The sequence below is a fragment of the Pseudomonas sp. NY15463 genome, assembly GCF_048068415.1.
Lineage (GTDB): Bacteria > Pseudomonadota > Gammaproteobacteria > Pseudomonadales > Pseudomonadaceae > Aquipseudomonas > Aquipseudomonas mosselii_C.
In genome coordinates this window covers 1-226,290 of record NZ_JBLUQD010000002.1, presented here as the reverse complement: position 1 = coordinate 226,290, position 226,290 = coordinate 1, and the positions used below count along the sequence as shown (strand labels likewise).

The window sequence follows — 226,290 nt, the reverse complement described above, 5'->3', positions numbered from 1 at the left end:
CCGCCGGCTATTCGCTGGATGGCCTGCGCGCGGCGTTCAAGGGCGAAGCGGCGTTCCGCCAACTGGTGCTGGTCAATGTGCTGCTGATTCCCACGGCCTTCTGGCTGCCGGTCAGCCGTGGCGAGCGCGCCATCCTGATCGCGGTCTGCCTGCTGGGGCTGATCGTCGAACTGCTCAACTCGGCGGTGGAGGCGGCCATCGACCGTATCTCGCTGGACCGCCACCCGCTGTCGAAGAATGCCAAGGACATGGGGAGCGCCGCACAGCTGGTCGCCATGACCATGGTGGGCCTGGTCTGGGGTGTGATCTTGCTCGGTTGACGTTCAGGCAATCGGCGGCAGCACGATCTCGTCGCTGCGCCGAACGCCTGCGGTGAAGCTGCGGCACAGTTCGAGGAACTCACGCATGGCGGAGGTCTGGTACTTCTGTTTGTGCCAGATGAAGTAGAACTGCCGCGCCAAATCCAGCGCGGGGGTTTCCACCGGCACCAAGCTACCGCGACGGAACGCATCACGCAGGGCCAGGCGTGAGATGCAGCCAATCCCCAGGCCTGATTCGACAGCGCGCTTGATTGCCTCGGTGTGTTCGAGTTCCAGGCGGATATTGAGGTTAGCGCGGTGATGACGCATGGCCTGGTCGAAGGTCAGTCGCGTGCCTGAGCCCTGTTCACGTAAAATCCACGCTTCCTGGGCCAATTGCTCGATGTCGGCGTGCCCGGTTTGGGCGAGCGGATGTTGCGGCGCGCAGAACACCACAAGCTCGTCTTCGACCCACGGTTGCACGTCCAGGTCGGGGTGATTGCAGTCACCCTCGATCAGACCCAAGTCAATTTCGTAATGCGCAACCTGCTGCACAATATGCGCAGTGTTCTGCACATGCAGCTTCACCTGGCTTTCCGGGTGTACCTGCATGAAGCTGCCGATCAGCAAGGTCGCCAGGTAGTTGCCGATGGTCAAGGTGGCGCCCACCGCCAGAGAGCCGAAGCCGGACTTGCCGTTGAGCAAATCCTCGATTTCCTTGGCTTGGTCGAGTAGCGCCACCGCCTGTGGTAACAGCTGATGGCCGAGGGCATTGAGGCTCAGGCGCTTGCCGGCGCGATCGAACAGCTGGCAACTGGACTGGCGCTCAAGTTCGGTGATCGAGGTGCTCGCGGCAGATTGCGACAACGCCAGCACGCCAGCTGCGCGAGAGACGCTCTGGTGCTGGGCGACGGCAACGAATACTTGAAGCTGACGAAGTGTGAATCGCATATCGATATAACCGATAACACATATCTTGATAATTCAGTTAACAGATATTGTCGCTGCCCCTAAACTATCGCGCAACTGCGCGTTTTGCGCGCTGCGTTTTTCTTCAGGAGCCCCTAGATGAGCAACATGAACCACGAACGTGTCCTCAGTGTGCACCACTGGAACGACACCCTGTTCAGCTTCAAGTGCACCCGCGACCCGGGCCTGCGCTTCGAGAACGGTCAGTTCGTGATGATCGGCCTGCAGCAGGAAAGCGGCCGTCCGCTCATGCGCGCCTATTCCATCGCCTCGCCGAACTGGGAAGAGCACCTGGAGTTCTTCAGCATCAAGGTGCCGGACGGTCCGCTGACCTCCCAACTGCAGCATCTGAAAGAAGGCGACGAGATCATCATCAGCAAGAAGCCTACCGGCACGCTGGTACTCGACGACCTGAACCCAGGCAAGCATCTGTACCTGCTCAGCACCGGCACTGGCCTGGCGCCGTTCATGAGCGTCATCCAGGACCCCGAAACCTATGAGCGTTTCGAGAAGGTGATCCTGGTTCATGGTGTGCGCTACGTGAACGAAGTCGCCTACCGCGAGTTCATCACCGAGCACCTGCCGCAGAACGAGTTCTTCGGTGAGGCAGTGCGCGAGAAACTGATCTACTACCCCACCGTCACTCGCGAGCCTTTCGAGAACCAAGGGCGCCTGACCGACCTGATGCGCAGCGGCAAGCTGTTTAGCGACATCGGCCTGCCACCGATCAACCCACAGGACGACCGTGCGATGATCTGCGGTAGCCCAAGCATGCTCGACGAGACCAGCGAAGTGCTCGACAGCTTCGGCCTGAAGGTTTCGGCGCGTATGCGCGAGCCAGGCGATTACCTGATCGAACGTGCTTTCGTCGAGAAGTAAGGCGAGCGCGGCAATGAAAAAACGCAGACCTGGGTCTGCGTTTTTTTATGTCTGCGATATTTCGCTTGGCAGGTCTGGCGCCAAACCTCAGGCCTCGCGCACCACTTCCAGCACCCGGATCACATCCGGCTGCGGATACTGCCACCTGACCTGCACGTCCCAGAACTTCACGCCGTACACCCGCTCCGGTGGCGGTATCTGGTAGGCCGGGCGCGGGTCCTGTGCCAGGCACTGCTCGATCAGCGCCACCAGCGGCTCGCCCAGGCGAAGGCCATGCTCATGCGCCTGGGGCAGGGCGCTCTCGTGCCATTGCACGGCGATCGACTCGGGCGCTGTACCGGCCATGTGGTTGGTCGCGCTCGGTACACTGTCGGCATAGGGTACGTAGGGCTTAATATCCAGCACCGGGGTGCCATCGAGCAGGTCGATGCCTGACAGCAGCAGGCGCTTTGGCTCGACACCATCCAGGCGTACCACCGACTGGCCGATGCCGTTTGGGCGGTGCGTGGCGCGAGTCGCGAAAACGCCCATGCTCTTGTTGCCACCCAGGCGCGGGGGGCGCACCTTCAGCCGCGGTTTGTCCTCAAGTGCCTGGTGGAAGAGAAACAGCAGCCATACATGGCTGACCTGCTCAAGGCCTTCGACCGCATCGCCTTGGTCGAACGGTGGCAGCAGCTCCAGCACGCCACGGGCAGCGGGCGCCAGATGCGGCTGGCGCGGAATGGCGAACTTCTCCTTGAAGCAGGAGCGCACGATGCCGACCGGCGAGACCGTATGCTGCATCAGGGCTAGCCGCGCACGCGAAGGGTGAGACCCTTGAGGAAATTGCGCAGCAGCTGGTCGCCGCAAGGACGGTAGTTGTCGTGGCCGACCTTGCGGAACAAGGCGCTCAGCTCAGGCTTGGAGACCGGGAAGTTGACCGACTTGAGTACCGCGTGCAGGTCATCCTCCTTGAGTTCGAAGGCGACACGCAGTTTCTTGAGCACGGTGTTGTTGGTCACCGGGACTTCGATCGGTTGTGGCGCACGGCTTTCGTCACGGCCGCGACGGTGGATCACCAAACCATCGAGAAAGTGCGCCATGACCTTCTCGGGGCAGCGCACGAAGCCGGGCTCTTCTTCTTTCTTCACATAGCCGGCGATGGCCTCGGCGGAGACTTGCAGACCACTCAGACCAATGATTTCGGCCATCTTCTGATCGTTGGCCTTGAGCATGTAGCGCAGGCTGCGCAGTACATCGTTATGGTTCATTGACGCCAATCCTGTTCAGGTGCCGCGCGATCCTACGCGGCGGTATCGCTTAGAAACGTTCGGTGGTTGCCAAGTAGCGCCATTGGCCCTGGACCAGCTTGCCCATGGACACGCCGCCCAGGCGGATACGGCGCATGCCGAGCACCTTGAGCCCAGCGGTCTCGCACAGGTGTTCGATCTGCCCTGGCAGCGGGTTCTTCAAGACCATGCGCAGGTGCTGCTCGTTCTGCCAGCTGGCCTTAGCCTTGGGCAACTCGACCCCCTTGCGCTCCACGCCACGGGCCAGGCGCTCCAGCGCGCCAGGTTTGGCTTCGCCGCTGACCTGGACGATGTACTCCTGTTCCATGCGGCGCAGGTCGGCGTCCAGCTTGCGGGTCACCCGCCAGTCCTGGGTGAATACCTGCAAGCCGCTGCTACCTGGCAGCAGCGGGGCGATGCAGGCCTGACGGACGAAGTGGCCATGCAAGGCCCGTACACCTTCGCGGTGAGCTTCGCTGAGGCTTTCCATGGTCATGCTGGCCTGGGCGCTGGCGGTGTCTTGTCCGGGCCGTTGGTGCAATAGCAGGGTGACCGGTTCGAGGGCTTCGGCGCGGGCGCCAGGCAGCAACTCGACGCGCTGTTGGTCAACCTTGAACTGCGGCTGCTCGACCACGACGCCATCGACCGTGACCCAGCCTCCTTCGATATACAGTTCTGCCTCTCGGCGCGAGCAGCCGAGCTGTTCGATGAGGCGTTTGGACAGGCGGATGGGGTCGGACATGGACAATGTATTCGCAGGGCAGGAAAAGCACTCATTGTACCTGCCCTGGCGGGGTTGCGGCTGCAAATCGGTGTCATTCACGTCAATTCGGCAGAAGACTACGCTGTCCTCGGCAGTGGTCTCAGGAAGCGGTAGGAACACGTCGCATATGCAGCAAAGGGTAAGGCTGCCCCAGCCCATCGGTTTCCGATCGGCCCACCACCTCGAAACCTTCATGCAGATAGAAGCCCAGCGCTTGCGGGTTCTGTTCGTTGACATCCAGCCGTTCGGCATTGAGTTCAGCCACGGCATGGCGCAGCAGGCGCTGGCCGACGCCACGGCCACGGTGCTCGGGCGCGACGAACAGCATGTCGATCCGGCCATTGGCAACGCCGGCAAAGCCCAGAATGCGGCGTTTGCTGTCTTTGCAGCACACCAGCATCACGGCATCCAGATAGCGACGCAGCACGTGGTCGCGCAGCAGCAGGATGTAGGTTTCGGGCAGGAAGTCATGGGTCGCACGTACCGAGGCTTCCCAGAGCGCCACCAGTTCCGGGTAGTCGCTGTAGCGGGGGGTGTGCAATGTCAGTGGCGACTTCATCGAGGCTGGCTCCTGCGCGGCTGTGGCCCAATGAAGCAAACATAGATGCAAAAAAATACCCCGCCAGTGGCGGGGTATCTTGACCTGCGGTGCGCTTCAGAGAGGCTCGGCCCACATGTCGTATTCGTCGGCATCGACCACACGGCAGCGTACCTTGTCGCCGGGCTTGAAGCCGTGATCGCCGTCGATGAACACGCTACCGTCGATTTCCGGGGCGTCGAAGAAGCTGCGGCCTACCGAGCCTTGCTCTTCGACCTCATCGATCAGCACTTCGATCTCCTTGCCGATGCGCAGTTGCAGGCGTGCGGCGCTGATGGCCTGCTGGTGCGCCATGAAACGGTCCCAGCGCTCCTGCTTGATGTCATCGGGGACTTCTTCCAGGCCCAGGTCGTTGGCCGGAGCGCCTTCGACCGGGGAGTACTGGAAGCAGCCGACGCGGTCGAGCTGGGCTTCGGTGAGCCAGTCCAGCAGGTACTGGAAGTCTTCTTCGGTCTCGCCGGGGAAGCCGACGATGAACGTGGAGCGAATTACCAGCTCAGGGCACTGCTCGCGCCAGTTCTTGATGCGCGCCAGGGTGCGGTCTTCGAAGGCCGGGCGCTTCATTGCCTTGAGTACCTTGGGGCTGGCGTGCTGGAACGGAATGTCCAGGTACGGCAGGATCTTGCCAGCGGCCATCAACGGGATCACGTCGTCGACGTTCGGGTACGGGTAGACGTAGTGCAGGCGCACCCACGCCCCCAGGCTGCTCAGCGCCTCGCACAGTTCGAGCATGCGGGTCTTGACCGGGCGGCCGTTCCAGAAGTCGGTCTTGTACTTGACGTCCACGCCATAGGCACTGGTGTCCTGGGAGATCACCAGGATCTCCTTGACGCCGGCCTTGACCAGGCGCTCGGCTTCGCTCAGCACCTCGCCCACCGGGCGGCTGACCAGCTTGCCGCGCATCGATGGGATGATGCAGAAGCTGCAACTGTGGTTGCAGCCTTCGGAAATCTTCAGGTAGGCGTAGTGGCGCGGGGTGAGCTTGACGCCCTGCGGCGGCACCAGGTCGATCAGCGGGTTGTGGTCCTGGCGTGGCGGCACTACCTCATGCACGGCGTTGACCACTTGCTCGTACTGCTGGGGGCCGGAAACCGACAGCACGCTGGGGTGCACGTCGCGGATGTTGCCTTCCTCGACACCCATGCAGCCGGTGACGATGACCTTGCCGTTTTCCTTGATCGCTTCACCGATCACTTCCAGGGACTCGGCCTTGGCGCTGTCGATGAAGCCGCAGGTGTTGACCACCACCACGTCGGCGTCCTCGTAGGTCGGCACGACTTCATAGCCTTCCATGCGCAGCTGAGTGAGGATGCGCTCGGAATCGACCAGGGCCTTGGGGCAACCCAGGGAAACGAAGCCGACCTTCGGGGTGGCGTTGGTGGTGGACATGACTAACCTCGGTATTGAATACGGGCCGCCCGACCGTTGACGGTGGCGTGCCTGACGGGCGCTTTGGGCGCCTCTGATCAAAAAGTGCGCAATTCTAGCGAGCGCACGTGCACTTGACCAGCAGAAATACGACGAACGCTGCGCTATGCTTCGCGCCGTTGTGTCAGGGCTAAAGCGTTGTCCTGCGCGAAGGTGAATTCAATGGGCCTGCAAAGGCCGTCTGCGGGAGTGGTCGATGGTTCAGGCAAGCAGTCACGCTCAAGGCGGGCAGGAGCAGCAGCACGGTGCCGCGCGTTCGCTGGGCCTGTTGGTGGCAGCTGTTGGGGTGGTTTACGGCGATATCGGTACCAGCCCGTTGTACACCCTCAAAGAGGTGTTCACCGGGGGTTATGGGGTGCCGGTGAATCACGATGGGGTACTGGGGATCCTGTCGTTGATCTTGTGGTCGCTGCTGTGGGTTGTGTCGTTCAAGTACGTCATGTTCATCCTGCGCGCCGACAACCAGGGCGAGGGCGGGACCATGGCGCTGACGGCGCTGGCACGGCGGGCCACGGCCAACTATCCGAAGCTGCGTACGTTGATGGTCATCTGTGGATTGGTCGGCGCCTCGCTGTTCTACGGCGACAGCATGATCACCCCGGCGGTGTCGGTGCTGTCGGCGGTGGAGGGGATGGGCCTGGCGTTCGAGGGCATCGACCACTGGGTTGTACCGATTTCGCTGGTGGTGCTGGTGGCGCTGTTCCTGGTGCAGAAGCATGGCACCGAGAAGATCGGCAAGCTGTTCGGCCCGGTCATGGTCACTTGGTTCGTGGTACTGGGTGCGCTGGGAGTGCATGGCATCGCGCAGAGCCCCGAGGTGCTCAAGGCGGTCAATCCGGGCTGGGCGTTGCATTTCTTCATTGTCCACCCCGGCATGGGCGTCGCTATCCTGGGGGCGGTGGTACTGGCGCTGACCGGTGCCGAAGCGCTTTACGCCGACATGGGGCATTTTGGCCGTAAGCCCATTGCACGAGCCTGGTTCATCCTGGTGCTGCCGGCGCTGCTGCTCAACTACTTTGGCCAGGGCGCGATGTTGCTGCAGAACCCCGAGGCTGCGCGTAACCCGTTCTACCTGTTGGCGCCGAGCTGGGCCTTGCTGCCGCTCGTAGGCCTTGCCACCCTGGCGACGGTCATCGCCTCGCAGGCGGTGATCTCGGGGGCGTTCTCCCTGACCCGCCAGGCCATCCAGTTGGGCTATATCCCGCGCATGCAGATCCAGCACACTTCCAGCGATGAGCAGGGGCAGATCTACATCGGGGCGGTGAACTGGACATTGATGGTCGGCGTGGTGCTGCTGGTCATTGGTTTCGAATCGTCCGGTGCGCTTGCGGCAGCCTACGGTGTCGCGGTGACTGGCACGATGCTGATGACCACCATTCTGGTGTCGGCGGTGATGCTGTTGCTGTGGAAGTGGCCGCCGCTGCTGGCGGTACCGATTTTGGTGGGCTTCCTGCTGGTCGATGGGCTGTTCTTTGCCGCGAACGTACCGAAGATCGTCCAGGGCGGGGCGTTCCCGGTACTGGCCGGTGGTGTGTTGTTCCTGTTGATGAGTACGTGGAAGCGCGGCAAGCAGATTCTGGTCGAACGCATCGACGAGGGCGCCTTGCCGCTGCCGGTGTTCATCGCCAGCATTCGCGTGCAGCCGCCGCACCGTGTCGAAGGGACAGCGGTGTTCCTCACTGCACGGGCAGACGCCGTGCCCCACGCATTGCTGCATAACATGCTGCACAACCAGGTGCTGCACAGCCAGGTGGTGTTGCTGACGGTGGTCAGCGAGGACCGGCCTCGGGTGCCGGAGCATGAGCGCTTCGAGGTTGAGGCGTATGGGGACGGGTTCTTCCGCGTGTTGCTGCACTTTGGCTTCATGGACGAGCCGGATGTGCCGGCAGCGCTCAAGTTGTGCCATCTGGATGCGTTGGACTTCAGTCCGATGCGCACGACCTATTTCCTCAGCCGTGAGACGGTGATCGCTTCGCGTTTGGAAGGTATGTCGCGCTGGCGAGGAAATCTGTTCGCGTTCCTGCTCAAGAACGCCAACGGCAACCTGCGGTTCTTCAACCTGCCGTTGAATCGGGTGATCGAGCTGGGCACCCAGGTCGAGATCTGATCGGGGTGGATGGGGCTGCCTGGCAGCCCCGTTCACTGTGAGAAGGGCCGCAGAGCGGCCCTTCTCAGGTTACTTCTCGGCGACGCTGGATTTGTCTTGGCGCGTCTCGATCTCATCGATCAGGCGCTTGGCCAGCGCTGGATAGTTCTCGTCGAAGTGGTGGCCGCCTGGCAGCTTCAGGCGCTCGCCCACTGCCGTCTTGTCAGTGCAGCCGCTTTCATCGGTTTCTTCCACGCCATAGATGCACACCACCTTCGCCGCCGGCAGCTTGGCCATTTCTGGGCCAGTAGGGGCTTCTTGGCCTTCCTTGCCCAGCCAGCCTTCGACCTGGATCTCGAAACTACCGCTGCGCGCGAAGGCCAGCAGCATGACCGCGTCGATACGTTTCTGGTCTTCTTCGGGCAGGCGGTTGTAGATCGCCGGAAGCACGTCGGCGCCGAACGAGTAACCGGTCAGTACGAAGCGTTTGGTGCCCCATTTCTGGCGGTAATGCTGCATCAGTTCGGACAGGTCGGCGGCGCTTTGCTCGGGGGTCTTATGCTGCCAGTAGTAGCGCAGGGTGTCGATGCCCACCACCGGGTAGCCCAGCTTGGCCATTTCACCGGCCACGTCGCGGTCCAGGTCGCGCCAGCCGCCATCCCCGGAAAGGAACAGGGTGACGGTATCGGTGGTCTGCCCGGCCGGCACCTCGACCACCGGAATGGCCAGGGCATTGCCGTTCTGGCCGACCAAGGCCTGGGTCAACTGAGCCTTGAGTACCTGAGGCAGATGGATGTCGTAGTCGGCGATGCTGGTTTCGGCATTGGCTTGGTCACGCACGAAGGCTGCGCTGGCGTCGTCCGGGTTGTCGTTCCAGGCCACGTTCCAGTGGCCGTGCGCCGCCGACTTGGGCAGGGCGAGTTGGCAGCCGGGCTGTTCGAGGTTGAAGTCCACCGAGATGGCGCGGGCTTTGTCGTCACTCTGGCTGGCCAGCCAGCGCCAAGCTTGTGCAGCACCTGGGCCGATACCGGCAACCAGGGTCGGTTTGTCGGCCAGTTGCGCGACGGCCTGGTCCATCGTCGCCTGCTGCTGGGTGCAATCGGTGGCAGGCAAGATCACCTGCACCAGTTGGGCTTCTCCGGCCTGGCTCAGGTCGAGCAGTTGCTTGTCGCTCAGCGCCTGCTCCTGAGGCACGCCGATGGCCACCCAGGCCTTGGCGCGTACGCCAGGGGTGGCACGGGTCAGGTCGCTGCCATTGCCCAGTGTCAGGTGTTCCAGGCGTGCTTCGGGAGCTGGGCGGGTCCACAGCCAGAAGGCCGTGCCGCCGGCCAGCGCGGCCAGCAGCAGGGGAATCAGTACGTACAGCCAATAGCGTCGGATCATCAGCGTTTCACCAATCCAGTCAGGCCACCCGCGATCAGGGCAGCAGTATCGGCCAGTGCCACCAGCGGGTCGAGCCCGGCCGGTACGGCCATGTAGCGAGGTTCCCAGTCCGGCTGGAACTTGTCCTTGAAGCGCCGCAGGCCCTGGAAGTTGTAAAGCTGTTCACCGCGCTGGAACACCATCGAGCCCAAGCGCTGGGTCAAAGGCGCCCCTCGGCGCGGTTGCAGCCCGGAAAGGGGGACCATTCCGAGGCTGAAGCGGCCATAGTCGTGGCTCTTGTAGTGAAGAATCAGGCCCACCATCATGAATTCCATGGTCAGCTTCGGCGCCTCGGGGTGGGCGCGCATTAGGTCCAGGCTGGCCAACTCGTTGCTGTGGGTCTCCAGCAGGTTGGCAAAGGCCACCGGCCGGCCCTGGAAGCGGATCAGGGCGATACGGAAGTGCTGCAGGTACTCGGGGCTGAAGCGACCGAGGGAGAAACCTTTCTCGCGCACGTTCTTGCCGGTCAGCCAAGCGTCGGAAATCTCCTTGAGTTCGGCCAGTGGGGCGTGGCCGGGTTCGTGGATTTCCAGGCTCAGACCGTCGCGACCACCCCGGTTCCAGGTGTAGCGCAGGTCCTTCATCTCCTTGCCTTTGGCCTCTATATCGAAGCGACGCAAGTCGACACGCGCTTCTTCACCGAGCTTGATCGCGGTCAGGCCGATGTCCATGTAGAACGGCAGGTTCTCCGCGCGCACCTGATAGAACACCGGGCGAGCATGGTGCAGGTCGCACAGGTCGCGGAACTGCCAGATCATCTCGGCGCGCTCCTGTGCCGGGCCGATCGGGTCATACAGTGCCACCAGGCTACGGCCGCGCCGGGCATACATGAGGAATGCGTTATCGTTGGGGTGGAACAGCAGCGCCTTGTCGCCGGTCAAGGCCAGGCCACCGTCGGGTTGGTCGGAGGCTAGCAGGATACGGTTGGCCCGTTGCAGCTCGTCGTCTGTGGGGAGGTGAATCACGGGGCGGGCGGTGCGCAGCAGCCAGGTCAGGGCGACGATCACCAGCAGCACGGCGCTGCCCAGTGCGGCGCGCAGGCCGCGGGGGGCGTCGGCATCAAGGGTGAATTGCCACCAGAGTTTGTGGGTGTAGGGCACGTCCTGGTAGGCGAACAGCAAAAGCCAGACCGATGCCCCGACCACACAGGCACTGGCGACCAGGTAGACCGGTGAGAACGGCAACTCCAGCAGGCGACTGGGGCGGTAGAACGAGCGGCGGAACAACGCCAGCAGGGCGGCTGTGAAGCACATCAGGGTCGCTTCTTCCCAGTCGAACCCCTTGAGCAGCGACAGCACAGCACCCACCAGCAGCAATACGGTGGTCAGCAGCCAGGCGGCTGATAGGCGTCGCCGCAGTCCTTGGGCCAGCAAAAGGCAGAGCACGCCAATCAGGCTGGCGCCAAAGTGCGAGGCATCGATCAACCGATGCGGTATCAGAAAGCCCATATGTTCCAGGCGGCTGTCGATCTCGGGTGTGGCGCCGGAGAACAGCAGTACTACACCGGACAGGAAGACCAGGATCGCCAATACCGGTGCAGCCAGCCCTGAGGCGGCGCGCAGGGCTTGTTGGGCGAATAGCAGGCGACGAGCCTCGTTGGCCAGCAGCAGGACGCAGGCCAGCAGCAGCGGTAGCACTACGTAGATCAGTCGGTACAGCAGCAGGGCTGCGGCCAAGGGGGCTGCGCCTAGCTGATTGGCGAACGCCGCCAGCAGGATCGCCTCGAATACACCGACCCCGCCGGGCACATGGCTCAACACGCCAGCGGCCAGTGCCAGCAGGTAGACCAGCACGAAGGCGCCGAACGGTGGAGCCTCGGGCAGCAGCATGTAGAGCACCGTGGCGGCAGCCGCCACGTCCAGTGCGGTGATCAGCAGTTGCAGTGCGGCCAGGCGCCCGCCAGGCAGGCGTAGGGTGCGCCGACCGAACTGCACCAGCAGACTGTCCTTGAGCGGTTGTTCCGGAAGGCGGCGACGGTGCAGGCCAATCACCAGGGCTACGCTCGCCACCAGCACCGCGACGGCGATACCACCGAGCAGGGGCGCCGGTAAGCGCAACGCAGTGGCGGCCGAGGGCAGATCGCTGAGGGTGGCCAGTGCTGCCAAGGGCGGGAGCGCGCAGCCCAGGGACAGGCTGGCGAACACGGTCATGCGTGCGACTTCGGCAGCCCCCAGCCCTTGGCGGGCGTACAGGCGATAGCGCACCGAGCCACCCGAGAGCATCGACAGGCCAATGGCATTGCCGATGGCGAAGGCGCTGAAGCCGCCCAATAGCAAGGTCCGCGTGGGCAGTTGCACCGCAGCGTAGCGGGTGGCTGACCATTCATAGCCGAGCAGGATCACGAACCCGACGACGCTGGCCAACAGCGCGCCAAGCAAGGACTTGGCCGGCACACTGAGCATGGCGTCGTGCAGGGCATAGATGTCCAGTTCGCTCAACAGGTGGCGACAGGCGATCAGACCCATGGCAAACAGCAGCAAGGTCACGGCCAAGCCCAGCGGTTGACGGTACTTGCTCAGGCGCTCCAGCCAGGGCAGGTGCTGGGCAGCCGTAGGCAATGCCGCTGTGAGCGGGGTCTGGGTTTCGGGAGTAGGGGCAGTCATGGTGTGCCTCGAGCGATCAGCGCGAGGAAGAGGCAAGGTACGGCCAAGTGAAAATCCCTTTGGAAAAACGTGTCCAGATATTACTCCGGGGCGCGTAGTTAATCTGTTTCAGGATAGTTAAACATAGTTCATTCAGCCATCGAGCCAAGGTATGGCACAGAGAAGGGAAGCGTTTTGCCGAAGCTGAATGCAACAAACCCCGCCATCTTTCGATAAGCGGGGTTCGTTCTGACGAATATGGTTGCGGGAGCCGGATTTGAACCGACGACCTTCGGGTTATGAGCCCGACGAGCTACCAGGCTGCTCCATCCCGCGTCAGTGGTGCGCATTCTACGGATTCCGAGCTGGGTGTCAAGCGTTAATGCTTGATTTCCCATAAGAATTTTTCAGCGACTATTTCTTGGCAATAAAAAAGGCCACTGTCGAAACAGTGGCCTTTTCTTTAATCTGGTTGCGGGAGCCGGATTTGAACCGACGACCTTCGGGTTATGAGCCCGACGAGCTACCAGGCTGCTCCATCCCGCGCCTGTGGAACCGAATTCTACGGATTTGCGTGCCTGTGTCAAGCATTCAGTCAAAAAAACCTTTTTTGTTCAATCTCTTAGCGCTTTCAAACGGTACGCGGCTCAGTGCTGGCGGGGCTTACAGGCCGATTCTCGTGGATGGACTGTCGTGCCCACGGGGCATGGGGTAGTATCTGTATGAATTTACAGTAGTGGCTGTCGTCCATGTCTCTGCGCAAGATCATCCACATTGATTGTGACTGTTTTTACGCCGCCATCGAGATGCGTGACGACCCGCGCCTGGTTGGCCGTCCGATGGCCGTGGGTGGGCAGCCGGGTCAGCGTGGGGTTATCGCCACCTGCAATTATGAGGCGCGCGCCTACGGTGTGCGTTCGGCGATGGCTTCGGGGCATGCGCTGAAACTGTGCCCTGACCTTGAGATCGTCAAGCCGCGTTTCGATGCTTATAAAGAGGCCTCGCGCGAGATCCACGCGATTTTTCGCGATTACACCGAACTGATCGAGCCGTTGTCGTTGGACGAGGCGTACCTGGACGTCTCAGACAGCACCTGGTTTGCCGGCAGTGCCACGCGGATCGCCGAAGATATTCGCCGGCGGGTCGCACGTCAGTTGCACATTACCGTGTCGGCCGGAGTAGCGCCGAACAAATTCCTGGCCAAGATCGCCAGTGACTGGCGCAAGCCCAATGGCCTGTTCGTGATTACCCCTGATCAGGTCGAAGCGTTCGTGGCCGCTTTGCCTGTCGCGCGCCTGCACGGGGTAGGCAAGGTGACGGCGGAGAAGCTCTCTCGGCTGGGGATCGATACATGCTTGTCACTGCGCGATTGGTCGCGCTTGGCGCTGGTGCGCGAGTTCGGCAGTTTCGGCGAGCGGTTGTGGGGGCTGGCGCGTGGGATCGATGAGCGTGCGGTGCACAACGACAGCCGGCGTCAGTCAGTGAGCGTGGAGAATACCTATGATCAGGACCTGCCGGATCTGTCCAGTTGTCTGGAGAAGCTGCCGGATCTGCTAGCCAGTCTGAACGAGCGGATTGCACGAATGGACAGCAGCTACCGCCCGGAGAAACCGTTCGTGAAGGTGAAGTTCCATGATTTCAGCCAGACCACGTTGGAACAGTCTGGCGCTGGGCGTGACCTGGAAAGTTACCGGCAGTTGCTTGGCCAGGCATTTGCCCGTGGTAACAAGCCTGTGCGGCTGTTGGGCGTTGGGGTGAGATTGCGCGACTTGCGCGGTGCGCATGAGCAGTTGGAACTGTTCGAGGGGATCTAGCGGTGATGGCCGGCAAACCCGCTCCGAGAGGAGCGGGGCTGCACGGTTTACTGCGCGCCAGGGTCGGCGACCAGCCGGCCGGTCGCCCTGGTCAGGCTTTTTACGAACTCCTGTTGCAGTTCCGGGTCGTTCCGGGTCAGCTCGATCAAGCTTTGTTCCAGCTCGCTGGCTTCTTCTTCAAGACCCAGCTCCGACAAGCGCTTGACCCGATGAACCCACTGGCTGACATCGTCGTCTTCGAGGTCGTCGAAGATCAGTTCGTGAGCTTCGAGCAGCTTGCCGCGCAGGCTGCCGCTGACCAACAGGCTGGCATCGCCACGCACCCCGTTGTCCTCGTCGGCGACGTGCAGGTGCAGTGTGCCGACATGGTTGAGGTTCTGCTCGGAGAATGGGCTATCGAGCAGGTTCAGGCGCAGCACGCCGTTCTTGTCGGTGGTCAGCTCGTGGGTCATCTTGCCGGCTTTGACTTCGACCAGTCGCTCATTCCAGGGCAGGCTGATGAACTCTTCGCGCTTGCCTTTCTCGACCTCGCTGATACCCGCCAGGTTCTGTTGTGCGCGTCCGTTGGACTGTACGTTCATGAACGGATTGATCCCGGCTACGCCGTAGCTGAGCCAGTCGTGGGTGACGCTGTCGGGCAGATTGCCCAAGGCGAATACGTTGACCACGTTGGCGCCGATGCCGGCGACCACCGCCACTGCGCCCAGCGGAATCTCGTAGATTTCGCGCCAAGGTTGGTAGGGGGTGTAACGGTCATAGTGGCGGGTCACTTCGAACTCGGTGACTTCGAAGCGCTTCTGCTCGTGGATACGCACGCGTCGTTGCGGCAGCTCCATCACCTTCGGCTCGCCGACGTCGATCTGCAGGGTGTGTTCGAGCAGCTTGCGCTCGACGCGCTCCTCATGGTCACTGCGCTGGGACATCTGGTTGGCGCAGCCGCTCAGGAGCAGGGCGCCGCACAAGGCGGCCCCCCCGAGAGTGTGGGTACTTCGCTTTGACATGATCACTCGCGTAACGGGTTATCAGCGGCGGACACGGGCCTGTAGGAAGGTCAGCACGTCGTTGACCGGCAGTGCCTGGGCCTCGGACTCCGTGCGGTGCTTGTACTCGAGGTTGCCTTCGGCAAGGCCGCGGTCGCTGACGACGATGCGGTGCGGGATACCGATCAGTTCCATGTCGGCGAACTTGATGCCAGGGCTGGTCTTCTTGTCGCGATCATCCAGCAGCACCTCGAAGCCTGCGGCGGTCAGCTCGGCGTAGAGCTTGTCGGTGGCTTCGCGGACCACGTCGGTTTCGTAACGCAGTGGCACCAGGGCGATCTGGAAGGGGGCCAGGGCGTCGTTCCAGATGATGCCTTTGTCGTCGTGGTTCTGCTCGATGGCGGCGGCGACCACGCGGGATACGCCGATACCGTAGCAGCCCATCGACAGCACCACCGGCTTGCCGTTTTCGCCCAGGACCTGGCACTTGAGCGCCTCGCTGTACTTGGTGCCGAGCTGGAAGATATGCCCCACCTCGATGCCGCGCTTGATCACCAGGGTGCCCTGGCCGTCCGGGCTTGGGTCGCCTGCGACCACGTTGCGCAGGTCGGCGACCTGTGGCACTGGCAAGTCGCGTTCCCAGTTCACGCCGAAGTAGTGTTTGTCGTCGATGTTGGCGCCGACGCCGAAGTCGCTCATCAGGGCAACCGAGCGGTCGATGATGCATTCGAGCGGCAGGTTCAGCGGGCCCAGGGAGCCAGCACCGGCGCCAATCGCGTCACGCAGTTCGGCGTCGGTGGCCATGACCAGTGGGTCGGCGACCTGCTCGAGCTTGGCAGCCTTGATCTCGTTCAGTTCGTGATCGCCACGCACCACCAGTGCGATCAGCTTGCCTTCTTCGGCGCCGCGCACGATCAGGGTCTTCACGGTTTTTTCGATCGGCAGGCCGAAGTTTTCCACCAGTTGCGCGATAGTCTTGGCGTTTGGCGTGTCGACCAGACGCAGTTCCTCGGTCGGTGCCGGGCGTACGGTTTCCCGTGGGACCGCTTCGGCTTTTTCGATATTGGCCGCGTAGTCGGAGGTGTCGCTGAAGATCACGTCGTCCTCGCCGGAGGAGGCCAGCACGTGGAATTCATGGGAGTAGCTGCCACCGATGGAGCCGGTGTCTGCCTGCACTGGGCGGAAGTCCAGGCCCAGGCGGGTGAATACATTGGTGTATGCCTGGTGCATGCGGTCGTAGGTTTCCTGCAGGGAAGCCTGGTCGGCATGGAAGGAGTAGGCATCCTTCATGATGAACTCGCGGCCGCGCATCAGGCCGAAGCGCGGACGGATCTCGTCACGGAACTTGGTCTGGATCTGGTACATGTTCAGCGGCAGCTGCTTGTAGCTCGACAGCTCGTTGCGGGCGAGGTCGGTGATGACTTCTTCGTGGGTCGGGCCTACGCAGAAGTCGCGGTCATGCCGGTCCTTCAGGCGCAGCAGTTCTGGGCCGTACTGTTCCCAGCGACCGGATTCCTGCCACAGCTCGGCGGGCTGGATGCTCGGCATCAGCACTTCGAGTGCGCCAGCGGCGTTCATTTCCTCGCGTACCACGTTCTCGACCTTGCGCATGACCCGCAGGCCCATCGGCAGCCAGGTGTACAGGCCGGAGGCCAGCTTGCGGATCATGCCGGCGCGCAGCATGAGCTGGTGGCTGATGACCACTGCATCGGCCGGGGTTTCTTTCTGGGTGGCGAGCAAATATTGACTGGTGCGCATGGTGAGCCGTGTCGATTGCCTGAATGTGAGATGACCCCGCATTGTACGGGGGTGAAACGAAAGCGTACAGAATGCAGCAGATATGCTGTTGTGTCAGCCAAGAAAAAGCCCGGCATCAGCCGGGCTTTCTCAGGTGCGAAGCGCTGAAGCCAGGGGCTTACAGGATGCTCAGCGGGTACTCGACGATCAGGCGCAGTTCGTCCAGCGAGTTGGAGTAGACCGCGTCGGAGGAGCGATAGGTGGCCTGACGGACACGGAAGCTCAGGTCCTTGGCAGGGCCTTCCTGAAGGACGTACTTGATGTCGACGTCGCGTTCCCATTCCTTGCCGTTGTTGGTGCCGGCCACGTTGGCATCGGTACCGCGCACGTAGCGGGTCATGAAGGTCAGGCCCGGTACGCCGAACTCGGCGAAGTTCAGGTCGTAACGCAGCTGCCAGGATTTCTCGTCTTCGGCGTTGAAGTCGGAACGAGCGACCGAGTTCGACAGGAAGATGGAGCCGCCACCGTCGACGCCATACTGATAGTCGCCGTCGCCGGTGATTTTCTGGTAGGCCACGGTGAAGGTGTGCGCGCCAATGTTGTAGGCGCCGGACAGGCTGTACGCACGGTTGTCGAGCTTGTCGCCGTCGAAGGCGCGTGCTTCGCTACCCTCGCTCTTGGTGTCGTAGACGTTGAAGTCGAACACCAGGCCTTGTTTGTCCGAGATCGGCAGCGCCCAGTTGACGTTGGCGTAATATTTGCGCCAGTAGTCTTCTACTTTCGAGTAGTAGAGGCTGGTGCTCAGGCCGTCGGTGATGGCGTAGGTGCCGCCGACGACGTTGGCCGACTTCAGGTGCAGGGAGTCGTGGTTGGTTTCAGCTTGGGCGTCGAGGCCGGTGAAGCGGCCTGCGTGCAGGGTCAGACCCTTGATTTCGTTGCTGGTGATCAATGCGCCCTGAGCGGTCTCAGGCAGCAGACGGCTGTCGTCGGTGGCGAAGACCGGCAGCGAGGTGAACTGGTCGCCGACTTTCAGGACCGTGTTCGATACGCGGAATTTGACGGCGGCGCCGCCTTTGGAGTACTCGTCCTGCGAGCGGTTGTCGCTGCCGGTAGGGAACAAGCCGGTGCCCGAGTAGCCGCGGCCACTGTCGAGTTTCAGGCCGAGCATGCCGATGGCATCGACACCGACACCGATGGTGCCTTGAGTGAAGCCCGACTCGAAGGTGCCGATGAAGCCTTGGCCCCATTCGCGCTGGTCGTGACGCAGGCCGGCAGCCTGGTTGGCAGCCGACTCGGTGTTGCGGTAGTCACGGCTGAAGTACAGGTTACGCATTTTAACGTTCAACTTGCTGTCTTCGAGGAAGCCCTGGGCTTCATCTTGCGAAGACGCGACAGCAAACTGCGAGGTCCCTGCCGAAACGGCCAGGGCGATCATGCTCCACTTCATCACGCGCATCGTGATTTGCTCCTTTGGTTTTAGGAAGAGTACCGCTGCGCCCAAGTGTTTTAGTTATCAGGGCCAGCTCTTTCTTGTTATGTCGGCGAAAATGTATATCACGCTGACTATTCTTGGCGATACGGATAAATACAACCTTTCGGTAACTTTATGGTCGTGTCGCTTACGGTTAATTCCATGTCGCAAACCACACCCGGTTTAGTGGGTGTACAACGCCAGCGCTGCCCATGACTCATCATTAGTGTGTAAACACAAAGTAGGGTCTGTAGGGCTCCCTGGTGACTCCGATGCTGCTGTTGTTGTTTGTCGCGCTCACCTGTTCTTTGCAGGTGTCGTGCCGACTTGGTGTCGAATGAATGCAACAAGCGTGCTCAAATTCACGAACGTTTGATGAAATTTTCACAAACGCTGCTGGCATTGGCGGGAATCCCAGTAAATACGGGCTTTGCAGTGTCTGATGGTGTGCCAGGAGTGCGCGACTGTGCCGGGATCGGAGCAGCCTTGAAAGTCAAGGTGTTACCGCGATTTGTTGATCCTGACTGTTTTGTGTGAGGTCTTTGGGGTGGTGCGGTTACGGGTCGCCTCATTGTGGTGCGAAAAGTAGCGCGGTGTTACCGCAATGGGGCGCCGGGTGCTCAGGCATGACCCAGTCGGGTGCAAGTGTGTGCTTTTGCAGGGGTGTGCCGTGTGGTGCCAGGCGAAGCAAGGTATCCTTCGCGTCCTGTTCCCGCCGTACGGGCGGGCATTGGTTTTCAGGAGGTTTGCCGTGTTCACCCTCGATTCACGCTTGCAGCAAGATACTCTGGTGCTGGGCGATCTGCCGCTGTGCCGCCTGCTGCTGAGCAAGGACGCCAACTATCCATGGTTCATTCTCGTGCCGCGCCGCGCCGGCGTCAGCGAGCTTTTCGATCTCGATGAAGCCGATCAGCGCCAATTGTGGGAAGAGACCAGTGCGCTGGCCGAAGTGCTCAAGCATCCGTTTGCGGCCGACAAGATGAACGTTGCCACGCTGGGTAATGTGGTCAGCCAGTTGCACATGCACGTGATTGTCCGTCGGCATGGCGACGCTGCTTGGCCCGCGCCGGTGTGGGGCAAGGTGCCGGCAATTGCCTACACCCCGGAGCAGGTCGAGGCCATTGGCCAACAGGTGCGTGCGCTGCTGGGCGCAAGTTTCAAGGAGGTCTGAGGTATGTCGCTGGAGTTGCGTATCGTCGAACTGGAAACCCGTCAGGCGTTCCAGGACGACACTATTCAGGCGCTCAATGATGTGGTGGTCGAGCAGAATCGGGTGATCGAGCGTTTGCAGTTGCAGATGGCCGAGCTGATCAAGCGCTACGAGGAGATGTCCGGCCAGTACGGTAGCGCCGCAGAGGAGGCTCCACCGCCTCATTATTGAGGGCGGTGGAGCGTGCGGTCAGCGGCGCGAGACCGCGACCACGTCTTCGGCTTGTAGGCCTTTGTCGCGGTGCATCACGGAAAACTCCACGCGCTGGCCCTCGACCAGAACGCGGTGGCCTTCGCCACGGATCGCGCGAAAGTGCACGAAGATATCGTCGCCGGAGTCCCTGGAGATGAAGCCGAAGCCCTTTGAGGTGTTGAACCACTTCACCGTGCCGGTATCGCGTTTGCCACCTTCGGGCGCGGTGCCTTGGCTGGTGCGTGGCTTGCGTGCGCTGCGGGCAAGGCCTGCGGCGATGTGCAGGGCAGTGGCGAGCGCTGCGCAGGCGAGCGCGGGCAGGTTGCCCAGCTCTGGGCGAGCCAGCAGGGTGATGGTCTGCAGGATCACTGCGGCGACCAGCAGGATGCTGGCAGCGCGTTGGAGTTGCTGGCGCATACCCTTGTAGTACAGCGGCAGGGCAGGGGCGAGCAGTAGGTTCAGCAGTCCGAGCAGGGTCAGGTAGACCGCTTCGGGTTGTTGCAGCAAGGGTGTCGCGTCGGTTCTGAGGCTGGGTATGAGCGAGAGCAGCAGCGCCGCCACGCCCGTCACCAGATGGACGATCTTGAACATATTGGTTTGGCTCGCATTGATAAGGCCGATCACAGGATGAGCTGGCTGCACGGTGCGCGGAAACGGTAGGCGCGAAAACGTGACAAGCCAGCCTATGCACCCAGCATTGACAATCTGACAATCCGCACGGGTGGCACGCTGCCTATTTAACCGCAAAGACGGGGGCTTCTCAAACCATTGGCGGTGGCAGTGGTGTGCGCCTTATGGTGTGGCATGCAGGGCGGGGAAACTCTTGATACAGTCACCTGCACCCGCTTGAGTGTTCAGGCGTTATGGAAAGGGGAGTTTTATGGCAATCGATATTGGTATCAGTGAAGAAGATCGCAAGTCTATCGTCGACGGACTGTCACGCCTTTTGTCCGACACCTATGTGCTGTATCTGAAAACCCACAACTTCCACTGGAACGTTACCGGGCCTTCGTTCCGTACGCTGCACCTGATGTTCGAAGAGCAGTACACCGAGCTGGCCCTGGCTGTCGACGCCATCGCCGAGCGCATCCGTGCCTTGGGCTTCCCGGCGCCGGGTGCCTACGCGTTCTATGCTCGACACTCTTCTATTAAGGAAGAGGAGGGGGTGCCAGTTGCCGACGAGATGATCCGTCAGTTGGTTCAAGGGCAGGAGGCGGTGGTGCGCACCGCGCGTAGCATTTTCCCGGTGGTGGACAAAGTCAGCGACGAGCCGACAGCTGACCTGCTCACCCAGCGTATGCAGGTTCACGAGAAAACTGCGTGGATGTTGCGGGTATTGCTCGACGGGAAATAGATACCGCTTGAATTGCGCGCAGTGCCCTTGGAATCGGGCCCGGCACCTTGGCAGGTGCCGGGCCCGATTGTTTGCGGGGAAGGCTTTGCCACTGGGAACCGCTCGTAGGGCGGCGCTTCATGGGGTTCTGGGTCTGTTCTTGGGATGGATGGACGGAGCGTGACATGGAGCGATTCGATGGGCGAGATGATACGAGGGGTATGTGGCGTCAACCGGAAGGTGCGGCGCTCGAACAGGCCAGGGTTGGATCCGTTCAGGGTGGATTTCGACATGGCCCAGGCGGGGCCAGTGTCGCGTTCGGTGCGTTTGAACGGTTTTGCCACCTGTTTGCGCCTGGAGGTCGTGTATTGGCGCATCCTTGAACGTATCGCCAGGGCCAACGAGTGTTCGGTCAGTGCGGTGCTGTCCTACGTTGATCGCGAGGTGCAACTGCGGCATGGTGGTGTGCGCAACTTCAGCGGGCTGGTGCGGGTCATCTGCGTGGCCTGGTTGCAGGATGCGCCAGATGCGGACTGAGTGCCGGGCGGGCTGCGCTGCGTCGGTTATCCATATATAATCGCGCTTTTTGCTGCCACGGGCAGCGTGCTATGCGGTTGACGAGAGACACCCATGCCCCTTTACGACTATCAATGTACCTCTTGCGATCACCGGCTCGAGGCGTTGCAAAAAATCAGCGCCGCGCCGCTGACCGATTGCCCGGCATGCCAGGCGCCGGCATTGAAGAAACTCCTGTCGGTCCCCGGCTTTCGCCTGAGCGGCAACGGCTGGTACGAGACCGACTTCAAAACCGGGGCAAAGAAAAATCTCGCAGGCGGCGACAAGGCCGACTGAGTTGAATTGCACCGACCAGGTCTTGCAGTATTAGCCCCTTGGGCAAGCCAGACCTCCACCGAACACACGAATCACGAGAAGCGAACCACCATCATGATGCGCAGCCACTATTGCGGCCAACTGAACGAGAGCCTGGACGGCCAGGAAGTCACCCTTTGCGGCTGGGTCCATCGTCGCCGGGACCACGGCGGGGTGATCTTCCTCGACATCCGTGATCGCGAAGGCATGGCCCAGGTCGTGTTCGACCCGGATCGCGCCGAAACCTTCGCCGCTGCTGACCGCGTGCGTAGCGAATACGTCGTGCAGATCACCGGTAAAGTGCGCAAGCGCCCGGATGGTGCGGTGAACGCCAACATGGCTTCCGGTGCCATCGAGATCCTCGGCTACCAGCTGACCGTGCTCAACGAAGCTGAAACCCCGCCGTTCCCGCTGAACGAATACTCCGACGTGGGCGAAGAAACCCGCCTGCGCTACCGATTCATCGACCTGCGTCGCCCTGAAATGGCCGACAAGCTGCGCCTGCGTTCGCGCATCACCAGCAGCATTCGCCGTTTCCTCGATGAAAATGGCTTCCTGGACGTTGAAACCCCGATCCTGACCCGTGCAACCCCTGAAGGCGCACGCGACTACCTGGTGCCAAGCCGCACCCATGCCGGCAGCTTCTTCGCCCTGCCGCAGTCGCCGCAGCTGTTCAAGCAGTTGCTGATGGTTGCCGGTTTCGACCGCTACTACCAGATCGCCAAGTGCTTCCGCGACGAAGACCTGCGTGCTGACCGCCAGCCAGAATTCACCCAGATCGACATCGAAACCAGCTTCCTGGACGAAGCCGAGATCATGGGTCTGACTGAAGGCATGATCCGCAAGCTGTTCAAGGAAGTCCTGGACCTGGAGTTCGGTGATTTCCCGCACATGACCTACGCAGAGGCCATGCGCCGCTACGGCTCCGACAAGCCAGACCTGCGTATCCCGCTGGAGCTGGTAGATGTCGCCGACCAGCTCAAGGATGTCGAATTCAAGGTCTTCGCCGGCCCGGCCAATGATCCGAAATGCCGTGTCACCGCCCTGCGTCTTCCAGGCGGCGCCAGCATGCCGCGTAGCAAGATCGACGAGTACACCAAGTTCGTCGGCATCTACGGTGCCAAGGGCCTGGCCTACATCAAGGTCAACGAGCGCGCCAAGGGTGTCGAAGGTCTGCAGTCGCCGATCGTCAAGAACATCCCCGAGGCCAACCTCAACAATATCCTCGACCGCGTCGGTGCGGTTGACGGTGATATCGTGTTCTTCGGTGCCGACAAGGCCAAGATCGTCAGCGAAGCCCTGGGCGCGCTGCGTATCCGCCTGGGCCACGATTTCGAACTGCTGACCTGCCAGTGGGCGCCAATGTGGGTCGTCGACTTCCCGATGTTCGAAGAGAACGAAGACGGCAGCTTCAGCGCGCTGCATCACCCGTTCACCGCGCCCAAGTGCACCCCTGAGGAACTTGAGGCCAATCCGGCCGGCGCCCTTTCCCGTGCCTACGACATGGTCCTCAACGGCACCGAGTTGGGTGGCGGTTCGATCCGTATCCACCGCAAGGAAATGCAGCAGGCGGTCTTCCGCCTGCTGGGTATCGACGCCGACGAGCAGCAGGAGAAGTTCGGCTTCCTGCTCGATGCCCTGAAGTTCGGTGCACCGCCCCATGGCGGCCTGGCCTTCGGTCTGGACCGTCTGGTCATGCTGATGACCGGCGCCCAGTCGATCCGTGAAGTCATTGCCTTCCCGAAAACCCAGAGTGCCGCCGATGTGATGACCCAGGCCCCAGGCCAGGTCGACGCTAAGGCCCTGCGCGAGCTGCACATCCGTCTGCGTGAGCAGACCAAGGTCGAGTGATCGACCGGGGTATCCCGGTGGCGGGGTGCCCCCGCGCAACTGCGCAGGTTTTTCACGTTCCGCCCTTCGGGGCGGAACCTGTTTCTGTTTCAAGGATTTGGAGTCGTTATGGCTGGTCATTCCAAGTGGGCGAACATCAAGCACCGCAAAGAGCGCCAGGATGCCAAGAGAGGCAAGATCTTTACCAAGTGGATTCGCGAGCTGACCGTCGCTGCCAAGCAGGGTGGCCCGGACGCTGCCTCTAACCCGCGTCTGCGCCTGGCGCTGGACAAGGCCTTGGGCGCCAACATGAGCCGCGACATCATCGATCGCGCTGTGGCCCGAGGTGCCGGCACCAACGAAAGCGATAACGTCGAGGAACTCAGCTACGAGGGTTACGGCCCGGGGGGCGTGGCGATCATGGTCGAGGCCATGACTGACAACCGCAACCGTACGGCGGCGGCCGTGCGCCACGCGTTCACCAAGTGCGGTGGCAACCTGGGGACCGACGGTTCGGTGGCCTACTTGTTCGAGCGCAAGGGGCAGATCAGCTTTGCCGCTGAGCTGAACGTGAACGAAGACGCGCTGATGGAAGCCGCCATGGAGGCCGATGCCGACGACGTCGTGGCCCATGACGATGGTTCGTTCGATGTATTCACCTCGTTCAACAGCTTCTACGCCGTGCGAAACGCCCTCGAAGAGGCCGGTTTCAAAGCGTCTGACGCTGAGATCGTGATGCAGCCGACCACCAGTGCCGAGTTGGATCAGGAAGGTGCGGAGAAGGTGCTCAAGCTGATCGACATGCTCGAGGACCTGGATGACGTGCAGAACGTCTACTCCAATGCACAGATCTCCGACGAGATCATGGAAGCGTTGGGCTGATGCTCAGGCTGGCGTGTGCCGGCCTGTTCGCGGGCAAGCCCGTTCCCACAGGGCTCGCATCATATTAAGAAACGGCGCGATGTGGGTGGGCGCGGGCTCGCCTGCGCAGGGTGCCTTGGCTGCTGCAACGATAAGACAGGTGTTATGACGCTGATTCTTGGTATCGACCCCGGTTCGCGCATCACCGGTTTCGGTGTGGTTCGCCAGACCGCGCGGGGCTGCGAGTACGTGGCCTCTGGCTGTATTCGCACTGGCGGGGGGGAGCTGCACGAGCGCCTGCAGATCGTGTTTCGTGGTGTCAGTGAAATCATTCGCCAGCACGGGCCGGTTACCATGGGTATCGAGCGGGTATTCATGGCGCGTAACGCCGATTCGGCGCTCAAGCTTGGTCAGGCCCGTGGTGCGGCCATCGTTGCCGCCGCCGAGGCCGGCCTCGAGATCGCCGAGTACACCGCCAGTCAGGTCAAGCAAGCTGTGGCCGGCACGGGTGGGGCCAATAAGGAACAGGTGATGATGATGGTCATGCACCTGCTCAAACTGACGCAAAAGCCGCAGATCGATGCCTCCGACGCCCTGGCGATCGCCCTGTGTCACGCGCACACCCGCTCCAGTCTCATTCCTCACGGTTTGAGTACGGCGCGGCGGCGTGGTGGGCGCTTGCGTCTGTAGCAGCTTCATGCGCTGATACACATTTTGTCCGGGGGAACCATTCACCCGGCGCATTTGCTGATAGGGTGGACCGGTTTTCGACCGGCGCCCCATAGGAAGGATCGGAACGTGATTGGACGTTTGCGCGGCACCCTGGCGGAAAAACAGCCGCCGCACCTGATTATCGACGTGGGCGGCTTGGGCTATGAGCTTGAGGTGCCGATGACCACGCTGTATCGACTGCCCAAGGTCGGTGAGGCCGTCACCCTGCACACGCACCTGGTCGTGCGCGAGGACGCCCATCTGCTCTACGGCTTCGCCGAAAAGCGCGAGCGCGAACTGTTCCGTGAGCTGATCCGGCTCAATGGCGTGGGGCCTAAGTTGGCGCTGGCGCTGATGTCTGGTCTTGAGGTCGATGAGCTGGTGCGTTGCGTGCAGGCTCAGGACGCTTCGGCCCTGGTGCGCGTGCCCGGTGTCGGCAAGAAGACTGCTGAACGCCTGTTGGTCGAACTCAAGGACCGTTTCAAGGCCTGGGAAACCTCGCCTGCTATGTTCACCTTGGTTTCCGACGGTCCGCTGCCGGTCGCCAGCGAGTCCACGGCCGAAGCCGATGCGGTCAGCGCGTTGGTGTCCCTGGGCTACAAGCCGCAGGAGGCGAGCAAGGCCATTTCGGCAATCAAGGACAAGGCCGGCATGAGCAGTGAAGAGCTGATCCGTCGTAGCCTCAAAGGGATGATTACCAAGTGATCGAGACCGACCGCCTGATCGCCGCCAGCGGGCGCGACCGCGAAGAGGTCCAGGACCGCGCGATCCGTCCGCTGAGCCTGGACGAGTACATCGGCCAGCCGGTGGTGCGCGAGCAGATGTCGCTGTTCATCCAGGCGGCGCGCGGGCGCAGCGAGTCCCTCGACCACACCTTGATATTCGGGCCGCCAGGCCTTGGCAAGACCACCCTGGCCAACATCATCGCGCACGAGATGGGCGTGTCGGTCAAGAGCACCTCCGGGCCGATCCTTGAGCGTCCCGGCGATCTTGCCGCGATGCTGACCAACCTCGAACCCCATGATGTGCTGTTCATCGACGAAATTCACAGGCTTTCGCCGGTGGTCGAAGAAGTGTTGTATCCGGCCATGGAAGATTTCCAGCTCGACATCATGATCGGTGAAGGCCCGGCAGCCCGGTCGATCAAGCTCGACCTGCCGCCATTTACCCTAGTGGGCGCAACGACCCGTGCCGGCATGCTGACCAATCCGTTGCGCGACCGTTTCGGTATCGTCCAGCGCCTTGAGTTCTATAGCGACCGGGACCTGGCGACCATCGTAAGTCGTTCGGCGAACATCCTCGGGCTGCCAATGGACGACAAGGGCGCTTTCGAGATCGCGCGCCGCGCGCGGGGCACGCCGCGGATCGCCAATCGCCTGCTGCGGCGGGTGCGTGACTACGCCGAGGTACGTGGCAAGGGCAAGATCACCAAGGCGGTGGCGGACATGGCGCTGAACCTGCTGGATGTCGATGAACGTGGCTTCGACCACTCCGACCGTCGTCTGCTGCTGACCATGATCGAGAAATTCGACGGCGGACCGGTGGGGCTCGACAACCTGGCGGCAGCGATCGGCGAGGAGCGTCATACGATCGAGGATGTGCTCGAACCCTACCTGATCCAGCAGGGCTACATCATGCGCACCCCGCGAGGCCGTGTGGTTACCCGCCACGCCTACCTGCACTTTGGCCTGAACATTCCCGGCCGTTTCTGCGAAGGTGGGGAATATTCGTCAGCGGACGATGAATGACAGATCGAATCGGCTTTTTCGTGGTCCTACCCCGGGCATGCCGACCAGGCAATGGCAATACGACATTGTCACTGCAAAAACAGTTGCTGGGGCGGATTGGCAAGTTCAGGAGTAAGCACTAGAGTATGCGCGCGCAAAATGGGCTGGAACCGTTCGCACACCGCTGTCGCGTCTATTACGAGGATACCGACGCGGGTGGGGTGGTGTACTACGTCAACTACCTCAAGTTCATGGAGCGTGCGCGTACCGAGCGCCTGCGTCACCTGGGGTTCTCCCAGTTGGAGCTGGCAGGTGACAATCTTCTGTTCGTGGTCCATTCCAGCGAAGCGCGTTACCACGCGCCGGCGCGGCTGGACGACGAGCTGCGGGTCACCGCCCAGGTAATCGAGTTGAACCGCGCCAGCCTGCGCTTTGTGCAGCAGGTGTGGCGTACAAAGGATGAAACGCTGCTCTGCGAAGGGCAGTTTCTGGTGGCCGCCGTGCGTGCCGACACTTTCAAACCCCGGGCCATTCCCCCAGCGCTGCGCGACGCTTTCCTGGCGGACGGCACGGGTACTCAATCCAACGCAGGAGAATAAGCGTGGAAGCAAACGTCGTCGACCATACCTCCATGTGGAGCCTGGTCGCCAATGCCAGTGTCGTGGTACAGCTGGTAATGCTGACTCTGGTGGCCGCCTCGGTTACATCGTGGATCATGATCTTCCAGCGCAGCACCATGCTGCGTGCCGGTCGTCGTGCGCTGGACGCTTTCGAAGAGCGCTTCTGGTCGGGTATCGACCTGTCCAAGTTGTACCGCCAGGCTGGCAGTAACCCGGACCCGGATTCGGGCGTCGAGCAGGTGTTCCGCGCCGGCTTCAAGGAGTTTTCGCGCCTGCGCCAGCAGCCGGGTGTCGATCCTGACGCGGTGATGGAAGGCGTCGGTCGTGCCATGCGCGTGGCCATCTCGCGCGAGGAAGAGAAGCTCGAACAGAGCCTGCCGTTCCTGGCCACCGTCGGTTCTACCAGCCCGTATATCGGCCTGTTCGGGACCGTGTGGGGCATCATGAACTCCTTCCGTGGCCTGGCCAGTGCCCAGCAGGCGACCCTTGCCACCGTGGCACCTGGCATCGCCGAGGCCCTGGTGGCCACCGCGATCGGCCTGTTCGCCGCGATTCCTGCGGTCATTGCCTACAACCGCTTCGCGGCGCGCAGTGAAGTGCTGATCGGCCGCTACTACACCTTCGCCGACGAGTTCCAGGCGATCCTGCACCGCAAAGTACACACCAGCGAAGAGTGATCAGGTAGAAACCCATGGCCCGAGTTCGCCACAAACGCAAGCCGGTCGCCGAGATGAACGTGGTGCCTTACATCGACGTGATGCTGGTACTGCTGGTCATCTTCATGGTGACCGCCCCCATGCTCAATCAGGGCGTGAAGGTGGACCTGCCCAAGGTTTCCAGCGAAGCCCTGCCGCAGGATAACAACGTGCAGATCCTGACCATCTCGATCAAGGCCGACAAGACTTACTACTGGAACCTCGGTAGCGAAGTCGACACCGACAAGCAGATGGACAAAGCCATGACCTTGCCGGAAATGACGGGGGCGGTGACCAAGATCATCGCCGCCGGTCGCGACCAGGGCAAACAGACCCAGGTCTTCATTCGTGGCGACAAGGCGGTCGACTACGGTGCGGTCATGGGCGCCATGGGCGGGTTGCAGAAGGCCGGTGTCGGTAACGTTGGCCTGATTACTGAGGCGCCCTGATGCAACAGCGAGAGCCATCCGCCTCGGAAAGCTACTTCTGGCCCAGTGTCTGGGCCATTGGCCTGCACGTGCTGGTCTTCGGCCTGCTGTTCGTCAGTTTCGCCATGACCCCGGAACTGCCACCGTCCAAGCCTATCGTTCAGGCTACGCTTTATCAGCTCAAGTCCAAGAGCCAGGCGACCACCCAGACCAATCAGAAGATTGCCGGGGAAGCGAAGAAAACCGCCTCGCGCCAGACCGAGGTTGAACAGCTGGAGCAGAAGAAGGTCGAGCAGGAGGCCGTGAAGGCCGCGGAACAAAAGAAAGCTGACGCGGCTCAAAAGGCTGAAGAAGCTCGCGAGGCCGCCGAGGCGAAGAAAGCTGAAGAAGCGGCCAAGGCCGCCGAGCAGAAAAAAGCTGCTGAGGCCAAGAAAGCCGAAGAGGCGAAGAAGGCGGCTGAAAAACAGCAGGCCGACATCGCCAAGAAGAAGGCCGAGGAAGAGGCCAAGAAGCAGGCTGAGGAAGAAGCCAAGAAACAAGCTGCGGAAGAGGCGAAGAAGAAAGCCGCCGAAGACGCGAAGAAAAAAGCAGCCGAGGACGCCAAGAAGAAAGCGGCGGCCGAGGATGCGAAGAAAAAGGCAGCTGAAGAGGCCAAGAAGAAGGCCGCTGCAGACGCCCAGAAGAAAAAGGCACAGGAAGCGGCCCGTAAGGCGGCGGAAGACAAGAAAGCCCAGGCCCTGGCCGAGCTGTTGTCCGACACCACCGAGCGGCAGCAGGCGCTGGCCGACGAGCAGGGTGACCAGGTGGCCGGCGACTTCGACGACCTGATCCGCATGCGCGCGGCTGAAGGTTGGGCGCGTCCGCCATCTGCGCGCAAGGGCATGACGGTAGTTCTGCAGATCAACATGTTGCCGGACGGTACGATCACCAACGTGAGCGTGGCCAAATCCAGCGGTGACGGTCCGTTCGACAGCTCGGCCGTGGCCGCGGTGAAGAACATTGGTCGGTTGACCGAGATGCAGGGCTTGAAGCCGAACGAATTCAATCCGTATCGTTCATTCAAGATGACATTTACACCTGAGGATCTAGCGTTGTGATTAAACGTCTGAGAGGACTCCTGGTCTTGCTCTGCTGCGTGGCAGGCATGGCCATGGCGGAAGAAAAGAACATCCTGGTCACCAGCGGCAGCGACCGGGCCACGCCCATCGCGGTAGTGCCGTTCGCTGTGCAGGGTGGCAGCGTGCTGCCGGAAGACATGGCCGACATCATCGGCAATGACCTGCGCAATTCCGGTTACTACGCGCCGATCCCCCGGCAGAACATGATCAGCCTGCCGAGCCAGGCCAGCGAAGTGATCTTCCGTGACTGGAAAGCCCTGGGCGCCCAGTACGTGATGGTCGGTAGCATCGTGCCGGCTGGCGGTCGCCTGCAGGTGAGCTACGCGCTGTTCAACGTCGCCACCGAGCAGCAAGTGCTGACCGGTAGCGTGGCCGGTGGCGTCGACCAATTGCGCGACATGTCCCACTACATCGCCGACCAGTCGTTCGAGAAGCTCACCGGTATCAAGGGTGCGTTCTCCACGCGCATGCTGTACGTGACCGCTGAGCGTTTCTCGGCCACCAACACCCGCTACACCCTGCAGCGTTCGGACTACGACGGCGCCCGCGCGGTGACCCTGCTGCAATCGCGCGAGCCGATCCTCTCGCCGCGTTTCGCACCGGATGGCAAGCGCATCGCCTATGTGTCGTTCGAACAGAAGCGTCCGCGCATCTTCGTACAGCACATCGATACCGGTCGCCGCGAGCAGATCACCAACTTCGAAGGCCTGAACGGCGCGCCAGCCTGGTCGCCAGACGGTTCTCGCCTGGCGTTCGTGCTGTCGAAGGACGGCAACCCGGACATCTACGTGATGAACGTTGCCTCGCGCCAGATCAGCCGTGTCACCGCCGGCCCCGGTATCAATACCGAGCCGTTCTGGGGCAAGGATGGCAACACGCTCTACTTCACTTCCGACCGTGGTGGCAAACCGCAGATCTATAAACAGTCGGTCAGTGGTGGCGGCGCCGAGCGCGTAACTTTCGTGGGCAACTACAACGCCAACCCGAAACTGTCGGCAGATGAAAAGACCCTGGTGATGATCCATCGCCAACAAGGGTTCACCAACTTCAAGGTGGCTGCTCAGGATTTGCAACGCGGAAGTGTAAAGATTCTCTCCGAGACCAGTCTTGATGAGTCTCCCACTGTTGCGCCAAACGGCACCATGCTAATCTACGCCACCCGCCAGCAGGGCCGGGGAGTCTTGATGCTCGTGTCGCTTAACGGCCGTGTGAGGCTCCCACTTCCTACCGCTCAAGGCGAAGTCAGAGAACCGTCCTGGTCCCCTTACCTGAACTGATTGCGGCGTAACATTTTTGCTTAACACACTGGGGTTTCATTAGGAGTTTCACGATGGAAATGCTGAAGTTTGGTAAATTCGCTGCGCTGGCTCTGGCCATGGCCGTAGCTGTAGGTTGCTCCTCGAAAGGCGGTGACAACGCTGGTGAAGGCGCTGTTGACCCGAACGCTGGCTACGGTGCCAACACTGGCGCTGTCGACGGCTCCCTGAGCGAAGAAGCCGCCCTGCGCGCAATCACCACCTTCTACTTCGAATACGACAGCTCGGATCTGAAGCCAGAAGCCATGCGCGCCCTGGACGTTCACGCCAAGGACCTGAAAGCCAACGGCAACCGTGTTGTCCTGGAAGGCAACACCGACGAGCGCGGCACCCGCGAGTACAACATGGCTCTGGGTGAGCGTCGTGCCAAGGCTGTTCAACGCTACCTGGTTCTGCAGGGCGTTTCCCCTGCTCAGCTGGAACTGGTTTCCTACGGCGAAGAGCGCCCAGTTGCTACCGGCAACGACGAGCAGTCCTGGGCTCAGAACCGTCGCGTAGAACTGCGTAAGTAAGTTCTCATGCGTATGTGCCGTCGTGCTGTAACCGTCCTCGCACTCAGCCTGCCGCTTTCAGCGTGGGCTGCGGTTCCCGTAGTAGATGACAACGCCGGTGGTTATCCACCAGCGGGTTATGGCACGAGCGGCGCCTCTGCCGGAGTAGGGGCTTCGGCCCCTGCTTCTGCAAACGGCCAGCTGTTCATGCAGCTGCAACAGATGCAGGACCAGATTTCCCGCCAGCAAGGCATCATCGAAGAGCTGCAGAACGATGTGTCGCGCATGAAGCAGGAAAACCTCGAGCGCTATCAGGACCTGGATCGCCGTATCGGCACCGGGGCACCTGCACCAGCAGCGCCTGAAAATTCTTCCACCGGTGGCGCGAACAACGCAGCCACGGGTGCCGCTGCCGGCGCCAACGCCGCGCAGCCACCGGCCGCCAATAGCGAGCCGGGCGATCCGGCGAAAGAAAAGTTGTATTACGACGCCGCTTTCGACCTGATCAGGCAAAAAGACTTCGACAAAGCCAGCCAGGCGTTCAATGCCTTCCTGCGCAAGTACCCCAACAGCCAGTATGCCGGCAATGCCCAGTACTGGCTTGGCGAGGTGAACTTGGCCAAGGGCGACCTGCAAGGCGCCGGCCAGGCTTTCGCCAAGGTCAGCCAGTTGTACCCGCAGCACAGCAAGGTGCCGGATTCGCTGTACAAGCTGGCCGACGTCGAGCGTCGCCTTGGCCACACCGACAAGGTCAAGGGCATCTTGCAGCAAGTCGTTACCCAGTATCCCGGCACTTCCGCCGCGCAACTGGCCCAGCGCGACCTGCAAAAGCTCTGAACTGCACCTTCATGAAGAAACCCGCACTTGTCGCGGGTTTTTTCGTTAGAATCTCTGCCCTTTTTTCGTAAACACGCTGCTGCGGATAACGCCATGTCGAGTCCGCGACAGTGCCTGACGGAGGCGGACAGCCTGTTTAGCTGTCACGCCCGTGGCGACCATGCAAGACACATTACGCATCACCGAAGTCTTTTACTCGTTGCAGGGTGAAACACGAACGGCTGGGCTGCCCACGGTATTCGTGCGCCTGACCGGTTGCCCTCTGCGCTGTCAGTACTGCGACAGTGCCTACGCCTTCACCGGTGGCACCCTGCGCACCCTCGATTCGATCCTGGAGCAGGTGGCTGGTTTCAAGCCGCGCTATGTCTGCGTGACTGGCGGCGAACCCTTGGCACAGCCCAACGCCTTGCCGCTGCTCAAGCGCCTGTGCGATGCCGGTTACGAAGTATCGCTGGAAACCAGCGGTGCACTGGATATCGCCGGCACCGATACGCGGGTCAGTCGCGTGGTGGATCTCAAGACCCCAGGCTCGCAAGAGTCGCACCGCAACCGCTACGAAAATATCGAGCTGCTGACGCGCAACGACCAGGTCAAGTTCGTCATTTGTTCGCGCGAAGACTATGACTGGGCGGTTTCCAAGCTGATCCAGTACAACCTGTCCGAGCGCGCTGGCGAGGTGTTGTTCTCGCCCAGCCACCATCAGGTGAGCGCATCCGACCTGGCCGACTGGATCGTTGCCGACAATCTGCCTGTGCGGTTCCAGTTGCAGTTGCACAAGCTGCTGTGGAACGACGAACCTGGACGCTGATGAGGAAAACACATGACTGACAAACGTGCGGTAATTCTGCTGTCTGGTGGACTGGATTCGGCCACCGTAGTGGCCATGGCCAAGGCCGAGGGCTACACCTGCTACACCATGAGTTTCGACTACGGCCAGCGCCACCGCGCCGAGCTTGACGCCGCAGCCCGTGTGGCCCGGGATCTGGGTGTGGTGGAGCATAAGGTGATCGGCCTGAACCTCGACGGTATCGGTGGTTCGGCGCTGACCGACACCAGCATCGATGTGCCGGAAACCCCGGGTGAAGGTATCCCGGTCACTTATGTGCCGGCGCGCAACACCGTGTTCCTGTCCCTGGCCCTGGGTTGGGCCGAGGTGCTCGAGGCCCGCGATATCTTCATCGGCGTGAACGCGGTCGACTATTCCGGCTACCCGGACTGCCGTCCCGAGTTCGTCGAGGCCTTCGAGCGCATGGCCAACCTGGCCACCAAGGCGGGTGTGGAGGGGGAGGGCTTCCGTATCCAGGCGCCGCTGCAAAACCTGAGCAAGGCGCAGATCGTGCAGGCCGGTGTGGCCCGTGGCGTGGACTACAGCCTGACGGTCTCGTGCTACCAGGCCGACGATGACGGCCGCGCCTGCGGCAAGTGCGACAGCTGCCGCCTGCGCGCCGAAGGCTTCAAGGCGGCCGGGGTCGCGGATCCCACCCGCTACGCCTGAAAAAATTCTGATGGGGTGTTGATTTCCTCTGAGAAATCAGTAATATACGCGCCATCCAACGGGTCGTTAGCTCAGTTGGTAGAGCAGTTGGCTTTTAACCAATTGGTCGTAGGTTCGAATCCTACACGACCCACCATTTTCACAGCGGTTCGTGATGTACTAGGAAGGAGGCTTTTAGCCAGTTTCTAGTCTCGCAGCTGTATGAAGCGAATCTTAAGCTCGCTTCAACGTGATGCTTATATCGAAAAGCCCGCCTTTAATGGTGGGCTTTTTCGTGTCTGGGTCAAAAAAACTCAAAGACTTTATCCCTGCTCTTTTGGCGCGCTCGCCGAATAGATCCAAAATCCCGCACAGCCAAAGACGCCGTACTCGATGCCATGGCCCTCTATCGTGCGTAGGTGAGACCGGCCACTTCACGTAGCCAACAGGGCTGCTGCCCTGTACTCATGGCAAAATGCCATTTAGCGCTAAAGTTTTCACCCCTAGTGCCGCTAACCATCTCAATTGGAAGGATTTATTTAGCTGGGCTTTGCGCAAGTCGAGCTAATCCACGGAAAGTGCCGATGCAAAGTGACCGGAAAGGATATGCAGCTGCGGTATCGCTGCAGGCCGGGCAAGACGGACTTCTGTTCGTCGTGCGACATACGAAAATGTCAACACATGGAAAATATGCAATGCAATTGAAGAAACGGATCTTCGCGGCCCTGGCCGTCACCTCCCTGTTCGCTGCCGGTGCAGCATACGCAGGCCCGCCCGTGCAAATCACCGTCAAGAACCTGGGTACGGCCGATGCCAAGTACTCGGTAATCGGCAATAACGAAGCGCTGACCAACTCTAGCGCAACGCCTAAGCCCAAGGACTCGATCGCGCCGAATCAGGCCTTTACCTTCGTCGTGACCGGTCCCCTGAGCCCGGATTTGACCAACGCTTTTGTGCGCTACGCGATCGGCGGCAAGACCTGTGTGTTCCGTACCGCGTTCGTCAAAACCATCGCGCCGGGTGGCCTGGGCGGCACCATCACCTACATCCCGAAATGGACCAAGGACGCCACTGCCAGCGGCGGTGCCAGCTGTAATGCAACCATCACTTCGGCCAACTTGTCGAACTACTCGTGGAACGTCGAGTTCACCATCAAGTAAGTGGTTGAATAGGTTGCTCCGCCGTTAGGGCGGGGCAACTTGGTCCTAAGTAGACGCAGCGTTTCTGCTGCCAAGAGAGATACGGAGACGATCATGGATGTTGTCAACAACCTGTCGGCGTCACAGGCCAAGCCAACCAGCGTGTCGCAGAGTACTGCGATACAGGACGAAGGGCTCGTCAGCAAGAACGTTGCTGCGTCGGCAAAGACAGCTGGTACTGCCGATAGCGCCAACATCTCGCCCCTGGCACAGTTGCTCAGTGACGCGGCAGCCCGCGCCGCAAAGCGCGACGCCAGCACCGACCGCAGTGGCCTGAAAGCTATCGCCGAGCAGGTGACGCGTGCAATTCACAGCCCGGCCTTCGAGCAATCCAAAACGGCCCGAGATGCGCAGATCCCTGCTTCGGACAACCCGCAACGCCTCGAGCAGGCCCAGCAGGCGACCTCGTTCCTCAACAACAAGGGGAGCAATCCGTTCACGGGTCTGTCGATGGAACAACTGTCGTTGATTGTGTATGACGACAGTGGTGCCTTCACCACCAACGAGCGGCGAGCAGCACTCCTGGAGACCGGTGCTCAGGAAGAGGCCTGGTCAAGAGCTGTGTCGCAGAAACTGATGGACGAATACAACCGTGACGGCCACATGTCGCCCGAGACCATCCAGGGCGTGTTGGATTACTACAAAGCGCTGCCGCCGATCATGGAAGCCCAGCTTCCTGATGAATACGAGCAGGATTTGAACAAGCTCATCGATTACGCCGAAAAACAGCAATCGAGCAGCAAGGACCAATTGCAGTCGCTGCTCGACCTGGTGTTGGCGCAACGGCTCGAGCGTAGCGATAAGACGGCGACAAAAGACGCCTGAACCTCTTCAGCCAAGCGCCCTCCGCCTTGAGGGGCGCGCTTGGACAGCCCGACAAAGGATTGTGGGCAGCGGATGCCTGATTTAACCAACTCAGCGTTGATTCGCCTGCACGGCGTGAGCCACGCCTATGACACCGACAGCGCCGCGCATCCTGTGCTGCGCGACGTTTCGCTGTCGGTGGAGGTAGGCCAGAGCTGCGCTATCGTGGGGACCTCGGGGTCAGGCAAGAGCACCTTGCTAAGCCTGATCGGCCTGCTCGATCAGCCCACCAGCGGGCAACTCTACCTTGCCGGTCGCGACATGACCCGGGCATCGGCCGAGATGCGCGCCAGGATGCGCAACCAGCACATCGGCTTCGTTTTCCAGAGTTTCAACTTACTGCCGCGCCTGGATGCTCTCGATAACGTCGCCTTGCCGCTCTTGTACCGCGGTGTGTCGCGTTCTTCGGCCCGTGTGGCAGCGCGCCAGGAATTGCTGCGGGTCGGTCTGGGCGAGCGCCTGCATCATCGCCCTTCAGAGCTTTCTGGGGGGCAACGCCAGCGGGTAGCGATTGCCCGTGCTCTGGTCGGCGAGCCGAAGCTGCTGCTTGCCGATGAGCCCACCGGAAACCTCGATAGTCAGACCGCGCAGGACATCCTCGCGCTGCTGCTGGCCCTCAACCGTGACCAGGGCGTTACGCTGGTCATCGTCACTCATGACCAAGGGATTGCCCGCCGCCTGCAACGCTGCTTGCAGGTTTGCGAAGGGGGCGTTCGGGAACTCAGGCATGCCTAGCAGACTCGTCTACGGCCCCTCCCTGACGCAGCGCCTCGCAGAACCGTTCGATAGCCTGCAACGCCTGGGGCGTCGTGCAGTGCTGGCGCTGCTTGGGATCGCCGTTGGCTGCGCAGCGGTGGTCGCGCTGTTGAACATTGGGCACAACGCCCAGCGCCAGGCGATGGCGGTGTTCAAGGGCATGGGCAGCGATCTGCTGGTTGCCGATGTGCATTTGCCTGCCGGCGTCGATCTGTCGGGACTGACCGCAGATCGTTTCGACAGCCGTGCCGTGCATGCAGCCGAGCCGGTGCTGCGCGCGGTCAGCCCGTTGAGCCTTACATCGGTGCGCATCAGTTTGCACGGACGAACAAGCGATGCGTTGCTCGCTGGAGTCGGTCCGGAACTGACAGAGGTGCTTGATCTGAGGATCGCAGAGGGGCGTTTCATCAGCCACTACGATAGCCGAAGCACACACGCTGTGTTGGGCGCGCGCCTTGCCGCCAATCTGGCTGCCGAGGGGATGCCGGTTACACCTGGCGCACAGCTCCAGGTGGCAGGCTACGTTTTTCGAGTGATCGGTGCGCTGCAAAGTGTAGGAGAGAATCCTCTGTTGCCACTCTCGATCGACGACAGCCTGCTGGTTCCGCTCGAAAGCGTACGGCGGTTGTTCAGCTCGCCGCAGATCGGTACCGTTCTGGCACGGGTCGTGGACGGTGCTGACTCACTGGTTCTCGCTCCTCGCCTGAAGGTGCAATTGCAGAGTAGCTTCCCCGGTCGCACGATCGAGGTCCAGGCTCCCTACCAACTGCTCGCGGGCATCGCCCAGCAGTCGCAGTTGTTCGCCTGGCTTTTGGCCGGTCTGGGCGGCATCGCCTTGCTAGTAGGCGGTGTGGGGGTCATGAACGTAATGCTGATGAACGTTGCCGAACGCCGCCGAGAGATCGGCGTGCGCCTTGCACTGGGCGCACGTCCTCAGGACATTGCCTGGCTATTTTTGCTTGAAGCGGTGCTGCTGGCGGGGGCTGGCGCCGCAGTCGGTGCCTTGTTGGGCGTGGCGGCGGCCTGGTTGTTCAACCTGGTGTCGGGCTGGGCCGAATTCAGCCTTGCGCCGCAGTCTTTGCCTTTGGGCATCGGCGGCGCGGTGCTTACAGGGCTGTTCTTCGGCTTGAGCCCAGCGCTGTCGGCCGCTCGTCTGCAACCGGTACAGGCGCTGCGGGATGATTAAACGCTGCTTGGCCTTGCTCCTAGTGATAGGGGGCGCTGTACCGGCACTGACGGCCGTGGCGCTTGCGTCTGTCGGTGCGCCGCGTGTTGGGGCCCTTTCCGCAGACGCATCCAGCCTTTCCTTGAGCGCGCAGCGCATCGACCTGAGCCTCAGCGACGCCATCTACCTCGGCCTGCGCGACAATCGCAGCATCCGTAGTGTTTATCTGGATCGAATTGCTCAGAAGTTCGACCTGCGCGTGGCCGAGGATCGTTTCACTCCCAAGCTGCTCATCCGCAGCAACTACCTGTCCAACCATAACCAGGCCGATCGTTATCGTCAGGGCGATATCACGCCCAGTGCAACGATGCTTACCCCCTACGGCACTCGTCTGAGCCTAGGCTGGACCTACCGCCACACCGCCGCCGACCTAGCTGGGCTGACCCGCAACGACGGAGCCAACATCACCGTCATCCAGCCTTTGCTGCGCGGCGCAGGTCGAGATGTTGCCACTGCCCCGGTGCAACTGGCGCGTCTAGGCGAGCAGGTCAACCGTCTGGTCTTGAAGGACACCGTGGCGCAGACCATCACTCAGATCATCAGTGGCTATCACGCACTCCTGCAGGCCCAGGAGAAACTGCAGATAGCCCGCGATGCATTAGAGCGTGCTCGTCAGTTGCTCGAAGTGAACCAGGCGATGATCGCGTCTGGGCGCATGGCAGCTTTCGAAATCGTCCAGACCGAGGCCGAAGTCGCCAGTCAGGAACTCGGGCTGGAAGAAGCCCGCAACCAGCAGCAAACCGCGCGTCTTGCCCTGTTGCAGATGCTGGCGCTTGACTTGGACACACCGATCGTCGCCACCGAGAGCACCCAGGCGAACGCCATCGACGTCGACATTTCCCAGGCCCTTGAACAAGCACAAGCTCTACAACCGACCTACCTCATTGAATTGATCGCTGGCCAACAAGCTGCGGTCAACCTGACTGTCGCGCGCAACGAGCGCCTGTGGGACGTTTCACTGGTTGGTGGCGGCGCGCAGGTCCGCGAGCGTAACAGCGTCAGCGGCGGGGTAAGTAGCTGGGAGAACTACGTGGGTGTGCAAGTCGAAATTCCCATTGGCGACCTGAGCACCCGGCAAGCCGAAGTGCACGCCCGCGTTGGCGTGGAAACCCAGGAAGTTCGTATACAGGAAGCGCGCCAGCAGCTACAGCGGGAAGTAACCAACGCTGTGCGCGACATCGGCGTGCGGTGGCGGCAATACCAGATTGCCCTGCGTGCGCAGGAGCTGTCGCAACGCAAGCTTACGGTTGAACGTGAAAAGCTTAGCGTCGGGCGCTCCAGCAACTTTCAGGTGCTCAGTTTCGAGAACGACTTGCGCAATGTGCAGAGCGCTCGACTGGGAGCGCTCATCAGCTACTTGAATGCCCAGGCGGATCTGGACCAGACCCTGGGAACCACATTGGACAGCTGGGACATTGTATTGAATGACTAGGTTTTCTTCGAACATCGGCCGCTGCATGCTGCTGGGATTGGCCCTTGCCAGCCTGCTCGGCTGTTCTGGTGACGCGGATGAACTGGGCAGCACTGTGCAAGGCTCGGATTGGGTGCAGGTAGCACCGCGTTTGTTGGAGCAGCGCCTGGGACTGGTGGGGCGACTGCAATCCGTTGAGCAGACCACCCTTGCCGCACCGTTCGACGGCTTGATCGCTGAAGTGCGTGTAGAGGAAGGCCAGTACGTCGAGAAAGGCCAGGTGCTGATCAGCCTCAACCCGGCACAACTACAGGTGCAACAGCGCCAGGCTCAGGTCGAACTACTCAAGGCTCGTAGAGAAGCGCAACGCTTGGAACATTGGCGCGATAGCCCTGAAGTGGCCCGCGCCCGGCGTGCTGTAGCCACGGCCAGGCAGACCCTTGCCAGTAGCGAAGGCAACCTGCGCGACACCCAGGCGCTGTTCGAGCGCGGCATTGTGGCGCGCATGGAAGTTCAGAGCCTGGCGCAGCAAGTCGATACGCAGCGCCAGGACTTGGCCGCCGCCAGTCAAGAGTTGGCCACCACGCTTGCCTACGGCCTGGGTGAAGAGCGCAGCATCGCTGCGATGGAACTGGCCAACGCCGAGGCACGTCACCAGGCACTCGAAGCGCTGTATGCCCGCCGTGAAATTTTCGCACCACTGGCTGGCCATGTCGTGCGGCCCAGGCTTCAGGACGGCGGCAAGCCCGTGCCATTGCAATCAGGTATCGCAGTCACTCAAGGGACACCGCTGATCGGAGTGATTGGCCAGGAGCGTTTCCAAGCCCTGACTCGGGTAGAAGAGACTGACTTGCACCTACTGCACGAAGGCATGGCGGTGCAAATTAGCGGTGACGGGTTCTCCGGTGAACTGAGTGGAAACATCAGCGCCCTTGGTATCCAGAGCGAAACGACTGAAACCCAAGGTGCTGGTGCGCAGTATGAGGTAAAGGTCAAGATCGACCCTCCCGCACAGCCGTTGCAGCAACCTATGCGGGCCGGTATGAGCGCACGTCTTTCTATCATTCTGCAACGCAATGAACAGGCTATCGCCTTACCGCCGCAAGCACTACGCGATGATGAGCGGGGAGGGCGTTATCTGGTGTATCGAGCAACGCCTCAAGCTGAGGTCGAGCGCATTACGGTGACGACGCTTGGTGTGGTGCCCGAAGGGGTTGTAGTGCAGGGACTTGGTGCTGGGTTTGTAGAGGTGCCGCGTTCGTAAACCATGAGGACTGTCCTCAGTCGTTGTGGGTGCGGACCGTCAGCTTCGTGAGTGCTGTTCATTCAAGATCGTCGGAGCCGCTTTGCGGCCCTTTCCGGCCGGTCCGACGCCCCGGCCGCGAAAGGGCTGAGAAGCAGCCCTAAGTGAAAGTATTACGTCTTCATGGCGGGCTTTTTCGTTTGCGCGGTTTTCCATTCCCAAGCTGTTTCACACCGGCGCAGGATGCTCTAGTCTGCTCGCTCATCGGTCTGGACCGACCCCTATTCAACGGAATGAGTGAACCGACATGGCGACCATCACCCTCTCGCGCACCTTCAGCTTTCTCGCCCCCCAAGACTGGGAGTGGGATGTCACCCGGGCGACCAGCAGCTCGATGGTCATCAGCGATGGCGTTCATACCCAGTCCTTTGGCGGCCGCTTCACGTACTTCGGCGACTATGCCAGCGGTGTGGTCACCTCCAGCACGTTCCGCCTGAATGGCGCCACGGTGTATTCGGTCACCGGCATGAACAAGGACTTGGCGGCCCTGGCCGAATTCGCAATCACCGAGGGTGATACCCTGGAGACCTACGCCTACGTGCTCGACGGCAATGACACCATTCGTGGCAGTGCCAGTAACGACACGTTGATGGGCTTCGCCGGCGATGACCTGATCGACGGGCGCGGCGGTGCCGACATCATGATCGGCGGCACCGGCAATGACACCTACGTGGTGGACAACGTCGGTGACCAGATCCATGAGCTGGCCGGTGAAGGCACGGACACCGTCAATGTGGCGATCGCCCAGAAGGGCGGTTCGTACACCCTGGGGGCGAACCTTGAGAACGCACGGCTGGTGAACAAGGTCGCCTTCGACCTGGTCGGCAATGTCGATAGCAACCACTTGATCGGCAACGCGGCTGCCAACCGCCTCGACGGCGGCTTGGGTGCCGATACCATGGAGGGCGGTGCCGGTAACGACACCTACGTGGTCGACAATGCCGGGGACATCATCATCGATACCGCCGGCATCGATACTGTCGAATCGTCGATCAGCTACGTGCTGGGTGCCAGTCTCGAAAACCTGGTGCTTACCGGAAGCGCGGCGATCAGTGGCACCGGCAACGACAAAGCCAACGTGCTCGATGGCTCGCAGAACACTGCGGCCAACCAGCTCGTCGGTGGCAAAGACAACGACACCTACATCGTCGGAGCCGGCGATACCGTCGTGGAGCAACTCAATGAAGGCATCGATCTGGTCCAGGCCCATGTCAGCTACGTGCTGGGCGCTAACCTCGAGAACCTCACGTTGCTCGGTAGCGCATCCATCGATGGCACCGGTAACGCGCTCAAGAACCTCATCATTGGCAACAGCGGCGATAACCGGCTCGATGGCGGCGATGGCGTCGACTCGCTGCGTGGCGGTGCCGGTAACGATACGTACCTGGTCGACTTGACTGCCGGCAACACGCTGCAAGACCAGATCATCGAGCGCGCTGGCGAGGGTATCGACAGCGTGCTGGTGCGCGGCGGTACGGCTGGGCTCGCCAGCAAGACCATCGTCCTGGGCGCTAACCTGGAAAACCTCGATGTCAGCGATACTGCTGCCGGGGTACGGCTCAACCTTAAGGGCAATGCGCTGGACAACGTACTGGTGGGTAACAGTGCGCAGAATGTCTTTACCGGTGGTGCGGGCAAGGATGTGTTTCGCTTCGACCAAGTCGATCAACTGGGTAATACCACTGACACCCGCGACACCATCACCGACTTCAAGTCCGGCCAGGACCTTATCGACCTCAGCCGCATTGGCGACTTCCACCTGATCGAACGGGATACTGCGTTCAGTAGCGCCTTCCAGGTCAAGCTAGTGGACGGTGTGCTCCACGGCACCCTGGACAACAACGCCGAGGCGGACTTCCAGATCGTTCTGACTGGCGTCAAGAGCCTGACCCAAGCTGACTTCTTGACGCTGCCCTGATGTTAAAGCCCTGCCCTTGGGCTGAATATCAGCTTGACCTGCGATCTCAACCTGGTCGCCTCAAGGCTCCACCAGCCAGTCATTGGCCCGGCGGATGTCGTTGTCGGTCAGTTGCCCACGCCAGCGGTGCAGGGTCAGCAGGCTGGTGATGAAGCGGTACTGGGCCTGTTGCAGGTCTCGGCGGGCGCGGAATTCTTCGCGGATGTTGTACAGCACGTCGGTGCTGGTGGTGATGCCGCGTTTGAACACTTCCTTGGACGACTGCGTCGCTGCGGCGGTCGAGGCCACCGCGACCCTTGATGCCTTGATGCGCTGTAGCTCGGCGTTCATGGTCAGGTAGGCAGTAGCGGTTTCGCGCTTGACCTGCCGGCGCAGGGCTTCGAGTTCCTGCTCGGCGGCGTCGCGGTCGCCCATCGAGCTGGCCACTCGGGCACTGGTGGAGCCACCGCTGTACAACGGCATCTGCATGTCCACAGAGGCGACGTAGTTGTCCGAGCGGGGCGTGAGGGTGCCTTCATAGCCGATGTCGCTGCGCAGCGCCGTCAGGCTCACTCCGAGCCGCGGCAAGTGGCCGGCCTTGGCTTCGGCAATGGCGACCTGGGCCGCCGCCAAGCTGCGTTCGCGTGCCTTGATGCCGGGGTTTTCCTGTAATGCCGCCTGCTCCCAGTAAGCCTGCGATTGCGCCGGCAGGGTGTAGCTGGCGTGCTTGGCGATACGTTTGAGCGGCTCTTGCACGTCGCGCCCGACCAGTTCCGAAATCGCCTCGCGGGCCACGGCCACGCGGTTGGCCGCTTCGATCTCGTCGGCTACCAGGTTGTCGGCGCGGGCCTGCATTGCCTGGGCGTCCTGCATCGTGGCCATGTGGTGATCGAGCAGGGCGTACAGGCGCTTGCTGTCCCTCTGGGTGGCATCGAGTTCTGCGCGCACCAGTTCCAGTTCGTCTTCGGCGGCGAGCGCGGCGAAGTAGCGTTCGGCCAGATCGATACTCGCCTGGATACGCGTGTCCTCGGCCTCGAAGTTGCGTTGGCGGGTCAGTTGCCGGAATTTTTGGTAGCTGCGCCATACCTGCGGGTCGTAGATCGCCTGGGTGACGCTCATGGCCACGCGTTTGCCGTTGTACTCCGTACGGCTCAGGTCGTCGTCGCGGCGGCTGCGGTTGACGCTCGCGCTGGCACTGATTTGCGGCAGCAACTGGCCAAGCGCTTCACGCTCGCGGCCTTCGCCACTGCGCATGACCGCCTCGGCATGTAGGACCCTAGGGTCGGCGCTGGCGGCCTCCTGTTGCAACTGCCACAGATCGACGGCCGCGGGGCTTGCCAGAAGCATGCTGGGCACGCCCATCAGGCAGAGGGTGATCAGATACCGCATGTCAGTCCTCGATCAGCGAGCGGGCGAACGCGTTGCTGGCCGGCTGGACCAGGTATTGCAGCAGCGTGCGTGCGCCGGTGTTGATCAGCACCTCGGCAGGCATGCCGGGCAGTAGTGCCAAGTGGCCAAGGGCTTTGCGGCCGTTGTCGGTCACTGCGACACGCGCCAGGTAGTAGGGCGCGCCGTTGTCCTTGTTCACCAGGCGGTCGGCTGAGACCTGTACCAGACGGCCTTCGATCACCGGTGTGGTACTGCTCTTGAACGCGCTGAAGCGGATGTTGGCCAGGCTCCCGACGCTGATGCGGTCGATGTCCATGGGCGAGATCTGCGCTTCGACGATCAGCTCTTCGTTGGCCGGCACGATGTCCATCAGCGGCGTCCCCGGACTGATGACCCCGCCCAAGGTATGCACGGTCATGCCCATGACCATTCCGGCCTCCGGGGCCTGCACCTCGGTGCGCTGGTCGCGGTCCTGCACGGCACTCAGGCGCTCGCTCAGGTCGTAGACCTTGTTGCGGGTCTCGCCCAACTGCGCGGCCACTTCACTGGCGAAGGTCTTGTTCAGTTGCAGGATCTTCAATTGGGCCTCGGCGATCTGTTGTTCGGCGCGGGCGGCGTCCGAGCGCAGTTCGGCCAGTTGTGCCTTCATGTTGCCCAGGTCGCGTTGGCGTTCTTGCAGGCGCTGGCTGTCGACATAGCCTTGCTTGAGCAGGTCATCGAGGCTGGCGATCTCGCTGTCGTAGCCTGGGATCAGGCGTTCCTTTTCGGCGCGGATGGCCTTGTTGCCTGCGATCTGTACGCGGATTTGCTGGATGGTCTTCTCTTGCAGGCTGATTTCACCGAGCAGGGCGGCGCGCCGGGCCTGGAAGATTCGCGCCTCGCTTTCCCGGGCCTCACGCACGCGCGGGTCGTCGGCGTTCAGGCGCGCCTGCGGTGCCGGGGCGGTCAGGCCATCACGCTCGGCTACCAGGCGTTCTTCCAGCGCTTGCGCGGCAATCAGCTGGCTGCGGATCATTTCGGCGTCGGCGCGGGCCTGGGTGTTGTCCAGCACCAGCAGCACGTCGCCGGCTTTGACCTGGTCGCCGTCATGCACGCGCAGCTCGCGCACGATGCCGCCTTCCAGGTGTTGCACGGTCTTACGGTAGCTCTTGACGGTGACCACGCCGGGTGCGAGCGCTGCGCTGTCGAGGGGGGCGAGGGCGGCCCAGCCGCCGAATAGGCCGAAGGTCACCAGTACGATCAGGTAGCCGATACGCCGGGTCGGGCGGTCATCGACAGGCAGTGGCGCGTCGGCCTGGGCTGGCGTGCCTGGGGTTTGCAGAGTCAGGTTCATGTCGGAGTACCGGTAGCCTGCGCGGCGGGCGCAGACGGGTTTGCAGCGTTTTGCAGATGGGCCAGCACCTTGTCGCGCGGTCCATACAGGCTCAATTCGCCCTGGTTGAGGACCAGCAGGCGATCGACGGCGGCCAATACACCGGAACGGTGGGTGATGACGAACACGGTGGCGCCGCTCTGCTTGAGCTTGAGCAGGGCTTCGGCCAGCAGTCGCTCGCCGGTTTCGTCGAGGTTGGAGTTGGGCTCGTCAAGCACCACCAGGCGCGGTGCCCGGTAGAGCGCGCGGGCCAGTCCCACGCGCTGGCGTTGCCCGCCGGAAAGACCGCCACCATTGACCCCGATCAGCGTGTCGTAGCCTTGCGGCAGTTGCAGGATCATCTCGTGCACCCCGGCCATGCGCGCGGCAGCCACCACGGCTGCGGCGTCCACCTGGGCAAAGCGGGCGATGTTCTCGCTGATGGTGCCTTCGAACAACTCGATGTCCTGGGGCAGGTAACCCAGGAAGGGGCCGAGTTCGTCGCGGCGCCACTGGCTGATATCGGCGCCGTCCAGGCGCACCGTACCCGCCAGGCTCGGCCAGATGCCCAGCAAGGCGCGGGCCAGGGTCGACTTGCCGGCGCCGCTGGGGCCGATGATGCCGACGGTTTCGCCCGCTGCGACCTTGAAGCTCAGGTTGCGTACCAGTGGCGTGCGGGTGCCGGGAGCGCCCACCGACAGCCCTTCGACGCTGATCGCCCCTTGTGGGGCTGGCAGCGACATGCGCGCAGGCTCTGCGGCGATTTTCTCCAGCAATTCGTGCAGGCGGGCGTACTGCCCGCGGGCGCCGACGAAGCCTTTCCAGACCCCGATCAACTGGTCGATCGGCGCCAGTGCGCGGCCCAGCAGGATCGAGCCTGCGATCATCAGGCCCGAGCTGATCTCGTGCTTGATGGTCAGGTAGGCGCCCAGGCCCAGCACCAGCGACTGTACGATCTGGCGGAAGGTGCGCGACACCGAACTGATGGCGCCGGCGCGATCACTGGCCACGCTCTGCAGGCTCAGTACCTTGTGCACCCGCGCGCTCCAGCGCTGGCGTAGATCGCTCAGCATGCCCATCGACTCCACCACTTCGGCGTTGCGCAGGCTCTTGTTGGTGAAGGCGGTCGCGGCCATGTGCTCGCGGTTGGCGTTGTGCAGCGGCGCTTTGGTCATGCGTTCGTTGAGCCAGGCCAGCAGGCCCAGCAGCAGCGCGCTGATCACGCCCATCCAGCCGTACCAAGGGTGGAACATGAACATCACCGCCAGGTAGATGGGGATCCATGGGGTGTCGAAGAAGGCGAACAGGCCATTGCCGGTGAGGAACTGGCGCAGGCTGCTCAGGTCGCTCAAGGGCTGCGCCGAGGCATTCATGCCACCGCTGTCCAGGGCCTGGCGAAAGCTTGCGTCGAACAGACGCTTGCCCAGCAGGGTTTCCAGCCGGGTGCTGATGCGCACCATGATGCGCGAGCGCACCCATTCCAGGGCGCCGAGGGTACCCATCAGCAAGAGCATGATCAGGGTCAGCATCAGCAGCGTCGATTCGCTGGCGCTGCCCACTGCACGGTCATAGACCTGCAGCATGTAGAAAGAGGGAACCAGCATCAGCAGGTTGACGAAGAAACTGAAGAAACCGACCGAAAGGAAGCTGTCCTTGCACGTGGCAAGCGCTTGTTCGAGTTCCGTTCGTGTAGGTGTTGCCATGTTTGCCTGCCTGAAGAACCGGGCGTCGCATCCCGGTCGTCGTTAAACGTGCCAATGCCCATGACTGCCGGCCGTGCGATGAACCGGCCGGCAGTCATGGGCATTGACGATGCCGCCCCGGTGGTCCGGGGCGGGGAGGGCAGCTTACAGCGTCAGCTGGTCGGCTTGCAGGTGGTCGATGACGCCCACGATCTTGATCGAGAAGTCCGGCGCGGTGTCGGCGTTGCTGTTGCCGTACACGGTGATGCCGTCGTCGTTGACCTCGTAGCGCAGTTGCTTGGCGCCGGTGAAGTCCTCGGTGCCCACGAAGGTGTAGCCCTTGAGCGCTGAGAAATCGAGCGTGTCACCGCTGCCGAAGTCGTGGATCACGTCCTGCTTGTCGCCCAGGCCCAGCTCCTTCAGGTTGGTGAACTTGAAGGTATCCTGGCCGGCGCCGCCGTACATGACGTCTGCCCCGAGACCACCGATCAATACGCTGCCGCCGTCGCCGGCGTGCAGGATGTCGTTACCGGCGCCACCATTGATCACGCCATTGCCATCGCTGCCCCAGATCTCGTTATCGGCAGCGTTGCCGGTAAGGTTAATCGACAGGTTGCCGAGCTGACGAGCGTCGAGGTTTTCCAGGTTGGCGCCCAGGGTGATCGAGGCGCTGCCCTGGAAGCCGTTGAAGGCGTCGGCATCGGCGCGCAGTTGCAGGGTGTCGGTGCCTTCGCCGGCCTTCTCGACGATCTTGTCTTCGAGGACCACGCTGGCTTTTGCCCCAGTGCCCTTGATCAGCAAATCGACGATGTAGGTGTCGTTGCCCTTGCCACCGGTGAGGGTATCGACACCCTTGCCGCCGTCGAGCACGTTGTCGGCATTGTTGCCGGTGATGATGTTGTTCAGGTCATTGCCGGTGCCCTTGAGCGCACCGTCGAGCAGCACCAGGTTCTCCAGGTTGTCGCCCAGGGTGTAGTCGATGGAGGCCTTGACCGTGTCGATACCTTCGTTGGCAAGCTCGACCACCACATCGCCAATGTTGTCGACGATGTAGGTGTCGTTGCCCTTGCCGCCGATCAGGGTGTCGGCACCAGCACCGCCATCGAGGACGTTGGCCGCGGCGTTGCCGGTCAGGGTGTTGTCCAGTTCGTTGCCGGTCAGGTTGAGCGCGGCCTTGGAGTCGACGATCGCGTTCTCGACGTTGGCCGCCAGGGTGTAGCCGGTCTTGCCAGCGCCCATCACATGCACGGTGTCGATGCCGCCGTTGATCTCTTCGACCACGACGTCCTTGTCGCTGTAGACGTAGTAGGTGTCGTTGCCGGCGCCACCGATCAGCAGGTCGCCGCCGCCCTTGCCGTCGAGGACGTCGTCGCCGTCGCCTGCGTCGATGATGTTGCGCGAAGCATTGCCGATCAGCACGTTGTCGCTGCTGTTGCCGGTGATGTCGAACAGGCCCGTCCCGGTGATGGTCACGTTCTCGACGTTGACCAGCGAGGCCTGGGTCAGGTCGACCTGCAGGGCTTCGGTCTTGGACAGGTTGCGGTAGGTGATCTGCAGGGTATCGGTGCCTTCGTCGGCGTTTTCCACCAGCAGGCCGAGTTCGCGGGCGTCGTCGATCACGTAGGTGTCGTTGCCCTTGCCGCCGATCAGGGTGTCGACGCCGCCCTTGCCATCCAGCACGTTGTCAGCGTCGTTGCCGATCAGCGTGTTGTTGGCGGTGTTGCCCACCAGGTTCAGCTTGAGCGCGCCGGTGAGGCTGGCGTCGAGGTTTTCCAGGTTGGCGGCCAGGGTGATGGCGGCGTTGCCCTGGAAGGCGGCGACGGTGTTGGCATCCATGCGCAGTTGCAGGGTGTCGTTGCCTTCGTTGGGCTTCTCGGTGACGGTATCTTCGAGGACCACAGTGGCCTTGGCGCCGACACCTTTGACCAGCAGGTCGACGATGTAGGTGTCGTCGCCGGTGCCGCCGATCAGGGTGTCCACGCCAGCGCCGCCGTCGAGGGTGTCGTTGCCGGCGCCACCGTTGAGCACGTTCTTGGCGCTGTTGCCGATCAGGACGTTGTCGGCGCTGTTGCCGGTGCCGTTGATCGCGGCGATACCGGTCAGGGTCAGGTTCTCGAGGTTGTCGCCGAGGGTCCAGGTGACCGACGACTGCACGGTGTCGATGCCTTCACCGGCATTTTCGATGATGACGTCCTTGAGGTTGTCGACGATGTAGGTGTCGTTGCCCGCGCCGCCCGCCAGGGTATCGGCGCCGGCACCGCCGTCGAGCAGGTCGTCGCCGGCACCGCCGAGCAGGGTGTCGTTGCCGTTGCCGCCAACCAGATGGTCGTTGCCTTCTTCGCCGCTCAGGATCACGGCGGTATCGCCGGTCCAGGTGATGGTGTTGTCGCCTGCGTCGCCGATCAGCTGGGTGGAGTTGCCATTGGCGTCGAAGCGCTGGCTGGTGATGTCGCCGGCGACATTGCGGCCGTTCACGTCACGCTCGCCGGACAGCGATTCCCAGGTGACGATGAAGCCGCCGTCATTGGTGGCCGCGACCACTGGGAAGAGGTCGTAGCTGTCGTCGGAGGCGATGCTCAGCTGGCTGCCGACCTTGACGCCGTTCTTGTCGTAGACCTGGGCATAGAGGTTGGCCGGGCCGCTGTGCGGCGCTTCGTCGGAAGTAGCCCAGGTGATCACGTAGCCACCGCCCTTGAGCGCGGTGATTGCCGGTTCGCCCTGGGTTTCGCTGCTCGATGCGTTGACCTTGGTCTCGCCGCCGAGCTTGGCGCCGGTCGCGCTGTAGCGCTGCATGTACACATCGCCGCTGGTGGCATTGCCGTTCTGGTCGAGCTTGATGCTGTTCCAGGTCACCACGAAGCTGCCGTCGTTGAGCACGGCTACTTCGGCGCCTGATTGATTGCCGGCGGTGGTGGTGTTGATGCGCACGTTGCCGCCGATGGCCTTGCCGGTCGCGTCATAACGTTGCATGTACACGTCTTCTTCGCCAGACGCCGCAGTCTCACGCTCCCAGACCACCACGAAGCCACCGTTGGGCAGGGCGGTGACGCTTGGCTCTTCGGCGAACAGGACGTCGTCCTTGGCCGCGGAGTCCACCGAGATCGGCTCGCCGATCAGCGCATGGGTTTGCGGATCGACCAACTGCACGAAGACCTCGCCACCTTCGTGGAGCTTGCCGTTCTGATCGTAGGCACGCAGTTCCTCGTTCCAGGCGACGACCCAGGTACCGTTGCTGAGCACGGTGATGGAGGCATCCTCCACACGCACGTTCAGGTTGTCGCTGTCCTGGGTGTGAATGGTGACCGGAGTGCCATTGGCCTGGCCTGCGTTGTCGTATGCCTGGATCACGAAGGTGTAGTCAGTGGCGGTCCAGCCCACCAGGTAGCCACCGTCCTTGTCGGCGGTGACGATCGGGTTGCTGCCGGCGGCGCCGTCGAGCAGCACGCTCTTCACCAGGTCCTGGTCCTTGTCGTACTGTTGCAGCCAGATGCCGCTGGGCTGGCCGGCGACTTCGGCGAGCTGCTCCCAGACGATCACGTAGCCGCCGTCGCTCAGGGCGGTGGAGGCCGGTTCCATGGTCACCTTGCTGCCGCTTTCGTTGGAGAAGCGGCCGGTATCCAGGGTCAGGGTGGCGTCGTCGAACTTGATCTGCTCGATGTTCTCCAGGCTGGTGGTCTGCTGGCCCTTGACCGCGACGTTGCCTTCCTTGTCGGTGCCGAAGGTGAAGTCCGCCAGGTTGCCATCCAGTTGCGCGGTGTCGGTGCCGGCGCCGCCGTCCAGGGTGACGTCCTCGCTGCCGACCCAGTGCAGGGTGTTGTCGCCGTCGTCGGCGATGATCTCGATGCTGGCGGCGCCGACCAGTTGGCCTTGGGCATTGACCTGCTGCACGTGCACGACCTGGTTGAACATCACGTCGCCATCATCGTTGATGACCGAGGTCTGGGTGCCGGTGGTCCAGCTCACGACCAGGCTGCCGTCGGCGCGCACCAGTACGGTCGGGGCATCCCACAGGCTTTCGTTGGTGGCCGAGCTGCCGACATGGATCGGCGATTCGTCGAAGGCGCTGCCGTCGGCGTTGAAGCGTTGTACGTAGACGCCCGCACCGTTCGGGTCGAAGATGTTCCACGCCAGCAGGTAGCCGCCATTGGGCAGGCTTTGCGCCGAGGAGCCGTTGACGCTGCCGTTGCCCGCCACTTCGGTGGCGCTGCCCACGGCCTGGAAGTTCTGGTCGTATTGCTGGATGTGGATGACCCGGGCTGGCGTGCTGACGCTCTGGTCGACCCAGGTCACCATGAAGCCGTTGGCAGTATCGATGACCTGGAAGTACTCGGCGTTGCTGTAGGCAGAGTTGACCTCGGCCACGGTCACGGTGCTGTTTGCCACGGGCTGGCCGTTGGCGTCGACCTTGGTGGCCAGCAGCGTGGTCGGGGTGATGCTGCCATCGGTGGTGAACTTGTGCTGGGTGTAGGTCAGCCAGTAGCTGCCGTCGCCCGTCGCGTGCAAGGCCATGTCGTCGGCCTCGCCAACGCTGGCGTTGCCGGTGACCATGGTCTGTACCGCACTCGCCTTGCCGGCGGTGTAGGCCACGGCCTTGACGTTGGAATAGTAGGTGCCCTGGCTCTCGTCACCGTGGGCTTCGCTCCACATGACGATGTACTTGTCATCGCCCAGCACGGTGACGGTCGCGTCTTCCAGTTCGAGCTTGGCGCTGGTGACCGTGACGGCGTTGCCGACCTTGCTGCCGTTGGCGGCGAACAGCTGGGTATAGATGGTGGAAACGTCGGTCTTGTCGTTTTCCGATGCCCAGGCAACGATGAACTGGCCGTTGGGCAGTACCGTCACCGACGGGTCGTCGACTTCGCCGCTGGCGATTTCGGTGCGCTGCAGCAGTTCGCCGCTGGCGCTGTAGCGAGCCACTACCACACCTTCGAAATCAGTGTTTTCGGCGCTCCAGACCAACACGTAGCCATCGTCCTGGCCGTTGGCGGTCATGGCCAGCATGGCTGGGCCATCGATGTTGCCCGAGGCGACTGTGTTGTCGGTCTGGCGAACCACTTGAACGCTGCCACCGTCGAGCGCGACGCTCTGGCTGGTGCTGCTGTCGAAGACCACGGTATCGCCGTTCTTGATCACGACGTTCGTGCCTTCGTTGCCGAAGGTGTACTGATCCAGGGTGCTCATGTCCATTTCCTTGCAGGATAGGCCCTGGCATTCGTGCCGGGGCGTGGTGGGCGTATTCGGCGGTGGTGGCGCAATGAAGCCACACAAGGTCGTGGCATTCTGCCAGCTTGTTAAGTTGTGTAAAGAGGGGGGGGGGGCGGCGACTTAGAGCCTTTCATGTTTCGCCGGCTGGGGCAGGTTGAGCGCGGGAGCGGCGCGTTGCCGTCCCACGAAAACCTTCTTTATCCATTGCCTGAGCGGTGCTTCAGACGCGGAACTGTTCCATCAGCGCCTGCTGCTGGTTGGCCAGGCGGTTGAGTGCCTGGCTGATGTGCGCCGATTCCTCGGCTTGGCCGGACAGCGACTCGGTCACGTCGCGAATGCCCGCCACGTTGCGGTTCACTTCCTCGGCCACGGCGGATTGTTCTTCGGCAGCGCTGGCGATTTGCAGATTCATGTCGCTGATCACCGCTACCGCTTCGCCGATGCGCTGCAAGGCGGGCAGGGTCTGCTCCATCTGCGCGGCGCTGTCCTGGGCCTGGCGCTGGCCCTGGTGCATGGCACCGACCACATCGACGGTGCCTTGTTGCAGGCCTTCGATCACCTGGCGGATCTCTTCCACCGACACTTGGGTGCGCTGGGCCAGGTTGCGTACTTCGTCGGCGACCACCGCGAAGCCACGTCCGGCTTCGCCTGCGCGGGCCGCTTCGATGGCAGCGTTGAGCGCCAGCAGGTTGGTCTGCTCGGCGATCGCGCGAATCACTTCGAGCACCGAGCCGATCTGCTCGCCGCGGCTTTCCAGGGCGCGGGCTTCGTCCATGGCAGTGTCCATGCCGCCGGCCAACTGGTCGATGGCCTGGCGGGTAGCGGCCACCAGTGCCAGCCCTTCACGGGTCGCCTGGTCGGCGCCACGCGCGGCTTGCGCGGCCTGGGAGGCGTTGCGCGCGACGTCCTGGGCGGTGGCACTCATCTCGTTGGCGGCGGTGGCGACCTGCTCGATCTCGCGCTGCTGCTGCTGCATGCCGGCGCTGGTCTGGCTGGCGATCAGTGCCGACTGGTCCGCGGTGCCACGGGCCTCGCTGAGCGAGCCTTTGACCTGGGCGATCACCGGTTGCAGCTTGTCGAGAAAGCGATTGAACCAGCCGCTGAGCTGGCCCAGTTCGTCATCGCGGGCGTAGTCCAGGCGCCGGGTCAGGTCGCCTTCGCCGCTGGCGATGTCCTTGAGCCGCTCGGCCACGGCCAGTATCGGGCGGGTTACACCGCGAGCCGTCAGCCACACCAGCAACAGGCCCAGCAGCGCAGCGCCCAGACCGATCAGCAGGCTGCTCAGGTTGGCGCTACGGTTGTGCGCGTCCAGGCGCTGGTTGAGGGCCACGGCGGGGGCTTGCAACACGGCTTCGGGCAGTTCCAGCAGCACCTGCCAGGGCGCGGTGTCAGGGATCGGTGAGAATGGCCGGGCCACTTGCAGTACACCGTCGGCAACCTCCTTGCCAAGCGCTTGGCCCAGTTGGCGGGCATCGCGGCTGTGTCCGGCCAGCAGGCCGTCGGGACTGACGATGCTTACCTGGCCCTGGCCTTCGAACAGCTCCTGGCGTCCGTCCAGGCTAAGTTGCTGAAGGTTGTCCAGGCCGATGTCCAAGCCGAGCACGCCCACTACCGTGCCATTTTCCAGCAACGGCAGGGCAATACTGGTCATCAGCACCTGCTTGCCGTTGACGTCGTCGAGGTAGGGTTCAAGCACGCAGGCCCTGGCGGTTTCCTGTGGGCAGGTCAACCAGCGGTTGCGGGCAAAACCGTTGCTGCCCAGGCTGCTGTCGCCGAGCATCGACTCGGGCATGGCCTCTTGCTCCAGGGTGCCAGGGCGTGGCTGCGACCAGTACAGCGAGAAGCGCCCGGTTTCGTTGCTGCCGTTGGTATCCTGGCCAATGAACTGGCTGTCCTGGTGATCCAGGGCGTTAGGTTGAAATACCACGTACAGGCCAATCACATCTGGATTGCCGGCAAGGCTGGCGCGGGCCTGTCGGATCAGTTCGCCGCGCAGGTCGCTGCCGCCCCGGTGCCTGAGCACCTGCACCAGGCGGGCAAAACCGTTGCCGTACTGGTAGGCGTCCATGAAGTAGCGTTGGATGCGTAGCGCCTGGGTCTCGGCGTAGGCCTGCAAGCGCAGGCGTGCGCTGTGGTCGAGCATTTCGGTGTTGGCCTGGTTGACCAGCGCAGCACTGCGACGGGCTTGGCTCAGCGCGGAGGTCACCAGCACGGCGACGATGGCCAGCAGGCACAGGCCCGCCAGCAGGGTGATCTTCCACTGGATGGAGAGGCGGCGCGGTAGCATGGGCTTTTCCTTCTCGATCGGCAAAAAGACGCCCGCTATCAGGCGGGCGTCCGGTGGTTCATTCGGCGAGGCAGTTCGGTGGTGCGACCCTGAAGGCCTTGGTCAGCCACGCCAGGTACAGCACGCCCAGCACCGCCCAGACCCCGCCGAACAGCAGCGAGTGCTCGTTCAGGTCCAGCCACAGCGAGACGATGATGCAAAAGCCGACGGTCGGCAGCACCAGGTACTTCAGCTGGTTGGCCAGACCTTGGCGCAGGCCCTCGCGCACGAAGCAGTGGTTGATCACCGACAGGTTGACGAAGCTGAAGGCCACCAGCGCGCCGAAGTTGATGATCGAGGTGGCGGTGACCAGATCGAAGAAGATCGCCGACAGCGACACCAGGCCGACCACCGCGATGTTGACCACCGGGGTCTTGTAGCGAGGGTGCAGGCGCGCGAACACCCCCGCCGGTAGCACGTTGTCGCGACCCATCACGTACAGCAGGCGTGAGACGCTGGTCTGCGAGGCCAGGCCGGAGGCGATGGTGTTGATCACCGTGCAGGCGATGAACACGGACTGGAACAGCTTGCCACCCACGTACAGGGCAATCTCCGGCAGGGCCGCTTCCTGGTCGTGGAAGCGCTGCATGGTTGGGAAGTAAGCCTGGATGAAGTACGACACGCCGATGAACACCACACCGCCGATCAGCGCGGTGAGAAAGATCGCCATCGGGATGGTCTTGCCGGGGTTGCGGGTTTCCTCGGACAGGCATGTCACCGCATCGAAGCCCAGGAACGAGAAGCACAGGATGGTCGCGCCGGCGGCCAGGGCGGCGAACTGGGTCTTGTCGTCCACGAACGGTGTCAGGCTCCATGCCGTGCCCAGGCCCTCTCCCTGATCCAGGCCACGTACGCAGAGGTAGACGAACACGCTCATGATCGCCACTTGTACGAGCACGAACAGCAAGTTGAAGTGCGCCACCAGGTTGATGCTGCGCATATTGATCAGGCTGATCAGGCTGACGAAGCCAGCCACCCAGGCCCACTCCGGCACTTCGGGGAACATCGCCGACAGGTACAGCTTGGCCAGTAACGCATTGACCATCGGCAGTAGCAGGTAGTCCAGCAGCGACGACCAGCCTACCAGGAAGCCCACGTGCGGGTTGATCGCGCGCTGGGTGTAGGTGTACGCCGAGCCCGACTGCGGGAAGCGGCGGACCAGGGTGCCATAGCTCACGGCGGTGAACAGAATGCCGGCCAGGGCCAATATGTAGGCGCTCGGCACGTGCCCTGCGGTGATGCCAGAGACGATGCCGAAGGTGTCGAACACGGTCATTGGGGTCAGGTAGGCCAGGCCGATGATCACTACATGCCAGAGGCGCAGTGATTTGCGGAACTGGGCGTTGTCGGCGGCGCTGTGGTCAGGCATGCGGGCGGCACTCCTGGTTCAGGGCGGCGGACGCGGATGACGTGCACGGCAAGGTCGAGCGGGTTGGCTCCATGTTGTTCACCTTTTATGGAGGAGCTGCGAAGTGCGCGGGGAGGGCGCTGGTGTCAGGGCTGGCAGGGCCGCAACGAGGACGGCGGCGCGTGGGGGCTGGGGCGTAGGGGCATGATGGCGGCGCGTTTTCTTCTACGTTGGAATCGGGCGCTTGCAAGGTGGGTGGAATAAAAAACGATGCCTAGGGAGGTGTCAAGTTAAACATGACAAGCTGACGATCTATTGGAAGGTTAATCGGTTAATTTGGCCGATATAAGCGGATAAAATTGGCATTGATGGCTTTTTTATCGATTGTTGTGTTCGTAAAATTTTACGAATCTTTTGGCGGTGGCGGTGCCGTTATACCTGGGAGGCTCAGGCCGGCAGCCTCCCAGTTGCACGACGGGTTCGTGCAGCGTCCATGCTCAATCGGCTATGCTTGCCCGGCCGCGCGGCACGCCTTGAGGCCTGCGCGTTCCTCCCCCTTATGGACAGCAATCGGTTTTATTCATGAAGAAATCAGTAGGCATCCTTTCTGGTCTGGCCGTCGCCATCGCCGTCGCAACCACTGCTGGCGCCTGGTACACCGGCAAGCAACTGCCCGCAGAGCTGGAGCGCTCCATCACCCAGGGTAACCAGGAGCTGAAAAAGGCCCTGGTGGGTACTGGCGGCAGCATGACCATCGAACTGGTCTCGCTGGAGCAGCATTTTTTCACCAGCACCGCGCATTACCGCCTCAAGGCCAAGGACATTCAGCTCGGTGAAGAGCAGAAGCTGAACTTCGATGTTGGTGTGGTCGATCAGATCGAGCACGGCCCGTTCCCTTGGTCGCGGGTCAAGGCATTCAAGCTGATGCCGGTGATGGCTACCAGCAACAGCGCGCTGCAAAAGGATGACTACACCGCTGACTGGTTCGCGGCTGCGGGTGACCAGTCACCGGTAACTGCGCAGGTGAGCCTGGGCTACAGCGGTCATGTCGAGAGCGATATTCGCCTGGCTCCGGTCAAGCTCGAGCAGGACGGCGACAAGGTGCTGGACTTCTCCGGCATGCAGTTGCGAGTGAGCGGCGACCGCGAAGGCAAAGCGGCCGAGGTGCACGGTAACGTCGGTAGCCTGGAACTGCACTTCGTCGATGCCCAGGAAACCCCGGTCAAGGTGCTGCTCAAGGGCTTCAAGGTCGGTGGCAAGCTCAGCCAGACCGACCACGACATGGTGTATGTCGGCAATGTCGACCTGGCCCTGGCCGATGCGCAGATCACCAGCGGGCCCAAGCAGGACGTACTGGTGCTGCGTGACCTGCAACAGAACAACCTGTACAGCGCCGATGGCGAGGCCAAGGACAAGCTGTCCGGGCGGCTTGAGTACAAGGTCGGCGACATCACCTATGCCGGGCGCGAGGTAGGCAGTGGCGAGATGGTCTTCACCATGCGCTCGATAGACATCCCGGCCATGCAGTCGCTGATGCAGTGGTATCAGGGCAAGCTGCCCGAGATGCAGCAGGCTGCTGCCGAGGGTAACGGGCTGCCAGCACTGGACATGACCCCGGAAGAAAAGCTCAAGGTGCAGGCTGACCTGCAGAAGCTGCTCGCCGGCAAGCCGCAGTTCGCCCTGGAGAAGTTGGCGTTCAAGACGGCCAATGGTGAAAGTCAGTTCAACTTGGCAATGGACTTCGCCAACCCCAGCTCGTTCGACCTGCCGCCTGATCAGCTGGGCAAGCAACTGATCAGCCGCCTGCACAGCAAACTCAGTGTGTCCAAGCCGATGATTGGCGACCTGGCCACCTTGCAGGCGCTGTTGGGCGGCGAGACCGACGCGCAGGCGATCGCCCAGCAGTCCAGTCAGGCTGGCGAGATGGTGGGCATGATGGCGCTGCAGAGCGGCATGGCCACGGTGCAGGGCAGTGACGTGGTGACCAGCCTGCAATACGCCGATGGCATGGTCGACTTCAACGGCAAGAAAATGACCGTCGAAGAGTTCGCCATGCTGATCGGCGCGCAGCTGTCGGCGTTGCAGCCGCAGGGTTGATCGAGCTTGCGTGGTACTGATCGCGGGGCAGGCCGGGCCTGGCGTCAAACGGCCCGGCTTGCCCCGCGATTGCATTGGGTCGGGCAACGCAAAAACCCCTTTTGCATCGCCCCGATTGCCTGTAGTCTTCGCCGTCCGATAATAATCCGTGCCCGCAGAGGGGTCGGGAGGGCCCGCCCAGGCTGGCCGTCCGGCGCCATTAGCCGATCTGCCAGGGCCGGGTGATACTCTCGATTGACGCGCCAAGCGCCCTGCAGGTCCAGCGATCATGACCCAGATTTCCGAACGCCTGTTGGTTCAGGCCCACCTCGACGCCAAGCAGCCTCACCCGCTGACGCCCGCGCAGGAGGCCGAGTACCGTGCGGCCATCGCAGCTGAGCTGAAGAAGCAGAACGCTGTACTGGTAGCCCACTTCTATTGCGACCCGGTGATCCAGGCCCTGGCCGAGGAGACCGGCGGTTGTGTGTCCGACTCCCTGGAGATGGCGCGCTTTGGCAAGAACCATCCCGCCGAGACCGTGGTGGTGGCTGGCGTGCGCTTCATGGGCGAGACGGCGAAGATCCTCACCCCGGAAAAGCGCGTCCTGATGCCCACGCTCGAGGCGACCTGCTCGCTTGATCTGGGTTGCCCGGTCGAGGCGTTCTCGGCCTTCTGCGACCAGCATCCCGAGCGCACCGTGGTGGTATACGCCAATACTTCGGCGGCGGTGAAGGCGCGTGCCGACTGGGTGGTGACCTCCAGCTGCGCGTTGGAAATCGTCGAAAGCCTGATGGACAACGGCGAGACCATCATCTGGGGGCCCGACCAGCACCTGGGTCGGTACATCCAGAAGAAAACCGGCGCCGACATGCTGCTGTGGGATGGTGCGTGCATCGTCCATGAGGAATTCAAGTCGCGCCAGTTGGCCGACATGAAGGCGCTGTACCCGGATGCGGCGATTCTGGTCCACCCCGAATCGCCCGAATCGGTAATCGACCTGGCTGACGCGGTGGGTTCCACCAGCCAACTGATCAAGGCTGCGCAAACGCTGCCGAACAAGCAGTTCATCGTCGCCACCGACCGTGGCATCTTCTACAAGATGCAGCAGTTGTGCCCTGACAAGGAATTCATCGAAGCCCCCACGGCCGGCAACGGCGCGGCCTGCCGCAGCTGCGCGCACTGCCCTTGGATGGCGATGAACACCCTGGAGCGGGTGCTCGACTGCCTGCGTACGGGGAGCAACGAGATTTTCGTCGAGCCGGCGCTGATCCCCAAGGCGATCAAGCCGCTGAACCGCATGCTCGATTTCACCCAGGCCGCGCGCTTGAAATTGTCTGGTAACGCCTGAGGCGCCGCGCAGCGGCTACAGGATTGCGGTAAGCCTGAATCCAGCACTGTACCTGTAGGAGTTCACCCAGCCCTGCCGGGCTGCGCTGTCGTGCAGAGAACTGATTTCGCAAGCGCGCCGCGTACCCTGTGGGAGCGGGCTTGCCCGCGAAGCAGGCGACTCGGTGTATGGCACCGGCTTCGCCGGTGTTCGCGGGCAAGCCCGCTCCCACAGGTCCCTGCTAAATCAACAAGTTATGTGTAGTTCTATGAGAGCGGCCGGTCCGGCGCCCCGGCAAGGCCGCTCCTACAGGTACAGCGCTGGATTCAGGCCCTAGCGCCCCATCATGTCCTTGACCATGCGCTGCTGCTCCATCACCTCACGCTGGCGCTGGTCGATCTGCGCGGCAAGCGGGAAGTTGCTGCCGGCCCGGCGCTTGGCGAAGTCCAGCTGCTGGATGGCCTGGTCGAAATCCCCCACCAAGGTGAAGTATTCGGCGCGGGCGCGGTGCAGGCCGATGGTGTTGCCTGACAGGCCACGCACCTCGGCCACGTCATACCACACGTCCGGATCGTCTGGACGGTTCTTCACCAGCTCATCCAATACCTTTTCCGCCTCGGCCGGCTTGCCTTGCTTGACCAGCAGGTCCGCGCTCACTTGCTTGAGTGGGTAGTTGCCAGGGTACAGCTGCAACATGCGCTGAACCCGTTGCTGGGCATCGGCCAGGCGATTGTTGGTGATGTCCAGGTCGATCTGCGCAAGGTTATAGGTGATGTCGTTCGGCGCCTTGGCCAACAGTGGCTTGAGGTTGTCGCGCGCTTCGTTGAGTTGGCCACCCTTGATTTGCGCCAGCGCTAGGCCGTAACGCGCAGCGTCCAGGGTTGGGTCCTCGTCCAGTTGGGCGCGGAAGCGCTTGGCGGCCAGGCCTGGCGTGCCTTCGTAGGTGAGGGCAACACGGGCGCGGATCAGTTGGTAGCGCTGGCTGTCTTCCACGCCGCCCTTGGGCGCCTGCTCGGCACGGTTACGGGTGTCGGCGATACGCGACTCGGTGACCGGGTGGGTCAGCAGGAACTCAGGTGGCTTGGCGTCGTAACGGTACTGGCGGGCCAGGCGCTCGAACATCGACGGCATGTTGCGGGGGTCGTAGCCGGCCTTTTCCAGGTTCTGGATGCCGATGCGGTCGGCTTCCTGCTCGTTCTGCCGCGAGAAACGGCGTTGTTCCTGCAAGGCGGCCGCTTGCGTGCCGGCGATCACGCCGATGCCCGCATCACCGCCGCCGCCAGCGGCCAGCACGATGCCGGCTAGCAGTGCGGCCATCATCGGCAACTGCATGCGCTGCTGGGCCTCGACACCACGGGCGAAGTGGCGCTGGGACAAGTGCGCCAGTTCGTGGGCCAGCACCGAGGCGTACTCGCCTTCGGTCTGGGCGTTGAGGAACAGCCCACCGTTGACCCCGACGATCCCGCCGGGAGCTGCGAAGGCGTTAAGCTCCCGGCTGTCGATCAGGATGAATTCCAGGCGTCGGTCCTGTAGCTGGCTGGTTTCGGCGAGCTTGTACACGCTGGTCTCGACGTAGTCCTTGAGCTGTGGGTCGTTGAGCTGGTTGACTTGGCCGCGCAGCAAGCTCAGCCAGGCGCGGCCGAGCTGGTGTTCCTGTTGCGGCGAGACAATGGCGGAGCTGGCATCGCCCAATGACGGCAGGTCGTCGGCGTGGCCTGGCAGGGCCATCAGGCAGGCCAGCGCCAGCAAGGTGGGGCGCAGTCGATTCATGCAGAAGCTCGCGTCGGTCAAAAGGCTTACTGTAGCCGGGTCGCACGATGCCGACCAGTGGCGGTATCCTAGCGGCTTTTCTCAGCCTGCCCAGGAGCTGCGCCCGATGAGTGACCTTCCGAGTTGTGACGCCGAGCTCGACGCCAGCGGTCTCAATTGTCCATTGCCGTTGCTCAAGGCCAAGATGGCGCTCAATCGCCTGGCCAGTGGCGCGGTGCTCAAGGTGATCGCCACCGACGCCGGTTCCCAGCGCGACTTTCGCACGTTCGCCCAACTGGCCGGTCATACGCTGCTGCATGAAGCCACCGAGGCCGGTGTATACACCTACTGGCTGCGCAAGGCATAAGCCCTCATCACTAGGATCGTCAATGTTCAAAGTGCTTCGCGACTGGATGCAGCGCTACTTCTCCGATGAAGAGGCAGTGGTGCTGGCGGTCCTGCTGTTCCTGGCCTTCACCGTGGTCCTCACCTTGGGGGGCATGCTGGCGCCTGTGCTGGCGGGCATGGTGTTGGCGTTCCTGATGCAGGGCCTGGTCAATGCCCTGGAGCGTCTGCGCGTGCCGACGCGGGTGGCGGTGTGGCTGGTGTTCGCTCTGTTCATGGGCGCGCTGGCGGTGTTCATGCTGGTACTGGTGCCGCTGCTCTGGCATCAGTTGATCACGTTGTTCAACGAGTTGCCGGGCATGCTGGGCAAGTGGCAGTCGCTGTTGCTGCTGTTGCCGGAGCGTTATCCGCATCTGGTATCCGACGAGCAGGTCCTGCGTGCCATCGAGTCGGTACGCGGAGAGATTGGCAAGTTCGGCCAATGGGCGCTGACGTTCTCGCTGTCGAGCCTGCCGCTTTTGGTCAATGCGATGATCTACCTGGTGCTGGTGCCGATTTTGGTGTTCTTCTTCCTTAAAGATCGCGAACTGATCGGGCGCTGGGTCAGCGGTTACCTGCCGCGTCAGCGCACCCTGCTCAACCGGGTGGGCGATGAGATGAACCGGCAGATCGCCAACTACATCCGTGGCAAGGGCATTGAAATCCTGATTTGCGGCAGCGCCACTTATATTGCGTTCATCACCCTGGGGCTCAACTACGCTGCCTTGCTGGCGCTGCTGGTGGGGTTGTCGGTGGTGGTGCCGTATGTCGGTGCGGTGGTGGTGACCGTGCCAGTGACGCTGATCGCGTTGTTCCAGTGGGGCTGGGGCGATCAGTTCATCTACCTGATGGCGGTGTACGCGATCATCCAGGCGCTGGACGGCAATGTGCTGGTGCCGTTGCTGTTCTCGGAAGCGGTGAGCTTGCACCCGGTAGCGATCATCTGCGCGGTGCTGCTGTTTGGCGGGCTGTGGGGATTCTGGGGGATCTTCTTCGCCATCCCGCTGGCGACGTTGTTCAAGGCGGTGCTTGATGCCTGGCCTCGGCAGGAGAGCAGCGTTTCGCCGATGCTCTAAAAATGCGCTAGCTACTTCGCGGGTAAACCCGCTCCCACAGGATTTCCGCTCCCCTCAGGCTTGCGCTACTGCTGTGGGAGCGGGTTTACCCGCGAACGAGCCAGCACCTGTCTCAAGCCTTGTTCAGGGCCTGGGCCGCTGCCAGGACGGCATCCACATGCCCCGGCACCTTGACGCCGCGCCACTCCTGGCGCAGGACACCGTTGGCGTCGATCAGGAAGGTACTGCGGTCGACCCCCAGGTACTCCTTGCCGTACAGCTTCTTGAGCTTGATCACATCGAACAGCTGGCACAGGGCCTCGTCCTTGTCGCTGATCAGCTCGAACGGGAACGCCTGCTTGGCCTTGAAGTTCTCGTGGGACTTGATGCCGTCGCGCGAGACGCCGAATACCACGGTATTGGCCGCCTGGAACGCCGCATGCTGGTCGCGGAAACCCTGGCCCTCGGTGGTGCAGCCTGGGGTGCTGTCCTTGGGGTAGAAGTACAGCACCACCTGCTTGCCCTTGAGTTCGGCCAGGCTGACGCTCTGGCCGCTGGTGGCCTGGGCCTGGAAATCAGCGACGGGTTGGTCGAGTGCTACAGCCATGGATGCCTCCTTAGACAGGGTTCTGTGGGCGCCACGGTTCGATCAGCGCGTCCAGGTTGAGTGCGTCGGCAAAATCGAGGAACTGGTCGCGCAGCCAGCTGATCTGGGTGCCGGCCGGCAGGATCACGGTGAACTGGGCGTTGAGCATGCTGCTGCCGGTCTGCGGCGCCAGGTAGGTGTCGCAGGTCATGGCGTCGAGTTCGACGCGGTGGTCGAGGAAGAACTGGCACAGCTCGCTGATGATGTCCGGGCGGTAGGCGGCGCTGACATAAGCGACGTACGGCAGGGCTTGCGGGCGTACTTCTTGATCGGCGCTGCGTACCACGTTGAGCGTCAGATCGTGTTTCTTGGCAAGGCCCGGCAGGGTGGTTTCAAGGCGTGCCAGGGCATCCCAACTGCCACCGACCTGCAGCACCAGGGCGCTGGTTTCGCCGTGGCGGGTCAGGCGCGAGGTGACCACCGCGCAGCGGTTGTCGAAGGCTGCGCGGCTCAGCACGTTGGCCAGCTCCATGGGGTTAGGGCCCAGGGCACTGATGACGATGAATTGTTCGCGGACGGTGGGGGTGGACATGCAGCATTCCTAAAGCGATGAGCGGTCGGTGCAGGACGGGGTTGGCGGCTATGCAGGCAGGCCGGAAGCACTGTCGACGGCCCGACGGGCCGCGCTGCACCGATCAAAGGATCAAGGGTAGCGAAATAAGGCGCGAAGGGGAATGCTCCGCCCGCCTGCTTCGCTTGTACAAGGCCGATGCCCCCAGTACCATTACCGCTCTCTTTTTCCGGCAGGAGCAGTTACATGATTGCGGGCAGTATGGTGGCGTTGGTCACACCCATGGATGCACAAGGGCGTCTGGACTGGGACAGCCTCGACAAACTTGTAGACTTCCACCTGGAAAACGGCACCCACGCGATCGTCGCTGTCGGCACTACCGGTGAATCCGCAACGCTCGATGTCGAAGAGCACATCCTGGTCATCAAGCACGTGGTCGAGCGGGTCAAGCACAGCAAGCACCCGATCCCCGTGATCGCCGGCACTGGTGCCAACTCCACCGCCGAAGCCGTGCACCTGACGCAAAATGCCAAGAATGCCGGTGCCGACGCCTGCCTGCTGGTCGTGCCCTACTACAACAAGCCGACCCAGGAAGGCTTGTACCAGCACTTCAAACACATCGCCGAAGCCGTCGACATCCCGCAGATTCTCTACAACGTACCCGGCCGCACCTCCTGCGACATGCAGGCCGAGACTGTGATCCGCCTGTCGAGCGTCAAGAACATCATCGGCATCAAGGAAGCCACCGGCGACCTGGCGCGCGCCAAGGCGATCCTGGACGGCGTCGACAAAGACTTCATCGTCATGTCCGGTGACGATCCGACCGCGGTTGAGCTGATTCTCATGGGCGGCAAGGGCAACATCTCCGTTACCGCCAACGTCGCCCCGCGCGAAATGGCCGATATGTGCGAGGCCGCCCTTGAGGGCAATGCCGAGAAGGCCCGCGCGATCAACGAAAAACTCATGCCGCTGCACAAGGACCTGTTCTGCGAGGCCAACCCGATTCCGGTGAAATGGGCCCTCGTCGAAATGGGCCTGATGCACAAGGGCATTCGCCTGCCATTGACCTGGCTGAGCGACAGCTGCCACGACAAAGTCCGTACTGCCTTGCGCCAGTCCGGCGTACTGGTTTAATCGAGGAAGTACACCGCATGAAGCGACTGGCTGGTCTTTCCACCCTTGCCCTGATCATCTCCAGCACCAGCGGTTGCGGCTGGCTGTGGGGTGAGGACGGCTATTTCCGCGACCGTGGCAGCGATTACCTGGAGGCGCGTCCGACCGCCCCCATGCAGCTGCCGCCGGACGCGACCAACGTCAAGCGCCTCGACCCGCTGCTGCCGATCCCGCGCAACGTCGCCGACGGCCAGGCGGCCGGCGAATTCGAGGTGCCGCGCCCGCAGCCGCTGTCGGCCAGCGCCGATGTCAGCGATTTCACCCTGCAGCGCAGCGGCAGCAGCCGTTGGGTCTTGGCCCAGCGCGCGCCTGCCGAAGTCTGGCCGGTAACCCATCAGTTCTTTGAGGACAACGGTTTCCGTATCGCCGAGGAGCGTCCGCAGACCGGTGAGTTCACCACCACCTGGCAGCGCTTCGACGAGTTGTCGGCCTCGCTCGGCCAGCGTCTGGCCAGCGCCTCCAGCAGCCAGGACAGCGAAGTGCGCGTGCGTGTGCGCATGGAACCCGGCGTGCAGCGCAACACCTCGGAAGTCTACGTGGTTAGCGTCGAGCGCCCGGCGGGCAGCACGGCCGAGCCTGACTTCCCATCCACGTCGAGCAACGCTGGCGCCGATGCGCTGCTGGTCGACGAAATGCTTGCCAGCATGAACCGCAGCGCCGAGAAGGGCGGTTCGGTGTCGCTGCTGGCGGCGCGCGATTTCGACGCACCCAGCCAGGTCAGCCTCAGCGAAGACGGCAGCGGCAACCCGGTGCTGTACCTCGGCTCGGACCTGGACCGCGCCTGGTCTGGCGTAGGCCGCGCCCTGGAAAAGGGCGAGTGGCGGGTTGAAGACATCAACCGCAGCCTTGGCTTGTACTACATCAACCTGTCCGAGAAGCCGGAAGACAAGCAGAAGGAGCCTGGCTTCTTCAGCCGCGTGTTCGGCAGCGAACCGACCAAGGAAGAACGTGAAGCCCGTGCCGAGCGCTATCAGGTGCGCTTGAGCAAAGTGGGCGAGAACGTGCAGGTGACCGTCGAGAAGAACATCAACACCGTGGCACCGGCCGATGTGGCCCGCCGCGTGCTGAGCGCCATCCAGGACCGCCTGGGCTAAGTGCGCTTCGCGGTTCTGGGAAGCGGTAGCCAGGGAAATGGCACGCTGATCGCCAGTGGTGACACGTTCATTCTGGTCGATTGCGGATTCTCGTTACGTGAAACCGAGCGGCGCCTGGCGCTGCTCGGGGTTTCGGCGCAGCAACTGAGCGCGGTGCTGGTCACCCATGAACATGCCGACCACGTGCATGGGGTCGGGTTGCTCGCACGCCGCTACAATGTACCGGTCTACATGAGCCAAGGCACCCTGCGCGGCTTGCGCAAGCCGGTGGATGTGGCCGAGTTCATCGGTTGTGGCGATGTACTGCGCATCGGCGCGCTGCACGTCAGCGCCGCGCGGGTCGAGCATGATGCCTACGAGCCGCTGCAGTACGTGATCAGCGACGGCCAGCGGCGCTTTGGCATGCTCACTGACCTTGGCAGCTATGATTCGCAGTTGCTCGAACGTTATCAGGGGCTCGATGCGTTGCTGATCGAAGCCAATCACTGCCGTGACCTGCTTGCCCGTGGCCACTATCCGCGCTTTCTCAAGCTGCGGGTCGGTGGCAGCCAGGGCCATTTGAACAACCACCAGGCCGCAAGCCTGGTGAAAGAGCTGGGCTGGAACAACCTGCAGCATCTGGTGCTGGCCCACCTCAGCAGCAAGAACAACCTGCCACAACTGGCGCTCCAGTGTTTCGTCGATACCCTCGGGTGCGATCCGAACTGGCTCCAGGTGGCGAATCAGGACCATGGGCTCGACTGGCGCCATATCGCCTAGCCCACCAACTCAGCAAGCGGAGCCCATCATGGAAAAACGCGACGAACTCTACCGCGGCAAGGCCAAATCGGTTTACAAGACCGACGACGCCGACCGCCTGATCCTCTTGTTCCGCAACGACACCTCGGCGTTCGACGGCAAGCGTATCGAACAGCTCGACCGTAAAGGCATGGTGAACAACAAGTTCAACGCCTTCATCATGCAGAAACTCGAAGAAGCCGGTGTGCCGACCCAGTTCGACAAGCTGCTGGGCGACAACGAGTGCCTGGTGAAGAAGCTCGACATGATCCCGGTCGAGTGCGTGGTGCGTAACTACGCAGCTGGCAGCCTGGTCAAGCGCCTGGGCGTCGAGGAAGGCATCCAGCTTTCGCCGTCGACCTTCGAGCTGTTCCTGAAGAACGACGAGAAGGGCGACCCCTTCATCAACGAATCGCATGTCGTTGCGTTCGGCTGGGGTACCGCCGAGCAGTTGGCCGAAATGAAGAAGCTGTCGCTGAAGGTCAACGAAGTGCTGAGCAAGCTGTTCGATGACGCCGGCCTGCTGCTGGTTGACTTCAAGCTGGAGTTTGGCGTGTTCCATGGCCAGATCGTACTGGGTGACGAGTTCAGCCCGGACGGTTGCCGCCTGTGGGACAAGGAAACCCGTAAGAAGATGGACAAGGACCGCTTCCGTCAGGGCCTGGGCGATGTGATCGAAGCCTACGAAGAAGTTGCCAAGCGCCTGGGCGTACCGCTGTAAGCGGTACGTTCACGCAAGCGTCTGATACCACGCGAATTTTTTTCAAAAAAAGTTTGCTAAAAGCGTAAACGCTGGTATGATTCGCGCCACTGGAGAGATGCCGGAGTGGTCGAACGGGACGGATTCGAAATCCGTTGTACTGGCAACAGTACCTAGGGTTCAAATCCCTATCTCTCCGCCATATATCGAGAACCCCCGTAGATTAAGGTCTGCGGGGGTTTTTCGTTTCTGGATTGTACTACTCAGTTGTACTACTCTCAGGTGCTGCTGTTGGGGCTTTGCCTTCCCTGTGGCAGAATGATGTGACAACCCATGTAGCACCCACGCCGTGTGACAAATCTTAGGTTGTTTGATAGTGGTGTTTGCCCGACCAATCCTAGATCGTAACGGCTTCAGCATTGAAGGCTTGCCCACACATGGATGATAAGGATTACTGGCGATCTGAACGGGTCGCGTTCCTGGCGCTGAGTCAATTGAAGGGCATCGGGTATTGGACTTTACATAAATGGTCTGTCGCAAGCATCAGTTTCAAGGATGTCTTGCGTGAACCAGCGAAGTTCGGTATTGAAAAGTCTGTCGCTGCGATTTCCCAGGGCACGGATGACCCTATTGAATTCGTATGGCGGCAGGGGTTGTCTGTGGCACGTCAGCTTGCCGCGATGAACGTTATACTCGTTTTCAAGGGAGAGCCTGACTTTCCTCAGCGTTTGCGTGATATTGCCGATGGGCCATCGTGGTTGTTCGTGCAAGGTGCGATAGACAATCTCTACCGGGCAACTGTTGGTGTCGTTGGAACACGAGAACCTTCAGAGGATGGAATTTTCCTTACTCGTATGGTTGTGGCTGCACTTCACGGCGTAAAGCTAGCGACTGTGAGCGGGCTAGCGCTGGGAATAGATCAGACTGCACATATTGAGTCCTTAAATTGTAATATCCCAACAATTGCAGTTCTCGGGACTGGTATTCTTGAGAACTACCCCAGGAACTCAGATCAGTTACGTGACAAGATTTTGAGTTTGGGTGGCACTATAGTTAGCGAGTACCTCCCGCATCAGAGCTACAGTGCAGAGAACTTTGTTCGGAGGAATCGAATTCAAGCGGCTCTATCGGACGTGCTGATTCCTGTAGAGTGGAGATTGAAAAGCGGGACAGCACACACTGTTCGCTATGCCAAGTCGTATGGTAAGAGAGTTTTCGCGGTGTCGCTGCCATATCACAATCAGGATACCTCTGAGCGAACGTTTATTCAGGATGAGTGCAGCGGTATGGCTTTCGAGCTGCCTCGTCAAAGCGATACGCTACGCAATATTATTGCAACGCTGTCTGATAGTGATCTGTTGGCTGAGGAAAGCGCTCTGGAAGAGACGGGTGCTTTGTTAGATGCTATTGGTGCGGTTGATAATGAAGGTCTTCAAGAGGAGGCTGATAAACCTCAGCCCTCTGCGTCTGGTCAATTACCGCTGATTTGATGAGGGGAGAACAAGGATGCTCGCATTAGTCGTTTCGCCTGAAGCTATTTACGATCGTACCGGTGTATCTGTGCAGACACTGAGCACGCTTGCAGCTATACGCAATCAAGGTACACCTGTATATGTCGTAACGAACAGGGGAGTGTCTGATGGTGTGGTATATCAGCTAAAGCAGAATGGAATAGAGTACGTTCAGGCTAACGGGAGACAAGGCGGTCAGCCAATCAGAGATATTTCACAAGCTCTTGGAATACAGTCTCATGATGTTATGGTATTGGCTGTAAACGTAATCGATATGCAAATGGCTAAAACAGGCGGAGCCATCTTGATTGCGGGAGCGTGGTCTACTGATAGGCGGGTAGTCGAATTGGGCATGAAAGTTGATTCAGTTGATCAGCTTCGAGAAGTCATTGATGTGACAAAGGGTTGGACAGGAAACTGGTGGTACTCAGGCAAAGGACCTTCTTATGAGGTTCGTGCTTTGGTCGATCTTTCCAGTAAGTATGTAAGTGATGATCAGGCGATATTTGCTAGGAAGGTAACCAATACGGCCAAGAATGGCGGTGCAAGGCTCGTTGCGTTACTGGCCGTGACATGCCGCTCAATGATGATCGATAGAGTGCTAACTGGGAAGCTGTTCTGGGGGTGTTATCCTTCCTCGTCGAGTGCTAATGATGACACTGAGGTCTTAAGTGATTTCGTGCAAAGGCTCAGAACGTCAGCATCTAATGTGCATTTTGCAAAGAGAGGCCAGCCATTATTCATTCGGCACTCTAACTCAGTGAAGCGCTCGACCTCTTTCGGTGGGGATCGAACCGATCCAGGAAATCAGATAGAAACCTTGCATCTGAATCCCGAATATCGCAGTCAGATTAAAGGGCGGAATGTATTAGTTATTGATGACTGTACAACTTACGGGGTTTCGTTTGCTGTTGCGGCTGCATTTTTGTACGCGGCCGGTGCAAGTCATGTGGTTGGTATTGCTCTTGGGAAATTCGGTAATCGCTTGAATCATACCACTATTGAGATTTCAAGTGATCCGTTTAAAGCTGTTGATAGTGCGGGCTATCGTGTGGTGTCTGTGGAGGGATTCGATGGTACTGCCGACGCTAATGCTCAGTCTGTGCTCCAAGCGATAATATCCTGATGCTGAAGACTGTCTACGCTGATTTTGTGTGGGTGGGTTTATTGCCTTTCGTTGTCATGGCTGAATACACAGGGTTTTGGGGTTTGATTCTACCAGGCAATGGGACAATCAATCTCGCTGCTGATGCCTTCTATCCTGGCAACGGAGAGTCTCATGGGTACCGTTAGAAACTTCCTCACTACAATCAAGAACAGCGATCAAGCACTAGAGCTTTTCAAGGATGGTGGAGAGGTGGCCGTAGACTCTGTACTAGAGGATTTCGGGATTGATGGTGTCTTGAAAGATATCCCTATCCTTAACATCGCTGTCAGCTTGTACAAGATGGGCAACAAGGTGTCTGCGTACTTCTTTGCCAAGAACATGCTTGCCTTCCTCGCTGAAATTGACAAGGTGCCTAACCAAAAGCGCATTGAGTTTCTAGATGAGAACTGTGCTGATGACGCTGGGATAGAGAACGTAGGTGAAGTGGCATTGATGATCTTAGACAAGCTGGATCATCCTAAGCTTGCTGCAATGCTTGGGCGAGCCTTTGCTCTCCTGACTCTTGGTACGATAAGCAAGTATTCTTTCGATATTTATGCTCACACAATCAAAATCATGAACCCATACCTACAGCAACAGCTAAAGCAATGTTACCAATTCAAGGGGATGATAGGTGTTGATCTACCAGCGGCTAACATTCTGGCGAACTATGGATTGCTTGAGGTTGGTTATAAGATAAACATCAACGGCCACACTACCAATATGCCTTTCTCCATAGGTACAACTCCATTTGGAGAAATGTTCTATAGCAAAATCCTTGTAGGAAGCAATTCTTACTGATTTCCCAGCCCCGCGCCGCGAGAGGTGAGCACCTTGGGCTTGTCTTTGGTTTCAGGCTGGAAAATATAAGTTGGGTGTGTGGCTGTGCATAATTGGCGTGGAGCTACTGGCGAGCAGCCAGAAGCGTGCTCCTGAAAATCTGGCGTGAAAGCTAGCGTTGTTAAACCACGAAATCCGGCGTCAGATATAAAGGTTCAAGCGGAACCAGAAATAACTCTGAGCACGTCTGTAGGATGGGCAAGCTGTGGCGGCTTGAGTGGCGGCCGACAGACTAGCTGTTCGCACTGGTAGAGTGGTGTTCGGATGTGGTGTGCATAGCATTGCAGGTTGGAACCCCCGGAAGACCTGGCTTACAGGCGGATTAACCTCTCATCTCGGAATAGATACACACCCTCCTAGACGGGGGTGTTTGAGAATGCCTGCTCGTATGTAGCTGCCTTCTTCGCACGTTGGACGGTCGAGGGGTTGATGCCCAGCTCAGCGGCTACAGCACGTACAGTCTTGCCTTCTGTCAGCAGGGCGAGGATTGCAGCATCATCAACTGTCTTGGCTCGTCCTTTGTAGACGCCTTTCTCCTTGGCCTTGGCGATGCCTTCACGCTGGCGCTCCTTCATCACTTCCCGTTCAAACTGGGCAAAGCTGCCCATCATGTTCAGCATGAGTTTCTGCATTGGTGAGTCTTCACCTGTAAATGTCATGTCCTCTTTGTGGAAGCGTACAGCCACACGCTTGGCATTCAGATCGGCAACGATCTTTAGCAGGTCGGACATGGAGCGGGCCAGGCGGTCAATAGAGTGAACGTGTACTACGTCGCCTTCTCGCACCCATTCAATCATGGCGAGCAACTGAGGACGATCAGTGGTGCTCCCTGACAGCTTGTCCTCAAACCGTTTGTCCAAGGTGATGCCATCAAGCTGACGATCAGTGTTTTGATCTGCTGTAGATACCCGGATGTAACCGATGTTAGCCATGTGCGTGTCCTTGTGTGCTTTTGCCTCTAGAGGTGTCCATTGTGTCTGTGTGCATTACCTGAGTCAACCCTAATGCACACGAATTTTCAAACATTTCTGTATGCACTGGATGTATGCCCTAGACCCTGATCTATTGCACACATACACGCAGTGCAAGGTCGCCCCATACCGTTAACGGAAGAGCTGAACGAGAGGAAAGGTGACGGCTCTGTTTTTCCGAGCAGCGTGGCGGTTGGTTCGAAAGCCTTGATGAGGGTTTTGAGAAATTGAGAAATAGAAAGCGCCTTGCTTAGCAAAAACGGGTTACTCCAGCGTTCGCTCTTCACCTGACTAGCCGCAGGCCAATGAAATCAAGGGTGCAAGGACTCGGGGTGGGTGGGGCAGTGTCTCCAGACCGGGGCAGATAAGGAGGTTTCGAATTGGTTTCTGTACGGTTTTTGAACAGTTTTTCTACGACTATTCGGTAACTGTATCTGGTGCTTTGAATGTGTCGCACATTACATAGAGCGAAGAGATTCGACTCCTGAGGCGATGGCTTCAGCGTTGGTGTCGAGGGTGGTAAGGATGCTCAGCATGTTGTCATGCACGTTGGTTGATCCACGTTGACTGATCCATAGCGACAGTTCCTCAAGGCCAGCACGTAGGGCTTGCTGGTTGAGTAAGAGTAGTTCCAGGGTGTCAGCGGTGATTGAATGTCCTTTGTTCATAAGTCTCTCCTATCTAGGGGGGGTGTTCGTATTGACCAGAGTTGTTAAAGGGGAAGTCTGAAGCGATATCATTAGGGTAGCGTGCGTTGTAGAACCGTGCGAGTAGCTAATAGAATATCGCTTTGTAATTGAAGAACACGCCTTTATAGCAGCAATGGCGGTAGCTGGGAGATTGGCAATAACTCTCCTTAGCCAGAAATCATCGATTTGATTGCTTGCTTGAACTCGTATGCTCTACCCTTTGCAACGAACTCAATATAGAGTAAGTCAGCCTCTGTCTTGATTTCTGTGTTGGTGTGAGCGGAGTAAGCAATCACATTGCGGCTAGCTACCCCTTGGCTTCGTATGTATTTTGCGATATACAATCCTTTGTATTTTTCATATGTGGTGTTGGTTTTTTGCATGTTTGGCTGCCATGTGCCGAGGGGGATGTTCAAATCCAGAATATAGCCTTTATAAAAGTTTATGTTAACAAGTTCAATTGCCTCTTCTGCGTTCGTGGCAAGTGTTACAGATAATCCCTTTGCTTCTAAATATTCGACCAACCATTCGATGTGCTCTGGCTCATCATCTAAGATGAATATTTCATTATTGCTAGTCTTGGTTGGTATGATCATATTTTCCAAATCCTTGGTGGAATTACTAAAGTGAAAGTGGTATTATTATTTTTTGAGGAATGAACTGCTTTGATGCCCCCGCCAAGTACTTTTTCTGCAATTTCCCTGCATATAAATAGACCGATTCCTGAGCCCTGTGCAACTTTTCCTTCCGCTTCTTTACTTCGGTAACCCATTTCAAAAATTCGATCAGCATCCGCATTATCAAATCCAATGCTGGCCCCGGAAATCGATACCACTAAATCATTCTTTTTGTTTACAGTGGGAGTGATTTCAATAATTTGGTCTCGTTTTCCGTATTTTAGCCAGTTATCAAAAAGATTAAGGAATATTTGCTTTAGCAGCTCTGGGCGGGCACTGATTCTGTATTGAGTGATTGGGTCTGTGAGTTCAAATCGTATTTTCTTTTTGTCTGCTGAAACCTGAAAAAACTGAAGTGACTCAATTATTGTTTGAGGGAGTATGCTGGTGGCGCCTTCGCGGGTGTTGCGTAGAACGGTTTTTTCAGACGTTTCAAAAAAGAAATCGGAGAGATAAGCTAGGTTGCGTATTAGTGTGACACACTGTTCTAGCTGCGCTCGGGAGGCATTGATTTTTTGTTTTACAACGGCAGGGCCATAAACATCGTCAGTAATGTTGTGTAGTGTTCCTATTACCCCGTTTAGAGGGTTAACGACTTGATGGACAAAATTTGCTAGAAACAGCAACCCGACGTCTTTGGATTGGCTTTCGATAGACTCGTTATCGACGGTTTTATTAGGCTCTTCGGTCATGATCGTTGCCTTAGCGAAATGGTATGGGAGTTAGATTTATATTCAAAATCCCCCCAAAGGGCGATTGCATCTAGCGTACTTTTGTACCGTTTAGTTATTTCTTCGATGGGGTCGCTTGCGATGATTTCACAGCTATCGCTGCTAATCCTATTTACAGTGTATTGGCTTTTTTGTAATGCCGATATGTATGCAATAAAAGCTGTGAATGCCATTTCGTCGATGTTGTAGCGACCAGCATCCATATGCACATCTTGGATGCTGATTCTACTTGCGTCAAAGAATAATGGTTTGAAGCGCCCCTCTCGTTCAATATCCTCCATTCGTGCTTGTAGAAGCTGGGCTAAACTATTTGCGGCATTAAGCATGGCATCCTGTGGTAAGTCTTTGAATACCATCTTTGAGTAGTGCGAGCCCACAGCTTTCGAGAGGGCAAGTGATAGTTGGAGGATTGAGCCTGAGGGGTTTTTGTACGAATTTAATAGTCCGTACTTCATAGCGATATCTGTATGTTGCTCCAACAATATTTGGATTTGATTACTTGGCCAGAGTCTGATTAGCGGTTTCCTGCGTTGTGCGTTCCAGTTATCCACCTGGGTAATGGCTGCGGGAGTAAATTGAGATGAGATGCACATAAGCAGCACATCAGCCTGATTGGAGTCTGCATAAGCAATTTTGCTCCAAACGGTGGGCCAGTCAACTGACCCTTTGTAACGTTTACATTCTACGAACCATTTTTCAGTGGTCTGAGTCAAGGAAAAATCGTTCTGTATTACTATGCCTTCAATATCGCGACCGCCGTCTGCTCCTGGCGTTCGCCATGTGACGTTGCTCATTCCTCGTGCAATCATCAAGTCGAAAACTAAATTTTCAAATTCTGTAGGGGTAATGCTTTTTAGTGTGGAAGTTTTGGTTGCTCTGGATGCCATGCTGTTTTTCCTTGATAAACATCGTCCTCTACAGCCCTTCTAGCAAATCTGACAACGTCATCCCAAGAGCATCAGCTAGAACCTTTGCAGCCTCAAGGCTAGGGTTGGCCGTACCCGTCTCAATGCGAGACATATAAGTGCGCATCACACCGCACCTGTCGGCAAAGGCTTCTTGGCTAATGCCCTGTTCTTTGCGTAAGTCGCGAACTCGTTGGCCGAAAGCTGTTCTGAGGGTCTGGTTTGTCTGCATCGGTGAATGATGGGGAGGTGAAGCCCAATCGTGAACACACCAAATGCTGACACACCAATCGTTACATTTTTCATCCAAAGGTGTCATCATGGCGCTTCTGTCAGGAAGTGCTCACCTAGGAATGCTCAATGAAAGCTGCTACTCGAATGCTTTGCCTGCTGCCGCTGATTGCATCTGCCGCGATGGCAGAAACCTACCCTAAGAAGACCTTGGTTGCTGGTTCGATGGTTTGCTTCAAGGGTGGTGACTGGAGGGATATGGTGGAGGCTTCGCTTGATCAGGATGAGGAGGCGGCTGAACGCCTGGTCGGCTCCGGCAAGTGCAGGACGGTTTCGAATGCCACTAAGGTCAGCTACATCGAGGAGGCCAAATTCATTGGTGACTCTGCACTGATCCAACTGCCGAGCGGCAAGACGGCTTTCACTGCGGATGGTTGGCTTCGTTGAGGCGTTTGGGTGTTCGTGCCATATTCACAGTACGGTAGCTTGAAGGGACTCAAAATGAAGCATCTTGTTATCAAGGTAGTCAGCTTCTTCGCATGGTTAAGTATTTTGTCTGGCGTCGTCATTGGCGCCATTCTGGGTTCAGAGATAGGCCATTGGCTGATTGGTGCAATACTGGGCTTTCTGGTCAGCTGCTTTGGTTCGGGCATCTGGTTCTTACTGGTGTCGATGCACGACAAACTCACGGTGATTGCAGATGCCGCCAGTGGTCATGGTTCTTCTGCTCAAAAAGGACCAAGCCATACACCTGAGGAAAAGACTCCGGGCTGGCTGGATGTGATTTCAGGTAACAAGCCATAAAGACTCAATACCATCCCACCTCCACTAGGTCGTTCGCACTGAAAGCGGCTAGTTCTCAGCAGTCCACGCACTATTGGTGAGGCTGCTGTTGACCTATCGGTCAAACGATGCACTTATGAAAATGATGCACCCTGTACGGCAGTACAGAGGGATACCCCAGATCAACAACAACCAATAGAAACCAAACCAGATGAGCTTGCCGCTCTTGTCTGTACGGTGCAGAGAGAACCAACGGAGTTGGAGTGGATACCCCGTGTCGCACCGATACAGGATAAATCCTTTCATTTTCTGGGGAATTGATATTCATCAGTTATATTCCCCAGTAACACTTGAGGTCAGTACGCCATGACCTTCGGTCGAGGTGTATCAAGCTTAGACCTGTCGGTCTGGGGTGGCCTTTGAGAGTGCGACACAGCGTATCTAACTAATATCCTGCGGTAATTCAGGAGGTGGTGTGAGTACACCTGCTCCTTATCTATATCCTGCGGTAATTCAAGTAGCATCGTCTTCCTCACCTTCTTCCCAGTACGAATTCTCCCACTCAGCCAATAGGCTTCTCACGAAGCTGCTATCCAAGCTGTAATCACATTCAGGATGCCCGTATTCGCCATGGACGCGTTGTTGCCTGTCCGACTGAGTCTGTAGTCGAGTTTTCAAGTGTGGGTGCTGGTGAAGGTAACGCTCGATACTACCAAGGGCAACTCGACCTCCTGCGGCTAAATACTGGGCTGTACGCTCTGAGATGGGCTCAGCAGTATTGCTTAAAAATCGAGGCAGGATTTCAGCCGTAGAAATGATGTCCAGACAAATCACTTCTTTAAGATGGCGTGGACGTACGTTCAACGTACCGTTGCTGTCGCCTACCGCGATGTAAACTCCAGCCATCACCGCGTCATCGACGAAGGACATGTTGTTGGCAACTGCCATTCGGATCAAGTGAGCAATGGGGTTGTGCGTCACCTTGGGCTTGGGGCCGCGCTTGGCCTTTGGCTTTGGGTCTTGGTTGGCACCGATGGTGTTTGGGGGGAATTGTAGAAAGAGGGGAATTTCGTCGTGCATGAGTGATCTCCTATGGTCAGTTCAGATGTGGTTCACGTCCTTCGGCGTAGTAGCCGGGTTGGTTTGGTAAATCCCAGACAATAAGAAGCCCCCATACAAGGCACTGGATGAGCAGTGGTTGCGGTGGAGGCTTCGAAGTTGTATGTCTGCTTACTGGGCAGGGTTGTATATTCGCACAGTACTCTCTCTTCTGTCAATAACTGGTTGCAATTTCTGTGCGGATGTGGCTAGGCCTGTCCTGGTGTTCTATTCGTTTTCCTGTCAGAGCACCAGTTTGGAAATGGCCTCCAGCTTTTGTACGGATGAAGCGCCTTGTGAGTAAACGTCAAATGTCACCGTTCCGGTTTCATGGCCTACCAGTTCGGCAATCAACGTTCCTTGCACGCCTGCTCTGACCAACTGAGTAATGACAGTTTTACGGATGGAGTGGAATACGTGTTGGGGGCCGTAACCCTGAGCCTCTTTGAGTCTGCCGAACGCCTTTGAGAGCGCGTCAGAACGTATACCGTACTTGTTCCTACTGTCCGAGGGGATCAGGTAACCGTCCTTCGAGTCGGTCCTCAAACGCTCCACAACGGCTCTGAGAGCAGGGTGGATGGGCACGACTCGGATACCTGCTGCGGTCTTGGAGTCCACGATATCAAAACAGTCGATACCATCTGGATTGATCAGGTGCTCAGTCCTCAACTGGCAAAGCTCCTCAATCCTGGCGCCGGTATATGCACCGAGCAGGATCAAGTCAGCCAGAGATGTAAGCCCGGTGTTCAGAGCTGCGTCATGCAACGCGGCAATTTCGCTTGGTTGGAAGTCCTTCCTTTGGCGGTCCGCACGTTCCTTGCCCCGTGTCTGCGGCAGCTCATGGTTTTCGAACGGGTTGGCCTTGTCTTTGAAATCGTCTCGCCAACGAGCGTCATGCTTCATTGCCCATTTCCAGAACACGTTACCGGCCAACAAGTATTGGGCAAGGGTCTTGCTCGCCAGTTTTAGGGAGTCGAGCCATGCCGAAACAGCGTCGAAATCGAGTTGGCGACTCTCTTTGGCGAGATACGCCGATAACTTCTCAAGCTTCGACTGCTGCTGATCAATCGTCTTGGTGGCGACATTCCGAGTTTCTCGATACTGGCGGAAGTTTGCGATGCGTTGCTTAGTGATCGGTGACTTGACCTTGTAGGCAGTAGGCTCAGTGAAGATGGCTTGCATCTCTTCCTTTTCCTCAGCCGAGAAGTCGTTTTTGTGAGCAATGAGGTCGCCCAAGGTTTCGATCAGCGCATTGTGAGCGAGGTCGTTGATTGCCAATTCCCTGTCCAGCCCCTGCTTCGCATAAGCTGCTTCTGCTGCTGCCTGGCGACGTAGGCCGCTTTCAGAATCGTTGAACACAAATCGGCGAAACTCTTCTAGGTCTGCTGGATCAATGTCGAGCGGCGTTACTTTTGACTCGCCTAGTGCCGTATCAATTTTGAGTTGGCGGATGATTTGGCTAAAGTCCTGTGCATCCTCTGCAATACGCTCCTTCCAGCCATCACCACGATTGCTTCGCTTGTCGCGTGCGGCCTTGATTTGGGACTTCCACCCAGCGAGAACAGAGAGGCGTCGAACCATCGCTTCGGAGCGAAGGCCAGTTTTCAGCGACTGGATCAGGACTTTCGCCCCGCCCATGGCGTTCTGCACGTCAGCAGGTACGGCGAGACGGACGTACCACGTCGATTCGCCCTTCTTCTGGATCAAATTGTCAGGCATGGAGGTGTCGCTGTGGGAAGAGAGGTATACAGTGAATTGTACTACTGATTTGTACCACTATTGAAGCTGAAAGCCCATCAGGTACGGGTTAAAAGGGCTTGGTGGTAGTGTGTGGTGAGTCCCTATCTCTCCGCCATTACAGAAGTAGTCAAAGCCCCCGAAAACGTTGACGTTTTCGGGGGTTTTTTCGTTTCCGGGCATACGGTTAGGGCAAGTTTAGGGCACAATTTGGCCATGATAGACCGCTTCAGACCTGGGTAGTCCAGGCAGATGGATCGTTTCTTAAGGGGTGATGGAGTGCATAAGGAAAGCTCGGTCGATGGCGGGTGCGGTGTAGATGGTCAGGTGGAATGATTTCGGCGTTGGGCTGCTTTCGGGGATTTTTATCTCGTTTCAGTTCGCACTTTGGGGTTTCGCTTTCTATCCGCCATTTTCCAATTCGGTGGACCAGGCGTTAGTAGCTTATTTGAAGGACGTGCTGGGGCCAGTTTTTACTGGTCTTGGTGGTGCGGGATTGGGTGCGCTTGCTGCCTATAAGTTTCAACAAAGTAATGAAGCTGAGAAGGAATTCAAAGAGACACTAAATGTTTTGCGCTTGGTGAAAATGCAGCTAGTAACCAAGTTGACTGAGCTTGCTTCAGTTAAAAAGACTTCGATACTGCCGTACGCTGATGACAAAGTTAGATTTGTTCATATAGGCCCGCTTCCTGAATCTGCTGGAATACAAGAGCGTGTCGATAGTAGGATTCTTAACGTACTTGCTGATGCGGGTGCGGCTGATGCTATTCAAGAAATTTTGTTAAGCGATCAGCGTTACTTTGCTTGTTTTGAAAACTTCAAAGAACGGAATAAAGCTTTGTATCAATTTCGGAATAAGCTTGATACTCTCGCTCTGGCCTCTGAGCAGGAATTTCCATTTGGCGTTCTAGTTAGAGCTCTAGAGCCTGGTCGGGTGATTGCTTTATATATGTGCACTGAAAATCTTTTATTGGTTCTTGATGAGGCGATAGAGAGTATTAATTCAGCCTTGGAGTTGGTGGGGAGTGCCTTGGATGAAAAGTTTGCTGCTAAGGGGGCAAAGAGTATGAAGTTTACGAAAGGGAGTTCCGAGGCGTTTGAGAAACTTCCCGCCCCTGGATTCACGCTTGAAGGGTTGGAATCCTTTATTGAAAGGGCGAGAAATTCCCCGCGGCAGTAATTGTCATCAAGCGCTAGAGAATTCTGGATGTAGTCCCCCACGAAAACGCGTCAAGTAACGTTCACTTGCGTACATCAACGCCGAATGATAGTTGGTCTAACGCACGCACCTCGCAATCCAGTATTTCCAAGTGTACAAATGGTGGGCCTATTTTCTATTCTCGCAGTTTAGGAGTATTTAGCCGATGTCACTTCAAGAAAAAACTTCAGACGTTCAGGGCTCGTGGATCCCTCTCTCGCAGTATTTCGATTATATCTGTGACTTTTTTCATCTGGATAGAAATTTAAAAACCAACGCTGCCAGGCAGAAATATCATGATGGCTGGATGGAAAAGTACCAAAAGTCTATAAGTGCCTGGACCGATTATGATGTGGCAATTTGGAGTGTGAGGGCTCGTCAATCTTTAAAGCTGTGTTTCAGTTCGACCTATTTTGCCCTCGAGTCTCAACGGGCTAGAAAGCAAGGAGTCATGGCCTCAGCTTATTATCTCGGATATTATTCCGTTCTTCATGCTATGTGGTCTGTAATCTATCTTGATCCGCAGCAAACCACGAAGAATGTGTATGATATTACGCACTCAAAAATATTAAACTTGTTCCACTCAGACTATGCTCACGGAAACAACAGTGTTCTCGGTTATAATGCGAAAAAAATTGTTGGGAATCTTAGATTTTTGCGTGAATACTACTCTTATCGTATGCCGCTAAATTCACCGCTTGATCAAGATCACGAGCTAGCCATGGCGTTCGCTTCTCTGGGGGGATTTGTTAAGCACTGTATACAGCTTGCGCACCTTCAGTCACAACTTCTGATGAAGTCTGCGATGAGAAAGAAAAAAGCGTCTGCCTCCCTGCCTCTTGAGCAATTACCGACGTTCGCAGATGAGTTTTTTGCGATTAATGGTAAAGAGCGAGAAATGACGCAGGAGAGATTGCTCGATCCAGCGGATGAATTTGCACTTCATGAGTCAATGAGCAAGGGTTGTGATATTATGGCTCATAGTTTAGCTTTCGATCATATGTTTGATGATTTTATGACCTGTCTGGGCGGCACTAATCCTGGCGAAGAAATTATTAGCGAAACAAGAAGGCTTGTTGGTGCGGCTCTTTATCCAAGAAAATGACGCTTGCTTATCTCCATGCTTGAGATTTTAAATCTGCATTTCAGATGAAATCTTTGTTAAAGCTGTGTTGAACATTTTGTCTCATGCAGCTTTGCACATTCGTGAAAATAGGAGTAATAGGCCTAGATTGCTACCCGCACAAATCTATTTCCTCTAGACCATTAGATTGTCAGTCGCGCTTTTTGAGATGTTCAAGATACAAACCTGACTGTAATCAGTACATCAATTCTTTCGATTGTGACAGATCGCTTGGGACAAGGCCGTCGTGATGTGCCGCTTAGGGAAACTCCGAGCAAGTCGCCCATCAGCCGGAAATGGACGGCTTGGGGATGCCGAAAAGCCCGATTTTCATCCGCTGATTATTGGAAAACCAAGACATAGCCTTGGTTTTCTGCCCCCACGGGCGCACCTCTCCCGCAGCAGGTAATAATTGCCGGCGCACTATCCGCAGATTCGACAGGGTAAACAGCGTGGTCAGTTGCGCCGTGTTCTTGGCCAAGCCACGGAAGCGGGTTTTCACATAGCCGAATTGGCGCTTGATCACACGGAAGGGGTGTTCGACCTTCGCTCTCACCTGCGCTTTGACCTTCACGATCTTGCGTCTGGCCTTTTAGAGCACGCTTCGTTTGCTCAAGTGTTTATAGGTGCTCCGACGAGCCGCAATCTGCCATATCGCCGGCCTTCTTTCATGCTCCGGCCGCTGCCCCACGCCGGTATAACCTGCCTCGGCACAGATAACATTTTCGTCGCCATGCAACAGATGAGCGACTTCCGTTACATCGGCCACATTCGCCGCTGTACCGTGGACGTGGTGCACCAGGCCCGACTCAGCATCGGCACCGATATGTGCCTTCATGCCGAAGAAATATTGGTTACCTTTCTTCGTCTGACGCATCTCGGGATCGCGTTTGCCTTCCTTGTTCTTGGTCGAACTGGGTGCGTGGATGATAGTGGCGTCGACAATGGTGCCCTGTCGCAATGACAGACCCTTGTCTCGCAGGTAATTGTTGATGATTTCCAGAATGCCCGCCGCCAACTGATGCTTCTCCAGCAGGTGTCGAAAATTCATGATCGTCGTGTCTTCGGGGATCGGAGCGCTGAGCGTCAGACGAACAAACTGGCGCATCGACGTCATCTCGTACAGCGCCTCCTCCATAGTTGGATCACTCAACGAGAAGCAGTTCTGCAGCATGGTTTCCAGTGGATACGGTTTGCGGCCACCGCCAGCCTTTGGGTAGTGAGGCTCGACCAACGTCACCAACCCGCTCCACGGAACCACCTGCTCCATCTCGGCCAAGAAATGCTCGCGACGGGTTTGCTTTCGCTTACCGGCGTACTCGAAATCGGAAAAGCTCATCTGGCTTATGGGATGGCGGGCTTGTAGAGGGCAGTTGGACGGAGGGCTATTTCAGCACAGGTCAGATGGCCCGTGCTGACTTGATCGGAGAATCCTTTGTGGGGGCAGTGGTAGGCACTGCTACTCGCGCGTATACCAACGAAGTCCTGCCCACCTACCATGCAGGCGATGTGCTCGTCAGCATCGAGGCGCAGGTCAATGGTGGCATTGGTCCGCAGCGCAGCATCACCAGTCTGATCATCAAGGCTTGAGCAGAGGCGCATATGTCGGAAATTATCCATTTGGCCATGGCGCTTGGGGCCTATGTATTGCTCGATCGCTTTCTCCGGTCGTACGCAATACGCAAATGGCTCGGGGTCGCTTTGATGGTGATAGGCCCCATCGGCTGTATTTTGGCAAGCCAGACCCGCTTTCTTGGAATGGACGTGGGCTTGCTGTCGGTCTATGCAGTCGGGTTGGGCGTAGGGCTGTTCCAGAGGCGGCGCCGGTTCGAATCGCTAGGCAGCAGTAGCCGTTAGCGGGCTGTTGCCACCGCAACCCTGCGCCGTTTCGACGTCCGCTAATGGCTCTGCCAAACGCCACGCCAGGACGCTTGGCTTGGATTCGAAAGCCGTTTTTCGTATCATTCCTGCGCCATCATTGTGTTGGCGGATCAAGGACTTAAAGGATTTTTATGAAAAAGCTGATCAAAGCAACCGTCGCTGTTGCTGTCGTTTCGGGTGTTGCCCTGCTGTCCGGTTGCACTGGCCAAGTGTACAACCAGCCGAAGAACTGCTCGTACGACTACCTGTTCCACCCAGCGGTTTCCATCTCCAAGATCATCGGTGGCTGCGGCCCGATCGATAAACTGCCTCAGCAGCAGTGATCTTGGCGATACCCCGATCAGGCCGCTAGCGGCTTGATCCAAGACCCCCGGCCATGGATGTGGCCGGGGGTTTTTGTTTTCAAGGGTGGCTTAGCAACGGCCTCGGCGCTGGTTTGCGGTAGTGCCTGAGGTAGGCGGATGAAAGGTCGAGATAGGGGGGGTAATTTTAAAAGTAGACAATATGTATACATAGATTGGAGAATGGCCGGGCGTCGCACTTCAAGGCCCGCGCACGCGTTGTCCAGATCTGTTCGTGGGCCACTGAGCACGGTGTTTGCCGGGCTGCGACCGAGCACGCGGCTGACCGCACCGCGTACTGACGGCACAAGTACAAGAACCGGAGTAAACGCATGTACAAAGTCACATCGCTTCCTGGCGACGATTCCCGTCCGGGCTGGTTCCACACCAGCGCCCAGCGCCAACCACGTCCGGCCCTTGCCGGGCACAAACGGGCGCGTTGGACCGTCATCGGCGCCGGCCTTACTGGCCTTGCCGTCGCCCGGCAGTTGGCGCTGAATTTCCCTGATCAGGAAATCGTGCTGGTCGATGCGCAGGAAGTGGGCTTTGGTTCGTCCGGGCGCAACGCAGGTTTTGCCATTGATGTGCCGCATGACATCGGCGCCAAGGACTACATCGGTGATGTCACCACGGCGATGAAGATCCTCAAGCTCAACACCTTGGGCCAGGACTACCTGCGCGAGATCGTGGCCGCGCACGGCATCGATTGCCAGATGTCCGAGTCCGGCAAGTACCAGGCCGCCGTGGGCGAGAAGGGCATCGCGATTCTTGAAGCCTACCGCTCAGGCCTTGAAAAGATTGGCCGGGCCTCCACGCTGATCGAGTCCAAGGACTTGCCTGCGCACATCGGCACCGCCTACTACAAGAAGGCCCTGCACATTCCCGGCACCTTGCTGTTGCAGCCGGCGGCGCTGGTCAAGGGCCTGGCTGACAACCTGCCGGCCAACGTCAGCTTGTACGAGAACACCGCCATCACCGCGCTGGAGCAGGGCGACAAGATCACCCTGGTACACGCCCACGGCAGCATCGTCACCGACAAGTTGATCCTGGCCAACAATGGCTTCGCCTCGCACTTCGGCTTTCTCAAGAGCCGCCTGTTGCCGACCTTCCTGTACGCCAGCCTGAGCCGTCAGCTGAACGAGGACGAGCAAGCGCGCCTGGGCGGTCAAGGCGTCTGGGGCGTGATCCCGGCGCACCCGTTCGGCAGCACTGTGCGGCGCACCGTCGACAATCGCATCCTCATTCGCAACAGCTTCAACTTCTACCCCGATGGTCGTCCACGGCGCCACATGCTACAGCGCCACCTGCCGACCCACCGCAAGTCGTTCGAACGGCGCTTCCCGATGCTGGGCAACGTCGATTTCGAATACACCTGGAGCGGTGCGATCTGCCTGTCCGAGAACCACGAAGGCTTTTTCGGCCAACTGGCGCCCCACGTCTATGGCGCACTGTGCTGCAACGGCCTGGGCATCACCCGCGGCACCGCCACTGGCAAGTTGCTGGCCGATTGGCTGGCAGGCCAGCGCAACGAGCACATCGACTTCCTGCTGGCCTCGTCCGGCCCCAACAAGACCCCGCCGCAACCGTTCCTGTCGATTGGCGTCAACTCGGTGTTGAAGTGGGGGCAGTTGCGCGCGGGCCTGGAAGTCTGAGTGTTTCCTCCCCCTTGACGTGCAGATCAACCGTTTCCATCAGTTGCTGACCCGGCGTACGGGCCTTGGCTGGGCCATGAGAAGTCGCGTGGCTCACGCCGGCTACGGCAGACGGATCTTCTTTGTGGTGATGTTCTGGGCCTGCGCGGTGATCCCGTGGTTCGCGGTGTACGCCTTCGTGCCCAAGCTGTTCAGTGCGCTCAACCTCACCGGTAATCCGACGGCCTTGTAAGCCGCCAGCGCGGGGCACGGCGCTGTTGCGAGGAGCCCCGCGCTGGGTTTACCAGCGCAGCGAAACTGTGCCCAGCAGCGTGCGCTCTTCACCCCAGTAGCAACGCCCGGCGTTGTTGCAACCGGCCACGTACTCCTTGTCGAACAGGTTGCGCGCATTGATCTCCACCGACCAGTTTTCGTCGATGTCGTAGCCGACCTTGGCATCCACCAGGGTCACGTCACCGCTGTCCAAGGTGCCGTACAGGCTGATCGGGGTGTAGGCGAAGGTGCTGTCGAAGTGGCGCACGCCGGTGCCGAGCTGCAAGCCCTTGAGCAAGCCGTCACGAAAGCGATAGGTGCTCCACACCGACGCTTGGTTGCGCGGCACGCCGGTCATCTGGTGGCCTTCGAGCAGCGAACCTGCCTGATCCTTGGTGATACGCGAGTCGGTATAGGTGTAGGCCGCCGTCAGGTTGAGGTTGTCGGTCAGGTCGCTGTTTAGCTCCAATTCCACGCCCTTGGCGCGGCTGGCGCCGATCTGGCGATAGTCACCGGCATCGAACACCACGTCGTCTTTCTTGCGCAGGTCGTACACCGAGGCGGTGAAGGCGGTGTTCCAGCCCTTGGGCTCGTATTTCACGCCCACCTCGTACTGTTCGCTAGTGGTCGGGGCGAGCGCGCCGTTCTGGCTTTCGGTCTGCTGGGTCGGGGCAAAGGCGGTGGAGTAGCTGAAGTACGGCGACAGGCCGTTTTCGAACTGGTACATCACGCCGGTTTGCCAGGTGAAGTCGCTGTCCCAGTTGTCCATGTCGGCGGGCAGGTTCAGAGTGCCTGCCTTGTTGCGGAACTGGCTATTGGCGCGGTCCAGGCGCCCGCCGAGCAACAGCACCCACTGGTCGACCTTGGTCTGCCACTGCGCGTAGAGGCCATACAGGGTCTGTTCGAGCAGGGCGTTCTGCACGTGGAACGGCGCACTCGGCGTGCCGCTCCACACCGGGTCGAACACGTTTTCGAGGCGGCCGACACCTGCGTCCCAGTCCTGGTTGAACGAGGTGCGGTCAAGGCTCGCGCCCACCAGCACGGTATGCTCCATCGCGCCTTGCTCGAAGTGGCCTTCGAACTGGTTGTCCAGCGAATAGGCGATCGAGCGGTTGTAGCGGTCGTAGTACTGGACATTCATGGAGGTGCCGAAACCACCGTCCTCCAGGCTACCCGGCCAGGTTTCCTGGCGGTCGATGCGCGACTGCATGTAGCGCGAGTTCTGGCGGAACTGCCAGGTGTCGTTGAAGCGGTGGCTGAACTCGTAGCCCAGGCTCCAGGTTTCACGCTGGAAGTTGTCCCAGTCGGGGTTGCCCGACAGCTGGTCCTTGTCGATCTTGCCGTTGGGGTTGTGCAGCAAGGTGCCGGCAGCCGGGTGGCCCAGCTCCATCAAGGTGCGGTCGCGCTGGTAGGTGGCCAGTACGGTCAGGCTGTTGAAGTCATCGAAATTCAAGGTCAGCGACGGCGCGAGGTATAGACGGTCGTCCGGTTGATGCTCGACCTGGGTGTCGGACTTGCGTCCCATCATCACAAGGCGCCCGAGGATGTTGCCTTCATCGGTCAGCGGGCCAGACACATCGACGCCCAACTGGCGGCGGTTGTGGCTGCCATAGCTGAGCTGCACCTCGCCCCGGGCTTCGGCGGTGGGTCGTTTGCTGACCAGGTTGACCACGCCGCCGGGGGCGTTTTCACCGTACAGGATCGAGGTCGGGCCGCGGAACACTTCCACTCGCTCCAGGCCGTAGGGTTCGCTGCTGGTGTCGTAGCGGTTGCCTTGCACCCGCAGGCCGTCGCGCAACAGGCCATAGCCCCAGTCGGTGGCGTTGAAGCCGCGGATGAAGAACAGGTCGCCGGCTTGCCCGTCACCTCCGGCGAACGGCGGCGAAAAGATGCCCGGCACATAGCCGAGCACTTCAGTGAGGGTCTGCGATTGCTGGTCGTCCATGCGTTTGCGCGTCACCACCGAGACCGAACGCGGGGTCTCGGCCAGGGCGGTGCTGGTCTTGCTCGCCGTGGTGCTCGCCACCGCGCGATAACCGGTGTCTTCCTGGCCACTGCCATTGAGCAAGGCGGCGCTGATGGCGGTGGCATCCAGTTGCAACGCGCTGCCTTCGGCGGCCGGTTGCAGGACATAACCGGCATTGCCCTGCGGCACAGCCAGCAGGCCGCTGCCGTGGAGCAGGCGCGTCAGGCCCTGGGCCACGCTATAGCGGCCGTGCAGGCCTGGGCTGGTCTTGCCGGCCGCCAGCTCGTTGCTGCCGGCCAGATAGATGCCGGCCTGGCCGCTGAACTGATTGAGGGCGGCGGCCAGCGTGCCGGGGGCGATGTCGAAGTTCTGCTCGGTGCTGGCGGCTTGCTCGGCATGCGCCAGGGTGGCCGGCAGCAGCAGCGGCGCGGCGGCGCAAAGGGTGAGCGGCGCGGTGAGCGCCAGGCGAAGCAAGGGGTGGAGAGGCATCGGCATGCGGGTCCCTGGAATCGATACGGCAGGTTGATGGGGGTTGCCAGGGGTAAACCGAATGAGATTGAAAAAGGGGAACTGTGCAGCCGGTTTTTTTTCAGGTGTTTGCCTCAGGGGCCGCTTTGCGGCCCTTCGCGGCCGGACGGCGCCCCGGTGAGGCCGCTCCTACAGGAGGGCGCGCGCAGGGCCGGTTCAAACCGGTTCCAGGGTTACCCACCATGGCGTCAGGCGCTGCACCCGCACCGGCAACGCCGCTTGCAGCAACGCCAGCGCGCGGTCGGTGTCGTCCAGCGGAAACGCGCCCATCACCGACAAGCCGGCCACCGAGGGATGCCAGCCCAGGTGGCCATGGCGATAGCGGCCCAAGGTCTGCAGCAACTGCGCAAGCGGCATGGCCTCGGCGTTCAGGCGCCGCTCGATCCACGACTGCCCGGCGCTCTGTGCGGGGCCGCTGGCGCCGATGGCCTGGGCGCTGAAGTCGACCTGCTGGCCGGCTTGCACGATGCGCCGCTCGCCGCCCAGTGCAGTGCACACCTCGACCGCCCCGGCGTACACGTTCAAGCGCGTGTTGTCGCCTTGCTGGCACACCGCGAAGCGCGTACCCAGGGCCTGCATGCGGCCTTGGGCGGTGTCGACGAAGAACGGACGCTGCGCGTCATGCGCGGTGTCCACGAGGATTTCGCCAAAGCGCAGGCGCAGCATCCGGGCCAGTGCCGAGAAGTCCAGGTCGACCGCGCTCTGAGCGCCCAGCCACAGCTGGCTGCCGTCGTTCAGGCGGGTCTGCCGGTTTTCGCCGATGCCGGTGGAAAGATCTGCGGTCCAGCCCGACAGCGGCGCACCGCGCCAGGCCTGCCAGCCAAGCAGCGAGCTGGCGCCGCACACCAGCAGGGCCTTGAGCCCCGCGCGGCGGCTGAAGCGGTGCGGCTCATGCTCGCGCAGGGCATGCCCGGCAGCGCCGCCTTCGGCCAGCAGCGGGGCGAAGCGTTCGCCCACGCGCTGCATGTACAGCCAGGCGGCCTGGTGCTCGCCGTGCTGGTCGAACCAGTGCTGCCACTGCTGGCGCAGCTGCGGGGCAACCGGTTCATCCTGCAATTGCACATACCAGTGCGCGGCCTGTTGCAGGCTGGCGTGGCTGAGTTTCTGCGTGGGCAGGTTCATCGGCTCACTCCACCAGCACGCCGTCGAGTTCGGCTTCGAGGATGGCGCAGTGCAAGAAGGCTTGGGCCAAGTACTTCTTGATCATCCGTTCGCTGACGCCGATGCGCGCGGCGATGTCGCGGTAGGCCAGGCCGTCGACCTGTGCCAGCAAAAAAGCCTGGCGCACCTTGGCCGGTAGGCGCAGCAGCATGGCGTCTACCTCGTGCAGGGTCTCGACGATGATCGCGCGCTGCTCGGGGGAGGGCTGCACCGCTTCGGGTTGCAGCGCCAGTTGCTGCAACCAGGCGTGCTCCAAGCGCTGGCGGCGCCAGTGGTCTACGCACAGACCGCGGGCGATGGTGGCTAGGTACGAGCGCTCGCCGCGGGCGCCGTCGAAGCTGCGCGGGCGCTGGACCAGCCGCACGAAGGTGTCCTGCACCAGGTCGGCAGCTTCGCAGCGACAGCCCAGACGCCGGTGCAGTACGCCCAGTAGCCAGCGCGAGTGGCTGTGGTAAAGGGTGTGGAGCGAGGCATTCACTTCAGGTATCGAAACCACGGCGGCATCCGGCGCGAGCGCTATTTATGTGCAAATGAGAAGTGATCGCAATAGTAGGGGCGCGCGACGAATACTGCAATCGGCCTGAGACAACCTGCCGCCTTGCCTGGCCGTGCACAATTTGTTTGTGCTGGCAATTCGGTTACAATCCGCCGCGAAACGATTCAGCGTGTCGGTCAATTCGACGAAAGACTGGATCGTCTTCGGGTTCTCTAGCTGCTGAACAATGATCACAAAAAGCCCGCGCTGAAGAACATGGAACACCCGGGCCAGCCACAGGCCCTCACTCCGTTCTACAACCCTGGAATCGATCAATGTTCAAGAAAGCTGGCAAGACCTTGCTGGGTCTGGCTGTTGCGGCGAGCTTCATGCACGCCCACGCCGAAGAGACCAAAAAAGTTGACGTGCTGCTGGTCGGCGGCGGCATCATGAGTTCCACCCTGGCGGTCTGGCTCAACGAGCTGGAGCCGAGCTGGTCGATGGAAATGGTCGAGCGCCTGGACGGCGTCGCCGAAGAAAGCTCCAACGGCTGGAACAACGCCGGTACCGGCCACTCCGCGCTGGCCGAGCTGAACTACACCCCGGAAGACAAAGACGGCAACGTCAACATCACCAAGGCCATCGAGATCAACGAGTCGTTCCAGATCTCTCGTCAGTTCTGGGCCTGGCAAGTGCGCCAGGGCGTGCTGAAGAACCCGCACTCGTTCATCAACACCACCCCGCACATGAGCTTCGTCTGGGGCGATGACAACATCAAGTTCCTGAAGAAGCGTTACGACGCCCTGCAGCAGAGCCCGCTGTTCCGTCCGATGCAGTACTCCGAGGACCACGCGCAGATCGCCAAGTGGGTCCCGTTGATGATGCAAGGCCGTGACCCGAATCAGAAACTGGCGGTCACCTGGACGCCGATCGGCACCGACGTGAACTTCGGCGAGATCACCCGCCAGTTCGTCGGCCACCTGAAGGCCCAGCCGAACTTCGACCTCAAGCTGTCCAGCGAAGTGCAGGACATCACCCGCAACGAAGACGGCTCCTGGCACGTCGAGTACAAGAACCTGAAGGATGGCACCGAGCACGCCACCGACGCCAAGTTCCTGTTCATCGGTGCTGGCGGCGGTGCGCTGAAGCTGCTGCAGAAGTCGGGCATCCCTGAGGCCAAGGAGTACGCAGGTTTCCCGGTTGGCGGTTCGTTCCTGGTAACCGAGAACCCTACCGTTGCCATGCAGCACATGGCCAAGGCCTACGGCATTGCCTCCACCGGTGCGCCACCCATGTCGGTTCCGCACCTGGACACCCGCGTGCTCGACGGCAAGCGCGTGATCCTGTTCGGGCCATTCGCGACCTTCTCGACCAAGTTCCTGAAGAACGGCTCGTACCTGGACCTGCTGAGCAGCACCACGATGCACAACGTCTGGCCGATGACCAAGGTCGGTATCGAGCAGTACCCGCTGGTGGAATACCTCGCCGGTCAGCTGATGCTGTCGGATGACGACCGCTTCGAAGCCCTGCGCACCTACTTCCCAGAGGCCAAGAAAGAAGACTGGCGCCTGTGGCAGGCCGGTCAGCGCGTGCAGATCATCAAGCGTGATGCCGAGAAGGGCGGCGTGCTGAAGCTGGGCACCGAAGTGGTGGCCTCGCAAGACCGCACCATCGCAGGCCTGCTGGGCGCCTCGCCAGGTGCTTCGACCGCTGCGCCGATCATGCTCAACGTGCTGGAAACCGTGTTCAAGGAAAAGGTCGCCACCCCAGAGTGGCAAGCCAAGCTCAAGGAGATCATCCCAAGCTATGGCACCAAGTTGAACGACTCGGCCGCCGCCACTCAGAAAGAGTGGAACTACACCGCCGAAGTATTGCAACTTGAGAAGCCGCCGGTGATCGACCAGAGCGTCGGCACCAGCGTTGCGCCGATCGCAGCGCCTGTCGAAAGCAAGCCTGCCAACGACATGGCCCTCTAAGGCCTGAGCGTGTGCCGGGGTAACCCGGCAACCCCCGCCCCGAGCTTCGCCACTGGCGGACTCGGGGCTTTTTTGTGGGCTTTTTGAAGTTCCTGCTGCGCCTGGTCAGCTCAACGCTGGCGCAACACGCACGCCAGCAACCCTGGAAACCGTTCGTCCAGAATGTCGCTGCGCAGCGAGTTCATGTGCGTGGTGCCGACGTTGCGGGTGTACACCAGCCCGGCCTCGCGCAACACGCGAAAGTGATGGGACATGCTCGACTTCGGACGCCCGCCGTCCAGTTCTCCGCAGCTGGCTTCGGCGGTGCCGGCCAGATGGCGGACGATCTCCAGGCGCACAGGGTCGCTCAGGGCATAGAGCAGGCGCTCCAGCGTGAGGTTGTCGGGGGAGGGGTGGGTATAGGCTCGCATGGCCGACATGATAACGGGGGTTTCCAAAATTGCCATAGTTCGAATATGATCGAACAATCGTATGCAACCCATCCCCTGGAGTTCCCCCATGTCGGCATTGTTCCAGCCCTATACCCTCAAAGACGTGACCCTGCGCAACCGTATCGCCATTCCACCGATGTGCCAGTACATGGCCGAGGACGGCCTGATCAACGATTGGCACCACGTACACTTGGCCGGTCTTGCCCGTGGCGGCGCAGGCCTGGTGGTGGTCGAGGCCACCGCCGTGGCGCCAGAAGGGCGCATCACCCCCGGTTGCGCCGGAATCTGGAGCGACGCCCATGCCCAGGCCTTCGTGCCGGTGGTGCAGGCGATCAAGGCCGCAGGCTCGGTGCCGGGCATCCAGATTGCTCACGCCGGGCGCAAGGCCAGTGCCAATCGCCCTTGGGAGGGCGATGACCACATTGCCGCCGACGACGCTCGCGGCTGGCAGACCATCGCCCCGTCGGCGATCGCCTTCGGTGCCCACCTGCCGAAAGTACCGCGGGAGATGACCTTGGAGGACATCGCCCGGGTCAAGCAGGACTTCGTCGATGGCGCCCGGCGCGCTCGCGAGGCCGGTTTCGAGTGGATCGAGCTGCACTTCGCCCACGGCTACCTGGGTCAGAGCTTCTTCTCGGCGCACTCCAACCAGCGCACCGACGCCTACGGCGGCAGCTTCGACAACCGCAGCCGCTTCCTTCTGGAAACCCTGGCCGCCGTGCGTGAAGTGTGGCCTGAGCACCTGCCGCTGACTGCGCGTTTCGGCGTGCTGGAATATGACGGGCGTGACGAGCAGACCCTGGAAGAGTCCATCGAGCTGGCGCGCCGTTTCAAGGCCGGTGGCCTGGACCTGCTGAGCGTCAGCGTTGGTTTCACCATTCCTGACACCAACATCCCGTGGGGTCCTGCGTTCATGGGCCCAATCGCCGAGCGCGTGCGCCGTGAGGCGGACCTGCCGGTGACTTCGGCGTGGGGCTTTGGTACGCCGCAACTGGCCGAAGGCGCGCTCCAGGCCAATCAGCTGGACCTGGTGTCGGTTGGACGTGCGCACCTGGCCGACCCGCACTGGCCGTATTTCGCGGCCAAGGAGCTGGGCGTGGACAAGGCTTCGTGGACCTTGCCTGCACCCTATGCGCACTGGCTCGAGCGTTATCGCTGAGGTGTGAAGGGGCTGCTTTGCAGCCCATTCGCGGGTGAACCCGCTCCTACAGGGATCTGCGTTGCGATGAAGGGGCTGCCTTCAGGCTGGACGCTACCCCTGTGGGAGCGGGTTTACCCGCGAAGAGGCCTGCACAGGCTAAAACCGATCCAACCGGTAATACGAGGTTGCCAATCCAGCTGACTGCTCCACCATCTTCCCCACCCACTCCGCCGTCACCGCCGCCTGGGTCAAGCCCAGATGCTGGTGCCCGAACGCCAGCAGTACCTTGCCTTCGGCCACCCGGTCAATCACTGGCAACGAGTCCGGTAACGAGGGCCGCAAGCCCATCCAAGGCGTCGCCCCCTCGGCACTCAAGTCCCTCTTGAACAACCCCTGGCTCAGCCGGTGCAACTGCCACGCCCGCTGCATACTCGGCGGCGCGTTCAGCCCTGCGAACTCTACTGTGCCGGCCAGGCGCAAGCCGCCTTCCATCGGGGTCATGATGAAGCGGCGTTCCAGCGACGTGACGGCGAACGGCAGGCGTTGATGCTCGTTTGGCAGCATCAGGTGATAGCCGCGCTCGGTGTCCAGTGGTACGCGCTTGCCGGTCAGTGCCTTGACCAACGCGGCCGAGTGCGCGCCACAGGCCAGCAGCACCTGGCGCGCCTGCAACGCGCCCTGAGCGCTGTCCAGCCTGACCCCATCGTGCTGCACGCGTGCGTTGGTGATCTCGCGACTGGCGAACTGCACACCGGCTGCGAGCGCGGCATCGAACAGGGCGCTGACCACCCGGTACGGGTCGATGAAATGCCCGGTACGCGGAAAGAACAGGCCCCCTTGCAGTGATTCGCTCAACTGTGGCGCCGCATCGCGCACCTGCTGCGCTGGCCAGAATGTCACCGGCACCGCCTGCTCCTGCATGCGTGTGCGCAATGCTTCCAGCGCCTGGCGCGATTCGTGGCGCTCGAACACCAGCAGCGAACCCTGCTCATGGAACAGGTCACTGCGCCCAAGACTACCGAGCAGTCGTTGCCAGGCCCCAAGGCTGGCTTCGTTGAGCGCGCGCAGGCCGGCAACGCTGCGCTGGAACGGCGTCGGGCGCAGGTTGAGCAGCAGCCGGGTGAACCACGGCAGGGCACGGGGCAGGTACTTCCAGTCCAGGCGCAGCGGGCCCATGGGGTCGATCAGCATGTTCGGCAGGCGCTTGAGGATTGACAGGTCGGCAATCGGGAACACCTGCTCGCTGGCCAAATGACCAGCATTGCCCCAAGAGGCACCATGGCCTGGGGCCTGTCGATCAATCAGCAGCACCCGCTTGCCCTGGCGTGCCAGTTGCAGCGCGCAGGCCACGCCGACAATGCCGGCGCCGACCACAGCGATATCGGTGTCGAGGCTGGCCATGGCTCAGGCTTCCCGCTGGCTGTCGAGCAGCCGACGCAGGTGTAGCGGGTTGGCATGTTGCAGAGCGCTGGGCAGCAGCGCGTCGGGGAAGCCCTGGTAGCACACCGGACGCAGGAAGCGTAGGATCGCTGCCGAGCCCACCGAGGTGCTGCGGGTATTGGAGGTCGCCGGGAACGGTCCACCATGCACCATCGCGTCGCAGACCTCCACCCCGGTGGGCCAGCCGTTGACCAGGATACGCCCAGCCTTGCGCTCAAGGATCGGCAACAGTGCGCGGGCGGCGTCCAGGTCGGCGTCGTCCATGTGCAGGGTGGCGGTCAGTTGGCCTTCCAGGTGTTCGGTCACTTCACGCATTTGATCATCGCTGGTGCAGACCACCACCAGTGAGGCTGCGCCGAACACTTCGGCGTGCAGCGCCGGGTCGGCGAGAAACGCGTTGGCCTCGGTGAGCAACAACTGCGCTTGGCACTGGTTTGGCCCTTGGGCCGGTAGGCCGCGGGCGGCCAGCTGGGCGTTGCGGTTCTCCGCCAGCGCGGCGATGCCGGCCTGGTAGGCATTGAAGATGCCGGGCGTGAGCATGGTCTGGGCCTGAGCCTGGCGCAGGTGCTCGCTGGCCGTCTCTATGAAGCGCTGCAACGCCGGCCCCTGGCGGGCGATCACCAGGCCCGGGTTGGTGCAAAATTGCCCGGCACCCTGCGTGAGCGAGGCGACGAAGCCCTGAGCCAGTGCTTCGCCACGGTTGTGCAGGGCGGCATCGAACAGCAGCACTGGGTTGATCGATGCCATCTCGGCGTACACCGGGATCGGCTCGGGGCGGGCTTGGGCTGCCTGGCACAGGGCGAGGCCGCCGCTGCGCGAGCCGGTAAAGCCCACGGCCTTGATGCGCGGGTCGCTGACCAGGCCGATGCCCACTGCGCGTCCAGCGCCGTACAGCAGCGAGAACACGCCCTCGGGCAGCCCGCACAGTTGCGCAGCCTTGGCCACGGCGCGGCCGACCAATTCGCCGGTGCCGGGGTGCGCGCTGTGCGCCTTGACCACCACCGGGCAGCCCGCAGCCAGTGCCGAGGCGGTGTCGCCGCCAGCGACCGAGAAGGCCAGCGGGAAGTTGCTGGCGCCGAACACCGCCACCGGGCCCACGGCCACTTGGCGCTGGCGCAGGTCAGGACGTGGCAGGGGCTGGCGCTCGGGCAGGGCGGTGTCGACGCGCACATCCAGCCACTCCCCGGCGCGCACCACCCGTGCGAAGCTGCGCAACTGCGTGCTGGTGCGGCCACGTTCGCCCAGGATACGTGCGCTGGGCAGGCCGGTTTCGGCAACCGCGCGTTCGATCAGTTCATCGCCCAGGGCTTCGATCTGCTCGGCGATGGTTTCAAGAAAGCACGCCCGTTGTTCGAGCGAGGTGTCGCGGTAGGCATCGAACGCTGCCCAAGCCAGGGCACAGGCCTGGACTACTTGCTCGGCGCTGGCGCCGGGGTAGGCGGGTTCGAGTGGCTGGTCGGTGGCCGGGTCGATGGCGTGGATCGGCGCCTCGGTGCCGGGCACGGCGCGTTGGCCAATCAGCAGGTTGCCGGTGAGGGGCATGGAGGTGTCCTTTGCAAATGAATTCGGGATGCCGTCTTTGTAGGAGCGGCACAAGGCCGCTCCTACACGGGGCGTGCGTTGCAGTCGGGTATCAGGCGATGTTCTGCTCGGCCGACCAACTGGCGTACCACTGGCGGAACAGCGCGTATTGCTGTTCGGCATAGTTGCGCTGGGCATCGGTCAGCACGTCGGTCTCGTTGAAGTGCAGGCTGTACTCGGTGTCGCCGTTGAGCACCATCAGGTGCTTGTAGTACAGCACCAGGTCGCAGCCTTCATCGAACGATGACAGCACCGCCAGCGCCGACTCCAGCTCTCGGGCCAGGCGGCGGGCACGGGCATCGCCCTTGGCGGCCTGCTTGCTCAAGCTGACCAGTTGCAGCACTTCGCGCGGCAGTGCGTTGCCGATGCCGGTGATGGCGCCGGTGGCGTTGCAGTTGACGAAACCGTGTACCACTTGCGTGTCCACACCCACCATCAAGGTCACATCGTCATCTTGCGAGGTGATGTGCTCGGCGGCGTAGCGCAGGTCGGCAGCGCCGCCGAATTCCTTGAAGCCGATCAGGTTTGGGTACTCGCGGCGCAATGCGAAGAACAGGTCGGCGCGGGTGGCGAAGCCGTAGTAGGGGCTGTTGTAGATCACCGCCGGCAGCTTCGGTGCGGCGCCCAGGATCGCTGAGAAGTGCTGCTGCTGGGCGCCCAGCGAGGCGCCTCGGGACAGCACGCGGGGGATCACCATCAGGCCGGCAGCGCCGACCTTGGCAGCGTGCGCCGCGTGGGAGACGGCTTCACGGGTATTCACCGCGCCAGTGCCGACGATGGTCGGGATGCCAGCGGCCACCAGGCGCGCGACGCCTTCCTGGCGCTCGGCCTCGCTCAACAGCGGCCAGTCGCCCATCGAGCCGCAATACACCACCGCGCTCATGCCGGCCTCGATCAGTTCGCGGCCCTTGCGTACCAGGGCATCGAAGTCTGGCTTGCGCGCGGCGGTGCACGGGGTCATCAGGGCGGGCATGGTGCCGGTGAAAATGTTGGTGTTCATGGGGTCACTCCTTGCACTGTTCAGTCAGAAAGAACGCCGGGGTCAGATGCCCCAGGCGAAAGGGTCTTGTTCGTCGATCAGCAGGGTGCTGTCGGCGGTCATGTAGGCGCGGCCGGTGATGAACGGGCGAATGCGCTCGCCGAGGCGTTCGAAGCGGCCCTGGAACTGGCTGCCGGTGATACTGGCCTGGGTCCAGACCTGGCCCTCGGCGAGCTTGCCGTCGGCGGCAAGGCACGCGAGTTTGGCGCTGGTACCGGTGCCGCAGGGCGAGCGGTCGTAGGCCTTGCCGGGGCACATCACGAAGTTGCGGCTGTCTGCGTTGGGGTCGTCTGCGAACAGTTCGACATGGTCGATTGGCGCACCGTGCTCGCCGGTGATGCCCTGGGCTGCGAGGGCCTTGAGCAGGGCCCAGGTGTAGTCGGTCAGGGCATCGCGGTTGTCCAGTTCGAGGCGCAGGCCATGCTCACTGACCAGGAAGAACCAGTTGCCGCCCCAGGCAATATCGCCGTGAACGATGCCGTGGCCCGGGACGTCCACCGCTATCTGCTGGCGATAGCGGTAGGCCGGTACGTTGCCGATGGTGATGGCGCCGTCCTCATGCAGGGTGGCACTGACCTGGCCGACCGGGGTGTCGATCTGGTGCTCGCCTGGCTCGATCAGGCCCAGATGGTGCAGCGAGGCAACCAAGCCGATGGTGCCGTGGCCGCACATGTTCAGGTAGCCGGCGTTGTTGAAGAAAATCACCCCGCAGGTGGCACCGGCCGAAACCGGCGGGCAGTAAAGCGCGCCCACCAGAACATCGTTGCCGCGCGGTTCCAGCAGGCAGGCGCGACGCCAGTGGTCGTGTAGCTCGCGCAGCTCGTCGCGTTGTTCGGCCATGCTGCGCCCGGATAGGGCGGGGAAGCCCTTCATCACCAGGCGGGTGGGTTCGCCGCCGGTGTGGGAATCGATGACTCGGATCTGTTTCATGGGATTGTCCGTTGCAGGTTCAAGTGATCCCTAGGGAGCGGGCTTGCCTCGTGTTGAGGGCGGTGACCACTCCGATCAATGCAGTGGGAATATCAGGAAGCCAGTACCGTCGGCCGATGGCTGCTGTGCACCTGCCCGGGCAGTTCGCTCTCGTCATCCTCATCCAGCCGCACCAAATGCGCGGGTACGCCGGTGGCCGCGCCCCAGTAGTAGATGCCCAGGGCGGCGATGGCCACGACCACGGTATCGAGTGGATGGCCGATCACGCCCAGGCCGCCGAAGCTGCCCAGCCAAGACAGCAGGATGGTCACGGCATAGAAGCCGATCAGCCAGGCCGATGCGCGCACCTGTTGGCCCAGCGACAGGTGTTCGGTGGGTACGAAGCGGCGGCACAGCAGGTACAGCACGAACATCACGATCTGCAGGGCCAGCAACCAGGACACGGTATTCCAGCCCGACCAGTAGACGATCAGCGCGGCGATGATGAACGACAGCGGGCCGAGCACGCGCATGCCCTTGACGCGGAACGGCCGGGGCAGGTTGGGGGCACTGCGGCGCAGGGCGGCGACCGAGACCGGGGCCACGGCGTAGCTGAGCACCAGAGCGGCGGAAACCACGTTGATCAGTGCCTCCCAGGACGGGAACGGCAGGGTCCAGAACACCGACAGACCGAAGGTCAGCCACAGCGCAGGGCGCGGGATGCCGGACTGCTCGTCGATGCGGGTGAAGTACTTGAAGAAGGTGCCGGTCTGTGCCCAGCCATAGATCACCCGTGGGGTGGCGTTCATGTAGATGTTGCCGCAGCCGCTGGGCGAGATCACCGCGTCTGCCACCACCAGGTAGGCCAGCCAGGCCACACCCAGGGCCAGGGCGATGTCACGGTAGGGCAGGGCCAGTTCCTTGGAGATTCCGGCCCAGCCATTGGCCAGCATTTCGGTTGGCACGCTGCCGAGGAAGGCTAGCTGCAGCAAGGCATAGATGGCGGTAGACAGCAGCACTGAAAGGATCAGTGCGATGGGGATGGTGCGCTGTGGGTTCTTCACTTCGCTGGCCACCGAGATGATCGGTGTCAGGCCCAGGTAGGCGAAGATGATGCCGCCCGCCGAGACCGCCATTTCGATGCCTGACAGGCCGAATGGGGCGAAACCTTGCACCTCGAAGTTCTCGGGCTTGAAGAAGGTGAACAATACGCCGATTACCAGCAGCGGCACGATGAACTTGAACACGCTGACCAGGTTATTGGCCTTGGCGAAGGTCTTCACGCTGCGGTAGTTGAGGAAGAAGAACAATCCCAGCAGGGCGAACTGCACCAGCCAGCCCAGTACCGTTGGATCGCTTGAACCGGCCTTGGTCAGCCCAGGGAACCAGGCTGCGGCGTATTGGCGCGAGGCGACCACTTCGATGGCAATTAGGCTGGAGAAGGCGATCAGGGTGATGAAGCCCATCAGGTAGCCCAGCAGCGGGCCGTGTGAATACACCGGGTAACGTACTACGCCACCGGCCCGTGGCAGGGCGGCGCCCAGCTCGCAGTAGACGATGCCCAGCAGCAACACGGCGAAGCCGCCAAGGAACCAGGAGAAGATACCGGCGGGGCCGGCGATGGCCGAGACGTGGCTGGCGGCGAACAGCCAGCCGGAGCCGAAGATCGCGCCAAGGCCGATGAAGGTGAGATCCAGCAAGGACAACTGTTTCTTGAATTTGCCTGACATGGTGGCGCCTTTTTGTAGGTTTTTGGATAGGCAGGTCTGATGTCACGATGCGGCGTTGCGGGCCGCGTTCTTGTGGAGGATGAGCGGCTTGCGTGGGACATAGAGTGGACCGATCGCAGGCTCGGTTCTTGATGCTTTTCTGCAGGTGTGATGACGAAATCGGCACAGTTATAGAAAAGTCTGGCGTTCGGCTGTATCTGCTGGATAGGCTGTAAGCCATATCGCGCAAGGGCTATAGAGGTGCGGTGGGTGTGCTGGCGCGTTCGCGGGCAAGCCCGCTCCTACAAGTGCCCGCACAGCCAATCGAGCACTGAAGCAATGACTGACATCGCCCTGGCAACCCTGTACCAGACCCTCGACCAGCACCGCCCGGCGTCCCTCGAGGCGTTGCTCACCGGGGTGGTCTGGCTGTTGCCCATGCTCGACGTGATCGCCAACGCGGCAATCTTCATCAAGGACGATCACGCCCGCTATGTGTTGGCCAATCGCACCTTGGTGCAACGCTGCGGCCTCAAGCAGCTACAACCGCTGCTGGGCAAGACCAGCGCCGAGGTGTTCCCGGCGCGCCTGGGCCCCGGCTATACCGAACAGGACCGCCGTGTGTTGGAGCACGGGCTGGTGCTGGAGGACCAGTTGGAGTTGCACCTGTACGGCAGCCGCGAGCCGGGTTGGTGCCTGACCCACAAGCGACCGCTGTACGACCCGTCGGGCAGGATCATCGGCCTGGTGGGGATTTCGGTCGATTTGCAAACGGCTGCCGACACGCACCCTGCGTATCAGCGCCTGGCGGCGGTGGACGAGCATATCCGCGCGCATTTCCACCAGCCCATCAGCCTGGGCGAGTTGACCCGCATTGCCGGTATTTCGGTGGCGCAGCTGGAGCGCTACTGCAAGCGGGTGTTCCACCTCACCCCGCGGCAGATGATCCACAAGGCGCGGCTCGAACACGCCCACCGGCTATTGCATTCGGACCTGCCGATTACCGAAGTGGCGCTGCGTTGCGGCTACACCGACCACAGCGCGTTCAGTCGGCAGTTCCGCCAGTTGACCGGTTTCACCCCGCGCCAGTACCGCCAGGCGACCGCTCAGGAGCCCTGAAACAGCGCCCGCGCCTCGTCGAAGCACTGCTCTGCGATCGCCGAGCGCGGTTCGCTGCGGCGTAGCAACAGGCCGACCGGGCTGTGGATGCTGGCCTCGTCGATTGGCAGGATGCACATGTGCTCGCTGAGGTCTTCCAGGCCACAGTCCAGCGGCATGATCGCGCAGCACACGCCGGTGTTGATGGCCTGGATCAGCTGGAAGGTCGAGTCGCTTTCCAGTACCGCGTTAGGCTCGATGCCACGGCTGCGAAAGCTCAGGTCCAGCGATTGGCGATAGTGCATGCCCTTGCTCAGCAGGCCCAGGGGAATCTCGCCCAGGTCCTCCCACCGCAGGCTGGTGGCTTCGAAGTCGAAATGCCGGACGTCGTGCAGCAGGCCCATGGTGGTGGTGCCCAGCTCGATCACTTCGAAGAAGCTGGCGTTGACCTGGTCGAGGTAGCAGATCCCCAAGTCCAGCTGGTTGCGGCTCAAGCCATCCATGATCTGTTCGGTGCTATGGGAGCTGAGCTGGAATTGCAACTCCGGGTATTTTTCGCGCAGCGGCAGCAGCAGGTGCATGGGGTTGAAGCTGGCCAGCGGCACCGTACCCAGGCGCAGGCTGCCGACCACCTGGCCACGGCAGCTGGCGGCTTCGGCTTGCAGGCCGTCGTGGGCCGCCAGCAGGGTACGGGCCCAGGCCAGGATGCGCTCGCCGGCCTCGGTGAAACCCTCGAAGCGTTGGCCACGCTTGACCAGGACCAGGTCCAGTTCGTCCTCCAGGTTGCGCAGGCGCATCGACAGCGTGGGCTGGGTGATGTGGCAGAGCGCCGCGGCCTGCCCGAAGTGGCGGGTCTGGTCGAGGGCGATAAGGAACTTGAGTTGCTTGATGTCCATGGGCGGGCCTGGGCGTGCGAGATGTGGTGACCTTAACCAAGAGTGAGGGGCATGACCACAAATGGATGCTGGCGCGGGTTGTGTAGGAGCGCCCTTTCGCGACACAAGGCTGCTCCTACAGGCGATCAACCCGGAACAGGTGATAGGGACTGTCGATCACTTGGTACGCCATATCGATTGGACGCGCGCCGGCCCTGGCCCTAGCGTTGGCCACACTGCCATTCAAGGAGCCTCACCGTGAGCGTCAAACCTGACGCGGTCTTCGTGCCGCTGAATATCGCCGTGCTGACTGTCAGCGACACCCGCACCTTTGAGACCGATACCTCCGGCGAGCTGCTGGCCAGCCGTGCGGTGGGCGTGGGCCACCGCCTGGTGGCGCGGGAACTGCTCAAGGACGACCTTTACAAGATCCGCGCCCAGGTCGCCACGTGGATTGCCGACGAGCAGGTGCAGGTGGTGCTGATCACCGGCGGTACCGGTTTTACCGGGCGCGACAGCACGCCCGAAGCGGTTGACTGCTTGCTGGACAAACGTATCGACGGTTTCGGCGAGCTGTTCCGTGCGCTGTCGATTCTCGATATTGGCACCTCCACCGTGCAGAGCCGGGCCCTGGCTGGCATGGCCAACGGCACCCTGGTGTGCTGCCTGCCGGGCTCCACGGGGGCATGCCGCACGGCGTGGGAGGGGATTCTGGTCGAGCAACTCGATGCCCGGCACCGGCCGTGCAATTTCGTGGCGCATCTCAAACCGATCGGGTTGTGCGAAAGCCGCGGTTGAGGCGCCCGTTCAGCTCAACACATGCTCCACCGGCATCAATGCCGGTGGTAGTGGCTCATGCCCCAAGGCCGACAGCACATCGCGCTCGATGGTGCGCACCAGGGCGTCGGTCGGCAGGTCATTCTCGTCACGCCCGAATGGGTCTTCCAGCTCGTTGCCGATCGCATCCAGCCCAAAGAACGTGTAGCTGACCAGGGTGGTGAACAACGGTGCCAGCCAGCCCAGCGGTTCGGCCAGGGCGAACGGCAAAAGCAGGCAGAAGATGTAGATGGTGCGGTGCAGCAGCAGGGTATAGGGGAACGGTAGCGGGGTGCCTTTGATCCGCTCGCAGGTGGCCTGAACCTGGGACAGGCCGAGCAAGCGCTGCTCCAGCAAGGTGTAGCGCATGTCGCTGATCGCCAGCGCCGCGCAGTCCTTGCCCACTGCCTGCAGGATGCCGTCGCAGACGTTGTGCGGCGTGACCGCCTGGCCTTCGACGAGCCACGGTTGGGCGGCACGCAGTTCATCTTCGTTGCGTAACCGGGCATTCAAGGCATGCGCGAAACCGCACAGGTTGCGTAGCAGTTGCGCGCGTAGCGCATGATCTTCGATCACCACGCTTGCACGTACAAACGAACGCACTTCGATGATCATCTGCCCCCATGCCTTGCGACCCTCCCACCAGCGGTCGTAGCAGGCATTGTTGCGAAAACTCATGAAAATCGACAGCGACAGGCCCAGCAAGGTGAAGGGGGTGGCGCTGACCGGATAGAACAGCGCCGGATAATGCCGTTCGATCAGTACGATTAGCGCGGCCAACAGGGTCACCCCCAGGCAGCGCAGGGCAATGCGTTTGACGATCGAACCCTTGAGGGTGAACAACACGCGCAGCATGTCGGGGCGTGAGTGGACGATCACAGCGGTTCCAGAGGCGGACGATCAGCCGCCGGTCATGTTCATGAAGCGCAGGATTTGCACCTCGCCGCCCACTTCGAAATGGTGGCGATAGGGCTTGAGCTGCATGGCATCACGGATGGCGGCTTCGAGGCGTGCGCTGTCGCCTGGGTGCTGGCGCAGCACCTGCTTGAGGTCCAGCGAATGCTCGTTGCCCAGGCACAACAGCAGGCGGCCTTCGACGGTCAGGCGCACACGGTTGCAGGTGGCGCAGAAGTTATGGCTATGGGGCGAGATGAAACCCACTCGGGTGTTCGGTGCCTCGGCCAGGCGCCAGTAGCGGGCTGGGCCCTGCGAAGACTCTGCGGACTCGATCAGGCTGAAGTGCGCGGCCAGGCGCGCGCGCACCTCGTCGCTGGAGCAGTACGACTCGCTGCGCTGGTGCTCGCTGATCACTCCCAGCGGCATCTCCTCGATGAACGAGATATCCAACTCGCGGTCGATGGCGAAGCGCACCAGGTCGACGATTTCGTCATCGTTGCGGCCCTTGAGCACCACGGCGTTAAGCTTGGTGCGCCGAAAGCCGGCGGCGCGGGCAGCGTCGATGCCGGCGATCACCTGGGTCAGGTCGCCGGTGCGGGTCAGGTTGCGGAAACGCTCAGGGTCCAGGCTGTCCAAGCTGATATTCAGGCGTGCGACACCCGCATCGAACAGGGGGCTTGCCAGGTGGCCGAGCTGCGAGCCATTGCTGGTCAAGCACAGCTCGCGCAGGCCAGGAAGGGCGGCAATGCGTTGGCACAGCCCGACAATTCCCTGGCGCACCAATGGCTCGCCACCGGTCAGGCGGATCTTGCGGGTGCCCAAGGCCACGAAGCGTTCGGCGACCTGGTAGAGCTCTTCGAGGCTGAGGATCTGCTGGCGCGGCAGGAACTGCATGTCTTCGGCCATGCAATAGACGCAGCGAAAGTCGCAGCGGTCGGTAACCGACATCCGCAGGTAGTCGACTTTGCGATTGAATCCGTCGATCAGGGCCGGGAGCTGTTCCACATTGGCGCTCGAAAGAAATAGGGTGGTACGGTCCAAACTATCCCGAGCGCAGGACAGCGTCAAATTGCTTTCCCTGACCGCTTGATCGACCGCCTCTATCATGCCGCAAACCAAGCTAGACAAGGGGGCGCGTGTTGCGCGATGCGCGGGTAAACCGGCTTGCACCGGCTGAACCGTCGTTTCAGGGCGACAACGAGCCGGTGGTCGCCGATTTGGCCACGAATGCCATCGCGCAGTTCAACGCCATGATCGACAGCACCTATCACAGCGTAAGACATTTCGATTGGACGCCCGTGTCGCGCACTCCATAGGCTGGAATAAGCAGCGGGTCAGTGGATCCGCCCCAGCATTATCCTGCCCCGCGAAAGGACCGACCCCATGCACGATGACCCACACATCAGGGACTACAAAGGCCCAGCTGCCGGCTGGGGCGCGCTCAAGAGCGTGACCAAGAGCTGGCTGGGCAGTCAAAACCCCTTCAAGAACCTGCGTGCCATGCTCAAGACCAACCAGAACGGTGGCTTCGACTGCCCTGGTTGCGCGTGGGGGGAGTCGCCTGAAAGCGATACGGTGAAGTTTTGCGAAAACGGCGCCAAGGCGGTCAACTGGGAAGCTACCGGGCGTTCGGTTGAACCCGCATTCTTCGCCCGCTACAGCGTCAGCCAGTTGCTTGAGCAAACCGACTACTGGCTCGAATACCAGGGGCGTCTGACCCACCCGATGCGCTATGACGCGGCGACCGATCATTACGTCGAAACCAGCTGGGATGAAGCGTTCGCGCTGATCGCCCAGCACTTGAACAGCCTCCAGTCACCGGACCAGGCAGAGTTCTACACGTCCGGTCGGGCCAGCAACGAAGCGGCGTTTCTCTACCAACTGTTCGTACGTGCCTTTGGCACCAATAATTTCCCCGACTGCTCGAACATGTGTCACGAAGCCAGCGGCGCAGGCATGTCGGAAACCCTAGGCGTGGGCAAGGGCACCGTGGTGTTCCACGACCTGGAGCTGGCCGACGCGATCTTCGTCATCGGCCAGAACCCGGGCACCAACCACCCACGTATGCTCGAACCGCTGCGTGAGGCGGTCAAGCGCGGCGCCCAGGTCATCTGCTTCAACCCGCTCAAGGAGCGCGGCCTGGAACGTTTCCAGCACCCGCAGCACCCTTTCGAGATGCTCAGCAACGGCTCCGAACCGACCAATACCGCGTATTTTCGCCCGGCCCTGGGGGGTGACATGGCGGCCATGCGCGGCATCGCCAAATGCTTGCTGCAATGGGAGCGAGAGGCGCAGCGCAACGCTGAACCGGCGGTATTCGATCATGCCTTCATCGCCGCGCACACCAGCGGCATCGACGCCTATCTGGAGGCCGTGGACGCGACCTCCTGGGCGCACATCGTCGAGCAATCAGGGTTGAGCAAGGCTGAGATTGAACTGGCGGCACGCATGTACCGCAAGGCCGAGCGGGTGATCATGTGCTGGGCGATGGGCATCACCCAGCACCGTCATTCGGTGCCGACGGTACAGGAAATCGTCAACCTGCAACTGCTGCGCGGCAACGTCGGCAAGCCCGGCGCGGGCTTGTCGCCAGTGCGTGGGCACAGCAACGTGCAGGGCGACCGCACCATGGGGATCGATGAGAAACCCAAGGCTGCGCTGCTCGATGCGCTGGAAAAACGCTTCCAGTTCCAGGTACCGCGTGCCCACGGCCACAATGCGGTGCTGGCGATCAAAGCGATGGAGCAGGGCCGTGCGAAGGTGTTCATCGGACTGGGCGGCAACTTTGCCCAGGCCACCCCGGACACCCCGCGTACCCACGCGGCGCTGCGCAACTGCGCGCTGACCGTGCAGATCTCCACCAAGCTCAACCGCTCGCATCTGGTCACCGGGCGTGATGCGCTGATCCTGCCGTGCCTGGGGCGTACCGAGATCGATATTCAGGCCCAGGGCCCGCAGGGCGTGACGGTGGAGGACACCTTCAGCATGGTGCATATCTCCCATGGCCAGCTCAAACCGCGCTCGCCGCACCTGCGTTCGGAGCCCGCGATCATCGCCGGGATGGCCCAGGCCACCTTGGGCAAGCGCCCCATCGATTGGGCTCACGCCATCGCCGATTATTCGCGTATCCGCAGCATGATCGCCGACGTGATCCCAGGATTCGCCAATTTCAACGAGCGCCTGCAATCGCCTGGCGGCTTCCACCTGGGCAACGCCGCCGCCGAGCGCGAGTTCCGTACCCGCACCGGCAAGGCCTGTTTCAGCCCGCATGCGCTGCCTGAACAACTGGTCAACGCCCAGGTGCTGGCGCGCGGCGACAAGCCGGATCTGATCCTGCAGACCCTGCGCTCCCATGATCAGTACAACACCACCCTGTATGGCCTGGACGACCGCTACCGTGGGGTGTTCGGTCTGCGCGAGGTGGTGTTCGTCAACCCAGCTGACATCCGCCGGCTGGGCTTCGAGCCGGGCGAGCAGGTGGACCTGGTGTCGCTGTGGGAGGATGGTGTGGAGCGGCGCGTGTCAGGGTTTCGCCTGGTGGCCTATGACGTGCCCGAGGGGCAGGCGGCGGCCTACTATCCCGAGACCAACCCGCTGGTGCCGCTGGAGAGCTATGGCGATGGCACCTACACGCCGACTTCGAAGTTCGTGGCGATCAAGCTGCACAAGGCCCAGGCAGGCAACCGTATTGCGGCGGCGGCCGCAGAGTGATCGTTTGATCGCTTCCAGCCCGGATCTCGGCTACGGCACGCATCGCCGGGGCCGCTTTGCGGCCCTTTCGCGGCACAAGGCCGCTCTCATAGAGCTACACATAACTTGTTGATTTAGAAGGAATCTGTGGGAGCGGGCTTGCCCGCGAACACCGGCAAAGCCGGTGCCATCCACCGAGTCGCCTGCTTCGCGGGCAAGTCGGGGCGTCGAACCGCCGCTCCCACAGGGTACGCGGAGCGCTTGCGAAATCAGTTCTCTGCGCGACAGCGCAGCCCAAAGGGCTGGGTGATCTCCTACAGATCCGGCGTTGATTCGGGCATCGCGCAGTCTTGGCACGGTCCCCTGTGTAAGAGCGGCCTTGCGCCGCGAAAGGGCTGCATAGCAGCCCAAGGATCTCAGCCACGGCACACATAAGAGAGTGATGTGGCTTCAGCGACTGACCGGATACGCCGTGGTGTACTTCATCTGCTCCATGGCAAAGCTCGAGGTGATATTGGACAACCCCTCGGTGCTGGTGATGAGCTTCTTGTAAAAACGGTCATAGGCCTTGATGTCGCCGACCACCACCCGCAGCATGTAGTCCCAGTCGCCGGACATCCGGTACACCTCCATGACTTCCTCGAACGCCGTTACGGTGGTGGCGAACTGCGCCAACCACGCGCTGTCATGGCGCTGGGTCTTGAGCTGCACGAACACCGTCAGCCCCAGGCCCAGCCGCTCGGGATCGAGCAGCGTGACGCGGCCACGAATGTAGCCTTCCTCCTCAAGGCGTTTGACGCGCTTCCAGCACGGCGTGGTCGACAGATTGACCGCTTCGGCCAAATCCTTGAGCGACAGCGAGGCGTCGCGCTGAAGCAGGGTGAGGATATGCTGGTCGAAACTGTCCATGGTGCGTTTAGGCTCAATGGGAGAAAAAGTTACCCCAGATTAGCCGCTTATAGTGATAAAGGGGAGCCATGGGGCCTTCGCATCGATAACAATATTCGCGGCAGCGCCAGTGCCCCGCGGATATGCGATAGTGGCGTCTTTTCCACTTCGCCCAAGAGCCCGAGCATGTCCGACAAGCCGCGTAATTTCGCCACCCGCACCATCCACGCCGGCGAGCAGTCCAACGTTGCCGACAACGCCATCTTCCCGGCCATCGTCACCTCCAGCTCCTTTATCAAGCGTGGGTTGGACGACCATCCCGAGTACGCCTACAGCCGCGTCAGCAATCCCACCCGCCACGCCTATGAGACGTGCGTGGCCGAACTGGAAGAAGGGGTCGGCGCGGTGGCGTGCGCCTCGGGCGTGAGCGCGACCGCCACGGTGCTCGAACTGCTCGACAAGGACGCCCATGTAGTGGTGATGAACGGGGTCTACGGTGGTACGTTCCGACTGCTTGAGGACTACCGCGCGCGCACCTCGGGCTTGACCACTACCTACGTCGATCTCAACGACCTCGACGCCGTGGCCGCAGCCATCCGGCCCGAAACGCAATTGATCTGGATCGAATCGCCGACCAACCCGCTGCTGCATCTTGTGGATATCAAGGCGTTATGCGCGCTGGCCCGCGAGCGCGGCATCCTGACCTGCATCGACAACACCTTCTGCTCGCCATGGAATCAACAGCCGATCACCCTCGGCGTGGATCTGGTGATGCATTCGGCGAGCAAGTACATCGGTGGCCACTCCGACCTGACCGGTGGCGTGGTGGTGGCGGCCAACCACGACCTGCTCAAGCGCCTGCGCCGCATCAGTATGGCGGTGGGTGCCATTCAGGGCCCGTTCGATTGCTACCTGGCGTTGCGTGGGCTCAAGACCCTCGATGTGCGCATGGACCGCCAGAGCGCCAATGCCCTGCGCGTGGCGCAATTCCTCGAAGGGCATCCGCAGGTCGAGCAGGTGTTCTATCCGGGCTTGCCGAGCCATCCGCAGCATGCACTGTGCACCCGCCAGATGCGTACCGGCGGGGCGGTGGTGGCGCTGCGTATCAAAGGCGACCGGGCAGCGGTCAACCGGCTGGTGGAGGCGTTGCAGATCTTCGTGCTGGCCGACTCGCTGGGTGGGGTGGAGAGCATGATCAACCACTCCTGGAGCATGTCGCACAACTCTTTGAGCCCGGCGCAGAAGGGCGAGATGGGGATCAGCGAGAATCTGGTGCGCTTGTCGGTGGGGATCGAGGATTACCGCGACCTGATCGAGGACCTGGAAACGGCATTGCAGGCATCGGCTTGAGGGTACGCTGAGCACGGGGCGCGTCCTGCCGGTGTAGCACCGTTGCGACGTGCCCCGCGATGGCCGTGTCAGGCCTTGGGCGGATGGATGATTCGTTCGATCTTATCCTTGAGCAGTAGTCTTTCCTTGCGCAGGCGGTTGACCGCCTCGTCGTTGGTGCCGTTGCCTTCGGCGGCGACGACCTCCTTGTCCTTGGCGTTGTACTCCTTGTGCAGCGAATGGAGTGCCTGGTCCTTATCCATGAGCGCCTGGAATGCGTCAGCGGTAATGTGCAGGTCTGCTAGCAAATCGTGCGGAACTGGCATTTCTTCACCTCTGTCTGGGGTTGGCGAAAGGGCCTGATCTCTGAGAATAGTCGCCCTGCGCGCAGTCGTGGAGTCGATAGCGATGCGTCAGCCCTGGCTGAATGAATGCTGAATGAAAACTGTTTATTCAGTGAAATCCACTGTCGCACCAATTGTTACCAAGTTTTTCACAAAAAATTGATGCTAGGCTTTCTAGAGTTCGGCCAACTTTCCAGGGCCCGTCCGGTCGCCCTGGCCGCTCATGAACTCTAAGTGCGAATGCCAATGTTGAATGTCAAATCCCTGCGGACTGAATGGGTCACGCTGTTGGCCAGCCTTTACCTGTTGATTGGCCTCAACACCTACCTTTGGGGGCACCTGCAAAGCATTCTGCCGCCCGGCATGGTAGGGCTCTGGCTGGGCTTGGCGTTCGTTGTGCTGATGCTGTTCGCCTTCAACCTGATACTGACGTTGTTGGCCTTTCGTTATGTCTTGAAACCGGTATTGATTCTCCTGTTCATGAGTGGGGCAGGGGTGGCTTATTTCATGAATCAATACGGCGTACTGATTGATGCAGGCATGTTCCGCAATGTCGCGGAAACCAATGTTGCGGAAGTACGCGACTTGTTGTCTGTGAAGTTTGTGCTGTATATCGCGCTGCTCGGTGGGCTGCCGTCGCTGCTGGTGTGGAAGGCCAACATCGTCTATCGCCCCTGGCACCGCGATTTGCTCGGCAAGCTGGTGGTCAGCGGCGCGTGCGTGGCGGCGTTAGGTTCGGTGGCATTGATCAACTATCAGGGTTTGTCATCGCTGTTTCGCAATCACCACGAGCTGCGCTTGATGCTCACCCCAAGCAACATCGTCGGCGCTTCCATCGGCTACGTGAACGAGCAGTTCGGCACCGCTGCGCGGCCGTTCCAGACCTATGGTGAAGACGCCCGCCGCGATGCGGCCTGGCAGCACCACACACGTAAATCCCTGACCGTACTGGTGGTGGGGGAAAGTGCCCGTGCGGAGAATTTCGGGCTGCTGGGCTATGCCCGCGACACCACGCCCAAGCTGGCCCGGCAGGCAGGTCTGCTGAGCTTCACCGACGTGCACTCGTGCGGTACCGAGACCGCCGTGTCGGTGCCCTGTATGTTCTCCGGCATGGGCCGCAAGAACTATGACGCCCGGGTGGCCAAGAACCGCGAGGGGCTGCTGGATATCCTCCAGCGTGCTGGCCTTGCCGTGCAGTGGCGCGACAATCAGTCCGGCTGCAAGGGGACCTGCGACCGGGTGCAGTTCATCGACGTGAGCAACCTCAAGGACCCGACCTTGTGTGCGGGCGGTGAGTGCCACGATCAGATCCTGCTGCAGGGGCTGGGCGAGCTGATCGACAACCTCGACAAGGACACCGTGCTGGTGCTGCACCAGATGGGTAGCCATGGCCCGGAATACTTCAAGCGTTATCCGCAAGGGCAGGAGCCGTTCCAGCCGGTGTGCCGCAGCAATGCGCTGAACCAGTGCAGCCGCGAAGAGATCATGAATGGCTATGACAACACCCTGGCCTACACCGATAGCGTTCTTTCGTCGCTGATCGATACCCTGCGCAGCAAGCAGGACAAGGTCGATACCGCGATGATCTACCTCTCCGACCACGGCGAGTCGCTGGGCGAGTACAACCTGTTCCTGCATGGCACCCCGTACGCCATCGCGCCGGATCAGCAAAAGCACGTGCCATTGCTGGCGTGGTTCTCCGACAGTTACCGCCAGGACTTCGGCCTGGATACCGAGTGCATGGCCAAGCTGCGTGATGCACCGTTGTCCCAGGACAACCTGTTCCACTCCATGCTCGGCCTGCTGCAGGTGCGTACGGCGGTCTACCAGCAATCGCTGGACATGTTCGCCAGTTGCCGGCCGTGGCTGGCGGCAGGACGTTGAGCCACCTGCACACGAAGCACGGCGCTGCGCCGTGCATTGTGTGCAGGCTGATTCGATCTTGCACCGGGCAACCGCCCGGCACCACGGATGGCGCGAGGTTTCACCCGCAGGGGCCGCGCCGTATATACTGCGCGCCAATGTTAGTGGGAGAGCCTCGTGGCCATCGAAATTCACTGGATCCGTGACGACCAGACCCTGGCCGAGCACTGTCGACGCTGGCGTGAGCAGCCCTTCGTGGCGCTCGACACCGAGTTCATGCGCGTCGATACCTTCTATCCCAAGGCCGGCCTGGTGCAGATCGGCGTCGGTCGACATGCCTACCTCATCGATCCCTTGCTGATTCGTGACTGGCAGCCCCTGGCAGGGCTTCTGGAGGACAGCGCGGTGGTCAAGGTGCTGCACGCGTGCAGCGAAGACCTCGAAGTCCTGCTGCGCCTGACCGGCAAGCTGCCGCAGCCGCTGTTCGACACGCAACTGGCGGCTGGCTACCTCAACATCGGCTTTTCCATGGGCTATTCGCGCCTGGTGCAGGACGTGCTGGGGCTTGACCTGCCCAAGGGCGAGACCCGCTCTGACTGGTTGCAGCGGCCGTTGTCCGAGACGCAGGTCAGCTACGCTGCCGAAGACGCGGTGCACCTGGCTGAGTTGTTCGACGCCCTGCGCCCGCGCCTGAGCGACGACAAGTACGCCTGGGTGCTTGAGGATGGCGCGGAGCTGGTGGCCGCCATGCGCCGCGAAGTCGACCCGCAAACGCTGTATCGCGAGGTGAAGCTGGCCTGGAAACTGTCGCGCCAGCAACTGGCCGTGTTGCGCGAGCTGTGTATCTGGCGCGAAGGCGAAGCCCGTCGGCGTGATGTGCCGCGCAGTCGCATTCTCAAAGAGCACGCGCTGTGGCCGATGGCCAAGACCCAACCGGACAACCTCTCGGCGCTGGCGAAAATCGAGGACATGCACCCGCGTACCATCCGCCAGGACGGTCAGTTCCTCCTTGACCTGATCAAGCGCGCTGCGGCCCTGCCGCCAGATCAATGGCCACCGGCGCAGCCCGAGCCACTGCCGATCGAAGCCGCCGGCATTCTCAAGCGTTTGCGCGCCATCGGTCAGGCCGAAGGCGAGCGCTTGCAGATCGCCCCGGAGTTGATGCTGCGCAAGAAGACCCTGGAAGCGCTGCTCAAGAGCGGCTACCCCAATGGCCCCTATCAATTGCCCGATTCGCTGCGCGGCTGGCGTCGCGAGCGTATGGGCCAGGCCCTGCTGGATGATCTGGCGGGTGCTGGAGACAACGCATGAAACGTATCTGCTCGATCTACAAGAGCCCGCGCAAGCACGAAATGTACCTCTACGTACTCAAGGCCGATGGCCTGGAGCGCGTACCGGAAGGTCTGTTGCCGTTTTTCGGCACCCCGATGCACGCATTCGATCTGGTGTTGAGCCCCGAGCGCAAGCTGGCCCGTGAGGACATCGCCAAGGTCCTGGAGAACCTCGACAACCAGGGCTACCACTTGCAGATGCCGCCGCCCGAAGACGACTACATCGAGCACCTGCCCGAAGAGCTGCTGCGGCGCAACGATCCGGCCTGAGTCGGACACTGCGCAGCGCATTCCAGCGGCCCGCCACGCGGGCCGTTTTCGTTGTCTGTCAAGGTTGTGTTTCACATGCGTGTTCTGATCGCTGAAAAGGATCATGCCCTCTACGCTCGCCTGCTCGGCGAAGCGGCACCGGACCTGGAAGTCCTGACCAGCGGCGATTCCGCTGCGCTGGCGCGTTTTGCCCCCGATTGCCCGGTGTGGTTGGGCCAGCCGGACCTATTGGCCAGCCTGTTGCGTCAAGGCCACACCCCGCAATGGATGCAGTCGACCTGGGCGGGCATCACCCCGCTGCTGGCTGCAGGTTTGCCCCGTGACTACCGTTTGACCCGTGCCGTGGGCATTTTCGGGCAGGTCATGGCCGAGTACATGCTCACCTACATGCTGGGGCACGAGCGCGATGTCCTGTCGCGCCTGGTCAGCCAGGTGGAGCGGCGCTGGGACGCGCGCCCTGGGCGCACGCTGGAAGGTCGGCGGGTGCTGATCGTCGGCACCGGCGATATCGGCCAGCGGGTCGCCGAGTTCCTGCTGCCGTTCGGGGTGACGCTGTACGGCGTGGCCAATAGCGCCCGTGAGCAGGCACCGTTCGTCGAAGTGGCTGGGCTTGAAGCATTGCCGCGTCTAGTCGCACAGGTGGACTACGTGCTCAACCTGCTGCCCGACACGCCAGCCACGCATGATGTGTACAACGCGGCGTTGTTCCAGCGCTTCTTGCCCACGGCATTGTTCATCAACGCCGGGCGCGGCGCGGCGGTGGTCGATGCCGACCTGGTCGAGGCGCTCAAGCAGGGGCACCTGGCGGGCGCGGTGATCGATGTGTGTCGGCAGGAGCCGCTGCCCCAGCGGCATCCGTTCTGGACGGCCTGGGGCTTGCTGCTGACTGGGCACAGCTCGGCACCCACATCGCCTGCGGCGATGGTGCGTTTGTTCGTCGAGAATGTGCAGGCGTATGCAGCAGGGCAAGGTTTGCGAGGCGAGGTGGATTTCGCCCGGGGGTACTAGGCGCAAGCTGCGAGCTACAAGCTGCGAGCTCACACGAACTCGCTTCTTCTTGCCGCTTGCAGCTTACAGCTCACCGCTTTTTAGAGACTGAAGTCACCCTCGGCCGCCAGCTCGCTCAGGGGCCGGCGCGGGCTGGGTACTTCGCGCGATTGCAGGGCTTCGGCCAGGGTCGCCTTGTCGCCCAGCTTGCCGATCGCCACCATCGCATGCAGCGCGTAGCCTTCGGGGATCTTCAGCTCGCTGCGCGCCAGTTCCTGGTCAAAGCCGGCCATGCCGTGGGTGTGCCAGCCGCTGATGCTCGCCTGCAAGGCCAGGTGGCCCCAGGCGGAGCCTGTGTCGAAGGTGTGCCACAGGGCGGGTTTTTCTTCCTCGGAGCCGGGCGCGGCGAAGGTGGTCTTGGAGATCACCAGCACCAGCGCCGAGGCGTGCTGCGCCCAGCTGCGGTTGAACTCGTTGAGAATCGCCAGGTAGCGCTCCCAGCTTGGCGTGTCACGGCGGGCATAGAGGAAACGCCATGGCTGCGAGTTGTAGGCCGACGGCGCCCAGCGCGCAGCTTCGAGGAAGCTCAGCAGGGTGTCCTGGCTGATCGGCTCGCCGGTGAAGGCCCGGGGCGACCAGCGATTGATGAACTGCTCGTTGATGGCGTAGTCGGCAATGCGAGGGTTGGCGCTCATGGGGGCTCCTGCGAAGGGATGGATAAGGACCGCACGCTACTGCGTCCGACGGGCACTGACAAGCGGTCTGGTATTGCTGCCAGACAGTCTCTAGACTGGCGCCGCCATGGCGCCAGCTACTCGTCTCAAGCTGCAAGCCACAAGAAAAAAGCCGAACTCGTCGCACTCGCTTGAAGCTTATGGCTTGAAGCGTGTAGCAGACCCTCGCAGGAAACCGTGTGATGATCGCCGACACCGCGCCGTTCTGGCGGCGCAAGACCCTCGATGAACTCGACAATAAAGAGTGGGAATCGCTGTGCGACGGCTGTGGCTTGTGCTGCTTGCAGAAGCTCGAGGACGAAGAGGACAACGCCGTCTATTACACCAGCATCGCCTGCAAGCTGCTTGACCTGCACAGCTGTCAATGCAGCGACTACCCCAACCGTTTCGCCCACGTGCCCGACTGCATTCAGCTGACGCCCGGCAAGGCGGACCAGTTCAAATGGCTGCCGCCGACCTGCGGCTACCGCCTGGTCAGCGAAGGCAAGGACTTGCCGGCCTGGCACCACTTGGTCAGCGGCGATCGCACTCAGGTGCACGAGCAGCGTATTTCCCGCGCCGGGCGCATGCTTAGCGAAAACGATGTAGACGAAGACGACTGGGAAGATCACCTGATCTTCCGTGCCGGCTGAACATTCTCGCCCCTGGGGAACAAGGAGTTGTGTAATGCGTCGCCTGCTGTTGATAGTTGCCTGCCTGCTGGCCAGTTCACAGGTGTTGGCCAAGAAAGTCGACCTGGATTATCAAGTGCGTCTGCTGCCGCAGAGCGGCCAGGCCGAGGTGCGCCTGACCCTGGCCGACGGCAGTGTGGTGCGCAGCCTGGACTTCGACCTTGGCAAGGGCGGTGCCTACAGCGACTTTCTCGCCGATGGCCAATGGCAGGCGCAAAACGGCCGTGGCGTGTGGCGTCCGGCGCCTGGCAAGACCAGCCTGAGCTATCGCGTTCTGCTCGACCAACAGCCCCGTAGCACTACCCACGAGACCCGCATCACGCCCCACTGGGCGTTGTTCCGCGGCGAGCAACTGGTTCCACCGGCCCGCCTCGATCAACAGGACGGCACCGAACTGGTGGCGCGCCTGGCCTTCGACTTGCCCAAGGGCTGGAAGAGTGTCGAGACCGCTTGGCCGCGCATCAGCCGGCAGAAGTTTCGCATCGACGATGTCTCGCGCCTGTTCGACCGCCCCACCGGCTGGATGCTCGCTGGCAACCTCGGCAGCCGTCGCGCGCGCCTGGGCGAGACCGAAGTCACCGTGGCCGCGCCGCAAGGGCAGGGCATGCGGCGCATGGACACTCTCACCCTGCTGACCTTCATCTGGCCGCAGTTGCAAGCGGTGTTCCCGCGCAATCCGAACAAGCTGCTGGTGGTCGGAGCGCGTGACGAGATGTGGCGCGGCGCGCTGCCTGGCTACAACACGCTGTACCTGCACAGCACCAGCCCGTTGATCAGTGAAAGCGGCAACAGCCCGTTGCTGCGCGAGTTGGTGCAGCTGTTCGCGCAGATAAACGACCGCGACGCCAGCGACTGGTTGGGTGAAAGCTTCACCGATTATTACGCCACCGAACTGCTGCGTCGTGCTGGTGGCCTGAGCGATGACCGATATGCCACGTTGCAGGCCCGGTTGCACAAGCGTGCGGCCAAGGTCAGCCACCTCAACGGCGACAAGGCCGACGCCGCCCAAGTGGCTCGCGGCGTACTATTGTTGCAGGCCCTGGACCGCGAGATCCGTCTGCACAACCACGACAAGCGCTCCCTCGACGACGTGGCCCGTGCGCTGATGCGACTGTCCAGCGTCAACACCGAGGAGTTCGTGCAGATCAGCGAGAACGTGCTCGGACGCCCGTCGGAGGTGTTGCAGAGCAAGGTGCTGCGCTGAGCAAACCCCGCGAGGGTGGGCTCACGGGCCCGTCAACGGATCCTTGCCGGTCACCGTCACTGCGCGCGCCGCAGCCTCGGCACTGGCCTTGAGCGCTTGCAACTCGGCGGCCCCTCGCTTGATATCGCTGTGCAAGCGCTGATACTCGGCGCGCTGATGCAGCCACCAGGCTTTGGTCGAACAGTGTCCGCTGACGCCACGGGCCAGGGCCAGGCCGCCGACCGCGACTTGCAACATGCCAAGCAGGCCGCCGTGACGCAGGCCTTTGCTGATCATCAGTGCGCCACCGGCCAGGGAGCTGAGGCGCTCCAGGCCGTGCACGTTGTTTTCGCGGGTGTCCGGTAGGGGGTGGATATCGCGCATTGCAAGGTCTCCTGTAAGCATGGGGTATGCAGCTGACCCCGTGAGCGCGATGCCTGTTCAATCGCGCTGCTCGCTGGTGGCCGTATGCAGGCGTGTCCCACGCTTCGGTGCCTGTGCAGCCTGACTGAACGAGGCCTCTAGGCGCTCTCGCGCTTGACTGTCTTCACGCAGCCAAAGCGCTTCTCGCGCGATGGGCTGTAGCCGAAGAACGACGCATAGCACTTGCTGAAGTGGCTGGCCGAGACGAACCCGCAGGCCACCGCCACATCCAGGATCGGTAGTTCGGAATACTGCAGCAGGCGCCGGCTCTCGGTGATACGCAGCTCCAGGTAGTAGCGCACTGGGGTAGTGCCCAACTGATGCTGGAACAATCGCCCGATCTGGCGTTTCGAGCGGCCGACATAGTTGGCCAGTTGGTCCTGGCTCAGAGGTTCTTCCAAGTTGGCGTTCATCAAGTTGATCGCCTCGCGCAGCGGCTCGCTGATATTGGCTTGCGCCGCTGCCGTGGTGCGTTTGTAGCGTGACGCCTCGAAGGCCAGGATCGCCTCGATGCCTTCGGCCAGTGCCCTGCCGCGCAGGCGCCGGAGCCATTCGAGCAGCATGCTGAACGCCCCTCCAGGGCTGGCGGCGCTGAGGCGGTCGCCGTCGACCGCGTAGCTATCGGTGCAGACCTGGCTGTGCCGGGCGATTTCGGCCACCGCGCCGCGGTGCTCGGGGTGCACGGCGCAGCGGTGGCCTTCGAGCAGCCCGGCCTGGCCGAGGAACCACGCGCCATTCCATAACCCGGCCAGCGCTACGCCCTTGCGCGCCAGCGCCTGGAGCAGGCTGGTCAGCTCCGGGGTGGCGCTGAGCGCAGTGCGTAATCCACCACAGACCACGAACAGTTCCAGCGGCTGCTCCAGGCTCTGCGCCATAGCGGCGGCGGGGCAGATGACGATGCCCAGATCGCTCGCGACCGATGCGCCGTCGAGGGTGAAGGTTGTACTACTGCAAACGTTGGGCTGGATCAGGTTGGCGGTGACCAGGGTGTCCAGCGCCTGTGTGAAGGCCGGCAGGGAAAAGTGTTCCAACAGCAGAAAGCCCACGCGGGCCGGTTGGTCGGTGGACTGTGCTGGATGGCTGGTGAAGCGCGAGTTATGCCCTTGCAGGGCGTTGCTGAAATGTCGAGTCGGGCGCAACGGGTGTTTCTCTTGCTGGCAGGTTGGAAAACGGCGGGCGCGTCGGCCCGCCGCAGGTTAGGTTCAGTGACTGGGCACGGCCCCCCGGCGTTTTTCCAGCAGGCCCCGGGAGAGTCGGTCGAGCAGCAGGGCCACGGCGACGATCGCCAGGCCCGCGCGCAAGCCCAGGCCCATTTCCATGCGGGTCAGACCGCGGGTCACTTCCGCACCCAGGCCGCCAGCACCGACCAGCCCGGCCAGTACCACCATCGCCAGCGACAGCAAGATGCACTGGTTCAGGCCCACCAGCAGGGTCGGCAGGGCGCTGGGCAGTTCGATCTTGAGCAAGATGGTGGTGGGCTTGGCGCCGGTGGCTTGGCCTAACTCCAGCAAGTCCTTGGGCACCTGGCGAAAGCCCAGGCTGGTCAGGCGCAACATCGGTGGAATGCCATAGATGATGGTGGCGATGATCGCCGGCACCTTGCCCAGGCTGAAGATGATCACCGCCGGGATCAGGTAAACCCATGGCGGTACGGTCTGCATGATGTTCAGCACCGGACCGATTGCGTTGTCGAAGCGCTTGACCCGCGCCGCCAGAATCCCCAGCGGGAAGGCGATGGCCACGGCGATCAGCACCGCCACCGACACCAGCGCGATGGTCTGCATCGAGGCGTTCCAGAATCCACTGATCCAGCAGAAGCCGAGCAATGCCAGAGCCAGCGCGGCGCTGCGCAGGCTGATGAAAACGCCGGTCAGCAGGCACACTACGGCGATCAGCGCCCAGGCCGGCGGTAACAGCAGGGCCGCTTCGATGGCGCCGAGCACGGCTTCGACGAAGTGGCTGATGGCCACGAATAGGCCATGCAGGTTGGCGTTGAGCCAGTCGAACACCGGTGCCAGGTAGGCGCCGGGCGATACGTTGAGCTCAGTGAGCGTCATGGCTGTTCTCCTGGCGAGTGCCGCTCTGGGCGAGGCGATCGAGGATCAGGGTCAGCACCACGATGGCGATGGCGGCATTGATCGAACGGGCGATATCCAGGGTACGGATGGCGGTGTAGATCACCTCGCCCAGGCCGCCGGAACCGACGATGCCGGCGATCACCACCATGCCGAAGGCCATCATCAGGCTCTGGTTGATGCCGGTCATGATGCTGGGCAGGGCGAACGGCAGGCGGATCTTGACGAACTGCTGCCAGCCGGTGGTGCCACTGGCGTTGCCCAGTTCCAGGAACACCTTGGGCGTCATGCGGATGCCCAGTGCGGTCAGGCGCAGCACCGGTGGCACGGCGACGATGAAGGTGGCCACCAAGGCGGTGCCGGAGCCATAGCCGAGTAGGGCGATGGCCGGTAGCAGGTAGATGTAGGGCGGCAGGGTCTGGACCAGGTCCATCACCGGCTCGCTGATCCGGTGCAGGGTGGGCGACAGGCCTGCGGCCACGCCGCACGGGATGCCGACCACCAGCGCCAGGCTGGTGGCGGTCAGCACCAGCGCCAGGGTGCTCATGGTCTGCGGCCACAGGCCCATGACCGCGCACAACAACAAGGCGGCCAGGGTCCCGAGGGCGAAGCGCCGCCCGGCCAGGCGCCAGGCCAGCAAGGCGAACAACACTGCCACTACATAGAAGGGGGCCACGGTGAGCACCGCCAGTACCGCTTCGTAGAGCGCCTTGAGCACACCGTTGAGGGCATCGAAGATGTGCGAGGCGTTGTCCGACAGCCACATCAGACCGTTGTCGACGGTTTCGTCGAAAGCGGCAGCGAAGTCCGCGGGGTTCATGCCGAGCCCTCCCGTTGCGAGGTCACCGCGTACAACGGCGTTTCCGGCGGCACACCTTGCACGGCGCGCAGCAGGTCGCGCTGACTGATCACGCCGACCAAGACGCCGTTGTCGCGCACGCCCACGGCGTCGTGCCCGGAGCGAATCAGCAGGTTGATCAGGGTGTCCAGGTCGCTTTCTGGGCTTGCGCACTCCAGGTGCTCGTAACTTTGGCCGCGGGCTGGCGGCAGCATGATCGAGTGGGCCTTGACCAGGTGCAGGCGCGAGATGCCGGCGACGAACTCGGCCACATAATCATCGGCCGGGTTGAGCACGATGTCCTCGGCGGTGCCTTCCTGGATGATCACCCCATCTTTCATGATCGCGATGCGGTCGCCGATGCGAATGGCTTCCTCGAGGTCGTGGGTGATGAACACTGCCGACTTGCCCAGGGATTTGGTCAACTCGCGGAATTCGTCTTGCAGTTGGCGGCGAATCAGCGGATCGAGGGCGCTGAAGGGCTCGTCCATGAGGATCACTTCAGGGTCCGAGGCGATTGCCCGGGCCAGGCCCACCCGCTGCTGCATGCCACCGGACAGGTCTGACGGATAGCGGTTGGCCCAGTCGCTCAGCCCTACGGTGGCCAGTGCGCGACTGGCCACCTCATGGCGTTCTGCCTTGGCCACGCCTTGTACTTCAAGGCCGAAAGCCGCGTTTTCCAGCACTGTGCGGTGTGGCAGCAGCGCGACGCTTTGGAACACCATGCCAATGTGCTTGGCGCGCACCTCACGCAGCGCGGGTGCGTCGAGCCGGGCGATGTCCCGGCCCTTGACCAGCACTTCACCGCTGGTGGGGGTGATGAGGCGGTTGAGCAGGCGGATCAGGGTGGACTTGCCACTGCCGGACAGGCCCATGATGCAGAAGATTTCACCACGACGGACCTGCAGGCTGACGTCCGAGACGCCGACCACGCAGCCGTATTCCTGGAGGATCTGGGTCTTGCTCAGGCCGCGCTCGCGGTAGGCCTGGAGGGCGGCCGGCGCGCGGTCGCCGAAAATTTTCCAGACGCCGCGGCAATCGACCAATGTATCTACAGCATTTTCGGTATTCATAAAGTGCACCCGAACCAGGTTTTCTGGTGTGTTCTTGTGTTCAAGTTCGGCAGTGGCAAGGGCTGTTACGCCTCAATCAGTACTTCTTCATTTCCGCCCAGCGTTTGAGCAGGTCGGCATGGCTGTCGGTCCAGTCCTTGATCGCCTGGTCCATGCTCTTGCCATCGTTGACTGCGGCATTGATCGCGCTGATGTCCGGCAACGGCACGTAGACTCCGGCGATCACTTCGCGCGCCTGCGGGTTTTCTGCCGAGAAGCCCTTCTGGCCGATCCAGTAGTAGGTCTGTGGCGGGGCGAAGATGCCTTTAGGGTCGGCGAGGAACTTGGTGTCGTACTTCAGGGCCATCCAGGTGGGTTCCCACAGGGTCACGGCGACCCACTCTTTACGGTCCACGGCCGACTTGAGCGCGGCGGTCATGGCCGCGGTGCTGCCCTCGATCAGGTTGAGCTTGAGGTCGTAGTCCTTGACCGCCTTGGCGGCTTCGCCCATCAGGCCCGAGCCCGGCTCGATGCCGATGATCTTGTTGCCGAACTTGTCGGCGTTGGCGTTGAGCTGTTCGACGGAATCGATGTTCACGTACTTGGGCACTGCAATGCCTTGGTACAGCCCGTGGGACACAGGCGAGATCTTCTCCAGGCGGTTCTTGTTCTTCTTCCAGTAGTCGCTGGCCACGTAGTTGATCTGCGACGCGAGGATCTGCACGTCGCCCTTGCCCAGTGCGGCATAGGCGATGCCCCATTCGGAGAACGAGGTCACTTCGACCTTGTAGCCTGCGTTTTCGAGGGCTTTCTTGGTGATGCCGGTGATCGGCGTGAGGTCTTCCCAGGACAGGGTCCCCATCTTGATGACCTTGTCTTCGGCATGCGCCTGGCATAACCCCAGCCCGACCATTGCCAGTGCACACAACGCCTTGCGGATACGATTCATGTGGTGCTCCTTCGAGGTGTCGAAACGGGCGTTGCCGCCCTATTAGTTGTTGTCGTTGTTGAATTTCACCTGCGCGGATCCGCCGCCGGGCAAAGGCCCGCCAGGGTTCCGTACTACCAACGTCTACAGTGATCGGGCGATGCCCGCTTGCTTCAGCCCCCGGTACCGGTGGCGAAGTCGTCCACTAGCCCCTGGGGGGCGATGTACAACTGCATGTTGCCGCGCGACAGTTCCCAGTGTTCGAACACCAGATCCACCACTGCGCCTTCGTCGTGGCGGTCGAAGGCCTCGATGAAGCTGTCGTGGTGCGCCACCGCCAGTGCCAGGTCGTGGTGCATGGCGCCGTTGCGCGGGCGAAAGAACGTGTGGCCGATGCGTGCATGGTCGATCAGCAGGCGCCCCAGGCTCGGTTCGAGGTAGGGGTTGGCGGACATCTGGCCCATTATTTCGTGAAAGCGATTGTTCTCCACCACCATCGCGCGGGCGTCGTGCTCGATGCTGGCGCGGCGAAAGCGTTCTTGTGTCGCGCGCAGCTCGCGCAGTTGACCTGGCTTGTAGTTGTGCACTGCCAGGCGGCCAACCGCAGCGTAGATCATCGGGGCGACGAGGAAGAAATTGCGCAGCGTCGCGTGGTTCATCGGTGCCACCCGGGCGCCGCGGTGTTCCTGGATGTCGAGATAGCCCTCGCCGGCCAGGCGGCGGAACACGTCACGCACCGGGGTCCGCGACAAACCATAGCGCTCGCTCAGACCCAGTTCGTCGAGCGCCTGGTCGGGATCCAGTTCCATGGTCAGGATCTGGTGTTTCAGATCCTCGTACAGGTCGTTCTTGCCGCTTCTCATGAAGACCCCCCGCTGCGGTGACACCCGGAGTGATGGCTGTTTTGAAGCAGACTGGCACGGGATCGGAGGGGGGTCAATCGTGTTGTATTCTTTGTGTATACCAAAAAAATTCATCAAGAATACCCATCGAGCCAGTAGATTCATGGCTTTGCGCCCGAGATCTGCTCGACACGCAGAGTGAAAAAGGGTCGTACATGGGCACGACTCTGTCGGCAATGGATAAGCGCCTGTTTACCGATATCGATCCAGGGCCGCCGACCCGAGGCGCGTGCGGATGTGATCAAATGAGCCAAGCGTTATCCGGCTACACGCACCCTGAAACCGCTCATCGAAAAAGCTGTAGACACATTGTCTAACGCTCCCCTATAGTCATTATACAAATAGTAGACACAAGCTTATGACAACCAAAAAGGCCGCTATGAAAGCCACTGCTGATGTCCACCCACTCACAGGCGATGCGCCGCTCGACCGTAAGGGCGTCCTGGCCGACGCACTACGCCGGCGCATCCTGAGCATGGAGCTGGCACCCGGGGCCGTGGTCGATGAACTGGCGCTGTGCGACGAGTTCGGCCTTTCGCGCCCACCGGTGCGCGAGTTGCTGCGCCAGATCGCCGCCGAGGGTTACATCGAGCTGGAAACCAATCGCGCTCCCCGCGTCGCGGCCATGAACCATGACTCGCTGCACAGCTTCTTCCTGGCCGCACCGCTGATCTACGTGGCCACCACGCAGTTGGCTGCGACTTACGCCACCGCGCGTGAGATCGAGGCGCTGAAGGCGATTCAAGAGCAATTCCGCCAGGCTATCGTCGATCGGGACGTGGAAAACCGCGTGATCTACAACGACGCCTTCCACCTGGAAATCGGCAAGATGGCGCACAACGACTACCTGATGCCCAGCCTGCGTCGCGTCCTCATCGATCACACCCGCCTGGGCACTATCTTCTATCGCCACCCGACCACTGCCGACATGCAGGCCGACCTTGAACTGGCCTGTTTGCAGCACGACCAGATGATCGAGGCAATCGAGCGCCGCGACCCGGAAACCGCAGGACGCCTGGTCCGCGAACACATGGAGCTTTCCCGCCGACGCATGGCCGAGTACGCAGCGCCCCAGGGCATGGATGTGGCCCTGAACTTGTAGCACCGACACTCTCCGCCGCCCCTTGGTGCAAGGAGCGGGTGAGGAACAGACCTAACAACAATATCTGGTTCCTGAAATGACAAAGATCACCTCGTTGCCCGCCGACGACACCACTTGCGGCTGGTACCACCTGAGCAAGGGCCGCGCCGTACAACCAGCGCACAGCGGCCACAGCACCGCCCGCTGGGTCGTGGTCGGGGCCGGTTTCACCGGTCTGGCCGCCGCACGCCAGTTGGCCGAGCACTTCCCGGATGAGCAGATCGTGTTGCTCGATGCCCAGGAAGTGGGCTTCGGCTCGTCAGGTCGCAACGCAGGCTTTGCCATCGACTTGCCCCACGATATTGGTGCCGATGACTATATTGGCGACATCGGCATCGCCAAGACCGTTCTCAAGCTCAACCTCAGCGGTCAGTCGTTGCTCAAGGACCTGGTCGAGCGGCATCGCATCGATTGCCAGATGAAACACTGCGGCAAGTACCAAGCTGCCGTGGAGCCGCGGGGCATTGCCGTACTCGACGCCTACCGCCGTGGCCTGGACAAGCTTGGCCAGCCCTGGCAAATGATCGAGGCCAACGAGCTGCCCGAGCACATCGGCACGCACTTCTATCGCAAGGCCCTGTTCACCCCCGGCACCTCGCTGGTCCAGCCTGCTGCGCTGGTCAAAGGCCTTGCCGATCACCTGCCGGGCAATGTCACGCTGTACGAGAACACGCCCATCGTCGAGGTCGAGTACGGCGCCAAGACCGTATTGCGTCACGCCCACGGCTCGATCACCGCCGACAAGCTGGTGCTTACCACCAATGCCTTCGGCATGAGCTTTGGCTTCCTCAAGGGCCGTATGCTGCCGGTGTTCACTTACGCCAGCCTGACCCGCCCGATGAGTGCCGATGAGCAAGCGCGCCTGGGCGGCAAGCCGTATTGGGGCGTGATTCCGGCCGATCCGTTCGGCACGACAGTGCGCCGTACCCCGGACAATCGCCTGCTGATCCGCAACAGTTTCAGCTTCAACCCGGATGGCCGTGCCAACCGCAAGTACCTGGAGCGCTTCGCGCCGCGCCACCGCGATTCGTTCGAGCGGCGCTTCCCGATGCTCTCGGGCCTGCCGTTCGAATACACCTGGGGCGGCGCGCTGGCGATGTCGCGCAACCACCTGGGCTATTTCGGGCAGTTGGCGCCGAACGTCTATGGCGCGTTGTGCTGCAACGGCTTGGGTGTGACCCGCGGTACGGCCACCGGCAAGTTGCTGGCCGACTGGCTGGCGGGCGAAAAAAACGACTTGATCGACTTCGTATTGAACTCGCCAGGCCCGTGCGCCAACCCGCCGGCAGCCCTGACGTCACTGGGTTTGAACTTCAATCTGAAATGGGGCCAGTTGCGCGCCGGACAAGAAAGCTAATTGAACTGAGGCATGGCCAGTAAATAAGTATCGGCTGGGTATTTGATACCCGGCGTGAGGTTTCTATTGCGTGCTGTTTTTGTTCGAAGTGCAACTTCGAACTCACGGGGCTGAAAGTGTTTTTCAGCATCGCGGGTTCGTTCGCCCTGAGAACAGGCTGCGTTTGATGTGGGCTGGAGAAAATAATGACAAACACCGCTGTATCGATCGAAGATGTACCGCTTAATCGCTTTCACCAACTGTTGACTGTACGTTCGGGCGGTGGCTCGTTCGTGGACGGTTATGTGCTGAGTATCATCGGCGTGGCCATGGTGCAGATGGCCGCGGGCCTGTCGCTGAGCAGTTTCTGGCAGGGTATGATCGCCGCCTCCGCATTGATCGGGATTTTCTTCGGCGGTTTCTTCGGCGGCTGGCTGACTGACCGCTTCGGGCGCAAGCGGGTGTTCTTCGTCGGCCCGACCCTGTTCATCCTCGCCTCGCTCGCGCAATTCTGGGTGGAGTCGGCACTGGCGCTGTTCCTGCTGCGCTTGGTCATCGGCATCGCCGTGGGTATCGAATATCCAGTGGCCACTTCACTGCTGGTGGAGTTCCTGCCCAAGAAGAACCGTGGCCCCCGCCTGGCCACCCTGACCGTCCTGTGGTTCGCTGGGGCTGCCACCGCCTACGTGGTGGGTGAGGCGATCCTGCGCCATGGCGGCGACGATGCCTGGCGCCTGGTGCTGGCCAGTGCCGCCGTCATCGGTGCGCTGCTGTTCGTCATTCGCCTGGGGACGCCCGAGTCGCCACGCTGGCTGATCAGCAAGGGCCGCAGCCAAGAGGCCGAACAGGTCATCAAGCGTGTTTATGGCAGCGCCTTCTCGCTGCGCAACCTGCCCGAAGAGCCCAAGACGCGTACGCTGTCATTCATGAGCTTGCTGCAGGCCGGCTACGGTAAGCGCATGCTGTTCGTCACCATGTTCTGGACCTGTTCGGTGATCCCGGTGTTCGCCGTGTATGCCTTCGCCCCGAAGGTGCTGGGTGCGCTCAACCTCAAGGGCGACTGGGCCTCGATCGGTTCGGTGGCGATCACCTTCCTGTTCGTGGTCGGCTGCATCATCGCCACCCGCCTTCTGAACACCCTCGGCCGTCGTACCACATTGCTTCACAGCTTCTTCTGGTCTGGCCTGGCCCTGCTCGGGCTGGGGGCGTTCAGCAGTGCCACGGAAATGCTCATCCTGGTGCTCTTCGGCGCGTACGCGCTGTTCATCGGCGGTGCCCAGGTACTGCAACTGGTCTACCCGAACGAATTGTTCCCCACCGAGATCCGCGCGTGCGCGGTAGGTGTGGGCACCTCCATGTCGCGCGTTGGCGCGGCGGTGGGCACCTGGCTGGTGCCGATGGCCCTCGATAGCTATGGCATTGGCGCAACCATGTACGCGGCGGCGCTGGTGACATTCGTTGGCTTGGCGTTCTCCCTCGCCCTGGCGCCGGAAACCCGCTCGCTGAATCTGCAACAGGCCGCTTCGCTGAATTGAGCCATCCCTTGCCGGGGTGGTCCGGCAAGGTTCGAACATGAACGCACAGGAAACAACGGAGAAACCCATGAAATTCGAAGGCATCTACACCCCGGCAATCACCCCCCTGGCCGCAGACGGCTCGATCGACAAGGCGGCCTTCGCCGAGGTCCTCGAGTATCTGGTCGAGTCCAAGATTCACGGTGTAATCATCGGTGGCTCCACGGGCGAGTACTACGCCCACACCACCCAGGAGCGCATCGAGTTGGCCGCTCAGGCCAAGGACGTACTCAATGGCCGTCTGCCGCTGATCGTCGGTACGGGCGGTATCCGCACCGAAGACGCCGTTGCCTTCGGCAGCCACGCCAAGGAGATCAAGGCTGACGCGCTGCTGGTCGGTACCCCGCCGTACGCGCTGCCGACTCAGCAGGAAATCGCCCTGCACGTCAAAACCGTGGACGCTGCCGCCGATCTTCCGATCATGCTCTACAACTATCCAGGCCGCATGAGCGTGAGCATGGGCGAGGCGTTCTTCGACGCCGTCGCTGACGTGAAGAACATCGTCGCCATCAAGGAAAGCTCCGGTGACATGGCCCAGCTGCACCGCCTGGCGATCAAGCGCCCGAACATCCAGTTGTCCTGCGGCTGGGACGACCAGGCCCTGGAATTCTTCGCCTGGGGCGCGCAGAGCTGGGTCTGCGCCGGTTCCAACTTCATCCCGCGCGAGCACGTGGCCCTGTACGAAGCCTGCGTGATCGAGAAGAACTTCGACAAGGGCCGCAAGATCATGGCCGCGATGATGCCGCTGATGGACTTCCTCGAAGGCGGCAAGTTCGTCCAGTCGATCAAGCACGGGGTTGCCCTCAACGGCCTGAAAACCGGTGGCGTGCGCAAGCCGCTGTATGACCTCGACGCTGCCGAGAAAGAAGAGCTCAAGCGTGTGATCACCGAATTGAAGGCCACCATCGCCCAGATCAAATAAGGAGACCGAACATGGCTGAATTGCTGAGCAAGGCCCAATACGCGGCCATCGCCGCCAACCTGCAACTGCGCACCCAGGCGTTCATCGACGGTGAATTCCGCGATGCGATCTCGGGCCGCACCTTCGTCACCACCAACCCGGCTACCGGCGAGCAACTGGCTGAAGTCGCTGCGTGCGACGTCGACGACGTGAACCTCGCCGTGGCCGCGGCGACGCGCGTGTTCGAAGCGGGCACCTGGTCGAAGATGCAGCCGAACGACCGCAAGCACGTCTTGCAGAAGTTCGCCCAACTGCTCGAAGACAATGCCCATGAACTGGCCGTGCTCGAAGCGCTGGACAGCGGCAAGCCGGTCAGCGAGTGCCAGAACGTCGATGTGCCGGAAACCATCCACACCATCCGCTGGCACGCCGAGCTGATCGACAAGATCTACGATGCCACCGCCCCGACCGGCAATGCTGCCGTGACCATGGTGGTGCGCGAAGCCATTGGCGTGGTCGGCCTGGTGCTGCCATGGAACTTCCCGCTGCTGATGCTGGCTTGGAAGATTGCCCCGTCGCTGGCCGCTGGCTGCTCGATCGTGGTCAAGCCGGCCAAGGAAACCACCTTGAGCGCCCTGCGCGTAGCCGAGCTTGCCCATGAGGCGGGTATCCCGGCCGGTGTGTTCAACCTGGTGCCTGGCGGTGGCCGCGAAGTGGGCGAGGCCATCGGCCGCCACATGGACATCCCGATGGTCAGCTTCACCGGCTCCACCGATACCGGTCGCCTGTTCCTCAAGTACGCCGCCGAGTCCAACCTCAAGCGCATCGTGCTTGAGCTGGGTGGCAAGAACCCGGCCGTGGTCATGAACGACTGCGAAGACCTCGACGAAGTGGCGCGGTTCGTCACCGCTGGTGCGTTCTGGAACATGGGTGAGAACTGCTCGGCTTCCTCGCGCCTGATTGTGCACAAGGACGTCAAGGACGAACTGCTCGACCTGATCGGCAAGCACCTGAAAGACTGGAAGCTGGGCGATCCGCTGGACCCGGACAACCGCCTGGGTGCGATGGTCAGCAAGGCGCACTTCGAGAAGGTCAAGTCGTACCTGGACTACGCCGCCGAGCACAAGCTCAACGTGGTGCAGGGCGGCCAGACCGAAGACGGCCTGCGTGTGCAGCCGACCATCGTCGATGGCGTGACCCGCGACAACAAGCTGTTCGTCGAGGAGATCTTCGGCCCGATCCTCAGCGTGACGACCTTCGAGAGCATCGACGAAGCCATCGAGCTGGCCAACGACACCGTCTACGGCCTGGCGGCCTCGGCCTACACCGGCAGCCTGCGCAATGCGCTGCGCCTGTCCCGCGAGATCCGCGCAGGTGTGGTGACCGTGAACTGCTTCGGCGAGGGTGATGTCTCCACGCCGTTCGGCGGCTACAAGGAGTCCGGCTTCGGCGGGCGCGACAAGTCGATCTGGGCCCATGACCAGTACACCGAGCTTAAGACCATCTGGATCAACGCTTCGTAACCGAGCAGTACCGGTGCTGTTCTGACGGAGTTCGGCACCTGGCCGCCCCGGTGATACCGGGGCTGGCCCTTTCGCGGCGGTATGTCTACTTGAACTTCGGCCCCGAGCGGGTATTCAAGCCCTTGGCCATGCGGTCATACAGCACCACGTTCACCGTGGCCGCCAGGTTCATGCAGCCTTGGGTGGGAATGTAGATCGTCTCTTCGCACCAGCCACGTACGTCTTCGCTCAGCGAGCCATCCTCCGGCCCGAAGATGTAGATCGCCCGATCCGGGTGGGTGTATTCCGGCAGCGGCCTTGCACCGTCCACCAGTTCCACTGCCACCGGCGTGCAGCCCAGCGGAATGATGCGCTGCAGGTCATCGATGCCGATCAGCGGAATGTCGTAGTGCACGCGCTTGGTGTCGGTGACGAAGTCACGCGCGCGCTCATAGCGCTTGCCGGTGTAGAACACCGAATTGACCCCATAGCAGCCCGCCGCACGCATCACCGAACCTACGTTTTCGGCGGATTTGGGGTTGAACAGGCCGATGCAGCTGTACCGTTTGTTCGCCACGAGTCGGGGCCCTTCGCAAAAAAGAGCGCGATTATACGGGCTGCCCGCCCCTTAGGGCGACCGTCAGTCCTTCTGAATCGCCCCTGGTTTCGCAGGCACCCCCAAACCCCATGATGACGCCAGGAGGTGCCTGCGAAAAAACCGGGTCAGGCGAGGTGACCGCCGAGGGTTTCAGCGACCCAGTCGGCTATGAAATGTCCAGCGTTGATGCTGTTGTCGAAGCTTGAGTGCTGTACTCCCCCGGTACGCTCGTCGAAAATCTTCAGCTCTCGCTTCGGGCTGTTGACCAGTTGCTCATAGGTGCGTTCGGCCCACTTCACTGGAATCTGCGAATCCTTCGAGCCATGGGTAACCAGGAATGGAACCTTGATGCGATCCAGCACGCCGTCCAAGTGCACGTTCTCGGCAATGCGCATGAACTCCTCCATGTCCTTGGCGCCCCATACCCACTGTACGTGAGCCCAGTAGTGCGGTACGGGGAAGCTGCCTTCCTTTTCTAGACGGCGCTTTTGTACATCGCGCCAGTCGTGGTTGGCACCCCAGACCACGCCACAGGCGAAACGGGGTTCGAAAGCGACAGCGCGCGGACAGTAGTATCCGCCGAGTGACACACCCTCCATGCCGATACGTTTGGCATCGACGTCGCTGCGCGTTTCCAGCCAGTCCACCACGCGGCTAGCCCAATGTTCGCTGTCGTATCGCGCGGTTAGGTGGTGCAGGCGCAGTGCTTCCCCGGTACCCGGCTGATCTATGATCAACGAAGACACGCCACGTTTGGCCAACCAGGCTGGCAGGCCGACGCGATATTTCATTTCCTTTGTTGAGTCCAGTCCGTTGACTTGCACCAGCAGCGGAGCCGGCCCAGTGACACCTTCGGCGCGTACCAACAGGCCGGAAAGATGAGTTCCCTCGTAGGGTATCTCTACCCGCTCGCAGTTTTCCTTGGACAACTCGATGCTGCGCGCGAAGGTTTGTAAAACACGCTGATAAAGCGCTTCGCGACCAGGCGCTCCATGAGCTTGAAGGCGCTCGCAGGTCAGGTAGTACGTCGAGGCTCGGTTGTATTTCTCACCCGCTGAGAACAGGCGCCCAGCGGTTTCATCTTCCTCGGCCATACTGCAGAGTTTGTCGGCCATTTTGGCCCAGGTATCGCGGAAGGCCGCAGTACCGGTGGCATCTGGGTGCTTGGCAGCTTCGGCCAGCGGCTTGCACATCTCTTCGATTTCGCCGATGCGCGCGCCCATCTCGATAGCCAGGTTAACGGAAAGATCCCAGACGTAATTGGTAGGGAAGTAACGGAACATTCTTATTGTCCTTTAAGGTCGTCTGACACGCCCACCTCGCAGGCGTAGTGCCGAGTCACCTTAAGGACCCATTCGCTGAGTAGGCTAATCGTTACTTCGGATGCGAGGTATCGCGTTCTGCGATGCCTGGAACCGAGAGATCGACCGTCTTGATGAATTCGTGAATGCGTTCACGTAGCCATCGGTGCATGGGATCCCCGTCCGTGCTGCGGTGCCAGAGCATGAATTCACGCATGGCCGGAATTTTCACGGGCGTGGGTAAAATACGGAGTGGCAGGTATTTAGCATAGAGATGTGCCAGCCTACGATGCATGGTGGCGATACGCTGGGTGCCGACCACCAACTGCGGAACTGTATTGAAGTCGTGAGTGATCACTTCCAGGCGGCGATTGAAACCGTACTGGTTCATGAACCATTCTTCGATACTTGAGCTGCGGTTACGACCGAAGCCTACCGAGATGTGCCCCAACTCCATGTATTGCTCAAGCGACAACTGCTCACCCACCAATGTATTGCCCGCCCAGACGACGCAGACATGCTCTTCCTCAAACAGCAGATGCGAGGGGTGTCCTTCGATTACATAGCGTTCTGGGACGATCATCAGATCGATTTCACCACGTACCAGCAAGTCGCCATCGTTGGGCGCGATCATGTCGAATGTGATGTGGGGCGCCTGTTCGTGAATTTTCTGAATGACCTGTGAGAACAGCACAGTGATCAGATAGTCGGACGCCATCAACTTGAAGTGCCGTTTACTTGAGACCGGATCGAACACCTGTTTCGTGGTGATGGACGAACGAATGGTCAAGAGTACTTCGCGCACCGGTTTGGCGAGTTCCAGGGCATAGGGGGTAGGCTGCATCTTGCGGCCGACTTGCACCAGTAATTCGTCCTCGAAGAATGTCCGCAAGCGACCCAGGACACCGCTGGTGGCGGACTGAGTCATGTGTAGGCGTTCGGCCGCGCGGGTGATGTTCTGCTCTTCCAGCAGTACGTCCAATGCGACCAGCAGGTTCAGGTCGAGATGGTTGAAGCGCATGTTCAGGTGTCCGACTTGTTGTATTTATTTTTGAGATACATTTGCCGCCAACTATCGTTTAGTCAACCCTTTGTTACCCCTTATCGAGCCATGGCGCCGACAAATGTGCCTTGCGCCATGTATTGCGTTTGCCGATACGTCTCATCCCTACACACGATTGGTCCAGCTTGCCGGCTTCCTCCATCTTGAGTGGCAAGTCGTGGCTCTAGCGTGCTGCCCGGCTCCCCTCACCGGTGTCCTGCCAACGCGCCGGAAGAACAATTTCAATGGAGTGGTAGTCATGAACATCATTGGCCTTGACGCGCTGGTATTTGGCGTCGATGACATTCAGGCATGTGCCGACTGTCTGCGGGATTACGGCCTGGCCGCTGTCGAGCTGAACGAAGGAGGAGGCCGCTTTGAAGCGCTCGATGGCACAGCCATCATCATTCGTCGGCATGACGATCCGACCCTGCCACCTGCCTTGGGGCCGGCACCTTCCCTTCGCGAAACCATCTATGGCGTCGAGTCGTCGGCCGACCTTGACGCGATTGCCGACGAACTCGGGCGTGACCGTGCTGTGCTGCGTGATGACCGGGGTGTCTTGCGTAGTGTCGACGACTTAGGCTTCGCCCTGGCGTTTCAGGTCACCTGCCGTCGAGCCTTCGAGGCTGAGGCTGACCTGACCAATGCGCCCGGTTCTGCTCCCCAGCGCCCGGCCAACAAGCCAGGCATCACGCCGGATATGCCTGCACTGCCACGTACGCTGTCGCATGTCGTGTATTTCGTGCCTGATGCCGCGAAAGGCGAGGCGTTCTACCGAGATCGTCTGGGCTTCGTCACCACCGATACCTTCGTCGGGGTCGGTCCGTTCATGCGCACCGGCGCAATGGACGATCACCACTGCCTATTCATGATCCAGACGCCACCGCACATGCGCGGTTGCGAACATTTCACCTTCCACATGGGCAGTGGCACCGAGGTGCTACTGGCTGGCCGGCGGTTCGAGCAAAAAGGCTGGACCAGTTTCTGGGGGCCGGGTCGTCATCTCTTCGGCTCCAACTGGTTCTGGTACTTCAACAGCCCGCTGGGGTGTCACATCGAATACGACGCAGACATGGACACTCATGATGATGAGTGGGTGGCCCGTCAAGCGCCGATGTCCGCGGATAACTCACAGCTATTCCTGTTCTCCTCCCGCGAGAAATGGGCCCCTGGCGGTCCGCCGCCCAAGCAGGGTTGAGCGTGTTTGTCGCGCTTTGCCGGCTCGATGAGCTGGTAGAGGGGCAGTCGCGTGGGTTCGACCCCTTGCAGCGTGGCAAGGATAGTCTTTTTGCCCTGCGTTACGCGGGGGCCCTGTACCTGTATCGCAACAGCTGCCCGCATCTGGATGTTCCTCTGCACTACCGCAAGGACCGCTTCCTGTCTGCCGATGGTTCTCGAATCATCTGCTATGCGCATGGCGCCCAATTCGTACCTGACACGGGTCTTTGCGTGTTCGGACCCTGTTTGGGGGAGCGGTTGGTGGCCGTACCTTGGAGGGAGCAGGAGGGGTGGCTGGCGGTCGATGAGCTGGCATTGCAGTGAGTTGAGGTATCGCGATCAACGATACATCGAATCCGAACATGCGATTAGTCAAATTCCTGATTTGGCCAGAAGCTGGTGGACAAGGTGCACAGCACCACGGCCAGCGGCCATTTCAAATAAGAACAAGAAGCGAGAAGTGCCATGAATTCAGTTAAGAGTGTTCTGGTCGTCGGTGGTGGAATTGGTGGTCTTTGCGCAGCCATCGCGCTGCGCCGCAAGGGTATTAGCGTCGACTTGGTCGAGCTTAAATCCGAGTGGACCGTTTATGGCGTCGGTATCATTCAGCAGAGCAATGTGGTGCGTGAGATGTCGCGCTTGGGCCTGCTCGATGCTTATCTCGATGCGGCCTATGCCTTCGAAGATGTCGCCATCTATACCACCGACGGGCAGCCGTTGGTGCGTATCCCCGGTCAGCGCCTGGCCGGTCCGCAGTACCCCGCCAATGTCGGTATTTCTCGACGTGCCCTGCACAAGGTACTGAGCGAGACGACCATCGAGCTCGGTGCCAAGGTGAGCCTTGGCACCACTGTGCAATCCCTGGAGCAGGATGAAGACGGCGTTGATGTCGTACTGACCGATGGCACCAGTGTTCGCTACGACCTCGTAGTTGGGGCGGACGGCCTCTACTCCAAGGTGCGCGAGATGCTGTTCGGCAACAAGTACATGCCGCGGTTCACGGGTCAGTCGGTATGGCGCTACAACTTCCCGCGTCTGCCGCAGATCAATCATCTGGCCAACTATCAGGGGCCTGCAGGTAACGCCGGTCTGGTGCCGCTGTCCGACGAGCTGATGTACATGTTCACCACCTCCCATGAGCCAGGTAATCCGTGGATGCCCAACGACTCCCTGGCAGCCGAAATGCGCCAGCGCCTGCAAGGCATGGGTGGACTGATCGCCGAGTTGCGTGAGCAGATTACTGACAATGAGCAGGTGGTCTACAAGCCGCTCGAAGCTGTCTTCGTCAACGAACCCTGGTATCGCGGTCGCGTCCTGATCATCGGTGACGCCGCGCATGCCACTACTCCCCATCTGGGCCAAGGTGCCGGCATGGCGATCGAAGATGCCCTGGTGCTTAGCGAGGAACTGACTGCCGAAGGGGATCTGAGTCAGCAGTTGGCGCGCTTCATGACCCGTCGCTTCGAGCGCTGTAAATACATCGGCGAGAAATCGCTACTGGCTGGTGAGAGGGAGATGGCGCGTGATCGCGACTTCGACCGTATCGGTCTGGTCAAGGAAATGCTGGAGGTCACCGCTCGACCGATTTGACGCCGTGAAGGCGGCCGTACTCGCCGATCTGCCGCCGGCGTGACCTTGCACAGGCGCTTTACACGATCCGCGTGACCTTGCAGCGATGTGTAAAAGAAGCAAAAAACGCTCATAAGAACAAAAAAGAGGCATATATCGATGGCAAATCGAGAGCTCGTTGCATCTTGGAGAAAGCTGGCTACCGAACGTCTGACGCTTACCGCAGCACTATTGGCCTGTACTAACCAGGCGCTTGCATTCCAGATTGATACTGGAAACCCCGATTTAAGTCTGCGTTGGGATAACACCGTAAAGTACAGCGCCGCCTGGCGTATGCAGGACCGCAGCAGCAAGCTTTCCGAGGGGACGGTCGCACGCAATCAGGATGATGGTGATCGTGCTTTCGGTAAAGGCCTGATCTCCAACCGCCTGGATATCCTCAGCGAACTGGACATTGGTTTGCGCGACTTCGGTGCCCGTGTCAGTGCCGCCGGTTGGTATGACACCGAGTACCAGAAAGACAACGACAACAATAATCCCACCCGCGCCAACGCCCGCTCGGTCGCCTATGACGAGTTCACCGCCGATACACGCCACCTGCATGGCGGGGACTCCGAACTACTCGACGCTTTCGCATATTGGAACGGCGAGCTTGCCGACAGAGCCCTGTCGGTGCGCTTGGGTCGCCATGGCTTGGTGTGGGGCGAGAGTATGTTCTTTGGCGCTAACGGCATTGCTGGCGGCATGGCGCCTGTCGATGTGGTCAAGGCGGTTTCGGTACCCAATACCCAGTTTAAGGAGATCACGCGTCCAGTCAGTCAAATCTCCACGACCTATCAACTTACAGATGATCTTTCGCTCGGCGCCTTCTATCAGTTCGAGTGGGAAGAGACACGCTTACCAGGAGCGGGTAGCTACTTCTCCGTGAGTGACACGATCGGCGAGGGCAATGAACGTTTGATCGTGGGTGATCCGTTTCCAGCATTCCTCGGTGGTAATCCGAACAGCCCAGCAGCGTTTTTCCACGGTAAAGACAAGAAGGCCAGAAGCTCCGGGCAGGGAGGGGTGCAGTTACGCATCACTGACGATACGGTCGAATACGGCGTGTATGCCATCCAATATCACGACAAGTCGCCCAAGCTCTACCTGAAACCCAGTGCCACCCCTGAGTTCAGTACCGGAAAGATCGGCGAGTATTACTGGGTCTACCCGGAAGATATCCGGGCGCTGGGAGCCAGCTTCATCACCACGGTGGGTGAGTACAGCTTCGCGGGTGAAGCCTCCATGCGCTGGAACATGCCACTCGTTTCCAATGGCCAGACGGTCCTTCCTGGCGTGGACGCGGACAATAACGATGACGCCCTTTACGCGGTCGGCCGAACCGCCCATGTCAACCTCAATATGATCGCGTCGTTCGGGCCGAATTTTATTGCCCAAGAGTCTGGACTGGTCGCCGAGGTCGCCTGGAACCGCCTGCTCAAGGTTACCCGGAATCGCAGTGCGCTGGACCCCAATGCGACTGACGACGCGGTTGGCATGAAGCTGGTGTACACCCCTACGTATCGCCAGGTCATGCCTGGCATCGATCTGAGTGTGCCAATTGGTGTCAGCTACTTCCCAATGGGTAAGTCCGCTGTAGTCGGCTCTTTCGGCCCAGACAAAGGCGGGGACTTCAACATTGGCGTGAGTGCCACCTACCTCGACCGCGTCACCCTCGGGCTGACTTACACACACTACTACGGCCCCGAGGATACCAATCTGAACGCGGCCACCCAGTTCAATTACAAGCAGTCGTTGAAAGATCGCGATTTCTTGGCCTTCTCCGTGAAAACCACATTCTGAGGATCGCGCACATGGCTATTCAGTTTGCACTCAAGACGTTTTGCCTGACGCTCGCAGGAGCGATGGCCCTGAGCTTGCAGCCAGTGATCGCTGCTAGCGCCGACGATCTTGGCAAAAGCCTGACCCCGTTTGGCGCTGAAGCATCCGGCAATGCCAATGGCAGTATCCCAGCCTGGACAGGCGGCATGACCACGGTCGATCCCTCCTTCAAACCCGGTGGCAAACGTAGCGATCCATTTGCCTCGGAAAAGCCGCTGTTCAGCATTACCGCGAAGAACATGGCCCAGTACGAAGGCAAGATTAGCGACGGCACCAAGGAGATGCTCAAGCGCTACCCAGACACCTATCGTCTGGATATCTACCCGACGCACCGCACTGCCGCTGCACCGCAGTGGGTGTACGACAACACCGCGAAGAATGCGCGTAACGCCAAGCTGGTCGAGAGCAGTGCGGGCCTTATCCCAGAGGGTGCCTATGGCGGTATTCCGTTCCCGGTACCGAAAAATGGCAGCGAGGCGATGTGGAACCACCTCCTGAACTGGCGTGGTACGCCGCTGGCCATGGATTTCCGGCATTACCTGGTAACTGCCGAGGGTACACCTGTCATGACCACGGACGGCAAGGCCATCCAAGAGATGCCCTACTACTATCAAGAGGGTTCGGCGGACACGTTCGATGGCGATTATTGGTTGTTCCGCTTGACCAACGTGGGTCCAGCTCTGCGTGCGGGCGAGCAAATCATGGGGCGCACTAACCTGAACGGCGACAAGAGTCAGGCGCACGTCTATCTGGCGGGGCAGAGACGTGTGCGTAAGCTGCCCAACGCCTGCTGCGACACGCCGACTCCGGCTACCGCCGGCGTCATGTCCTTCGATGAGTTGAATGTGTTCCAAGGACGCATGGACCGCTTCAATTGGAAGTTGGTCGGCAAGCAGGAAATGTACATCCCCTACAACACTAACAAAGTGCAAACGGCAAACAACCCAGAAGATGTATTGGGCAAGCACCATATGAACCCGGACTACGTGCGCTGGGAGCTGCACCGCGTATGGGTCGTCGAAGCTGACCTTGCCCCTGGCAAGCGCCATCAATTGCCGAAAGGGCGTTACTACCTCGACGAAGACACTTGGCAAGCCATTCTGGGTGATCGCTGGGATGCTAACGGCCGACTGTCCAAGAGTCTCTGGTCGCTACCAGCGGTCATGCCGGACATCCCCGCAGTGGCCCAACTGTCGTCTGGCTTCTACGACCTGACCTCCAACACCTGGTTCATCCAGAACCTCTATGCGGGCAAAGCGCAGCAGTACGCAATCGTCGATCGCTATAAGTCCTCCGAGTTTTCGCCAGCAGCGATGGCTGGCCGAGGCGTGCGCTAGAGCCTGATCGGGAGGGCCCATAAGCCCTCCCTGTTCGATGTAGTTCGAGGTGAATGATGAGCAGATCGAGATGGACAAGTGGCCTTCTTTTGACCCTTACCTTGCCCTTTTCGTTAGCCACCCATGCACAGCCATTGGCTGTAGCTGACGTGTTGCAAAGCCCTGCGATGCAGATATCGAATGCAGCGCATGCCGTTTTCAGCAGTGTCGTGCGTGCAGAGGATCGACTGGTTACCGTCGGCGAGCGTGGGTTGATCCTGCTGTCCGATGACAATGGCCTGACCTGGCGTCAGGCCCGCGTGCCGGTTTCGGTGGGTTTGACGGCAGTGCAGTTCGTTGACGCACGACATGGCTGGGCAGTAGGCCACTGCGGTGTGGTGTTGTTTAGTGAGGATGCTGGTGAAAACTGGCGGGTGCAGCTCGAAGGGCAGCGGGCCGCTGAGCTGGAATTGGTTGCGGCCCAGCAGGCGCTGGGCGTCGCGGCGGATGTCGACGCGGCTCAGGCGCGTGTCGATATGGCGCAGCGGTTGATGGATGAGGGGGCGGACAAGCCGTTCCTCAACCTGCACTTTACCGATCAACAACACGGCCTTGTTGTCGGCGCCTACGGTATGGCGCTGCGTACAGTCGATGGTGGAAGGTCTTGGCAGTCGGTGGCTGGCCAGATCGACAATCCGACAGGCCTGCATCTGTATGCGGTGGCTCAACAAGGCCTTGACTGGTACCTGGCCGGTGAGCAGGGCTTCCTCGCCCACTCCAGCGATGATGGTCAGCACTTTGAGCAACTACCAAGCCCCTATGAGGGCACGTTTTTTACGCTGGTACCGCGACAAGACGGTTCGCTGTTGCTGGGCGGTCTGAAAGGCAATGCTTTCCTCATCCGCAGCGCTGGCAAGCTAATCGAACCACTGGCGGTGACCATGCCGGTGTCCTTCAGCGATGGCACACGCCTTACCGATGGCCGTGTGCTGCTGGCCAACCAAGCCGGCGCCGTGTTCGTCCTCGAGGCTGCCGGCCACCGCTTGCAGCAACTGATACCAGCACAAGGGCGGCCTCTTGCCGGACTGACCCAGGCCGCCGACGGTAGTCTGGTCGCTGCTGGCTTCACCGGTCTGTCTCAGTTGTCTACATCTGCTGCGAAGGTTTCGGAGTGATTTCATGACTTTCAATACGTCTGCCTGCCAGCAAACCTTCGATCCGGGCTCCGGTTCGTTGATCGAGCGAGCCTTGTTCAATCACCGTCATTGGGTGCTGTTGGTTTGCCTGGTGAGCACGCTGCTGCTTGGCTGGCAATCGACCCGCCTCGAACTCAACGCCAGCTTCGAGAAAATGATTCCCACGGGGCACCCCTACATTGTCAACTACCTGGAGAACCAGAAAGAGTTGTCCGGCCTAGGCAACGCGCTGCGTATTGCTGTGGCTAATCAAAAGGGTGATATCTACGACGCCGACTACATGAAGACCCTGCAGGCACTGAGCGATCAGATCTACCTGCTGCCGGGCGTTGACCGCGCGTTCATGAAGTCGTTGTGGACTCCCGCCACACGTTGGGTATCGGTGACCGAAGAGGGCCTTGATGGAGGCCCGGTGATTCCTGACCAGTACGACGGCAGCCCTGCCTCGCTGGCGGAGCTGCGACGCAACGTGCAATTGTCCAACGAGATCGGCCAGTTGGTATCGTTCGATCAACGCTCCAGCATCATCTACGTACCACTGCTGGCGACCAGTGCCGATGGTCAGCCGCTCAATTATGCGCAACTGTCCGCTGAGGTCGAGGAACTGCGCAACCGCTTCCAGAGCGACCGTATTGCCATTCACGTGACTGGCTTTGCCAAAAAAATCGGCGACTTGATTGCCGGGCTGGAGCAGATTCTGCTGTTCTTCGCTGCCGCGATTCTGATTACAACGGTGGTGCTCTACAGCTACACCCGCTGCGTGCGTAGCACCTTGCTGGTGGTCATCTGCTCGCTGGTAGCGGTGGTCTGGCAGCTTGGCCTGCTGCCGTTGTTGGGGTATGAGCTGGATCCGTACTCGGTGCTGGTGCCGTTCCTAGTGTTCGCGATTGGAATGAGCCACGGCGCGCAGAAAATGAACGGAATCATGCAGGATATCGGTCGTGGCATGCATCGTTTGGTGGCCGCCCGTTTCACATTCCGACGTCTGTTCCTGGCCGGTCTTACCGCGCTACTGTGCGATGCCGTGGGCTTCGCGGTGCTGATGATCATCAAGATCCAGGTGATTCAGGATTTGGCCATCATCGCCAGCTTGGGCGTAGCGGTGCTGATCTTCACCAACCTTATCCTGTTGCCCGTGCTGCTTTCCTATGTGGGGGTGAGTGCGAAGGCTGCCCAACTCAGCCTCAAGAGCGAGCGAGCCGAGCAGTGCGGTCAGGCACGGCATCCCTTCTGGCGCTTCCTCGATCTGTTCACCCGTCGTCCTTGGGCTGGTATGTGTGTGGCAGTGAGCCTTGCGTTGGCGGTGCTGGGTTTCATCGTCAGCCTGCACCTGAGCGTTGGGGACCTCGATCCAGGCGCCCCGGAACTGCGTGCCGATTCGCGCTACAACCAGGACGATGCTTTTCTCACCCGTCACTACGGCGCCAGTAGCGACTTGTTCGCGGTGATGATCCATACACCGGCGGGTGCCTGCGCACGCTACGACATCTTGCGCAAGGTCGATCAGCTGGATTGGCAGTTGCGCAGCCTGCAAGGCGTGGATTCGACCAATTCACTGGCGTTGCTCAACCGTCGCATGCTGGTCGGGCTGTCCGAAGGCAGTCCGAAGTGGTACGAGCTGCAAAACAACCAGGCGACGCTGAACATGATTACCGCCAGCGCGCCTCGGGGGCTCTACAACGAGTCGTGCAACCTGCTGACCCTGTATGTCTACCTCACCGACCACAAGGCCGAGACGCTGACTCGCCTGGTCGATCATGTCGAAGCCTTTGCTGCTGCCAACAACACTGAAGAAGTGCAGTTCATGCTCGCCGCTGGCAACGCGGGTATCGAGGCAGCCACCAATATTGTCGTGAAACAGGCCAATCGCGAGATGCTGTTCTGGGTCTACGGTGCGGTGATTCTGCTGTGCCTGATCACCTTCCGTTCCTGGCGCGCAACACTGTGCGCTGTGATTCCGCTGATGCTCACCTCGATTCTTTGCGAGGCGCTGATGGTCTGGCTGGGCATTGGGGTGAAGGTCGCGACGCTGCCGGTCATCGCCCTGGGCGTGGGCATTGGTGTGGACTACGCGCTGTATGTCATGAGCATCATGCTCGGTCATTTGCGCGAGGGGACTAGCCTTTCGCAGGCCTATTACCGTGCGCTGCTCTCCACCGGCAAGGTGGTCATGCTGACCGGCGTCACCCTGGCTATCGGTGTGGGTACCTGGGCGTTCTCTCCCATCAAGTTTCAGGCCGACATGGGCATTCTTCTGGCATTCATGTTCGTCTGGAACATGGTCGGTGCGCTGCTGTTGCTCCCGGCCCTGGCCTATTTCCTTCTACCTGTCGGCAGGCGCAATACCCCGGTGGTCGAGCTTGCGCCCGAGCATCAGGCATACGCCCTACCGACAGAGCCGGTCGAGCCTGCGCCGCGCATTGCCCACGGCTGAACCCTTACCTTCTAAAACAACAATAGGCACCGCCAATGAAACGACTGACCTTGCTGCTCAATGGCCTCCACGAGGGGCTCATCGTCTATGGCGCCGCGTTCTCGGGCCTCCTGCCGGATGAGGTGAGTCATGCGCGCTGATCGCCAGGCGGGGCTCGCACAATCCGCGCTGCTGCTGTTCGGTAGCTGTCTGCCTGTGCTGGGGGCGGTATTGATCGCGCCGATCTTGCCGCGTATGCAGGCGCATTTTGCGGACACGCCGAGCGTAGCGATTCTGACGCCTATCGCGTTGACCATTCCAGCGCTAGTGATCGCATTGCTGGCCCCTTTTGCCGGGGTGATTGCTGACCGTTTAGGGCGAAAACCTCTGCTGCTCGGTTCGCTCATGCTGTACACGCTTTGCGGGCTGTTGCCTTTGTGGCTGGAGTCGTTGCCGGCGATCGTCGCCAGCCGGGCCGGACTTGGCTTGGCGGAGGCCGGCATCATGACCTGCTGTACCGCGCTGATGGGCGATTACTACCAGGGTTCGCGACGTGAACGGCTGTTCGCGTTACAGATGGTTGCCACCTCGCTTTCGGCAGCGGTGTTCATCGCCCTGGGCGGGACCTTGGGGCAGAACGATTGGCGCGTACCGTTCACGCTCTATGCCGCCGGGTTGTTGCTATTGCCGATTATGGCGCGGTGCCTCTGGGAACCACGTCCCTCGGAGGCAAACTCACAACAGGTCGCGCCAGCGAAGTTTCCATGGAATGCGCTGTTGCCGCTCTACGCGTTGACCATCTTGGCCGGTGTCAGCCTGTTCATCGTGCCGGTGCAGGCGGGCTATTTGCTCACCCTCCTGCAAGTGGACTCGCCCCAGCAGATTGGCATGACCATGGGCGCGAACCAGCTTGGGGTTCTGATCGGTGCTCTGCTTTTCCGGCTGCTGACAAGCCTGCGTCGGCAGAACGTGATGCTGCTGGCATTCGCCACTGCCGGGCTAGGCGGCATGCTGATGGCGAAAGCGGATAGTCATGGGTGGGTAATCGTCGCCGTGCTTATCAATGGTCTGGGGGTTGGTCTGATGCTGCCGACCCTGATCACCTGGGTGATGAGCAAGGTCAGCTTTGCCCAGCGTGGTCGCGCGGCTGGTGGCTTTACTGCGGCGCTGTTCGCCGGTGAGTTCATCAGCCCCTTGGTGGTGATTGCCTTCACAGGCGGCCAGCTTACCGCCTTGCCGACGGTGCTTTCCTGGATCGCCATCGCGCAGCTCGTGCTGGCGCTGGTTTGCCTGGTTTTGCACCGCGTATTCCGCGCCTTGGCCGAACCGGCCCCCGCGCTTGCTTGATCCGTTCGAGGTTGTCCATGAAACATCTGCTGAATTCCGCGATGCTCGACCAACTGTTTTTGACGGCTCGCTCGCATAACCGGTGGCAAGATCGCCCGGTGCCTACCGAACTGCTACATCAGCTCTATCAAGTTCTGCGACAGGGGCCGACCAGCAATAACTGTTGCCCTGCGCGTTTTGTTTTTCTGTCCAGCCTCGAGGCCAAGCACAAGCTGTTGCCGGCGCTCAAGGGGCACAACGGCGAGAAAATGCTGCAAGCACCTGTGACGGTCATCGTCGCCTGGGACAGTCGTTTCTTCGAGCACCTTCCCGAGCTGTTTCCGATTTATGACGCCGCTGCGGTTTTTCGTGACGACCCCCAGGCGACCTTTGTAGCGGGGCTTCGAAACAGCAGCTTGCAGGGCGCCTACCTGATGCTTGCCGCCCGGGCGCTGGGCCTGGATTGCGGACCGATGTCCGGCTTCGATGCAGGCCAGGTAGACGCCACCTTCTTCCCGGACGGACGCTGGCGCAGCAATTTCCTTTGCAGTCTGGGGTATGGCGATACAGCGAGCCTGCATCCGGGCGGGCCGCGATTGTCCTTCGAGCAAGCTTGTCAGGTGCTGTAAGTCCACGGTCTTAGGAGTCTTCGCATGCAAACACTTCCTGCATTCCGACGCATCGTTACGGGCCATGACGGCAAAGGCCGCGCGGTAGTCGCCATAGCCGGTGAAACACCGAATAAATTTCCGCTCAAGGCCGTGCCCGGCACGGTGTTTCACGAGGTATGGAACAGCCCCAACAGCCCAGCCCTTATAGACAACTCGGACGATCCCACTGGTAAACCTCTGCAACTCAGTCCGGCAGCCTCAGGCAGTGTCATCCGGGTGGTCGACATCCCGCCGGACAGCCTGCAGAACGAGGTTAGCGCCGAGGACGCTGCCGCTGCGTTCGCCGAGATTGGTCAAGCGCAGGCCGGCACCGGCAAGCCCGATTCGAAGCATAAGCTCATGCACCGCACCGAGACCTTGGACTACGGCATTGTCACCGAAGGCGAGGTCTGGCTGGTGCTCGATGGTGAGGATGTCCACCTCAAGCGCGGTGACATCGTGGTACAGCGCGGCACCAACCATGCGTGGAGTAACCGTACCGAACAGATGGCGCGCATGGTCTTCATTCTGCTCGATGGCCGCTATGCCGATGAATTAAAGGAGTTGGTTGAATGAAATTGGCAACGTTGAACGACGGCAGTCGTGATGGCCGCTTGCTGTTGGTCTCCCGCGACCTGGCGCGTGCTGTGAGTGCTGCCGATCTGGTGCCCACGCTACAGGCTGCCATCGAGCATTGGCAGAACGTCGAGCATGGGTTGCGACGTCGCTATGACGCGCTCAATCGCGGCGAAGCGCAGGACGCATTCGATTTCGATCCAGGCCAAGTGATGGCACCGCTGCCACGCGCCTGGCAATGGCTGGATGGATCGTGCTTTCTCAGCCATAGCGAGCTGATGCAACGCGCGTTCAACCTCGATCCTATCGAGGGGGTAGAGCACACGCCGCTGATGTATCAGGGGGCTGGCGACGACTTCCTCGGCCCGCGTCAGGACATCCCACTACCCAGCGAGGCCCACGGTATCGACTTTGAGGGTGAGTTCGCCGTACTGGTCGACGCGGTACCGATGGGTTGCACGGCTGAACAGGCACGCCAGCACATCAGGCTGTTAGTGCAGGTTAATGACGTCAGTCTGCGCGCACTGGCGCCGCGTGAGATGCGCACCGGCTTTGGCTTCGTCCAGGCCAAGTCGTCGTCAAGCTTTGCTCCCGTGGCGGTGACTCCCGACGAACTGGGTGCGAGCTGGTGCGATGCGCGCGTGCACCTGCCGTTGCAGGTCGAGTGGAACGGTGAGTGGTTTGGGCATCCGCACGGCGGTGCCATGCACTTCGGCTTTGATCAGTTGATTGCCCATGCAGCGCTCACTCGCCGCCTGAGTGCCGGCACGCTGATCGGTTCCGGAACGGTCTCTAACCGTGACCGTAGCGTCGGCTCGGCCTGCATTTCCGAGCGTCGGGCCATCGAGATGATTGAGCACGGTGCGCCCCGCACGGGTTTCATGCGCTTCGGAGATCGCATCCGCATGGAGGCGCGCTGTGCAGACGGCAGCCCGCTGTTCGGCGCCTTGGACCAGTGCGTGGTGCAAGAGGCAACCCTATGCGAGTGATGATCACCGGTGCTAACGGGTTCGTCGGGCGCGAGCTGGTAATGCGTCTGCTGGCCGATGGCGTGCTGCGTGGCCAGCCTGTGGAGGCTGTGCTGCTGCTGGATCGATCTCTGGATGGCTTTCCCGAAGACAAGCGCATCCGCCGCTACTGCGGCAGCGTGACCGATGCCGCCTTGATGCGTCGCGCGCTTGCCGACGGTATCGATGTCGTGTTTCACCTGGTCAGTGTGCCGGGCGGCGCCGCCGAGGCAAATTACGAGCTGGGTTATGAAGTGAACCTGAAAGCCAGCCTGGAATTGCTGCATCAGTTGCGTAATGCGGCCCGTCCGCCACGCATGGTTTACGCCAGCAGCATCGCGGTGTACGGCAGCGATCTCGCGTTGCGTATGGATGAGGCGTCAGCCTGCTTGCCGCAGTTGTCCTACGCCAGTCACAAACTCATCGTAGAAACCCAGCTTGTCGACCTGGCTCGGCGTGGCGAGGTAGATGGGATCGCGCTGCGCTTGCCCGGTATCGTGGCCCGTTCGCGCCAGTCACGTGGGCTCAAGTCCGCCTTCATGAGCGACCTGCTGCAGGCCTTTGCGGCGGGAGAGCCCTACGTGTGTCCAGTGTCAGCGCAGGCCACGGCCTGGTGGATGTCGGTTCGTTGCTGTGTGGACAACTTGATGCACGCCGCTGAGCTGCAAGGCGAACTGGCCAGTCGGGTCGTCCAGTTGCCAGTGCTACAGCTGTCGATCGAGCAAGTGCTCGATGCGCTGTCGACCTGCTTCGGCGAGCAGCAACGCGCTCTGCTCAGCTTCGCTCCGGAGCCAGAGTTGGAGGCCCTGTTTGGCTGTTATCCGCCGCTGCGTACACCCCAGGCCAAGGCTATGGGGTTCCACCACGACGGCTCCGTGGCCGCTCTGCTGCGCAATGCCCTCCATCTACCTGCGACGCCGCGAGCGCGTCGTTTCGTTCCTACTCTTGCAGGAGCTTCATCATGAGCCAGAAGACGCGTCGCCTGGTTGATCTGTCAGTCACACTCGACAACAACCCCTACACTGACCCGCCGCCCTTGCTGCCCAAGATCGACTACATGGATCACCAGCAGGGCTGGCCAGAGATGGCTGCGATGTTCCCTGGCTTGCGCAAGGAGCAAATGCCGGGCGATGAGTCCTGGGCCGCAGAGCGCCTGAACATTACCACTCATAGCGGCACGCACATGGATGCGCCTTGGCATTACGCGTCGACCACAGATGGCGGCCAGCCCGCATTCGGTATCGATGAGCTGCCGCTGGAGTGGTGCTTGCAGCCAGGTGTCAAACTGGATTTCCGCCATCTTCCTGATGGTCATGTGGTGAGCGCAGCCCAAGTGGAGGCGGAGCTGGCGCGCATCGGGCATGATCTTCAACCGTTGGACATCGTGCTGGTCAACACGCGTGCTGGCAGCCTATTTGGTCAGCCGGGCTACTTGGACGCTGGTGTTGGCATGGGCCGCGAGGCCACCCTGTATCTGCTGGAGCGCGGGGTGCGTGTGGTCGGGACCGATGCCTGGAGCTGGGACGCCCCGTTTAAATACACGCGTCAGCGTTTCGAAGAAACCGGTGATGCCTCGCTGATCTGGGAGGGGCACAAGGCTGGGCGAGATATCGGCTACGGGCAGATGGAAAAACTCGCCAACTTGCAGAGTTTGCCGGCCAACGGTTTCCAGGTTTCCTGTTTCCCTTACAAGATCAGGCATGCCTCGGCGGGCTTCGTGCGCGCTGTGGCTATCTTTGAAGAATAAAAAGGAGTTTCTGTGCGCCTTTCTGCCTTGCTTACCGTCGCGATTTGCCTGGCAAGTGCCAGCGTCGTGGCCGCCGAACGTCCCAATATTCTGCTGATCGTCGCAGACGATCTCGGTTACTCCGATCTGGGGGCATTTGGTGGCGAGATCAAAACGCCTAATCTTGATCGGCTGGCCGCCAATGGCCTGCAACTGACCAGCATGTATGCGGCGCCGACCTGCTCCCCGACCCGAGCCATGCTGATGTCCGGAACGGACAACCATTTAGCAGGTCTGGGCACCATGGCCGAGGCTATCCAGCCGTTCCAGCGAGGCAAGCCGGGCTACGAGGGCTACCTCAACCAACAGGCACACTCCATCGCCGAGCTGCTGCGTGATGGTGGTTACCGCACCAGCATGGTGGGCAAATGGCACTTGGGCCTGCAGCCCGAACAAGGGCCAGATCGACGTGGCTTCGAGCAGTCGTTCACGTTGCTAGAGGGCGGTGGCGTGCACTTTAAACCCACTCCTGGATCCACAGCGAAGATTGAGCAGATTACCTATCGCGAGAACGGCCAGCCGGTGGAACTGCCGGAGGATTTCTATTCCACCGATTTCTATACCGATAAGCTGATCGACTACCTCAAGACTGGTGAGGGCAGCGACAAGCCATTCTTTGCTTATGCCGCCTATACCTCACCGCATTGGCCCCTGCAGGCGCCTGAGGCCTACCTCGACAAATACCGTGGTCGCTATGACGGCGGCTACGACGAAGTGCGGTTGGCGCGTGTAGAGCGGATGAAAGAGAAGGGGTTGTTGCCTGCTGATTTCCAGGCTGCGGCGCCTCTGCCAGTGACCCCGCTATTACCTGGTTGGCAGCAGCTGAGTACGCAGCAGCGGCAGGTCGAGGCACGCAAGATGGAGATCTACGCTGCCATGGTGGACAACCTTGATCACAACATCGGACGGTTGCTCGACTACCTGCGTAAGAGCGGACAGCTGGACAATACCTTGATCGTCTTCATGTCTGACAACGGCGCCGCTGGGGAGCGCCATGAGCTGTTCTATCCGGCCGGCCCAGATACAGACAATAGCCTGGAAAACCTGGGGCGGCGCGGTTCGCAGATCGACTATGGTCTACGTTGGGCCGAGGTCAGCGCTGCACCGTTGCGCCTTTTCAAGGGCACTACCGCCGAGGGCGGCATCAGCGTTCCGGCCATCGTTCAGCTTCCCGTCAGCCTGCGGCGTCAAGGTTTGGAGCGCAGCGTGGCACGCGTTGATGACCTGGCGCCGACCTTCCTCGCTCTGGCGGCGTTGCCGGATCCAGGCGATACCTATCGAGGCCAGGCCAAGCATCCCATCACGGGCCGCTCGATGCTTCCGATGCTACAGGGCAAAGCCCGTGATGAAGGGGTCATGGCGGGCGAACTGTTCGGTAGCCGCTACTACCGCGAAGGTAACATGAAGTTGCTGGGTCTGGTCCCGTGGGCGAAGCCGGGGGAAGCTCCGCAGCCTCTACGTTGGCAACTGTTCGATCTCGCGCGTGATCGTGGCGAGCAGCACGATCTGTCGGATAGTCAGCCGCAGACCACGGAGCGTCTCAAACAGGCCTGGCAGGCCTATGCACGCCAGGTTGGCGTGGTCACGCCACCGCAAGCCGCCAAGCCATGAAGCGCTGGTTGGTCAGCAGTTTTATCCTGGCGGGCGTTTTATGGGCGGTGGCCGCCTTATGGCCACGTCCCGTGCCGACGTTGGGTAGTCGTACCGCCTGCGAGGCTTATGACGGCTTGCCCAACGGCTGGGGAAGCGATCCACTGGCCGGCATGGTCCGTGTTAGTGGGGGGCGTTTCACGCCCGGCAACGAAGCGGGATACCCGGATGAACGTCCCTTGGGAGCGGTGGATGTAGGAAACTTCTGGATTGATCGCAGCGAGGTGACACGCGCCCAGTTCGGTGCCTTCGTGGCCGCCACCGGCTACGTCACCGAGGCCGAACGCGCGGGCGTAGGCGCCGTGTTCAGGCCGTCACAGGAGGGGGCCCAAGATACCACCCCACTTAACTGGTGGAAGCTGGTCAAAGGGGCTGACTGGCGCCATCCCGATGGCCCTGATGCTCCCCCTGCCGCCCTTGATGGGCGGCCTGTCACCTTGGTGACTTTGGCGGACGCCCAGGCCTATGCAAACTGGCGCGGCAATCAGTTGCCCAGTGAGGCTGAATGGGAGTACGCCGCGCGTGCAGGTTCCGCCTCGCAACGGTTGGGCGAGCTACCGTTAGATGCCCATGGTAAGCCGGCTGCCAACTATTGGCAGGGCATATTTCCGCTGATGGACATGGGTGAAGACGGTTACACCGGCTTGGCCCCGGTCGGTTGTTTTGCCCCTAACGCCTTTGGTCTGTTCGACATGATTGGCAACGTTTGGGAGTGGACCACCGATACGCAGTGGGGGCCTTTGATGAGTCATGCCAATGGCGATCCCGGCCAGTTGCGGGCAATCACAGGTCGATCAGCTTCCCGGATCATCAAAGGTGGTTCTTATCTGTGCGCGGACAACTACTGTGCACGCTATCGCACGGCGGCACGGGAACGCCAGGAAGCTGATTTAGCGACCTCGCATGTAGGTTTTCGCACCATTCGCCCTATCGTTCCCTAGGGATAACCGCCGTGGAGTGAAAACAATGTGTGCTCGTCGATAACCAAGCTAACAGCGGCAGTTTTAGTTCCAGATCCACTATTGGCGTGAGCCACGGTATGGGATCTGGACGAACAAATCTATCTGATATGAATCGCGGCCACTGGACTGTGCGCTAACTGATGCTGCGTGGAGCCGATTGGGTTTCTATGGGCATGGGCCGTACGTCTGAGCGTACATAGGAGTTGGAAATGCGTTTGATGACATTCTTTTGTAGTGCCTTGTTGTTGCTGAGTCACGGTTTTGCGAGCGCCGATGAACAGCAGCGCGCCCGGCAACTGCTCCAGCGCGCGGTGGAATACTACCGCGTTCAGGGCGATGTCGCCTTTGCAGCATTCAGCCGCCAGGGAGAGTTCATCGACGACGAGCATTATGTGTTCGTCGTCGACACCACCGGCACCCTGTTGGCAAGCGGCGGTACGTCGGCGACCTGGATTGGTCGGGATGTAACCGAGGCATTTGAGCCCGAGGTGCGCGACGGATTTCGCCAGGCGCTATCTGGTGCGGAAGGGCAAGTGTTGTCTGCAGAATACCGCTGGATGAATGCGCAGGACGGCAGGGTCGAACGCAAGCGGGTGTTCTTCGAACGAGTCGGTGATCGCGTACTCGCCGTTGGAATGTACCTGCCGCGCGCAACAGCAGATCAAGCCAAGGCGTTTCTGAACCGAGCGGTAGAAGCCATTGAGCGTGAGCCCGAAGCCAGCCTGCGGGCCATCAATAGCCTGTCTGCGCGTTTCAATGAGGACGACCTGTACCTGTTCATCATCGACCTGCGCAATGGTCGTTACCTGGCCCACGGCTACAACCGTCGGCTGCTGGGCGTCGAGTTCGCAACGGTCAAGGATCCAGACGGCAAACCAGTCGGCGCGCCCATCCTTGAAATGATGAAGAGCCGGTCTGAAGGGGGGTACGGTTACCGCTGGCGTAACCCCGTGACGGGCAAGGTTGAAGACAAATATGCGCTGCTGCGCAAAACTGGCCATCTGCTCGTGGCGACGGGGTATTACCTGAGGGCCGAATAAGCGAAACCCGCTGTGGATCTAAGCGTGGCAAGGCTGCAACAGCGGGTTGCTGAGGTTGTGCTCGTTGCTGAAACCTCGGATCGGAGTGAGCGCTGTAGATGAATTGGGCGAACTATGTTGTGAGCCCTTTAGTTATCGTTGCGCAGAATGGGTTGAACTATTTTTTCATTAAATCCGCAAGAGCAGCGAACGGATTATGAGTTGCCTTAGCGGTAGTGGGGGTCTTTAAAGAATCGTCGGAAAAGTACTGCTGATCGGTATAGCGCGAGTGCTCGTTATCGTGGCAGTACAGGCACAGCAACTCCCAGTTGGAGCCATCCTGCGGGTTGTTGTCGTGGTTGTGGTCGCGGTGGTGCACGGTCAGTTCGCTCAGGCGCTTGCCGGAGAACTCGCGGGCGCAGCGGCCGCAGACGTGCGGGTACATCTTCAGCGCTTTGTCGCGATAGCCCATTTCCTTGTCGCGCTTGGCGTCGGCAAGGATGCGGTCGAGGCGGGCGGTGGCGGCGGAGGTGGAGCTCATGGGGATACCTTTGTTCTGGTCAGGCCGGTAATAACCTTGAGTCTAGCGCGCCAGTGGCCTGGGCGGACAGGCAAAAACCGCAGGATCGGCATAGCCTGTAGAGACACACACGACAGGAGGCTGCCATGCTGCCCGCGATGCTCGCCACGCTGCTGCTCGCCGCCGTGCCGATTGCCCAGGCAGGTGGCCAGCAGGCCGGGCCGTTGACCCAGGTTCCCGGCGCGCCCGGCACGCCGACGCCTAGCCCGTACCCGCAAATCACCCCCAGCACGCCCCCCAAGGCCGGCGACAGCCAAGCCGGCGCTCCGTTATTGCCGCCCATGCCCTTGCCGGCACCGCCGAAGGATCAGCCATTGCCAGGCTTGCAGCCCGAGGTGCAAACACCGTCGCCAAAAGCCGACTAGGCCAGGCGCTGGCCATCGTGCATGCGCAGGCGTTTGGACAGCGTCACGGCCAGCACCCGGATGATCCGTGCGCCGATACGGGGCGCTTCGTTGAGCATCTTGTCCAGCGAGTCCTTGCCCAACGTCAGCAGTTGGCAGGGCGTCGCCGCCACGCAGGTAGCCGAGCGGCGTTCGCCGTCGAGCACGGCCATTTCACCGAAGGTACGGCCTTTGCGCAGGTTGGCGATTTCCACCTGCGCGCCGTGGCTGTCGGTCTTGCGTACCGAGACCACGCCATGCTGCAAGATGCACATGAAGGTTCCGGCGTCGCCTTCGTGGAAGATGGTCTGGCCTTGCTCGATACTGGCAAGGCTGAAGTACCCTGCGGCGGTGGCGAAGTCACCGGGCTGGAGGCTGTCGAACAGGCCGCAATCCATGAGCATGTCGCGAATTTCGGCGTTCAGGTGCAGTTCGTCGGGCATCTGTTGTTCTTCTTTGATGTCAGGTGGGCGCCGCTGCCACACGCTCCGGCACCTCACTTCAGGGTGAGCAAACCCTATGACAATGAAAAACGCTTTTTACACCACCCCCAGCTCATTGAGCACGAACGCATATTCCAGCGCCACGTCACGCAGCCCTTGATAGCGGCCGCTCATGCCGCCGTGGCCGGCGCCCATCTCGGTCTTGAGCAAAAGCAGGTGGTCGTCGGTCTTCAGGGTACGTAGTCGCGCCACCCATTTGGCCGCTTCCCAGTACTGCACCCGGCTGTCGTTGTAGCCGGCGACCACCAGCATGGCCGGGTAGGCCTGGGCGCTGACGTTCTCGTACGGTGCATAGCCCTTGATCCGGGCGTACACCTCCGGCACTTCAGGGTTGCCCCATTCGTCGTACTCGGTGACGGTCAACGGCAGGTCGGGGTCGAGCATGGTGTTGAGCACGTCGACGAACGGTACTTCAGCGATGGCGCAGCGGAACAGTTCCGGGCGCAGGTTGAGCACCGCGCCAATCAACAGGCCCCCGGCACTGCCGCCGCTGATGGCCAGGCGTTCGCGGGTGGTAATGCCTTCGCTGAGCAGGTGCTCGGCGCAAGCGATGAAGTCGTCGAAACTGTTGTGCTTGTGTGCCTGCTTGCCGGCCCGATACCAGGCTTCGCCCAGCTCGCCACCGCCGCGCACGTGGGCGACGGCGAAGGCCACGCCGCGCTCCAGCAGGCTCAGGCGGGCGTGGGAGAACCACGGGTCGAGGCTTTCGCCGTAGGCACCGTAGCCGTAGAGGTACAGCGCCGTGGTGCGGCCCAGATCGGCGCGGCGGCGCACCAGGCTGATCGGCACGCGGGTGCCGTCCTTGGCCACCGCCCACAGCCGCTCGCTGACATAGTCGTCGGCATCGAACGTGCCCAGCACCGGGGTCTGCTTGAGCACCTGCTGGGCGCCCGTGGCCAGTTCCAGCTGACGCACCTGGGCTGGGCGATTGAGTGCCTCGTAGCGCAGGCGGATGCGGTCGCTGGCGAACTCCAGGCTGTCCTGAACGTAAAGGCTGTAGGCCGCATCGGGCAACTCGACGCGGTAGGCCGCCAACCCCTGCGGATGCACCTCGATGATCGGCAAACCGCCCTCACGCAGGCTCAGCGACAGCGCTGCGGCGTTCAGACTGAGGCCTTCGAGCATCACGTCGTCGCGGTGCGCCACCAGCACCTGCCACTGCTCACGGCTCGGCACCTGATCGGCCGGGGCGTGGTAAAGGGCGAAGTTGATCCCCTGCTGGTTGCTGCGAATGAACCAGCGCCACTGACCGTCGAGCAGGCCGTGGTCGGGGAAGTATTCATGGCCTTCGACCCGCGCTGCCAGGCAGGTGAAGGCCGCCTGTGGGGTAGCGGCGTCGAGCACCCAGGCTTCGCTGGTGGTCTTGCTGTTGAGCAGCAGCACCAGCTGAAGCTCGGAGCTGGCGCGGTAACAGTGCAGGAAGAAGCGCCCGTCGGGCTCTTCGAACACGCACTCGGCGCCTGCCGTGCCAAGCGTATGGCGGCGCAGGCGCCAGGGGCGGTGGGTGTCGTCCAGCTCGGCGAAGAACAGCGTCTGGCTGTCGTTGGCCCAGGTCATGCTGCCATCGCAGTTGTCGAAGGGCAGGGTGGTCAGGGCTGCGCTGGCCAAGTCCTTGACGTACAGGGTGTAGACCTCGTCGCCGCTGGTATCGAGGCTGTAGGCCAGCAGGCAGTGGTCGGGGCTGACGCTGAAGGCGCCCAGGGACAGGAAACCGCCGTCCGCCAGGGCGTTGGGGTCCAACAGCAGTTCTTCGCGGCTCTCATCGACGCGGTTGCTGTCGTCTGCCGGACGTGGGCAACGGTAGTGGCGCGGGTACTCGTCGCCTGCGGTGGTGCGGGTGTAGTACAGGTACGGGCCCCAGGGCGATGGAAGCGACAGGTCGGTTTCGAGGATGCGGCCCTTGATCTCTTCGAACAGCTGTTCGCGCAGCGGCGCCTGCTCGGCCAGGCAGGCCTCCTGATAGGCGTTTTCTTGTTGCAGGTAGTCGAGGACTTCGGGGGTGTCGCGTTGTTGCAGCCAGGCGTAGGGATCGGTGGCTTGTTCCTTGCGGGCGACGGGAGGCTTGATCTGCATGCTGGATCTCTTGATTAGGGTCGCCTGTGCCGGCCTCTTCGCGGGTAAGCCCGTGAATAGGCCGGCGCGGTCCTGAATAGGATGGGGGCGCCTGCGCCAGTAAAAGTGTTTATCATAGGCGCCTCTTTGCCTGGCTTGCACGAACACCATGACCGAACACGACTATCTGCTGGCCTGGGGCCTATACGCCGTTGCCGCCCTGGGTTGCCTGCTGGTGGCTTTCAAGTTCACCGGCTGGATGTGGCGCTGGCTGCGCGAGCCATTGCGGGTGATCGTCGCCGTGTTGCTGTTGAGCCCGACCGTGGTCGATCCGGTCAAGGACAGCTTCGCTCCGGCCATTGCCATCAGCACCCTGGATCTCGCGTTCAAGGTCGGCAACAACGCCTGGCGCGCCGCTTCCGACCTTGCCATGTACGGCATGATCGCTTTCGCCTTGTACTTCGTCTTCGTGCTGATCCGCTGGCCGCTGGAAAGGCGCGCCAGGGAGCGCCGCGCGCAGCGCGAGGCCGCTGCCCAGCGTCAGAAGCAGGAGGATGACCAGATGATGGCCGAGACCTCGCTGGCCGCTGAGCGTAACGACCGCTACCGCGATGAGCCGCCACCTGCCGCCGTGCGCCGCGCAGGCCCGGACCAAGGCCGCGTCGAGCCACGCCTGTAAACGGAGCTGCGAACATGTGCGAATTGCTGGGCATGAGCGCCAACGTCCCCACCGACATCGTCTTCAGCTTCACCGGCCTGATGCAGCGCGGCGGGCGCACCGGCCCGCACCGCGACGGCTGGGGCATTGGTTTCTACGAGGGGCGCGGCCTGCGCCTGTTCCAGGACCCGGCGGCGAGCAGCGAGTCGGAGGTGGCCAACCTGGTGCAACGCTATCCGATCAAGAGCGAAGTGGTCATTGGCCATATTCGCCAGGCCAACGTCGGCAAGGTCTGTCTGTCCAATACCCACCCGTTCGTGCGCGAGCTGTGGGGGCGCAACTGGTGCTTTGCGCACAACGGCCAGCTCGGCGATTTCAGCGGCTTGCGTACCTTTTACCGGCCCGTTGGTGACACCGACAGCGAAGCGGCCTTCTGCGACCTGCTCAACCGCGTGCGCGAAGCTTTCCCGGAGCCGGTTGCGATCGAGCAACTGCTGCCCGTGCTGGTCGAGGCGTGTAACGAGTACCGTGGCCAGGGCGTGTTCAACTGCCTGCTCAGCGACGGTGACTGGCTGTTCTGCTTCTGCTCCACCAAGCTTGTACACATCACCCGTCGCGCCCCGTTCGGCGCCGCGCGGCTGAAGGACGTCGACCTGATCGTCGACTTCCACACGCAAACCACCCCCAACGACGTGGTCACGGTGATCGCTACCGAGGCCTTGACCGAGAACGAAACCTGGCAGCGCTACGCGCCGGGCGAATGGGCCCTGTGGCGGCACGGCGAGTGCACCGCCCACGGACAAAGCCAAGGACGCTGAATGTTCAGAAGTTACTTGCGGTTGCTGTTGTTCACCTTTGGTCTGCTGGCCGGTGTCCAGGTGCCCGGGCTGGTCAAGGACTATAGCCAGCGGGTCGAGGCGCATGTGCTCGAATCGCGCCAGGCCTTGGATGGCTTCCGCCAGACTGCCCAGCGCTTTTTCAACGGCGATCTCGAGGCTCTGGTGCGGCATTACCGCAGCAGCGATGACCCTGTGTTCAACAGCGATGCCAACAGCATCGAGAGTCTGCTGATCCGCAACCAGTTGCTCGAGCGCGAATGGCAGGCGCTGCAAGGTTCGTGGCTGAGCCGTACTTGGCATGTGCTGGTGCAGCCAGAGCCGGCGCTGCGTGAAGAGACGCTCAAGGGCTACAGCTACCAGGTTCTGCTGGTGCCCGAGGCGATCGGCTGGGGCATCGGCGCCGGGTTCGTGCTGGCGTTCGTGGTCGAGAGCCTGTTGCTGGTGATCGGCTGGGTGATCTTGGGTGGACGGCGCAAGGCGGTCAAGGAAAGCTGGCGCTGAGGGCAATGCCAGTCAGCTAAGCCAATGGGGCCGCTACGCGACCCTTTCGCGACGCAAGGCCGATCCTACAGCCGGTATTCATGAGGATCACACGGTCGTGTAGGAGCGGCCTCGCGCCGCGAAAGGGTCGCGCAGCGGCCCCAACTGTTGATAGCTTTCCACAAACACGCGGCAAACAGTTGCAGGCGCGTTAATGTAGGCCATATGAACATGCACATGGGAGGCCGCCAAGTGAATCGCCTGCTGCTCAATTGCGACATGGGTGAAAGTTTCGGCAACTGGCGCATGGGCCTGGATGCCGAGGTGATGCCGTACATCGACTGCGCCAACATCGCCTGCGGCTACCACGCCGGCGACCCTGGCAGCATGCGCAGCACCGTGGCACTGGCGCTTGAGCATGGGGTGAGCATCGGCGCGCACCCGGCCTACCCGGATCTGGTTGGCTTTGGTCGCCGCTCCATGGCTTGCAGCGTCGAGGAGATCCGCGACCTGCTGCACTACCAGATCGGCGCCCTGGACGGCATCTGCAAGGTACTTGGCGCCAAGGTGAGCTACATCAAGCCGCATGGCGCGCTGTACAACGACATGATGGCCGATCCGCTCAAGCTGCGTGCGGTGCTCGAAGCCGTGGCGGCCTATGGCAGCGATCTGCCGCTGATGCTGATGGCCACCGCCGACGATAGCGCCGCCCAGGCATTGGGTGACGAGATCGGCGTGCCGCTGTGGTTCGAAGCGTTCGCCGACCGCGCCTACACCGCCAGTGGCCACTTGGTCTCGCGGCGTCTGCCAGGGGCCGTGCACCACGACCCGGCGCGAGTGGTCGAACAGGCCGTGCGCCTGGCCCGTGGCCAAGCGCTGGTGGCCGATGATGGCAGTGCACTGCTGCTGAACGCCGCAACCCTCTGTGTGCACGGCGACAACGACAGCTCCGTGGCCGCCGTGCGCCAGATTCGCCAGGCCCTCGATGCGCTGGAGGCGCGATGAAGCTGCGTATCGAAGTCGTGGCCATCGACAGCCTGATGGTGCGCTTGTTCGACCGTATCGACGAAGCCAACATGCCGTGGATCCTTGCCGCCAGTCAGCGCCTTAGCGCGGCGTTCGGCGCGCACTTGCTCGACCTGGTGCCGTCCTATACCACGCTGATGGTGCAGTTCGATCTGCCACCGGCTCAGGCGCGGGCGCTGATCACCCAGGCACTGGACGGGTTGCAGCCAGACACCGGCAGTGCAGGTCGGCGTCATGATATCCCGGTGTGGTACCACGCCAGCGTCGGCCCGGAACTGCCCGTGCTGGCAGCGCGCAGCGGGCTGAGTGAAGCCGAGGTGATCCGCTTGCACTGTGAACGTGAATACCCGGTGTTCGCCCTGGGTTTCGCACCCGGTTTCGGCTTCATGGGGCTGGTCGACGAACGCCTGGCCAGCCCGCGCCTGAACACCCCGCGCAAGCGTGTGGCGGCTGGCAGCGTCGGTATCGCCGAACGCCAGACGGCGGCTTATCCGGCAGTGTCGCCGGGAGGCTGGAACCTGATCGGGCGCACCCCGGTACGCCTGTTCGACCGCGAACGTGAAGGCTACAGCCTGCTACAGCCAGGGGACCGGGTGCGTTTCGTGGCGGTATCGCGGGAGGAATTTCTGGCCTTGGGCGGCGATGTGGAGGCGCAAGGGTGAAGCGCTTGAGGATCGAGGCCAGTACCGCCTTGTGCCAGTTGCAGGATGCCGGGCGCGTTGGTGTGCGTCATCTGGGCGTGACACAGGGCGGCGCGCTGGATTGGGTGGCGATGTATTGGGCCAACTGGTTGCTGGGCAACCCACTGGGGGCGCCGCTGGTAGAGGTGGCGCTGGGTGGTTTTGCGCTGGTGGCCGAGCAGGATTGCGTGCTGGCGCTGGCCGGGGCAGACCTGGATGCACGGGTGGATGATCAGCCAGTGCTGCCATGGCGTAGCGTGCGTTTGGCTAAAGGGCAGCGCTTGATCCTGAAACAGCCGAAGCAGGGTGTACGGGCGTATCTGGCCGCCCCGGGCGGGTTTCTTGGTGACGCTGTGTTGGGCAGCTGTGCCACGGTCGTGCGCGAGGAACTGGGCGGGATCGATGGGCGAGGGGCAGCGTTAGCTAAGGGGCAGGTGCTTTCCTTTGCCGGTGATTCGCCGGCCTTGCGCGAAGTACCGGCGGCCCTGTGCCCGTGCCATGTGGCCAAGCCGGTACTCGACTTGGTGATGGGCGCACAGATCGGTGACTTCAGCGGGACCAGCCTGTTCGAGGCGTTCAATCGTGACTGGACACTGGACAGTCGCGCCGATCGCATGGGCATTCGTCTACTGGGCCCGCAACTGGTGTACCAGGGCGCACCGATGATCTCCGAAGGCATCCCGCTGGGGGCCGTGCAGGTGCCGCCGGATGGGCAGCCGATCGTGCTGCTCAATGACCGGCAGACTATTGGCGGGTATCCGCGATTGGGGGCGTTGACGCCGTTGGCGTTGGCGCAGTTGGCGCAGTGCATGCCAGGTGCGGTGATGCGGTTCAGGGCGGTGGTACAGGACGAGGCGTGGCGCGAGCAGCAGGCTTATCTGGAACGTTGGTCGTAAGGTGGCTGGCCTATTCGCGGGTAAACCCGCTCCCACAGAATGGGCCAGCACAGGCTGCGTCACTTGGACAGGTAGCGCATGCCGTCTTCCAACCCTTGCAAGGTCAGCGGGAACATCTTGTCCTCGATCAAATCGCGTACCAGATGGGTCGAGGCGGTGTAGTCCCAGGTTTGCCTGGGGTAGGGGTTGATCCAGATGATGCGCTTGAATTTCTCCATGAAGCGCTGCATCCACACGTAGCCTGCCTCTTCGTTCCAATGCTCGACGCTGCCACCGGGCTGGGTGATTTCATACGGCGCCATGGCCGCGTCACCAACGAACACGACCTTGTAGTCGTCGCCGTACTTGTGCAGCAGGTCGAAGGTCGCGAAGCGTTCAGAGGTGCGCCGCAGGTTGTTCTTCCACACTGACTCATAGATGAAGTTGTGGAAGTAGTAGTACTCCAGGTGCTTGAACTCGGTCTTGCAGGCCGAGAACAGCTCTTCGCACACCTTCACGTGGGCATCCATCGAACCACCGATGTCGAACAGCAACAGCAGCTTCACCGTGTTGCGTCGCTCGGGGCGCATCTGGATGTTCAACAGGCCCGCGTCACGCGCGGTGTGGTCGATCGTGCCGTCGATGTCCAACTCCTCGGCGGCGCCCTCGCGGGCGAACTTGCGCAGGCGGCGCAGGGCCAGCTTGATGTTGCGCGTGCCCAGTTCGACCTGATCGTCGAGGTTCTTATACTCGCGCTGGTCCCATACCTTGACCGCCTTGCCCTGGCGTTTGCCGGCCTCGCCGACGCGGATGCCCTCAGGGTTAAAGCCCCCAGAGCCGAACGGGCTGGTGCCGCCGGTGCCGATCCACTTGTTGCCGCCGGCATGGCGTTCCTTCTGTTCTTCCAGGCGTTGCTTGAACGCCTCGATCAGCTTGTCCAGGCCGCCCAGTGACTGGATCTGCGCGCGCTCCTCGTCGCTGAGCGAACGTTCGAACTCCTTGCGCAGCCAGTCTTCCGGGATCAGTGCCTCGATATGCCGGTCGAGGTTTTCCAAACCCTTGAAGTAGGCGGCGAAGGCTCGGTCGAACTTGTCGAAGTGGCGCTCGTCTTTGACCAGGATGGCGCGGGCGAGGTAGTAGAACTCGTCCATGTCGGCGAACACCACGCGCTTTTCCAGGGCATGATGCAAATCAAGCAGCTCGCGCACCGATACCGGCACCTTGGCTGCACGCATTTCATTGAACAGGTTGAGCAGCATGGCCCGGCTCCTGTCAGCGGTTGCCGCGCCGGCTCATGAAGGCCAGGCGCTCGAGCAGTTGCACATCTTGCTCGTTCTTGACCAGGGCGCCGGCCAGCGGCGGGATGGCCTTGGTCGGATCGCGCTCGCGCAGCACCGCTTCACCGATGTGGTCGGCCATCAGCAGCTTGAGCCAGTCGACCAGCTCGGAGGTGGAGGGTTTTTTCTTCAGGCCCGGCACCTTGCGCACGTCGAAGAACACGTCCAGCGCCTCGCTAACCAGCGACTGGCTGATGTTCGGGTAGTGTACGTCGACGATGCGCTGCAGGGTGTCGCGGTCGGGGAAGGCGATGTAGTGGAAGAAGCAGCGGCGCAGGAAGGCGTCGGGCAGCTCCTTTTCGTTGTTGGAGGTGATGATGATGATCGGGCGCTGCTTGGCCTTGATGGTCTCGTCGATTTCATAGACGTAGAACTCCATCTTGTCGAGTTCTTGCAACAGGTCGTTGGGGAACTCGATGTCGGCCTTGTCGATTTCGTCGATTAGCAGAATGACCCGCTCGTCGGCCTCGAAGGCTTCCCACAACTTGCCTTTTTTCAGGTAGTTGCGCACGTCATGGACCTTGTCCACACCCAGTTGCGAGTCGCGCAGGCGGCTGACCGCGTCGTACTCGTAAAGGCCCTGGTGGGCTTTGGTGGTGGACTTGATATGCCAGGTAATCAGGCGTGCGCCGAAGGAGGCGGCCAGTTGCTCGGCAAGCATGGTCTTGCCGGTGCCCGGTTCACCCTTGACCAGCAGCGGGCGCTCCAGGGTGATGGCCGCGTTGACCGCCAGTTTCAGGTCGTCTGTGGCGACGTAGTCGCGGGTGCCTTCGAACTTCATGAAGCGGGTCCTCTGGAAGGCCTCATTGCGGGGCCAGGAAGGTTTACGAGTATTCAGCGACTATAACCCCGGCCCTGCGCGCTGAAAACGCAGACCGGGTATTCAGTCCCTGAATGGTGCGTCACTCGGCCCTCGCCGCTCACTTGGCTTTGCGGTATCGGGCTTTCATCAGCGGCTCTTCAGCGTGAGGTGAGCGCTTGACCGTCGCCGGCCCGGTCGAGTTCGAACGGGCTTTACGCACCTAGGCCATGGGCTTACCCTGCGCTTTTAAGCAGCATCATCCGACTTTTCAAGGACCCTGCCATGAGCCGTATCTACGCAGACAACGCCCACTCCATCGGCAACACGCCATTGGTGCAGATCAACCGTATCGCCCCGCGCGGGGTGACCATTCTGGCCAAGATCGAAGGGCGCAACCCGGGCTATTCGGTGAAATGCCGGATCGGCGCGAACATGGTCTGGGACGCCGAAGGCAGCGGCAAGCTCAAGCCGGGCATGACCATCGTCGAGCCTACTTCGGGCAACACCGGCATTGGCCTGGCCTTCGTCGCTGCGGCGCGTGGCTACAAGCTGATGCTGACCATGCCGGCCTCGATGAGCCTGGAACGGCGCAAGGTGCTCAAGGCCCTGGGCGCGGAACTGGTTTTGACCGATCCGGCCAAGGGCATGAAGGGGGCCATCGAGAAAGCCAACGAGATCGTCGCATCCGACCCTGCCTTGTACTTCCTGCCCGGCCAGTTCGAGAACCCGGCCAACCCGGCGATTCACGAAAAGACCACCGGCCCGGAAATCTGGAACGACACCGACGGCGCGGTGGACGTACTGGTCGCTGGCGTGGGCACTGGCGGCACCATCACCGGGGTGTCGCGCTACATCAAGCACACCCAGGGCAAGTCGATCCTCTCGGTGGCGGTGGAGCCGACGAGTTCGCCACTGATCAGCCAGACCCTGGCCGGCGAGGAACTCAAGCCCAGCCCGCACAAGATCCAGGGCATCGGCGCAGGCTTCGTGCCGAAGAACCTCGACCTGTCGATCGTCGACCAGGTCGAGACAGTGACCGACGATGAAGCCAAGGCCATGGCCATCCGCCTGATGCAGGAGGAGGGCATACTCTGCGGTATCTCCTGTGGCGCGGCGATGGCGGCTGCGGTGCGACTGGCCGAGAAGCCGGAAATGCAGGGCAAGACCCTGGTGGTGATTCTGCCGGACTCCGGCGAACGCTACCTGTCGAGCATGCTGTTCAGCGACCTGTTCAGCGAGCAGGAAAACCAGCAGTAAGCGGCAAGTTGCAAGCTTCAAGCCGCAAGATCATAGCCTGCATTGACGTAGATCAGCTTGCCGCTTGCAGCTAGAAGCTTGCAGCGCCCCCGGAGGGGGTTATCATGTCCGGCTATCTGGGGATGGCCTGATTTCCCCTCCAAGGAGTGTTGCATGACCTTTTCCTTCGTCGCCAAGGCGGGTGTCCTGCTGGTGTTCATCTCCAGCGTGCTGTTCGTTCACCTGCGCGGCAAGGCGCGCCTGCCGGTGCTGCGCCAGTTCGTCAACCATTCGGCGCTGTTCGCCCCCTACAACGCCCTGATGTACCTGTTCTCCGGCGTGCCGTCCAAGCCTTACCTGGACCGCGAGCGCTTCCCCGAGCTGGACGTGCTCAAGCACAACTGGCAAACCATCCGTGAAGAAGCCATGCGCTTGTTCGACGAGGGCTACATTCGCGCCGCCGAAAAAGACAACGACGCCGGTTTCGGCTCGTTCTTCAAGAAAGGCTGGAAACGCTTCTACCTCAAGTGGTACGACAAGCCGTTGCCCTCGGCCGAAGCCCTGTGCCCCAAGACCGTGGAGCTGCTCAGCGGTATCCCCAACGTCAAGGGTGCGATGTTCGCCCTGCTGCCTGGCGGCAGCCACCTGAACCCGCACCGCGATCCGTTCGCCGGCTCCCTGCGTTACCACCTGGGCCTGGCCACGCCGAACTCCGACGCCTGCCGCATCTACGTCGACGGCCAGCCCTACGCCTGGCGTGACGGTGAGGACGTGATGTTCGACGAAACCTTCGTGCACTGGGTCAAGAACGAAACCGACGTCACCCGGGTGATCCTGTTCTGCGACGTCGAGCGTCCGCTCAACAGCCCGCTGATGACCCGCATCAACCGCAAGGTCAGCGCCTTCCTCGGGCGTGCCACCGCGCCGCAGAACACCGACGACGAGCGCGTGGGTGGGATCAACCAGGCGTATGCCTGGAGCAAGCGCTTCAGCAATGTGATCAGCTCGCGGGTGAAGACCTTCAAGCGTGCTAACCCCAAGGCCTACCGCGTGTTGCGGCCGGTGCTGGCGGTGCTGGTGGCTTACGCGTTGTATCGCTGGTTGTTCTGAATCAGTTTTAGCCTGTCAGGGCCTCTTCGCGGGCAAGCCCTGACAGGCAGCTGACCTTTCAGAGCTTGTTCAGCCCTCGATTCGCCGTTATAGTCCGAAGCTCTCAATTCTTCCCGAAGAACCGTGTCCATGCCAGCCATCCCTTCCAGTACCGCTTTTGCCTCCGCGTTCGTCGCGGGCATGCGCGTGCATGGCAGCCAGCAGGCCGCGTTCAATGGTCAATACCCCCCACCTGTCAGTGGCGTCGTAGGCGGCGTAGCTCCGTCTCTTTGCGTGGTCGTGCTGGGCTGAGTCCCTGCGCACCTGCAACCTACTGAAATACGGTCGGCTATCCCTTCGCTAACGCGATAGCTGCGCCGTGCGGCTTTTCTTGCCCATACAGGTGGCATACATGTCTGTCTTCAACAAAGCATCCGTGGCCTCGGCGGCCACTACCAGCCTGTTCGTCCTGCTGTGGAGCAGCGGGGCGATCGTCTCCAAGCTTGGCCTGGCGCAGGCCAGCCCGTTCGCGTTCCTTCTGCTGCGCTCGGCACTGGCGCTCACCGGCCTGCTGCTGATCGGCCCGTTGCTGGGGCTGCGCTGGCCGCGTGGACGCGGCGCGATTCTGCGCGCGCTGGGCACCGGTTGCGTGCTGCTTGGCGCCTACCAGATCTTCTACCTGCTGGCGCTGAACACCCACGTGACCCCTGGCATCATGGCCACGGTCATGGGGGTGCAACCGATCCTCACGGTAGTGCTGATGGAACGCCAGCGTTACTGGAGCCGGCTGTCCGGACTGGCTCTCGGGCTGGGCGGTCTGGTGATGGTGGTCTATCAGGGCATCAACCTGGGCGGTGTGTCGCTGGCCGGCATGCTGTTCGCCCTGCTGGCGCTGGCCAGCATGACCGGTGGCTCGATCTTGCAAAAACGCATTACCGACAACCCCATGGGCACGCTGCCTCTGCAATACCTCGCCGGGTTTGCCCTGTGTGCGCTGTTCGCGCCGATGCAACCGCTGCACGTGCAGTGGAGCGCTGGCTTCTTCGGAGCGTTACTGTGGATGGGGCTGGTGGTGTCGCTGCTGGCGAACCTGCTGCTGTACCGGCTGATCGCGCGGGGCAACCTGGTGAATGTCACCAGCCTGTTCTACCTGGTACCAGCGGTGACTGCGGTGATGGACTTCATGATCTTCGGTAACCGCCTAGCGCCGCTGAGCTTGCTGGGTATGGGCTTGATCGTAGTGGGGTTGTTGTTCGTGTTCCGCAAGCCGGCGCTGCGTGCCGCCGAGGCCTGAGCGGTCTTGCCGGGGCGCCGGACAGGCAGGAAAGGGCTGCGCAGTAGCCCCAGGATCTTGGCATCCTGCATAGATCGTCGGGGGCCGCTTTGCGGCCCGTTCGCGGCGCAAGGCCGCTCCTACACGGTCCGCGCCGTTGTTGTCATTGCCTGGCAGGTTTGAGCACCAGCCACAGCGCTGCGCCAATCAGCACACCGCCATACAGATGCGCCATCGACAGCGGTTCATCCAGCAACCACGCCCCCCACAACACCCCGAACACCGGGATCAGGAAGGTCACCGTACTGGCCTTGACCGGCCCGATCTCGGCCAGCAGGCGGAAGTACAGGATGTAGGCGAACGCCGTACACAGCAGCCCCAAACCCAGCAGCGACAGCCACACCTGCCAGCCGCCCCAGCTGGCAGGTGGCTGGGTCAGTGCGCTCCAGGCGAACAACGGCGTCAGCATCAAGGTCGCGCCGAGCATGCTGCCCAGGGCCGACAGGCGGCTGTCCAGGCCGCTGATCCAGCGGCGCGCGAGAAAACCGGCAAAGCCGTAGCAGGTGGTTGCCGCGAGGCAAGCCAGGGCGCCTTGCAGCAGGGCTAGGTCCAGCGCCACAGGCCCGGCGCCGCTGAGTATGCCAACGCCGAACAAACCGAGGAAAATGCCGCACAGCTTGGGCAGGGTCATGGCTTCGCGGAAGCACAGTGCGCCGATCAGCACGCCCATCAACGGCGTGGTGGCGTTGAAGATCGCCGAATAGCCAGCCGGCAGTACCTGGGCGGCTACCGAGTAGAAGGTCGCCGGGATCCCTGAGTTGATCATGCCCAGCACCAGGCAGGCGCCGAGCTTGCCTTGGAAGTCCCAGCGCACCTTGGCTGTACCCAGGATCGCAATCAGCCCCAGGCAGGCGATCGACACCCGCAAGAACGCCGTCGGTACGCTGCCAAGCTCCGGGGCGATGATACGCATGAACAGAAAGCTCGCCCCCCAGACAGCGGCAAGGGTCAGCAGGCGGGCAAGGGCGATGGGACTCACGGGGGTCTCCGGCGATAGGGCAGGGGCGCGAGTGTACGCCAGGCAGGGGCGCAGATTCTTGTGCTTTCTTGCGGCACTGTCGGGGCGATTCGGGCGGCGAAACAGATGCAGGCGGCTAAGCTCTTTCACTCCACCCTTACCGAGGCCCTGTCATGTCCCAACCCTGGCCCGCCACCGACATCGCCCGGACGATCCTCGAGGGGTTCGACGACTACCGCGAGCACTTCCGGCGCATTACCCTCGGCGCCCGCGAGCGCTTCGAGCAGGCGCGCTGGCAGGACATCCAGCACGCGGCGGCCGCGCGCATCAACCTGTACGAAGAGAAAGTCGCCGAGGTCAACGGCTGGCTGCGCAAGCGCTTCGCGGCGCAATTGCTGCTGGAGGTGGAGCAGTGGCCGCTGGTCAAGAGCGCGTACATCCGCCTGATCGACCCGCGTCTGGACGATGAGTTGTCCGAGACGTGGTACAACTCGCTGTTCTGCAGCCTGTTCAGCCATGATCAGATCAGCGATGGCTGCATGTTCATCCACACCACCCGGCCATCGATGCGCAGTCACGAGCGCGCCGCGCAGATCCGTACCTACCGCCCCGATGGCGGTCTCAAAGGGCTGCTGCGCACGGTCTTTGCCGATTACGCATTCGAGGTGCCGTTCGCCAACCTGGAAGGCGACCTGGAGCGGCTGCAAGAGCAGTTGCGCGAGTGCCTGCCCGATTGGGTCAGCAAGGATCCCTCGCTGGTGCTGGAGCTGTTCACCCCGGTGCTTTACCGCAACAAGGGGGCGTACCTGGTGGGCCGCTTGCACAACCGCGACGAACAGTGGCCGCTGGTGATCCCGCTGTTGCACCGCGAGGGCCAGGGGCTCGAGGCCGATGCGCTGATCACCGACGAAGCGCAGGTGTCGATCATCTTCTCGTTCACCCGTTCCTACTTCATGGTCGATGTGTCGGTGCCAGCCGAGTTTGTTAATTTCCTCAAGCGCATCCTGCCAGGCAAGCACATTGCCGAGCTGTACACCTCGATCGGCTTCTACAAGCACGGCAAGTCGGAGTTCTACCGCGCATTGATCAATCACCTGGCCAACAGCGACGACCGTTTCATCATGGCTCCGGGGGTGCGCGGCATGGTCATGAGCGTGTTCACGCTGCCGGGCTTCAACACCGTGTTCAAGATCATCAAGGACCGTTTCTCGCCCTCGAAAACCGTGGATCGTGCCACGGTGATCGATAAATACCGCCTGGTGAAGAGTGTCGATCGCGTCGGGAGGATGGCCGATACCCAGGAGTTCGCCGATTTTCGCTTCCCAGTGGCCAAGTTTGAGCCCGACTGCCTGGCCGAGTTGCTGGAGCTGGCGCCGTCCACGGTGGTATGTGAAGGCGACACGGTGCTGATCCGCCATTGCTGGACCGAACGGCGCATGACCCCGCTCAACCTGTACCTGGAACAGGCCAGCCCAGCGCAGGTGCTTGAAGTGCTGGAAGACTACGGCCTGGCAATCAAGCAGCTAGCGGCGGCGAACATCTTCCCAGGCGACATGCTGCTCAAGAATTTTGGCGTCACCCGCCACGGCCGAGTGGTGTTCTACGACTATGACGAGATCTGCTTGCTGACCGAGGTGAACTTCCGTCGGATTCCACCGCCGCGTTACCCGGAGGACGAGCTGTCCGGCGAGCCGTGGTATTCGATTGGGCCGCATGATGTGTTCCCTGAGGAATTTCCGCCGTTTCTGTTCGCTGATATCACGCAGCGGCGCCTGTTCAGCCGGCTGCATGGCGAGTTGTATGACGCCGGATACTGGCAGGGTGTGCAGGCGGCAATCCTGCAAGGCAAGGTGATCGACGTGTTTCCATACCGGCGCAAGGCACGCTGATTAGACGCCCGTCTGCGCTGGCACAGGGCGTGCAATCTACCGGGCTTTAGCCGCGTGTGCTCGTCGAGCGGTTCAGCCTTTCAGGCACTTAAGCTCACTAAAATCCGCCCGCACCTTGTCCAGCCGCTGTTGCAGGAACTGCCGCTGCTCGGGGCTGCTCTGTTTCATCAGATCCCCCAGCAGGCTGCGTGCCTGCTGCTCGGTGTGCTGGAAGGCCTGGCGGTACTCCGCTGTCCACAGGCTTTCACGGCGTTGCAGCAATTGCGCCAGGCGTGGCTCGAAGCTGGGCGTGGTGCGCTGCTCCATCACCAGCAGCAGTTGCTGCTGCCAGTGGGCACGGTTGGCGATCCATGCGCGGTTCTGGTCGCCCAAGGCCTCGGACCAACGCTCGACGCGCAGGCGCTGTTCGGCATTGAGCTTGCCCAGCCACGGCGTCAGGCGCTTCTGCATGCGTGTGGCGCGCGCTTCGATCTGTCGGGGCAGGGGCGTATCGACGTATTCCTTCTGCCGCTTGGCGATATCGTCGCGAAATGCCTGGCGCATCTCGGCCACCTGGTCGTCGCTCATGTCACGCAGCAACACAGTGGCCGAAGGGGTGATCTCGGCGGCGACTCGGTCAATCGCCTGGCGTATTTGCGCGGTACGTTGACGCAGGGCGTCATCGGTCACCGCATCGTCGGCCACCATCTGGCGCACACCGTCGAGCCAGTCGAGGTAACCGGGCAGCTGTGTCTTGCAGTGCCAGGCCAGGTGTTCCTTGAGCCGTTGGTCCAGCAGGTTTTTCTGTTCGCGGTTCATGTCCAGGTAGTCGCCCAGTGACCAGGGCACCAGACGGTCGAGGTTGCGGTAGGCCAGGTCGATGCGGCTGCAGGCCATGAGCGACAGGGCCAGGGCAATCAACAGCAACACGGGCTTTATCAGGCGTAATGGCATGGTGCAGATCCTTGCAACAGCAGACCAGGCGGTAGATGCAAAGGGCGCGCGGCGGTTCCGGCGGATGTGCGCGCGGGCGGGCGGACGGGTCAGGTGTTAGAATAGTCGCCTTGTCTTGAGGATCTTCATACATGGCTCTGCTTGGGCGTTACAACAGTTTGCAAATCGTGAAACACGTGGAATTCGGCCTGTACCTGGACGGCGGTGCCGACGGCGAAATCCTGCTGCCACGGCGTTATTTCCCCAAGGATGCAGAGCTTGAACTCGATGATTGGCTCAACGTGTTCATCTACCTGGACAGCGAAGACCAACTGATCGCCACCACCGAGAAACCGAAAATGCAGGTCGGCGAGTTCGCCAGCCTCAAGGTCAAGGACATCAACGGTGCGGGTATCTTCCTCGACTGGGGCCTGTCCAAGGACCTGTTGATGCCGTATTCGGAAGAGTCGCGGCCGTTGAAGATCGGCGACTACTGCGTGGTCCACGCCTACCTGGACAAACGCACCCGGCGCATCACCGCTACCGCCAAGCTAGACCGCTACCTGGACCGTACCCCGGTGGACTACACGCCCGGCCAGCCGGTCGAGCTGCTGGTGGCCGGCGAGACGCCGATGGGCTTCAAGGCGATCATCAACAACCGCCACTGGGGCCTGATCCACAAGAACGAGGTGTTCAAGTTCCTGCGCTCGGGCATGCACGAGAAGGGTTTCATCAAGGAAGTGCGCCACGACGGCAAAATCGCCTTGAGCCTGCAACCGGTGGGCCAGGCCCTGGCCGACAGTCTCAATGAGCAGATCATGCAGCGCCTGGACGCTGCGGGGGGCGTGTTGCCGGTGTGTGACAAGAGCGATCCGGCGGTAATCAGCCAGATGTTCAATGTCAGCAAGGGCAACTTCAAGAAGGCGATTGGCGCGCTGTTCAAGCAGGGCCGCATCGTCATCCATGACGACCGGATCGAGCGGGCCTGATCAGGCCTGCACGAAGGTGCTGAAATCCAGCTGCTCGCCGCCTGGACGGGTGTCGCGCAGCAGGCTGTCGCGGTCGGCGCTCAGCGCCAGACTGATGGTCGAGCGACGCTTGCCGGGGTGGCGGATTTCCATTTGCTCCTGGTGAGCACGCAGGAAGTTGGTCGGCACCTTCAGGTGTTGCAGTTCGTCGGTCTGCGGGGTGTGCAGCAGCAGGTTGACCCAGTCGGGCTGGCCTTTGCGCAGCAGTGCCACCGGCACTTCGAACCACCACAGGTTGCGCTTGCTGTCGAGGATCGCGAACAGGGTGTTGTCGCGGCTGAGCACCGGTCGCGCCAGTGCTTCGTTGCGCCGGGCGATGGCGGTGGGTTTGTCGAGTTTCATGCAGGTTCCTGCGGGTTGACGCCAGAAAGGCCTGTCATTGTGCGGCCGACCTGATCGCGGGGCAAGCACCGCATGCCGCTGTTGAAACGGGCTTGCCAGTCATCCACCGCGTTTTCTGCTGCGCGGCCTTGCCGATTCGATGCGATAGTCGCCCGCTGTTTGCCGTTAGGCTGGCGGGTCGCAACGTGGATGAAACTCTCGCCAATGTCGGTGGGTCCACCTCATGTCGACACGATTTCCCGTGTCTTTAATGCAAGGAGTCATCCCATGAGTGGCACCAAGGATAAAGCGAAAGGCCTGGCCAACGAGGCGATCGGCAACATCAAACAGGGTGTGGGCAAGGTGACCGGTAACGACAAGCTGCGCGCCGAAGGCAAGGCCCAGGAGCTGAAGGGCGAGGCGCAGCAGGTCAAGGGTGATGTCAAGGATGCCGTGAAGAAGCCTTGACCCACAGCGCCACCTCGCGGGGCCCCTCGCACCCATGCCAGCGGCGGGGCGGGTGTCCCTCGCGAGGTTTTTTCGACGCTGCACGGAGTCGTCACACTCGCTACGTGGTCTATTAGACTTGTCCGTATCGACAAGGCCTTCGCGTTCAGTCGGCCAGCCTCAACCGATGATCAAGCGGCGAAAGGAGACGCTATGATTTTCCCCGACCTGCGCGGCCTGCCTTTGCACCGTGTACTGGTGCGTACCGTCAAGGAATTCCTAGACGACGAGATGTCTACCTACGCCTCCGCGCTGGCCTATCAGATGTTGTTTTCGTTGTTCCCGTTCTTGTTGTTCCTGATTGCCCTGATCGGTTTTCTGCACCTGCCGGACTTCTTCTCCTGGCTGCGCCTGCAATCGGAACTGGTACTGCCGCCGCAAGCCCTGGAGCAGGTCAATCCGGTGATCGACCAATTACAGCAGTCCAAGGGTGGATTGGTGTCGGTGGGTATCGTGATTGCCCTATGGACCGCCTCGGCCGGCGTGCGCCTGATGATGAGCGCGATGAACGCTGCCTACGACGTACCTGAGGGGCGTCCGGTATGGAAGCGCATTCCGCTGTCGATCATCTACACCGTTGGCATTGCCGGTATGCTGCTGGCCGCCGCCGCACTGATGGTGCTCGGGCCCCAGGTGATGGAGTGGATCGCCGCTCAAGTCGGCTTGCAGGAGGCAGTGGTCACCGTATGGACCGTGCTGCGCTGGCCCGCGATCATCATCCTGATGATGGTGGCGGTGGCGCTGATCTACTACGTGATGCCCGATGTGAAGCAGAAATTCCGCTTCATCACACCAGGCTCGGTGTTGGCGGTGGTGGTGTGGATCATCGCCTCGTTGGGCTTTGCCTACTACGTCAAGACGTTCGCCGACTACAACGCCATGTATGGCAGTATCGGGGCGATCATCGTGCTGCTGCTGTATTTCTACATCTCTGCTGCGGTACTGTTGCTCGGTGCCGAAATGAATGCGGTGATCGAGCACATGTCGGCCGAGGGCAAGAACCCCGGCGAGAAGGATTTCGACGACCAGCAGCCGACTGAGACCATCACCGTGCTCGGTCATGAACACCCCGCCCAACCCCATGAGTCCAGCCGCCCATGATCCATGACGTGCTCAAGATGGGCGACGAGCGCCTGTTGCGCATCGCCAAGCCCGTGCCGGAATCCATGCTCGGTACACCCGAGCTGCAACAACTGATCGACGACATGTTCGAAACCATGGCGCATGTCGGCGGGGTTGGGCTGGCGGCGCCACAGATCGGTATCGACCTGCAACTGGTGATCTTCGGTTTCGAGCGTAGCGAGCGCTACCCGGATGCCGAGCCCGTGCCGCGTACCATCCTGCTCAACCCGGTGATCACTGCGCAGGCCACCGAGATGGAGGAAGGATGGGAGGGGTGTTTGTCGGTGCCTGGCTTGCGTGGTGTGGTGCCGCGTTACAAGCACATCAGCTACACCGGCATCGATCCAGCGGGTAATCCCATCGCGCGCTTCGCCGATGGCTTTCACGCACGGGTGGTGCAGCACGAGTGTGATCACCTGATCGGCCGGCTGTACCCCTCGCGCATCCAGGACTTCAGCCGCTTCGGCTACACCGAGGTGTTGTTCCCTGGGCTTGAAGTGCCCGAGGACTGACCGCCGACCAATGCCACCAGCGGTTTGCTGCGTTGATAACGGGCCAGGCGCGAGGCCAGGGCCTGGGGCAGTTGCTCGGTTTCGTTGAACCCCAGGCGTGCGTAGAGCGGCGTCAGCAGCGGGTCGCAGAACAGCCAGACTGGCCCGGGATTGGCCTGCAAAGCCGCTTTCAGCAGGCGCGAGGCTACCTGCCGGCCACGATGCGGCGGCGCAACGAACAGGCCAGTCAGCCAGTGCCCGGCAGCCACGGGCACCAGGTTCAGCCCAGCGACGATTTCATCTTCCCGTGCCACCCATTGCACACCCTCGCCAGCGGCGCGCATGCGCGAGCCGTGCTGACGGTAGAAGAGCGCCAGCAAGCGGCGTTGCGGTGCGGGAAGAGGGGCGCAGGTCAGCGTTGGCATGGCGAGTCCTGAGGCAGTGGCGGTGCGCTTTGTCGCAGATTGTTGCAAATCCCGCAAGGGTGAATATCCGACTTCGGGGTTCAACTATTCTGGCGCAGGCGTAGACTTTTTCTCATCCCCACTGCAATACGAAAGCGTGGGATCGGTACTTCGTGTCATCCCGTCAGTCGATGACAACTTCTCCGCGCCATTGACGGCATCAGAAGTCACACGATCAGCCATCAAGGTTCGCTACTCATGAAAACGTTACTGATTCTTGCATTGGTCGGTATGTCCTCGTTCGCCCTCGCCGATGAGGCCAAGCCCGCCAACTCAAAACCGGTGGTCGAGCAGTACGACTATTCCACCAACCTCGACATCAAGCGCGTGATCAACCTCTCGACCCTCCCCAACGTCTGCGATGTGGTCCCGGCCACGATGACGTACGAAGACCACCACGGCCAGGTGCACACGTTGCAGTACCGTGCCATGGGCGAGGGTTGCAGCCAGAGTTGAGGCCAGCCTGACCCTGCCGCCTCTTCGGGCTGCGTTGTCATGCAGAGCACTGATATCGCAAGCGCACCGCGTACCCCGTGCCAGGCGTGGTTGCGTCACTGGATCAGGTGTATTTTCAGCACATCCAGCCCCTGCTTGAGCTGTGCCCGGCTCGCTGCTGCGGACAGGCTGATCCTGATGGCCTGGGGGATTTGCGTGGACACGGCGAACACGCTGGCGGGGACTACCTCCACCCCTTGTTCACGGCACGCCGCCGCCACCTGCTCCGGGCTGCCTGAGGTCGCCACCCAGGCATGCGGTGACGGCTCGCCATCAGCGCGCATCGCAGACCCCAGCAACGCCCGCGCCAGCCGCCAGCGTTCGGCGATTTCCTGGCGTTGCCAGGTCAGCCGCCTGGCGGCGGTGCCGTCGGTGATCCATTGGCAGGCGATGCGCAGGTTCAGCGGTGAGACCGGCCAGTGGGTGGCCTGGGCATGCGGATCGATGCGTGCCAACACGTGCGGTTCTGCGACGATCCAGCCTAGGCGCAAGCCGGCGGCCACGGTCTTGGACAGGCTGCTGACCAGCACCCCACGCCCTTCCAGTAGCGGATACAACGGTGCCCGGTCGGTCAGCGCGCCGTACACATCGTCTTCGATCACCCGCAAATCGTAACGCCTGATCACCTGCGCCAAGGCCTGGCGGCGGCTTTCGCTCATGCAGGCGCCGGTGGGGTTGTGCAGGGTTGGCGTGGTCACCAGCACCCGTGCGCCGCTGGCGCGGGCCATGCGCTCCAGAGCCTCGGGGCGCAGGCCCTCGGCATCGAGTGCCACGCCATGTACCGGCAGGTGCAATTGGCGACAGGCCGCCTTGATACCTGGCGCGGTCAGGGCCTCGACCAGCACCGCTTCGCCCGCTTGGCACAGCGACTGCAACACGCTCATCAGCGCCTGCTGGGCACCGCCGCTCAACGCTACCTCGTGCGGCGTCAGCTTCAGCCCCCGGCCGGCGAGCCAGCGCGCGCCGTGCACGCGCCCCAGGAGCAGTTGCTGCGGGCCCAGGTAGTGATCGAGCAGTGCGCTGTCGGCTTGATCGAGCAGGGCGCGCAGGCTGTCTTGCAGGTCGCTGTTGTGCGGGTCGACCACCGGCACGTTGGTCGACAGGTCGATCAGCCCGTGCCCTTGGCCTTGCTGTTTCAAGCGAAATAGCGTGGCTTCCTTGCTGCCCGCCAGCACGTAGGTGCCGCGGCCCACTTCGCCGGCTACCAGATGACGCGCTGCCGCCTCGCGATAGGCTTGCTGGGTGGTACTGGGGTTCAGCCCCAGTGCCCAGGCCAGGCGGCGTTGCGGTGGTAGGCGTTGGCCGACCGCCAGTTCGCCGTGTTCGATGGCGTTGGCGATGGCCGCGACCAGCGCCAGGTAGCGGGGCTGGCCATCGTCGGCCAGGGTAGGTATCCACACAATATTGTCGCCCATGCAATATATCGGTTGGCCCATACAATGCCCGGCGCTTAGCATCGGTTCAACCTCAGACCGATGAAGGATGCTCCTGATGTTCGACTTGTCCGCCCTGCGTGAAGCCGCCGCCTTCGTTCGCCAGCATGTCCCGCCTACCCCGCAGCACGCCTGGCCGTTGCTGGCCGAGCGGCTGGGCTGCCAGGTCTGGGTCAAGCACGAGAACCACGCGCCCACCGGGGCCTTCAAGGTGCGTGGCGGCTTGGTCTATGTCCGTTCGCTGCTGGCTGGTGGCGAGGTGCCGCGCGGGTTGGTCACCGCCACCCGTGGCAATCATGGCCAGAGCATGGCCCTGGCGGCACGTCAGGCGGGAGTGCCGTTGATCATCGTGGTGCCCGAAGGCAACTCGCGGGAGAAGAATGCCGCCATGCGCGCCCTGGGTGCGGAATTGGTCGAGCATGGCGTGGACTTCGATGTAGCGCGCGAGCAGGCCGCGCGGCTGGCCGAGGCACATGGCTATGCGATGGTGCCGTCGTTTCACCCAGAGCTGGTGCGCGGGGTCGCCACCTATGCGCTGGAACTGTTCGAGGCGGTTGCTGATCTGGATTGCGTGTATGTGCCGATAGGCATGGGTTCGGGCATTTGCGGATTGATTCAGGCGCGCAACCTGCTGGGGCTGCGTACCGAAATCGTCGGCGTGGTGTCGCAGGCTGCGGATGCCTACGCACAGAGTTTCAAGCTGGGCCGCATCGTCACCACCGACAGCGCCGACACCTTCGCCGATGGCATGGCCTGCCGCGTGCCACACCCGGAGGCATTCGCTCTGGTACGCGAGCATGCGGCGCGTATCGTACGGGTCAGCGATGCCGAGATCGGCGCTGCTATGCGCCTGTATCACGAAACCACCCATAACACCGCCGAAGGGGCAGGGGCTGCGGCATTGGCCGCGCTGATGCAGGAGCGCGAGCATCAGGCCGGCAAGCGGGTGGCGGTGGTCCTCAGCGGGGCGAACGTTGACCGCGCCGTGTATGCCCGAGTGCTTGCCCAGTAGAACGCACTGGGCCGTGGTTGGCACAAAGGGGGCGTTATTCCCTACAATCGCCGCTCCCTTTTTGCCTACCTGAGTGTGTGATGCCTTTCTCGAATGGATTCCTGCTTAGCCTTTCCCTGTGTCTGGACATCGGTATCGCCAACATCGCCATGATCACCCTGGCCATGCAGCGCGGGTTCCTCCAGGGCTTCTGGCTGGGCTTGGGCACCTGCGTGGGCGATCTGGTGTACGCCGTCGCTGCCCTGGCCGGGATGACCGTGCTGTTGCAGTTCGAGAGCGTACGCTGGGGATTGTGGCTGGGCGGATCGGCTTTGCTGGTGTGGTTTGCCTTTAAGATGCTACTGGCGGCCTGGCGTGGCGGACACCTCGAGGCGCGCGCTGAGGTGGTGATCGAGTCAGGCTGGCGCGAGTTCTTGCGCGGCATCTTCCTGGCCATGTCTTCGCCCACGGCCATCCTCTGGTTCGCGGCGGTGGGGGGCGTGTTGATCTCGCGCTCCGGCGGTGGCAGTGCCATGGACGCCGGTTTGTTCCTGGCGGGCTTTTTCGCTGCCGGGCTGGTCTGGTGCATGACCCTGTGCGGTGTCGCCAGTCACGGTGGGCGCCTGCTGGGTGACCGTTTGCTGACCTGGTCGTACCTGCTGTCGGCGGCGATCTTCTGCTATTTCGCAGGTTACGTGATCATTTCCGGTTATCGCGAGTTCATTCTGGCAGCCCCAGGGTTGTAAGCGGCGCAGTTGCACCGGCAACTGGGCAATGTCGAGCAGGCCCGCCAGGCGTGGCAACAGGCGCTGGCGCGACAGGGGCGTGAGCTGCGGTATATCGAGCGTTGTCTGCCGCGCCCGGGCTGAGCGCTGGATCGCAGGGGCGTCCGGCAGCCACCGTGCGCCCTGCTACCGGGCGTAATCAGCTGGCGACGAAGTTCGGTGGGCTGACCAATTCGACGGTTTGCTGTTTGCGCGGCGCGAGGATTTCGGCCTCGCCTTCGACTACCAGTTCGTCGTTCTGGTTGTACACGTTGGTGGCGATGCGCACCTTGAACTTGGGCAGCTTCTCGAGAATTTCCAGGCGTACGGTCAGGCTGTCGCCGATTTTCACCGGCTTTTGAAAGCTCATTTTCTGGCCCAGGTAGATGGTGCCAGGGCCTGGCAGGGTGCAGGCCACGGCGGCGCTGATCAGCGCGCCACTGAACATGCCGTGGGCGATACGCTCGCGGAACATGCTCTTGGCGGCAAATTCGGCATCCAGGTGCACCGGGTTGTGGTCACCGGACATCGCGGCGAACAGCTGGATGTCGCGCTCTTCAACGGACTTCTTGTATTCGGCTTTCTGGCCGACTTCGAGGGCTTCGTAAGGCGTGTTGGTGACCTGAGTCATCGGGGCTTCCTTGGAGGGTGGGCGAGGGCGCCGATCATTCGCTGCGGGTAGGGCGGCCAAGGGCCAGCGCCTGTTCCAGCCAGCCGATGATATCGGCGGTAACCTCATCGCGATGGGTTTCATTGAGCACTTCATGCCGCGCGCCGGGGTACAGGCGCAGTTGCACGTGGCGGTTGCCGGTCGCGCGCAGGGCGTCGGCCAGATGGGTGAGACGCTTGCCGGCACTCACCGGATCACATTCGCCGCCAATCACCAGTATCGGCAGGTTCGGGTCGATCTGCGCCAACGACCTGGGCTGGCTGATCTGCGTCAGGCCTTGAAGCAGGTCGAGCCACAGCTGGTTGCGGCAGCGAAAGCCGCAGAGCGGATCAGCGATGTAGGTGTCGACCTCGGCCGGGTCGCGGCTGAGCCAGTCGAACGCGGTCCGGTTGGGCTTGAAGGCCTTGTTGAAGGCGCCGAACGACAGCCAGTCGATCAACGCACTCTGACCCATGGGCCCTTGGCGCCAGGTTTCCAGGCGAGCGATCAGCCGCGCGGCGCGGTACAGCGCAGGCGGCTGGAAATTCGAGCCGCTGAGGATCGCCCCTTGCAGGCTGGCGCTGTGGTGCAGCAGGTAGGCCTGGGCAATGTAGCTGCCCATGCTGTGGCCGAATAAAAACAGCGGTGTGGCGGGGAACTGTTGGCCGATGTGCTGAGCCAGCACCCCCAGGTCGTTGACCACGGCATTCCAGCCATTGTGCGCGGCGAACAAGCCCAGGCTGCCGAGTTCGGCGGTGCGCCCATGGCCCCGTTGGTCGTGGGCCAGCAACGCGTAGCCGGCGGTATTCAGCGCATGGCCCAGGCGTTGGTAGCGATTGGCATGCTCGGCCATGCCATGGGCCAGCAACACCACGGCCTTGACCGGCCGGGACGGCAGCCACTGGTGCACGTACAGGCTGCAATGCTCGCTGGCAGGTAGCCAGAAGGCGTCATGGGGCATGGCGGGTCCTTGCACGCGGGGGATGGATCAACAGTGTATGCGCAAAGCGCGAGATTGCAGGAAGGGCACAAATAAGATTCACAATGTTAATGGCGGCATCTGGCGTATTTGCCACCTGGGGGGGACCTGCTAACGTCGGCTCAACGCCTTTTTGCCATACGGCAATCTGGTCAGGGACGGTCCCGGCAGAGGAACAAGAATAAATGCAAGCCGATTTCTGGAACGACAAGCGCCCGGTGGGCGTACCCTCCACCCTCGATATGACGGCCTATGCCTCGGTGGTCGACGTCTTCGAGCGCTCCTGCAAGCGCTTCGCCGACCGCCCAGCCTTCAGCAACCTGGGTGTAACCCTGAGCTACGCCGAACTCGAACGCCATTCGGCCGCCTTCGCCGCCTGGCTACAGCACAACACCGACCTGGTGCCGGGTGATCGCATCGCGGTGCAGATGCCCAATGTGTTGCAGTACCCCATCGCCGTGTTCGGCGCCATGCGCGCAGGGCTGGTGGTGGTCAACACCAACCCGCTGTACACCGAGCGCGAGATGCGCCACCAGTTCAAGGACGCCGGCGCACGTGCCTTGGTGTACCTGAACATGTTCGGCAGCCGGGTCCAGGCGGTGTTGCCGGACACCGACATCGAGTACCTGATCGAGGCGAAGATGGGCGACTTGCTGCCGAGCGCCAAGGGCTGGCTGGTCAACACGCTCGTCGACAAGCTGAAAAAGATGGTTCCGGCCTATAGCTTGCCCCAGGCCGTGTCGTTCAAGCAGGTGCTGCGCCAAGGTGCGGGCCTTTCGCATCGCGCAGTGGCGCGCACCCTGGATGACGTCGCGGTGTTGCAATACACCGGCGGTACCACGGGGCTGGCCAAGGGCGCGATGCTCACCCACGGCAATCTGGTGGCCAACATGCTCCAGGTCCTGGCGTGCTTCGCCCAGCATGGGCCAGATGGCCAGCCACTGATCAAGGAAGGGCAGGAGGTAATGATCGCGCCGCTGCCGCTGTACCACATCTATGCGTTCACAGCGAACTGCATGTGCATGATGGTCACCGGCAACCACAACGTACTGATCACCAACCCGCGGGATATTCCAGGCTTCATCAAGGAGCTGGGCAAGTGGCGGTTTTCGGCGTTGTTGGGGCTGAACACATTGTTCGTCGCACTGATGGACCACCCAGGCTTCAAAGCGTTGGATTTCTCGGCACTCAAGGTCACCAACTCTGGCGGCACTGCGCTGGTCAAGGCCACCGCCGAACGCTGGGAGACACTGACCGGTTGTCGCATCGTCGAGGGCTACGGCCTTACCGAAACCTCGCCGGTCGCCAGCACCAATCCCTATGGCCAATTGGCGCGGCTGGGCACCGTGGGCATTCCGGTGGTGGGGACGGCGTTCAAGGTAATCGACGATGACGGCAACGAGCAGCCGCTGGGGGAGCGTGGCGAGCTGTGCATCAAGGGCCCGCAGGTGATGAAAGGCTACTGGCAGCAGCCCGAGGCCACCGCCCAGGCGCTTGATACGCAGGGCTGGTTCCGTACCGGCGACATCGCGGTGATCGACCCGGACGGCTATACCCGCATCGTCGACCGCAAGAAAGACATGATCATCGTCTCGGGCTTCAACGTGTACCCCAACGAAATCGAGGATGTGGTGATGAATCACCCACAGGTGGCCAGTTGCGCAGCCATCGGCGTGCCGGACGAGCGCTCGGGCGAGGCGGTCAAGTTGTTCGTGGTGCCCAGGGCAGGAGGGGTCAGCGTGGATGAACTCAAAGCCTACTGCAAAGCCAATTTCACCGGCTACAAGGTGCCTAAGCATATCGTGCTGCGTGATTCACTGCCCATGACGCCCGTGGGCAAGATCCTGCGCCGCGAGTTGCGCGATATCGCCTGAAACAGCTGCAAGCGGTAAGTTGCAAGCCTCAAGCTGGAGCGCGTTTTGGCTCTGGCTTGCCGCTTGGAGCTGATTGTTTGGATCTCTTGTATAAATACTCTAAAAATGACCTGAATCATTCTTTGAGTCATTTTTGTGACCGTAAGGCCTGTTTCGGCCTCTAGGCGACCCCAGGCAAAGCTGTTACTCTCGGCGCGCTTTCCGAGGATCCGGTTTGCAATGAGCCGGGCTTCCATATCAATAATAAGCGCATCGACGCGTACCGAATTCGCTGTTGCTGAAGGAGCGGGCTTCCATGATCGAACATTTTTGGAAGGATAAGTACCCTGCCGGGGTCACGGCGGACATCAATCCTGACGAATTCCCCAATATCCAGGCCGTACTCAAGCAATCCTGCCATCGTTTTGCTGACAAACCTGCCTTTAGCAACCTGGGCAAGACCCTCACCTATGGCGAGCTGTACACCCTGTCCGGTGCGTTCGCCGCGTGGCTGCAGCAGCACACCGACCTCAAGCCAGGCGATCGCATCGCCGTGCAGTTGCCCAACGTCCTGCAATATCCTGTCGCGGTGTTCGGCGCCATGCGCGCTGGGTTGATCGTGGTCAACACCAACCCGCTGTATACCGCGCGGGAAATGGAGCACCAGTTCAACGACTCCGGCGCCAAGGCGCTGGTATGCCTGGCCAACATGGCGCACCTGGCCGAGAAGGTGGTGCCCAAGACCCAGGTCAAGCACGTGATTGTCACCGAAGTGGCCGACCTGCTGCCACCGCTCAAGCGCTTGTTGATCAACAGCGTGATCAAGTACGTGAAGAAAATGGTGCCTGCCTACAACCTACCCAAGGCCGTGCGCTTCAATGACGCCCTGGCCCTGGGCAAGGGTGGTGCGGTTACCGAGGCCAACCCGCAAGCGGACGATGTGGCCGTGTTGCAGTACACCGGCGGCACCACTGGGGTGGCCAAGGGCGCGATGCTCACCCACCGCAATCTGGTGGCCAACATGCTGCAATGCCGCGCGCTGATGGGCGCCAACCTGCACGAAGGCTGCGAAATCCTCATCACCCCGTTGCCGCTTTACCACATCTACGCGTTCACCTTCCATTGCATGGCCATGATGCTGATCGGCAACCATAACGTGTTGATCAGCAACCCGCGTGACCTGCCGGCCATGGTCAAGGAACTGAGCAAGTGGAAGTTCAGCGGTTTCGTCGGGCTCAACACCCTGTTCGTCGCCTTGTGCAACAACGAGGCATTCCGCGCCCTGGACTTCTCGGCGCTGAAAATCACCCTGTCTGGCGGCATGGCGCTGCAATTGAGTGTGGCTGAGCGCTGGAAGGCGGTCACCGGCTGCGCCATCTGCGAGGGCTACGGCATGACCGAGACCAGCCCGGTGGCGGCGGTCAACCCGGCCGAGGCCAACCAGGTGGGCACCATCGGTATCCCGGTGCCGTCGACCCTGTGCAAGATCATCGACGACAACGGCCAGGAGCTGCCGCTGGGCGAAATCGGCGAGCTGTGCGTCAAGGGGCCGCAGGTGATGAAGGGCTACTGGCAGCGCGAAGAGGCCACCGCCGAAATCCTCGACAGCAACGGTTGGCTGAAAACCGGCGATATCGCCCTGATCCAGCCGGACGGCTACATGCGTATCGTCGACCGCAAGAAGGACATGATCCTGGTCTCGGGCTTCAACGTGTACCCCAATGAACTCGAAGACGTGCTCGCTGCCCTGCCGGGCGTGCTGCAGTGCGCGGCCATCGGTGTGCCGGACGAAAAATCCGGCGAGGTGATCAAGGTGTTCATCGTGGTCAAGCCGGGCATGACCCTGACCAAGGAGCAGGTGATGGAGCACATGCGTGCCAATGTCACCGGCTACAAGGTACCCAAGTCCATCGAGTTCCGCGACGCCTTGCCGACCACCAACGTGGGTAAGATCCTGCGGCGTGAGTTGCGCGACGAAGAGCTGAAGAAACAGGGCTTGAAGAAGATCGCCTGATCCGGGCTTGTCGCTGAAATCCTGGGGCTGCTTTGCGGCCCTTCCCGGTCGGTCCGGCGCCAGAACCTCGCAGCCCCCTGTAGGAGCGGCCTTGTGCCGCGAAAGGGCCGCAAAGCGGCCCCAGGATTTCAGCCATAGCAAAATTGATGGGGTGTCACGCGCCCCGTTCGCGATACCACGGCGCGCTACTTCAGCGCAGCTTTTCAAGCATCTGGTAGTACCACATCCCCGCCGCCAGCAGCGGATTGCCCAGCACATCTCCCATCGGCACCTTGATGTGCTTGCAGCCTGCAAAGGTATCGAACTTTTCCAACGTGCCAGTCAGTGCCTCGGCCATGATCTCGCCCATGATGTGGCTGGTGGCGATGCCGTGGCCTGAATAGCCCTGGCAGTACCAGACGTTGTCCGACAGCTTGCCCAACTGTGGAATGCGGTTGACCACGATCCCCATCGCGCAGCTCCACTTGAATTCGATCGGCACGCCTTTGAGCGCTGGGAAAGTGCGTTCGATGCACGGTCGCAGCTCGGCCTCGATGTCTCGCGAATCACGCCCGGAATAGTTGGCGCCGCCGCCGAACAGCAGGCGCTTGTCGGCGGTCAGGCGGTAGTAGTCGAGCACGAAGCGGCAGTCATACACCGCCAGGTCCTGCGGGTTGATCTGCGCGGCCAGCTCGCCCAAGGGCGCGGTGGTGACGATGCCGCCCATGGCCGGGAAGATCTTACCCTTGAGCTGGCGCTTTTCCAGCTTGTGGTACACGTCGCCGGCGAGCATCACCTGGCGGGCGTTGATGCGCCCGTGGCGGGTGACCACGGCTGGGCGCGCGCCGTGCACTATTTCCAGGACCTCGGAGTGCTCGAAGATCAGCGCCCCGAGGCTTTGCGCGGCGCGCGCTTCGCCCAGGCACAAGTTGAGCGGATGCAGGTGCAGGTTGCGCAGGTTCTTTAGTGCACCCAGGTACAGCGGGCTTTGCAGGTGCGTGGCCATGGCCGCACGGTCGAGTAGTTGCACCTGATCGCCCATGCCGCGCCGCTCTGCCTCTGCGTACGCTGCCTTGAGTTCGTTCATGTGCGAGGATTTCATCGCCGCATGCAGGTGGCCATGCTTGAGGTCGCAGTCGATGGCGTAGCGGGCCACCCGCTGTTCGATGATTTGGTGCCCGCGCCAGCGCAGGTGCCAGATGAAATCATCCACCTCGTTGCCTAGGCGCTGGCGCATTTGCGTGCGCATGGCCTCGTCGCCCGACAGGCTACCGGTGACCTGCCCGCCGTTGCGCCCGCTGGCGCCCCAGCCGATGCGGTGGGTTTCGACGATGGCGACTTTCAGGCCGCGCTCGGCCAGCTCCACGGCTGTGGCGACGCCAGTGAAGCCGCCGCCGATGATCGCAACGTCCACCTCCTGCGTGCCCTTGAGCGTGGGGTAGACGGTGCTGTCGTTAAGGGTGGCGGTGTAGTAGGACGGCGCGCGTTGGGCGCTGTCGGTATTGATTGCTGCGTTCATGAGTAGTCCTTGTTGTAGTACGCGGGCTCAGGCCTGATGCAGGTACCAGCGCCAGTCCTGTTCACCGACCTCGGCCATGAACTGGCGGTACTCGGCCTGCTTGACCTTCAGGTACACGTCGACGAAGGCCTTGCCCAGCGCTTCCCTGGCCCAGGTCGAATGCTCCAGTGCATCGAGTGTGGTGAGCCAGTCGGTGGGCAGGTGCTCGGTGGCCTGGGCGTAGCCGTTGCCTTCGACCGGTGCGCCGGGATCGAGCTGTTCGCGGATGCCCTGGTGGCTGGCGGCGAGGATTGCTGCAGCGGCCAGGTAAGGGTTGGCGTCGGCCCCGCAGATGCGGTGTTCCACATGCCGGGTGTGGGCCGGACCACCTGGCACGCGCAGGCTCACCGTGCGGTTGTCCACGCCCCAAGTGGGCGCCAGCGGCGCGTAGCTGTTGGCCTGGAAGCGTCGGTAGGAGTTGGCGTTGGGGCAGAACAGCAACAGCGATTCGCGTAAGTGACGGAGCATGCCACCGACCGCCTGGCGCAGCAGCGCGGTGCCGGCTGCCTCGCTGCTGGCGAACAGGTTGTTGCCTTCGGCGTCCGCCAGGCTCAGGTGCATGTGCATGCCGGTGCCGGCCAACTGGGCGAACGGTTTAGCCATGAAGCAGGCCTGCATGCCGTGGGCGTTGGCCACGCCCTTGACCAGACGCTTGTAGCGCACGGCTTGGTCCATCGCCGCGAGCGCGTCGCCGTGTTCCAAGGTGATCTCCACCTGGCCGGGGGCGTATTCGGAAATCGCCGTGCGCGCCGGAATGCCTTGCGCCTTGCAGGCGGCGTAGAGATCGGCCAGGAACGGCTCGATCTGCTCAAGCTCACGCAGGCCGTACACCTGCGTGGTGCGTGGCCTGCCGCCATCGCGGTCCAGCGCCGGTTGCGGCCGACCATCGGCATCGCGCTGCTGGTCGAGCAGGTAGAACTCCAGCTCGCAGGCCATCACCGGATGGTAGCCGTCGGACTTGAGGGCATCGATGGTGCGGATCAGCACATGGCGCGGGTCGGCGATGCTCGCAGGCAGCCCTTCGCTGGGGTGCATGCTGACCTGTACGGCGGCCGTCGGCACGCGGCGCCAGGGCAGGCGCACCAGGCTGTCTGCGAGGGGGTAGGCGCGGCAATCGATATCGCCGACGTCCCACACCAGGCCCGAATTCTCCACGTCGTCGCCGTTGAGGGGCAGGCCCAGGATGGTGCTGGGCAGCGGGCGCCCGCTGTCGAACACCGCCAGCAGTTCGTCACGGTGCAGCAGCTTGCCGCGGGGGACGCCGTTGGCGTCGAGGATGAACAGTTCGATCAGCTCGATATCGGGATTTTCGGCCAGGAAGCGTCTGGCCTGCTCTGCAGGAGCAAAGTGCATGATGGGTTCGCTCGCGCCCACGGGCGCATGGGACCGCCTGCCAGGCAGGTGCGGTCGGACTGAAAGACCGGCGCAGGTGGCCGGAACGGGTCAGTGCAGGGCGGGCGAGGTGTCCGGTGGGCGCGCGTGGCGGCAATGCCACAGGGCCCAGAAGGCGAGGATGATATGCACCAGCGGATTCTCGCCGGCACGCGCCCTGGCCTTCGGCAGCGAAGGGTGGGGCAGTAGGCGGGCAATCAGCGGGTCGGGGAGCATGAATCGATACTCACATGGGGCGTAAGGTTGATTAAAGCAGTGAATGGCGACGTTCATTCCGGTGTGAGCTAAACATTGGCAAGGTTTGCCCGTCGCTTCACTTTAGCTTAGGAAGCCTCCCACAGCTTTATCGGACCTAGGCTAGTTTGCGGGGCTAGTGCTAGAGGTGAAAGTCCCTACGTTCTGCAGAATAGGCAAGCGACAGGGACAGCCATGCGAGCACAGAGGACTTATCAGGTAGTTGCACATCACGCGATCGTCTTCGATGTCAGCGAGTTCGTCATCCAGCCAGGGGAATGTTGTCAAATTCGGCAAACGAGCCTGCCGTGGGTGCATGCCGGACACTATCGGATTGTTGAAAAAATGGCGGAGCTTTATGACCGGATGCTGGCAGGGCAGCGGCCCTGCCATATGACGGTTGCAGTATCACGCCCGTTAACTCGTCAGCAGGGAGACAGCCTCAATCAGCAGCGATACAGGGTTTCGGGCATTTTCAGCAGCGCAGCGGGAAAAGCGACGGCTGATGTTGCGATAGCTATGGCAGGTGGGCCTGCGGGAGCGGTCGCAGGGATCGCTGTCACCGGTGCTGTGGCCTGGTTGATTCAGAATAAAATTCCTACTTTTCATGCTGGGGATGTGCTGGCATCACTATCAGCCACTGTGAAGGGCGGTATTGGTCCTCAATTCAGCAGCCTGATGTTGATTATCTGAAGGGGGGGCGGATATGTGGGTGCTTTATGCTATTTGCTATGCTCTCGTGGTCGGCACGTTAGTCGACTGGGCATGCCGGTCAAGGTGCATCAGGCTTTTTCTTTACATCGTGTTCAGCGTCACAGGGATCACTGCTTGTACTCAACTGGGTGAAGAGCAGTTCCTGCAACTTGATGGTATTGGCTGGTCAGCTTTTTTCATGGCAATCGCTACCCCGTTGCTATTCAAGCGTTCCCGCTATTTCGAGCGTGATCGTGACTGATGGTTGGCATGGGCAGCATCCATCCGGCAAATCTGCGACAATCGCGCCCCTTACAAATGCCGACCATGTAAAAGCAGCGCCCACCTGCATCACTAAAAAGCCCCATGACAGACCACGCCATCGACCAGTTGCTGAAGAACCTCGACCACGCCATGATCGCCGACCGCCATCGCCTGCGGCGGCAGTTGCACGAGCTGCGCAAACGCCCCGATGAGGGCAAGCTCGCGCAGTGGGTGGAAAAGGTCCAGGCTTCCTGCGCCCAGGTCACCGCGCGCCAGCATAGCGTGCCGACCATCCGTTATGACGACAGCCTGCCGATCGCGGCCAAGCGTGACGAGATCAAGAAGGCCCTGGCCGAGCACCAGGTACTGGTGATCGCTGGTGAGACCGGCTCGGGCAAGACCACCCAGTTGCCGAAGATCTGCCTGGAACTGGGGCGTGGCAGCCACGGCTTGATCGCCCACACCCAGCCGCGCCGGATCGCCGCGCGCAGCGTCGCGGCGCGGGTCGCCGAGGAGCTTGGCACGCCACTGGGGGCGCTGGTCGGCTACCAGGTGCGTTTCGAGGACCAGAGCGACGCCAATACCCTGGTCAAGCTGATGACCGACGGCATCCTGCTGGCCGAAACCCAGCACGACCGTTTTCTGGAACGCTACGACACGATCATCGTCGACGAGGCCCACGAGCGCAGCCTGAACATCGACTTCCTGCTCGGCTACCTCAAGACCCTGCTGCACCGCCGCCCGGACCTCAAACTGATCATCACCTCGGCGACCATCGACCTGGAGCGCTTCTCCCAGCACTTCGATGGCGCACCGATCATCGAGGTGTCCGGGCGCACCTTCCCGGTGGATACCTGGTACCGCCCGCTGACCCGCGAGCAGGACGAGGAAGGCAACCAGGTCGAGGACGATATTTCGGTCGACCAGGCGATTCTCGCCACTCTCGATGAGATCGCCCATCACGAGCGCAGTCAGGGCAAGGGCCCAGGCGATGTGCTGGTGTTCCTGCCCGGTGAGCGTGAGATCCGTGATGCTGCCGAGATCTTGCGCAAGGCCCAACTGCGCCACACCGAGATCCTGCCGTTGTACGCGCGCCTGACCCCGGCCGAGCAGCAGAAGATCTTCCAGTCCCACAGTGGTCGGCGGGTAGTGCTGGCGACCAACGTCGCCGAAACCTCGTTGACTGTGCCGGGTATTCGCTACGTGATCGACAGCGGCACCGCGCGCATCAGCCGCTACAGCTACCGCGCCAAAGTCCAGCGCCTGCCAATCGAGGCCGTCTCGCAAGCCAGCGCCAACCAGCGCAAGGGCCGTTGCGGGCGGGTCGAGCCGGGTATCTGCATCCGCCTGTACAGCGAGGACGATTTCAACGCGCGTCCAGCGTTTACCGATCCCGAGATCCTGCGGACCAACCTGGCAGCGGTGATCCTGCAGATGCTGCACCTGCGCCTGGGCGCAATCGATGCCTTCCCGTTCATCGAGCCGCCGGATGGCAAGGCCATCAGCGATGGTTTCAACCTGTTGCAGGAGCTGTCGGCGGTCAATCGCGAGAACCAGCTCACGCCGCTTGGTCGCCAGCTGGCACGCCTGCCGATCGATCCACGGCTGGGCCGGATGCTGCTCGAAGGCGCACGCCAAGGCAGCTTGCAGGAAGTGCTGATCGTCGCCAGCGCGCTGTCGGTTCAGGACCCGCGCGAGCGCCCACCGGAGCGCCAGCAGGCTGCCGACCAGGCCCATGCGCAGTGGAAGGACGTCGACTCCGACTTCGCCGCGCTGGTGAACCTGTGGCGCGGCTTCGAGGAACAGCGCCAGGCGCTCACCGCCAACCCCCTGCGCAACTGGTGCCGCAAGCAGTTTCTCAACTACCTGCGCCTGCGCGAATGGCGTGATGCGCATCGCCAGTTGTCGCTGATCTGCCGCGACCTGCAACTGACGGTGAACAAGGAGCCCTGCGACTACCCGCGAATGCACAAGGCCATTCTCAGTGGCCTGCTCAGCCAGATTGGCCATAAGGCTGAAGAGGGCGACTATCAGGGCGCGCGCCAGCGCCGTTTCTGGATTCATCCATCCTCGGGCATCGGCCGCAAGCGCCCACAGTGGGTGATGGCCGCGGAGCTGGTAGAAACCACCAAGTTGTATGCGCGCATGGTGGCCAAGATCGAGCCGGACTGGATCGAGCCGCTGGCCAGTCACCTGATCAAGAAGAACCACTTCGAACCGCACTGGGAGAAAAAGCGCGGCCAGGTGGTGGCCTTTGAGCAGATCACCCTGTACGGCCTGATCCTGGTGGGTCGCCGGCCAGTGCACTTCGGCCCGATAGACCCGGTTACCTCGCGCGAGCTGTTCATTCGCGAAGGTCTGGTCGGTGGCCAGATTCAGTCGCGGGCCAAGTGCCTGGCGGCCAACAAGCGCTTGCTGGAGCAGTTGGACGAACTCGAAGCCAAGGCGCGCCGCCGCGACATCCTGGCCGACGAAGAGACGTTGTACGGCTTCTACGAGGCGCGCTTGCCCGAGGAGATCCACCAGACCGCGACTTTCGACAGCTGGTACCGGATGAACAGCCAGAAGGACGCCAACCTGCTGATCATGCGTGAGGAAGACGTGCTCGCCCGCGAGGCCAGCGAGGTCACCGCTGCGCAGTACCCGGACCACTTGCAGGTGGGCGAGCTGCGCCTGTCGCTGAGTTACCACTTCGAGCCCAACCACCCGCGCGATGGTGTGACCGTGCGGGTGCCGGCGCCGCTGTTGCCGAGCCTGCCGGGCGAGCGCCTGGAATGGCTGGTGCCGGGATTGCTCGAAGCCAAGTGCATCGCGCTGGTCCGTAACCTGCCCAAAGCCCTGCGCAAGAACTTCGTGCCGGTGCCGGACTTCGTCAAGGCGTCGCTGGCACGCATGACCTTCGCCCACGGCGCCTTGCCTCAGGCGCTGGGTCAGGAACTGCTGCGCATGACCGGTGCGCGGGTCAGCGACGAGGCCTGGGCCGAAGCGGCAAGCCTGGTGGAAGGCCACCTGCGGATGAACATCGAAGTGGTCGACGCTCAGGGCAAGTTCCTCGGCGAAGGCCGTGACCTGGCCGAACTGACTGCGCGCTTCGCTGCCGCTAGCCAGGCGGCGTTGGCCTTGCCGCGTAACGAAAAAGCCGAGCAGCCGGTGCAAGCCAAGGCCTTCAGCCAGGTCGCGCAGACTGCTCAGCAGAAGATCGCCGGCCTGTCGATGACGGTCTACCCGGCGTTGGTGGAAGAGAGTGGCAGCGTGCGCGAGGGCCGTTTCTCGACCCAGGCCGAAGCCGAGTTCCAGCACCGCCGTGCGTTGCAGCGCCTGCTGCTGCAACAGCTGGCCGAGCCTGCCAAGTTCCTGCGTGGCAAGTTGCCTGGGCTGACCGAGCTAGGCTTGTTGTACCGCGAGCTGGGCCGGGTCGAGGCGCTGGTGGAAGACATCCTGCTGGCCAGCCTCGACAGTTGCGTGCTTGAAGGTGAAGACCCGCTACCCCGCGACGGCGCCGGCCTGGCCTCGCTCGCCGAGCGCAAGCGCGGCAGTTGGACCGAGCACGCCGAGCGCCTGGCGCGCCAGACCCTGGACGTGCTCAAGCTGTGGCATGGTTTGCAGAAGCGCTTCAAGGGCAAGATCGACCTGAGCCAGGCGGTGGCACTCAACGACATCAAGCAGCAGTTGGCCAACTTGGTGTACCCAGGTTTCGTGCGGGAAACCCCGGGCGCCTGGTTCAAGGAGTTGCCGCGCTACCTGAAAGCGGTGGAATTGCGCCTTGAAAAGCTCGGCTCGCAGGTGCAGAAGGATCGCGTGTGGAGCAGCGAGCTGGCCAATTGCTGGGCGCAGTACAAGGCGCGTGCCGACAAGCATGCCCAGGAAGGCAAGCGTGACGAGCAACTGACACTGTACCGCTGGCTGCTGGAGGAGTACCGGGTGTCGCTGTTCGCTCAGCAACTGGGCACCAAGGTGCCGGTTTCCGACAAGCGTTTGAGCAAGCAGTGGAGCCAGGTGGAAGCCTAACCGTTGTAAGTTGTGGCAAACTTGCTGGAATTTGCGGCCGCTGTGCGGCCGTTCGTGAGTGGACCCGCGCCCACCAGGCCGCGCAGCCTGGATGGATGCGGAGCGACCCGTGAACGAGGGCTTGCCCTTCGCCTGCAAATTGGCACCAAGGTGCCAGTATGATGCCCCCTATCCCGGCCAGCGCCGCGTGGCGATGGCCTCTGACCAGAGGAACGACCGTGCATAACGTCGTGATCAGCGGCACCGGCCTGTATACCCCGGCCCAGAGCATTTCCAACGAAGAACTGGTGGAATCCTTCAATACCTGGTCGCAACAGTTCAATCGCGACAATGCCGCTGCCATCGAGCGTGGCGAGGTGGAAGCGGCACCGCTGTCGGATGCTGCGTTCATCGAGAAGGCCTCAGGTATCAAGAGCCGCTTCGTCATGGACAAGGCCGGGATCCTCGATCCGCAGCGCATGAAGCCACGGCTGCCTGAGCGCAGCAACGACGAACAGTCGATCCTTTGCGAAATGGGCGTGGCCGCCGCGCGTCAGGCACTGGAGCGTGCTGGCCGAACGGCTGCGGATGTCGATGGGGTGTTGGTGGCGTGTTCGAACCTACAGCGTCCGTATCCGGCTATCGCCATCGAGGTGCAGCAGGCGCTGGGCATCCAGGGCTTTGCCTTCGACATGAACGTGGCCTGTTCGTCGGCCACCTTCGGTATTCAGACCGCTGCCAATAGCGTGCAACTGGGCCAGGCCCGTGCCGTGCTGGTGGTCAGCCCGGAGATTTGCACCGGTCACCTCAACTTCCGTGACCGCGACAGCCACTTCATCTTCGGTGATGCCGCCACCGCCGTGCTGGTCGAGCGCGCCGACCTTGCCAGTTCCGAGCATCAGTTCGATGTGGTGAGCACCAAGTTGGCGACGGTGTTCTCCAACAATATTCGGAACAACTTCGGTTTCCTCAACCGGGCTGGTGAAGAGGGTGTCGATGCGCGCGACAAGTTGTTCGTGCAGGAAGGGCGCAAGGTGTTCAAGGAAGTGTGCCCGATGGTTGCCGAACTGGTCGGCAAGCACCTGGCTGAAAATGGCCTGCAAGCGTCGGACGTGAAGCGTTTCTGGCTGCATCAGGCCAACCTCAGCATGAACCACCTGATCGTCAAGAAGCTGTTGGGGCGCGAGGTGAACGAGGATGAGGCTCCCGTTATTCTGGACCGCTATGCCAACACCAGCTCCGCAGGTTCGGTGATCGCCTTCCACCTGTATCAGGATGATTTGCCCAAGGGCTCGGTTGCGGTGCTCAGCTCGTTCGGGGCGGGGTATTCGATTGGTAGCGTGATTCTGCGCAAGCACTGAGGCGCAGCGGCGAGCTACAAGCTACAAGCAAGAGCAGATCTGTGGTCCCCCGCGATCTGCTTTTACTTGATGCTTGTAGCTTGCCGCTTGCAGCTAAAAAGAGGCGGGAAACGCCGGATGGGGGGCGGCATTTCCCGCCTCAGAGTGAAGCAGAGGAGGGTGTCGCTTAGAACTTCGCTTCCAGGTCTACCTGCAGCGTGTCTACGTCGGCATCGCTGTTCGGCAGGTTGGAGTAGTCGGTCTTGGCCATCAGGTAGGCCGCACCCAGAGAGAAGTTCTTGTCGATTTCGTAACCGACCTTGAACTTGTGGCCGCGCGAGCCGGTGAAGCCGTTGCCGAAGTCCGAATCGGTGAACAGGCTCACCACACCGTTACGCTGCACGTCGCGGTAGTTGTAGTCCAGGCTCCAGGCGCCGAGCTTGGTCTTCACACCGGCCAGCCAGGCCTTGTCCTTGCCATCGGTGCTTTCGGTGTTCTTGACGAACTGACCGTACGTCGACAGCGGAATGGCGAAGCCGGTGAAGTCCAGCTGACCGAAGCCTTCGACCAGGTTGAACTCGTCGGTGGTGTTGCCCAGCGAGCGCAGCACGGCAGAGGCCTTGTCGTTGTCGTAGCCGTAGATGCTGCCGCCAACGGTCATCTTCACGGTGTCAGCCAGGTTGAACTTGGTGCCCAACTGGCCGTGGTACAGCTGTGCGTCGTGCTTGTACTGCACGCCGTCGCCATCGACGTTGTCCTTCAGGTTGTAGTGACCGACGCTGCCGAACACTTCGGCTGCGCCCAGGTTGGTCTTGTAGGTGACGGCCACGCCTTCCGGGTTGATGTCGCTGTCCCAGATGATGTCGCCCATGCTCACCCATGGCTGGGCCATCTTGCCGCCGATGATGTGCAGGTTAGGCACGGCGGTTGGGTGCCAGTCGAGGTAGGCCATGTCGACCCACAGCGCCTTTTTCTCGAAGTAGTTGTCCAGGCTCTGGTTGGTCGAGCGGGCATCGGCGCTGCTGCCGGTGGCCACCCGCACGCCGGCGTCGACCTGCGGGTTGATCTCGCTGTAGAAACCGACGCGGGCACGCACGCGCTCGCGGTCCTGATTGCCGCTGCGGGCAATCGGGTTGTCGACGTTGACGTCTTCGTAACGCAGGCGCACGTCGCCTTTGATCTGGGTCTTGGCAGCCCATGCCACTTTCTGTTCGAACGAACTCATGCGCTCTGCTTGCGCTTTTTGAGCCGCCTTTTCCTTGGTTTCGGTCGCCAGGTCCTGTTGCAGTTCGGCGTACTGCTCCTGGTTGATCGAGCCGTTGGCGCGGAGCATTTCGAGCAGCTTGGCGTCGACTGCGGCACTGGCCGGAGTACTCAGAGCCAGCATCATGCCGGTGAGGCTCACTCCGGTGAGTGTGGAAACAAGACGCATAAGGTTCTCCCTGTTGGAAAGGTGGGGGAGGCTCAAGCGCTCGCCCCCGAGTTGGCATGTCTTCGGAAAGGGCCTGAATAGACAGGTTCTGGGGTTTCGGAAAACAGGCGCAAGTATTGCGGGGGGGAATGACAGAATAATGTCCAAACAGTGGCACTGTTGTTAACAACGTGTTGTCATTTGAGTGCGCATAGCGCTTTGGCAATACTGGCGTCCTACTTTCAGCGAGTCGTCGATGTGATCAGTCTTCACAGCCTTGCCCACCTGCGTGAACTACCGGCCAGCACCTGGGATGCGTTGGTGCCAGACGGCCAGCCGTTCCTGCGCCATGCCTTCCTCAGTGCCATGGAGGACAGTGCCAGCGTCACTCCCGAGACCGGCTGGGCCGCCGAGCATCTTGTGCTGGAACGCGATGGGCAGGTCCGTGCGCTATTGCCGGCCTACCGCAAATGGCATTCGTTCGGCGAGTACGTGTTCGACCACGGCTGGGCGGATGCCTGCGAGCGTGCCGGCATCGCCTACTACCCCAAGTTGTTGGGGGCGGTGCCGTTCAGCCCAGTGAGTGGGCCGCGCCTGCTCAGCGCCGAACCCGCCGACGGCTTGCTGCTGTTGCAGGCGATTCCCGAGTACCTGAACAAGGCTGGATTGTCCGGGGCGCATATCAACTTCACTGACACGGCCTTGGACGACGCAATGGCGGGCTTGCCTGGCTGGATGGAGCGTCTGGGCTGTCAGTTCCACTGGCGCAATCGCGGCTACCGCGACTTCCAGGACTTTCTCGACACCCTCAGCTCGCGCAAGCGCAAGCAGATGCGCAAGGAGCGCGAGCAGGTGGCGGGGCAGGGCATCGAGTTCGCCTGGTATCGCGGCGATGAGCTGAGCCAGGCGCAGTGGGATTTCGTCTACCGGTGTTACGCCAACACCTATGCCGTGCGTCGCCGCGCGCCATACCTGACGCGTGAGTTCTTCAGCCTGCTGGCCGAGCGCATGCCCGAGGCGGTGCGGGTGGTGATCGCCCGCCAGCACGGACGTGAAGTGGCCATGGCTTTGAGTCTGGTGGGCGGCGACAGCCTGTATGGGCGTTACTGGGGCTGTCTGGATGAGTTCGACCGGCTGCATTTCGAGACCTGCTTCTACCAGGGCATGGACTTTGCCATTGCCGAGGGGCTGCAGCGCTTCGATGCTGGTGCACAGGGCGAGCACAAGCTGATTCGCGGTTTTGAACCGGTCATCACACGGTCATGGCACTACCTGCTGCACCCAGGCTTGCGTCGGGCTGTAGAGGAATTCCTGCAGCAGGAGCGGGTGGGGGTACGCGGGTATGCCGAAGAGGCCTGCGCGGCATTGCCTTATCGCAAGGCGTGAAGCTCTCATCTGAGCAGCGCCCCGGCGAGGCCGTTCCTTGGCCTCGTATTTACCTTGTTTGGCCGGTAAGGGCTTACAAGGTAAAGCGCTTCACCAAGCCATTGAGCCCACTGGCCAGGCGCGACAGTTCCTGGCTTGAAGCGTTGGTCTGCTGCGCGCCCGTTGCGCTCTGCACCGAAAGGTCGCGAATGTTGGTCAGGTTGCGGTCCACCTCGCGGGCCACCTGGGCCTGCTCTTCGGCGGCGCTGGCGATCACCAGGTTGCGCTCGTACATCTCGCTGATCCCCGAAGTGATCGCTTGCAAGGCCTGGCCTGCACTCTGGGCCAGTTCGCGGGTATCGCGGGCGCGCGTGCTGCTGGTTTGCATGGCGCTCAGGGCCTGGCTGGCGCCGCTGCGCATCTGCGAGACCATCTGTTCGATCTCCTGGGTCGAGTTCTGCGTGCGGTGGGCCAGGGCGCGGACTTCGTCGGCGACCACGGCGAAGCCACGGCCCGACTCACCGGCGCGGGCGGCCTCGATGGCGGCATTGAGCGCCAGCAGGTTGGTCTGCTCGGCAATCGCTCGGATTACATCCAGCACCTTGCCCACTTCCTGGGACTGCTCAGCCAACTGCCCCACCAGCGCGGCTGAGGCCGCTACTTCTTCGGCCAGGTCGCTGATCGCCTCGATGGTCTGGGATACCCGGGCCTGGCCCTGTTGCGCCGACTCGGTCGACTGCCGCGAGGCTTCGGAGGTGGACACGGCATTGCGTGCCACCTCTTCGACCGCAGTGCTCATTTCATTGACGGCAGTGGCGGCCTGCTCGATTTCGTCGTGCTGGCGAGTGATGCCGCGCCCAGCCTCTTCGGTAACCGCATGCAGCTGCTCGGACGCGGCGGCCAGTTGCGTGGAGGAGCCGGAGATCTCGCCCAGCGTGTCACGCAGGCGTTCACGCATCTGTGCCAGCGAATGTTGCAACTGACTCACTTCGTCGTTGCCGTTGGCGACGATGGCGTTGCTCAGGTTGCCTTCGGCCACCTGCTTGGCCGCCAGCACGGCTTCCTTGAGTGGCTGCACGATGCTGCGGGTGAGCAGCCAGGCCAGGGCGATGGTGACCAGCGCGGCCAGCAGGATCACGCCGATGACAATGGCGCGAGACTGGTCATAGCGCTCGGCCGCCTGGTTGCCTTCACGCTCGATGCTCTTGCCGTAGAGGTCGCCCAACTCCGCCAGTTGTGCACCGGTGCCATCGACGACCGGCTTCATGTCTACCAGCACCAGTTTGTGCAGGGCCTGGATATCCCCCTTGCGGGCCAGGGCGAAGGAATCGGACATGCCTTTCTGGTAGGTGGCGAAGTCACGCTGGAACTGCTGGTAAATACGGGTTTCTTCAGGAGTGTCGACGAATGCTTCGTAGTCCTTGATGTTCTGCATCAGGATCTTGTTACGGGCTTCGTACTGGCCGAGGTAGGTGTCGACGTTGGCCGGGTTCGGGTCGAGGGCGACGCGCAGTGAGATGGTACGTACACGCAACATGTTCTCGCGGATGGCGTCCACGGTGCGGATGCTCGGCACCCAGTTTTCTTCCATGGCCGTGGCCGAGTCGCGGATGTCGTCCATCTTCGCGAGGGAGAACATGCCCAACAGGGCAACCATCAAAGCGATGCACGCGAACCCCGATGTTGCCCGGGGCGCGATACTCCATTGGCGTAACAGCATTACCACCTCGCCGGCCCACCTGGGCCAATCAATTGTTGTACGACAACCTGTATCGGCCAGGCGGGCAGCGGCTTGAGCGGTGTGCGAGGTTAATCCACGCCGACGAACCCGCCGGTCTGGTGGTGCCACAGTCGCGCGTACAACCCGCGTTGGGCCAGCAGTTGAGCGTGGCTACCGACCTCCACGATACGTCCTTTGTCGAGCACCACCAGGCGATCCATGCGTGCGATGGTGGAGAGGCGATGGGCGATGGCAATCACCGTCTTGCCTTGCATCAGGGTTTCGAGGCTTTCCTGAATTGCAGCTTCGACCTCCGAGTCTAGCGCCGAGGTAGCCTCGTCCATGATCAGGATCGGGGCGTTCTTCAACAGCACGCGGGCAATCGCGATACGCTGGCGCTGGCCTCCCGAGAGTTTTACCCCGCGTTCGCCCACGTGGGCGTCGAAACCGGTACGGCCCTGGGCGTCGGACAGCTGTGGGATGAACGCGTCGGCCCGCGCCCGTTGCACGGCGTCCCAGACGTCCTCTTCGCGGGCCTCGGGGCGGCCATACAGCAGGTTGTCGCGGATCGAGCGGTGCAGCAGCGAGGTGTCCTGGGTGATCATGCCGATCTGCGCCCTCAGGCTGGCCTGGCTGACCTCGGCGATGTCCTGCCCGTCGATGAAAATGCGCCCGCCTTGCAGGTCGTAGAGCCGCAGCAGCAAGTTGACCAGGGTCGACTTGCCGGCACCGGACGGGCCGATCAGGCCGATTTTCTCGCCGGGGCGGATCTTCAGGTCGAGGCCGTCGATCACCGTGGCGCCCTTGCCGTAGTGAAAGCTCACCTGCTCGAAATGTACCTCGCCACGGCTGACCTTGAGCGCCGGTGCGCCGGGCTTGTCGCCCACGGTGACCGGTTGGGCGATGGTCTGCAGGCCGTCCTGGACCATGCCGATGTTCTCGAAAATGCCATTGACCACCCACATGATCCAGCCGGACATGTTGACGATACGGATCACCAGGCCTGTGGCCAGGGCGATTGCACCGACGCTGATCAGCGACTGGCTCCACAGCCATAGGGCCAGGCCCGTGGTGCAGACCACCAGCAGGCCGTTGAGCGAGGTGATGACCACATCCATGCTGGTGACCACCCGCGCTGCCAGCTGGGTCTTTTCGGTCTGTTCGCGAATCGCTTCGCGGGCGTACTGGCGCTCGTGGTCGGTGTGGGCGAACAGCTTGAGGGTGGCGATGTTGGTGTAACCATCGACGATGCGCCCCATCAGCTTGGAACGGGCATCCGAAGAGATCACTGCGCGTTCCTTCACCCGAGGCACGAAGTAGTAGAGCGCGGCGAGGTAGCTGGCGATCCACACCAGCAGCGGCAGCATCAGCCGCCAGTCGGCCTCGGCGAACAGCACCAGCGAACTGACCGCGTAGATCAGCACGTGCCACAGCGCGTCCACGGCCTGCACCGCTGAGTCCCGCAGCGAATTGCCGGTCTGCATGATGCGCTGGGCGATGCGCCCGGCGAAGTCGCTTTGGAAAAAGTTCAGGCTCTGCTTGAGCACGTAGGTGTGGTTTTGCCAGCGAATCAGGCTGGTCATGCCGGGGCTGATGGTCTGGTGCACCAGCAGGTCGTGCAGGCCAAAGAACAGCGGGCGCAGCAACAGGACCACCACCAGCATCCAGATCAGTTCGCCGCTGTGCTGCTTGAAGAAATCGGTGTTGGGGGTGCCTTGGGCCAGGTCGATGATACGGCTCAGGTAACTGAACATGGCCACTTCGATGATCGAGGCGAACAGCCCCACGATCAGCAAGGCGACGAAGCTTGGCCACACCTGGCGCAGGTAATACAGGTAGAAGGGCCAGACCTTGTCGGGAGGCGCCTCACTAGGCGCCTCCCGAAAGATGTCGATCAATTGCTCGAAACGGCGGTACAACATGAAGGCAAAGACTCCTGTTGCATCCGACCCTCAGGCGCTATCACGCGTATCGTGATACCCGCGTTCAGTCGATGCGTTTGGCTGACTTGATGTAGACCGGGTCGGCCGGCACGTCACGCATGCCTTTCTTGATCGTGGTCGGCGAGTTGACGATCTGGTCGACCACTTCCATGCCCTTGGTGACCTTGCCGAACACGGCGTAGCCACGGTCGCGGCCGGGGTTGAGGAAGTCGTTGTCAGCCACGTTGATGAAGAACTGGCTGGTGGCCGAGTTCGGATCGGAAGTGCGCGCCATCGACAGCGTGCCGCGGGTGTTCTGCAGGCCGTTGCTGGCCTCGTTGCGGATCGGATCCTTGGTGCTTTTTTGCACCATTTGGTCGGTGAAGCCGCCACCCTGGACCATGAAGCCTGGGATCACGCGATGGAAGATGGTGTTGTTGTAGAAGCCGCTGTCGACGTACTCGAGGAAGTTCTTGGTACTGATCGGCGCCTTTTCTGCGTTGAGTTCGATTTCGACCTGGCCGAAGCTGGTGTCCAGCAGGACGTGCGGGGTCTTGTCGGAGGCCATGACGCTGGTGGCGAAGGCGAGCGAGCAGGCGGTGAGCAGGAGTTTTTTCAGCATGGGCTCAAAGATCCTTGAGGGGTGGAAGCGGCTGCGAGGAACTGCAGCACGGTGAGGTTGAAGACCTCGGGTTGGTCCAGGGGCGTAGCGTGACGCGAATCCTCGATGACCGCCAGCGTGGCGTTGGGCATCAGGGCCACATAACGCTCTTTCAGTTGTATCGGTGTGTAATCCTGGTCGGCGGCCACCACCAAGGTCGGACACGCGATCTGCCCGATGCGTTCCTGTACGCCCCAATTGACGATGGCATCGAAGCTTTTCAGGTAGGCGCGCTTGTCGTTGCGCGCCCAGCGCTCGGCCATGGCGCGGCGTAGGTCGGCCTGCTGCGGCTTGGGGAACAGCCGGGCGGCCAGGCCCTGGCCGACGGTTTCGACGCTGAGCAGGCGTGCCAGGCCCCAGCGCTTGAGCCACCACAGCCAATCGCTGCGGGTGCGGCGCTTGACCTCAGGCGCGCTGTTGACGATGCATAGGCTGCGCAGCCAGGCGGGGTGATCGACAGCGAACTGAAAGCCGAGCATGCCGCCCATGGACAGCCCGACGAAGTGCACCGGGCCGGTCTTGAGGTGCTTGAGCAGGGCCAGCAGGTCTTCGCTGAACGTCTTGATCTGGTAGCCCCGGCGCGGTTTGGACGATTGCCCGTGGCCGCGGATGTCCATGAGGATCACCCGGTAGTGGCGGCTGAATTCGGGTACTTGCAACTCCCAGTCCTGGCTGCTCGAACCCAGTCCATGCAGCAGCACCAGAGGCTCGCCCTGGCCGTGTATTTCGTAATGCAGCAGGCATCCATCATGTTCGAACCAGGCCATGGGCGGCTTCTCTCATGCTTGGGGAGGGGCTGCGAAGGGTACGTCCAAGGGCGCGGTGTCAAAGTTACGCAGCAACTCGATGAGGATCTGCGTGGCCGGGCCCAAGGTCTTTTCCTTGCTCGAATAAAGGTAGAACAGCGGGTGGCGACTGCCACCCTGATCCAGCGGCAAGGGCTTGAGCACGCCTTCGCGCAGCTCGCGCTCGATCATGTGGCGGGGCAGCCAGGCAAAGCCCAGGCCGCTGCTGACGAAGGTGGCCGCGGTGCCCAGGCTGCCGACGGTCCAGCGCTGTTCGGCACCGAGCCAGCCGACATCCCTTGGCTGGGCGCGGCCGGAGTCACGGATGACCACCTGCAACTGGCTTTCGAGGTCCTGGAAGGTGATCTCCCGGCCCATGCGGTGCAGGCTGTGCTCGGGGTGGGCGACGGCGACGAATTCCACCGGGCTGAGTTCGGTGCCCAGGTAGCCGCCGATGTTGAAGCTACTGATGGCCAGGTCCGCGATGCCCTCGTGCAGCACTTCCTCGACCCCCGACAGCACCTCCTCACGCAGGCGCACCCGGCAGCCACGGCTTTGCGGCATGAACGCGCTCAGGGCACGGACCAGGCGCGCGCTGGGGTAGGCGGCATCGACCACCAGGCGCACTTCAGCTTCCCAGCCTTGCTCCATGTGGTGGGCAAGATCCTCCAGCTGGCTGGCCTGTTTGACCAGGTGCCGCGAGCGACGCAGCAGCACGTTGCCGGCTTCGGTCAGCACCGCCTTGCGCCCGTCGATGCGCAGCAGCGGTACGCCCAGTTGCTCCTGCATGCGCGCCACGGTGTAGCTCACCGACGACTGCGAGCGGTGCAGGACCTCGGCGGCCTGGGCGAACCCGCCATGGTCGACCACCGCTTGCAGGGTCCGCCACTGATCCAGGGTTACGCGCGGCGCTTTCATCTATGGCTCCTGTTGTCCTAAGCTGCGCTCTTCTCACGGAGAGCGCCCTATGAAGAAAAGTTGTGTGGCTTTGCTGCTGTGCCTGCCCTTCACCGCCATGGCCTATCCCATCGACGTGGACAAGCAACTCGATGGCGTCAAGCTCGACTACACCGCTTACGACACGGCCTACGACATCGGTGCGATCACCTTGAACAACTACGGCAAGGTGCCGGCCGCCTGCCGGGTGATGTTCCGCAACGGCCCGGAAGCCCCGCGGGTGCGCAGGGTGAACGTGCCGGCTGGCAAAAGCGTGGATGTGACTGCCAAATTCACCCGGCAGATCATCAAAATGCGCATCAGCCTCGACTGCAAAGCGGAATAAACTGATTAATCGATAGATTGAACCCACTTTTTACGCTTTTTTATCGATAGGTCAACCTCTAATCTCACCTCCATCGAATCGCAACCCTTTCCCGCCGATGGAGGCACCCATGTCCCGCGTACTGATCATCGAAAGCAGCGCCCGCCAGCAGGATTCCGTTTCCCGTCAGCTGACCCGTGACTTCATCCAGCAATGGCAGGCCGCCCATCCGGCCGACTCGATCGATGTACGCGACCTGGCTGTGAACCCGGTGCCGCACCTTGACGCCGATCTGCTTGGCGGTTGGATGAAGCCCGAAGCACAGCGCAGCGCTGCCGAACTCCAAGCCTTGGCTCGCTCCAACACCTTGACCGACGAGCTGCTGGCGGCCGACGTGCTGGTGATGGCAGCGCCAATGTACAACTTCACCATTCCCAGCACCCTCAAAGCCTGGCTCGACCATGTGCTGCGCGCAGGTATCACCTTCAAGTACACCCCGACTGGCCCGCAAGGCCTGCTGACCGGCAAGCGCGCCATCGTCCTGACCGCCCGTGGCGGTATTCACGCCGGCGCCAGCAGCGACCACCAGGAGCCCTACCTGCGCCAGGTGATGGCTTTCATCGGTATCCATCAGGTGGACTTCATCCACGCCGAAGGCCTGAACATGAGCGGTGAGTTCCACGAGAAGGGCCTGAACCAGGCCAAGGCGAAGCTGGCAGCGGTAGCCTGAGCCGCAACGAATTCCCAACCCTGACACCTTGTTGCTCCTTTAGGTGTACCTGCCCGGCCTGTATGGCCGGGCTTTTTTATAGGAGCAGATTTTTGGGGGGGCGCGTTGCACCCTTACAAACCTCAGGGTTGAACAGCCTGGACTCAACCCGCTAAGGTCGCCGCCTTGATTCACGAGAGGCAACCATGGGCTACCTGATAATCGTCGCGCTGATCCAGGCGTATTCTTTCAACCTGATCGGCGAGTACCTGGCCGGCCATGTCGACAGTTACTTCGCGGTGCTGGCGCGGGTGGCGCTGGCGTTGCTGGTATTCCTGCCGCTGACCCGCTGGCGCCAGGTCGAGCCACGCTTCATGCGTTCGATGTTGTTGATCGGCGCCTTGCAGTACGGCATCACCTATGTCTGCCTGTACCTGAGCTTCCGGGTGCTGACGGTGCCGGAAGTGCTGTTGTTCACCATCCTTACGCCGCTGCATGTCACGCTGATCGAAGACGCCCTGAACCGGCGCTTCAACCCCTGGGCACTGCTGGCCGCGCTGGTGGCGGTGGCCGGTGCTGCGGTGATCCGCTTCGACAGCGTCACTGGCGAGTTCTTCCTGGGCTTCTTGCTGCTGCAACTGGCCAACTTCACCTATGCCGCCGGCCAGGTGCTGTACCGCCATCTCGTCGCCCGCCACCCCAGCGACCTGCCGCACTACCGGCGTTTCGGCTACTTCTATCTGGGTGCGCTGCTGGTCGCGTTGCCTGCGTTCCTGCTGTTCGGCAACGCCCAGCACTTGCCGAGCACCGACACCCAATGGCTGGTGCTGCTGTTCCTCGGCCTGTGCCCGACCGCGCTGGGGCTGTACTGGTGGAACAAAGGTGCCTGCCTGGTTTCCGGCGCCACGCTGGCGGTGATGAACAACCTGCATGTGCCGGTGGGGCTGCTGCTGAACCTGTTGATCTGGAACCAGGACGAGCCATTGGGGCGGCTTGCCGTGGGCGGGGCGATCATCCTGGCGTCGGTGTGGTTGAGCCGCTTGGGCGTGCAGGGCAGGGGCGTGTCGGCGTCGCGTTGAGGCGCTGCCGACGAGGCGTTTTCAGGCCAGCTCCGGGGGCGTCACCTGCGCCGCCAAGCCATTGCACATTCAGCGCTGAATCGGGATCTGATTTGTGGATCCTGAACTTCTCGCGAGGCGAACGCTAAACAGGCATCGCGTTTCGCTGATCTTCACATTCAGGCCATCTGCTATTGCTCGACCTCTTCGACCCTGCCGCCACAGGCTATGTACTTGTCTTCATAATCAGAGCGGCAGTCGTTGGGCACACGTGTTGGAGTGGGGGGCGGTGGGCAAGCATTAGGTATGTTCAGGCGGTTGTTGTGCTCGCACTGCTGCGTGGAGAGCGCTTGAAACTCGTGTAGACGGTCGTAATTGTCCTGCCGTGCTTTGACCCTGGCCTCGCACTCATTCACCTGGGCGTCAAGTTTGTGGAGGCAATCCAGACCTTCTGGGGTCTGTGGGTCAATGTGGCGGTAGTGGGTGCAGGCAGTCAGCGATATCCCCAAGGCCAGGGCGAGCAATCGGGTCAACACAGTCGCGGTTCCTTCCAGTTCGAACGTGACGGTTTGGACTTCGAAATGCCATCTGCGTTCAGGTGGCGGGTCGAGCGCTGGTTGGCCTGCTGCCTGGCGAAATCCTGGACAGTCAAACTACGCCAAAGGAGAACAGCAATGCTCACGTCGTCGCAGCTCATGTCACTGGCCCGTGGCGCGCACGAGGATCTGAAATCGTGGTCCAGCTTCGTGGCGCTGACGGAGTTTGTCTGGCAGAACACCACCCTGGTCTCGGATGCTGCCCAGTGGGAGTCTATTTGGTTCGAGATGGAGATCGTCAACGCACTCGCCTTGGCGCAGTGGGAGGAACAGGGCTCACCTTTGGACTGGCACGCGCGCTGGTGCGAAGGTTACCAAGCGGATGCTCAGGCCTTATCGTCTGAACTGACTCGCCTGATCGTCACGCAGGTAGCCAGCGAATAGTGTGTCGTGGTGGGTAGCTAGGCAACTGGCCAGAACGGATACGGTTGTGAGGAACGACCCGAGCAAGGTGCCCATGCCTGACAGGTGCGAATGGGCCGCAACGCGGCCCCGGTGATTTCAGGCTTCACTCCAGCTCTTTCAGCCGCTGTGCCGCCGGCTCGACAGCTCGCCCAGCCAATCCCACGCGCATATCGTTGCCACTAGGCTGTTGATACAGCCCCAGGCCGAACTCCGGCAGCACCGCCAGCAGGTAATCGAAGATATCGCCCTGGATGCGTTCGTAGTCGGCCCATACCGTGGTGGTGGTGAAGCAGTAGATCTCCAGTGGTACGCCTTCGGCGGTGGTTTGCATCTGTCGGACCATGCAGGTCATGCCCTTGTGTACCTCGGGGTGGTTCTTCAGGTAGGCCAGGGCGAAGGCGCGGAAGGTGCCGATGTTGGTCAGCTTGCGGCGGTTGGCCGAAAGCTCCGCCACCGGTCCCAGGGCTTGGTTCCATTCGTGCAGTTCCTGGCGCTTACCGGCCAGGTAGTCGCCCAGCAGGCGCACCTGGCCCAGGCGCTGCTCTTCATCGCGGGTCAGAAAGCGCACGCCGGTGGCATCGATGAACAGGCTGCGCTTGATCCGTCGCCCGCCGGATTGCTGCATGCCGCGATAGTTGCGAAATGACTCGCTCATCAGCCGCCAGGTAGGGATGGAGACGATGGTCTTGTCGAAGTTCTGCACCTTGACTGTATGCAGGGTGATGTCGACCACGTCGCCATCGGCACCGGCCTGGGGCATTTCGATCCAGTCGCCGACGTGCAGCATGTCGTTGCTGGTGAGCTGCACGCTGGCGACGAACGACAGCAGCGTGTCCTTGTACACCAACAACAGCACCGCCGACATGGCGCCCAGACCCGACAGCAGCAACAGCGGCGAGCGGTCGATCAGGGTGGCGACGATGACGATGGCGGCGAAGATCCACAGCATCATCTTGGCCAACTGCATGTAGCCCTTGATCGAGCGGGTGCGGGCGTGTTCGGTGCGCGCATAGATGTCCAGCAGCGCATCGAGCAGGCACGACAGGGCGCGGGTCATGAACAGTAGGGTGACCGCCAGCGCTGCGTTGCCGAGCAGGTGCTGCGTGGTGTTGGACAGCTCCGGCACCAGTTTCAGGCCCGATTGCACCACCAGCGACGGGGTGGTCTGGGCCAGGCGATGCAGCACCTTGTTGTGGCGCAGGTCTTCGAGCCAGCGCAGCGCGGGTTGGCGAGCCAGCAGGCGGCAGGCATGCAGCACCAGAAAGCGTGCCACGCGGCCGATCAATAGCGAGACCAGCAGCAGCACGCTCAGGCCGATGGCGGCGTGCAGCAGCGGGTGTTGGTCGAGGGTACCCCAGAGGTCGAAGGCATCGCGCGAGAATCGTTGCAGGTCCATAAGTCGTCAAAGCGGTCTGTGTTGCGGTACGAAGCCGCATTAGAGCGCGGATCGGCGCAAAGTTGCCAAAAGAAATTCGGTTCTGGCCACGGAAAACGTTACCCTATGCAACTTGAATTTTTCGCACTTGCCCGAGGTTACCCCGTGTTTTCCCAATTCGCCCTGCACGAACGCCTGCTCAAAGCCGTGGCCGAGCTGAAATTTGTCGAGCCGACCCCGGTGCAGGCGGCGGCCATTCCCCTGGCCCTGCAAGGGCGTGACCTGCGGGTGACGGCGCAGACCGGCAGCGGCAAGACCGCAGCCTTCGTGCTGCCGATGCTCAACCGCCTGGTCGACCTGAGCGGACCGCGCGTGGAAATCCGCGCGCTGATCCTGCTGCCGACCCGCGAGCTGGCCCAGCAGACCCTCAAGCAGGTGCAACTGTTCTCGCAGTTCACCTACATCAAGTCGGGCCTGGTCACCGGCGGTGAGGACTTCAAGGAACAAGCCGCCATGCTGCGCAAGGTGCCGGACGTGCTGATCGGCACTCCGGGCCGCTTGCTCGAGCAGCTCAATGCCGGCAACCTCGACCTGTCCCACGTGCAGGTGCTGGTGCTCGACGAAGCCGACCGCATGCTCGACATGGGCTTTGCCGAAGACATGGAGCGCCTGTGCAAGGAGTGCGAGAACCGCGAGCAGACCTTGCTGTTCTCCGCCACCACCGGTGGTGCTGCGCTGCGCGACATCATTGGCAAGGTCCTCAAGGACCCCGAGCACCTGATGCTCAACAGCGTCTCGCAGTTGGCCGAAGGCACCCGCCAGCAGGTCATCACCGCCGACCACGATCAGCATAAGGAGCAGATCGTGCAGTGGTTGCTGGCCAACGAGACCTACCAGAAGGCGATCATCTTCACCAACTACCGCGCCTTGGCCGACCGTATCTACGGCCATTTGGTAGCCAAGGACGTCAAAGCCTTCGTGTTGCACGGTGACAAGGACCAGAAAGACCGCAAGCTGGCCATCGACCGCTTCAAGGAAGGTGGCTCCAAGGTGCTGGTGGCCACTGACGTCGCCGCCCGCGGCCTGGACATCGACGGCCTGGACCTGGTGATCAACTTCGATATGCCGCGCAGCGGTGACGAGTATGTGCACCGTATCGGGCGTACTGGTCGCGCTGGTGGCGAGGGCTTGGCGATCTCGCTGATCACCCATAACGACTGGAACCTGATGTCGAGCATCGAGCGCTACCTCAAGCAGCAGTTCGAGCGCCGCGTCATCAAGGAGGTCAAGGGCACCTATAGCGGTCCGAAAAAGGTCAAGGCCTCGGGCAAGGCCGCTGGCACCAAGAAGAAAAAGGTCGAGAAGAAAACCGGCGAGAAGAAGGGCGCCGCCAAGCGCAAGCCGGCCGCCAAGCCGAAAGCCAAAGGTCCATTGGCCAGTGCCGATGGCCTTGCACCACTGAAAAAGCGCAAGCCAGCCGCTGAGTAACACCGCGCTCGATCAGGCCCGCCACTGCAACGGTGGCGGGTGCTTCTAGGCTTTCCCTGAACGTTGTAGGGCTTTTTCCAAGCTGTTCCAAAGCCCAGGTTGTTCAATGCCGCGCGCCGCGCCCAAGCGCTGGCCGACCCGACGCGATCAAAGATGGCATTGAAGAGCCCACGACTCGATAATCCCTGCTGGATCCCATTCGACTGCCGAGCCGTGCCAATGACCTATTCGATAAAAGGAGCCCGCCTATGAGCGAGGCCCGCAAGAATCCCGACGCCTTTGCCTTGCAGGTGATGCTGGGGCTGTGCCTGATTTGGGGCTGCCAGCAGGTTTTGATCAAGTCGGCGGCGATGGACATCGCGCCGGTGATGCAGGCGGCGTTTCGCAATGGTATTGCGGCCGTGCTGGTGGGGTTGTTGATCTGCTGGCGTGGCGGCTGGGAGCAGGTGGGCAGTACCTGGCGCGCGGGGCTGCTGGCCGGTGCGTTGTTCGGGCTGGAGTTCCTGTTCATCGCCGAGGGCCTGAAGTTGACCTCGGCGGCGCACATGTCGGTGTTTCTGTATACCGCGCCCATTTTCACTGCCCTGGGGCTGCATGTGATGATGCCCAGCGAACGGCTGCGGCTGTTGCAGTGGCTGGGCATCGTGCTGGCGTTCGGCGGTATCGCCCTGGCCTTCGCCGGAGGCGTGTCGTTCGAGCAATTGGACGGGCGCATGTTGCTCGGTGATGCTTTTGGCGTGCTCGCCGGGCTGGCCTGGGGGGCAACCACGGTGGTGGTGCGCGCTTCGAAGTTATCCGAAGCGCCAGCGACACTCACCCTGTTCTACCAGTTGGCCGTCGGTTTTGCCGGGTTGGTTCTGATTGCCTTGCTGAGCGGTCAGATTGGCCAGTTCACCCTCACGCCGCTGGCGGTGGGCAGCGTGCTGTTCCAGGGCGTGGTGGTGTCGTTCGTCAGCTACCTGACCTGGTTCTGGCTGCTGCGCAAATACCTGGCGTCCAACCTGGCAGTGTTCTCGTTCATTACCCCGCTGTTCGGCGTGACTTTCGGTGTGCTGCTGCTGGATGAGCCGCTAAGCCTGAATTTCGTGCTCGGCGCGGTGATGGTGCTGCTCGGTGTGATCATGGTCAGCGCTGAACAGTGGGTGCGCCAGCAACTGCGCAAAGTGGTGGGTTAAGCCCTTTCATCAGCACCAGCACGCCGGCCACGCCCAGGCCCATGGCCGCGAGGATCAGCGCCGGTTGCAAGCCGCCGCTGACATGGCTGCTGACTGCCGCCAGCAGCGGGCCGCTCAGTTGGCCAAGGGCGAAGCATGCGGTGAGCAGACCGGCATTGCGTTGCGTGGCATGCGGCGCCAACTCCCGCGAGCGCTGCATCACCAGCTGCATGCAGGCCAGGAACGGCCCACCGCACAGCAGCACCCCCAGCGCCAGGCCCAGGCCATCGCCCAGCAGGCAGGCCAGCACGCCCAGGCCTTGCAGCCACAGGGTTGCGCTGAGCCAGGCTGCGGTACGACGTGGCCTACGCAGGCCAACCACCAGCACGCCGAGTGCTGCCGCCAGACCGAACGTTGGCCAGAAAAGGTCGGCCTGCCATTGGCCGTGGAACTGATGGCTGGCCATCTGCGACAGGAACGTGGCGGGCAGGATATAGCCGATGCCATACAGTGCGTACACCAGGCCCAGGCGGCCAATCCCCGTACCACGGGTCGGACCTTGGTTGATCACGCCAGCACTGGGCTGCACGGCGCGCGGCAGCCACGGCAGCACCGCCAGCAGCATCACCAGCGCCGCCACGGCGTAGATCAACCACAGCGCCGACGAACCGAGCCCAAGCAGATGCGCCACCAACGCCAGCAGCCCTGTCAGCGCAATACCGGCACCGGGCCCGGCGAACACCAGGGCGCCCTGGCGTTGGCAGCCGTGTGCGTTGGCCAGTTGCTGGGTGAGACTGGTGATCATCACCAGTACCCAGGCGCTGGCGATGCCTGTGCCGAAACGCAGCAGCAGGTGGCTCCAGAATCCGTCGGCGGCTGCTGAGGCCAGGGTCAGCAGCACGCACAGCCATAGCCCCGCGTGCAGGCGCAAGCGTACTTGGCTGGGTTGACGGGCGAACATGCCGTCCACCGCGCCCAGAAAATAGCCTAGGTAGTTGGCTGCCGCGATCAGGCCGCCGGCGGTCAGGTCGAGCTGGCCTTCGGCGATCAGCCGGGGCAGTTGCGGGGTCAGGGCGAAACGCCCGATACCCATGGCCATCATCAAGGCCACGGCGCTGGCCAGCAGTTGGGCGAAGAGCGACATGCTGAGTCTCCTGCTCGAAAGGATGTGATGGCTGGCAGGTTAGGCGTGATTGACTTTCAGTAAAATTGAATAATGATGATCAAGTTGTTCTGTTTTGGAGAATCTCATGGAGTTCAGCCAGCTGCGTATTTTCCAGGCTGTAGCCGAAGAGGGCTCGGTCACGCGTGCCGCCGAGCGCCTGCATCGCGTGCCGTCGAACCTGTCCACACGCCTGCGACAGCTCGAAGAGCAGTTGGGCGTGGAGCTGTTCCTGCGCGAGCGCCAGCGCTTGCAGTTGTCGCCTGCCGGCAAGGTGCTGCTGGACTACGCCAACCGCCTGTCCGCGCTGCGCGACGAAGCGATGGCGGCGGTGCAGGGCGGCCAGCCGGCGGGGGACTTCGTGCTGGGCACTATGTACAGCACCGCCGCCATCCACCTGCCGGCGTTGCTGGCGCGCTATCACCAGGCCTACCCTGCGGTGAACCTGCAAGTGCAGGCCGCCCCAAGTGGCGAGCTGCTCGAAGGGTTGCTCAACCATACGCTCGATGCCGCGCTGGTGGACGGCCCGCCCAGCCTGGCCGGGCTCGATGGCGTGCCACTGTGCGACGAAACCCTGGTGCTGATCAGCAGCCCCGAACACCCGCCGGTGCGCACCGCCAAGGATGTCGCCGGCAAGGCGGTGTTCACCTTCCGCCAGGGCTGCTCGTACCGCATGCGCCTTGAAGCCTGGTACGCGCATGCGCACACGCCCATGGGGCGGGTGATGGAAATCGAGTCCTACCAGAGCATGCTGGCCTGTGTGATCGCAGGTGCGGGCGTGGCGTTGATGGCGCAATCGATGCTCGACAGCCTGCCAGGCCGTGACCGGGTGCGGGCGCATCGGTTGCAAGCCCCCTTCGATCAGGCGACGACCTGGCTGATGTGGCGCCAAGGCATGCGCGGGGCCAATCTGCAGGCCTGGATCGATCTGCAACAAAGCGAAACGATTAGCCGACCGTCGGAAGCTGCGGCCAGTGCTTGATCCGAGTCAAAATCATCCCTATGTGTAGAACAGGCGAATGCGCAATGCAGGACATAGGGCTATGATCTGTATGAAGCATCGCAGGATTGACTGACCGTGAGGCTGACCCGTCGAGGGGGCACTATGAACGAACGCATGTACAACTGGCTCCACGACCTCGCCGTCGCCTTGGGTTTGCTACCGCCACCCTTACAGCCGGTGCCAATCCCGACCGACGAAGAACAGCGTAAGCGCCAGCCGCGCCGCCGCTGATTCCACCGCAGAAAAAGGCCGGCGCATCGTGAAGATGCGCCGGCCTTTTGCGTTTTATCGGTATTCTGATCGTTTCAGGCCAGGTTCACCGCCGCTTCTGGCTTGCGCGAAGCCAGGCTGACGAGCACGAAACTCACCAGGCCAATGGCCAGGCTGTAGTAAATCGGTGAGTTGGCGTCCAGGCCGTCCTTGAACATGAACAGCAGAGCGGTGGCAAAGCCCAACGACATGCTGGCGATGGCCCCGGCGGTGGTGGCGCGCTTCCAGAAAATCGCCCCGATCAGCGGGATCAGCATGCCGCCCACCAGCAGGTTATAGGCCAGGGTCAGGGCGCTGATCACATCGTTCACTGCCAGCGCGATGCCCAGTACCACCAAGCCGGTGAGCAGGGTGAACAGGCGATTGATGCCCAGGCTCGACTGCTTGCCGCCACGCAGCTTGGGCAGCAGGTCTTCGGTCAAGGTGGTCGAGGCGGCCAGCAGGCCTGCGCTGGCGGTCGACATCATCGCGGCCAGTGCGGCGGCCATCAGCAGGCCTCGCACGCCCTCGGGCAGCTGGCCCTTGATCATCTCGGCAAATGCGTTGTTGGGGTTGGCAAGATCCGGCATCAGCACGTGGGCGGCCATGCCGATCAAGGCGCAGGCCAGGCCGTACAGCACGCAATAGACGCCTGCGGTGGTACCGGCGCGCTGGCAGACTTTCTCGTCACGCGCGGTGAACACGCGCTGCCAGATGTCCTGGCCGATCAGGATGCCGAAGAAGTAGATCAGGAAGTAGGTGATGATGGTGTCCCAGCCGATGGTGGTCCAGCTGAAGCTGGACGCCGGCAGCTTGGCCACCAGCATGTCCCAGCCACCGGCCTTGTACAGGCAAACCGGCAGCAGGATGAACATCAGGCCTACGGTCTTGATGATGAACTGGACGATGTCGGTCAGGGTCAGCGACCACATGCCACCGATGGTCGAGTACACCACCACCACGCCACCGCCGAACAGCAGCGCCATCCAGAACGGCACATCCAGCAGCACTTGCAGCACAGTGCCCATGGCCAGGGTCGAGGTCACCCCGATCATCAGCGCGTAGGCGAGCATGATCGCCGCGCTGGCCTGGCGTGCCATGGGGTTGTAGCGACGCTCCAGCACCTGGGTGACGGTGAAGATCTTCAGGCGCAGTAGCGGTTTGGCGAGGAACAGGTTCAGCGCGATGATGCCAAGGCCCAGGGCTGCGCACAGCCAGAAGCCGGAGATCCCATGCACATAGCCCAGGCGTACGGTGCCGACGGTGGAGGCACCGCCCAGCACGGTGGTGGCCATGGTGCCCATGTACAGGGTCGGGCCGAGGTTACGCCCGGCTACCAGGTAGTCTTCATGGGTCTTCGCGCGGCGCATGCCGTAGTAGCCCAGCCCGAGCATGCCGACGGCATAGATCAGTACAACGATGATGTCCAAGGCCATTGGGGGTCTCCCGATTATCTTTATTATGGCGAGATCAGCCGCCCAGGCGGCTCATGGCGCCCGGCGGTGCTGTCTTGTGTTGGCGGGCCTCAGTGGCCCTCCCGGATGGCTCCTGCCGGGGGTGAATCAATTCGTCGCAGAGATCTCTGTAGGAGCGGCCTTGTGCGCGATGGGCTGCTTAGCAGCCGCGGATTTCCTGTACCACCGCATGTGCAGAGGTTGGGGCTGCTGCGCAGCCCATCGCGCACGAGGCCGCTCCTACAAAAAACAGGGCTTCACTGCAATCAGCGGCGTACCACCCCTGGCAGCACGCAGAGCATTTCGAACAGCAGATTGGCCCCCAGCAGCGAGGTGTTGCCGGTGGTGTCATAAGGCGGGGAGACTTCGACCAGGTCACAGCCGATCAGGTCCAGGCCGTGGCAGCCGCGGATGATCTCCATCGCCTGGATGGTGGTCAAGCCGCCGATCTCCGGGGTGCCGGTGCCCGGTGCCCAGGCAGGGTCGATGCCGTCGATGTCGAACGACAGGTACACAGGGCCGCCACCGACCTTCTCGCGCACTTCGGCCATCAGTGGTTGCAACGACTTGTGCCAGCATTCTTCGGCCTGCACCACGCGAAAGCCCTGGCGGCGGCTCCAATTGAAGTCGTCGGCGGTATAGCCCTGGGCGCGCAGGCCGATCTGCACCACGCGGTCGCAATCGAGTAGGCCTTCTTCCACGGCGCGGCGGAAGGTGGTGCCGTGGGCGATCTTCTCGCCGAACATGTGGTCGTTGACGTCGGCGTGGGCATCGATGTGCACCAGGCCGATCTTGCCGTGCTTCTTGTGCAGGGCACGCAGGATGGGCAGGGTGATGGTGTGGTCGCCACCCAGGGTCATGGGGATGACGTTGTGTTCGAGGATCTCGTCGTAGGCTTCTTCGATGATGCGCACGGCGTCCAGCAGGTTGAAGGTGTTGATCGCCACGTCACCGATGTCGGCTACTGACAGCGAGTCGAACGGGGCGGCGCCGGTGGCCATGTTGTACGGGCGGATCATCACCGATTCGGCGCGGATCTGCCGAGGGCCGAAGCGAGTGCCTGAGCGCAGCGAGGTGCCGATGTCCAGCGGTACGCCGATGAACGCGGCGTCCAGGCCCTCAGCGCTTTGCAGGTGGGGCAGGCGAAGCATGGTGGCGATGCCGCCGAAACGCGGCATTTCGTTGCCGCCCAGTGGTTGGTGGAGAATCTTGTCCACGGTGGGCCTCATCAGTCGGTCGATTGTTCTGTTTGTTCGAACCTGTTCCGCCACACGCCTGAAAGACCAAGGATGCCGGCGAGCAGGGACATTTCGCCGCAGTCTGCGCAAGGTAGTGCGTGGGAAGAATCGCTACCGACAAAAACTTACTTCAGGATTTTATGAACTAACCGCGCCGGGGCGCGTTAGACTCTGGCCATTGCCATCCAGCGGACCCCTGATTCCATGGCCTCATCGCTGCCCGACCTGAAACTGCTGCGGATCTTCGCCAGCGTGGTGCGCCACCAGGGATTCGCTAATGCCCAGCGCGACCTGAACCTGTCCACCTCGGCCATCAGTACCTACATGAGCCAGTTGGAAAGCGCCTTGGGTATCGTGCTGTGCCACCGCGGCCGAGGCGGGTTCAGCCTGACCAGCAAGGGCGAGTTGTTCCATCAGGAAACCTTGCGCCTGCTGGGCGAGCTGGACGGCTTCGAGCAGTACGCCGCCGCGCTCAAGGGCGAGCTGCGCGGCACCCTCAACCTGGGGGTGATCGATTCCACCGTGGGCGACCGTGCCTTGCCGCTGGCCGAGGCCATTGGTGCCTATAGCCAGGAGCACCCGGCGGTGCACTTGCACCTGTCGGTCTCAAGCCCCTATGAGCTGCAACTGGGCGTGCAGGACAACCGCCTGGACCTGGCCATCGGCGCGTTTTCCTCGCGCATGAGTGGGTTGTTGTACCAGCCGCTTTACCGCGAGCAGCACTGGTTGTATTGCAGCAGCCGGCATCCGCTGTACGGCGAACGGCGTATCCCGGAGCCGGTGATCACCCAGCAGCGCATGGTCGGGCGGGGTTACTGGAGCCAGGCAGAGTTGGCCCGACACGGCTTCAAGCACAGCGCTGCGACCGTGGAAAGCATGGAGGCGCAGCTGATCCTGATCCTCTCTGGCGCCTACATCGGTTATTTGCCCGAGCACTACGCCCAGGCCTGGGTCGACAAAGGTGACTTGCGCGTGCTGTCGCCGGCCACTTTCGGTTATCAGGCGCCGTTCTCGCTCATCATTCGCCGCGGTCGCAGCCGCGAACCCTTGATCCAGACCTTCCGCGACCTGCTCAAGAGCCAGCTCAACGTCGGCTGAAATCGTGCAGGTCATCAGGCCGAGTGAATTTCCTGCAAAACTTGCTGCTGTCGTGCTGGCCTTCTGCTAAACCTCTACGTGGTTTGATGTTTTACCACTCATCTGGATCAGCAAGGGACCGCCAACGATGCGCATGAATTTGCCCGTCACCGAACACGAGAGAACGTTTCCCAACGAACAGCGGCTGATTTCCACCACCGACCTGAACAGCCGCATCACGTATTGCAATGATGCTTTTGTGGCCATCAGCGGTTTCACCTATGACGAGCTGGTGGGACAGCCGCACAACCTGGTGCGCCATCCCGACATGCCGCCGTCGGTGTTTGGGCATATGTGGGACACCATCAAGCAAGGCAAGCCCTGGATGGGGGTGGTCAAGAACCGCGCCAAGAACGGCGATTTCTACTGGGTCAGCGCGTATGTCACGGCGGTGTACGAAAACGGCCGGATCAGTGGCTACGAATCGGTGCGATCGGTGCCCAGCCGCGCGCAAATCCGCCGCGCCGAGGCGTTGTATGCGCGCTTGCGTGGCGGCCGTGCGCCAGTGCCATGGGCGGCGCGGCTGGCGCAGTTCATGAGTAGCGGCTGGCCGTTGATCGGCGCCGGAGCCCTGTCGGCGCTGGCGTATCTGTGGCTGCCGGCCTATGCCGCCCTGGGCGTGCTGATGGCTAGCTTGCTGGTGGCTTGGTACCTGATCGAAGTGCGCCAGAACCAGGCGATCCGTAGTACCCTCGGCGAGCACCCCAAGGCCTTCACCAGCCCGCTGGTGGCGTTGACCTACAGCGACAGCCCTGGGCTGCGCGGCCAGCTGGACCTGGCTATTTTCAGTGAGGAGGCGCGCTTGCAGACCGCGCTGACGCGCCTGGTCGATGCCGGCGTTGGGGTGAAGTCGCGGGCTGCGCAATCGTCCGAGCTGTCCGATTCGCAGGCGCAGATGCTCGATCGTCAGCGCAGCGAGACCGACCAGTCGGCCACCGCCATCGCGCAAATGGCCGCGACTATCCAGCAAGTCACGCATAACGTACAAAGCACTGCCCACGCTGCCGGCGACGCTGACCAGCTTGCCCAGCAGGGCAGCGACCTGGCGCAGCAAAGCCTGCGCGCCATGGGCAGCATGAGCGAGGCGGTCAGCGATATCGGCCAGGCGGTCAACGCCCTGGCCGAGCAGACCCAGTCGATCGGCGGGGTGGTGGATGTGATCACCTCGATCGCCGAGCAGACCAACCTGCTGGCGCTCAATGCGGCCATCGAGGCGGCCCGTGCCGGTGAGCAGGGCAGGGGCTTTGCCGTGGTGGCCGATGAAGTGCGTTCGCTGGCCCAGCGCACTCGCGCTTCCACCGACGAGATCCACCAGCTGATCGCCACCTTGCGCTCGGGCGCCGACCGCGCGGTGGCCAGTGCCAGCCGTGGCCAGCAGATCTCCCAGGACAGCGTGCACAGTGTCGAGGCGGTGCAGCAGGCGTTGGCCGGTATCGCCCAGGCAGTCAGCCGGATCACCGGCATGAGCCAGCAGATGGCCACGGCCTCCGAGCAGCAGAGCCATGTGGCCGAGGATATCAACCAGCAGATCGTGCGCATCGCACAACTGTGCGATGAAAGTGCGGGCCAGGCCAGGCAAGGCGCCGAGATCAGCCAGGACCTCGAACGCATGGCGGAGTACCTGCACAGCCTAGCGGAGCGGTTCAATCGATAGGGTACGGCGTGCCGGGCGGTCCACGGTCAAGCCCGTTCCCATCGCTTGACACGTGTGTTTCCAGTGGGTGCGGGCCTGCCCGCGCCTGCTGCGCAGAACGGGCTGAAAGTTTCGGGATGTGGCAAAATTCGCCCGCCAACGGAGGCCCTCATGCCCAGACCCCGCTGCGAGCGCTGCCAGCGCCCGCTCGCCCATTGCCTTTGCCCGCTGATCCCGCGCCTCGCCAGCCGCACCCGTGTCGTGTTGCTGCAGCACCCCAGCGAGTCGGCGCACGCCCTCAACACGGCGCGCTTGGCGGCCCTGGGGCTGGTCAATGCCGAGTTGCGCGTGGGCGAAGTGTTCGAAGATCTGGACGCCTTGCTGCAAACCCCTGGCTATCGTCCGGCACTCTTGTTCCCCGGGGCACAAGCACAGGTGCTGGATGCCTACGCCATGCCAGACACCTGCCCGTTGCTGCTGATCGTCCCCGACGGCACCTGGCGCAAGGCGCGCAAGCTGCTGTACCTGAATCCACTGCTGGAAACGCTGCCAAGGGTTACCCTGGCGCAGGTCGCGCCGTCGCGCTATCGCCTGCGCAAGGCGCCCGAGCCTGGGGCGTTGTCGACCCTCGAAGCGGTGGTGCACGCATTGAACACGCTGGAGGCACCGACCGGCTTCGACGCCTTGCTGCGCCCCTTCGACGCCTTGATCGAAGGACAGATCAGCGCCATGGGGCAGGAAACCTTCGCGCGCAATCACGCAGAGCCTTGAGTCTCGGCAGCCTGTTTTGGTTCATCCCAGGAAGCGCGCGCTAGCGTGCGCCCTGTTCTGGTGCGTCGCCGCGCCAGTCGTCCCCTGCGTACCCCTTGGCGCACCTGATGTGGCGTGTTTTCGGCACTGCTATTGCTAGGTCAACTGCGCATCGTTAACGGATATGCATCGCGTGGTCAGGAGTTGAGTATGCCTCGGGACTTTTTCAATGAGATGTACGATGCGGCGGGCACTTGCCGGCCCCATTACCAGGCGTTCGCACGCTGGTTGTCCAACACGCCGTTGGAGCTGTTGGACCAGCGTCGTCGCGAGGCTGATCTGTTGTTTCATCGGGCTGGCATCACGTTCACTCTGTACGGGGATGAGCAGGGGACCGAGCGGTTGATCCCCTTCGATATCATTCCGCGCAGCATCAAGGCCAGCGAATGGCAGGTGGTCGAGCGCGGCTGCATCCAACGGGTGCAGGCCCTGAACCTGTTCCTCGAAGACATCTACCACGACCAGCGCATCCTCAAGCAGGGCATCATCCCGCCGGAGCAGGTGTTGGCCAATGACGGCTACCAGGTGGCCATGCAGGGGCTGGACCTGCACCGGGGTATCTATGCGCACATTGCTGGCGTCGATCTGGTGCGCGATGGCGACGGCAGCTACTACGTGCTCGAAGACAACCTGCGCACCCCCAGCGGCGTGAGCTATATGCTCGAAGACCGCAAGATGATGATGCGCCTGTTCCCCGAGCTGTTCGCCGCCCAGCGGGTGGCTCCCATCGATCACTACCCCAACCTGCTGCTCGATACCCTCAAAAGCTCAAGCCCGCTGGACAACCCCACCACCGTGGTATTGACCCCGGGGCGCTTCAACAGCGCATATTTCGAGCATGCCTTCCTGGCCCGCGAAATGGGTGTGGAACTGGTGGAAGGTGCCGATTTGTTCGTGCGCGACAACCGCGTGTTCATGCGCACCACCTCAGGCCCCCAGGCGGTGGATGTGATCTACCGTCGCTTGGACGACGCCTTCCTCGACCCGCTGACCTTCAACCCTGACTCACTGCTGGGTGTACCCGGCCTGATCACCGCCTACCGCGCTGGCAACGTGGTGCTGGCCAACGCCGTGGGCACCGGGGTGGCCGATGACAAGTCGATCTACCCGTATGTCGACGACATGATCCGCTATTACCTGGCCGAGGAGCCGATCCTGCGCAACGTGCCGACCTGGCAATGCCGCAAGCCCGCCGAGCTGTCTCATGTGCTGGCCAACCTGCCGGAGCTGGTGGTCAAGGAAACCCAAGGTTCAGGCGGCTACGGCATGCTGGTTGGGCCGGCGGCCACGGCGGCAGAGATCGAGGCCTTTCGCGCGCGTATCAAGGCGCGTCCTGAGGCGTACATCGCTCAGCCGACGCTGTGCCTGTCCACCTGCCCAACCTTCGTCGAGAGCGGTATCTCGCCTCGGCATATCGACCTGCGCCCGTTCGTGCTGTCGGGCAAGGAAACCCGTCTGGTCCCTGGCGGCCTGACCCGCGTGGCACTGCGCGAGGGCTCGCTGGTGGTGAACTCGTCGCAGGGCGGCGGTACCAAGGACACCTGGGTGGTGGAGGACTGACTGATGCTTTCAAGGACCGCTTCGGACCTGTACTGGATGTCCCGTTACCTGGAGCGCGCGGAGAACCTCGCGCGCATGCTCGAAGTGAGCTACTCGCTATCGCTGATGCCCCAGGCTGGCCGCAGCGATGGCCGCGCGGAGCTGGCAATGTCGCTGCTGGCGGCCGGAACGCTGGACGATTATCACCGTCGGCATGGCGAACTCGACGTGGAGCGCATGCTGCATTTCTTCGCCCTGGACGACAGCAACCCCGGCAGCATCTACTGCTGTCTACGCGCGGCCCGTGCCAATGCCCATGCGGTGCGTGGGCGGATTACCGCCGATATGTGGGAGAACATCAACGCCACGTGGCTGGAAATGCGCAACATCGCCGACAAAGGCCTGGCGCGCTATGGCATCAACCACTTCTGCGAGTGGGTCAAGGAGCGCTCGCACCTGTTCCGTGGCGCCACGTCCGGCACCATCATGCGCAACGAAGCCTATGGCTTCATCCGCCTGGGCACGTTTCTGGAGCGTGCCGACAACACCTTGCGCCTGCTCGATGCACGCTACGAAATGTTCGGCGAGGAGTCCGAGGAGGTGAGCGACGACTCGGCCCGCGGCTATTACCAGTGGAGCGCCTTGTTGCGCGCGCTGTCTTCATTCGAGGCGTTCAACGAAATCTACCGTACAGCGCCGGGCGCCGAGCAGGTGTCGGAGATGTTGCTGTTGCGCGCGGATGTGCCGCGTTCGCTGCATGCCTGTGTCGAGGAGCTGGCGCACCTGCTGGCGGGATTGCCGGGCGAAAACGGGCGGCCAGCGCAGCGCCTGGCGGCTGAACTGAGCGCACGGCTGCGCTTCACCGGTATCGAAGAGATTCTTGAGTCCGGGCTGCACCAGTGGCTGACCCACTACATCGGTCAGATCAACCACTTGGGGCAGAACGTTCACGATTCCTACCTGGAGGTAGTATGAGACTGTCCATCCGCCATGACACCACCTATCACTACTCCGATGACGTGTGCATGAGCATCCAGCTCCTGCGCCTGACGCCCAAGAGCAGCGCCCGTCAGCGCATCCTGCAATGGCAACTGGAACTGCCGCGCGCGGTGGGCAGTCAGCTCGACCCATATGGCAACGTGCTGCATGTGCTGACCCTCGACGAGCCGCATGGGGCGCTGATGCTCAGCGCCCACGGTGAGGTGGAGATCGATCAGTACCTGGAGGTGGAATACGATACCCAGTCGCCGTTGCCGTTCCTGCGTTCGAGCAAGCTCAGCAGCCCGGATGAGGCCCTGCGCGCCTTTGCCGTGAAGCACTGTGGCGCCCGCCGCGATCGCGCGGCGCTGACCGACTTGATGAACGGATTGGCCGATCATATGCCCTACAGCCCTGGCGCCACGACGGTCGATACCGTGGCCGCCGAAGCCTTCGCCAGGCGTGTCGGGGTGTGCCAGGACCATACCCATGCCTTTCTGGCCTGCGCGCGCAGTCTGGGCGTGCCGGCGCGCTATGTTTCGGGCTACCTGTGCACCGAGGACGAAAGCCATCTGGCCAGCCATGCCTGGGCCGAAGTTTGGCTCGATGACGGCTGGTACAGCTTCGATGTGACCAACCGCCTGGCCCGGCCCGAACGCCACCTGAAGCTGGCGGTCGGGCATGACTACCTCGACGCCTGCCCGGTACGCGGCATGCGCCGTGGCGGCGGAACCGAGTCGATGCAGGCGCAGGTCCTGGTCAGTTCGCTGCCCGAGGCTCAACAGTAACAGCGCCCCCCTTTCATCTGCATGAGCCAGCACCATGACGTACTGCGTTGCCATGCACCTGGCCGATGGCCTGGTGTTCATTTCCGACTCACGCACCAATGCCGGGATCGACCAGATCTCGACGTTTCGCAAGTTGTTCGTGTTCACCCGTCCCGGCGAGCGCCTGATCGTGCTGCAAAGTGCTGGCAACTTGGCTACCTCGCAGTCGGTGGTGAGCCTGCTGCGCCAGCGCTGCAACCAGGAAGTCCAGCACCTGCTCAACGTGCCGACGCTGTATGACGCCACAGCGCTGGTGGCCGAGACGGTACGCGAGGTGATCGCCCGTGACAGTACCAAGCTGTCGGGCAAGGTCGACCTGAGCTGTTCGTTCCTGGTAGGCGGGCAGATCGCCGAGCAGCCCATGGGCGTTTACAGCATCTACCCGCAAGGCAACTTCATCCAGGCCACCGAAGACACGCCGTTCATGCAGTTGGGCGAGAGCAAGTACGGCCGGCCGATTCTCGATCGCAACCTGCTGCATCACACGCCGCTGGGGGAGGGGTTGCGCTGCGGGCTGATCTCGTTCGATTCGACCATGCGCAGCAACCTGTCGGTGGGCATGCCGCTGGATGTCTTGGTGTACCGCAAGGACAGCCTGGTGGCGAGCAACTGTCAGCGGATAACGGCCCAGGATCCGTATTTTCTGCAGATCCAGGCGCAGTGGGCCGATGGCCTGCGGGATCTGTTGGCGGCGTTGCCAGAGCCGCCACAGGCCTACCTTCGCCCGTGTTGACGGGACGTCGTAGGGCCGGGAACGGGCGGGTGCGTGTCACCCGGCTCAGCGCTCGCGCATCGCCTCGGTACGGGCCTTGAGCACCGGCTTCAACAGGTAGTCGAGTACGCTCTTCTGCCCGGTGATGATATCCACCGTGGCGACCATGCCGGGGATGATCAGCAGCGGCTTGTTGTCCCCGCCCAGGTGGTTTTTGTCGGTACGCACTTGGATCAGGTAGAAGGCATTGCCTTTGTCGTCGGTCACGGTGTCTGCGCCGATCAGCTCCAACTTGGCTTTGAGCCCGCCGTAGATCGTGTAGTCATAGGCACTGAACTTGACCATCGCGGTCTGCCCCGGATGCAGGAACGCTACATCCTGTGGTCGTACCTTGGCCTCGATCAGCAGGTTGTCCTCGATCGGCACGATCTCCACCAGGTCGCTGCCGGGCTGCACCACGCCGCCGATGGTGTTGACCTTGAGCATCTTGACGATGCCGCGCACAGGCGACACCACGGTGGTGCGCTTGACCCGGTCGTCGATGGCGATGCTGGTCGCAGTGATCTTCGACAACTCCGTGCGTTTGTCGTTGAGCTCCTTGGCCGCGTCTGAGCGGAAGCTGGCGTCGGATTCCTGGATCTTGCTGCGGATTTCTGCCACCGCCGCTTCGGCACGGGGGATGGCCAGGCTGGTGGCGCTGAGCTGGCCACGGGCTTCGACGCTGCGTTGTTTCAGGCGCAGGATCTCCACGGGCGAGATGGCGCCTTTGCCCACCAGCGGCGTGGACATGTCCAGCTCCTGCTGCAACAGGGCCACGGCCGAGCGGTACTGGTCGACTTTGGAGCGAAACTCGGCCAACTCCTGGGTCTTCTGACGCAGTTGTTCGTTGAGGGTCTGCTTTTCGCTGGCCAGCCGGCGCTGGCGCGAGTCGTAGAGTGCGGCCTCGTCGGCGGCGACCTGCGGGGCTTTGCTGCGCACTTCATCGGACAGCACGAACGGCTTGCCCTCGGCCTCGGCCGACAGGCGCTCGACCTGGGCGGTGAGGGCGTAGCGATCGGCTTCGCTTTCGCCCTTGTTGGACTTGAACCGAGTGTCATCCAGGCGCAGCAGGGTGGCGCCCTTGGCCACCATCTGCCCTTCGCGCACGAAGATCTCGGTGACGATACCGCCTTCGAGGTTCTGCACGACCTGCACCTTGCTCGATGGGATGGCCTTGCCCTCGCCGACCGTGACTTCGTCGAGCACCGCGAAGTTGGCCCACACCAGCGCTACCAGCAGCAGGCTGGCGGCTAGCCACACGGTCAGGCGCGAAAGACGCGGTGAATCCTGCAAGGTGGCGCCGGCAAGCTCGGGCATGTAATCGCGTTCGGCGCGCTTGTCTGCACCTTGGACATAGCTGTGCACGCGATGCTCGATGGACATGGGCTACCTCCAAGACAGAGTAGGGCCGGTGCGGGGCTGTGCGTTCAAAATGCCGAGCCGATACGCCCCTTGCGCAGCGCATCGATGACTGAGTCTTTCGGACCGTCGGCGACGATCTTGCCGTTGTCCAGTACCAACAGCCGGTCCACCAGGCTGAGCATCGAGGTGCGGTGGGTGACCAGCAGCAACGTCTTGCCAGGTACCCAGCCCATCAGGCGTTGGCGCAGTTGGTCTTCGCTGCTGTTGTCCATGTGGCTGGTGGGTTCGTCGAGAATCAGGATCGGCGGTTCCAGCAGCAGTGCCCGTGCCAGCAGCACCGCCTGGCGCTGGCCGCCGGAGAGCAGTTGGCCACGTTCGCCCACGGGGCGGTCGAAGCCTTGCGGGTGCTGTCGGGCCAGCTCGCTCACCCCTGTCAGTTCGGCCACCTCTAGCATGCGCGCGTCGCTCACCTGGCGGGCACCGAGGGTTAGGTTGTCGCGCAGGCTGCCGGCCAGCAGAGGCAGGTCGTGGGCCACGTAGCCAAGCTGGCTGCGCAGGTCGGCGATGTCCAACTGGCGCAGGTCGAGGTTGTCCAACAGCACCTGGCCTTCGTCGGGGTGGTGAAAGCCCATGAGCAGGCGGGTCAGGGTGCTCTTGCCCGAGCCGCTGCGGCCGATGATGCCGATGCGCTCGCCAGGCGCCAGGTTGAAGTGGATGTCGTTCAGCGCAGCAGCGCTTTGTCCGGGGTAGCGGAACGTGGCGTGGCTGACGCTCAGGGCGCCTTGCAGGGCGGTGTGCTCAAGGGCGTGGTGTTCAGCCTGGCGCTCCTGGGGCAAGCCCATCAGGGCGTCGGTACTGCGCATGGTCAGTTGGGCTTGCTGGTAGCGTGTGATCAGCCCGGCGATCTGCCCGAGCGGGGCGAGTACCCGGCTACCAAGCATGTAGCTGGCCACCAGCGCGCCGACGCTGAGATTGCCGGCAATGATGCTGTACACGCCGGCCACGATGGTGGCCATGCCGCAGAACTGCTGGATGAACAGCGTCCCGTTGGTGGCCAGCGACGACAGGTTGCGCGCGTGGGCATCGAGCCTTGCGATAGCGCCGTTGGTGTGTTCCCACTGATACTGGCGTTCGCTCTCGGCGCCACAGGCCTTGAGGGTTTCCAGCCCGCCAAGGGTCTCGATCAGCAGCGCCTGGCGCACGGCACCCAGGCTCAGGCTCTTTTGCACGGTGTCGCGCAAACGTGCCTGGATCAGCAGCGCCAGGCCCACCGCCAGTGGGAAGGCGATCAGCGGAATCAGCACCAGCCAGCCGCCGAGCAGGCCGATTACCACGAGCATCAGGGCAACGAAGGGCAGGTCGATGATGCTGGTCAAGGTCACTGCCGTGAGGAATTCGCGCAGGCCCTGGAAGTCATGGATGCTTTGCGCGAACCCGCCGATGGTGGCAGGACGTGCCTTCATGCTCATGCCGGTGATGCGCTCGAATAGCGTGGCAGAGAGGATCAGGTCGGTTTTCTTGCCAGCCTGGTCCAGCAGATGGGCGCGCACCATGCGCAACACCAGCTCGAAGGCCGTGCCGATGAACAGGCCGGCCACCAGCACCCACAAGGTTGATAGCGCCTGATTGGGGACCACGCGGTCGTAAGTCTGCATGACGAACAACGGCACCATTAGCCCCAGCAGGTTGATCAGCAGGCTCGCCAGCAGTGCGTCGCCGTACAGCCAGCGGGAATGGCGCAGGGTGTCGCGAAACCACGCCTCGACCCGAGGCAACAGCGGCGCGCGCAGGTCTTCAAGGGTATGCCGGGGGCGCGCGAACAGGGCGTGACCACTGTAGGCCTGGGCGAGCGCATCGGCCTCCACCCATTGTTCGCCGCCGTCGGCCTCGCATGGCAACAGCAGCGCACGGCCGTTGTCGTCCCTGCGTTGCAGTACCGCGCTGCGACCATCGTTGAGTATCAACAGTACTGGCAGGTTGAGCGGGGAAATGGCGTTCAGCTCGCGCGCCAGCACGCGAGCCTGCAACCCCGCCCGCGCGGCGGCGCGCGGCAGCAACGCCAGGCTCAAGCGCTGGCCGGCCATGGGCAGGCCACTGCACAAGCTCGCGCGACTGGCCGTGCAACCCTGTAGCCGGCACAGGATCAGCAGGCCATCGAGCAGCGGATCATCGATGTCCACACGCGGCTGCGCGCTTTGCATACTGGTCACGATGGCCTACTCCTGTCACGGTGGACGGGGAATGGGCGCTGGTTGAAAAGTCCTTGTTTCGTCCAGTCCCTGGGACGGGCGCGAAAAGTGGCCGCAGCGACCGGATGAACCTGCGCCCACGCAGGCACTTTTCGCACACGACTTCAACGCATGTCCGGTAGCCGGGCTTCGTTCCTCACGTCGGTCTTGGCGACGGCTTCCGGTGGCAACGAGATGCGTTGCTTGCTCAGCAACTCGCCCATGTTCGCCAGCAAGCGGTACATGGAAAACTCCTCGGTGTAACGCACCTCGGTGTAGCGTCGGTTGGCGTTGTACAGCTCGTTTTCGCTGTCGAGTACGTCGAGCAGGGTGCGCTGGCCCAGCCCAAACTGGTCTTGGTAGGCCGCGCGTACCCGTTGCGTGGTTTCGGCATACTCGCGCGCGCTCGGGGTCTGCTTGCGCGCGTTGTTCATGGCATTCCATGCCAGGCTGAGGTTTTCGTTGAGTTCGCGCAGAGCGTTGTTACGGATGTCCATGGCCTGGTTGATCTTATGCGCATCCGACTGTAGACGGGCCTTGTCGCTGCCGCCGCGGAACAGGTTGTAGCTGAGTTCGACACCGGCCTGCCAGTCATTGTTGGAATGGCCCTTCTGACCGCCGATGTTGTTGTCGGCACCGGTGGCCAGTACGGCGTCCAGGCGCGGGTAGAACGGCGATTTGGCGACTTCGTACTGTTGCTCGGCCGACTGCACGTCGGCCTGGGCGGATTTGAGGTAGGGGTTGTTTTCCAGCATGCCTTGGCGAGCTGCCTGCAGGTCGGCAGGCACTTGGGCCTTGATGGTGGAGGGCGTTTCCAGTTCATCAGGCATGCGCCCGACGACACTGAAGAAGTTGGCCTCGGCATCGGCCAGGTCGACTTCGGCGGTGTCCATGTTGTTCTCAGCCAGTGCCCGACGAGCGCGAGACTGATCAAGGTCGGCGGTACTCCCCACGCCGCGCTCGCTGCGCAAGCCGATCTGGTCGTTGACCCGCAAGTGGGCTTGCAGGTTATTACGTGCCAAGGTAACCAACTCACGGCGTTTGAGCACTTCGAGATACACCTCGACCGCGCGCAGGGCCACCGTTTCAGCGGTGGCCTGGGTGTAGTAGGCCCGTGAGGCCGCGACCGCCTCGGTGCGACCGACTTCGTTGGCGGTGTTGAAACCGTCGAACAGCATCTGGCGCAGGCGCAGTTCGGACTGGGTGTAGTTGAGGGTTTCTTTATTGTGATTGCGCGTGCCGTCGGCGTTGAAGCCACGGGTATTGGTATTGTCCGAGCGCTGACGGCCGTAGCCGGCGACCAGGTCGACGGTCGGGTAGTACCCCCCGCGGGCGAATTTCACATCCTCGTCAGCCGACAGCCTGTTGTTGCGGCTGGCACTGATCTCTGGATGGTGGTCCACAGCGTTCTGGACGGCCTCGGTGATCGACATCGCCTGACTGTCGGCACACGCCATGGCCAACAGAATTGCACCGGTGATGGGCGTTAAAGCGCGCATGGGGTACTTCTCCCTGGTCTCAAAAATGTTCCTGCAATCGCCAAAAAAATGGCGAAAAATAAGAGTCAAACCGTTTCAGGTTTGTAACAACAGAGCTAAGAACATTTGTGGGGCAAGCTAAGAAGAATTTTTCATAAGGTATATGCGAAAAAAAACTTATGAGGTCTAAGGAATCCACGACATTGTTGCAAACAGGTGGCTCGATGAATCGTCTGGAATACGCGGTTTTTCGGGCTTCGGCGGAAGTTCCAGTTTTTTTGCAGCGAAGCAGACCGGGGAGGAAGGCGAAAGCGGTATTTGGCGACAATAAATTGGCATTTAAGAGTGGCCACTACCCGTAACCGCTATCGCGACAGTGTCACAAGGAATGTGATTTTCGACGTGAGGACGGCGCTCCAACAACCGTTAAACACCGGAGCGGCGCACGTTATACCCGACATGTCTTGATCTGCGAAAAGCCCATCGGCAGGGGAGGCGTGCGCACATGGCCAGATTAGTCGGCGTGGTCAGCAAGGTGATCGGGCAGGTATTCGCGGTGGATGACGACGGTCATCGACGCGTACTGGTGGAGGGCGACCGGCTGTACGCGGGCGAACAACTGGAAACCGGCAGCACTGGCGCGGTAGCGGTGCGCCTGCACAACGGCGCCGAACTCACGCTGGGGCGTGACAGCAGCCTTGAGATGACGCCCGAGCTGCTTGCCAATCGCGCGCCCCACCTGCATGCGCCTGATGCCGTCCCCAGCGAAGCGCAGCTCAGCGATGTGGAGCAACTGCAACGCGCCATTGCAGCCGGCAGTGACCCGACCCAGGATGCCGAGGCCACCGCCGCCGGCCCCAATCCTGGTGGCAATGGTGCGCTGGGCGGCGGACACAGCTTTGTGCTGCTGACCGAGGTGGCCGGGCGTGTCGACCCTAGCATTGGTTTTCCTACGGCGGGCTTCAACAATGTGCCGGAACTGGCCCGTGACTACCTGGGCGAGCGCAGCAACGACAGCAACCCGGGCACGTTTACCCCAACGCCGCCGGATCATCCGGTTACGCTGGTGGGACTGGATGTCGAGCCGGGTGAGCTGACCCTCGACGAAGCCAACTTGCCGCAAGGGTCGGTGAACGATCCGAGCCAGTTGACCCAACACGGAAGCTTCACCGTGGTGGCGCCGGACGGTGTGTTCAACCTCAGTGTCGGCGGCATCAATGTGGTCACCGCAGGCGTGGTCACCGGGGTTGGCCAGTCGATCACGACCGCGCTGGGTAACACATTGACGATCACCGGCTACAACCCTGGCACGGGCGTGGTGAGCTACAGTTACACGCTGACCGGTGCCGATCAGCATGCCGATGGGGCGGGCAACAACGTGCTGTCCGAGCATTTCCCGGTGCTGGTCAGCGACACTGACGGCGATGTGGCCAGCGGCTCGCTGGATGTGAACATCATCGACGACGTGCCCAAAGCGGTGGATGACCACAACGCCACGCCTGCCACTGAACTGCACACCGAGCTGACCGGCAATGTGCTGGACAACGACACCCAGGGCGCCGACCGCGTGCCGGGCGGCATGGTCCAGGGCGGCAGCTTC

At 61.7% G+C, this 226,290-nt stretch carries 206 protein-coding genes, 4 tRNA genes and 5 pseudogenes (1 of these 215 only partly in view); 128 read left to right on the top strand and 87 right to left on the bottom strand.

Annotation, left to right across the window (positions count from 1 at the left end; translation table 11 throughout):
• Positions 1 to 320, top strand: partial view of a diacylglycerol kinase gene (locus tag ACNFIC_RS05225; protein WP_138218475.1) — the 3' portion only. 46 nt of this gene lie to the left of the window's left edge; 320 of the gene's 366 nt are visible here — the last part of the coding sequence; its start codon lies beyond the left edge, outside the window; it ends in the stop codon at positions 318 to 320.
• A 3-nt stretch (positions 321 to 323) separates the two neighbouring features.
• On the opposite strand, the gene finR is transcribed toward ACNFIC_RS05225, so the two are convergent.
• Positions 324 to 1,250 (bottom strand): LysR family transcriptional regulator FinR, encoded by a 927-nt coding sequence (finR, locus tag ACNFIC_RS05220; protein ID WP_138218474.1) that lies wholly within the window; start codon positions 1,248 to 1,250, stop codon positions 324 to 326.
• A 117-nt stretch (positions 1,251 to 1,367) separates the two neighbouring features.
• Here finR and fpr point away from each other — a divergent pair, with 117 nt between their 5' ends.
• Complete coding sequence (fpr, locus tag ACNFIC_RS05215; RefSeq protein ID WP_138218473.1) at positions 1,368 to 2,147, top strand: ferredoxin-NADP reductase; 780 nt, start codon at positions 1,368 to 1,370, stop codon at positions 2,145 to 2,147.
• A gap of 87 nt (positions 2,148 to 2,234) precedes the next feature.
• Here the strand turns inward: fpr and tsaA are convergent, their stop codons facing one another.
• The 5 genes from tsaA to rimO all read right to left on the bottom strand — a co-directional run bounded on the left by tsaA (position 2,235) and on the right by rimO (position 6,165).
• Entirely contained in the window at positions 2,235 to 2,930 is a 696-nt protein-coding gene (tsaA, locus tag ACNFIC_RS05210) for a tRNA (N6-threonylcarbamoyladenosine(37)-N6)-methyltransferase TrmO (protein ID WP_416780206.1), read from the bottom strand.
• A gap of 5 nt (positions 2,931 to 2,935) precedes the next feature.
• Positions 2,936 to 3,397 (bottom strand): DUF1456 family protein, encoded by a 462-nt coding sequence (locus tag ACNFIC_RS05205; RefSeq protein ID WP_138218471.1) that lies wholly within the window; start codon positions 3,395 to 3,397, stop codon positions 2,936 to 2,938.
• 49 nt (positions 3,398 to 3,446) lie between these two features.
• Complete coding sequence (locus tag ACNFIC_RS05200) at positions 3,447 to 4,157, bottom strand: rRNA pseudouridine synthase (protein ID WP_138218470.1); 711 nt, start codon at positions 4,155 to 4,157, stop codon at positions 3,447 to 3,449.
• A gap of 121 nt (positions 4,158 to 4,278) precedes the next feature.
• Positions 4,279 to 4,737: a GNAT family N-acetyltransferase gene (locus ACNFIC_RS05195; protein ID WP_138218469.1), complete on the bottom strand. Its 459-nt coding sequence runs from the start codon at positions 4,735 to 4,737 to the stop codon at positions 4,279 to 4,281.
• Positions 4,738 to 4,833: 96 nt separating this feature from the next.
• Positions 4,834 to 6,165, bottom strand: a complete 1,332-nt coding sequence (gene rimO, locus ACNFIC_RS05190; protein WP_138218468.1) for a 30S ribosomal protein S12 methylthiotransferase RimO — start codon at positions 6,163 to 6,165, stop codon at positions 4,834 to 4,836.
• Positions 6,166 to 6,400: 235 nt separating this feature from the next.
• Here rimO and ACNFIC_RS05185 point away from each other — a divergent pair, with 235 nt between their 5' ends.
• Entirely contained in the window at positions 6,401 to 8,311 is a 1,911-nt protein-coding gene (locus tag ACNFIC_RS05185) for a potassium transporter Kup (RefSeq protein ID WP_138218467.1), read from the top strand.
• Between the two features lie 69 nt (positions 8,312 to 8,380).
• On the opposite strand, the gene ACNFIC_RS05180 is transcribed toward ACNFIC_RS05185, so the two are convergent.
• From ACNFIC_RS05180 to ACNFIC_RS05165, 4 genes are all read right to left on the bottom strand, one after another.
• Complete coding sequence (locus tag ACNFIC_RS05180; RefSeq protein WP_416780203.1) at positions 8,381 to 9,673, bottom strand: virulence factor family protein; 1,293 nt, start codon at positions 9,671 to 9,673, stop codon at positions 8,381 to 8,383.
• A complete protein-coding gene (gene mprF / locus ACNFIC_RS05175; protein ID WP_138218465.1) occupies positions 9,673 to 12,315 on the bottom strand; it encodes a bifunctional lysylphosphatidylglycerol flippase/synthetase MprF in 2,643 nt (880 codons plus the stop codon). Before mprF ends, ACNFIC_RS05180 begins: the two co-directional genes overlap by 1 nt.
• 238 nt (positions 12,316 to 12,553) lie before the next feature.
• Positions 12,554 to 12,630 (bottom strand) — tRNA-Met (locus ACNFIC_RS05170).
• Between the two features lie 133 nt (positions 12,631 to 12,763).
• Positions 12,764 to 12,840 (bottom strand) — tRNA-Met (locus ACNFIC_RS05165).
• Positions 12,841 to 13,049: 209 nt separating this feature from the next.
• Here ACNFIC_RS05165 and dinB point away from each other — a divergent pair.
• A complete protein-coding gene (gene dinB, locus ACNFIC_RS05160) occupies positions 13,050 to 14,108 on the top strand; it encodes a DNA polymerase IV (protein ID WP_171030925.1) in 1,059 nt (352 codons plus the stop codon).
• A 47-nt stretch (positions 14,109 to 14,155) separates the two neighbouring features.
• On the opposite strand, the gene ACNFIC_RS05155 is transcribed toward dinB, so the two are convergent.
• The 3 genes from ACNFIC_RS05155 to ACNFIC_RS05145 form a co-directional block, all read right to left on the bottom strand.
• Positions 14,156 to 15,109, bottom strand: a complete 954-nt coding sequence (locus ACNFIC_RS05155; protein ID WP_138218463.1) for a hypothetical protein — start codon at positions 15,107 to 15,109, stop codon at positions 14,156 to 14,158.
• 21 nt (positions 15,110 to 15,130) lie between these two features.
• Positions 15,131 to 16,846, bottom strand: a complete 1,716-nt coding sequence (locus ACNFIC_RS05150) for a proline--tRNA ligase (protein ID WP_138218462.1) — start codon at positions 16,844 to 16,846, stop codon at positions 15,131 to 15,133.
• 157 nt (positions 16,847 to 17,003) lie between these two features.
• A complete protein-coding gene (locus tag ACNFIC_RS05145; RefSeq protein ID WP_138218461.1) occupies positions 17,004 to 18,281 on the bottom strand; it encodes an OprD family porin in 1,278 nt (425 codons plus the stop codon).
• Between the two features lie 390 nt (positions 18,282 to 18,671).
• On the opposite strand from ACNFIC_RS05145, the gene ACNFIC_RS05140 reads away from it, so the two are divergent.
• The 3 genes from ACNFIC_RS05140 (at position 18,672) to ACNFIC_RS05130 (ending at position 19,677) form a co-directional block, all read left to right on the top strand.
• Positions 18,672 to 18,833 carry a hypothetical protein gene (locus tag ACNFIC_RS05140; RefSeq protein WP_171030916.1) on the top strand — a complete coding sequence of 54 codons (162 nt, stop codon included), beginning with the start codon at positions 18,672 to 18,674 and terminating at the stop codon, positions 18,831 to 18,833.
• A 214-nt stretch (positions 18,834 to 19,047) separates the two neighbouring features.
• Complete coding sequence (locus ACNFIC_RS05135; RefSeq protein ID WP_138218460.1) at positions 19,048 to 19,467, top strand: HIT family protein; 420 nt, start codon at positions 19,048 to 19,050, stop codon at positions 19,465 to 19,467.
• A 3-nt stretch (positions 19,468 to 19,470) separates the two neighbouring features.
• A complete protein-coding gene (locus ACNFIC_RS05130; RefSeq protein ID WP_138218459.1) occupies positions 19,471 to 19,677 on the top strand; it encodes a SlyX family protein in 207 nt (68 codons plus the stop codon).
• An 18-nt stretch (positions 19,678 to 19,695) separates the two neighbouring features.
• Here the strand turns inward: ACNFIC_RS05130 and ACNFIC_RS05125 are convergent, their stop codons facing one another.
• The gene (locus ACNFIC_RS05125; RefSeq protein ID WP_138218458.1) at positions 19,696 to 20,289 is read right to left on the bottom strand and encodes a cold shock domain-containing protein; all 594 of its coding nucleotides are present in this window, start codon (positions 20,287 to 20,289) and stop codon (positions 19,696 to 19,698) included.
• Positions 20,290 to 20,578: 289 nt separating this feature from the next.
• Between ACNFIC_RS05125 and ACNFIC_RS05120 the strand changes: the two genes are divergently transcribed.
• The 25 genes from ACNFIC_RS05120 (at position 20,579) to ACNFIC_RS05000 (ending at position 42,685) form a co-directional block, all read left to right on the top strand.
• A complete protein-coding gene (locus ACNFIC_RS05120) occupies positions 20,579 to 21,052 on the top strand; it encodes a Dps family protein (protein ID WP_138218457.1) in 474 nt (157 codons plus the stop codon).
• 186 nt (positions 21,053 to 21,238) lie between these two features.
• Positions 21,239 to 21,568: a ribbon-helix-helix domain-containing protein gene (locus ACNFIC_RS05115; protein WP_138219110.1), complete on the top strand. Its 330-nt coding sequence runs from the start codon at positions 21,239 to 21,241 to the stop codon at positions 21,566 to 21,568.
• A 93-nt stretch (positions 21,569 to 21,661) separates the two neighbouring features.
• Positions 21,662 to 21,883, top strand: coding sequence for an FmdB family zinc ribbon protein (locus tag ACNFIC_RS05110; protein WP_138218456.1), 222 nt, complete (start codon positions 21,662 to 21,664; stop codon positions 21,881 to 21,883).
• Positions 21,884 to 21,976: 93 nt separating this feature from the next.
• Positions 21,977 to 23,752, top strand: a complete 1,776-nt coding sequence (gene aspS, locus ACNFIC_RS05105; RefSeq protein WP_138218455.1) for an aspartate--tRNA ligase — start codon at positions 21,977 to 21,979, stop codon at positions 23,750 to 23,752.
• A 108-nt stretch (positions 23,753 to 23,860) separates the two neighbouring features.
• Positions 23,861 to 24,613 carry a YebC/PmpR family DNA-binding transcriptional regulator gene (locus ACNFIC_RS05100; protein WP_138218454.1) on the top strand — a complete coding sequence of 251 codons (753 nt, stop codon included), beginning with the start codon at positions 23,861 to 23,863 and terminating at the stop codon, positions 24,611 to 24,613.
• A gap of 144 nt (positions 24,614 to 24,757) precedes the next feature.
• Complete coding sequence (gene ruvC, locus ACNFIC_RS05095) at positions 24,758 to 25,282, top strand: crossover junction endodeoxyribonuclease RuvC (protein WP_138218453.1); 525 nt, start codon at positions 24,758 to 24,760, stop codon at positions 25,280 to 25,282.
• A gap of 108 nt (positions 25,283 to 25,390) precedes the next feature.
• A complete protein-coding gene (ruvA, locus tag ACNFIC_RS05090) occupies positions 25,391 to 26,008 on the top strand; it encodes a Holliday junction branch migration protein RuvA (protein ID WP_138218452.1) in 618 nt (205 codons plus the stop codon).
• Positions 26,005 to 27,051: a Holliday junction branch migration DNA helicase RuvB gene (ruvB, locus tag ACNFIC_RS05085; protein WP_416780198.1), complete on the top strand. Its 1,047-nt coding sequence runs from the start codon at positions 26,005 to 26,007 to the stop codon at positions 27,049 to 27,051. The genes ruvA and ruvB overlap by 4 nt, the downstream gene beginning before the upstream one ends.
• 125 nt (positions 27,052 to 27,176) lie before the next feature.
• Positions 27,177 to 27,629 (top strand): tol-pal system-associated acyl-CoA thioesterase, encoded by a 453-nt coding sequence (ybgC, locus tag ACNFIC_RS05080; protein WP_138218450.1) that lies wholly within the window; start codon positions 27,177 to 27,179, stop codon positions 27,627 to 27,629.
• Positions 27,630 to 27,631: 2 nt separating this feature from the next.
• On the top strand, positions 27,632 to 28,327 hold the full coding sequence (gene tolQ, locus ACNFIC_RS05075) for a protein TolQ (protein ID WP_011535156.1): 696 nt from the start codon (positions 27,632 to 27,634) through the stop codon (positions 28,325 to 28,327).
• Positions 28,328 to 28,341: 14 nt separating this feature from the next.
• A complete protein-coding gene (gene tolR, locus ACNFIC_RS05070; RefSeq protein ID WP_039603824.1) occupies positions 28,342 to 28,794 on the top strand; it encodes a protein TolR in 453 nt (150 codons plus the stop codon).
• Positions 28,794 to 29,870, top strand: coding sequence for a cell envelope integrity protein TolA (gene tolA / locus ACNFIC_RS05065; RefSeq protein WP_138218449.1), 1,077 nt, complete (start codon positions 28,794 to 28,796; stop codon positions 29,868 to 29,870). The genes tolR and tolA overlap by 1 nt, the downstream gene beginning before the upstream one ends.
• A gap of 47 nt (positions 29,871 to 29,917) precedes the next feature.
• Positions 29,918 to 31,168, top strand: a complete 1,251-nt coding sequence (tolB, locus tag ACNFIC_RS05060) for a Tol-Pal system beta propeller repeat protein TolB (RefSeq protein ID WP_240791739.1) — start codon at positions 29,918 to 29,920, stop codon at positions 31,166 to 31,168.
• A 53-nt stretch (positions 31,169 to 31,221) separates the two neighbouring features.
• Positions 31,222 to 31,719: a peptidoglycan-associated lipoprotein Pal gene (gene pal / locus ACNFIC_RS05055; RefSeq protein ID WP_023381906.1), complete on the top strand. Its 498-nt coding sequence runs from the start codon at positions 31,222 to 31,224 to the stop codon at positions 31,717 to 31,719.
• Positions 31,720 to 31,725: 6 nt separating this feature from the next.
• Positions 31,726 to 32,535, top strand: a complete 810-nt coding sequence (gene ybgF, locus ACNFIC_RS05050) for a tol-pal system protein YbgF (protein WP_416780195.1) — start codon at positions 31,726 to 31,728, stop codon at positions 32,533 to 32,535.
• A gap of 160 nt (positions 32,536 to 32,695) precedes the next feature.
• The gene (queE, locus tag ACNFIC_RS05045) at positions 32,696 to 33,343 is read left to right on the top strand and encodes a 7-carboxy-7-deazaguanine synthase QueE (RefSeq protein WP_138218446.1); all 648 of its coding nucleotides are present in this window, start codon (positions 32,696 to 32,698) and stop codon (positions 33,341 to 33,343) included.
• 12 nt (positions 33,344 to 33,355) lie between these two features.
• Positions 33,356 to 34,030, top strand: coding sequence for a 7-cyano-7-deazaguanine synthase QueC (gene queC / locus ACNFIC_RS05040; RefSeq protein WP_416780192.1), 675 nt, complete (start codon positions 33,356 to 33,358; stop codon positions 34,028 to 34,030).
• Positions 34,031 to 34,090: 60 nt separating this feature from the next.
• Positions 34,091 to 34,166, top strand: a tRNA-Lys gene (locus ACNFIC_RS05035).
• Positions 34,167 to 34,704: 538 nt separating this feature from the next.
• Positions 34,705 to 35,169 (top strand): hypothetical protein, encoded by a 465-nt coding sequence (locus ACNFIC_RS05030; protein ID WP_138218444.1) that lies wholly within the window; start codon positions 34,705 to 34,707, stop codon positions 35,167 to 35,169.
• Positions 35,170 to 35,262: 93 nt separating this feature from the next.
• On the top strand, positions 35,263 to 36,033 hold the full coding sequence (locus ACNFIC_RS05025; protein WP_416780190.1) for a hypothetical protein: 771 nt from the start codon (positions 35,263 to 35,265) through the stop codon (positions 36,031 to 36,033).
• Positions 36,034 to 36,105: 72 nt separating this feature from the next.
• Positions 36,106 to 36,807, top strand: coding sequence for an ABC transporter ATP-binding protein (locus ACNFIC_RS05020; protein ID WP_416780188.1), 702 nt, complete (start codon positions 36,106 to 36,108; stop codon positions 36,805 to 36,807).
• A complete protein-coding gene (locus tag ACNFIC_RS05015; RefSeq protein ID WP_416780186.1) occupies positions 36,800 to 38,014 on the top strand; it encodes an ABC transporter permease in 1,215 nt (404 codons plus the stop codon). Before ACNFIC_RS05020 ends, ACNFIC_RS05015 begins: the two co-directional genes overlap by 8 nt.
• Positions 38,007 to 39,485 (top strand): TolC family protein, encoded by a 1,479-nt coding sequence (locus tag ACNFIC_RS05010; RefSeq protein ID WP_138218440.1) that lies wholly within the window; start codon positions 38,007 to 38,009, stop codon positions 39,483 to 39,485. The genes ACNFIC_RS05015 and ACNFIC_RS05010 overlap by 8 nt, the downstream gene beginning before the upstream one ends.
• Complete coding sequence (locus ACNFIC_RS05005) at positions 39,478 to 40,728, top strand: efflux RND transporter periplasmic adaptor subunit (protein ID WP_138218439.1); 1,251 nt, start codon at positions 39,478 to 39,480, stop codon at positions 40,726 to 40,728. Before ACNFIC_RS05010 ends, ACNFIC_RS05005 begins: the two co-directional genes overlap by 8 nt.
• A 286-nt stretch (positions 40,729 to 41,014) precedes the next feature.
• Complete coding sequence (locus ACNFIC_RS05000; RefSeq protein WP_416780183.1) at positions 41,015 to 42,685, top strand: calcium-binding protein; 1,671 nt, start codon at positions 41,015 to 41,017, stop codon at positions 42,683 to 42,685.
• A gap of 60 nt (positions 42,686 to 42,745) precedes the next feature.
• On the opposite strand, the gene ACNFIC_RS04995 is transcribed toward ACNFIC_RS05000, so the two are convergent.
• The 7 genes and pseudogenes from ACNFIC_RS04995 to ACNFIC_RS04965 all read right to left on the bottom strand — a co-directional run bounded on the left by ACNFIC_RS04995 (position 42,746) and on the right by ACNFIC_RS04965 (position 55,986).
• On the bottom strand, positions 42,746 to 44,053 hold the full coding sequence (locus ACNFIC_RS04995) for a TolC family protein (protein ID WP_138218437.1): 1,308 nt from the start codon (positions 44,051 to 44,053) through the stop codon (positions 42,746 to 42,748).
• Between the two features lies 1 nt (position 44,054).
• Complete coding sequence (locus ACNFIC_RS04990; protein WP_138218436.1) at positions 44,055 to 45,386, bottom strand: HlyD family type I secretion periplasmic adaptor subunit; 1,332 nt, start codon at positions 45,384 to 45,386, stop codon at positions 44,055 to 44,057.
• Positions 45,383 to 47,107, bottom strand: a complete 1,725-nt coding sequence (locus tag ACNFIC_RS04985) for a type I secretion system permease/ATPase (RefSeq protein ID WP_416780181.1) — start codon at positions 47,105 to 47,107, stop codon at positions 45,383 to 45,385. The genes ACNFIC_RS04990 and ACNFIC_RS04985 overlap by 4 nt, the downstream gene beginning before the upstream one ends.
• 144 nt (positions 47,108 to 47,251) lie before the next feature.
• A complete protein-coding gene (locus ACNFIC_RS04980) occupies positions 47,252 to 52,267 on the bottom strand; it encodes a hypothetical protein (RefSeq protein ID WP_416780179.1) in 5,016 nt (1,671 codons plus the stop codon).
• 244 nt (positions 52,268 to 52,511) lie between these two features.
• Positions 52,512 to 53,267 carry a methyl-accepting chemotaxis protein gene (locus tag ACNFIC_RS04975; protein WP_416780628.1) on the bottom strand — a complete coding sequence of 252 codons (756 nt, stop codon included), beginning with the start codon at positions 53,265 to 53,267 and terminating at the stop codon, positions 52,512 to 52,514.
• A gap of 102 nt (positions 53,268 to 53,369) precedes the next feature.
• A pseudogene (locus tag ACNFIC_RS04970) lies at positions 53,370 to 54,359 on the bottom strand (HAMP domain-containing protein); the annotation flags it as partial.
• A gap of 277 nt (positions 54,360 to 54,636) precedes the next feature.
• Entirely contained in the window at positions 54,637 to 55,986 is a 1,350-nt protein-coding gene (locus ACNFIC_RS04965; RefSeq protein WP_138218432.1) for an APC family permease, read from the bottom strand.
• Between the two features lie 561 nt (positions 55,987 to 56,547).
• Here ACNFIC_RS04965 and ACNFIC_RS04960 point away from each other — a divergent pair.
• Both ACNFIC_RS04960 and nadA read left to right on the top strand, forming a co-directional pair.
• Positions 56,548 to 58,062, top strand: coding sequence for a YdgA family protein (locus tag ACNFIC_RS04960; protein WP_416780177.1), 1,515 nt, complete (start codon positions 56,548 to 56,550; stop codon positions 58,060 to 58,062).
• Positions 58,063 to 58,330: 268 nt separating this feature from the next.
• On the top strand, positions 58,331 to 59,389 hold the full coding sequence (gene nadA / locus ACNFIC_RS04955; RefSeq protein WP_138218430.1) for a quinolinate synthase NadA: 1,059 nt from the start codon (positions 58,331 to 58,333) through the stop codon (positions 59,387 to 59,389).
• Positions 59,390 to 59,701: 312 nt separating this feature from the next.
• Here the strand turns inward: nadA and ACNFIC_RS04950 are convergent, their stop codons facing one another.
• Positions 59,702 to 61,138 (bottom strand): M48 family metalloprotease, encoded by a 1,437-nt coding sequence (locus tag ACNFIC_RS04950; protein ID WP_138218429.1) that lies wholly within the window; start codon positions 61,136 to 61,138, stop codon positions 59,702 to 59,704.
• A gap of 106 nt (positions 61,139 to 61,244) precedes the next feature.
• Between ACNFIC_RS04950 and ACNFIC_RS04945 the strand changes: the two genes are divergently transcribed.
• Positions 61,245 to 61,484 (top strand): sulfurtransferase TusA family protein, encoded by a 240-nt coding sequence (locus ACNFIC_RS04945; RefSeq protein WP_416780174.1) that lies wholly within the window; start codon positions 61,245 to 61,247, stop codon positions 61,482 to 61,484.
• A 22-nt stretch (positions 61,485 to 61,506) separates the two neighbouring features.
• The gene (locus tag ACNFIC_RS04940; RefSeq protein ID WP_138218427.1) at positions 61,507 to 62,577 is read left to right on the top strand and encodes an AI-2E family transporter; all 1,071 of its coding nucleotides are present in this window, start codon (positions 61,507 to 61,509) and stop codon (positions 62,575 to 62,577) included.
• A 112-nt stretch (positions 62,578 to 62,689) separates the two neighbouring features.
• Here ACNFIC_RS04940 and ACNFIC_RS04935 read toward each other — a convergent pair whose 3' ends face one another.
• Complete coding sequence (locus tag ACNFIC_RS04935) at positions 62,690 to 63,163, bottom strand: peroxiredoxin (protein ID WP_138218426.1); 474 nt, start codon at positions 63,161 to 63,163, stop codon at positions 62,690 to 62,692.
• Positions 63,164 to 63,173: 10 nt separating this feature from the next.
• On the bottom strand, positions 63,174 to 63,734 hold the full coding sequence (locus ACNFIC_RS04930; RefSeq protein WP_138218425.1) for a glycine cleavage system protein R: 561 nt from the start codon (positions 63,732 to 63,734) through the stop codon (positions 63,174 to 63,176).
• 225 nt (positions 63,735 to 63,959) lie between these two features.
• Between ACNFIC_RS04930 and dapA the strand changes: the two genes are divergently transcribed.
• The 8 genes from dapA (at position 63,960) to ACNFIC_RS04890 (ending at position 70,916) form a co-directional block, all read left to right on the top strand.
• Positions 63,960 to 64,847, top strand: a complete 888-nt coding sequence (gene dapA, locus ACNFIC_RS04925; protein ID WP_138218424.1) for a 4-hydroxy-tetrahydrodipicolinate synthase — start codon at positions 63,960 to 63,962, stop codon at positions 64,845 to 64,847.
• 17 nt (positions 64,848 to 64,864) lie between these two features.
• Complete coding sequence (gene bamC / locus ACNFIC_RS04920) at positions 64,865 to 65,980, top strand: outer membrane protein assembly factor BamC (protein WP_138218423.1); 1,116 nt, start codon at positions 64,865 to 64,867, stop codon at positions 65,978 to 65,980.
• Positions 65,981 to 66,739 carry an MBL fold metallo-hydrolase gene (locus ACNFIC_RS04915; protein WP_416780171.1) on the top strand — a complete coding sequence of 253 codons (759 nt, stop codon included), beginning with the start codon at positions 65,981 to 65,983 and terminating at the stop codon, positions 66,737 to 66,739.
• A 28-nt stretch (positions 66,740 to 66,767) separates the two neighbouring features.
• Positions 66,768 to 67,478 (top strand): phosphoribosylaminoimidazolesuccinocarboxamide synthase, encoded by a 711-nt coding sequence (purC, locus tag ACNFIC_RS04910; protein WP_416780169.1) that lies wholly within the window; start codon positions 66,768 to 66,770, stop codon positions 67,476 to 67,478.
• A gap of 91 nt (positions 67,479 to 67,569) precedes the next feature.
• Positions 67,570 to 67,659 (top strand) — tRNA-Ser (locus ACNFIC_RS04905).
• 235 nt (positions 67,660 to 67,894) lie between these two features.
• The gene (locus ACNFIC_RS04900) at positions 67,895 to 68,947 is read left to right on the top strand and encodes a DNA-processing protein DprA (protein WP_416780167.1); all 1,053 of its coding nucleotides are present in this window, start codon (positions 67,895 to 67,897) and stop codon (positions 68,945 to 68,947) included.
• A 16-nt stretch (positions 68,948 to 68,963) separates the two neighbouring features.
• The gene (locus tag ACNFIC_RS04895) at positions 68,964 to 70,094 is read left to right on the top strand and encodes a hypothetical protein (RefSeq protein WP_416780166.1); all 1,131 of its coding nucleotides are present in this window, start codon (positions 68,964 to 68,966) and stop codon (positions 70,092 to 70,094) included.
• Between the two features lie 153 nt (positions 70,095 to 70,247).
• Entirely contained in the window at positions 70,248 to 70,916 is a 669-nt protein-coding gene (locus ACNFIC_RS04890) for a hypothetical protein (RefSeq protein WP_416780164.1), read from the top strand.
• A gap of 395 nt (positions 70,917 to 71,311) precedes the next feature.
• Here the strand turns inward: ACNFIC_RS04890 and ACNFIC_RS04885 are convergent, their stop codons facing one another.
• The 6 genes from ACNFIC_RS04885 to ACNFIC_RS04860 form a co-directional block, all read right to left on the bottom strand.
• Complete coding sequence (locus ACNFIC_RS04885) at positions 71,312 to 71,887, bottom strand: recombinase family protein (protein ID WP_416780162.1); 576 nt, start codon at positions 71,885 to 71,887, stop codon at positions 71,312 to 71,314.
• A gap of 497 nt (positions 71,888 to 72,384) precedes the next feature.
• Positions 72,385 to 72,594 (bottom strand): hypothetical protein, encoded by a 210-nt coding sequence (locus tag ACNFIC_RS04880; RefSeq protein WP_416780160.1) that lies wholly within the window; start codon positions 72,592 to 72,594, stop codon positions 72,385 to 72,387.
• Between the two features lie 188 nt (positions 72,595 to 72,782).
• Positions 72,783 to 73,211 (bottom strand): response regulator, encoded by a 429-nt coding sequence (locus ACNFIC_RS04875; RefSeq protein WP_416780159.1) that lies wholly within the window; start codon positions 73,209 to 73,211, stop codon positions 72,783 to 72,785.
• Positions 73,208 to 73,984, bottom strand: coding sequence for a sensor histidine kinase (locus tag ACNFIC_RS04870; RefSeq protein ID WP_416780157.1), 777 nt, complete (start codon positions 73,982 to 73,984; stop codon positions 73,208 to 73,210). Before ACNFIC_RS04870 ends, ACNFIC_RS04875 begins: the two co-directional genes overlap by 4 nt.
• Positions 73,981 to 74,910: a restriction endonuclease gene (locus tag ACNFIC_RS04865; RefSeq protein WP_416780155.1), complete on the bottom strand. Its 930-nt coding sequence runs from the start codon at positions 74,908 to 74,910 to the stop codon at positions 73,981 to 73,983. Before ACNFIC_RS04865 ends, ACNFIC_RS04870 begins: the two co-directional genes overlap by 4 nt.
• Positions 74,911 to 74,938: 28 nt before the next feature.
• A complete protein-coding gene (locus ACNFIC_RS04860) occupies positions 74,939 to 75,160 on the bottom strand; it encodes a helix-turn-helix domain-containing protein (protein WP_416780626.1) in 222 nt (73 codons plus the stop codon).
• 128 nt (positions 75,161 to 75,288) lie between these two features.
• Between ACNFIC_RS04860 and ACNFIC_RS04855 the strand changes: the two genes are divergently transcribed.
• Together ACNFIC_RS04855 and ACNFIC_RS04850 are read left to right on the top strand one after the other, a co-directional pair.
• The gene (locus tag ACNFIC_RS04855) at positions 75,289 to 75,606 is read left to right on the top strand and encodes a hypothetical protein (protein ID WP_416780153.1); all 318 of its coding nucleotides are present in this window, start codon (positions 75,289 to 75,291) and stop codon (positions 75,604 to 75,606) included.
• Positions 75,607 to 75,660: 54 nt separating this feature from the next.
• Complete coding sequence (locus ACNFIC_RS04850; RefSeq protein ID WP_416780151.1) at positions 75,661 to 75,963, top strand: hypothetical protein; 303 nt, start codon at positions 75,661 to 75,663, stop codon at positions 75,961 to 75,963.
• Positions 75,964 to 76,455: 492 nt separating this feature from the next.
• Here ACNFIC_RS04850 and ACNFIC_RS04845 read toward each other — a convergent pair whose 3' ends face one another.
• Positions 76,456 to 77,022: a hypothetical protein gene (locus ACNFIC_RS04845; RefSeq protein ID WP_416780149.1), complete on the bottom strand. Its 567-nt coding sequence runs from the start codon at positions 77,020 to 77,022 to the stop codon at positions 76,456 to 76,458.
• Between the two features lie 261 nt (positions 77,023 to 77,283).
• Positions 77,284 to 78,759, bottom strand: a complete 1,476-nt coding sequence (locus tag ACNFIC_RS04840; RefSeq protein WP_416780148.1) for a tyrosine-type recombinase/integrase — start codon at positions 78,757 to 78,759, stop codon at positions 77,284 to 77,286.
• A 337-nt stretch (positions 78,760 to 79,096) separates the two neighbouring features.
• Here ACNFIC_RS04840 and ACNFIC_RS04835 point away from each other — a divergent pair, with 337 nt between their 5' ends.
• Both ACNFIC_RS04835 and ACNFIC_RS04830 read left to right on the top strand, forming a co-directional pair.
• Positions 79,097 to 79,957 (top strand): hypothetical protein, encoded by an 861-nt coding sequence (locus ACNFIC_RS04835; RefSeq protein WP_416780146.1) that lies wholly within the window; start codon positions 79,097 to 79,099, stop codon positions 79,955 to 79,957.
• Between the two features lie 184 nt (positions 79,958 to 80,141).
• Complete coding sequence (locus ACNFIC_RS04830; RefSeq protein ID WP_416780144.1) at positions 80,142 to 81,080, top strand: hypothetical protein; 939 nt, start codon at positions 80,142 to 80,144, stop codon at positions 81,078 to 81,080.
• A gap of 403 nt (positions 81,081 to 81,483) precedes the next feature.
• On the opposite strand, the pseudogene ACNFIC_RS04825 reads toward ACNFIC_RS04830, so the two are convergent.
• A pseudogene (locus ACNFIC_RS04825) lies at positions 81,484 to 82,446 on the bottom strand (IS5 family transposase); the annotation flags it as partial.
• 56 nt (positions 82,447 to 82,502) lie between these two features.
• On the opposite strand from ACNFIC_RS04825, the gene ACNFIC_RS04820 reads away from it, so the two are divergent.
• The 4 genes from ACNFIC_RS04820 (at position 82,503) to ACNFIC_RS04805 (ending at position 85,204) form a co-directional block, all read left to right on the top strand.
• Positions 82,503 to 82,688 carry a hypothetical protein gene (locus tag ACNFIC_RS04820; protein WP_416780645.1) on the top strand — a complete coding sequence of 62 codons (186 nt, stop codon included), beginning with the start codon at positions 82,503 to 82,505 and terminating at the stop codon, positions 82,686 to 82,688.
• 422 nt (positions 82,689 to 83,110) lie between these two features.
• Positions 83,111 to 83,302, top strand: coding sequence for a DUF4223 family protein (locus ACNFIC_RS04815; RefSeq protein ID WP_138218418.1), 192 nt, complete (start codon positions 83,111 to 83,113; stop codon positions 83,300 to 83,302).
• Between the two features lie 350 nt (positions 83,303 to 83,652).
• Entirely contained in the window at positions 83,653 to 84,972 is a 1,320-nt protein-coding gene (locus ACNFIC_RS04810; RefSeq protein ID WP_416780141.1) for an NAD(P)/FAD-dependent oxidoreductase, read from the top strand.
• 76 nt (positions 84,973 to 85,048) lie between these two features.
• Entirely contained in the window at positions 85,049 to 85,204 is a 156-nt protein-coding gene (locus ACNFIC_RS04805; protein ID WP_416780140.1) for a hypothetical protein, read from the top strand.
• Between the two features lie 48 nt (positions 85,205 to 85,252).
• Here the strand turns inward: ACNFIC_RS04805 and ACNFIC_RS04800 are convergent, their stop codons facing one another.
• The 3 genes from ACNFIC_RS04800 to ACNFIC_RS04790 form a co-directional block, all read right to left on the bottom strand.
• Positions 85,253 to 87,685 (bottom strand): TonB-dependent siderophore receptor, encoded by a 2,433-nt coding sequence (locus tag ACNFIC_RS04800; protein WP_416780138.1) that lies wholly within the window; start codon positions 87,683 to 87,685, stop codon positions 85,253 to 85,255.
• A 189-nt stretch (positions 87,686 to 87,874) separates the two neighbouring features.
• Entirely contained in the window at positions 87,875 to 88,840 is a 966-nt protein-coding gene (locus ACNFIC_RS04795) for a FecR domain-containing protein (RefSeq protein ID WP_416780136.1), read from the bottom strand.
• A gap of 4 nt (positions 88,841 to 88,844) precedes the next feature.
• Positions 88,845 to 89,375 (bottom strand): sigma-70 family RNA polymerase sigma factor, encoded by a 531-nt coding sequence (locus ACNFIC_RS04790; protein ID WP_416780134.1) that lies wholly within the window; start codon positions 89,373 to 89,375, stop codon positions 88,845 to 88,847.
• 314 nt (positions 89,376 to 89,689) lie between these two features.
• Here ACNFIC_RS04790 and mqo point away from each other — a divergent pair, with 314 nt between their 5' ends.
• Positions 89,690 to 91,330 carry a malate dehydrogenase (quinone) gene (mqo, locus tag ACNFIC_RS04785; RefSeq protein WP_138218412.1) on the top strand — a complete coding sequence of 547 codons (1,641 nt, stop codon included), beginning with the start codon at positions 89,690 to 89,692 and terminating at the stop codon, positions 91,328 to 91,330.
• A 110-nt stretch (positions 91,331 to 91,440) separates the two neighbouring features.
• Here mqo and ACNFIC_RS04780 read toward each other — a convergent pair whose 3' ends face one another.
• Positions 91,441 to 91,776, bottom strand: coding sequence for an ArsR/SmtB family transcription factor (locus ACNFIC_RS04780; RefSeq protein WP_138218411.1), 336 nt, complete (start codon positions 91,774 to 91,776; stop codon positions 91,441 to 91,443).
• Between the two features lie 52 nt (positions 91,777 to 91,828).
• On the opposite strand from ACNFIC_RS04780, the gene xenA reads away from it, so the two are divergent.
• Entirely contained in the window at positions 91,829 to 92,920 is a 1,092-nt protein-coding gene (gene xenA, locus ACNFIC_RS04775) for a xenobiotic reductase XenA (protein ID WP_138218410.1), read from the top strand.
• Positions 92,921 to 93,058: 138 nt separating this feature from the next.
• Here xenA and ACNFIC_RS04770 read toward each other — a convergent pair whose 3' ends face one another.
• From ACNFIC_RS04770 to ACNFIC_RS04750, 5 genes are all read right to left on the bottom strand, one after another.
• A complete protein-coding gene (locus tag ACNFIC_RS04770) occupies positions 93,059 to 94,303 on the bottom strand; it encodes an NAD(P)/FAD-dependent oxidoreductase (RefSeq protein WP_138218409.1) in 1,245 nt (414 codons plus the stop codon).
• 3 nt (positions 94,304 to 94,306) lie between these two features.
• Positions 94,307 to 95,884, bottom strand: a complete 1,578-nt coding sequence (locus ACNFIC_RS04765) for an aldehyde dehydrogenase (NADP(+)) (protein WP_138218408.1) — start codon at positions 95,882 to 95,884, stop codon at positions 94,307 to 94,309.
• Between the two features lie 91 nt (positions 95,885 to 95,975).
• Positions 95,976 to 96,923 carry a dihydrodipicolinate synthase family protein gene (locus ACNFIC_RS04760; protein WP_138218407.1) on the bottom strand — a complete coding sequence of 316 codons (948 nt, stop codon included), beginning with the start codon at positions 96,921 to 96,923 and terminating at the stop codon, positions 95,976 to 95,978.
• A gap of 42 nt (positions 96,924 to 96,965) precedes the next feature.
• Positions 96,966 to 97,892 carry a 4-hydroxyproline epimerase gene (locus ACNFIC_RS04755; protein ID WP_138218406.1) on the bottom strand — a complete coding sequence of 309 codons (927 nt, stop codon included), beginning with the start codon at positions 97,890 to 97,892 and terminating at the stop codon, positions 96,966 to 96,968.
• Positions 97,893 to 97,984: 92 nt separating this feature from the next.
• Complete coding sequence (locus ACNFIC_RS04750) at positions 97,985 to 99,601, bottom strand: APC family permease (protein ID WP_416780130.1); 1,617 nt, start codon at positions 99,599 to 99,601, stop codon at positions 97,985 to 97,987.
• 318 nt (positions 99,602 to 99,919) lie between these two features.
• On the opposite strand from ACNFIC_RS04750, the gene ACNFIC_RS04745 reads away from it, so the two are divergent.
• Positions 99,920 to 100,699 (top strand): helix-turn-helix domain-containing protein, encoded by a 780-nt coding sequence (locus tag ACNFIC_RS04745; protein ID WP_416780128.1) that lies wholly within the window; start codon positions 99,920 to 99,922, stop codon positions 100,697 to 100,699.
• On the opposite strand, the gene ACNFIC_RS04740 is transcribed toward ACNFIC_RS04745, so the two are convergent.
• Positions 100,687 to 101,574 (bottom strand): LysR family transcriptional regulator, encoded by an 888-nt coding sequence (locus ACNFIC_RS04740; protein ID WP_138218403.1) that lies wholly within the window; start codon positions 101,572 to 101,574, stop codon positions 100,687 to 100,689. The genes ACNFIC_RS04745 and ACNFIC_RS04740 overlap by 13 nt on opposite strands.
• Before the next feature lie 237 nt (positions 101,575 to 101,811).
• Here ACNFIC_RS04740 and moaB point away from each other — a divergent pair, with 237 nt between their 5' ends.
• A complete protein-coding gene (moaB, locus tag ACNFIC_RS04735; RefSeq protein WP_138218402.1) occupies positions 101,812 to 102,351 on the top strand; it encodes a molybdenum cofactor biosynthesis protein B in 540 nt (179 codons plus the stop codon).
• A 9-nt stretch (positions 102,352 to 102,360) separates the two neighbouring features.
• On the opposite strand, the gene ACNFIC_RS04730 is transcribed toward moaB, so the two are convergent.
• A complete protein-coding gene (locus tag ACNFIC_RS04730; protein WP_276610521.1) occupies positions 102,361 to 103,248 on the bottom strand; it encodes a bestrophin family protein in 888 nt (295 codons plus the stop codon).
• A gap of 21 nt (positions 103,249 to 103,269) precedes the next feature.
• Entirely contained in the window at positions 103,270 to 104,271 is a 1,002-nt protein-coding gene (moaA, locus tag ACNFIC_RS04725; protein WP_138218401.1) for a GTP 3',8-cyclase MoaA, read from the bottom strand.
• 131 nt (positions 104,272 to 104,402) lie between these two features.
• On the opposite strand from moaA, the gene ACNFIC_RS04720 reads away from it, so the two are divergent.
• Together ACNFIC_RS04720 and ACNFIC_RS04715 are read left to right on the top strand one after the other, a co-directional pair.
• Complete coding sequence (locus ACNFIC_RS04720) at positions 104,403 to 104,582, top strand: hypothetical protein (RefSeq protein WP_138218400.1); 180 nt, start codon at positions 104,403 to 104,405, stop codon at positions 104,580 to 104,582.
• Between the two features lie 67 nt (positions 104,583 to 104,649).
• Positions 104,650 to 106,977 carry an FdhF/YdeP family oxidoreductase gene (locus ACNFIC_RS04715; protein WP_416780124.1) on the top strand — a complete coding sequence of 776 codons (2,328 nt, stop codon included), beginning with the start codon at positions 104,650 to 104,652 and terminating at the stop codon, positions 106,975 to 106,977.
• Positions 106,978 to 107,406: 429 nt separating this feature from the next.
• Here ACNFIC_RS04715 and ACNFIC_RS04710 read toward each other — a convergent pair whose 3' ends face one another.
• The gene (locus ACNFIC_RS04710) at positions 107,407 to 107,865 is read right to left on the bottom strand and encodes an Lrp/AsnC family transcriptional regulator (RefSeq protein WP_138218398.1); all 459 of its coding nucleotides are present in this window, start codon (positions 107,863 to 107,865) and stop codon (positions 107,407 to 107,409) included.
• Between the two features lie 165 nt (positions 107,866 to 108,030).
• Here ACNFIC_RS04710 and ACNFIC_RS04705 point away from each other — a divergent pair, with 165 nt between their 5' ends.
• Positions 108,031 to 109,194, top strand: coding sequence for a trans-sulfuration enzyme family protein (locus ACNFIC_RS04705; RefSeq protein ID WP_416780123.1), 1,164 nt, complete (start codon positions 108,031 to 108,033; stop codon positions 109,192 to 109,194).
• 68 nt (positions 109,195 to 109,262) lie between these two features.
• Here the strand turns inward: ACNFIC_RS04705 and ACNFIC_RS04700 are convergent, their stop codons facing one another.
• On the bottom strand, positions 109,263 to 109,499 hold the full coding sequence (locus ACNFIC_RS04700) for a YdcH family protein (protein WP_138218396.1): 237 nt from the start codon (positions 109,497 to 109,499) through the stop codon (positions 109,263 to 109,265).
• Between the two features lie 264 nt (positions 109,500 to 109,763).
• Between ACNFIC_RS04700 and ACNFIC_RS04695 the strand changes: the two genes are divergently transcribed.
• The 4 genes from ACNFIC_RS04695 (at position 109,764) to ACNFIC_RS04680 (ending at position 113,989) form a co-directional block, all read left to right on the top strand.
• Positions 109,764 to 111,401, top strand: a complete 1,638-nt coding sequence (locus tag ACNFIC_RS04695; protein ID WP_138219106.1) for a phosphoethanolamine transferase — start codon at positions 109,764 to 109,766, stop codon at positions 111,399 to 111,401.
• Between the two features lie 156 nt (positions 111,402 to 111,557).
• Positions 111,558 to 112,691 carry a ribonuclease D gene (rnd, locus tag ACNFIC_RS04690; protein WP_416780121.1) on the top strand — a complete coding sequence of 378 codons (1,134 nt, stop codon included), beginning with the start codon at positions 111,558 to 111,560 and terminating at the stop codon, positions 112,689 to 112,691.
• Positions 112,688 to 112,981 (top strand): YcgL domain-containing protein, encoded by a 294-nt coding sequence (locus tag ACNFIC_RS04685; protein WP_138218394.1) that lies wholly within the window; start codon positions 112,688 to 112,690, stop codon positions 112,979 to 112,981. The genes rnd and ACNFIC_RS04685 overlap by 4 nt, the downstream gene beginning before the upstream one ends.
• Before the next feature lie 75 nt (positions 112,982 to 113,056).
• On the top strand, positions 113,057 to 113,989 hold the full coding sequence (locus tag ACNFIC_RS04680) for a D-2-hydroxyacid dehydrogenase (protein ID WP_138218393.1): 933 nt from the start codon (positions 113,057 to 113,059) through the stop codon (positions 113,987 to 113,989).
• Positions 113,990 to 114,069: 80 nt separating this feature from the next.
• Here ACNFIC_RS04680 and ACNFIC_RS04675 read toward each other — a convergent pair whose 3' ends face one another.
• Positions 114,070 to 114,663, bottom strand: a complete 594-nt coding sequence (locus tag ACNFIC_RS04675; protein WP_138218392.1) for a nitroreductase family protein — start codon at positions 114,661 to 114,663, stop codon at positions 114,070 to 114,072.
• Positions 114,664 to 114,884: 221 nt separating this feature from the next.
• Here ACNFIC_RS04675 and ACNFIC_RS04670 point away from each other — a divergent pair, with 221 nt between their 5' ends.
• A complete protein-coding gene (locus ACNFIC_RS04670) occupies positions 114,885 to 115,334 on the top strand; it encodes a YcgN family cysteine cluster protein (protein ID WP_138218391.1) in 450 nt (149 codons plus the stop codon).
• A 34-nt stretch (positions 115,335 to 115,368) separates the two neighbouring features.
• A complete protein-coding gene (locus tag ACNFIC_RS04665; protein ID WP_416780118.1) occupies positions 115,369 to 116,577 on the top strand; it encodes a hypothetical protein in 1,209 nt (402 codons plus the stop codon).
• 21 nt (positions 116,578 to 116,598) lie between these two features.
• On the opposite strand, the gene ACNFIC_RS04660 is transcribed toward ACNFIC_RS04665, so the two are convergent.
• The 7 genes from ACNFIC_RS04660 to ACNFIC_RS04630 all read right to left on the bottom strand — a co-directional run bounded on the left by ACNFIC_RS04660 (position 116,599) and on the right by ACNFIC_RS04630 (position 122,735).
• Positions 116,599 to 116,940, bottom strand: coding sequence for a DUF2892 domain-containing protein (locus tag ACNFIC_RS04660; RefSeq protein WP_138218389.1), 342 nt, complete (start codon positions 116,938 to 116,940; stop codon positions 116,599 to 116,601).
• A gap of 137 nt (positions 116,941 to 117,077) precedes the next feature.
• Entirely contained in the window at positions 117,078 to 118,118 is a 1,041-nt protein-coding gene (locus ACNFIC_RS04655) for a GlxA family transcriptional regulator (protein ID WP_138218388.1), read from the bottom strand.
• Positions 118,119 to 118,181: 63 nt separating this feature from the next.
• Complete coding sequence (locus ACNFIC_RS04650) at positions 118,182 to 119,036, bottom strand: ABC transporter permease (protein ID WP_138218387.1); 855 nt, start codon at positions 119,034 to 119,036, stop codon at positions 118,182 to 118,184.
• Positions 119,023 to 119,874: an ABC transporter permease gene (locus ACNFIC_RS04645; protein WP_138218386.1), complete on the bottom strand. Its 852-nt coding sequence runs from the start codon at positions 119,872 to 119,874 to the stop codon at positions 119,023 to 119,025. The genes ACNFIC_RS04650 and ACNFIC_RS04645 overlap by 14 nt, the downstream gene beginning before the upstream one ends.
• Positions 119,871 to 120,965, bottom strand: a complete 1,095-nt coding sequence (locus ACNFIC_RS04640; RefSeq protein WP_138218385.1) for a quaternary amine ABC transporter ATP-binding protein — start codon at positions 120,963 to 120,965, stop codon at positions 119,871 to 119,873. Before ACNFIC_RS04640 ends, ACNFIC_RS04645 begins: the two co-directional genes overlap by 4 nt.
• A gap of 76 nt (positions 120,966 to 121,041) precedes the next feature.
• On the bottom strand, positions 121,042 to 121,893 hold the full coding sequence (locus ACNFIC_RS04635) for a glycine betaine ABC transporter substrate-binding protein (RefSeq protein WP_138218384.1): 852 nt from the start codon (positions 121,891 to 121,893) through the stop codon (positions 121,042 to 121,044).
• 152 nt (positions 121,894 to 122,045) lie between these two features.
• Positions 122,046 to 122,735, bottom strand: coding sequence for a GntR family transcriptional regulator (locus ACNFIC_RS04630; RefSeq protein ID WP_138218383.1), 690 nt, complete (start codon positions 122,733 to 122,735; stop codon positions 122,046 to 122,048).
• Positions 122,736 to 123,153: 418 nt separating this feature from the next.
• Here ACNFIC_RS04630 and ACNFIC_RS04625 point away from each other — a divergent pair, with 418 nt between their 5' ends.
• The 5 genes from ACNFIC_RS04625 (at position 123,154) to ACNFIC_RS04605 (ending at position 129,249) form a co-directional block, all read left to right on the top strand.
• Positions 123,154 to 123,876 (top strand): GntR family transcriptional regulator, encoded by a 723-nt coding sequence (locus tag ACNFIC_RS04625; protein WP_138218382.1) that lies wholly within the window; start codon positions 123,154 to 123,156, stop codon positions 123,874 to 123,876.
• Between the two features lie 76 nt (positions 123,877 to 123,952).
• Positions 123,953 to 125,272 (top strand): NAD(P)/FAD-dependent oxidoreductase, encoded by a 1,320-nt coding sequence (locus ACNFIC_RS04620; protein WP_138218381.1) that lies wholly within the window; start codon positions 123,953 to 123,955, stop codon positions 125,270 to 125,272.
• Between the two features lie 185 nt (positions 125,273 to 125,457).
• Entirely contained in the window at positions 125,458 to 126,786 is a 1,329-nt protein-coding gene (locus ACNFIC_RS04615; RefSeq protein ID WP_138218380.1) for an MFS transporter, read from the top strand.
• A 67-nt stretch (positions 126,787 to 126,853) separates the two neighbouring features.
• A complete protein-coding gene (locus tag ACNFIC_RS04610; protein WP_138218379.1) occupies positions 126,854 to 127,747 on the top strand; it encodes a dihydrodipicolinate synthase family protein in 894 nt (297 codons plus the stop codon).
• A gap of 11 nt (positions 127,748 to 127,758) precedes the next feature.
• Positions 127,759 to 129,249 (top strand): aldehyde dehydrogenase, encoded by a 1,491-nt coding sequence (locus tag ACNFIC_RS04605; RefSeq protein WP_138218378.1) that lies wholly within the window; start codon positions 127,759 to 127,761, stop codon positions 129,247 to 129,249.
• A gap of 85 nt (positions 129,250 to 129,334) precedes the next feature.
• Here the strand turns inward: ACNFIC_RS04605 and ACNFIC_RS04600 are convergent, their stop codons facing one another.
• The 3 genes from ACNFIC_RS04600 to ACNFIC_RS04590 form a co-directional block, all read right to left on the bottom strand.
• Positions 129,335 to 129,805: an RNA methyltransferase gene (locus ACNFIC_RS04600; protein ID WP_046856681.1), complete on the bottom strand. Its 471-nt coding sequence runs from the start codon at positions 129,803 to 129,805 to the stop codon at positions 129,335 to 129,337.
• Between the two features lie 146 nt (positions 129,806 to 129,951).
• On the bottom strand, positions 129,952 to 131,109 hold the full coding sequence (locus ACNFIC_RS04595) for an alpha/beta hydrolase family protein (protein ID WP_138218377.1): 1,158 nt from the start codon (positions 131,107 to 131,109) through the stop codon (positions 129,952 to 129,954).
• 91 nt (positions 131,110 to 131,200) lie between these two features.
• Positions 131,201 to 132,148, bottom strand: coding sequence for a LysR family transcriptional regulator (locus ACNFIC_RS04590; RefSeq protein ID WP_138218376.1), 948 nt, complete (start codon positions 132,146 to 132,148; stop codon positions 131,201 to 131,203).
• A 280-nt stretch (positions 132,149 to 132,428) separates the two neighbouring features.
• Here ACNFIC_RS04590 and ACNFIC_RS04585 point away from each other — a divergent pair, with 280 nt between their 5' ends.
• The 16 genes from ACNFIC_RS04585 to ACNFIC_RS04510 all read left to right on the top strand — a co-directional run bounded on the left by ACNFIC_RS04585 (position 132,429) and on the right by ACNFIC_RS04510 (position 150,762).
• A complete protein-coding gene (locus tag ACNFIC_RS04585; RefSeq protein ID WP_138218375.1) occupies positions 132,429 to 133,370 on the top strand; it encodes a VOC family protein in 942 nt (313 codons plus the stop codon).
• Positions 133,334 to 133,714 (top strand): Rieske (2Fe-2S) protein, encoded by a 381-nt coding sequence (locus tag ACNFIC_RS04580; RefSeq protein ID WP_138218374.1) that lies wholly within the window; start codon positions 133,334 to 133,336, stop codon positions 133,712 to 133,714. The genes ACNFIC_RS04585 and ACNFIC_RS04580 overlap by 37 nt, the downstream gene beginning before the upstream one ends.
• 141 nt (positions 133,715 to 133,855) lie before the next feature.
• Entirely contained in the window at positions 133,856 to 134,980 is a 1,125-nt protein-coding gene (locus ACNFIC_RS04575; protein WP_138218373.1) for an FAD-dependent oxidoreductase, read from the top strand.
• A 138-nt stretch (positions 134,981 to 135,118) separates the two neighbouring features.
• Positions 135,119 to 136,801 (top strand): DUF1302 domain-containing protein, encoded by a 1,683-nt coding sequence (locus ACNFIC_RS04570; RefSeq protein ID WP_138218372.1) that lies wholly within the window; start codon positions 135,119 to 135,121, stop codon positions 136,799 to 136,801.
• An 11-nt stretch (positions 136,802 to 136,812) separates the two neighbouring features.
• Positions 136,813 to 138,177 carry a DUF1329 domain-containing protein gene (locus ACNFIC_RS04565; RefSeq protein ID WP_138218371.1) on the top strand — a complete coding sequence of 455 codons (1,365 nt, stop codon included), beginning with the start codon at positions 136,813 to 136,815 and terminating at the stop codon, positions 138,175 to 138,177.
• 56 nt (positions 138,178 to 138,233) lie between these two features.
• Positions 138,234 to 139,331: a YCF48-related protein gene (locus ACNFIC_RS04560; RefSeq protein WP_138218370.1), complete on the top strand. Its 1,098-nt coding sequence runs from the start codon at positions 138,234 to 138,236 to the stop codon at positions 139,329 to 139,331.
• 4 nt (positions 139,332 to 139,335) lie between these two features.
• Complete coding sequence (locus ACNFIC_RS04555) at positions 139,336 to 141,786, top strand: efflux RND transporter permease subunit (protein WP_138218369.1); 2,451 nt, start codon at positions 139,336 to 139,338, stop codon at positions 141,784 to 141,786.
• A gap of 129 nt (positions 141,787 to 141,915) precedes the next feature.
• Complete coding sequence (locus ACNFIC_RS04550) at positions 141,916 to 143,112, top strand: MFS transporter (RefSeq protein WP_138218368.1); 1,197 nt, start codon at positions 141,916 to 141,918, stop codon at positions 143,110 to 143,112.
• A gap of 17 nt (positions 143,113 to 143,129) precedes the next feature.
• Complete coding sequence (locus ACNFIC_RS04545; protein WP_138218367.1) at positions 143,130 to 143,720, top strand: malonic semialdehyde reductase; 591 nt, start codon at positions 143,130 to 143,132, stop codon at positions 143,718 to 143,720.
• Positions 143,721 to 143,744: 24 nt separating this feature from the next.
• Positions 143,745 to 144,317 (top strand): cupin domain-containing protein, encoded by a 573-nt coding sequence (locus ACNFIC_RS04540; protein ID WP_138218366.1) that lies wholly within the window; start codon positions 143,745 to 143,747, stop codon positions 144,315 to 144,317.
• On the top strand, positions 144,314 to 145,306 hold the full coding sequence (locus ACNFIC_RS04535) for a fumarylacetoacetate hydrolase family protein (protein WP_138218365.1): 993 nt from the start codon (positions 144,314 to 144,316) through the stop codon (positions 145,304 to 145,306). Before ACNFIC_RS04540 ends, ACNFIC_RS04535 begins: the two co-directional genes overlap by 4 nt.
• A complete protein-coding gene (locus ACNFIC_RS04530) occupies positions 145,297 to 146,289 on the top strand; it encodes an NAD-dependent epimerase/dehydratase family protein (protein ID WP_416780109.1) in 993 nt (330 codons plus the stop codon). Before ACNFIC_RS04535 ends, ACNFIC_RS04530 begins: the two co-directional genes overlap by 10 nt.
• The gene (locus tag ACNFIC_RS04525) at positions 146,286 to 147,071 is read left to right on the top strand and encodes a cyclase family protein (RefSeq protein ID WP_416780108.1); all 786 of its coding nucleotides are present in this window, start codon (positions 146,286 to 146,288) and stop codon (positions 147,069 to 147,071) included. The genes ACNFIC_RS04530 and ACNFIC_RS04525 overlap by 4 nt, the downstream gene beginning before the upstream one ends.
• A 12-nt stretch (positions 147,072 to 147,083) precedes the next feature.
• Positions 147,084 to 148,721 (top strand): arylsulfatase, encoded by a 1,638-nt coding sequence (locus tag ACNFIC_RS04520; RefSeq protein ID WP_416780106.1) that lies wholly within the window; start codon positions 147,084 to 147,086, stop codon positions 148,719 to 148,721.
• Positions 148,718 to 149,701, top strand: coding sequence for a formylglycine-generating enzyme family protein (locus tag ACNFIC_RS04515; protein ID WP_138218361.1), 984 nt, complete (start codon positions 148,718 to 148,720; stop codon positions 149,699 to 149,701). The genes ACNFIC_RS04520 and ACNFIC_RS04515 overlap by 4 nt, the downstream gene beginning before the upstream one ends.
• A 230-nt stretch (positions 149,702 to 149,931) precedes the next feature.
• Positions 149,932 to 150,762, top strand: coding sequence for a cache domain-containing protein (locus tag ACNFIC_RS04510; RefSeq protein WP_138218360.1), 831 nt, complete (start codon positions 149,932 to 149,934; stop codon positions 150,760 to 150,762).
• Positions 150,763 to 150,919: 157 nt separating this feature from the next.
• Here the strand turns inward: ACNFIC_RS04510 and ACNFIC_RS04505 are convergent, their stop codons facing one another.
• A complete protein-coding gene (locus tag ACNFIC_RS04505) occupies positions 150,920 to 151,282 on the bottom strand; it encodes a YajD family HNH nuclease (protein ID WP_416780103.1) in 363 nt (120 codons plus the stop codon).
• 125 nt (positions 151,283 to 151,407) lie between these two features.
• Here ACNFIC_RS04505 and ACNFIC_RS04500 point away from each other — a divergent pair, with 125 nt between their 5' ends.
• On the top strand, positions 151,408 to 151,686 hold the full coding sequence (locus ACNFIC_RS04500; protein ID WP_416780101.1) for a hypothetical protein: 279 nt from the start codon (positions 151,408 to 151,410) through the stop codon (positions 151,684 to 151,686).
• On the opposite strand, the gene ACNFIC_RS04495 is transcribed toward ACNFIC_RS04500, so the two are convergent.
• A complete protein-coding gene (locus ACNFIC_RS04495; RefSeq protein WP_138218357.1) occupies positions 151,683 to 152,147 on the bottom strand; it encodes a cyclic nucleotide-binding domain-containing protein in 465 nt (154 codons plus the stop codon). The genes ACNFIC_RS04500 and ACNFIC_RS04495 overlap by 4 nt on opposite strands.
• Positions 152,148 to 152,243: 96 nt before the next feature.
• Positions 152,244 to 154,280, bottom strand: coding sequence for a S9 family peptidase (locus tag ACNFIC_RS04490; RefSeq protein WP_416780099.1), 2,037 nt, complete (start codon positions 154,278 to 154,280; stop codon positions 152,244 to 152,246).
• Between the two features lie 148 nt (positions 154,281 to 154,428).
• Here ACNFIC_RS04490 and ACNFIC_RS04485 point away from each other — a divergent pair, with 148 nt between their 5' ends.
• The 6 genes from ACNFIC_RS04485 (at position 154,429) to ACNFIC_RS04460 (ending at position 158,838) form a co-directional block, all read left to right on the top strand.
• Complete coding sequence (locus ACNFIC_RS04485) at positions 154,429 to 154,938, top strand: MFS transporter (protein ID WP_416780097.1); 510 nt, start codon at positions 154,429 to 154,431, stop codon at positions 154,936 to 154,938.
• Positions 154,939 to 154,952: 14 nt separating this feature from the next.
• The gene (locus ACNFIC_RS04480; protein ID WP_138218354.1) at positions 154,953 to 155,735 is read left to right on the top strand and encodes a class II glutamine amidotransferase; all 783 of its coding nucleotides are present in this window, start codon (positions 154,953 to 154,955) and stop codon (positions 155,733 to 155,735) included.
• On the top strand, positions 155,736 to 156,257 hold the full coding sequence (locus ACNFIC_RS04475) for a DUF2937 family protein (protein ID WP_138218353.1): 522 nt from the start codon (positions 155,736 to 155,738) through the stop codon (positions 156,255 to 156,257).
• Positions 156,258 to 156,461: 204 nt separating this feature from the next.
• Positions 156,462 to 157,241: a 5-oxoprolinase subunit PxpA gene (locus ACNFIC_RS04470; RefSeq protein ID WP_138218352.1), complete on the top strand. Its 780-nt coding sequence runs from the start codon at positions 156,462 to 156,464 to the stop codon at positions 157,239 to 157,241.
• A complete protein-coding gene (gene pxpB / locus ACNFIC_RS04465) occupies positions 157,238 to 157,924 on the top strand; it encodes a 5-oxoprolinase subunit PxpB (RefSeq protein WP_138218351.1) in 687 nt (228 codons plus the stop codon). Before ACNFIC_RS04470 ends, pxpB begins: the two co-directional genes overlap by 4 nt.
• A complete protein-coding gene (locus ACNFIC_RS04460) occupies positions 157,921 to 158,838 on the top strand; it encodes a biotin-dependent carboxyltransferase family protein (RefSeq protein ID WP_416780095.1) in 918 nt (305 codons plus the stop codon). The genes pxpB and ACNFIC_RS04460 overlap by 4 nt, the downstream gene beginning before the upstream one ends.
• Positions 158,839 to 158,897: 59 nt before the next feature.
• Here the strand turns inward: ACNFIC_RS04460 and ACNFIC_RS04455 are convergent, their stop codons facing one another.
• Together ACNFIC_RS04455 and ACNFIC_RS04450 are read right to left on the bottom strand one after the other, a co-directional pair.
• On the bottom strand, positions 158,898 to 160,076 hold the full coding sequence (locus tag ACNFIC_RS04455; protein ID WP_138218349.1) for a vWA domain-containing protein: 1,179 nt from the start codon (positions 160,074 to 160,076) through the stop codon (positions 158,898 to 158,900).
• A gap of 13 nt (positions 160,077 to 160,089) precedes the next feature.
• Positions 160,090 to 160,935 carry an AAA family ATPase gene (locus tag ACNFIC_RS04450; RefSeq protein ID WP_138218348.1) on the bottom strand — a complete coding sequence of 282 codons (846 nt, stop codon included), beginning with the start codon at positions 160,933 to 160,935 and terminating at the stop codon, positions 160,090 to 160,092.
• Positions 160,936 to 161,238: 303 nt separating this feature from the next.
• On the opposite strand from ACNFIC_RS04450, the gene cysK reads away from it, so the two are divergent.
• The 3 genes from cysK to ACNFIC_RS04435 all read left to right on the top strand — a co-directional run bounded on the left by cysK (position 161,239) and on the right by ACNFIC_RS04435 (position 164,575).
• A complete protein-coding gene (gene cysK / locus ACNFIC_RS04445; protein WP_138218347.1) occupies positions 161,239 to 162,213 on the top strand; it encodes a cysteine synthase A in 975 nt (324 codons plus the stop codon).
• A 153-nt stretch (positions 162,214 to 162,366) separates the two neighbouring features.
• Entirely contained in the window at positions 162,367 to 163,302 is a 936-nt protein-coding gene (locus ACNFIC_RS04440; protein ID WP_138218346.1) for an aspartyl/asparaginyl beta-hydroxylase domain-containing protein, read from the top strand.
• 391 nt (positions 163,303 to 163,693) lie between these two features.
• Positions 163,694 to 164,575, top strand: a complete 882-nt coding sequence (locus tag ACNFIC_RS04435; RefSeq protein WP_416780093.1) for a DMT family transporter — start codon at positions 163,694 to 163,696, stop codon at positions 164,573 to 164,575.
• A gap of 142 nt (positions 164,576 to 164,717) precedes the next feature.
• On the opposite strand, the gene ACNFIC_RS04430 is transcribed toward ACNFIC_RS04435, so the two are convergent.
• Positions 164,718 to 165,593, bottom strand: a complete 876-nt coding sequence (locus ACNFIC_RS04430; RefSeq protein WP_138218344.1) for a DMT family transporter — start codon at positions 165,591 to 165,593, stop codon at positions 164,718 to 164,720.
• Positions 165,594 to 165,745: 152 nt separating this feature from the next.
• On the opposite strand from ACNFIC_RS04430, the gene aceK reads away from it, so the two are divergent.
• Complete coding sequence (gene aceK / locus ACNFIC_RS04425; RefSeq protein WP_416780091.1) at positions 165,746 to 167,461, top strand: bifunctional isocitrate dehydrogenase kinase/phosphatase; 1,716 nt, start codon at positions 165,746 to 165,748, stop codon at positions 167,459 to 167,461.
• Between the two features lie 72 nt (positions 167,462 to 167,533).
• Here the strand turns inward: aceK and ACNFIC_RS04420 are convergent, their stop codons facing one another.
• A complete protein-coding gene (locus ACNFIC_RS04420) occupies positions 167,534 to 168,394 on the bottom strand; it encodes a DUF6279 family lipoprotein (RefSeq protein WP_416780089.1) in 861 nt (286 codons plus the stop codon).
• Positions 168,395 to 168,525: 131 nt separating this feature from the next.
• Between ACNFIC_RS04420 and ACNFIC_RS04415 the strand changes: the two genes are divergently transcribed.
• Complete coding sequence (locus ACNFIC_RS04415) at positions 168,526 to 169,362, top strand: S1 RNA-binding domain-containing protein (RefSeq protein WP_138218341.1); 837 nt, start codon at positions 168,526 to 168,528, stop codon at positions 169,360 to 169,362.
• Here the strand turns inward: ACNFIC_RS04415 and ACNFIC_RS04410 are convergent, their stop codons facing one another.
• A complete protein-coding gene (locus ACNFIC_RS04410) occupies positions 169,363 to 169,743 on the bottom strand; it encodes a hypothetical protein (protein ID WP_138218340.1) in 381 nt (126 codons plus the stop codon). It lies immediately after the preceding gene.
• A 267-nt stretch (positions 169,744 to 170,010) separates the two neighbouring features.
• Between ACNFIC_RS04410 and ACNFIC_RS04405 the strand changes: the two genes are divergently transcribed.
• The 3 genes from ACNFIC_RS04405 (at position 170,011) to def (ending at position 171,863) form a co-directional block, all read left to right on the top strand.
• Positions 170,011 to 170,190, top strand: coding sequence for a CsbD family protein (locus ACNFIC_RS04405; RefSeq protein WP_138218339.1), 180 nt, complete (start codon positions 170,011 to 170,013; stop codon positions 170,188 to 170,190).
• A gap of 192 nt (positions 170,191 to 170,382) precedes the next feature.
• Positions 170,383 to 171,330 (top strand): YihY/virulence factor BrkB family protein, encoded by a 948-nt coding sequence (locus ACNFIC_RS04400; RefSeq protein ID WP_416780086.1) that lies wholly within the window; start codon positions 170,383 to 170,385, stop codon positions 171,328 to 171,330.
• A complete protein-coding gene (gene def, locus ACNFIC_RS04395; RefSeq protein WP_416780084.1) occupies positions 171,327 to 171,863 on the top strand; it encodes a peptide deformylase in 537 nt (178 codons plus the stop codon). The genes ACNFIC_RS04400 and def overlap by 4 nt, the downstream gene beginning before the upstream one ends.
• Here def and ACNFIC_RS04390 read toward each other — a convergent pair.
• On the bottom strand, positions 171,818 to 172,267 hold the full coding sequence (locus tag ACNFIC_RS04390; protein ID WP_416780082.1) for a GNAT family N-acetyltransferase: 450 nt from the start codon (positions 172,265 to 172,267) through the stop codon (positions 171,818 to 171,820). The genes def and ACNFIC_RS04390 overlap by 46 nt on opposite strands.
• Before the next feature lie 237 nt (positions 172,268 to 172,504).
• On the opposite strand from ACNFIC_RS04390, the gene ACNFIC_RS04385 reads away from it, so the two are divergent.
• Entirely contained in the window at positions 172,505 to 172,762 is a 258-nt protein-coding gene (locus tag ACNFIC_RS04385; protein ID WP_416780080.1) for a DUF2790 domain-containing protein, read from the top strand.
• 95 nt (positions 172,763 to 172,857) lie between these two features.
• On the opposite strand, the gene ACNFIC_RS04380 is transcribed toward ACNFIC_RS04385, so the two are convergent.
• On the bottom strand, positions 172,858 to 174,216 hold the full coding sequence (locus ACNFIC_RS04380) for a PLP-dependent aminotransferase family protein (protein WP_416780079.1): 1,359 nt from the start codon (positions 174,214 to 174,216) through the stop codon (positions 172,858 to 172,860).
• Positions 174,217 to 174,292: 76 nt separating this feature from the next.
• Between ACNFIC_RS04380 and ACNFIC_RS04375 the strand changes: the two genes are divergently transcribed.
• Positions 174,293 to 175,246, top strand: a complete 954-nt coding sequence (locus ACNFIC_RS04375; protein WP_416780077.1) for a threonine dehydratase — start codon at positions 174,293 to 174,295, stop codon at positions 175,244 to 175,246.
• A gap of 80 nt (positions 175,247 to 175,326) precedes the next feature.
• Entirely contained in the window at positions 175,327 to 175,971 is a 645-nt protein-coding gene (locus ACNFIC_RS04370; RefSeq protein WP_138218333.1) for a LysE family translocator, read from the top strand.
• Positions 175,972 to 176,149: 178 nt separating this feature from the next.
• On the opposite strand, the gene ACNFIC_RS04365 is transcribed toward ACNFIC_RS04370, so the two are convergent.
• Together ACNFIC_RS04365 and ACNFIC_RS04360 are read right to left on the bottom strand one after the other, a co-directional pair.
• Positions 176,150 to 176,620 (bottom strand): MaoC family dehydratase, encoded by a 471-nt coding sequence (locus ACNFIC_RS04365; protein WP_138218332.1) that lies wholly within the window; start codon positions 176,618 to 176,620, stop codon positions 176,150 to 176,152.
• Between the two features lie 34 nt (positions 176,621 to 176,654).
• Positions 176,655 to 177,599: a lysophospholipase gene (locus ACNFIC_RS04360; RefSeq protein WP_416780074.1), complete on the bottom strand. Its 945-nt coding sequence runs from the start codon at positions 177,597 to 177,599 to the stop codon at positions 176,655 to 176,657.
• Between the two features lie 203 nt (positions 177,600 to 177,802).
• Here ACNFIC_RS04360 and fadD2 point away from each other — a divergent pair, with 203 nt between their 5' ends.
• The gene (gene fadD2, locus ACNFIC_RS04355) at positions 177,803 to 179,491 is read left to right on the top strand and encodes a long-chain-fatty-acid--CoA ligase FadD2 (RefSeq protein WP_138218330.1); all 1,689 of its coding nucleotides are present in this window, start codon (positions 177,803 to 177,805) and stop codon (positions 179,489 to 179,491) included.
• 295 nt (positions 179,492 to 179,786) lie between these two features.
• Positions 179,787 to 181,484: a long-chain-fatty-acid--CoA ligase FadD1 gene (gene fadD1 / locus ACNFIC_RS04350; RefSeq protein WP_416780073.1), complete on the top strand. Its 1,698-nt coding sequence runs from the start codon at positions 179,787 to 179,789 to the stop codon at positions 181,482 to 181,484.
• Between the two features lie 190 nt (positions 181,485 to 181,674).
• On the opposite strand, the gene ACNFIC_RS04345 is transcribed toward fadD1, so the two are convergent.
• From ACNFIC_RS04345 to ACNFIC_RS04335, 3 genes are all read right to left on the bottom strand, one after another.
• On the bottom strand, positions 181,675 to 182,982 hold the full coding sequence (locus ACNFIC_RS04345; RefSeq protein WP_138218328.1) for an NAD(P)/FAD-dependent oxidoreductase: 1,308 nt from the start codon (positions 182,980 to 182,982) through the stop codon (positions 181,675 to 181,677).
• A 27-nt stretch (positions 182,983 to 183,009) separates the two neighbouring features.
• The gene (locus ACNFIC_RS04340; RefSeq protein WP_416780071.1) at positions 183,010 to 184,374 is read right to left on the bottom strand and encodes a glutamine synthetase family protein; all 1,365 of its coding nucleotides are present in this window, start codon (positions 184,372 to 184,374) and stop codon (positions 183,010 to 183,012) included.
• Positions 184,375 to 184,464: 90 nt separating this feature from the next.
• Positions 184,465 to 184,629 (bottom strand): hypothetical protein, encoded by a 165-nt coding sequence (locus ACNFIC_RS04335; protein WP_171030912.1) that lies wholly within the window; start codon positions 184,627 to 184,629, stop codon positions 184,465 to 184,467.
• Between the two features lie 213 nt (positions 184,630 to 184,842).
• Here ACNFIC_RS04335 and ACNFIC_RS04330 point away from each other — a divergent pair, with 213 nt between their 5' ends.
• From ACNFIC_RS04330 to ACNFIC_RS04315, 4 genes are all read left to right on the top strand, one after another.
• Complete coding sequence (locus tag ACNFIC_RS04330) at positions 184,843 to 185,340, top strand: hypothetical protein (RefSeq protein WP_416780070.1); 498 nt, start codon at positions 184,843 to 184,845, stop codon at positions 185,338 to 185,340.
• Positions 185,341 to 185,353: 13 nt separating this feature from the next.
• Positions 185,354 to 185,602, top strand: a complete 249-nt coding sequence (locus ACNFIC_RS04325; protein WP_138218325.1) for a hypothetical protein — start codon at positions 185,354 to 185,356, stop codon at positions 185,600 to 185,602.
• A gap of 104 nt (positions 185,603 to 185,706) precedes the next feature.
• The gene (gene hrpA / locus ACNFIC_RS04320; RefSeq protein ID WP_416780068.1) at positions 185,707 to 189,612 is read left to right on the top strand and encodes an ATP-dependent RNA helicase HrpA; all 3,906 of its coding nucleotides are present in this window, start codon (positions 185,707 to 185,709) and stop codon (positions 189,610 to 189,612) included.
• A 218-nt stretch (positions 189,613 to 189,830) separates the two neighbouring features.
• Positions 189,831 to 190,952 (top strand): beta-ketoacyl-ACP synthase III, encoded by a 1,122-nt coding sequence (locus tag ACNFIC_RS04315; protein WP_138218323.1) that lies wholly within the window; start codon positions 189,831 to 189,833, stop codon positions 190,950 to 190,952.
• Positions 190,953 to 191,118: 166 nt separating this feature from the next.
• Here the strand turns inward: ACNFIC_RS04315 and ACNFIC_RS04310 are convergent, their stop codons facing one another.
• Positions 191,119 to 192,363: a putative porin gene (locus ACNFIC_RS04310; protein ID WP_416780065.1), complete on the bottom strand. Its 1,245-nt coding sequence runs from the start codon at positions 192,361 to 192,363 to the stop codon at positions 191,119 to 191,121.
• A 237-nt stretch (positions 192,364 to 192,600) separates the two neighbouring features.
• Here ACNFIC_RS04310 and ACNFIC_RS04305 point away from each other — a divergent pair, with 237 nt between their 5' ends.
• The gene (locus tag ACNFIC_RS04305; protein WP_138218321.1) at positions 192,601 to 193,728 is read left to right on the top strand and encodes a GNAT family N-acetyltransferase; all 1,128 of its coding nucleotides are present in this window, start codon (positions 192,601 to 192,603) and stop codon (positions 193,726 to 193,728) included.
• 73 nt (positions 193,729 to 193,801) lie between these two features.
• Here the strand turns inward: ACNFIC_RS04305 and ACNFIC_RS04300 are convergent, their stop codons facing one another.
• The 6 genes and pseudogenes from ACNFIC_RS04300 to ACNFIC_RS04275 all read right to left on the bottom strand — a co-directional run bounded on the left by ACNFIC_RS04300 (position 193,802) and on the right by ACNFIC_RS04275 (position 199,713).
• Positions 193,802 to 194,665 (bottom strand): methyl-accepting chemotaxis protein, encoded by an 864-nt coding sequence (locus tag ACNFIC_RS04300; protein WP_416780623.1) that lies wholly within the window; start codon positions 194,663 to 194,665, stop codon positions 193,802 to 193,804.
• A pseudogene (locus tag ACNFIC_RS04295) lies at positions 194,657 to 195,427 on the bottom strand (MCP four helix bundle domain-containing protein); the annotation flags it as partial. The gene ACNFIC_RS04300 and the pseudogene ACNFIC_RS04295, both read right to left, overlap by 9 nt.
• 89 nt (positions 195,428 to 195,516) lie before the next feature.
• Positions 195,517 to 197,349 carry an ABC transporter ATP-binding protein gene (locus ACNFIC_RS04290; RefSeq protein WP_416780063.1) on the bottom strand — a complete coding sequence of 611 codons (1,833 nt, stop codon included), beginning with the start codon at positions 197,347 to 197,349 and terminating at the stop codon, positions 195,517 to 195,519.
• Positions 197,350 to 197,413: 64 nt separating this feature from the next.
• Positions 197,414 to 197,971, bottom strand: a complete 558-nt coding sequence (locus ACNFIC_RS04285; protein WP_138218318.1) for a peptidylprolyl isomerase — start codon at positions 197,969 to 197,971, stop codon at positions 197,414 to 197,416.
• Positions 197,965 to 198,777, bottom strand: a complete 813-nt coding sequence (locus ACNFIC_RS04280) for an alpha/beta fold hydrolase (protein WP_138218317.1) — start codon at positions 198,775 to 198,777, stop codon at positions 197,965 to 197,967. Before ACNFIC_RS04280 ends, ACNFIC_RS04285 begins: the two co-directional genes overlap by 7 nt.
• A gap of 12 nt (positions 198,778 to 198,789) precedes the next feature.
• Positions 198,790 to 199,713, bottom strand: a complete 924-nt coding sequence (locus ACNFIC_RS04275) for a LysR family transcriptional regulator (RefSeq protein ID WP_138218316.1) — start codon at positions 199,711 to 199,713, stop codon at positions 198,790 to 198,792.
• A 49-nt stretch (positions 199,714 to 199,762) separates the two neighbouring features.
• On the opposite strand from ACNFIC_RS04275, the gene ACNFIC_RS04270 reads away from it, so the two are divergent.
• The 4 genes from ACNFIC_RS04270 to ACNFIC_RS04255 all read left to right on the top strand — a co-directional run bounded on the left by ACNFIC_RS04270 (position 199,763) and on the right by ACNFIC_RS04255 (position 202,803).
• Complete coding sequence (locus ACNFIC_RS04270; RefSeq protein WP_138218315.1) at positions 199,763 to 200,077, top strand: 3-phosphoglycerate kinase; 315 nt, start codon at positions 199,763 to 199,765, stop codon at positions 200,075 to 200,077.
• 109 nt (positions 200,078 to 200,186) lie between these two features.
• Positions 200,187 to 200,786, top strand: a complete 600-nt coding sequence (locus tag ACNFIC_RS04265) for an FMN-dependent NADH-azoreductase (RefSeq protein ID WP_138218314.1) — start codon at positions 200,187 to 200,189, stop codon at positions 200,784 to 200,786.
• 185 nt (positions 200,787 to 200,971) lie between these two features.
• On the top strand, positions 200,972 to 201,844 hold the full coding sequence (locus tag ACNFIC_RS04260) for a carboxylate/amino acid/amine transporter (protein ID WP_416780059.1): 873 nt from the start codon (positions 200,972 to 200,974) through the stop codon (positions 201,842 to 201,844).
• Between the two features lie 653 nt (positions 201,845 to 202,497).
• A complete protein-coding gene (locus tag ACNFIC_RS04255) occupies positions 202,498 to 202,803 on the top strand; it encodes a hypothetical protein (RefSeq protein WP_416780057.1) in 306 nt (101 codons plus the stop codon).
• Between the two features lie 124 nt (positions 202,804 to 202,927).
• On the opposite strand, the gene ACNFIC_RS04250 is transcribed toward ACNFIC_RS04255, so the two are convergent.
• A complete protein-coding gene (locus ACNFIC_RS04250) occupies positions 202,928 to 204,220 on the bottom strand; it encodes a mechanosensitive ion channel family protein (protein ID WP_138218302.1) in 1,293 nt (430 codons plus the stop codon).
• A 144-nt stretch (positions 204,221 to 204,364) separates the two neighbouring features.
• Here ACNFIC_RS04250 and ACNFIC_RS04245 point away from each other — a divergent pair, with 144 nt between their 5' ends.
• Together ACNFIC_RS04245 and ACNFIC_RS04240 are read left to right on the top strand one after the other, a co-directional pair.
• On the top strand, positions 204,365 to 205,687 hold the full coding sequence (locus ACNFIC_RS04245) for a DEAD/DEAH box helicase (RefSeq protein ID WP_416780055.1): 1,323 nt from the start codon (positions 204,365 to 204,367) through the stop codon (positions 205,685 to 205,687).
• Between the two features lie 248 nt (positions 205,688 to 205,935).
• Complete coding sequence (locus tag ACNFIC_RS04240; RefSeq protein WP_416780054.1) at positions 205,936 to 206,862, top strand: DMT family transporter; 927 nt, start codon at positions 205,936 to 205,938, stop codon at positions 206,860 to 206,862.
• On the opposite strand, the gene ACNFIC_RS04235 is transcribed toward ACNFIC_RS04240, so the two are convergent.
• Positions 206,813 to 207,985 carry an MFS transporter gene (locus ACNFIC_RS04235; RefSeq protein ID WP_416780052.1) on the bottom strand — a complete coding sequence of 391 codons (1,173 nt, stop codon included), beginning with the start codon at positions 207,983 to 207,985 and terminating at the stop codon, positions 206,813 to 206,815. The genes ACNFIC_RS04240 and ACNFIC_RS04235 overlap by 50 nt on opposite strands.
• A gap of 106 nt (positions 207,986 to 208,091) precedes the next feature.
• On the opposite strand from ACNFIC_RS04235, the gene ptrR reads away from it, so the two are divergent.
• Positions 208,092 to 208,985 carry a putrescine utilization regulator PtrR gene (gene ptrR / locus ACNFIC_RS04230; protein WP_138218298.1) on the top strand — a complete coding sequence of 298 codons (894 nt, stop codon included), beginning with the start codon at positions 208,092 to 208,094 and terminating at the stop codon, positions 208,983 to 208,985.
• A 123-nt stretch (positions 208,986 to 209,108) separates the two neighbouring features.
• On the top strand, positions 209,109 to 209,237 hold the full coding sequence (locus ACNFIC_RS04225) for a PA1414 family protein (RefSeq protein WP_256206021.1): 129 nt from the start codon (positions 209,109 to 209,111) through the stop codon (positions 209,235 to 209,237).
• 74 nt (positions 209,238 to 209,311) lie between these two features.
• Here the strand turns inward: ACNFIC_RS04225 and ACNFIC_RS04220 are convergent, their stop codons facing one another.
• Both ACNFIC_RS04220 and speB read right to left on the bottom strand, forming a co-directional pair.
• Entirely contained in the window at positions 209,312 to 210,691 is a 1,380-nt protein-coding gene (locus ACNFIC_RS04220) for a sodium:solute symporter (protein WP_416780049.1), read from the bottom strand.
• 284 nt (positions 210,692 to 210,975) lie between these two features.
• The gene (speB, locus tag ACNFIC_RS04215; RefSeq protein ID WP_138218296.1) at positions 210,976 to 211,926 is read right to left on the bottom strand and encodes an agmatinase; all 951 of its coding nucleotides are present in this window, start codon (positions 211,924 to 211,926) and stop codon (positions 210,976 to 210,978) included.
• 225 nt (positions 211,927 to 212,151) lie between these two features.
• Here speB and ACNFIC_RS04210 point away from each other — a divergent pair, with 225 nt between their 5' ends.
• The 8 genes and pseudogenes from ACNFIC_RS04210 (at position 212,152) to ACNFIC_RS04175 (ending at position 219,604) form a co-directional block, all read left to right on the top strand.
• Entirely contained in the window at positions 212,152 to 213,045 is an 894-nt protein-coding gene (locus ACNFIC_RS04210; RefSeq protein WP_138218295.1) for a LysR family transcriptional regulator, read from the top strand.
• Positions 213,046 to 213,172: 127 nt separating this feature from the next.
• Positions 213,173 to 213,454, top strand: a pseudogene (locus ACNFIC_RS04205) (PAS domain-containing protein); the annotation flags it as partial.
• Positions 213,455 to 213,763: 309 nt separating this feature from the next.
• A pseudogene (locus ACNFIC_RS04200) lies at positions 213,764 to 214,738 on the top strand (methyl-accepting chemotaxis protein); the annotation flags it as partial.
• A 150-nt stretch (positions 214,739 to 214,888) separates the two neighbouring features.
• Positions 214,889 to 215,488 (top strand): tRNA-uridine aminocarboxypropyltransferase, encoded by a 600-nt coding sequence (locus tag ACNFIC_RS04195; RefSeq protein ID WP_138218293.1) that lies wholly within the window; start codon positions 214,889 to 214,891, stop codon positions 215,486 to 215,488.
• Positions 215,489 to 215,677: 189 nt separating this feature from the next.
• On the top strand, positions 215,678 to 217,087 hold the full coding sequence (locus tag ACNFIC_RS04190; RefSeq protein WP_138218292.1) for a circularly permuted type 2 ATP-grasp protein: 1,410 nt from the start codon (positions 215,678 to 215,680) through the stop codon (positions 217,085 to 217,087).
• Between the two features lie 3 nt (positions 217,088 to 217,090).
• On the top strand, positions 217,091 to 218,041 hold the full coding sequence (locus ACNFIC_RS04185) for an alpha-E domain-containing protein (RefSeq protein WP_138218291.1): 951 nt from the start codon (positions 217,091 to 217,093) through the stop codon (positions 218,039 to 218,041).
• Positions 218,038 to 218,832 carry a transglutaminase family protein gene (locus ACNFIC_RS04180; protein WP_138218290.1) on the top strand — a complete coding sequence of 265 codons (795 nt, stop codon included), beginning with the start codon at positions 218,038 to 218,040 and terminating at the stop codon, positions 218,830 to 218,832. Before ACNFIC_RS04185 ends, ACNFIC_RS04180 begins: the two co-directional genes overlap by 4 nt.
• Positions 218,833 to 218,866: 34 nt before the next feature.
• Positions 218,867 to 219,604, top strand: coding sequence for a peptidase (locus ACNFIC_RS04175; protein ID WP_138218289.1), 738 nt, complete (start codon positions 218,867 to 218,869; stop codon positions 219,602 to 219,604).
• A 45-nt stretch (positions 219,605 to 219,649) separates the two neighbouring features.
• Here the strand turns inward: ACNFIC_RS04175 and ACNFIC_RS04170 are convergent, their stop codons facing one another.
• The 3 genes from ACNFIC_RS04170 to ACNFIC_RS04160 form a co-directional block, all read right to left on the bottom strand.
• A complete protein-coding gene (locus ACNFIC_RS04170) occupies positions 219,650 to 221,005 on the bottom strand; it encodes an HlyD family type I secretion periplasmic adaptor subunit (RefSeq protein ID WP_416780044.1) in 1,356 nt (451 codons plus the stop codon).
• Positions 221,006 to 221,049: 44 nt separating this feature from the next.
• Positions 221,050 to 223,185: a type I secretion system permease/ATPase gene (locus ACNFIC_RS04165; RefSeq protein ID WP_416780621.1), complete on the bottom strand. Its 2,136-nt coding sequence runs from the start codon at positions 223,183 to 223,185 to the stop codon at positions 221,050 to 221,052.
• A 152-nt stretch (positions 223,186 to 223,337) separates the two neighbouring features.
• Positions 223,338 to 224,711, bottom strand: coding sequence for a TolC family outer membrane protein (locus tag ACNFIC_RS04160; protein ID WP_138218287.1), 1,374 nt, complete (start codon positions 224,709 to 224,711; stop codon positions 223,338 to 223,340).
• 484 nt (positions 224,712 to 225,195) lie between these two features.
• On the opposite strand from ACNFIC_RS04160, the gene ACNFIC_RS04155 reads away from it, so the two are divergent.
• The coding region (locus tag ACNFIC_RS04155) for a retention module-containing protein (protein WP_416780042.1) at positions 225,196 to 226,290 on the top strand (1,095 nt) is incomplete at its 3' end.

Bases quoted from the DNA above. Each gene is read 5' to 3' on its own strand.
- finR (WP_138218474.1), bottom strand. From the start codon at position 1,250: ATGCGATTCACACTTCGTCAGCTTCAAGTATTCGTTGCCGTCGCCCAG.
- fpr (WP_138218473.1), top strand. From the start codon at position 1,368: ATGAGCAACATGAACCACGAACGTGTCCTCAGTGTGCACCACTGGAAC.
- tsaA (WP_416780206.1), bottom strand. From the start codon at position 2,930: ATGCAGCATACGGTCTCGCCGGTCGGCATCGTGCGCTCCTGCTTCAAG.
- ACNFIC_RS05205 (WP_138218471.1), bottom strand. From the start codon at position 3,397: ATGAACCATAACGATGTACTGCGCAGCCTGCGCTACATGCTCAAGGCC.
- ACNFIC_RS05200 (WP_138218470.1), bottom strand. From the start codon at position 4,157: ATGTCCGACCCCATCCGCCTGTCCAAACGCCTCATCGAACAGCTCGGC.
- ACNFIC_RS05195 (WP_138218469.1), bottom strand. From the start codon at position 4,737: ATGAAGTCGCCACTGACATTGCACACCCCCCGCTACAGCGACTACCCG.
- rimO (WP_138218468.1), bottom strand. From the start codon at position 6,165: ATGTCCACCACCAACGCCACCCCGAAGGTCGGCTTCGTTTCCCTGGGT.
- ACNFIC_RS05185 (WP_138218467.1), top strand. From the start codon at position 6,401: ATGGTTCAGGCAAGCAGTCACGCTCAAGGCGGGCAGGAGCAGCAGCAC.
- ACNFIC_RS05180 (WP_416780203.1), bottom strand. From the start codon at position 9,673: ATGATCCGACGCTATTGGCTGTACGTACTGATTCCCCTGCTGCTGGCC.
- mprF (WP_138218465.1), bottom strand. From the start codon at position 12,315: ATGACTGCCCCTACTCCCGAAACCCAGACCCCGCTCACAGCGGCATTG.
- ACNFIC_RS05155 (WP_138218463.1), bottom strand. From the start codon at position 15,109: ATGTCAAAGCGAAGTACCCACACTCTCGGGGGGGCCGCCTTGTGCGGC.
- ACNFIC_RS05150 (WP_138218462.1), bottom strand. From the start codon at position 16,846: ATGCGCACCAGTCAATATTTGCTCGCCACCCAGAAAGAAACCCCGGCC.
- ACNFIC_RS05145 (WP_138218461.1), bottom strand. From the start codon at position 18,281: ATGCGCGTGATGAAGTGGAGCATGATCGCCCTGGCCGTTTCGGCAGGG.
- ACNFIC_RS05140 (WP_171030916.1), top strand. From the start codon at position 18,672: ATGAAATTTTCACAAACGCTGCTGGCATTGGCGGGAATCCCAGTAAAT.
- ACNFIC_RS05130 (WP_138218459.1), top strand. From the start codon at position 19,471: ATGTCGCTGGAGTTGCGTATCGTCGAACTGGAAACCCGTCAGGCGTTC.
- ACNFIC_RS05125 (WP_138218458.1), bottom strand. From the start codon at position 20,289: ATGTTCAAGATCGTCCATCTGGTGACGGGCGTGGCGGCGCTGCTGCTC.
- ACNFIC_RS05120 (WP_138218457.1), top strand. From the start codon at position 20,579: ATGGCAATCGATATTGGTATCAGTGAAGAAGATCGCAAGTCTATCGTC.
- ACNFIC_RS05115 (WP_138219110.1), top strand. From the start codon at position 21,239: ATGATACGAGGGGTATGTGGCGTCAACCGGAAGGTGCGGCGCTCGAAC.
- ACNFIC_RS05110 (WP_138218456.1), top strand. From the start codon at position 21,662: ATGCCCCTTTACGACTATCAATGTACCTCTTGCGATCACCGGCTCGAG.
- aspS (WP_138218455.1), top strand. From the start codon at position 21,977: ATGATGCGCAGCCACTATTGCGGCCAACTGAACGAGAGCCTGGACGGC.
- ACNFIC_RS05100 (WP_138218454.1), top strand. From the start codon at position 23,861: ATGGCTGGTCATTCCAAGTGGGCGAACATCAAGCACCGCAAAGAGCGC.
- ruvC (WP_138218453.1), top strand. From the start codon at position 24,758: ATGACGCTGATTCTTGGTATCGACCCCGGTTCGCGCATCACCGGTTTC.
- ybgC (WP_138218450.1), top strand. From the start codon at position 27,177: ATGCGCGCGCAAAATGGGCTGGAACCGTTCGCACACCGCTGTCGCGTC.
- tolR (WP_039603824.1), top strand. From the start codon at position 28,342: ATGGCCCGAGTTCGCCACAAACGCAAGCCGGTCGCCGAGATGAACGTG.
- tolA (WP_138218449.1), top strand. From the start codon at position 28,794: ATGCAACAGCGAGAGCCATCCGCCTCGGAAAGCTACTTCTGGCCCAGT.
- tolB (WP_240791739.1), top strand. From the start codon at position 29,918: ATGGCCATGGCGGAAGAAAAGAACATCCTGGTCACCAGCGGCAGCGAC.
- pal (WP_023381906.1), top strand. From the start codon at position 31,222: ATGGAAATGCTGAAGTTTGGTAAATTCGCTGCGCTGGCTCTGGCCATG.
- ybgF (WP_416780195.1), top strand. From the start codon at position 31,726: ATGCGTATGTGCCGTCGTGCTGTAACCGTCCTCGCACTCAGCCTGCCG.
- queE (WP_138218446.1), top strand. From the start codon at position 32,696: ATGCAAGACACATTACGCATCACCGAAGTCTTTTACTCGTTGCAGGGT.
- queC (WP_416780192.1), top strand. From the start codon at position 33,356: ATGACTGACAAACGTGCGGTAATTCTGCTGTCTGGTGGACTGGATTCG.
- ACNFIC_RS05030 (WP_138218444.1), top strand. From the start codon at position 34,705: ATGCAATTGAAGAAACGGATCTTCGCGGCCCTGGCCGTCACCTCCCTG.
- ACNFIC_RS05025 (WP_416780190.1), top strand. From the start codon at position 35,263: ATGGATGTTGTCAACAACCTGTCGGCGTCACAGGCCAAGCCAACCAGC.
- ACNFIC_RS05020 (WP_416780188.1), top strand. From the start codon at position 36,106: ATGCCTGATTTAACCAACTCAGCGTTGATTCGCCTGCACGGCGTGAGC.
- ACNFIC_RS05015 (WP_416780186.1), top strand. From the start codon at position 36,800: ATGCCTAGCAGACTCGTCTACGGCCCCTCCCTGACGCAGCGCCTCGCA.
- ACNFIC_RS05010 (WP_138218440.1), top strand. From the start codon at position 38,007: ATGATTAAACGCTGCTTGGCCTTGCTCCTAGTGATAGGGGGCGCTGTA.
- ACNFIC_RS05005 (WP_138218439.1), top strand. From the start codon at position 39,478: ATGACTAGGTTTTCTTCGAACATCGGCCGCTGCATGCTGCTGGGATTG.
- ACNFIC_RS05000 (WP_416780183.1), top strand. From the start codon at position 41,015: ATGGCGACCATCACCCTCTCGCGCACCTTCAGCTTTCTCGCCCCCCAA.
- ACNFIC_RS04995 (WP_138218437.1), bottom strand. From the start codon at position 44,053: ATGCGGTATCTGATCACCCTCTGCCTGATGGGCGTGCCCAGCATGCTT.
- ACNFIC_RS04990 (WP_138218436.1), bottom strand. From the start codon at position 45,386: ATGAACCTGACTCTGCAAACCCCAGGCACGCCAGCCCAGGCCGACGCG.
- ACNFIC_RS04985 (WP_416780181.1), bottom strand. From the start codon at position 47,107: ATGGCAACACCTACACGAACGGAACTCGAACAAGCGCTTGCCACGTGC.
- ACNFIC_RS04980 (WP_416780179.1), bottom strand. From the start codon at position 52,267: ATGAGCACCCTGGATCAGTACACCTTCGGCAACGAAGGCACGAACGTC.
- ACNFIC_RS04975 (WP_416780628.1), bottom strand. From the start codon at position 53,267: ATGCAGCAGCAGCAGCGCGAGATCGAGCAGGTCGCCACCGCCGCCAAC.
- ACNFIC_RS04965 (WP_138218432.1), bottom strand. From the start codon at position 55,986: ATGCCTGACCACAGCGCCGCCGACAACGCCCAGTTCCGCAAATCACTG.
- ACNFIC_RS04960 (WP_416780177.1), top strand. From the start codon at position 56,548: ATGAAGAAATCAGTAGGCATCCTTTCTGGTCTGGCCGTCGCCATCGCC.
- nadA (WP_138218430.1), top strand. From the start codon at position 58,331: ATGACCCAGATTTCCGAACGCCTGTTGGTTCAGGCCCACCTCGACGCC.
- ACNFIC_RS04950 (WP_138218429.1), bottom strand. From the start codon at position 61,138: ATGAATCGACTGCGCCCCACCTTGCTGGCGCTGGCCTGCCTGATGGCC.
- ACNFIC_RS04945 (WP_416780174.1), top strand. From the start codon at position 61,245: ATGAGTGACCTTCCGAGTTGTGACGCCGAGCTCGACGCCAGCGGTCTC.
- ACNFIC_RS04940 (WP_138218427.1), top strand. From the start codon at position 61,507: ATGTTCAAAGTGCTTCGCGACTGGATGCAGCGCTACTTCTCCGATGAA.
- ACNFIC_RS04935 (WP_138218426.1), bottom strand. From the start codon at position 63,163: ATGGCTGTAGCACTCGACCAACCCGTCGCTGATTTCCAGGCCCAGGCC.
- ACNFIC_RS04930 (WP_138218425.1), bottom strand. From the start codon at position 63,734: ATGTCCACCCCCACCGTCCGCGAACAATTCATCGTCATCAGTGCCCTG.
- dapA (WP_138218424.1), top strand. From the start codon at position 63,960: ATGATTGCGGGCAGTATGGTGGCGTTGGTCACACCCATGGATGCACAA.
- bamC (WP_138218423.1), top strand. From the start codon at position 64,865: ATGAAGCGACTGGCTGGTCTTTCCACCCTTGCCCTGATCATCTCCAGC.
- purC (WP_416780169.1), top strand. From the start codon at position 66,768: ATGGAAAAACGCGACGAACTCTACCGCGGCAAGGCCAAATCGGTTTAC.
- ACNFIC_RS04900 (WP_416780167.1), top strand. From the start codon at position 67,895: ATGGATGATAAGGATTACTGGCGATCTGAACGGGTCGCGTTCCTGGCG.
- ACNFIC_RS04895 (WP_416780166.1), top strand. From the start codon at position 68,964: ATGCTCGCATTAGTCGTTTCGCCTGAAGCTATTTACGATCGTACCGGT.
- ACNFIC_RS04890 (WP_416780164.1), top strand. From the start codon at position 70,248: ATGGGTACCGTTAGAAACTTCCTCACTACAATCAAGAACAGCGATCAA.
- ACNFIC_RS04885 (WP_416780162.1), bottom strand. From the start codon at position 71,887: ATGGCTAACATCGGTTACATCCGGGTATCTACAGCAGATCAAAACACT.
- ACNFIC_RS04880 (WP_416780160.1), bottom strand. From the start codon at position 72,594: ATGAACAAAGGACATTCAATCACCGCTGACACCCTGGAACTACTCTTA.
- ACNFIC_RS04875 (WP_416780159.1), bottom strand. From the start codon at position 73,211: ATGATCATACCAACCAAGACTAGCAATAATGAAATATTCATCTTAGAT.
- ACNFIC_RS04870 (WP_416780157.1), bottom strand. From the start codon at position 73,984: ATGACCGAAGAGCCTAATAAAACCGTCGATAACGAGTCTATCGAAAGC.
- ACNFIC_RS04865 (WP_416780155.1), bottom strand. From the start codon at position 74,910: ATGGCATCCAGAGCAACCAAAACTTCCACACTAAAAAGCATTACCCCT.
- ACNFIC_RS04860 (WP_416780626.1), bottom strand. From the start codon at position 75,160: ATGCAGACAAACCAGACCCTCAGAACAGCTTTCGGCCAACGAGTTCGC.
- ACNFIC_RS04855 (WP_416780153.1), top strand. From the start codon at position 75,289: ATGAAAGCTGCTACTCGAATGCTTTGCCTGCTGCCGCTGATTGCATCT.
- ACNFIC_RS04850 (WP_416780151.1), top strand. From the start codon at position 75,661: ATGAAGCATCTTGTTATCAAGGTAGTCAGCTTCTTCGCATGGTTAAGT.
- ACNFIC_RS04845 (WP_416780149.1), bottom strand. From the start codon at position 77,022: ATGCACGACGAAATTCCCCTCTTTCTACAATTCCCCCCAAACACCATC.
- ACNFIC_RS04840 (WP_416780148.1), bottom strand. From the start codon at position 78,759: ATGCCTGACAATTTGATCCAGAAGAAGGGCGAATCGACGTGGTACGTC.
- ACNFIC_RS04835 (WP_416780146.1), top strand. From the start codon at position 79,097: ATGGTCAGGTGGAATGATTTCGGCGTTGGGCTGCTTTCGGGGATTTTT.
- ACNFIC_RS04830 (WP_416780144.1), top strand. From the start codon at position 80,142: ATGTCACTTCAAGAAAAAACTTCAGACGTTCAGGGCTCGTGGATCCCT.
- ACNFIC_RS04820 (WP_416780645.1), top strand. From the start codon at position 82,503: ATGGCCCGTGCTGACTTGATCGGAGAATCCTTTGTGGGGGCAGTGGTA.
- ACNFIC_RS04815 (WP_138218418.1), top strand. From the start codon at position 83,111: ATGAAAAAGCTGATCAAAGCAACCGTCGCTGTTGCTGTCGTTTCGGGT.
- ACNFIC_RS04810 (WP_416780141.1), top strand. From the start codon at position 83,653: ATGTACAAAGTCACATCGCTTCCTGGCGACGATTCCCGTCCGGGCTGG.
- ACNFIC_RS04805 (WP_416780140.1), top strand. From the start codon at position 85,049: ATGAGAAGTCGCGTGGCTCACGCCGGCTACGGCAGACGGATCTTCTTT.
- ACNFIC_RS04800 (WP_416780138.1), bottom strand. From the start codon at position 87,685: ATGCCGATGCCTCTCCACCCCTTGCTTCGCCTGGCGCTCACCGCGCCG.
- ACNFIC_RS04795 (WP_416780136.1), bottom strand. From the start codon at position 88,840: ATGAACCTGCCCACGCAGAAACTCAGCCACGCCAGCCTGCAACAGGCC.
- mqo (WP_138218412.1), top strand. From the start codon at position 89,690: ATGTTCAAGAAAGCTGGCAAGACCTTGCTGGGTCTGGCTGTTGCGGCG.
- ACNFIC_RS04780 (WP_138218411.1), bottom strand. From the start codon at position 91,776: ATGGCAATTTTGGAAACCCCCGTTATCATGTCGGCCATGCGAGCCTAT.
- xenA (WP_138218410.1), top strand. From the start codon at position 91,829: ATGTCGGCATTGTTCCAGCCCTATACCCTCAAAGACGTGACCCTGCGC.
- ACNFIC_RS04770 (WP_138218409.1), bottom strand. From the start codon at position 94,303: ATGGCCAGCCTCGACACCGATATCGCTGTGGTCGGCGCCGGCATTGTC.
- ACNFIC_RS04765 (WP_138218408.1), bottom strand. From the start codon at position 95,884: ATGCCCCTCACCGGCAACCTGCTGATTGGCCAACGCGCCGTGCCCGGC.
- ACNFIC_RS04760 (WP_138218407.1), bottom strand. From the start codon at position 96,923: ATGAACACCAACATTTTCACCGGCACCATGCCCGCCCTGATGACCCCG.
- ACNFIC_RS04755 (WP_138218406.1), bottom strand. From the start codon at position 97,892: ATGAAACAGATCCGAGTCATCGATTCCCACACCGGCGGCGAACCCACC.
- ACNFIC_RS04750 (WP_416780130.1), bottom strand. From the start codon at position 99,601: ATGTCAGGCAAATTCAAGAAACAGTTGTCCTTGCTGGATCTCACCTTC.
- ACNFIC_RS04745 (WP_416780128.1), top strand. From the start codon at position 99,920: ATGACTGACATCGCCCTGGCAACCCTGTACCAGACCCTCGACCAGCAC.
- ACNFIC_RS04740 (WP_138218403.1), bottom strand. From the start codon at position 101,574: ATGGACATCAAGCAACTCAAGTTCCTTATCGCCCTCGACCAGACCCGC.
- ACNFIC_RS04715 (WP_416780124.1), top strand. From the start codon at position 104,650: ATGCACGATGACCCACACATCAGGGACTACAAAGGCCCAGCTGCCGGC.
- ACNFIC_RS04710 (WP_138218398.1), bottom strand. From the start codon at position 107,865: ATGGACAGTTTCGACCAGCATATCCTCACCCTGCTTCAGCGCGACGCC.
- ACNFIC_RS04705 (WP_416780123.1), top strand. From the start codon at position 108,031: ATGTCCGACAAGCCGCGTAATTTCGCCACCCGCACCATCCACGCCGGC.
- ACNFIC_RS04700 (WP_138218396.1), bottom strand. From the start codon at position 109,499: ATGCCAGTTCCGCACGATTTGCTAGCAGACCTGCACATTACCGCTGAC.
- ACNFIC_RS04695 (WP_138219106.1), top strand. From the start codon at position 109,764: ATGTTGAATGTCAAATCCCTGCGGACTGAATGGGTCACGCTGTTGGCC.
- ACNFIC_RS04685 (WP_138218394.1), top strand. From the start codon at position 112,688: ATGAAACGTATCTGCTCGATCTACAAGAGCCCGCGCAAGCACGAAATG.
- ACNFIC_RS04680 (WP_138218393.1), top strand. From the start codon at position 113,057: ATGCGTGTTCTGATCGCTGAAAAGGATCATGCCCTCTACGCTCGCCTG.
- ACNFIC_RS04675 (WP_138218392.1), bottom strand. From the start codon at position 114,663: ATGAGCGCCAACCCTCGCATTGCCGACTACGCCATCAACGAGCAGTTC.
- ACNFIC_RS04670 (WP_138218391.1), top strand. From the start codon at position 114,885: ATGATCGCCGACACCGCGCCGTTCTGGCGGCGCAAGACCCTCGATGAA.
- ACNFIC_RS04665 (WP_416780118.1), top strand. From the start codon at position 115,369: ATGCGTCGCCTGCTGTTGATAGTTGCCTGCCTGCTGGCCAGTTCACAG.
- ACNFIC_RS04660 (WP_138218389.1), bottom strand. From the start codon at position 116,940: ATGCGCGATATCCACCCCCTACCGGACACCCGCGAAAACAACGTGCAC.
- ACNFIC_RS04650 (WP_138218387.1), bottom strand. From the start codon at position 119,036: ATGACGCTCACTGAGCTCAACGTATCGCCCGGCGCCTACCTGGCACCG.
- ACNFIC_RS04645 (WP_138218386.1), bottom strand. From the start codon at position 119,874: ATGAACCCCGCGGACTTCGCTGCCGCTTTCGACGAAACCGTCGACAAC.
- ACNFIC_RS04640 (WP_138218385.1), bottom strand. From the start codon at position 120,965: ATGAATACCGAAAATGCTGTAGATACATTGGTCGATTGCCGCGGCGTC.
- ACNFIC_RS04635 (WP_138218384.1), bottom strand. From the start codon at position 121,893: ATGAATCGTATCCGCAAGGCGTTGTGTGCACTGGCAATGGTCGGGCTG.
- ACNFIC_RS04630 (WP_138218383.1), bottom strand. From the start codon at position 122,735: ATGAGAAGCGGCAAGAACGACCTGTACGAGGATCTGAAACACCAGATC.
- ACNFIC_RS04625 (WP_138218382.1), top strand. From the start codon at position 123,154: ATGAAAGCCACTGCTGATGTCCACCCACTCACAGGCGATGCGCCGCTC.
- ACNFIC_RS04620 (WP_138218381.1), top strand. From the start codon at position 123,953: ATGACAAAGATCACCTCGTTGCCCGCCGACGACACCACTTGCGGCTGG.
- ACNFIC_RS04615 (WP_138218380.1), top strand. From the start codon at position 125,458: ATGACAAACACCGCTGTATCGATCGAAGATGTACCGCTTAATCGCTTT.
- ACNFIC_RS04610 (WP_138218379.1), top strand. From the start codon at position 126,854: ATGAAATTCGAAGGCATCTACACCCCGGCAATCACCCCCCTGGCCGCA.
- ACNFIC_RS04605 (WP_138218378.1), top strand. From the start codon at position 127,759: ATGGCTGAATTGCTGAGCAAGGCCCAATACGCGGCCATCGCCGCCAAC.
- ACNFIC_RS04595 (WP_138218377.1), bottom strand. From the start codon at position 131,109: ATGTTCCGTTACTTCCCTACCAATTACGTCTGGGATCTTTCCGTTAAC.
- ACNFIC_RS04590 (WP_138218376.1), bottom strand. From the start codon at position 132,148: ATGCGCTTCAACCATCTCGACCTGAACCTGCTGGTCGCATTGGACGTA.
- ACNFIC_RS04585 (WP_138218375.1), top strand. From the start codon at position 132,429: ATGAACATCATTGGCCTTGACGCGCTGGTATTTGGCGTCGATGACATT.
- ACNFIC_RS04580 (WP_138218374.1), top strand. From the start codon at position 133,334: ATGGGCCCCTGGCGGTCCGCCGCCCAAGCAGGGTTGAGCGTGTTTGTC.
- ACNFIC_RS04575 (WP_138218373.1), top strand. From the start codon at position 133,856: ATGAATTCAGTTAAGAGTGTTCTGGTCGTCGGTGGTGGAATTGGTGGT.
- ACNFIC_RS04570 (WP_138218372.1), top strand. From the start codon at position 135,119: ATGGCAAATCGAGAGCTCGTTGCATCTTGGAGAAAGCTGGCTACCGAA.
- ACNFIC_RS04565 (WP_138218371.1), top strand. From the start codon at position 136,813: ATGGCTATTCAGTTTGCACTCAAGACGTTTTGCCTGACGCTCGCAGGA.
- ACNFIC_RS04560 (WP_138218370.1), top strand. From the start codon at position 138,234: ATGAGCAGATCGAGATGGACAAGTGGCCTTCTTTTGACCCTTACCTTG.
- ACNFIC_RS04555 (WP_138218369.1), top strand. From the start codon at position 139,336: ATGACTTTCAATACGTCTGCCTGCCAGCAAACCTTCGATCCGGGCTCC.
- ACNFIC_RS04550 (WP_138218368.1), top strand. From the start codon at position 141,916: ATGCGCGCTGATCGCCAGGCGGGGCTCGCACAATCCGCGCTGCTGCTG.
- ACNFIC_RS04545 (WP_138218367.1), top strand. From the start codon at position 143,130: ATGAAACATCTGCTGAATTCCGCGATGCTCGACCAACTGTTTTTGACG.
- ACNFIC_RS04540 (WP_138218366.1), top strand. From the start codon at position 143,745: ATGCAAACACTTCCTGCATTCCGACGCATCGTTACGGGCCATGACGGC.
- ACNFIC_RS04535 (WP_138218365.1), top strand. From the start codon at position 144,314: ATGAAATTGGCAACGTTGAACGACGGCAGTCGTGATGGCCGCTTGCTG.
- ACNFIC_RS04530 (WP_416780109.1), top strand. From the start codon at position 145,297: ATGCGAGTGATGATCACCGGTGCTAACGGGTTCGTCGGGCGCGAGCTG.
- ACNFIC_RS04525 (WP_416780108.1), top strand. From the start codon at position 146,286: ATGAGCCAGAAGACGCGTCGCCTGGTTGATCTGTCAGTCACACTCGAC.
- ACNFIC_RS04515 (WP_138218361.1), top strand. From the start codon at position 148,718: ATGAAGCGCTGGTTGGTCAGCAGTTTTATCCTGGCGGGCGTTTTATGG.
- ACNFIC_RS04510 (WP_138218360.1), top strand. From the start codon at position 149,932: ATGCGTTTGATGACATTCTTTTGTAGTGCCTTGTTGTTGCTGAGTCAC.
- ACNFIC_RS04505 (WP_416780103.1), bottom strand. From the start codon at position 151,282: ATGAGCTCCACCTCCGCCGCCACCGCCCGCCTCGACCGCATCCTTGCC.
- ACNFIC_RS04500 (WP_416780101.1), top strand. From the start codon at position 151,408: ATGCTGCCCGCGATGCTCGCCACGCTGCTGCTCGCCGCCGTGCCGATT.
- ACNFIC_RS04495 (WP_138218357.1), bottom strand. From the start codon at position 152,147: ATGCCCGACGAACTGCACCTGAACGCCGAAATTCGCGACATGCTCATG.
- ACNFIC_RS04490 (WP_416780099.1), bottom strand. From the start codon at position 154,280: ATGCAGATCAAGCCTCCCGTCGCCCGCAAGGAACAAGCCACCGATCCC.
- ACNFIC_RS04485 (WP_416780097.1), top strand. From the start codon at position 154,429: ATGACCGAACACGACTATCTGCTGGCCTGGGGCCTATACGCCGTTGCC.
- ACNFIC_RS04480 (WP_138218354.1), top strand. From the start codon at position 154,953: ATGTGCGAATTGCTGGGCATGAGCGCCAACGTCCCCACCGACATCGTC.
- ACNFIC_RS04475 (WP_138218353.1), top strand. From the start codon at position 155,736: ATGTTCAGAAGTTACTTGCGGTTGCTGTTGTTCACCTTTGGTCTGCTG.
- ACNFIC_RS04470 (WP_138218352.1), top strand. From the start codon at position 156,462: ATGAACATGCACATGGGAGGCCGCCAAGTGAATCGCCTGCTGCTCAAT.
- pxpB (WP_138218351.1), top strand. From the start codon at position 157,238: ATGAAGCTGCGTATCGAAGTCGTGGCCATCGACAGCCTGATGGTGCGC.
- ACNFIC_RS04455 (WP_138218349.1), bottom strand. From the start codon at position 160,076: ATGCTGCTCAACCTGTTCAATGAAATGCGTGCAGCCAAGGTGCCGGTA.
- ACNFIC_RS04450 (WP_138218348.1), bottom strand. From the start codon at position 160,935: ATGAAGTTCGAAGGCACCCGCGACTACGTCGCCACAGACGACCTGAAA.
- cysK (WP_138218347.1), top strand. From the start codon at position 161,239: ATGAGCCGTATCTACGCAGACAACGCCCACTCCATCGGCAACACGCCA.
- ACNFIC_RS04440 (WP_138218346.1), top strand. From the start codon at position 162,367: ATGACCTTTTCCTTCGTCGCCAAGGCGGGTGTCCTGCTGGTGTTCATC.
- ACNFIC_RS04435 (WP_416780093.1), top strand. From the start codon at position 163,694: ATGTCTGTCTTCAACAAAGCATCCGTGGCCTCGGCGGCCACTACCAGC.
- aceK (WP_416780091.1), top strand. From the start codon at position 165,746: ATGTCCCAACCCTGGCCCGCCACCGACATCGCCCGGACGATCCTCGAG.
- ACNFIC_RS04420 (WP_416780089.1), bottom strand. From the start codon at position 168,394: ATGCCATTACGCCTGATAAAGCCCGTGTTGCTGTTGATTGCCCTGGCC.
- ACNFIC_RS04415 (WP_138218341.1), top strand. From the start codon at position 168,526: ATGGCTCTGCTTGGGCGTTACAACAGTTTGCAAATCGTGAAACACGTG.
- ACNFIC_RS04410 (WP_138218340.1), bottom strand. From the start codon at position 169,743: ATGAAACTCGACAAACCCACCGCCATCGCCCGGCGCAACGAAGCACTG.
- ACNFIC_RS04405 (WP_138218339.1), top strand. From the start codon at position 170,011: ATGAGTGGCACCAAGGATAAAGCGAAAGGCCTGGCCAACGAGGCGATC.
- ACNFIC_RS04400 (WP_416780086.1), top strand. From the start codon at position 170,383: ATGATTTTCCCCGACCTGCGCGGCCTGCCTTTGCACCGTGTACTGGTG.
- def (WP_416780084.1), top strand. From the start codon at position 171,327: ATGATCCATGACGTGCTCAAGATGGGCGACGAGCGCCTGTTGCGCATC.
- ACNFIC_RS04390 (WP_416780082.1), bottom strand. From the start codon at position 172,267: ATGCCAACGCTGACCTGCGCCCCTCTTCCCGCACCGCAACGCCGCTTG.
- ACNFIC_RS04385 (WP_416780080.1), top strand. From the start codon at position 172,505: ATGAAAACGTTACTGATTCTTGCATTGGTCGGTATGTCCTCGTTCGCC.
- ACNFIC_RS04380 (WP_416780079.1), bottom strand. From the start codon at position 174,216: ATGGGCGACAATATTGTGTGGATACCTACCCTGGCCGACGATGGCCAG.
- ACNFIC_RS04375 (WP_416780077.1), top strand. From the start codon at position 174,293: ATGTTCGACTTGTCCGCCCTGCGTGAAGCCGCCGCCTTCGTTCGCCAG.
- ACNFIC_RS04370 (WP_138218333.1), top strand. From the start codon at position 175,327: ATGCCTTTCTCGAATGGATTCCTGCTTAGCCTTTCCCTGTGTCTGGAC.
- ACNFIC_RS04365 (WP_138218332.1), bottom strand. From the start codon at position 176,620: ATGACTCAGGTCACCAACACGCCTTACGAAGCCCTCGAAGTCGGCCAG.
- ACNFIC_RS04360 (WP_416780074.1), bottom strand. From the start codon at position 177,599: ATGCCCCATGACGCCTTCTGGCTACCTGCCAGCGAGCATTGCAGCCTG.
- fadD2 (WP_138218330.1), top strand. From the start codon at position 177,803: ATGCAAGCCGATTTCTGGAACGACAAGCGCCCGGTGGGCGTACCCTCC.
- fadD1 (WP_416780073.1), top strand. From the start codon at position 179,787: ATGATCGAACATTTTTGGAAGGATAAGTACCCTGCCGGGGTCACGGCG.
- ACNFIC_RS04345 (WP_138218328.1), bottom strand. From the start codon at position 182,982: ATGAACGCAGCAATCAATACCGACAGCGCCCAACGCGCGCCGTCCTAC.
- ACNFIC_RS04340 (WP_416780071.1), bottom strand. From the start codon at position 184,374: ATGCACTTTGCTCCTGCAGAGCAGGCCAGACGCTTCCTGGCCGAAAAT.
- ACNFIC_RS04335 (WP_171030912.1), bottom strand. From the start codon at position 184,629: ATGCTCCCCGACCCGCTGATTGCCCGCCTACTGCCCCACCCTTCGCTG.
- ACNFIC_RS04330 (WP_416780070.1), top strand. From the start codon at position 184,843: ATGCGAGCACAGAGGACTTATCAGGTAGTTGCACATCACGCGATCGTC.
- ACNFIC_RS04325 (WP_138218325.1), top strand. From the start codon at position 185,354: ATGTGGGTGCTTTATGCTATTTGCTATGCTCTCGTGGTCGGCACGTTA.
- hrpA (WP_416780068.1), top strand. From the start codon at position 185,707: ATGACAGACCACGCCATCGACCAGTTGCTGAAGAACCTCGACCACGCC.
- ACNFIC_RS04310 (WP_416780065.1), bottom strand. From the start codon at position 192,363: ATGCGTCTTGTTTCCACACTCACCGGAGTGAGCCTCACCGGCATGATG.
- ACNFIC_RS04300 (WP_416780623.1), bottom strand. From the start codon at position 194,665: ATGCGTGAACGCCTGCGTGACACGCTGGGCGAGATCTCCGGCTCCTCC.
- ACNFIC_RS04290 (WP_416780063.1), bottom strand. From the start codon at position 197,349: ATGTTGTACCGCCGTTTCGAGCAATTGATCGACATCTTTCGGGAGGCG.
- ACNFIC_RS04285 (WP_138218318.1), bottom strand. From the start codon at position 197,971: ATGCTGAAAAAACTCCTGCTCACCGCCTGCTCGCTCGCCTTCGCCACC.
- ACNFIC_RS04280 (WP_138218317.1), bottom strand. From the start codon at position 198,777: ATGGCCTGGTTCGAACATGATGGATGCCTGCTGCATTACGAAATACAC.
- ACNFIC_RS04275 (WP_138218316.1), bottom strand. From the start codon at position 199,713: ATGAAAGCGCCGCGCGTAACCCTGGATCAGTGGCGGACCCTGCAAGCG.
- ACNFIC_RS04270 (WP_138218315.1), top strand. From the start codon at position 199,763: ATGAAGAAAAGTTGTGTGGCTTTGCTGCTGTGCCTGCCCTTCACCGCC.
- ACNFIC_RS04265 (WP_138218314.1), top strand. From the start codon at position 200,187: ATGTCCCGCGTACTGATCATCGAAAGCAGCGCCCGCCAGCAGGATTCC.
- ACNFIC_RS04260 (WP_416780059.1), top strand. From the start codon at position 200,972: ATGGGCTACCTGATAATCGTCGCGCTGATCCAGGCGTATTCTTTCAAC.
- ACNFIC_RS04255 (WP_416780057.1), top strand. From the start codon at position 202,498: ATGCTCACGTCGTCGCAGCTCATGTCACTGGCCCGTGGCGCGCACGAG.
- ACNFIC_RS04250 (WP_138218302.1), bottom strand. From the start codon at position 204,220: ATGGACCTGCAACGATTCTCGCGCGATGCCTTCGACCTCTGGGGTACC.
- ACNFIC_RS04240 (WP_416780054.1), top strand. From the start codon at position 205,936: ATGAGCGAGGCCCGCAAGAATCCCGACGCCTTTGCCTTGCAGGTGATG.
- ACNFIC_RS04235 (WP_416780052.1), bottom strand. From the start codon at position 207,985: ATGTCGCTCTTCGCCCAACTGCTGGCCAGCGCCGTGGCCTTGATGATG.
- ptrR (WP_138218298.1), top strand. From the start codon at position 208,092: ATGGAGTTCAGCCAGCTGCGTATTTTCCAGGCTGTAGCCGAAGAGGGC.
- ACNFIC_RS04225 (WP_256206021.1), top strand. From the start codon at position 209,109: ATGAACGAACGCATGTACAACTGGCTCCACGACCTCGCCGTCGCCTTG.
- ACNFIC_RS04220 (WP_416780049.1), bottom strand. From the start codon at position 210,691: ATGGCCTTGGACATCATCGTTGTACTGATCTATGCCGTCGGCATGCTC.
- ACNFIC_RS04210 (WP_138218295.1), top strand. From the start codon at position 212,152: ATGGCCTCATCGCTGCCCGACCTGAAACTGCTGCGGATCTTCGCCAGC.
- ACNFIC_RS04195 (WP_138218293.1), top strand. From the start codon at position 214,889: ATGCCCAGACCCCGCTGCGAGCGCTGCCAGCGCCCGCTCGCCCATTGC.
- ACNFIC_RS04190 (WP_138218292.1), top strand. From the start codon at position 215,678: ATGCCTCGGGACTTTTTCAATGAGATGTACGATGCGGCGGGCACTTGC.
- ACNFIC_RS04185 (WP_138218291.1), top strand. From the start codon at position 217,091: ATGCTTTCAAGGACCGCTTCGGACCTGTACTGGATGTCCCGTTACCTG.
- ACNFIC_RS04180 (WP_138218290.1), top strand. From the start codon at position 218,038: ATGAGACTGTCCATCCGCCATGACACCACCTATCACTACTCCGATGAC.
- ACNFIC_RS04175 (WP_138218289.1), top strand. From the start codon at position 218,867: ATGACGTACTGCGTTGCCATGCACCTGGCCGATGGCCTGGTGTTCATT.
- ACNFIC_RS04170 (WP_416780044.1), bottom strand. From the start codon at position 221,005: ATGTCCATCGAGCATCGCGTGCACAGCTATGTCCAAGGTGCAGACAAG.
- ACNFIC_RS04165 (WP_416780621.1), bottom strand. From the start codon at position 223,185: ATGCAAAGCGCGCAGCCGCGTGTGGACATCGATGATCCGCTGCTCGAT.
- ACNFIC_RS04160 (WP_138218287.1), bottom strand. From the start codon at position 224,711: ATGCGCGCTTTAACGCCCATCACCGGTGCAATTCTGTTGGCCATGGCG.